This window comes from Aurantiacibacter hainanensis, from assembly GCF_036321025.1.
Taxonomy (GTDB): Bacteria; Pseudomonadota; Alphaproteobacteria; order Sphingomonadales; family Sphingomonadaceae; genus Alteraurantiacibacter; species Alteraurantiacibacter hainanensis.
This window is the reverse complement of record NZ_JAZAPB010000002.1, coordinates 550,344-781,029: the sequence shown is the minus strand read 5'-3', so window position 1 is coordinate 781,029 and position 230,686 is coordinate 550,344. Positions and strand designations below refer to the sequence as shown.

The window sequence follows — 230,686 nt, the reverse complement described above, 5'->3', positions numbered from 1 at the left end:
CCTACCGACGAGTAGAGTTCGACAATCGATGCCGCCAGCGCTGCCTCGCTGTCGATAAGCGCCTGGCGGCTGCTGATGAGCTGCCGCTGCGAATCCAGTACGTCGAACAGGGTTGCCAGCCCTTCCCGGTACAAGGCGTTGGATTGTTCGAACGCCCTTTCGCTCTCGGCGATGGCTTCACGCAGATCATCGCTCCTGCTCGAATAGGCCTCTATTGCGACAAGCGAGTTCTCCACCTGCGCCATCGCCTGCAATACGGATTGGCGGTACTCGCTGAATCGCGCCTGCATCTCGTATTCGGCAGCTTCGACCTCGGCCCTTCGACGGCCGCCGTCGAACAACGGCAGGTCGAGGGCTGCCCCCAGGCTGCCCAGGAAGTCGGAGACGATCCCTCCGAACGAGCCGTCGCCGATCAGCGCCTGCCCGGAGATGACGAGCGAGGGACGAAGGTCCGCCCGCTCGATGCCGATCTCCGCCGCGGCCTCCACCAGGTCCGCTTCCGCCACCAGGACATCGGGTCGCCGGCGCAGCAGGTCTGCGGGAAACCCGATGGGAAGGCCGTCTTCGAAAGTTGGCACACCGGCGGCCCTGTCACCGACCGGCGGCGGCGTACCGGGTATGTCGCCGGTCAGCACGGCCAGGGCATGGGCAGCCTGCGATCGTTGCAGTTCCAGCAGACCCCTTTGTGCGCGCGTCTGGGCAAGGTCCGCGGCGGCCCTGCGAACATCGAGATTGGCCGACAGTCCCGCTTCGAAGCGCAGGGTGACGATCCGCAGCGTTTCCTGCTGCAACTCGGTGGATTCCTCCAGCAGCGCCAGTCTTTCCCCGGTGCGCCTCAGTTCGATATACTGGCGGGCCACCTCGCCAGCCACGATCCGCCGCCGATCCTCGACCAGGTATTCCGCCGCCGAGACCCTTGCCGCGGCAGCCTCGATCTCGGCCGAGAGCCGGCCCGAGATATCCGGGTCGAACAGCCCGATGACGCCGGCCGAAAGCGTGTCGCTGTCGCTGTCGGAGGTGATGTCGAAACCGATGTCGCCCACGCCGTCTATCGCGGGCAGCCGGTCGCCGCGCTCGGCTCGCAGCAGCGCGCGCGAGGCCGCCAGCCTCTCGCGGGCGGCTGCGATGTCGTAGTTCACGATCAGTGCCTGCTCGACGAGCGTGGTCAGTTCTGCATCGTCGAAGCCGTTCCACCACCGCTCCTCGCCGCCCAGGGGAGGACGATAGTCCGCCGCGAACTCACCGGGCAGTTCGATCTCGGAAGGGCCGGGCGCGTCAGGGATGGTCGTGCTGCAGGCCGATAGTCCCAGCCCCGCAAGAAGCACCAGAAACGGCCTTTCGATCATGCGGCAGACAGCGCGGCGGCCTCGTCCGCCCCTTCGATTTCCTCACGCACGCGACGCAGGTCGACGCTTCGCGGCTCACCAAACCTCGCCAGGCCAAGGTAGATCACCGGGGTAAGGAACAGCGTGAACACCGCCGCTATGCCAAGGCCGCCGAAGATCACCCAGCCAATCGATTGCCGAGCCTCGGCACCTGCACCGCTGGCAAGGATCAGCGGCAGCGCCCCGATGACGGTCGAGACGAGCGTCATGGCGATGGGGCGGAGGCGGATCGTCGCCGCTTCCTCGATAGCCTCGCGCAGTTCGCGACCTTCCTGCCGCAACTGGTCTGCGAATTCGACGATCAGGATGCCGTTCTTCGCCATCAGGCCGATCAGCATCACCAGCCCGATCTGCGAATAGATGTTCAGCGATGTGCCCGACAGGAAAAGCGCCAGCACGGCGGCGGCAAGCGCGAAGGGCACGGACAGGATCACCACCAGCGCGCTCATCAACCCCTCGAACTGCGCGACCAGGACGAGGAATACGATCACCAGTGCGAACAGGTAGGTCAGCAGCAGGTCGTTCCCGGTTTCCTGCAACGACTGCGCCTCTCCCTGCAGCAGCATGTCTATGTCGTCGGCGATTGTTTCATCGGCCAGCCGCTCCATCTCGGCCACTGCGTCGGCCAGCGCCACGCCCGGAGCAATGGCGGCCTCCACTTCGATGGCGCGGCGCTGCTCGGTGCGGTCCAGTTCGGCAGCTATGCCCTGTTCGACGATGGTGGTGACGCTGGACAGCGGTATCAGGAGGCCGTCGCGCCCGCGCACGTACAGGTTTCGCAGGTCTTCGGGGTTGGTGATGGATACCGTCTGCGAGGTGAGGAAGATCGGGATCGACTGGTCACCCACGTTGAGATCGACGACCTCTTCGCCGCCGACCATCGATCGCAGCGTGAGCGAAAGATCGTCGAGATCCGCGCCAAGGTCGGCGGCGCTGCGCCGGTCGATCTGGATCGATATCTGCGGCTGGGTGGGCTGGTACGAGATATCCGGGTTGGAGAGGATTTCGGACTGCGTATCGATCGCCTCCGCCAAGGCCTGTGCAGAGGCGTAGATGCCTTCGTATTCTGCGCCGGTCAGCGCCACCTCTATGCTGTCGTTGCCCCCTCCGCCGAAGCTCAAGGTCCCGCGTCCGCTGGGAGAAGCGCGTGAGCCGGGGATGCGCTCAAGCGGTTCGCGCAGCTGCTGCACCACCTCCGTCTGCCCTATGTCGCGTTCGTCCCAGGGGGCCAGTTCGGCATTCACCTGCACGCGGTTGGGATCGTAGCGACCGACAATCGACAGCATGGAGACGATCGTGCCATCCTCCACCAACGGCTGGAGGACGGCCTCGATCTCGTCCAGTTCGCGGTCCATGAAGGCGAGGCCCACGCCGTCCGGCCCCTGCGCCCGCACGCGCACCGATCCGCGGTCCTCGTCGGGCACCAGTTCGTTGTCGAGCGAGAGATAGAGGAGCCCGCTGGCAAGCGCGACGGCAACGCAGGAGCCCAAGGTTACCCATGGCCGGCCGAGGCAGGCGTGGAGCGCGCCCGTGTAGAGCTTGCGGATCGCACCGCCTGTGCGGGCCAGCCAGTCGCTGACCTGCCGCAGACGACCCTCGCTGCGGTCGTCGTCGCTGGTAAGGTCGATGCGCGCGGCCAGGGCCGGAACCAACGACAGGGCGACGAAGGACGACAGGACTACCGCCAGCGCCAGGACGAAGCCGAATTCCCGGAACAGCCGCCCGGCCTGCGATGGCAGGAAGGATATCGGCACGAATACCGATACTAGGACGGCTGTCGTGGCGACCACGGCGAAGAACACCTGCCGCGTGCCCAGCACCGCCGCCGCGCGCTTGCCGAACCCCTTGTTCTGCAATCGCTGCGCGTTTTCCAGCACGACGATGGCATCGTCCACGATCAGCCCGGTCGCGAGCACCAGCGCGAGCAGGGTCAGCAGGTTGATGGAAAAGCCCATCAGCCAGATGCCGGCGATCACTCCCATCAGGGCGACGGGGATGGTCGTTGCGGGAATGATGGTGGGGCCGATGGCACGGAAAAACACCAGCATGGTCACGAGCACCACGAGGATCGTGAAACCCAGGGTGATCAGAACCTCGCGCACCGACGTGCGGATGAATTCGGCGTCGTCCGATATCACCCGGATGGAGATATCGTCGAACCGCTCGTTCACCCGGCGAACGGTCTCGTTCACCGAATCCGAGATGTCGATGGTGTTGGACCCGGCCTGACGGATGACGCCCAGGCCCACGACGGGCTCGCCGTTCAGGCGCACGAAGTTGGTGGCATCGGCGGGCGCGAAATAGGCCTCCGCCACGTCGCCGATCCGTGTCGTGCCGTCGATCACTACGTCGCGCACGCGCTCGGGATTGCTGGCGTTGGCTTCGGCCCGAACGATCAGTTCCTGCGCATCGCTGCGGAAGCTGCCAACCGGAACGTCGAACGGGGCGCGCTCCAGCGCGGCGGCCACGTCCGAAATCGTCAGGCCGAAGCGGTTGAGCCGCTGCGGATCGATGGCGACGCGCAGCTGCTGGGGGCGCGAACCGAATTCGTCGATGCTGGCCACACCCTCGGCGGTGAGAATTTCAGGAATGATGTCGTTCTGGACGATCTGCGTGAGGCTGGCGGTATCGTATCGATCGCTGGTGACGGCGATGGTGAGGATGGATTCGGCATCCTCGTCGGCCTTGACCACGCGCACCTGTTCCACCCTGTCGGGCAATTCGCGCGTCACGCGCGACACTGCCTCCCGGATATCGGCCGCCGCCGTATCGAGATCGGCACCGGGGTTGAACTCGATCCGGATGCGCGAGTTGTTTTCCTCGCTGGAGGAGCGGATTTCGCGAATTCCGCTGACCCTGGCGGCGGCATTTTCGAGAACGCTGGTGACTTCGGCGTCCATCGTTTCGGGAGCAGCGCCGGGAAACGTGGCGGAGACTGTGACGATGGGACGATCGACGTCGGGCAGTTCGCGCACCTCGACGCCGAAATAGGCTGCCATTCCGGCCAGCACGATCAGCAGGTTGAGGACGCCGATCAGCAGCGGGCGCTTTACCGCCAGCAAAGGAAGATCGTTACGATCAGCGCTCACGATCCGGCTTCCACGGCAGCATCGCCCTGCCCCATCTGCACCGGTACGGTGTCCTGCTGCATGGGCTGCACCAGTGCAACCGCCTGTCCCTCGCGAACCTTCTGGACGCCCTCCACGATGACCATGTCGTTCGCGCCTATTTCAGCGTCGACCAGGGCCAGGCCATCGCGCCGCGAGGTGATCGTCACCGGCACACGCTGCGCGGCCTCGTTCACCACCTGCCAGAGATAGGATCCCTCGCCGCCCCAGACTATCGCCTCCTCAGGCACGGCGGGCCGGGTTATGCCTGCCCCTTCGAACTGGACGCGGAAGCTCATGCCGGGTCGCAGCCGATCGTCCGAATTGTCGATTGCCGTTCGCACGATGTAGGTGCGCTGTTCGCTGGCGATGGAACTGTCCACCGCAACGACCCTTGCGGACATGGTCCTGTCGGGGTCGGAAAAGGGCGTCACGTCCACCACGGTTCCGGCACTCAGGCGAGAGAAAGCGCCTTCGGGTGCAGGGAAATCGACATACAGGGTGGAGCGCTGATCGAGCTGAGCAATCAGCGTATCCGGCCCGATCCTGTCACCGGGGTCGACCTCGGTCAGGCCGATATGTCCGCTGAAGGGCGCGCGCACCGTACGGTCGGCCAGGGCCGCGCGGGCCTGCTCCAGTTCGACCCGTGCGCTGGCGAGGGCCGTCTCACCGGCCTCGATCTGGCTTTCCGATATGGCGCCGGTATCCTCGATGCGACGATAGCGCGCAAGCAGCTGCGAGGCTTCCTGTACCTGCACCCGCGCAAGGTCCACCGCCAGCCGCTCCTGCCGGGAATCGAGGACCACGAGCGGCTGTCCCTCGCGCACGAAGTCGCCTGCGGAAAATCGCACCGCGACAACGCGCCCGGCGGTTTCCGGATAGAGATCGGCCGACGTCGAAGCTCTTGCGGAGCCGACCGCCTCCACGGTCAGTTGCTCCGCCAGCATCACGGGGTTCTCGGCCACGATGGCGACGGGATCGTCAGCTTCCCTTTCCGCGTCCTCCGAACAGGCCGCGAGAAAGAATGCCACGATTGCACACATGAGATGGGGGGCTCTCATCACGAGGGTTGTAGACGACTGGTCAGTCATTGAAAGCCATGCTTTAGGCTCTGTTTTCGCCGGGCGCCCTACCCCCTCCCGGGCGCGAAGCTTCAGGAGACTTGCAATCTCCCGAAGCGCTGCAAAGATGCCCGTAGAGAGAGGATGCCGGGAATCGCTCCCCGGCGACGGGGGTCATGTTCATGCATCTGCGATTTCACCTGATCGGTTTTTCCCTTCTGCTTGCCGGCACGTGTCTGCCGGGTCTGGCCGCCGAGGCCGACGCACAATCGGCACATGATCACCAGCAGACCGTGGCCAACGCAGACGCGCTGCCGGCAGCGGTCCGTCCCCTGCTATGGTCCGACCCTGCATCCTGGCCCGATGGCCGAGTGCCGGACGCGGGCGACGCGGTAACGATCGCGCGAGGAACCGACGTCGTTCTCGACATCGCTCCACCTCCCCTGCGCAGCCTGACGATCGATGGCACGCTCCGCTTTTCCGACGCGCTCGACATCGATCTGGCAACCGACTGGATCTACGTGCGCGGCGGCGCCCTGCATATCGGCAGCGAGGACGAGCCGCACACCAGCAAGGCCACGATCACCCTCACCGATGCCTTCCCCGGAGAGGACATCAACACGATGGGCGATCGCGGGATCATGCTGATGGGCGGCACGCTCAGCCTGCAGGGCAATCGCGACCACAGCTGGACCAAGCTGGCGCGCACCGCCGAGGCCGGAAGCTCGTCCATCGAAGTGCTTGATGCAGGCGACTGGCGACAGGGCGACGAGATCGTGCTCGCTTCTACCGACTTCGACCCGCGCCAGTCCGAAAAGCGCACGGTGACCGCCGTTGAAGGCAACGTCATCACACTGGATCGCCCGCTAGAGTTCATGCATTTCGGAGCTATCACCCACGGCGTCGACCAGCGCGGAGAAGTGGGGCTGCTGACGCGCAATATCCGCATCCAGTCGTCAGAGGATTCCGAAGAGTCCTATTTCGGCGGACACATCATGGCGATGTCGGGCTCCCGGATGTTCGTCTCGGGCGTAGAGCTGTTCCGCATGGGCCAGCACCTGAACCTGGCGCGCTATCCCATCCACTGGCACCTGATCGGTGAAGGCCTCGGCCAGTACGTCCGTAATTCCGCGATCCATAACAGCTACAATCGCTGCGTTACAGTGCATGGCACGAACAACGCGCGGGTGGAAAACAACGTGACCTTCGACACTGTCGGTCACTGCTTCTTCCTCGAGGATGGCGTGGAGACGGGCAACCAGTTCGTGCGCAACCTCGGCATCCAGACCAAGTGCCACCCCACCCTGCCCTGCATCCCCACCAACCTGGCGCCGGGCCGTCCGATCACCGGGCCGGAGGGGCAGGCATCCGAGCACATCCTGCTTCCCTCCGACAACACGGCCTCCACCTTCTGGATCACGAACCCGGACAACATCTATCGCGACAACGTGGCCGCCGGCTCCGATCAGATCGGGTTCTGGTTCGCGCTGCCAGTGCATCCGACGGGCGCCTTTGAAGGCACGCAGACCAGCGAGAATACCTGGCCGCGCCGCACCCGCGTGCGCGAGTTCAGCGGCAATACCGCCCATTCCAATTTCGATGGCCTGATGTTCGACCGCGGCCCCAACCCCGACGGCACTTTCAGCGTGGGGGGCAGCAACTACCACTTCCCCACTCTCGACCCGTCAAACCCCGACACCGAACCGCAGGTTTCGTTGTTCGAGGATTTCACCGGCTACAAGAACCGCAACGGTGCGGTCTGGGCGCGCGGGGAACTGCACCTGTTCCGCAACCTACGCGTTGCCGACAATGCCATCGGCTTCACGCACGCCGCGTCCGCAGTGGGCAGGGCCGAATATACCTCGCGCGTCGTGGACTCGGTGTTCGTCGGCGAGAGCGAGAACATCGGCAATCCCTCGACGGCCGAGGAGATCGCCTACGGCCGCAGCCTGCCCACCGAATACGCGGATTTTCCCATCCGGGGCTATGAATTCTACGACCTGCGGCACGACGTTCAGGACACGACGTTCGTGAACTTTCAGCCGAACGAACGCCGCGATGCCGGGGCCTTGTCCTACCTGATGTATACCAGTTTCGGCATGAGCACGGAGAACGCCGTGGAAGGGGCGACTTTCGTCAATTCCAAGCCGGTCAGCTTCCCGCCGGTCGTGCGCCGCTGGGCTTCCGATTTCGGCCGCAAGAATGCCTGGCGCGGCGCGACGATCCGGGACCGCGACGGTTCCGTTAGTGGCATACCCGGCGCCTACATCGTTCTCGACAACGGGATCGCCTCCGACGAAGATGCCTGCGAAATGAAGCCCGACTGGGGCGCTGCCGTCTGCCAGGGGGACTTCGGCCGCTTCAGCGTGGGTGGCATGTTCGGCTTCGGCAATGGTCCCATCGCCGATCCGGTCATCCTCAGCCGCAACGGCAGGCGCTTCGAATACACCGGTGAGACGACCCTGCGTAGCGGCGCGGAAGTGCGCGTGGAGACCAGCAGGAAGGATCTGTCATTGTCCCTGCGGGAAATGGACGATGGCTCCTCGGTCATCGTCGAACTGCCCGGTTTCACCTCGGCCAGTGCCGGGGCGATGCAACCCGATCTCGATTCCTTGCACGCGGCTTCGGAAACGTCCTGGTACCGCGGAGAGGACGCCTTGTGGGTCAAGCTGGTGGTCAACAATGGGGGCGATGGCAGCATGCTCAGCCCCAGCGGCGGCGTGGGCGCGAGCCTTACGGGCCCTGGCCCCGGCGGCGCTTTCATCGCGGGGGCGAGCCTGGAAGTCAGCAGGTAGTGCGGTTTGGGAAGTAATTACTCGCACGACGGGCCCAGCAGCCCGCTTGCGCGGCGCCTTCGAAAGCCAAGGGACTTCTCAGAACCTACCGCTCTGTCTTCAACAATTGTCCGCAACCCGGTCGCTAGCGACTGTGGGACTTCTTTGCCGAAGGATAATTTGCACATCCATTTCAATGCGCAGTGAGCTAGAGCTTGCGCGTTTAGTCGCTGAATGCTTTCATCAAACCATCGAAAGGGGGCGGCGTGGTAAATCTTCTCGTGGTGACCCTGATTGCCGGCGTGCTAGTTAGTGCAAGTCTATATCTGCACTACGCAGTGCTCAGGAAATGCGCTCGATTGATTTTCAGCGGTGAAATGAAAATCAGGCGGCCTATCATCTTTGTCATGAGCATGATTTTTATCGCTCATTTGGCCGAAGTAATGTTGTTTGCGCTGACATACTACCTGCTCCACTGGCACACCTCGTTAGGTGAGCTGCAGGGTGCAAGCGCCGGAGACGCATCCGGCCTGACGGGGTACTTCTATTTCTCGATATCGTCCTACACGACCCTTGGTGTCGGCGACATTCTTCCCATCGGAACCATCCGTATTCTTGCAGGCATTGAAGCGCTTACGGGCCTCGTTCTCATCGCCTGGAGCGCATCGTTCAGCTATCTGATGATGGAGAGACTTTGGCGTGAACCAGAGCTTGAGAGCTAATAAGGCAAGAACACCAAATCGAGAATTGGCTGTCGAAATTGTTCAGCCGCCTTCGGCCGCGAATGATCTGAAGCTCACTTCTTGAAAAGTCTGGAATTCTGAGTTGGGGCTTGCTTGAAATGGGCAAGTTCTGCTTTCTGCATTGAAGCAGGATTGACTAATCCAAGCCAAGGCTGATCGGGCTGGCTGGTATTTCGGGGGCAAAGACCTGACTTCTACAGACATCTTTATTTCCTACAGCCGGGAGGATCACGACAAGGCGAGCGTCGTCGCCAGTTGCCTTGAGCGCGAAGGTTACGATGTCTGGTGGGACGATGCTCTCCATTCCGGCGACAGCTTCGACATGGTTATCGAAGACCACCTGAACGAGGCCAAGGCGGTTGTAGTCCTATGGTCTCCGCGCTCGGTAAGGTCCCGCTGGGTGCGCGCCGAAGCCACTTCCGCAGATCGGCGCAGGAAGCTCGCCCCTGCGATAATCGAGCCATGTGAACGCCCGATAATCTTCGAACTCATCCACACGGCCGACCTGAGCGAGTGGGACAACGATCCGCAGCATCCAGCTTGGCTCTCCTTCCTGAGAGATCTGAAGCGGACGATGAGCCAGGTCATGGCGCAAAGAGGTGAAGTCGCCGCGGCATCGGACTTGCCTCAAGAACCCCCTGCAATTCCGGACCCCGTCCCCCAGATGGACGTGCCGGAGCCAGCGGGCGGCGACGAGGACGAGGGTGAGGCCTTCGAAGCGACGCAATTCTTTACCTCGTCCTCGGCACCCTACAGGTCTGTGTCCCGCCTGCTGCTGATCGAGCAAGGAAAAGTGATCGAAGACTTCGAGGTCGGTCCCCTGGGTGCCACGGTGGGCAGGGTCGCACCCGCAGACATTATTCTCGATGATCGAAGGATCTCTCGCCGCCATTGCATGATCGAGGTCGAAGGCGATGATCTTGTGGTAACCGATCTGAACTCCACAAATGGCACGTACGTCGACGGGGTCCGAGTGAGCGAGCCGACCAGACTGCCGCCGGGTTCGGTGCTGCATATCGGCGGGATCGAACTGCTGCACGATGACGGGCAATCGAGCGATGCGTAATCCGGAGGTTCGGACCAACGTCGCTCTGAAGCATCCACCCAGGCCGCGCCTCACCTTGAACGTCGGAATTACCGGCCACCGCGCGAATGTCCTCCCTGACGAACTCGCCGACGCACTTCACGACAGGTTGAGCGAAATATTCGTGCAACTGCGAGAAACAGTGCTTCAGTTGCACGCCGCAGACTCTTCGCTTTTCGCCGAGGATGCTCCTTCTTTCCGGTTACATAGCGGTCTCGCAACCGGGGCGGACCAGATCGCCGCGCTCAGCGCCAGCGACAACAGCTTTTATGTCCGCGCTCTCCTGCCATTCCCTTCCGAAGAATACGCGCGCGATTTCACGAAGCGGGAAGAGCATATCAAGTTCCAGGAGCACCTGGGAACCTCCGATGAGATCTTCGCCTTGCCAGGATGCCGAACTGCAGAAGACGCTGCCTACGTCTTGGTCGGCAAGGGGATCATCGCTGCTTCCGATATCCTGATCGCGGTATGGGACGGCGGGAAAGGCAATGGGCCGGGTGGGACCGCGCACGTCGTGGACCTGGCCCTGCGGGCAGGCGTGGCGGTCCTGCATGTCCCGTTCAATCGGGAGGCACGGCAATTCGAGCCGGTCCGTCTGATTACCGGCGGCGATGCCATAGAGCCAATTCACGAACCGTTGGGAAGCGAAGCCCAGTATGAACGCCTCATTCGCGACATTCTCTGGCTCGAGAACGAACAGGCAAAGGCAGCACTCAGCCACTATTACCGGGAGACCGAAATCCTGATCAATCGGCGGATCGAGTATCCGGTGATGTTATGGCTCCTGGGTATCAAGAAGCTCGGAAAGCATCCCTGGCGGCAACAGTCGATCGCTCAGAACATGCAGGAGCGTATCGGGGGCTCCCGCGACAAGGACGATTCCCATTTCGCCGCGTATAACTGGGCGAATTTTCTCGCCATACGCTGCGCACAACGCTTCAGAAGCGGTCACGTGACGAACTATCTGCTGGCTGCGTTGGCCGTGCTGGTGGCCCTTTCCGGGCTGTTCTTCCCGGCAGCGAAACCCTTTCTGGTCGCGGGTGAATTGGTGATCATCTACCTGCTCTTTTCCAATACGCGCTACGGCATGAGCCGCGACTGGCATCGGCGCTGGCTGCAATACCGGCACTTGGCCGAATCGCTTCGTCCCCTCGCCTATCTCAAGCGCACGGGCCTCTCAGCTCCTCCCTTCCGGAATAGCTATGCCTTCAAGAAGGCGGGCACTGCCACGCCAGACTGGACGCGCTGGTATGCCACCGCGATCTGGCGCGAGATGACAAACCCGGTGGGCGTGGTCGATGAGGATATGGTCAGGCAGTTGGCCGATGAAATCAGGACCGAGCAGATCGCACCGCAAATCGCCTATCACAAGTTCAACGCCGAGCGGATGCAACATCTCGATCATCAGCTCCACGAGGTAGGCAACTTCCTGATGGGCGCAGTGATCGCAGCCTGCGCCTGCTACCTGGTCGGCTATTTCGTGGCTTACGAATTTATCTCGGAATGGACGTATTTCTTCGTGTTCGTCACCGCCGGCTTTCCTGCACTGGGTGCGGCCGTCTTCGGCCTGAGAGGGCACGGCGAACACTTGCTGACGGCAAGCCGTTCGCGCAGCACGATCAACAGTCTCACGGTGAACGACCGACGCATCGCCTCGCTGACCGAACTTGAAGAGCTGAACGCGGAACTGGAAAAGACCGCCGAGATCATGCTCGAAGACCTGGGCGAGTGGAACGTGGCCTACAGCGAGCGCGCCCTGCAGGTACCCGCCTGATCCGAACAGCTGGCTATTGCAGCGTTTCCTGCGACTGGCGCAACATGCCGCGAAGATAACCGCGGGTCTGGTAGGCATTGGCCATCAGTTGCGCAGCATCCATCGCCGAGGATTCTTGCCGCATGGAAGCTTCCAGCGAGTCGAGATAGGCACCGTATTCTCGCGCTCTTTCGGCATTCTCGCGGCGCACCTGTTGCGCAGCACGTGCATCTTCCCCGGCGAGCATCCCGGGCCGATCCCGCCTTTCCAGTTCAATAATCCGGTCAACCAGGCTGCGGCTTTCTCGCACCGCGCTCCTGAACTCGCTCATGGTCGCGGAACTCACCGTGTTTCCGCTACCCGTCTCTACGGGCAGCGGGGTTGCCATGGCTGCACTGCTCGGCTGCAGCGGGCGGTCGGCGTTCGCAACCGCAGAACTGGGCTCCGCAATGGCCAGGGCCGTTGCCTCCACTTCCGGCACGCGAAGGTCGGCGAGGGTCGAGTTGAATTCGCCCGCAGTAGCTATCAGGTCGCGCATCGCACCGAGGGCGTCCTCATCGCTGGTGCTTTCCGACACCCGCCTGCTTGCCTGAGTGATCACGGCGAGGCCATCGCTGAGGGTCGAGACAGCCCCCTCGTTGGCGTTCCTGGTGGGCGCGGGTATCGCGTCAAACCGTCGTCGCGACGTTTCGGCATAGCTCGAGGCGAACTGCGTGAGCAGGGGTTGCAAACCGCCTTCCAGAGGGACTGACGGATCATCCGGCAGGTCGGTGGGCAGCGCCAGCAGATCCACCAGTGTGTCCGAAATCCCTGCCGCCCGTGCTTCGTCTGCCAATGCCGACAGAATGGCTTCGCTGTCTGCAATCGAATACCCGGCTTCTCCCTCTTCTGGCAGCTCTGCCAGGGCGGATCCCGCCTGTTCGTCGCCGCTCGAGAGAAGATATGCACCTGAAGCAGCCACCACCAGTGCTGCCCCGATCCCGGCGATCACCAGCTTGGACTTGCCTGTCCTTGAATCCTGGCTTCCTTCGTCAGACCCGGATGGTTTTCCCTCTGCGACTGCGGATTTCTTCTTCGCATCTTGCTTATCGGGAGAGGCGATTGATTCAGGCGCAGCAAGCGGAACGTCCGCTGTCGCAGGCGCCTGGTCGGCTTCTTGCAGGGGCTCTTCGCTGCGGTCCTCCCGATCCTTGGGAGAAAGGTACTCAGCCTTGCTTGGCGTATCAGGGACCCCCGTCGCAATACGATTCTTCGACAGGCCTGAGCCGGCAGAGGACGCGACAGCATACAGGTCGTCGGCGAAGCCTCCGATGCGTGTCCTGTCGTCCTCATCCTCCTCGTCGTCGGCTTCATTGGCCGGCGCCATCCCGGCCGCGGATCCGGATTCCAGCAACTCCAGCCAACGGGCAATGGATTGCGGACGCTCGTCGGGCCGCAAGGCCATCGCAGCATCGATCCCGCTCAGAAATTCCTTGCTGAAGCCGGGCAGATCCCGTTCCACCAGAGGCTGCCCGGCTTCTCCATGGACACGTTCCAGCACTTCGGCCGGCTTCTCGCCGGTGATGCATTCGTAGAGCACGACACCCAAGGCATAGATATCTGTCCAGGGGCCCTGCTCGTAGGTGCGTACGTACTGCTCGATCGCTGCATAGGGTGGGGTGTGAAACGTGACGGTCGTGCTGGTGGCCTCGCCGGATTCAAAGCGGGCCGAGCCGAAATCGATCAGGACCGACCGGCCATCATCGCCAACCATGATGTTGGGCGGCTTGATATCGCGATGGAGAACGCCGACGCGGTGTGCACGATCCAGTCCTTCGCAGATGGGTATGATCATCTTGCGGAGACTGGCTTCGTTGAAGCGCATACCCTGCTTGAGCAGCCTGGAGAGCGGAGTGCCGTCCTCGAAATCCATGACCATGTAGGCCGTGCCGTGAATCTCGAACAGGCTCCTTACGCTTACGATGTTGGGATGCCGACTCGGCGTGGAGAGGTTCCACAGCAATTTGGCCTCTTCCACGAATTTTTTCAGGCCCAGAGCGTGGACTTCCTCCGCACTGGAATCCACCGGGACAACCGTCTCGTCGTCATTTCGTTCGCTTGTGGCGCTGGGAAAATATTCTTTTATTGCAACAAGTTCATCGAAATATATACCCCGTCCCTTATAGACGATGCCAAAACCTCCGACGCCCAGGACTTCCTCCAGCCTCCATTCGCGAAGTATCGTACCAGCTGGCAGAGCACGATTACTGTATGTCTTTGACATTTTAGAATTGCCCCCTGGCCTTGGCCGCAAGACAAGTGTGCACTATGTTGCCATGGCTGCCAACTATCGTTGGATTTACTGATCGGGGCGAAATGTGATTTTCTTGAGCGCGTCTTGCACCGACATCGGAAAGAAGCGCAAGCTCAACGAAGATGCCATTCTCGATGACGCCGGAAGCGGCATCTGGGCCGTCGCCGACGGCATGGGTGGGCACGAAGCCGGCGAGGTGGCCTCGGCCCAGATTGTCGAGGCTCTTTCAGAAATGAAAGGAGGCGGCGGTCTGCAGTCGGACAAGGATCTGGCCTGTGAGAGACTGCAGGAAGTCAATGCCAGCCTCATTACCTTGGCACGCACTTCCGGTGACGATGACAAGACCATCGGCTCCACAGTTGCCGGCCTACTGATCCGCGACCATCGGTATTGCTGCATTTGGGCCGGCGACAGTCGGGTCTATCTGGTTCGCGATCGCACCATCGCACAACTTACGACCGACCACAGCCTGGTGAACGATCTCGTCAGATCCGGCATGGTCAGCCCTGAAGAGGCCGTTTCGCATCCGGATTCCAACGTCATTACGCGTGCGGTCGGAGCAAAGTCACAGCTCGTGCTCGATACCTGCGAGGACAAGGTGCTGGCAGGAGACATTTTCCTGCTGACAACCGATGGAGTGAACCGCGTCGTTTCCGACGAAGAGCTTTGTGACATTCTACTCACGAGAAACCCGGGCCAGGCAGTCGAGACAGTTCGGCATGCTGTCCTATCTCGCGGCGCTCCCGATAATTTGAGTATTGTCGTCGTGCGCGTCGCTTGATCGCCGTATGCGATTTCTTCGATCCGATATGCCTTGGTAGCCAGCGCTCTCGTCCTCAGCCCCACTGTAAGTTTGCGGTTGGTCTGAAGCCTTTTCTGACGATAATATCTCTGCCAACGCTTTGGCAAATCAGGGGATGGGCAGGATCGACATGAAGAAATTCTTGGAGGGCTCGGACTATTCGCGTCGACAAATTCTTGCAGGCGCAGCAGGAGCCACGCTGACGCTGCCGGGAGCATCGGCGCTGGCGCAGGAAGCTGTCGGACAACCCCTGCTGGGCGATCCGACGCTGCCGGAAGTACCGGGTGAGAGGATGCGCTGGGCGATCGTGGGCCTCGGAACATTCGCCGTGGGGCAGGTCATTCCAGGTTTCGCGGACGCCAGGCAATCGCGCATGACGGCCTTCGTCTCGGGCAATCCCGAGAAGGCGCAGAACCTCGGTGCGCGCTACGGAGTGTCGCAGTTCTACGACTATGACACCTACGATCGCATCGCCGACGATCCCGAAATCGATTGCGTCTACATCGTTCTGCCGGTCGGTCTGCACGCGGAATACACGATCCGCGCGCTCGAAGCCGGCAAGCATGTCCTCTGCGAAAAGCCGATGGCTTCGACCAGCGCCGAGTGCGAGGCCATGATCGCCGCCGCGAATGCCAACGGCCGGACGCTGGGCGTCGCCTACCGCGTGCATTTCGAACCCAACAACATCCATGCCCTGCAGCGAATTCGCAACGACGATCTGGGCACGATGCGCTTCGTCTCGGCCGATCACGGCTTCAATGCGAACCCCGATTGGCCACCGCACAAGTGGCGCCTGGAAAAGGAACTGGCTGGCGGCGGATCGATGTACGATATCGGGGTCTACGGCCTGAACACATCGCTGATGATGGTGCCCGACGACCTGCCTGTGGAAGTCTCGGCGCGCTATTCCACTCCGGCCGGGGATCCGCGCTTTACCGAGGTGGAGGGCGGCCTGGACTGGCGGGTGCACATGGCCAGCGGCATCACCATACAGGGTTCGTCATCCTATTGCTGGAGCCCCTACGTCTCGCGGCAGCGCTATTTCGGAAGCACGGCCTCGATCGAGATGAACCCGGCGACCACCTACTACGACAATCGTATCCGCTTCGAACCAGGCGGCGACGCACCGCGCGAGTATTCGGCAGGAAATGCGATCACGCAGTTCGCCGGGCAGCTCGATGGCTTCTCCGCCGCCGCACGGGCGGGACAGCCTCACCGCACGCCCGGAGAGATGGGACTGCGCGACATTCGCCTGATCGAAGCGATGTATCGCAGTGCAGACGCAGGCGGCGCGGTGGTTCCGCTGTGAAATCCGCGCTGCGGGCCGTCGTTGCTACAGCCCTTGCCGTCCTTTCCGCCCAACCGCTGGTGGCGCAGGACTCCGCTTCGGTGCATCGCGCAGAAAACGAACGGCTCGGCTACGGCGAATTGCGGCCAGGAGCGGACGGCAACGATCCCGATGCCCCGAACGCAGCGAACTTCGACGAGGACCGGGTCGGAAATCTGTCCGTGCCTTCGCTATTCCGCGACGACAATGGGGCTGCGGAGGGCTGGTCCGCGCGGCGGGCCGAACTGGCGCGCCTGATAGAGAACGAGTGGGTCGGACGCGTACCGGAAAGCGCGCGCGAGATCGAGATCGTCTGGACGAAGCAGGAAGTTGATGACGGCGACCAGTGGCTGGGACAGCTCATGCGTCCGGGATATCCGATGGGCCCCACCATCGACGCCCGGTTGAGCCTGCCCCCACAAGCGAGGCGGGCCGGCTCCCGTCCCGTGCCGGTCGTCATCGAATACAGCTACATCTGGCCCCCTGACTTCCGCTTTCCTGGCCCGCCCGCACCGAGCCTGCGTGAGGCGGCGCTGGCGCGTGGCTGGGGCCATGTCGCCTATCGGCCCACACTGCTGCAGGCCGACGATACCGCCCTCCTCTCGCAAGGTCTGATCGGCATGACAGCATGGCCACGCGGGGAGCACGACTGGGGCGCGCTGCGCGCCTGGGCGTGGGGGGCAAGCCGGTTGCGGGAGGCTCTGGCCGCAGACCCGCTCATCGACGGATCACGCATAGTCCTGGCGGGCCATTCCCGCTTTGGCAAAGCGGTTCTGGTGGCGGCCGCCTTCGATCATGAATTTGCCGACGCCCTCGTATCAAGCAGCGGCGCAGGCGGCGCAAAGCTGATGCGCCGAGACTTCGGGGAAAGGCTGGAGAACATGGCCGATCCCTATGCCTCGGTCTGGTATGCACCCCGCATCAAGCACTATGCGGGCAACGCATCCCTGGAGCAGTGGCCCGTCGATGCGCACATGCTGATAGCGCTGCGCGCGCCCCGTCCCTTGCTGATCTCGACCGGAACGGTTGCGCAGGGAGACGGCTGGACCGACCCGGCGGGCCAGTGGCAGGCGACGTTGCTGGCCCGGGCTGCATGGAGAGCTACGGGTGCCGACACCTTTCCCGACGAAGCCCGACCGCAGCCGGGCCACGGTCCGCTCGAAACGCCCCTGGCCTTCTACCAGCATGCGGAGGGTCACGTGATGTGGCCCGCATTCGAGGCGCTCTTCAATCACACGGAGCGATTTACCCGCTAGCGAGCGATGTCACCGGTGTGGAACGCAAGACAGCCGGCTGCATGCGCGGGACCAGGAAGTGAATGATTACGAAAGCGATCGTGTAGCCAAGACCGGCATAGATGACGATCGGCACGTAGGACCCGGTCAGCTCAAGCGTCCAGCCCGTCGCCTGGGCGATCAGGATACCACCCACGGCGCCGGCAGCTCCTCCCATCCCGGCAATCGTCGCCACCGCCCGGCGCGGATACATGTCGGCAATCATCGTGAAGATGTTCGAACTGAAGGCCTGGTGCGCCGCCGTACCCAGCCCGATCAGCAGGACCGCCATCCACGGCTCCGGCACGCTGGCGACGGTCACCATCGGCAGCGCCATCAGGGCCGCGATGAACAAGGTGGTCTTGCGCGCGCGGTTGATGGTCCATCCCCGGTTGACGAGGTGCGAGGACAGCCAGCCGCCTGCGATGGAGCCGATGTCGGCAAGAAGGTACACGCCGATCAGCGCCGGGCCGATGGTGGCGAGAATCCCGCTGTCGCCGGTGGGAAACAGCTCCATGCCCTGCGTCCTGGCGAGGAAATCCGGCAGCCAGAACAGAAACAGGTACCAGACCGGATCGGTAAAGAACTTTCCGCAGATGAAGAACCAGGCCTGGCGCTGGCGGATCGCATCCTTCCAGCCTAGCGGTTCGCCGGCAGGATCTTCGCCATCCTGTTCGATCCACTGGCGCTCGTCTGGTGTCAGGGCCTGATGATCGTTCGGCTGACGAAAGAAACGCAGCCATGCCCACAGGACGATGAAGCCCAAGAGGCCGGTGACGAGAAACGCGGCGCGCCAACCGTAGAGCCCGGCGATGCCAATGGCGATGATCGGCGTCAGCAATACGCCGACGTTGGCCCCGGCATTGAGAATGCCCACGCCCAGGGCCCGCTCGCGCTTGGGAAACCATTCGGCCACGGACTTGACCGCACCGGGATAGGCGGCGCTCTCGGCAATACCCAGGGCGATCCGGGCAAGGATGAACGCCAGCACGCTGCGCGCTGCCGCGTGGAAACAGGCAGCAAGGCTCCACAGGCCGATCGCGATGGCGATCCCCTTGCGCGTTCCCACCCGGTCCAGCCAGCGGCCCACCACCAGCAAGCCAATGCCGTAGCTGGCCTGGAATGCCGTTACGATGTTGCCGTAATCGACCTCGGACCAGCCCATCTCGTCCTCGATCACGGGCTTGAGCACGCCGATGATCTGGCGATCGATATAGTTGATGGTGATGACGAAGAAGAGCAGCGCGCAGATGCCCCAGCGATACTTGCCCAGCGGCCTGCTATGCCCGGCTGCCGTTGGCGCAGCGCCGGTCATGCCGCGCCTGCGCGATACTGACAGGTTCCCATTTCCCTCTCCCTGTTAGCGCTACCATATGCAGCTTGCGACGTCCCCGCAAGCACCGGCGTTTGACCTCAGTGTTCGCGGGTCTCGGCAGCGGCGCGAATGCGCTCGCGAAGCAGACGTCCGCTCTCGGTAAGGTCGTCCGACGTCCAGCCCGATACGGGGGTGCCTGGCCGCAGCGCAGCGCTGCTTTCATCGCGGTCGCCGATCGACCAGGCCATCCAGGAAATGTCGTTGGCCTCGGCCCACTCCCACCATGCTTCGCTGGAGGCGTAGTCGATCGGCCCGTTCCCGGTCGCCTCGACCACCCCGAACTCGGTGATCATCAGCGGCAGCCCCGCCTGCCGGGCTTCCTCGGCGCGCTCGCGCAAGTCCTCGCCATGCGTCGCGGCGTAGTAGTGGAGCGTGTAGACGATGTTCTCGCCACCCAGGGGATCGCGCGCAGCGATGTCCACGTCCTGGCTCCAGCTGGGGGAACCGACCACGATCAGGTTGTCGGGATCGATGGCGCGGATCGCGGCGATGATGCGTTCGTGGTAGGGTCTCACATCCCGCGACCAGTCCACGCCGTCTCGCAGGGGTTCGTTGAAGGGTTCGTAAATCAGGTTGGGCAAATGACCGTAACGCCGCGCGATCTCGGTCAGAAAGCGCTCGGCCTGATCGGGACTGGCAGTGTGCGCGTGCCAGTCGACGACGACGTAGAGCCCGTTGGCCGCCGCCGCCTCGATCACGCGGGAGGCCTTCGCCATTTCGCGGTCGTATTCGGTGAGCGCGCTGTCCTCACCCTGAGCCGCAATGGCGGCCCGCACGATGTCTACTTTCCAGTCTTCCGCCAGCCAGTCGACCGTTTCGCGCGTGTAGTATTGCGGAGCCCATTGCGACCAGAAAAGGCTCATCCCGCGCAGCGTGACGGGCTCGCCGTGCTCGCCCACGATCTTGTTGCCCTCGGTTTCCAAGGCGCCGTGCCGCGCGACAGGACTGTTGGCGGGCGCAGCGACCTCGGCTGTCGCGCCGGCCTGATCGGGCAGTGTGGTACAGGCCACCGGCTCGCCAAACGCGATGAGCGCCAGTGCTGCGAATGTGGTTCTCATCGGCAATCCTTCTCCGGTGCATGGGCGACGACACCATGATTGTCTGCAGATGGGTGCGGGGCCGTCATCGGGTCTGCGAGACGGTGCCGATGGCGGCGGGCGCGATCGAGCCACGCGCCTCCCCCTCGATGAAGAGCGTCCCGCTCGCGCGAATATCGTCCGACGCGCTGCCGACCATGATGTCGATGCGGCCGGGCTCGATCACCCATTCCCCGCCCTGCCCACAGAGCGCGAACTGGTCCGCCCGCAAGCGGAAGGACACCCGCCGGGTTTCACCTGCGGGGATCGCAATGCGCTCGAACCCGCGCAATTGCATGACCGGACGCGACACGCTGGCAACGGGGTCGCGAATGTAGAGTTGCACGACTTCGTCTCCGTCGCGCTCTCCTGAATTGGTAACGTCGACCGAAATCGCGGTGATGCCGCCGTCCGCGGCGATGCGGTCGTCTTCGATTGTCAGCTCGCCATAGGTGAAATCTGTATAGCTGAGGCCGTGTCCGAAGGCGTAGAGCGGCGTTATCGGCTGATCCATGTAGCGGGCCGTATCCCGCGAGAGATCGGGGTCCGCTGGCCTGCCGCTCGGCAGGTGATCGTAATTCACGGGCACCTGTCCCGTCGCCCGGGGGAAACTCGCGGGGAGCTTACCGCCCGGATTGTTCTCGCCGAACAGCGTGGCCGTGATGGCGGGCCCCGCCTCGATCCCCAGGAGCCAGGTGTGCAGCACAGCGTCGGCGCGCTCGGCAATTTCGGGGATGGCCAGAGGCCGCCCGCCCATCAGCACGACGACGAGGGGCTTGCCCGTATCGGCCAGGGCGTCGAACAGCTCTTGCTGCCGACCGGGCAGTTCCAGCGAGGCACGGCTGCGCGCCTCGCCCGACCAGTCGTAGTCTTCGCCAAGAGCCAGTATCACGAGATCGGCCGATTGCGCCGCCTCGACGGCGGCCGGAATGCCCGACGCATCGTCGGAGCGGGTATCGACGCCAGGTTCGTAGACCAGGTCGGCATCTCGCGCTGCCAGGGCCGTGCGCAAGGTCACCACGTCTTCCTCCCGCCCCTGCGCCCGCCACGATCCCAGTTGCGACAAGGGATCGTCAGCAAGAGCGCCTATCAGTGCGATGCGCCCGGCAGATTGCGCCAGCGGCAGGATTCCGGTCTCGTTCTTCAGCAGGACGATCGATCGTTCGGCGATCTCGCGCGCGGCCTGGCGATGATCGGCGGAGAGGATCGTGCGCGCCTCTCGCTGGGCGTCGTGATAGATGAAAGGATCGTCGAACAGGCCGAGATCGCGCTTCGCGACGAGGATACGCCCCACGGCCTGATCCAGTAGCGGCATCAAGGTAGGGTCCGCCTCGATCGCCTGCTTCAGGTCCTGCGCATAGACATCGCTGACCATGTCCATGTCCACGCTCGCCTGCAGAGCGAGGCGTGCGGCGTCCTCCCGCGAGGCCGCGACGCCGTGGGCCTGAAGTTCCTCGACCGCCCGCCAGTCCGACAGCAGCAAGCCTTCCCAGCCCCACTCCTCGCGCAGCATCGTGCGCAGCAGGTCGGCATTGCCGGTGGTTGGCACGCCGTCGAGAGCGTTGAAGGCCGTCATGAAGCTGGCGGTTCCAGCTTCCACGGCGGCGTGGAACGGCGGCAGATAGACTTCGCGCAATGTCCGCTCGCCAATAGCCGCGCCGGCATAGTCGCGGCCGCCTTCCGCCGCTCCGTAGGCGCCGAAATGCTTGGTACCGGCGATAATCGTATCGGGTGCCGTCAGGTCGTTGCCCTGAAAGCCGCGCACCTGCGCCTCTGCCATCCGGCTGCCGAGATAGGGGTCTTCGCCCGCACCCTCGACCACCCTTCCCCAGTGCGGATCGCGCGCCACATCCACCATCGGGGCGAAGGTCCAGTGCAAGCCCGCAGCGCTCGCTTCGCGCGCGGCGATGCGGGCGTGGCGTTCCAGATCGGCGGGATCCCAGCTGGCGGCCATGGCCAGCGGCACGGGGAAGATCGTCCGATACCCGTGCACCACGTCCATCGAGAAGAGCAGCGGTATACCCAGCCGGCTTTCCTCGACTGCAACGCGCTGCAATTCGCGCAACGGCTCGGCCCCGGCGACGTGCAGGTAGGAACCGACCTCCCCCCGTCGCACACGCTCGAGCTCCTCCGGCCCGAGACGCGAGTTGAGTGACTTGGAACGCCCGCCCATGCGCTGGACCAGCTGACCAATCTTCTCGTCAAGGGTCATCCGGGCGATCAGCGCGTCGATGTCGGTGGTCGCTTCGCCATCGGAAGGCGAGCTTCGCTCAATATCCTGGGCCGCAAGCTGAGCCGGACTCGCCACCCCGGCTGCCAGACCCGCGATTGCCGCAGCTGCTGATAGCGCTATCACCCGCATGAACATCTCTCTCCGCCGTTCGATCTCCGGTTCGAGCCGGGACCCTTTTGAGCAGGGTGATAGGAAGCAAAAGCGTCGTAAACAAGCTTTTCGAGTCAACTTGCACTTGTCTGGAAAGGTCGATGCCGCAATAAGGCTGTCCCAACTGAACTAGAAAAAGATAGCGCTCACATTTGGGAACATTGGCGCTGCAGTGGGTGGGGAAGACTATGATCAGCACGACCAAGTTGTTGTCCGGCGTGGCAGCGCTGCTTCTTTCGGCCTGTGCCTATCCGGGCGCTGACACCGGACAGAGCCCTCCCTCCAGGCCGCTGGCGACAAGCGATGCGGGCGTGGCCGATCCGTCCATCTGGCCCGAATACGATTACCCCGTCGTCGTCCCGGCGCAGGATCGCGCCATGATTGCCGGACTGCTTTCGCGGATGACGCTGGAGGAAAAGATCGGGCAACTGGTGCAGGCGGACCTGTGCTGCGTCACGCCCGAGGACGTGCAGACCTACAATCTCGGGTCGATCCTCGTCGGCGGAAACAGCGGCCCCAATGGAAACGACCTGGCCCCGGCGCCCGAATGGCTCGCAGCGGCAGACGAATTCTACCGGCATTCTGTCGATACCAGCGACGGCGGGGTGGGAATTCCCATCATCTGGGGGACGGACGCTGTCCACGGCCACAGCAACATCATCGGCGCCACCATCTTCCCCCATAACATCGGGCTGGGCGCCATGCGCGATGCGGCGTTGGTCGAACGCATCGGCGCGGCGACAGCACGCGAAATCCGCGTGACGGGGCAGGAGTGGACCTTCGCGCCCACGGTGGCGGTGCCGCAGGACTTCAGGTGGGGGCGTTCCTACGAGGGTTATTCCTCCGACCCCGAACTCGTCGCGTCCTACGTGGGGGCCATGGTGCGCGGCCTGCAGGGCCCGCCCAGCAACCAGAACCTGCTGGAGGGGCCTTACGTCATTGCCTCGACCAAGCATTTTCTTGCCGATGGCGGCACCGACAACGGCGTGGATCAGGGCGACAGTTCCATCAGCGAAGAGGAACTGCGCGATATTCACGGCCTGCCCTATGGCCCCGCGATAGCGGAGGGCGTGGCCACGGTGATGATCAGCTTTTCCAGCTGGGAAGGCGTGAAGATGACTGGCAACCGGTCGCTGGTTACCGACGTGCTGAAGGATCGCTTCGACTTCAGCGGCTTAGTGGTATCCGACTGGAACGCGCACGGGCAGGTGGCCGGGTGCACGAACGAAAGCTGCCCGCAGGCCCTGATGGCCGGTATCGACATGTACATGGCGCCCGATACCTGGCGCGCCGTCTACGACGATCTGCTGGCGCGTGCTCAGAGCGGTGAAATCCCGATGTCACGCATTGACGAGGCAGTAACGCGCATACTCGAGGTGAAGGCCCGGCTCGGCATCTTCGACGCAGGCGCCCCTTCGACAAGGCCGCTGGCGGGACAATACGATCTGCTGGGAGCCGACGAGCATCGCGCCATCGCCCGCGAAGCGGTGCGCAAGTCGCTGGTGATGCTGCGCAACGATGGCGTGCTGCCGCTGGCACCCGGCGGCCGGTTGCTGGTCGCAGGAGAGGGTGCGGACGATATCGCCCGGCAGTCCGGTGGATGGACGCTGAGCTGGCAGGGCACCGGTATCGACAACTCCCATTTTCCCGGTGCGACCTCGATCTGGAGCGGCCTTCGCGAGGCGGTGGAAGCGGGCGGCGGCACTGCCGAGCTTTCGCCCGATGGAAGTTTCTCGCAGCGCCCCGACGCGGCTGTCGTCGTCTTCGGTGAACAGCCATACGCGGAATTCCAGGGCGACCGCGCGACGCTGGCGCTGGATACGGAATTGACCGGCCCTTACGCAACCATGCGCGAGTTGCAGTCGCAGGGCATTCCCGTGGTCGCGCTGATGATCACCGGTCGCCCGCTCTACGTGAACCCCGCGCTCAACAACTCGGATGCATTCGTGGTCGCCTGGCTGCCCGGCAGCGAGGGCCGCGGCATTGCCGATGTGCTTGTCGCGAACCCCGACGGTTCGGCGCGGTTCGACTTCACCGGCAAGCTGCCTGCCGACTGGCCACGGACAGCCGACATGGCGGACGGAGCCCTGTTCGACCTTGGATACGGTCTCACCTACGACAGCCCGCCGTCCGCTTGGCAAGACCTTCCCGAAATCGATCTTGGCGACGCGGCCGGAGACAGCAGGATCTGGTTCAGCGCCGGGGCTCCCGCGCCCCGCTGGTCGCTGCTCGTCAACGGCGGCAACGCCAACGCGCAGACGCGCATCACGACCGTGCCCGCCGAAGCGCTGGAAGGCCGTGTGGCAATCTCGGCGGAGAACTTCGGCGTGCAGGAAGGCGCTCGCCGGTTCACGATCGAGGATGGCACCGCCAGTGTTTCCCTGCGCAACTTCGATGCGCTGAACATCGACCGCGAGACCAACGCAGACGTCATGCTGCTGGTGACCCTGAAGGTCTGGGACTCGCCCGACAGCGCGATGCTGGGAGCCATCGGGCCGGACAGCGAGGGCTTCACCGAGGTCGCGCTGCCTGCCAGCGAAGCGTGGGTGCGCTACGGCGTTCCCCTGCGCTGCCTGCGTGAACATGGGGCCAGCGTCGAGCAGCTTACCGAACCGTTCGTCCTGAGGACGACGGGGTCGGCAGACTATGCCATCGGCGAAGTGCGGCTGGGTACCGATGCAGAAGTGACGCTTCCGTGTTCGTGATCGATCGGATTTGCTGTTAGTACCTCGTGGCATGAGCCCGGTCGAGGAAATTGCCGCCACCGATCCCGAGAGCTTCGATCGCGATATCAGGCCGCTCTACAAGCCTGTCGTGATACGCGGCGCGGTTGCCGACTGGCCTCTCATCGAGGCCGGCAAGGAATCGGCGGCCCAGGCAATGTCCTACCTCACCGGTCTCGACAACGGCGCACCCACCGACCTGATGATCGCCCCTCCTTCCGAGAAGGGGCGGTTCTTCTACTCCGCCGACCTGCGCGGCTTCAATTTCCAGCGCCAGAAGGCGAGCCTGTCCCAGCTCGCCCAGCACCTGCTGGAAATCAGCGAAATGCCCCATCCGATCGGGATCTATGCCGGGGCCGCCGCGACACAGGCTCACCTGCCCCGGTTCGATAGCGAACACCGCTTCCCGCTCGTTTCGCGGCAGATGAACCCGGTCACTCGCGTGTGGCTGGGAAATGCAACGCAGGTCGCAACGCACTTCGACCTGTCGGACAACTTCGCCGTCGTCGCCCTGGGCAAGCGGCGCTTCACGCTCTTTCCGCCGGAGGCGACCCCGAACCTCTATGTCGGCCCCCTGGACATGACGCTTGCCGGCCAGCCGGTCAGCATGGTCGATCCCGTCTCACCCGATCTCGAGCGCTACCCGCGCTTTTCAGAGGCCCAGCGCCTTGGCCAGGTTGCAGACCTCGAACCCGGCGATGCGATCTACATTCCCACGCTGTGGTGGCATCATGTCCAGGCCAGCGATCCGATCAGCGTTCTCGTCAACTACTGGCACAACGACGCGAGGCACGGAGGGGGTTTCCTGGCGCTCGTCCACGCGATCCTTGCCATCCGCGACCACCCACCGGGGCAACGCGAAGCGTGGCGTTCGTGGTTCGATCATTTCGTCTTCGATGAATCTGCGCCCGAAGCCGCGCAACATCTGCCGCCCCACGCCCGCACGGTGACCGGTCCGCCTTCACCGCAGCGCGACGAAATGATCCGCCGCTTCATCTTGCAGGTTCTTGCAGGACAGTAACCGGCCCGTTTCGAAACGGACGGTTTGCCCGAGATTTGGCTTCATGGTAGCGCTACCGAAGAGACTGTCAAAGGCGGTCGGCAAAGGGAGATGTTCCGATGAAGCGCACCTTATTTCTGGGTATCAGCCTGCTGTCACTTCCGGCTCTGGGAATGGCCCAGTCGACGCCAGCCGTTCCGGCGACTACCGCATCGGCCTCGGCATCGGGGCTGCCGGTCGGAACCTGCGTCAACATGGGCAACATGCTCGAAGCAAACCAGGAAAGCAGTTGGGGAGGCGCGCCAATCGCGGCGGAAGACTTCACCCGGATCAGCGAAGCGGGTTTCGATACCGTTCGCCTTCCCGTTCGCTGGCACAACAAGACCCTGCAGGAAGCGCCCTGGACCGTCGATCCCGCCTGGATGGACCGGGTTCAGGAAGTGGTCGACCAAGCCTTGGCAGCCGACCTCAATGTCATCCTCAACAGTCACCATTTCGACCCCATCCACGAGGACCCGCTCGCCGTGGCCGAATGGCATGGAGCAGTCTGGCGGCAGATTGCCGAGCGGTTCGAGGGGTATCCGGAAGACAGCCTCTGGTTCGAGCTGGAGAACGAGCCGCACAACAATTTCGATCATTCGAACCTGCTGCAAACCCTCGATCCTGCGCTCGAAGCGGTGAGAGCCAGCCATCCGACACGCCCTGTCATCATCGGGGGCGAGAACTGGAGCGGCATCGATTCGCTCGCGACCCTTCCGCTACCCAGCGATCAGAATATCTATCCCACCTTCCACTATTACGATCCTTTCGCTTTCACCCATCAGGGCGCCAGTTGGACAGAGCCCGACGTTCCGCCGCCGGGACGCGAATTTCCGACGGCGAAAGATCGCCAACGATTGGCCGCGGACGTGGACAAGGTGCGCAGCTACATCGAACGCACCGGCCTCGTTCCCTTCATGGGTGAAACCGGTGCCTACGACCTGCATATCTCGACCGAGGATCGCGCCACCTATCACCGGACGGTGCGGGAAGCCTTTGAGCCCACCGGCATCGGCATTTGCGTCTGGGGCTATGCCAATACGTTCCCGTTCTGGGATCGGGAAGAAGGCGAATGGCTGCCGGGAATGCGCGCAGCCATCGGTCTGCCGGAATAGTCGGTACGCGGGTGAAGGCGAGCGTTTCTAGCGCTCGCCCGCCACCGCGTAAGGGCCGACGACGAGGCCCGTGAACAGGCCCGCGTGGATGGAGGCGAGAGGTTCGACGTCGACGGCGGGAAACTCGTTCCAGGTTTCACCGGCGGCGCGCCAGGCTGGCACCGCACTGCCCCCGCGCAGGGTCAGGCGAAGCTCGGCGGCATCGTGCGGCCAGGCTGCCTCGTGGAGGACTTCGCCAAGTTCACTGTCGTCCGGGTCCTTGCGCATGCGAACCACGACCTGCGCCCCCTCCGCCGCGCGTTCCAGCCCGATTGTCAGGAAATGCCCTTCATCCATGAAGGCGAGCAATCCCGCGAAGTCTCCGATACGTTCGCCCTCGAAATCGACCGAGGTGGTGATCTGCGCCGAATGGTGCCGCATCCTGCGCCCGATGAACGCGGGGCGCGACAGGCTTCCCGCCGCAGCCTCGCCCGGGACGAGCCGCATCGCGCCCGTCTCTATGTCGTGCAGGATCTGCGAACGCTCGCCGGGGCTGCGGAGCGTGATCCATTCGGGCGAAAGCGCGATGGCATCGAAGTCGTCGCGCCAGTTGTCCCATTCCTCCCCGTCGAACGCAGGAAGGTCTGGCCGCCGGGTGACGAGCGGAACCGGCTCGCCGCGCTCCAGGAAGAACGGCCAGCCATCCTGCCATTGCACCGGCAGCAGGAACGTCTCCCGGCCGAGCAGTGTCGACTGGCCAGCGAATGGCCGCGTCGCCAGGAACAGTCCCCACCAGTTGCCGTCGTCCAGCTGCACCATGTCCGCGTGGCCGGTTGCCTCGACCCGGTCGGGCCTGTCAGCAGGCAGATCGCGCTGGGTGAGGATAGGATTGATCGGGCCCGGCTCGTATGGTCCATCGATTTTGCGCGACCGATAGATCGTCTGGGAATGCTGGTCCGCCGTGCCGCCCTCGGCCGCCAGCAGGTAATACCAGCCGTCGATCTTGTAGATATGCGGTCCTTCGGCCCAGACAGGCTGCTGCGAAAGGTCCACGCCCCCGTTCACCAGCAATGTGCGCTCGGGCAACATCTTCATCGCTTCGGGATCGAATTCCTGCAGCCACAGGGCACGATGTCCCTCGTAAAGGGGCTCTCCCGGCGGCGCGTCGTTGTAGACTATCCAGGCCCGGCCATCCTCGAAGTAGAGCGAGGGATCGATGCCGCCGAAATCCAGCCAGGCGGGGTCGCTCCATTCCCCGTCGGCACGGTCGGCGGTGATGACGAAATTGCCGCCGCAATCGATGCAGGTGTTCGCAATCCAGAAGCGTCCGTCATGGTGGGTGATGGCCGGGGCGAAGAGGCCGCGGTTGGTGCCCAAGCCCGAGAAATCCATCTGATCGCGCCTGTTGATGGCATTGCCCACGAGCTGCCAGTCCACCAGATTGCGGCTGTGGAAGATCGGCAGGCCGGGCCACCAGCTGAACGTCGATGTCACGGCATAGAAATCGTCGCCGACGCGGACGATCGACGGGTCCGGATGAAAGCCCGGCAACACGGGGTTCCGATAATGATCCGCTTCCGCCTCAGGCGCCGGGTCGAGGGCGGCGTATTCGACGAAATCGAAATCCGCGCTCGTTTGTGCAGACGCCGGCAAGCCAGGCAATACGGCGGCAAGCAGAAATGCCGCGCTGGTGGTGATTCGACCCATGTTTCTCCCTTTCAGTGGGCGGGATTTTGTCCTTGCCCCCCTTCTCGCTCCTTCCTATGGTAGCGCTCCCAATTGGGAGGGCAAGAGCCGAAAATGGCCGTAGATTTGGTATCGATACTCGCCGAGGATTTCATGGAAGGCCAATTCCTGGGGCGCGCCAGTTCGCCCGAGGGACCGGTGGTCATTGCCATTGTGGAAGGCAAGCTGTTCGACCTCACCAGTGAGGTCGCCTCGGTCTCCACGGCGGTCGCACGGCGGCAGTTTGCCGGGGGCCGATTGATTGGCGAGGTCGCCGACGGCCTGCCCGAGGGCTGGGAGTTGCTCAGCCCGATCGATCTTCAATGCATCAAGGCAAGCGGCGTGACCTTCGCCCTTTCCGCCATTGAGCGGGTGATCGAGGAGCGTGCGCGGGGGGACGCGGCAGAGGCTGCACAAATCCGTTCCCAGCTCGAAGAGAAGGTCGGATCGGGCATCCGGTCCGTCGTTCCCGGCAGCGCGGACGCGCAGGAACTGAAGGCGGCGCTGATTGCCGAGGACATGTGGTCGCAATATCTGGAAGTGGCAATCGGCCCCGACGCGGAGATTTTTTCCAAGTCGCCTGTCCTGTCGTCAGTCGGGCACGGCGCCCCCATCGGCGTGCGCTCGGATTCGCAATGGAACAACCCCGAACCCGAGGTGGTGCTGGTCTGCGATCCACAAGGCGAGGTCGTTGGCGCGGCGCTGGGCAACGATGTCAATCTGCGCGACTTCGAAGGGCGTTCAGCGCTGCTTCTGTCGAAGGCGAAGGACAATACCGCGTCTTGCGCAATCGGCCCGTTCATCCGCCTATTCGACGACACCTTCACCATCGACGACGTGCGCAAGGCCAATGTCGATCTGCTGATCGAGGGACCGGAGGGTTACCGGCTGGAGGGCACGAACATCATGGCGGAGATTAGCCGAGATCCGCTGGAACTGGTGCGCCAGTGCCTTTCAGAACACCATTATCCGGACGGCTTCGTCCTCTTTTGCGGAACGCTGTTTGCTCCGACGCAGGATCGCGACCAGCCGGGAGCCGGCTTCACCCACAAGGTGGGCGACGTGGTCACGATCAGGTCGGACCGGATCGGCACGCTGGCCAACCCGGTCACCACGTCACGCGACGCCCCGCCCTGGACCATGGGCATCACCGAATTCGTGCGCAATCTGACATCGCGCGGTCTGATCGACCGGGTCTGATGCGCATCACACGCCGGCGAGAGACAAGACAACAATGAAAATCACAGGGAAATGAGCCGGATGGCGCAGGAAATTCTGGCAACGGAGCGGCAGGCCGCCGTCTATCCGAGCCTGGTCGACAAGAGGGTAATCATCAGCGGCGGCGGATCGGGGATCGGTGCGGGGCTGGTGGAAGGATTTGCCCGCCAGGGCGCGCGCGTCGCTTTTGTCGACGTGCAGGACGACGCGAGCCGGGCCGTAGTCGATGGCCTTGAAGGCGCTCGGCACGAACCGCTCTTCATCAAGTGCGATGTCACCGATTGCGATGCCTATGGCAGGGCGATCGCGACCATGATCGATGAGCTGGGTGGCTGCGAAGTCCTGATCAACAACGCTGCCAATGACGACCGTCATGAAATTGCGGATGTGACATCCGACTATTGGGACGACCGTATGGCGGTCAATCTCAAGCACCAGTTCTTCGCCGCGAAGGCCGTCGTGCCAGCCATGCGCGACGCCGGCGGCGGCTCCATCATCAATCTCGGCTCGATCAGTTGGCATCTGGGGCTGGAAGACCTCACCATATACCAGACCGCCAAGGCGGCGATCGAGGGACTGACGCGCAGCCTCGCCCGCGAACTGGGGCGCCAGAACATAAGGGTGAACACGATCATTCCCGGCAACGTCCAGACGCCGCGCCAGATGAAATGGTATTCACCCGAAGGCGAAGCGGAGATCGTCGCGGCACAGTGCCTCGACGGACGCATCCAGCCGGTCGACATTGCCGCGATGGCGCTGTTTCTCGCTTCCGACGACGCGCGTTTCTGCACCGCGCACAATTACTGGGTGGACGCAGGATGGAGATAAGGGCCGAGGTCAAACGTGCGCTCGATGCGCAAAGCCTGCTTGGCGAAGGCGTTCTGTGGGACCCAGTTCGGCAGGTCGTCTGGTTCGTGGACATCAAGCGGCACAGGCTGTGGCACTACGATCCCGAAACGGGGAGCAACTCATTTGCGGAAGCTCCCGGTCAGATCGGCTGGGCGATCCCGGCCGAAGGGGGATCGCTGTTGTGCGGCCTTCAGGATGGGCTGTACGTGTTCGATCCGGAGGACAAGTCCTTCGCGAAATTGATGGATGTGCCTGGAGAACCCAGTGGCAACCGGTTGAACGATGCCTGCGCCGACCCCTGGGGGCGCGTATGGTTCGGTTCCATGGACGACAGCGAGGGCGCTGCATCCGGCCGCTTCTACGTCTTCGACCGCGGCGAGATCAGGCCGGCAGGGCCGAACGGGATCACGATCACCAACGGGCCCGCAGTCGATGCCTCGGGATCGCGCATCTACTTCACCGACACGACAGCCCAGCGCATTTTCGTCGCCGATCTTTCTAGCAGCGGCGTGGGCGAGGCGCGTCCTTTCGCGGATACCGGCGCACTCTTTCCCGATGCCTATCCCGATGGCCCGGTGGTCGACGCGGAAGATCATTTGTGGACCGGCCTCTATCTCGGCAGCAAGGTGGCGCGGTTCTCGCCCGATGGCGAGCTTGTCGCCACTATCGAAATGCCGGCGCGCGACATCACCAAGATGGCGTTCGGGGGCAGCGATCTCGGCACCGGCTATGTCACCACGGCGACCAAGAACATGGAGCCTGCCGACATGGAACAATATCCACTCGCGGGCGGACTCCTGACCTTCGAGGCGCCCGTGCGGGGCTTTGCCCAGCCGCTCGCAAAACTCGGATGAAGCACCGCCCTTCCCTCGCCCTTGCAGGTGCCCTGCTTCTCCTGGCCGGGCCTGCGTGGGCGGCACCGGAAGCAGGCCCTGCCTATGGGGGCGGCATGGTCCTGCAACGCGGCGAGCCGATAGCGATTGCAGGTACGGCACAGCCCGGTGAGACAGTCGAAGGTACGCTTGGCGAAGAGACTGCCACGGCGACAGCCGATCAGGACGGCAGCTTCACCCTCTTCTTCTCTCCCCGGGAGGCCAGCAGCAGGAGCATGTCGCTGACACTGGAGGATTCCAGCGGCGAGTCCACCTACACGGATCTGCTGATCGGGGATGTCTACCTGTGCTCGGGCCAGTCGAACATGGAACTCCCGGTCACGCGCGCGCTCGATACCGCCAATCAGCTGAGGCTCGCGCCCGACGACGGAATCCGCTTGCTGAACGTGCCCAAGGATACCGCAGCGACGCCGCAGGCACAGTTCGCCGAACCGGTCGAATGGGTGGCAGCGACCAGCGAGACCGTGGCGGACTTTTCCGCCGCATGCTTCTTCATGGCAAAGCAGTTGCGCGAGGACCGACCCGAAGTGCCCGTCGGACTGATCCATTCGAACTGGGGCGGCAGCGCCGCGCGCGCATGGCTTTCACCCGGCGGCGTGCGCGAGATGCACGGCGAGGAAGCGCTTTCCCAGCTCATGCTCTACGAGCGCGATCCCCTTGCCGCGGCGCAATCCTTCGTGCCGCAGTGGTTTGCATGGTGGCGCGAGAACGATGAGGGGCGCGAGCCCTGGACCGATAGCGCCATGCTCGATTGGCAGCCCATTCCGCAATTCTCGTTCTGGAATGAATGGGAAGGCACAGGCCTCGATACGCAGCCGGTGGCCAATGTGTGGCTACGCCAGACCTTTGAGCTGACGCCGGAACAGGCCGCTGCCGAAGGATCGCTGGCCATTGGGGCGATCGACGATCTCGACCTGACCTGGGTCAACGGCCATCCAGTCGGCTACACCTTCGGCTGGGGGGTCGAGCGAACCTACCGAGTTCCGGCAGACTATCTTCGCGCCGGCGAGAACGAAGTGCTGATCGCCGCCAACAACGCCTGGGATACGGGCGGATTTTTCGCCGGACCCGAGCGCCTCTTCTTCTCTCCCGGCGCAGGCGAGCCGATCCCGCTTGGCGCGGACTGGGAATACGCCATCGGCGCCGTCCAGGGCACGCCTCCGCGCGCGCCCTGGGATGCCAACGCGGGCCTCGGCGTCATGCACAATGCCATGATTGCCCCGCTGGGGCCGATGCGGCTTGCCGGGGTGGCCTGGTATCAGGGCGAGAGCGATGTGGGCCAGCCCGATTACGATGCCAAGCTACGCGAATTATTCGCCGGCTGGCGGCGGCAGTTCGGCGAGCAGGCGCGAATGATCGTCGTGCAGCTGGCGGACTACGGCGAACGGCAAAGCGAGCCGGTGGAATCCGGGTGGGCGCAACTGCGACAGGAACAGCTCGACGCCGTCGTGGCAGACGAGAACGCCGCCCTGGTGACGGCGATCGATATCGGCGAACCTTCCGACATTCACCCCGCCAATAAGAACGTTCTGGGCACACGCCTCGCCCTGGCGGCGGAGGGCGCGGCCATGCCGATGCCGGAAAGCGCGACGCGGGAAAGCGACATGATTGTCGTGCGATTCACCGGTATCGAAGGCGATCTTCGCGCGTTCGGCGGGCCCGTCCCCCTCGGCGTCGAAACGTGCGGGTCTTCCCAAGACAGTTGCCACTGGGCTGACGCCGCCGTCACAGGATCGACCTTGATCTTGAAGGCTCCTGCCGACCAGCAGGTAACGCGCATCCGACATGCCTGGTCCGATGCGCCGATCGTGAATGTCTACGATCAGCGCGAGCTGCCGCTTCCCGGCTTCGAACTCGAGGTTACCGACTGATGTTCACCCGCCGCACCATCCTTGCAGGGTGCGCGGGTTTGACGGCAGCAACAATGCTGACAGGCTGCGTTACGGCCAGAGCCCCGCAGGAGTTCGTCAGGCGCGAGGGCGTATCTCTCACGCGGGGCGGCGCGGCCTACCGGATCGTCGGCGCCAACATGTGGTACGCCGCCTGGCTTGGCGCCGATGCAGAGTTCGGCAACCGCGCACGGCTTGGCCGCGAGCTCGACCGTCTGCAGAGCCTCGGGGTCAACAACTTGCGGATCATGGCCTCTGGCGAGGAGGGTCCGCTCAGGAATTCCATCAAGCCGGGATTCACGCGGCTTGACGGCTCGCCCAATCCCCTTCTGTTCGAGGGGCTGGACCATGCCATGGCCGAAATCGCCGCCCGCGGAATGACGGCGGTACTGGTCCTGTCGAATTTCTGGGAATGGTCCGGTGGGCTCCAGACCCTGCTGTGGCGCGCGACGGACGACTATATCGACATGGGCGATCCAGCCCACCCGTGGCCCGCTTTCGCCGATGCGACTGCGGCCTTCTATGCCAACGAAAATGCGGTCGCCGCTTATCACGAGCATCTGCAACGCGTTGTCGGGCGGACCAACTCGGTGACCGGCGTTCGCTACGCCAGCGACCCTGCGATCATGAGCTGGCAACTGGCCAACGAGCCACGCCCCGGCGGCAGCGATGCAGCGATCGCGCGATACGGGGATGCCTATCAGGCGTGGATCGACGAGACTGGCGCGCTGATCCGCAGCCTCGACGGCAATCACCTCGTCTCGCTGGGACAAGAAGGGACGCAGGCAACCAACGGCGCGCTGGATCTGGTGCTGCGCGCGCACCGGAACATGGACTATCTCACCGCGCATATATGGCCGCTCAACTGGGGCTGGGTCGAAGGTGACGACCTGCGTGGCACATGGCCGGGCGCCGCGCGGAACACGGCCGATTACCTCGATACACATGCCGCCCTGGCGCGCGAGATGGACAAGCCTCTGCTGGTGGAAGAGTTCGGCTTTCCGCGCGATCGGGAGAGCTACGCCCCCTCTGCCTCGACCGAATTTCGCAGACGCTTCTATCGCCTGATTTACGATGCGGTGGAACGCAGCTGGGCTGACGGGGGGCCGATAGCGGGCAGCAATTTCTGGGCTTGGAACGGCGAAGCCCGCGCCGCCCATGCCGACGCGGCATTTCGCGACGGAGACCTCGCCTACATGGGCGACCCCCCGCACGAACCGCAGGGCTGGTACGGCAACTTCGACAGCGATGACACAATGCTCGCACTGATCCGCGCGCACGCTCGGGCGGGCGGATTAGCCTGACCCTCCGATTGCGGTCAGGTCGGCCCGCTACATCGGCTCGTCCCGGGTGCGCCTCATGGGCACGCGCACCGTTCCGAAGGTGGCAGCCCGCCAGATCCATTCCAGCGGCCCATAGCGCATGGAGCGATACCAGACGGTCGCCAGAAGGATCTGCAGACCGAAGAAGGCCAGCCCGGCGAAGACCGCCTGTGCCGAGCTGATTTCGTTCCAGTAGCCCAGTCCGAAGCCGTAGAAGATCGGCACCATCACGAGGGATTGCCCGAGGTAGAGGGTAAGCGTCATGCGGCCGGGCAACACGAACCATCGCAGAAGCGCTTTAAGGGGCTGCCACAGCAGCACGAAGGCGCAGACCTGGAAGGCCCCCAGGGTCAGCGCCAGCCAGCTGTCGAGCGCCCAGATCATCGCCTGCGCCTGCATTGGCGCGCCCCCTTCTTCAGGACTCGGCGGAACCAAGGCGTTGCCAAACCCCGCAAGCACCAGCCAGACAAGACCCGACGCGACCAGGGCCGCGATCCATCGGGACTGCTTCTCTCGAACTTGCGTGAAAACGCCCGCACGCTGCAGGACCATGCCGAGGATGAAAAGGCCGGCGATCTGACCCAGGCGACCGGTCGAGAGGTAGAACGACCATTTGGCCGCCATCCCTACGCCTGCATTCACCGCCAGAACCTGCGCCAGGCTACCTTCGGCAAGGATCTGCAGGCCGGTGTCCGAAAAGAACAGCGGCGGTTGCTGCATTGCGTGAACGCCCGCACCCGCAAGGATTGCCTGTATTATCAGGGGAATCTGCAGAAAAAACAGCGCAGCTGCGGCCAGGAGCAGGCGTTGATTGCGCACCCGGTCGAAAGGGATCAGCAGCAACCCCGCAATGGCTAGGACCTGGAGAATATCGCCGCGATACAGCAGCGCGTGGAGAGTCCCGATGGCGAAAAGGAGTATGAGGCGCCAGGCAAAGCGCGCGGTGAAGTCGATCCCCTGATCCCGGCGTCTGGCCATGATGGTGGAGAAGCTGAAGCCGAACAGCAGGGCGAAGATGGCGAAGCTCTTGCCCGCAAAGATCGCGAAGACGGCGTCGAACCACTGATCGGGTCGTGGCTCCACCCAGTAGAGTTCGAACCGTTCGACCATGTGCACCATGAGGAGGCCGAACAGGGCAAAGCCGCGCAGCGCGTCGACAAGTTCGATACGCTCTTTCGTTTCGATTGTCTCGCTACCCACGCCGCCCCCTCTCCCGCGGCAGGCCCGCGCTGCCGATCAGTGGTTGTGCCGCGGCAGCTTTCTCGCGGTTCCGCGGTACTTCACGGCGAAATCCATCACTCCGCCCTCGCCAAGCTGGCCGGTGTTCTTGCGGAACAGCTCTTCCCAGGGGGTATTGTGCTCCGGCACGGACGGTATGCTTTCCTCCGCCCGCCGCCGCTCGATCTCGGCCTCGTCGACCAGCGCATTGCAGGTGCCTTGGTTCAGGTCGACGCGAATGGTGTCGCCCGTGCGCAGCCATGACAGTCCGCCGCCCACGGCGCTCTCCGGCGATACGTTGAGGATCGAGGGGCTGTCGCTGGTGCCCGACTGCCTGCCGTCGCCAAGGGTCGGCAACCAGGCCGTACCCGCGCGGATCAGCGCGTCGGGTGGCTGCATGTTCACCACCTCCGCGCTGCCGGGCCAGCCGATCACGCCCGATGCCCGGATAACGAGGATGCAATCCTGGTCGATCTCGAGCGAAGGATCGTTGATGCGATGATGGTAGTCGTCCGATCCGTCGAAGACGATCGCGCGCGCTTCGAAAATCCCTTTCTGGCCGGGCTTCGAGAGGTAGCGGCGCCGGAAATCCTCGGAAATTACCGAGGTCTTGAGGATGCCGAAATCGAACAGGTTGCCCGAGAGGACAAGGAAACCGGCCTTGTCCTTAAGCGGGTCGGCAAAGGGCCGTATCATCTCACGGTCGGGGCTCTCGCGTCCGGTGAGGTTCTCCTCCATCGACCGGCCTGTGCAGGTCAGGCAGTCGGCATGAAGGACACCGGCCTGCAGCAATTCCCACATGGCCGCCGGTACGCCGCCGGCGCGGTGAAACCTCTCGCCCAGGTATTTCCCGGCGGGCTGCATGTTCACCAGCAGCGGAAGGTCGTAGCCATGCTCCTGCCAGACGGATGTTGGAAGCTCCACTCCGGCGTGCGCCGCCATGGCCTGGATATGCGGCTGCGCATTCGAGGAACCGCCGATCACGCTGACCGTAGCGACCGCGTTCAGGAAAGCCTCTCTGGTCAGAATGTCGGACGGCTTCAGGTCTTCGCGCACCATCTCGACGATGCGTTGCCCCGTGCGATAGGCATACTGTCCCCGCTCGCGATAGGGCGCGGGAATTGCCGCGCAGCCCGTCAGGCTGAGACCCAGCGCCTCGGCCACCGCGTTCATCGTGCTGGCCGTGCCCATCGAGTTGCAGTGGCCCGCGCTCGGCGCGCTGGAGGTGGCGCGGCGAAGGAATTCCTCTTCGTCTATCTCGCCCGCGGCCAGCTTGCGGCGGCTGCGCCAGATCACCGTGCCGCTGCCGACCAGTTCCCCCTCGTGCCACCCATCCAGCATCGGGCCGCCGCTGAGGACGATGGCAGGAATATCAACCGTGCTGGCCGCCATGATCTGGCTGGGCGTGGTCTTGTCACACCCGGTGGTGAGCACCACACCGTCGAGGGGATAGCCGTTGAGCAGTTCGACAAGCCCGAGGTAGAGGAGATTGCGGTCGAGCGCCGCAGTCGGCCTGCGGCAGTTCTCGAAGATCGGATGGACCGGAAATTCGATGGGGACGCCGCCCGCGTCACGGATCCCGTCTCGCGTCCGCTTGGCGAGCTCCACATGGATGCGATTGCAGGGCGACAGGTCGCTGCCCGACTGGGCGATGCCGATGATCGGCTTGCCGCTCCGCAATTCCTCCGGAGTGATGCCGTAGTTCATGAACCGCTCGAGATAGAGCGCGGTCATGTCCATCCGCTCGGCATTATCGAACCAGTCGCGCGAACGAAGCTTTTTGGGCTTGCTGCCTTCGCTCACTTCTTCGGCTCTCGATAAAACTTCGCAAGGCTCGGTCCTGCTTCGGAGCCCCGGCGGATCAATTCATAAGGCAGCATCACGTGTTCAGGGCCCTGGCGCTCTCCCTGGCGCTGCATTCGCGCCAGCTTCGCGATCATCTTCACGGCCTTTGCGGTCATCTCGCGGATCGGCTGCCGGATCGTCGTGAGCTCCGGCCAGATCGAACTTGCCATGTCGGTATCGTCGAAACCGCAGACGGTAATGTCGCTGGGCACATCCAGATGCCGACGATGCGCCATCGCCACCGTGGCAGCGGCCATGTCGTCGTTCGATGCGAAGATCGCCGTCGGTTGCGGATCGAGGGCCAGAAGCTTCTCGGCCGCGACCATGCCCGAACGGTAGGTAAACTGGCCCTGCGCCACCAGTCCATCGGCGACCTCCAGCCCGGCGTCTTCCATCGCCGCGCGATAGCCGTTCAGACGCCTGCCACTGGCCACCTGTTCCGGATTGCCGATGATGAAGCCGATCCTCTCGTGCCCAAGCTCGATGATATGGCGCGTCATGTCGTAGGCCGCCTGATACTCATCGATCATCACGGCACCATGCGAACCGCTGGCCTTGCCCGGCCCCACCGCGATGGCGATACCGCCCGCGCCGGTGATGAGATCGAGCACTTCCTGATCGTCGCACAGGGGCGGCGGGAGGATGAAACCCGTGATGCCGCCTTCGATCATCTTGCCCACCAGCAGCGCATTGTCCGGCGCGTTCTCGCAGCTCTGCACTTCGAGGTGGATATCGCTGCGCGACGCCTCTTCCAGCGCGCCCATCAGGAACTCGCTGAGGTAGGAGGAAGACGGGTTGTCGAACATCAGCGCGATGCGCAGCTGCTCACCGCCCGCCAGCGAGCGTGCCGCGCGGTTGGGCGAGTAATTGAGCTTGTGCACCGCTTCCAGGACCTGCTCGCGCGTTTCCTCGCGGACGTTGCCTTCGCCGTTGATGACGCGGCTGACGGTCATCGGCGAACACCGGGCCTCGCGCGCGACATCCGCGATGGTGGGCGCGGTATTGCCCCTGCGCGCTCCGCGCCTGCGCCCGGGCTTTCTGGTCTTCGGTCCGTCCATGGCTTTGGTCATAGACCCGCTGCCTGTTTCGCTACAAGCCGTCTCATTGCCCCGGTGCCTCGGGGAAGGTCAGGCTTCGATAGTGTTCGAGATCGCGTTCCGGAGGGCGTGATCCCACCGGAAGCGGCAAGCCATTGAGCGATTGCCAGTAGGCGATGGAAGCATCGCGCCACCAGCGGGCCTCGCGCATCTGGATGGCCAGGTTCTCGGAAACGGCACGGTAGCGCTCCTCGTCGACGAAAGGAGCAAGGTCCTCCCAGGTCTCCGCCATCTCTCCCACTTCGGCCACGCCGAGGTCATAGCGATGGACCAGTTCATCCCACAGCGGGCGTCCTCTGCGGGTCCGGTGGTCCCACGGCAGGTGGTGGAACCACAACAGGTACCGTTCATCCATTGTCGCCGGATCGGACCACTGCGAGGCCACCTCCTGATCGTACTGCGCCAGCGCGTTCGATCCGGTGGCGGTCCTGTCGAACCCGATCCCCTGGGCATCGGCACGATGATAGTAGCATGGATTCCATTCCGGCCGCGCCAGATCGCAGACCCATGGGCCGGGACCATAGTGATGCCCCGTGTCCATCAGGTGCGCCAGTCCCATCGGGGTCATGTAACGTGCCACGGTCTCGCGACTGCCAAGCATCATCGGCACGACTTCAGAAAGGAATGGCTCGTCCCGCGTGAATGTCTGGGCGGCCCATTCTCGCGCTATTGCTTCGCTGGAGAGCGAGGGATCCCAGGCAAGCCGGCCGAAAGCGTACCAGTTGGCCTGGTCGAAATCGCTGCCACTCCAGTTGCGATCCGATCCGGTGTTTGCCACGCCCGCCATTCCGGCGGGCGCGACCACCTCTGCCACCGTGCCGCCTCGCGCGGTCTCGGCGCTCAGGGTCTCGGTCCACATCGGGGCGAGAAACGCCAGATGGCTCGCAAAACCAAGGTATTCCTTGGTAATCTGCACTTCCAGCATCAGCCTCGTCTGCGGCATGGCGCCGAACATGGGATGAAACGGCTCGCGTGGCTGAAAATCGATCGGGCCGTTCTTCACCTGCACGATCACGTTTTCGGCGAACTCGCCGTCGAGCGGCACGAATTCCTCGAACGCCTGCCGTGCCCGGTCCGTCTCGTCCTCGGCGGAATAGACGAAGGCGCGCCAGATCACCGTGCCGCGGTCGCCGATGGCCGCGGCGAGCATGTTGGCCCCCTCGGCATGAGTGCGGCCATAGTCCTGCGGGCCGGGTTGCCCCTCGCTGTTCGCTTTCACAAGGAAACCGCCGAAATCCGGAATGGCCGCATAGATTTCGTCTGCCTTGTCATGCCACCACTGGCGAACGGCCGGATCCAGCGGATCGGCGGTATCGAGCCCGCCAACATCGCGCGGGGCGCTGAAGCGGGCCGAGAGGTAGACCCGGATGCCATAGGGACGCCAGGCATCGGCCAGCCGCTGCAACTTAGCGATATAGCGTGGTTCGAGCATGAAGGCGCGGGCGTTCACGTTGTTCACCACCGCGCCGTTGATGCCGATGGAGGCATTGGCCCGGGCATAATCGATCATTCGCGGGTCGAGCCGCTCGGGCAGATGCCACCAGTCGAAAATCGAGCGTCCGGCATAACCACGCTCGACATGGCCATCAGGGTTGTCCCAGTGGTTCAGCAGCCTCAGCGGCATGGCGGGGGCCGACCGAATGTCGATCGTGGCGGGATCGACGCCCAACGAGAGTTCACGCAGCAATGCGTAAGAGCCGTAGAGACACCCCACCGGTTCGCCCGCCCGAATCTCGATCCGGTCCTCGGCAGCCCGCACGGCGAAGGCGCCGTCCCGGCCGACAGAACCATCCTCGCAGTGGAAGAGGAAGCTGGCGCCCTGCCCGTCGGCATCCGGGACCGCTTCACGCCCCTCCCCGCGCAGCTGACCGAAGCCTCTCAGCAGTTCTTCCATCGCTACGCGCGTGGTCGGGTGGTCGGCATCCGAAAGCGCCCGGGCAGTGGCATCCCACCCGGCCAGACGGGACTGCGCGTCCCCTGCCAGGGGTGCATATCGAAGCCAGAGATCATAACCGTCCTCGGCCCTTGCAGGCGATGCTGCAAGGGCGACAAGGCCCGATACCGCAACGATATTGACAAGCTTCCTCACCCACATCATGGTAGCGCTACCACAAGATACTCGCCAGTCAAGCGCGAGCCGGAGAGGGACAATCAAATGAACAAGATGACGCGGGTCATGCTCATGGTGAGCGCCGGGATCATGACGGGCCTCGGCCCAATCGCTGTGCCTGCTGTAGCCCAGGATAGCACCGTGGAGCGCCCGATGGCGGATGCGCCCTACTGGAACGCGTCGCTGCCCGTTGAGGATCGCGTCGCGGATCTCCTCGCGCGGATGACGGCCGAAGAGAAGATGGCCCAGATGATCAGCACCTGGACCAACAAGGAAGAGATTCAGCGGGAAGATACGTTCTTCGACCCCGCCGCCGCCAGCGAACGCTATCCGCACGGCCTGGGCTTCTTCACGCGGCCTTCGGACTTGCGCGGGCCCGGCAGTCCGCGCCTGAACACGCCGCGCTCGATCGAGGAAAGCATTCGCTACATCAACGCGGTGCAGCGTTGGGCGCGGGAAGAGACCCGCCTTGGCATTCCCGTGCTGGCGCACGAGGAATCGCTGCACGGCCTGGCCGCACTCAACGCCACCAGCTTCCCCCAATCGATAGGGCTCGCCTCGACCTGGAATACGGACCTCGTTCGCGAGGTGAACGATTATATCGCCAGCGAGGTGCGCGCGCGCGGCGTCCACCAGGTCCTCTCCCCGGTGGTGGACGTCGCGCGCGATCCGCGCTGGGGCCGGATCGAGGAAACGTTCGGCGAGGATCCCTTCCTCGTGGGCGAGATGGGCGTTGCTGCGGTCGAGGGGCTGCAGGGCGTGGGCACCGATCCGCGCCTTCGCGAAGGCCAGGTTCTGGCCACTCTCAAGCACATGACGGGCCACGGACAGCCGGAAAGCGGCACCAATGTCGGCCCCGCCCAGATTTCCGAACGCACGCTGCGGGAAATGTTCTTCCCGCCCTTCAAGGAAGTCATCGACCGCACGGCCATCGCCGCCGTCATGGCGAGCTACAACGAGATCGACGGTATCCCGAGCCATTCAAGCACCTGGCTGCTGGAAGACGTCCTCCGCGACGAATGGGGATATGACGGCGCGGTCGTGTCCGACTATTTCGCCATCGAGGAGATGGTCTCGCGGCACCTGATTGCCGAAGACATTCCCGCCGCCGCCGTGCTGGCCATGAATGCGGGCGTGGACATCGATTTCCCGGACGGCGTTTCGTATCGCAACCTGCCGCAACTGCTGGCAGATGGCCGGGTGACCATGGACCAGATCGACACGGCCGTCGAACGCATCCTGACGCTCAAGTTCAATGCCGGGCTGTTCGAAGATCCCTTCGTAACCGACACGGGTCCGGCGCTGGCCTCGAACACCGAGCAGGGCATCGCACTTGCGCGCACCGCTGCGGAACAGTCGCTGGTCCTGCTCAAGAACGACGGCGTGCTTCCCCTGTCGCTGCCCGCGGAAGGCGCGGATCGACCCACGATCGCGGTCATCGGCCCCAATTCCGACGTGGCTCGCCTTGGTGGCTATTACGGAATTCCCCGCGACACCGTCACCCCGCTGGAGGGTATCCGCGATCTGGTGGGTGACCGGGCGGACGTCGTCCACGCCACCGGCGTTCGCATCACCGAGAACGACGACTGGTGGGCCGACGAGGTGGAACTGGTCGATCCGGAAGAGAACCGCCGCCTGATTGCCGAGGCCGTCGAAGTCGCCCGCGATGCCGACACCATCATCCTGTTCGTCGGCGACACCGAGCAGACCAGCAGGGAAGGCTGGGCCGAGGAACACCTGGGCGACCGCACCAGTCTGGACCTGGTGGGCGAGCAGAACGAACTGTTCGAAGCCATGCGCGCTCTCGGGAAACCGCTGGTCACCGTACTAGTCAACGGTCGTCCGCCCAGCTATCCCGCCGTGGCCGAAGGGGCCGATGCCATTCTCGAAACGTGGTATGCTGGCGAGCAGCAGGGCAATGCCATTGCCGATGCGCTGTTCGGCCGCATCAATCCGGGCGGCAAGCTGCCGGTGACGGTGGCCCGCAACGTTGGCCAGGTTCCCAATTTCTACAACTACAAGCCCAGCGCGCGGCGCGGCTACCTGTTCTCAGACGTAACCCCGCTCTATCCCTTCGGATACGGGCTTTCCTACACCGATTTCGAATTCGGTGCTCCCGTCCTTTCCGCCCAGACCATCCGGCCTGGCGAAGGTGTTACCGTGCGCGTGCCGGTCGCCAACGTGGGAGACATGGCGGGCGACGAGGTGGTGCAGGTCTACCTGCGCGACCAGGTCAGCTCGGTCACGCGTCCGGTGAAGGAACTCGTCGGCTTCCAGCGCGTGACCCTGCAGCCGGGTGAAACCCGCGAGGTCGATATCGCCATCAGGCCCGATGCCTTCGCGCTCTGGGACCGCGACATGCAGCGTAGGGTGGAGCCGGGCGCATTCACCATCATGGTCGGCCCCAATTCGCAGGACCTGCAGGAAACCGAACTGGTGGTGAGCGAGTGAGCATGAACCGTCGCAGCGCGCTGCGCCTGCTGGGGGGAGGTAGTTTGTCCGCCCTCGCGGTGGCGCAAAGCCCCCTCGCCTTTGCCCAGGCCGCCCCGCTCTACAAGGATGCCCGCGCGCCCATTCCGGCCCGCGTGGCGGACTTGCTGGCACGCATGACCCTGGCGGAAAAGATCGCGCAGATCCGTACTGCCTGGGTCGGCAAGGGGGACATGATCGACCAACTGGACTTCGTGCCGGAGCGCGCGAGCCAGGCTTTCCCCGATGGCATAGGCCACGTCACCCGTCCTTCGGACAAGCGCGGCGTGCCCGGGATCACCGGGGCTGCGGGCGGCACCGCCGCGCGCTGGCGCACGCCTGCCCAGACCGTCGAATTCATCAACGCCCTGCAACGCTGGGCGCTGGAAGACACGCGGCTGGGAATCCCCGTGCTCCTGCACGAGGAATCCCTTCACGGGTACATGGCCACGGAGGCGACCATGTTCCCGCAGGCGCTCGCCATGGCGGGAACGTTCGATACCGACCTGATGCGCCGCGTGCAGTCAGTCACCGCGCGGGAAGTGCGTGCCCGCGGCGTGCCGCTGGTGCTCAGCCCCGTGGTCGATATCGTGCGCGACCCGCGTTGGGGCCGCATCGAGGAATGCTGGGGGGAAGACCCCTACCTCACTGCCGAAATGGGCGTCGCCGCCGTCGAGGGCCTGCAAGGACCGGGCAAGTTCGAGCGGCTGCGGGACGGCAAGGTCTTCGCCACGCTCAAGCACATGACCGGTCACGGTCAGCCGGAGGCGGGCAACAATATCTCTCCCGCCCAGGTTGCCGAGCGCGAACTGCGCGAGAACTTCTTCCCACCCTTCCGCGAGATCGTGCGGCGCACCTCGGTTGGCGCAGTGATGCCCAGCTATAACGAGATCGACGGCATCCCCAGCCATGCCAACACGTGGCTGCTCGGCGACGTGCTGCGAGGCGAATGGGGCTTCGACGGCGTGATCGTCAGCGATTACGGCGGCGTCCGCGAACTCGCAACCTTGCACCACGTGGCCGAAGACCTGGAGGACGCCGCGCACCAGGCGCTGCTGGCGGGTGTCGACAGCGAACTGCCTGAAGGAACCGCCTTCGCCACGCTTGAAGAGGCCGTTGCCGCCGGACGCATTCCGATCGAGCTGATCGACCGCGCTTGTTCGCGGATGCTGACGCTGAAGTTCCGGGCGGGTCTTTTCGAGAATCCTTTCGGCGACATCGAGCTTGCTCAGCGCATCACCGGCAATGCCGAGGCCCGCGCACTGGCGCTGGAAGCCGCGCGCAAGAGCATGTGCCTGCTGACCAACAAGGATGGCACGCTGCCATTGTCGGAGAGCACGATGGGGCGCGTTGCCGTGATCGGCCCGAACCACGCGATTGCTCGCCTTGGCGGCTATTCCAGCGTTCCGAAGCAGACGATCAGCCTGATCGAAGGCCTGCGACAGGTTGCTCCCGCAGCCGATTTCGTCACGGCCCAGGGCGTCTTCATCACCACCAGCGAGGATCGTTCGCAGGACATCATCGAACTGGCACCGCGTGAACGCAATCTCGAGCTGATCGAGGAAGCGGTGGAAGTGGCGCGCGGCGCCGACACCATCGTCGTGGCGATCGGCGATACCGAACAGACCAGCCGCGAAGGCTTCGCTGCAAACCACCTGGGCGACCGCACCGATGTGGATATCGTCGGCGAGCAGAACGAACTGGTCGACGCGCTGGCGGCGCTGGGTAAGCCGCTTGTCGTGTGCGCGATCAATGGCCGCCCGCCAAGCTGGCCCAACGTCGTCGAGCAAGCCGATGCCGTTCTGGAATGCTGGTATCCCGGCCAGGAGGGCGGCGTGGCCATGGCCGAGGCGCTTCTCGGCAAGATCAATCCCGGCGCGAAGCTGGCGGTTTCCGTCGTGCGAAACGAGGGTCAGGTTCCCTATTTCTACAATCACAAGCCCAGCGCCCTGCGCGGCTACCTGTTCGACGAGAAGACGCCCCTGTTCCCCTTCGGACACGGGCTGAGCTATACCAGCTTCACCATATCGGAGCCCCGTCCCGCAAGGCAGCAGTTTGCTCCAGATGAACCCATCACCGTCGACGTCGATGTTGCCAACACTGGCCCTGTGGCCGGCGACGAAGTCGTTCAGCTCTATGTCACGCGAACGGCGGCATCGGTGACGCAGCCCGTGCTCGAACTGAAGGGTTTTGAGCGGGTCACGCTTTCTCCCGGCGAGACGAGAACCGTGCGTTTCGTGATCGAACCGCGAAAGCTGGCGATCTGGAACAGGGACATGGTGGAAGAGAACGAGCGGGGGCCGGTAACGCTCTCGGTAGGCAACAGCAGCGCTTCGTTGAAGAGTACAGCGGTGGAGATTTCCTGAACATGACGCAATTCACCATCAGTCGCCGCGCGGCGATGCTCGGCCTGGCAGCTTTGCCGCTGGCGGGATGCGGATCGGATGGCGGCGCTCTCATGGCGCCGGTATCGTCGCCGTTGCCGGATCCTGCCGTTCCGCCAGGACCTGCACCGGGCCCGGGCCTTAACGCCATCGCGCAGACCCGTGGCCGGTATTTCGGCAGTGCCATTGCTTCCACGCCGGGACAGACGGAGGCGGGCTCCATCCAGAACCCGCGATATACCGAGATCGTGAAAGCCGAGTGCGGCATGGTCGTCCCCGAAAACGAGATGAAGTGGCAGGCCACGCGCCCGGGTCCCGACAGTTACGATTTTGCGCGGATGGACAGCATTGTGGACTGGGCACGGGAAAACGACCTTGCCGTGCGCGGCCACACGCTGTTGTGGCACCGCCCGCAGTGGTTTCCCGATTGGCTCAACAATCACGACTTCGGGGCAAACCCGGTTGCCGAAGCGGAACGTCTGCTGACCGAACATATTCGCACGGTGACCGACCGCTACCGCGGCGTCATCAGCAGCTACGACGTGGTGAACGAAGCGATCGACCACGATCGCAACGCCCCGATCGAGACGAGCCTCAGCCGGGCGATGGGCAGCCCCGAGGCGGTCCTCGATCTCGCCTTTCACACGGCACGCGAGCAACTGCCTGACGGCCAGCTGGTCTATAACGACTACATGAGCTGGGAACCTGCTCACCTCGAACACTGCGCCGATGTGCTGCGCCTGCTCGAAGGTTTCCGCCGTCGCGACGTGCCGGTGGATGCCCTGGGTATCCAGTCGCATATCGAGATGTTCTCGATCGACCCCGCGACCGGCGTCGGCCCTTATGCCGAGCGGCAATGGCGCAACTTTCTCGATGAAGTCGTGGGCATGGGCTATCGCCTGCTGATCACGGAATTCGACGTGAAGGACACCGCCCTTCCAGCGGATCTGGCGACCCGCGACGAGAAGGTGGCCGACTTCACGCGCCGCTATTTCGATCTCATGCTCGATTACGATGATCACCTGGACGACGTGCTTGCATGGGGCATGGTCGACAGGTTCAACTGGCTCCAGTACTTCGACCCGGCCAAGCGCGATGACGGCCTGGAGGTGCGCGGAACGCCTTACGATTCGAGCTACCGGCCGAAGCTGATGCGCACGGCTCTCGCGCAGACGCTCGGCTAGATCGCCGCTCATTCCTGATTTGGTGGGGGCCCTCGCCGACCTCCGCCTTCCTCATGCCTGCTATTCCGGGCGCCCGTTCTTGGTCGGCAATGTCATTGCCGCTCTGAACGGGCGCTCGCCATCCACTGCGTCCGCCTCGGAGTGCTCTAATCCGGATACGAAAAAGGCCGCCATGCCGGTGGGCATGGCGGCCTCGAGGTTGAGGAGCTTTTATCGTTCTAGAAATTGCCCCGGATGATGAACGAGAACCTCCGGTCGTTCATGAAGAACGAACGCGGCACCAGCTGATCCGGATCACCCGAATAGGCCTGTGACGTCTCGGTCACTTCGTTGAGCAGGTTCACTGCCTGGACGCCGATCCTGACCCCACCGGGCAGATCAAACGCATCGCTGACATTGAAGAACAGCGAGGCATCGAGCTGGCCCGTCGGCTCGTTGAAGATCGAGTAGTATGGGAAGATCACGTCCGAAGCGGTCAACAGGAAGCGCGACCGCCAGTTGTACGCGCCGCGCAGCGAGATCGGCCCTTTTTCGTAGAACGCCGTCACGTTGAAGTTGTGCTTGGACAATTGCTCGAGAGGCAGGTTGCCTGGTGCGACGGTGGATTCGTTCACGGGCGCGCCGGTGTTGAGGAACGTGTTCGGCAGGCCCGAGCTATCGATGTAGGTGTAGTTGGCCTGGACCCCGAACCCGTCGAATGGCGCTGGCAGGAAGTCGTAGGTCTGCTGATAGGCAAGCTCGAAGCCCTTGATCTTGCCAGTCCCATCGAAGTTCGCCGGACCACGTACAAGCACGTTTCGCGTTATGCCGTTGCTCGTGATGTCGCGACTGGTGATGTCCTGGAAGAAGAAGTTGCTCACTTCCTTGTAGAAGCCGTTGAGCGTCAGCGAACCGACCTGGGCGAAATACCATTCCAGGCTCGCATCGAACTGCCATGCCGTCGCCGGCAGGAGGAACGGGTTGCCAGCCGTGGCGGTGAGTTCACCGCTTGTGCCGAGCCCGATCGTCAGGAAGTTCCGGATGTAGGAGTTTTCCGGCCGGGTGAGGACCTTCGAACCCGCGAGGCGGAAGATCAGGTCGTCGGTAAGCCCAAAACGCATGTTCAGGCTTGGCAGGAAGTAATCGTAGGTGTGGTCCGCCGTGTTGGGGACCGTTACCCCGTCGCCTGCGAAAGTCTGAAGTTCGGCGTAGGCCGTCGGACCCAGGAGACAGACGCCACCCGGTGTCTGCGGCGGAGTGCCCGGCGGGGAGTTCGGCGGAACAACGGCCTGACACCGCACCGAGTAGGGATCGGCAATGTTGAGCGCAGCCGTGCTGGGCACACCGATCGAACCCCCGGAGGTAAGATCCGTGTTGACGTAGCGAACCCCGATATTGCCGGCAAAACGGATGTCGCCGAACAAGGTGTCACTGCCGAAGTCCAGCTGCAGGTAGGCCGCCGTGTCGGTCTGCTGCACGGGCTGGATATCGGCGGGCAGATACGGCGAGCCCGAAATCGTGCCCGGTCGCTGGGACAGGGGATTCCAGGTCGGCGCCCCGCCGAACTGAGTGGAATAGAGGTTCTGGATCGACTGGAAGAACTCTACCGACTCCTGGTAGTCGTCGATCAGATTGCCGGAGTAGTAGAAGGCTCCCGGAGGCCCGGGGACTTCGCCGCGGAAGAAGTTCGGGAACTCGTAGCGCTCCGAATTTCCGACGTCGTCGAAGTTGACCGGACGCTGGCCGGACCAGGTCTCGCTCAGCATGCCCCAGTTGTAGGTCGTGTAGCGGACGGTCTGGTCGCGATCCTGGTAGCGCGCACCGAACTTGATGCGGCGCAGGAAGGCGTACTCGTCCAGTTCGTACTGCAGGTCTGCCGCGAGGGCGGACTGATCGCCTTCGCTGTCCTCGATGTGATCCATCGCGGCGCGCCAGAACTGGAAGCGCGGATCGGTGAAATATTCCTGCTCGGTCGCACCGCCCAGTTCCGGGCTCGGAGCCGACCAGGTGTAACCCAGGAACTGCGGCTTGTGCGGAATGATGACGGGATAGTCGCCCGTGAGGTCCAGCTCCTGGTCGGCGAAGGTCGATCCGAAGACGCTGAAGTCCAGGTTCTGCTTGCGCGACGTGGCGTAGTGGGCATCGAATTCCGCGGTGAGCCGGTCGGTCAGTTCCATCCGCATGTTGAGGCTGTAGTCTTCGTTGGTAACCTCGTCATCGACTTCGCGGCGAGCCAGCGACTGCTGCAGGCCGCCGATCGGCACGTACGGAGACGTGCCGTCGTTGACGGCACCGCGCCAGCCGTTGGACGCGTTGACGATGTAGCCCGACTGGAAGACGTTGCGCTCGTCGTAGACGTAGTCGGTGAAGCTGCCGACAGGACATTGCGCCCGCGCCGTCGGATCGCCCAGCGTGCCATCGGCGTTGACGATGTTGGGACCGGCCTCGTTCTGCTGACAGCCGATCGGATAGGTGGAATACTCCGCGAGATCCGGCGCGGTTTCGTAGGTGTACTCACCCCAGCGGTTGGTCGAGTGCGAGCGAATGAATTCCGCCGTCATCAGGAACCGCTCATCGATCGACTCGAACTGCGCGGAGACGGCAAAACCGTCACGCTTGCGGTTGAAATCCTGCGTACGGAACTGCCCGCCAACGGGCGCCACGCGGAACTGGGCATAGTCGGCAAAGCCGTCTGCGCCGGCCGAACCGAAATTGCCGCACATCGCCCCGCCCGGCGGCAGGGTCTGGGTGTCGTCCGAACTCGGAAGCGGATTGCGGCAGACCTGAACACCGTCGGTGTTCGCGGCGTTCACGAGAATGCCGTCACGCGTCTGGTAGTTGGCGACCTGCAGGCCGTCGGCCCGGGCCTTGATCTGCGAATAGGAACCGCTGACGAGGATGCCGAACCGGCCGATCTCGGTGTCCCAGGTATTGCTGAGAAGAAGCGAGCCCGTCGGGGTCCATTCCTCGCTGAAGTCGCCGTAGTTCGCCTCCAGGCTGAAACCGACGTGGAAGCCGTCACGATCGAAAGGCTTGCGGGTGTTGAGGTTCACCGTGCCGGCAAGGCCGCCCTCGATCATCTCGGCGGTGGCGTTCTTGCTGATGATGACCGAGCCGAGCAGTTCGGACGGCACGTCGGCAAAGTTCAGTGCCTGCCCGCCCACACCTGCGGCGAAGGCAGTGCGTCCGTTGAATTCCGAACGGACGAAGTTGAGGCCGCGCACGACGACGCCCGAACCCTCGACCGAGAAGTGATCGGGATCGTTGGAACCGGCGAAGCGGTTGATGGCGATGCCGGGAACACGCTGAAGAGCTTCGGTCACGGAACGGTCGGGCAGCGCACCGATGTCTTCCGCGGTGATCGCGTCGACCACGGTATCGGCGTCGCGCTTCAGATCCTGGGAGTTCGCCAGCGACTGACGAATACCGCTCACGACGATGACATTGTCATCCACCACGGTCGGCTCGGCGCCTTGCTCGCGCTCGCCCGCATCATCGATTTCGGTAGTCTGGGGCCGGTCCTGCGCCCAGGCTCCTTGCGAGGCAAGCAGGCCGCCCAGCGCCAGTGACGACGCCCCAACCCTCAGCCAATTTCGGAAATCAACCAGTTCACGCTCAGCACGCGCACCGTCCAGCGTTACCGCCTTCATCACAGGCACCCTCCCACATGTTAGCGCTACCAAATTCGAGTGCAGCGCATGCTTTTATTATTTCGAATGCATATCGGGCGAAACTTGCCTTGGCAAGGGGGCTATTGAAGGATTAGCACAGGGATTGTTACACTTTGGCATCAGTCGGAAGGCGGGACAGAGCAATGGCTCAACCTAGTGGTATCGTTACCGCGAGCAGAATCGAGAGAGTGGTGATTGTCGGCGGGGGAACCGCGGGCTGGATGGCGGCGGCGGCAATGTCGCGGTTCTTCAACGATGGGCGGCGCAGCATCACGGTCGTCGAGTCGGAAGCTATCGGAACGGTCGGAGTGGGGGAAGCCACCATTCCTCCAATCCGCAATTTCAACGCCATGCTCGACATTCCCGAGAACGAGTTCCTGAAGGCCACGAAGGGCACCTTCAAACTGGGCATCGAATTCGTCGACTGGGGCCGCCTCGGCGATCGCTACTTCCATCCCTTCGGCGAATACGGCCACGAATTTCACGGCATCGCATTTCACCAGCTCTACCTTCGCGAGTTATCGCAGTCGGGGGATGCCGCCGGGGACATCAGTTCCTATTCGATGAGCTGCATGGCTGCCCGGATGCGGCGGTTCGGGCGACCTTCCAGCACAGCCCAGAGCGCGGTTTCCGAGATCAACTACGCTTTCCACTTCGAGGCCAGCCTTTACGCGGCCTACCTTCGCAAGCTGGCGGAGCGGCAGGGCACGGTCCGCAAGGAAGGGCGTATCGTGCGATCCCGTCGCAACGGGGAAACCGGCAATATAGAGTCGGTCGAACTCGAAGACGGTTCGATAGTCGGGGGCGACCTCTTCATCGATTGCTCGGGCTTTCGCGGCCTGCTGATCGAGGACGAACTGGAAACCGGCTACGAGGACTGGAGCCACTGGCTTCCGGTCGATCGCGCAATTGCCGTGCCGACCGCCAACCTGGGGACACCCGACCCCTTCACGCGCGCCACCGCGCGCAGTGCAGGCTGGCAATGGCGAATTCCGCTTCAGCACAGGACGGGCAACGGCCACGTGTTCTGCAGCGAATACCTGGAGGAAAGCGAGGCCTGCGACATCCTGCTGGCGAATGTCGAAGGCGAAGTCCTCGCGCAGCCGCGCACCCTGCGCTTCACCACCGGAATGCGCAAACGCGCCTGGAACCACAACGTCGTTTCGCTGGGGCTGTCGTCTGGCTTCATCGAGCCGCTGGAATCCACCAGCATTCACCTGATCCAGAACGGAATAGCGCGGCTGTTCGCTCTCTTCCCGGATAACCCGATCAGCCCGCTGGAGCGCGACGAATACAATCGAGGCATGCGCGAACTCTACGAGGACGTGCGGGATTTCATCATCCTGCACTACAAGGCCACACAGCGCGACGACACGCCCTTCTGGCGATACGTGCGCGACATGGAAGTGCCGGAATCGCTCTCGCGCAAGATCGACCTGTGGCGCCTTCACGGGCGCGTGTTCAGGGAAAACGCCGAACTGTTTGCCCAGCCCAGCTGGATTGCCGTAATGCTGGGGCAGAACATCAAGCCCAGCGCATACGATCCCATCGCCGACACGCTGGATCCGGACAAGGTGCGCCACGCCATGCGGCAGATGCAGGAAAACTATCGCAGGACGGCGGAACAGCTGCCGACGCAGGAAGATTTCCTGCGCCGCGCGGGGGCCTGGTACGAGGAACGGTCCGTTCCCGATTTTGCATTCCCGAGCCAGGCGTGAACGGGGAACCGATCCGCAAGATCGTGATCGTCGGCGGGGGCACCGCCGGCTGGATGGCTGCTGCCGCGATCTCGAAGATTCTCGGCGCATTTCCCGGCCTTTCTATCCAGCTGGTGGAAAGCGAAGCCATCGGCACGGTCGGCGTTGGCGAGGCGACGATCCCGCAGATACTCTCCTTCAACAACCTGCTGGAGATCGACGAGAACGAATTCGTGCGCGAGACCCACGCAACCTACAAGCTGGGGATCGAATTCGTCGACTGGCTCCGGCCCGGCCATTCGTACGTCCATCCGTTCGGCAAGTACGGCCTGGACATGCTGGGCATCGAGTTCCACCACTTCTGGCTCCGCGGACGCGACCTGGGCGAGAGGGACAAACTCGACAGGTACTCTATCGGGACGATGGCGGGTAAGGCGGGAAAATTCTTCTGGCCGCAGCTCGACAATCCTCGCTCGCCGCTTTCGAAACTCTCCTACGCCTTTCAGTTCGATGCCAGCCGCTACGCCCGCTACTTGCGACGCCGTGCCGAGCAGCAGGGGGTGTTGCGCCGTGAAGGGAAAGTCGTGGAGGTTCTGCAGGACGGCGAAAGCGGCTTCGTAACCGCGATCAAGCTGGAAGACGGCACGCAGATCGAGGGCGAACTGTTCATCGACTGCTCGGGGTTCCGCTCGCTGTTACTGGGTCAGACGCTAGGCGTTGCGTTTCACGACTGGAGCAAATGGCTGCCGTGCGACCGCGCGGTGGCCGTCCCGTGCACGCTGGCCGGCGACCGTCAGCCTCTGACGCGTTCCACTGCGCGCTCCGCTGGCTGGCAATGGCGAATTCCCCTGCAGCACCGGATCGGCAACGGGCACGTCTATTCCTCCGCCCACATGAAGGAGGATGAGGCGACCGAGCTGCTTCTGGCCAATCTCGACGGCACTCCCTTCGCCGATCCGAACCAGCTGCGCTTCACCGCAGGGTATCGCGAAAGGATGTGGGAGAAGAACGTCGTGGCGCTGGGGCTTGCGGCAGGCTTCCTCGAACCGCTGGAATCGACGGCCATCCATCTCGTGCAATCGTCGATCGCCCGGCTCATGGCCTATTTCCCCACCACGGCCTTCGGCGAACAGGAGATCGCGCAGTTCAATCGTGCGACGATCCGCGAATACGTCGATATTCGCGATTTCCTGGTGCTCCACTACAAGGCGACCGAACGGGAGGACAGCGAGTTCTGGCGGTATTGCAAGCATCTCGATCCACCTGACGGCCTCTCTGAAAAGCTGGCTGTCTATCAGGGGTCGGGCCGGGTGATCCGCGAGCACGAGGAGCTGTTCACCGAGACGAGCTGGCTATCCGTAATGGCGGGCCAGGGAATCGAGGCAAAGGGCCATCATCCCGTGGCCATGCTCCTGGACGAAGCGGAGACCAGGGAGCGGCTGGGCCATATCAGGCAGGTGCTTGCCCAGGCCGTGTCCCAGATGCCTTCTCAGGATGAATTCCTGGCCCAGCAGGGAAGTGCCATACCGGCCGCCGAACAGATCTTGTCGTGAAAACCGGCCGGTCGGGCGAAGTGACCGACCGCATCCGATGGCTTCTCCGGTCTATCTTGCGCCGGGCTGAAGCACCGAGGCCATCCATTGATCGTAAGGCGGTGCGAAAGACAGTGCAGCCTTTGCCCGCGCTTCGAATTCAGCCTGTGCAGCTTCGGTTTCACCTGATCCGGATTGACGGTGCTGCGCCGGTATTCCCCTGTCGAACCCGAGTGCGCCGAGCAGGGCCATTCTCTCCTGCTTCAGGAAAGGCGATTCCTCGCGGAAGGGAAGACGCCCGCGCCTGGTGTACTGATCGAGCGCGGTCTGCACCGAGGCAGGCGCGGCGGCACCGGGGAATACCCTGCTCGCACGCGGAGCCGTGTAATGGAGCGCGAGAACTTCGCGCACGCTATCGAACATCATCGCGGCCCGTCGGTTGTACTCGGCACGCTCCAGCGGTTCGATTTCGCGGCCTGGCAGCATCTCGAGCAGGAGGTCGATCTGCCGATGGGCGAGATCGAGAGGCAGACCGGCGAGCGGCTCGAACCGGGCGGCGGCGTCGCCCAGGGCCACGACGTTCCCGGACCAGGGCTGCTTCAGACACGTCGGCGTGACTGGGATGGCGGCGACGGGCTCTGCGCCCAGGGCGCGAACAGCGTCCTCCTCGCTCGTACCTTCGCCGATTGCCAGGGCCATCTGCAAGCCGTCACGCCCGGCGAGTTCGGAAAGCCATCCTTCCGGCAGCAACGAGACACGGTCTTCCAGTGCCAGCATGGCCTGCCCGGGGCGGGCTACCAGCACGCGGCGAACCGGCAGCGTGCCCGTCCACTCGTCCAGCGAGAAATCGGGCAGAGCAGAAGCAAGCACGGCCGCAGTGCCGCTGCAGTCGACGAAGAAGTCCGCCTCGATCCGCCCCTGCCCTTCGATGACCACGGCGGCAATCCCGCCCTGTCCATCGCGCTCCACCGCTTCCACCATACCTTGCACGTGACTGATCCGGGACTGCTGGGCGAGGTCGATCAGCAGGTCCCGATAGGCCGGCGGGTTCCAGCGCAGGGCGTATTCGATCTGGGAAAGCGGCGTGTCGCTGTCCGGCGGAGGCGGGGCGAAGCGCCCGGCATCGACCAGTACTTCCGCCAGCGAAGCCGCCTGGCGCCTTTCGCTGACGTTGCGCGGTCCCCTGCCCCATTCCTGCGCGAAACGGGTCTGCAGGGCCGCGTCGGACGCATCGCCATATGTGGCAACCCCGTGCTGGTTCTCGCCGCCCCAGCCGAAATAGCGGGTCGCCAGTCGATAGCTTCCTCCGGCCGCCAGGACGATGCGGGATTCGTCGATCCCCAGCCGATCGTGCAGCTTGTTGGTGAACGGCAGCGCCGTCGCGGCATGATCGGCGAACGCGGCGGGGTCTGGGGCGAGACCGATGATGACCACCTCGCACCGGGGCAGGGCCCGGCGCAGGCCGATGGCGGCCAGGATGCCCACCTGCCCTCCCCCTGCAACGACGATGCGCCGCAATTGTTCGCGCGGAACGCTCATGCCGGCTCGGCCAGCCTGGCGCTCTCTCGGTTGAGAAAATCGACATGGGCCGGCATCCTCGAAACGAGAGACGCGATTTCCTCCCGCAGGCGATTGGCCGCCGCCTCCAGCTGTCCGGGCTGGACAAGCGCGGCGCGCGTATCGTGCCGCTCGGGAAGACAGCCCTGGCCGAGATAGACCGCAATCCAGCTGGCGTCGTAGAAGAGGCCGTCGGAATATTTCTCTATGCGCCCGGTCCGCCGCCACAGTTCCATCTTGGCGGCGAGGCTGTCGGGCACCGTCATCGTGCGCACGTGGTTCCAGAATTCGGAATCGTCGCGCGTCGTGGCGTGATAGTGCAGGATCAGGAAGTCGCGAACCCGGTCGTATTCCATGTCGACCAGGCGATTGAACTCGTCGCGGTCCGCAGGCTCGATATCGCCTTCCGGAAACAGTTCGATAAGATAGGTGATGGCCATCTGCGCGAGGTAGATCGATGTGGATTCCAGCGGTTCGAGAAAGCCACTGGCCAGGCCGACCGCGATGACGTTGTGGCTCCAGCTGCGCGATCGCCTGCCGGGCCGGAAACGCAGGACGCGCGGATCGGCAAGCGGCTCTCCCTCTGCAGCCGTGCGAATGGCTTCGCAGGCCACGTCCTCGTCGACAAACGCGCTGGAGAAGACGTAGCCGTTGCCCATGCGGTGCTGCAGCGGGATCTGCCAGCGCCATCCCGCCGGCATGGCCGTGGCCGTGGTATAGGGCCGGATATCGTCAGTGGCATGGGTGCATGGCATGGCCGCCGCGCGATCGCATGGCAGCCAGTGGCTCCAGTCTTCCCACTCGACGCCCAGTTCCTGGCCCAGCAGCAGCGAGCGAAAGCCGGAACAATCGACGAAGAGATCGCCCTCGATGCGGCGGCCGTCCTTCAGGACCAGTGCAGTGACGTTCCCGCTGTCACCGTCGCGTTCGACCCCTGTGACCAGACCTTCATGACGGGTGACCCCGATGGAGATTCCGAATTCGCGCATGAAGGGGCCGAAAAGGGTCGCGTCGAACTGGTAGGCATAGCCGTAGGACGAGGCGAGCGACATGTCTTCGCTCGGCGGCGTGAAGCGATTGGCGAGCGCCGCTGCCACGCAAAGCGAATAGTCCCCGATGGGACCGGTCCTGCCGAGGCGTTGCAGTTCCAGCCAGAAGTGGTGGAAGCCGACGCCCGCCACTTCCTCCCCGAACGATCCGAAGGGATGGATGTAGCTTTCGCCAATGCGACCGAAATCGCGGAAATCGATCCCCAGCTTGTAGGTCGCATGGGTCGCCTTCATGAACTCGGCCTCGGATATGCCGAGCCTTTCCACGAACCCGCGAATATGCGGCAAGGTCGCCTCGCCGACGCCGATGATGCCGATATCCTCGCTTTCGACCAGGTCGACGGTGACTTGCCCGGACAGCATCCGCGCAAGTCCCGCCGCTGTCATCCACCCGGCCGTTCCGCCGCCGACGATCACCACGCGCCTGGGTTTCGCTCCGAACTCGCTCATCGCCACAGCCTAGGCAATTCGGGATCGCACGGCAAAGCCGATCAGCCTTCCATCTCCTCCAGTTCCTTGCCTTTCGTCTCCTTCACGAAGGCCTGCACCAGGAAGAAGCTGATCACCGCGCAGACGGCATAGAAGGTGTAGCTTGCCGCCAGGCCGATGCCCACGGCCATGATGGGGAAGGTCTGGGCGATCAGATAGTTGGCAAACCACTGGAAGAAGCCCGCCACCGCCAGTGCCGACCCGCGGATCTGGTTGGGAAACATCTCGCCCAGCATCACCCACATCACCGGGCCCCAGCTGACATTGAAGAAGATCACGTAGAGGTTGGCCGCGACGACCGCCAGCGTGCCCAGCTGCGCGGAGAGGACCAGATTGCCCTCCGCGTCGAGGCCGCCCTGGCTGAACGCATAGACCATCACGAACAGGGTCAGCGCCATGCCGGCAGAACCGATCAGCAGCAGCGGCTTGCGGCCGACCTTGTCGATCACGGCGATGGTGATGAAGCAAGCCGCAATCGACACCGCGCCCGAGACCACGTTGATCAGCAGCGAATCCTGTTCCGTGAAGCCGGCCAGCTGCCACAGCGTCGATCCGTAATAGAAGATGACGTTGATGCCGACGAGCTGCTGGAACACGGCCAGCATGATCCCCACCCAGACGATGGAGCGCATTCCCAGGAAGCCCTTCCCTCCCGCGGGAATGAGCACGTCGCGAAGGCTTGGCCGGTGATCGCTGGCGAAGCTGTTGCGAATTTCCGCGAGCTTTGCCTTGGCCACTGTCTCGCCGAACAGACGCGTCAGCACGTGGCCGGCTTCTTCGTCCCGGCGCTTGGCAACGAGATAGCGGGGGCTCTCGGGAATGAAGAACAGCGCCACCAGAAAGACTGCGGCCGGAACGGCCTGAGCCAGGTACATCCAGCGCCAGGCGGCGATGCCCAGCCAGAATTCACTGGTCGATTCGCCCGCCGCGGCGGCGAGGAAGTAGTTTACCAGGAACGCCGCGGTCAGGCCGGTAATGATCATGATCTGCTGGACCGTCGTCATCCGGCCACGGATGTTCGCCGGTGCGACTTCGGAGATGTAGGCAGGCGAAAGCACGCTGGCCGCGCCGACGGCCATGCCGCCTACGACACGCGCGATCACGAAAATGGTGTGGTCGGCCGTAAGCCCCTGCACCAGCGCTCCGACGAGAAACAGGACGGCGGCGATGCGCATGACATTGCGACGCCCCATCGCATCGGCCAGCGTGCCGGCGAAGAACGCGCCGAGAAAACAGCCAATCAGCAAGGACCCGACGGTGAAGCCCAGCGAAGCTTCGTCAAGCCCGAAGCCTGTGGTAAGCCCCTCCTGCGTTCCATTGACTGCGCCGCTGTCGTAACCGAACAGCAGCCCCCCGATCGTGGCAACCGCCACGATCGCCGAAATCAGCCCCAGATTGGTGCCGTTGCGTGCATTGTCCAAATTTCCCGCTCCCTACCGTCCGGTTGCAACACCGGTTATTTATGGTAGCGCTACCTAGGACGGAAAACGCACCGCACGCAAGCGGCTATTGCAGCCCTTCCCCAAACGTCGTGCGGGAAAGCATCACAGGAGAGTTCAAGTGGCAATTACTGGCGACAACTTCATAGCGGGCGAGCGCCGCGGATCGAGTACGACCTTCCGGGCGCGCGCCGCGCAAAGCGGCGAGGAATTCGGAGAAGAGTTCGCCGCAGCCGATGCGAAAGACATTGCCGACGCCTGCGCCGCGGCGGCAGAAGCGCAGGATCACTTCGCTTCCCTTCCCCTTTCGGAGCGGTCGGCGTTCCTGCGTCTGGTGGCAGACAAGATCGATGCGCTGGGCGACACGTTGACGCAGCGGGCCATGCAGGAGACCGGGCTTCCCGAAGCCAGGCTGAACGGCGAGCGCGGCCGCACGGTAGGCCAGCTTCGCCTGTTCGCCGACGAAGTCGATAGCGGCGCATGGCAAAAGCTGCGGATCGATCATGCCCATCCGGATCGCACGCCGCCCAAGCCCGATCTTCGGCTGCGCATGATTCCCCTTGGCCCAGTGGCAGTGTTCGGTGCGTCGAACTTCCCGCTGGCCTTCTCCGTTGCCGGAGGCGACACCGCCTCGGCCTTCGCGGCCGGATGCTGCGTCGTCGTCAAGGGACATCCGGCACATCCCGGAACCAGCGAACTGGTGGCCGGCGCGATATCGGAAGCCGTGGCGGAGGCAGGGCTTCCCGGCGGCGTGTTCTCCCTGCTCAACGGGACCGAGAACGCGCTGGGCGAAGCGCTGGTGAAGAACGAGAACATCGCGGCTGTCGGTTTCACCGGTTCGCGGGCGGGTGGCCTTGCGCTCATGCACCATGCCGCTTCGCGTGACGTGCCCATCCCGGTCTTTGCCGAAATGAGCAGCATCAACCCCGTCACGCTGATGCCCGCCCGGCTAGAGCAGGCCGCGGAGCAACTGGCCGAGGCCTATGTCGGCTCTCTCTCTATGGGTGCAGGCCAGTTCTGCACCAATCCCGGCATCGTGCTCGCCATCGAAGGCGAGGCACTCGAGCGTTTCCTCGCCAGCGCGAAGAAGGCGCTATCCGGTGTCGCCAGCCAGACGATGCTGACCGGTGGCATCCATCGTGCCTATTCCGAAGGCGCGGCCCGGCTTGCGGAGCGCAATGGCGCCGAACTCGTCGGACTGGGCGAAGACAGCCCGGGGATGTGCGGACGGGCCCAGGTCTATACCGTTTCCGCCGACGCTTTCCTTGCCGACGAGGCATTCGAGGAGGAAGTCTTCGGCCCCGCGTCCATCGTCGTTCGTTGCAAGGACCTCGATCAGCTTCGCGACGTCCTCTCGGGCCTGGAGGGACAGCTTACGACGACGCTGCACATGGCGGAGGAAGACCACCAGCCCGCCAAGACGCTGATGCCGGTGCTGGAAAAGCTTGCAGGCCGGATCATCGCCAACGGCTGGCCGACCGGCGTCGACGTGACCCATGCCATGGTCCACGGCGGCCCCTTCCCCGCGACGTCCGACGGTCGCAGTACGTCGGTCGGCACTCTTGCAATCGACCGCTTCCTGCGGCCGGTCTCCTATCAGGACATGCCGGAGAGCCTGCTTCCCGCGGCCCTGCGGGACGAAAAGGCGACGACGCTGGTCCGCGTCGACGGAGAGTACCGCGTTTGAGAGGAGACGCTTCCGGCGGTCAGGCCCCGCCCCGGCTGGCGGGCATCGAGCTTGGCGGCACGAAGTGCGTGACGGTGCTGGGCATGGGGGAGCGGATCGTCGAGCGACGCAGCTTCCCCACCACCACCCCGGAAGAGACACTGGCGCTGGCGCTGGGCGCTCTGGAAGCATGGCATTCTGACGCGCCGATCGAGGCGCTCGGGATGGCCAGTTTCGGGCCGGTGAGGGTAAATCCGCACGCAACCGACTATGGCACCATCCTCGACACGCCCAAGGAGAACTGGGCCGGCACCGCCTTGCTGGACACGTGCGGAAACGCTTTGCCGGCCCCATCGGACTGGATACCGATGTCAACGCAGCTGCCCTGGCGGAATACGCCCAGGGTTCTGCCTCGGGCTGCTCGACCGTAGTCTACCTGACCATCGGGACCGGACTGGGCGGCGGGCTGCTGCTGAACGGACATCCCGCACAGGGCCGTCTTCACCCCGAGATGGGCCATATCCGCCTTCGCCGTGTTCCCGGTGACGAATTCGCAGGAACGTGCCCCTTTCATGGCGACTGTATCGAAGGGCTGATTGCCGGCCCTGCCCTTGCAGCACGATTTCAAGCCGATCCCGCCGATCTGGCTGACGACGATCCTGCATGGAACAACGTCGTCCGGGACCTTGCGGAACTGCTCGCCGTCCTGATGCTCGCCGTCTCGCCGGAAAGGATCGTGGTGGGCGGCGGCGTGGCCAATCACCAGCCGCACTTGCTGGCAAGGTCCCGCCTCATGGTTCCTGACCTGCTGGCAGGCTATGTCGGTTCGCTGAGCTGCGACGACATGGCGCAGATCGTTTGCCCACCCGCGCTTGGTGACGATGCCGGCCCGATTGGCGCTCTTCTCCTCGCGGCGCGGGCTCTGCAACGCGGCGTGGCAGGTCCCGCCCGTCGCTGACGTCCCCTTTCTGCTTCTTTCCATCGACAATTTCGCATTCCCACCTGACCCGCCCCCATCGCGGTGCTAACCGCTCGGAATGTCATTCCGAGATATTGCCCTGCTCGTCCTGCTGTGCGTGATCTGGGCAGGCAATGTCATCGTCAGCCGTATCGTCGTGACCGACATGGCGATCCCGCCGCTGTTCTATGCCGCGATGCGCTCGCTGGTCGTTGTCGCGGCCCTGCTGCCCTGGCTGAAATGGCCGGGGAAGGACTGGTGGCGCGTCGCCCTGGTGACCACTTCGGTAAGCGGGGGCGGCTTCGCCCTGCTTTTCGTCGGCCTGCAGGACGCAACCCCTTCCTCCTCGGCCATCGTGCAGTTGTCTGGCGCCCCGATGACGGTCTTGCTGGCCATGCTGATCCTCAAGGAACGCGTCCGCTGGCGGCGCGGACTGGGCATCGGCATGGCGCTGGTGGGCGTGCTCATCGCGGTCGCCTCCCCAACCGGCTGGGAAAACAGCGCCGGGCTTCTCTTCGTCTTCGCCGGAGCGTTCGTCGGAGCGCTGGGATCGGTCTATCTCAAGACCATCGATCTCTCTGCGCTGCGGCTGATGGCCTGGGCAGGCTTCTTCTCGACCCTGCTGCTATTCCCGCTCAGCCTGCTGCTGGAAAGCGGGCAGATCACCAGTTCCGTGGCCGTTCCCTTGCGCCTGTTGGCCGCGCTGCTGTTTTCCGGTCTCGTCGTCTCTGTCTTTGCCCACACCGTATACTTTCACATATTGCAGAGGAACGAGGCGGGGATCGTGGCGCCCATTACCCTGCTAACGCCCATTTTCACCATCATGATGGGTGCAGGCATCACGGGGGACGAAGTGGGTTCGCTGATGCTCGCCGGGGCAGCGCTGGCCGTAGGCGGGGTAATGGTGATTGCCATCCGGCCGAGCCCGACCTTCTTCAAGGGACTGCTGGTCCGCACGCGGATCTGATCCTGGGCCGCAGGCCTAGCTGGTGAAGCCGTTCACATCGAGCCAATGGATGAAGGCGTCGAACCAGCGGTTGCTGGTGCGATCGGGATTGCCGAGGCCGAAGCCATGGCCGCCGTTCTGATACAGATGGAATTCGACAGGTCTTCCCGCCTCGTACCACGACTCGATCACATCGGCCTGACCGCCGAAGAGAAAGTCATCGGCCGCGATCGCCACGAACATCGGCGGCGCGTCCGCCGGGACATTGACCGCGCCCATACCGCCATAGATCGGGGCGATGAAATCCAGTTCCATGACTTCCGAGTTCAGGGTCGCGTGCATGGTGAGACCGGCACCGGCAGAGAAGCCCATCATGCCCAGACGATCTGGATCGACGTTCCATTCCTCGGACCGTTCAACGATCATCCGATAGGCCGCTTCGGCATCGGCCAGCTGGATTGCGAGATCCCGTTCCGGCCGCCGCGGTCGCTCGGTTTCCTCATTCTGCCCGGCAGCCTCGTCGAAGGTCCGGTTCATGGTCTGCTCGAATGCTTCGAGCGTCGCCGGAGTGGGAAACAGGCGGTATTTCAGGACGAAGGCGGCTATGCCGCGCTCGTTCAGGGCCTCGGCGACTTCCCAGCCCTCGTTGCCCATCGAAAGCCACCGGAAACCCCCGCCCGGCGCGACGATGACGGCCGCACCATTCGCGATGGCGGGGTCCGGCAGAAACGGGGTCAGCGTGGCGACGGTAATGTTGCGGGCCATCGGATCGCCCCATTGGCGAAACCAGCTTTCCTCGGCTGTCTGACCATCCACACCGCCCGTACCAAGAGGAATGGCGTCGGGTTCCGCCGGCGCGTCCATCGGATACATCGTGCCGTCCTGCGCAGCAGCGGGAACCGCTGCGAGAGACAGCGCCAGAATGGCAAGGCTCAAGTTTCTCATTGCATCGGTCTCCCGGTATCGGCGCCTGTCACTCGATGATCCATACGGACACGGACCGGGCCGGCAGGGTAGCGGTGAACCGGTCTTCGTCCGCACGGATATCCGCTTCGCGAGGAACGACGCGATCAGGTTGCCCTGCGGTGTTGTGGGCATCCATCGCATCGCCCGCCAGAATCCGACCCTCGACGCCCTCGCGTCCGGCGCGGTCCAGAGAGACCACGTGCGCGGCGTTCGGATCGGCATTGACCAGCGCGACAGCCAGTCGGCCGTCGCTCATCCGCGCGGCCGAGGCGGAAAGGGCGGGAAAAGCAATGTCGCCGTGTCGATATTCCGGCCCGGCAAGACTGACCGGAAGTGAGGTCGCCCCGTGAAACGGCGTGAACATTTCATAGACGTGGTAGGTCGGCGTCAGCACCATGGCATCGCCCTCGGTCAGGATCATGGCCTGGAGCACGTTCACCATCTGGGCGATGTTGGTCATCGGCACGCGATCGGCGTGCTTGTGGAAGATGTTGAGGTTGAGGGCCGCAACCACCGCGTCGCGGATCGTGTTCTGCTGCCATAGAGAGGACCGCCCCTCGGTCTCGTCGACCCACATGCCCCATTCGTCCACGTAGAGGCCGTAATCGTCGCCCAGGTGTTCGTGCGCATCGATCACCGCGACGGTTTCCTCGATCAGGCCATCCATCCGCAGCGTGCGCTTCAGGGCCGATGCCCATTCGCTCTCGGGAAAACCAATGGCGGCGCCCTTCGCGTTCCAGTCGCTGGTCGGCAAGGTGTAGAAGTGCAGCGAGATCCCGCTCGAGACCTCGCCGATCATCGGGTGGTCGAGCACTTCGTCAGCGAACTCGATATTGCCGTCGTGTGGGCCGGCAACGATCATCACCGGCTCCTGCTCGTCGGTGAACATGAAGCTTGCCCAGTGGGCGTAGAGATCGGCGTAGTAATCGGGGCGCATCCGGCCGCCGCAACCCCAGGTCTCGTTGCCGATCGACAGGTAGTCGATCGTCCACGGCTCAGCGCGTCCGTTGCCGCGCCTCTCCTGCGCCAGCGCGGTCTGGCCCGTGCCGGTGATATATTCGAGCCAGTCGGCCGCTTCCTCTACCGTCCCGCTGCCAAGGTTGACGTTGAGATAGGTCTTGGCGCCAAGCCGCTCGGCAAGGTTGAAGAATTCGTGGGTGCCGAAGGTGTTGGGCTCCTCGGTTCCGCCCCATGCCATGTTCTCGCGCGGGGTTCTCTCGCCCACACCGTCGCGCCAGTGATAGAGGTCGGCATAGCAGCCGCCGGGCCAGCGGATCGCGGGAACCTGCAGCGCCTGTAGCGCGGCGAACACATCGTCGCGCACGCCATCGGTGTTGGGTATGTCGCTGTCCTCGCCCACCCAGAGGCCGCCATAGATCTGGGTGCCGAGATGCTCCAGGAACTGGCTGTAGACTTCCGGCTCGATCGTGCCGATTTCAGCCTCGCTATCGATTTGGATGGCGGTTTGCGCGGCTGCTGGCGTGCCGATCGCCGCCAGCACGAATCCGCAAATCAGCGTGTTAATCGCGATCCTCATCGGCTCCATCTTCCCTGCATTTTTTATTGCCGAAATCCTGCCATCGCGCGGATGGGCTAGGCAAGGATTAATTTGTCCGACAAAAGAATGTGAAATGAATCGGGAGGAAAACAATGAAGAAAGGCGCAATCGGGCTTATGACGACGGCGATGGGATTGGCGGCAGCTTCTTCGGCCAGTGCGGCTGACGCGCAGCGTAGCGATGCGGGCCAACTGCAGGACGGAACCAGGGTGGAAGCGGTGACGCTTTCCAATGCAGCGGGCGTTTCTGCGCGGGTTCTGACCTATGGTGCGACCCTGCAATCCTTCACCGCTCCCGATCGCGACGGCCGCCCGGCAGATATCACGCTCGGCTACGACGATGTCGCCGATTACGAGGCTTTCCCGAACTACTTCGGCGTCACCGTTGGCCGGTACGCCAATCGCATCGCCAACGGTCGCTTTTCGCTGGACGGGCAAACCTACCAGCTCACCCAGAACGACAGCGCCAACTCGCTCCACGGCGGGGAGCGAGGGTTCGACAAACTCCTGTGGCGCATCGTCGAGGTGGAAAGCGGCCCCGTCGCGCGCGTCGTCATGGAGCTGGACAGTCCGGACGGAGACCAGGGCTATCCGGGCAACCTTGCCGTGCGCGTGACCTATACGCTGAACGACGGCGGCGATCTCGGCATCCTGTTCGAGGCATCGAGCGATGCGCCCACCATCGTCAACATGACCAACCATGCGCTGTTCAACCTCGCGGGCGTCGGCGCGCCGCAGGGGGCGATGGATCACTGGCTGATGATCCCGGCCGAAACCTTCACGCCGGTGGACGAGACGCTGATCCCGACGGGCGAACTGGCCCCGGTTGCCGGATCGGTGTTCGATTTCCGCCAGCCGCGCCGGATAGAGGATGGTCTGCGCGATGGCAGCAACCCGCAGATCGTCATCGGGCGCGGCTACGATCACAACTGGGCGCTCGACAAGGGCCGCACCACCCGGCCGGAACTGGCGGCCCGGCTGGTCCATCCGGAATCGGGCCGCGTCCTAGACGTGCTGACGACTGAACCGGGCGTGCAGTTCTATTCGGGCAACTTCCTCGACGGCACGCTGACCGGCAAGAACGATACCGTCTACCGCATGGGTGACGGCATCGCGCTGGAACCGCAGACCTTCCCCGACGCGCCCAACCAGCCGGACTTCCCCAGCGCGCGGATCGAGCCGGGAACGCCCTATCGCCACCACATGATCTACCGCGTGTCCGTGACACCGGACGACGCGATGGATGGCCCGCAGACGGACTAGGGCTGCGGTCTTCTATTCGTGAAAGGCGGGCGCGCGCGATGTTCGCGCCCGCAGAAAGGCGTCGGCAACCAGCCGCAGGGGAGCGAAATCGATATCGCTCCGACCTGATTGAATGGCATCCGCGAAGGCCGAGTAGACCCCGGCATATTCGCGGTCCTCGCCTTCCTCTCGTCCGTCGGGCGTCTGCAGGACGCTGCCGCCCATGGAGAGGACGAGAACCCCGGCATCGGTATGGACGACGATGTCCCAGCACTGCTGGCCCTCGTGAAGGAAATCCATGTCGAGGTGCACGGGAACGCCTTCGCCGTCCTTCATCTCCAGCCGGCCGGCAATCGGCGCCGCACAATTGGCCGGCACGGCGAGTTCGCTGCTTTCCACCATCAGCGCGCGCGGAAGAATGGCCGTGGCGATCGACAGGGCGTTGATTGCGGGATCGAATACGCCGAACCCGCCAGGCTCGAAGATCCACTTCTGGCCCGGATGCCAGACGCGCACGTCCTCGCGCCAGTCGATTTCTACCGATCGAACGGCCTTGCCTTTCAGCCATTCGCGCGCAGGCACCACGCCAGCCGCAAAGCGCGAATGCCAGGCCGTGAAGAGCGTGCAGCCCTTTGTCGCGGCCAGGTCGGCCAGCGCGTGCGCTTCGGAAAGGGTTGCGCAGGGCGGCTTTTCCAACAGCACGTGCCTGCCCGCGTGCAATGCCGCCGCTGCCAGCGGATAGCGCGATTGCGGAGGCGAGCAGACCGCCACCGCATCGACCTGCGCATCACTGCTCATGAGACTGTCGAGATCAGGGAAATGCGGCGCTTCGGCCGTTTTCTCAGCCGCGGGATCGACCGTGGCTGCCAAGTCGAATGTATCGCTGGCGGCAATTGCGGGCAAATGCTGATCGCGCGCGATCTTTCCCAGTCCGACGATGGCAAGGCGAATGGTCACAGCCGGCTCACACCCACCACCTGTTCGGACCGCGGTTCAGCCGCCAGCCGATTGCGAAGCGGCAGAGTGAACGGCGGTGCCTCGATTTCGAAGACGTCGCCGTCCTGCGTCGTGAAACCATCGGCGAAGCTGGCGGTGGACGTACCGAAGAAATGCACGTGGATGTCGCCGGGGCGGCGGAACAGCCCATACTTGAAGTGGTGGTGCTCGAGATTGGCGATGCTGTGGGCCATGTTCGCTTCGCCAGTGAGGAATGGCTTCTCCCAGGCGACAACGCCGGAACGACGGATACGCGCCGTTCCGCGAATATCGTCCGGCAGGTCGCCTATCAGCAGTTCCGGTCCCAGAGATGCCTGTCGCAGCTTCGAATGAGCGAGCCAGAGGTAGTTGTGCTTCTCTGTCACATGGTCGGAATACTCGTTCGCCAGGCAGAACCCGAGACGGAACGGCGTGCCGGTCGGCCCGATCAGGTAGACACCGGCGATCTCCGGCTCCTCTCCGCCATCTTGCGCATAGGACGGTCGAACGAGATCGGCCTCGGGCGCGGCAAGATGCTGGCCATCGCCCTTCCAGAACCACTCGGGCTGCTGGCCGATCGTTCCCGCGGACGGCTTGCCACCTTCCAGCCCTTCGAGGAACATCCGCATGGAATCGGTCGCCTCGTCGTTCGCCGCAGCCTTGTGCATGCGATCGCGCCCCTCCGCGCTGCCGAGGTGGGTCAGGCCGGTGCCCGTCAGGATCAGGTGCGCGGGGTCGGGATGATCGACGGGCGAAATCAGGTGCCCTTCAGCCAGCTCGGCTGCCGGATCGACGGCCTCTCCGAATCCCGCCTGCTCTACCGCCTGCCGCAGATCGAGGCCCGCCGCGATCGCCCTTTCGGCGAGCTCGATCGTGCTCTGCACGCCCAGGACCGAGCGCGTTTCGCCATCGAGGGTGGCGAGGACCTGGCGCTTTCCGCCAGGCGCGCGCCGTTGCATCAGGAACATCGTCATCGGTCCTCTCGGTTCGATCTCATAGCGCGTCAGGGCGCGTTGATACCCGCCTGCGTCTGCTCGACCGGCAGGATCAGTCCGTTCTCGTCGAAACGCAGGCGCTCCACCGCCACGGCGCGACGACCCAGGCCGCCTTCCTGATCGCCCACGGTCAGCGTACCCACGTGATAGAACAGGTACCACTCGCCATCGAACTGGGCGATGCCGGGATGTATCGTGAAGCTGTTGGCAGCGCTGCCGGTTACTTCGCCGCGCCAGGTCCACGGCCCGTCCACCGCAGGCGCGGTGGCATAGGAAATGCGTTCGTCGGGGCCGAGCTCCTCATTCATCGAGGCATAGACAAGGTAGTACATGTCCCCGCGCTTGAAGACCCAGGGGCCTTCCACGAAGTCGGGCATCTCGATCTGGCGGATCGGCCCTGCAAAGCTGACCATGTCGTCGTTGAGTTGTGCGGTGTAGAGATTGGCATTGCCCCAGAAAAGGTAGCTGGTGCCGTCCTCCTCGGTCCACACGGTGGGATCGATGTCGTCCCAGTGATGGGGTCCCTGCGTATCCTCGTTCCTAACGAGCGCACGGCCCAGCGCGTCCTCGAACGGGCCGAGCGGGTTGTCGGCCACGGCAACACCGATTGCCTTTCCGTGACTGCCCTGCGCCTCGTCATGTTCGACCGCCGTATAGAACCAATAGCGTCCGTCCTTCTCGTGGACCTGGCTCGCCCATGCGTCGCGCGATGCCCAGGCGAAGTCGGTGGGCTCCATGATCGGACCGTGGAAGGTCCAGTTCCTCATGTCGCGCGTGGAATAGGCAAGCCACTCGGTGATGTTGAACATCTGGTCGCCGCGCGCCTCGTCGTGTCCGACGTAGAGGTAGAGCGTATCGTCGACCACGAGCGGGGCCGGATCGGCGGTGTGCCGGTCGCGGATCAGCGGGTTGCCTTCATAGACGAAATTGCGACCTTCGACCGGAGCAGGTCCGGTGGTGCAACCTGCGGAGCAGAGGGCGAGCAGCAAGGTGCCAGCGATGCGTTTCACGTTTGATCCCCGACCCATAGCGAGCAGCTGACCTGTCTCAGGTCTGCTCGATCCAAGCATTACTCCTACAAATAGAGTTGTCAAACCGTCGGATCCACTTCGCAGCATTCATGTCCTCGCATTGATTTTAGCCTTGCAAGGCGTGATAGCTCTTCCCGATGATACAGGACCAACCTGACGGAAAACGGGCTGCCGGGTCCCGGCAGGCCAGCGCTATCGTCGATGCGCCCCGAGGTTCGGGACGCAGGGTGCGCGGCGCCGTGGTCGATTTCCTCGGGGAGCGCATCGTTACCGGAGCCATCGCCGTCGGGGAGACCTTGCCCGGCGAGATCCAGACCGCAGACCGTCTCGACATCTCGCGCGGCACCTATCGCGAGGCGGTGAAGATGCTGGCCGCCAAGGGGCTGGTGGAGAGCCGCACGAAGACCGGCACCCGCGTGCTGGAGCGCGCGCGCTGGAACTTGCTCGATCCCGACATCCTGCGCTGGGCCTTCGCCGGAAAGCCGGATGCGCAACTGGTCAGCGACCTGTTCGAGATGCGCATCATCGTCGAACCCGCCATCGCCCGGCTGGCTGCGCTTCGGCGCGATGAAGATCAACTGGCCGAGATGCAACATGCGCTCGCGACCATGGCGCAGAACGGTCTGGAAACGGAAGCAGGCCGGAATGCCGACCTGGAGTTTCACGAGGCGATGCTGAACGCCTCTTCCAACGAGATCATGAAGACGCTGGGGGCCAGCATCGGCGCGGCGGTGGCCTATACCACCCTGTTCAAGCAACGCGCCGCCGGTTTCCCGCGCGACCCCGTGCCGGATCACGAGCGGGTTCTGAAGGCAATCGAGGCGAGCGATCCCTCTGCGGCCGAGAATGCCATGGGCGAACTCCTGAGACTGGCGCAAAGCGACACGCAGGAGGCGCTGGCGGAATATGCCGCTCGCGATTGAGCGTCAGTGATTGTCGCGAGGCAGGCCCATGGTCTGGGCGATGCGCTGGTATTTCTCTGAGCCTTCGAGGATTGCACCCTTGTCGAGTTGTCCGACCAGGCTGCGCTGGATCTCCTGCCACGGTGTCTGAGAAGCGGGATAGGGAAAGCCGCCTTTCGCCTCCAGGGCCTCCCGACGACGCTGTAATTCGGCTTCGTCGATCAGCAGGTTCACCTCGCCGCGCCCCAGATCGATGCGCAGGCGATCTCCGGTTTCGACCAGGGCGAGCCCGCCATTCGCCGCGGCCTCGGGGGCGGCGTTGAGGATGGAAGGACTGGCCGAGGTCCCCGATTGCCGTCCGTCGCCGATGCATGGCAGGGAATGAATGCCTTCGGTCAGCAGGTAGGATGGGGGACGCATGTTCACCACCTCCGCTGCACCGGGATAGCCGATGGGCCCTGCCCCGCGCATGATCAGCATGTGCCTGTCTGTGATGCCAAGGGACGGATCGTCGATCCGCTTGTGATAGTCCTCCGGCCCGTCGAACACGATCACCGGCCCCTCGAATGCCTCGGGATCGTCGGGATTGGATAGATAGCGGTTGCGAAACTCCTCGCCGATCACGCTGGTCTTCATGATCGCGGCATCGAAGATGTTGCCCGTCAGCACGACGAAACCCGCGTCCTTGCGGATCGGCTGGTCGAAGGGACGGATGACCCGCTCATCCTCGATCTCCGCGCCCCGGCAGTTTTCGCCGATGGTCCTTCCGTTCACGGTGAGCGCGCCTTCGTGGATCAGGCCCTGCTCCATCAACTGCGCGATCACCGCCGGTACACCGCCTGCCCGGTAATAGTCCTCGCCCAGGTAATCGCCCGCGGGCTGCATGTTGACCAGCAGCGGAATCTCGTGCCCGTGCGTCTGCCAGTCCTTCAGCTCGAGATCGACGCCCAGGTGCCGGGCCAGCGCGGCGAGATGGATGGGCGCATTGGTCGATCCGCCAATGGCCGAATTGACGGCAATGGCATTGAGAAAGCTCTCGCGGGTCATGATGTCGGACGGTTTCAGGTCTTCGGCCACCATTTCGACAATACGTTTGCCGGTGAGGTAGGCGGCTTCCTGCCGGTCCCGATAGGGAGCGGGTATCGCCGCGCTTCCGGGCAGCATCATGCCCAGCGCCTCGGCCAGCGAGTTCATCGTGGTGGCCGTACCCATGGTGTTGCAATAGCCGGTAGAGGGCGCGCTGCTGGCAACCAGCTTCACGAAACCCGTGTGGTCGATCTCTCCCGCGGCCAGCATCTCGCGCGCCTTCCACACGATAGTGCCCGACCCCGTGCGCTCGCCCTTGTGCCAGCCGTTCAGCATCGGGCCAACCGAGAGGGCGATCGCCGGAATGTTCACGGTAGCCGCCGCAGAAAGGCAGGCCGGCGTGGTCTTGTCGCAGCCCGTGGTCAGCACCACGCCGTCGAGGGGGTAGCCGTAGATCAGTTCGACCAGCGCGAGGTAGGCAAGGTTGCGATCGAGGGCCGCGGTCGGGCGCTTTCCGGTCTCCTGGATCGGGTGCACGGGAAATTCCAGCACGATGCCACCGGCCTCGCGTATGCCTTCGCGGATCCGCTCGGCCAGCACGAGGTGGTGGCGATTGCAGGGTGAAAGGTCGCTGCCGGTCTGCGCGATGCCGATGATCGGCTTTCCCGATTGCAGCTCCGCCAGGCTCAGTCCGAAGTTCAGATAGCGCTCGAGATAAAGCGCCGTCATGTCGATGTTTTCCGGATTGTCGAACCAGGCCCGGCTGCGAAGTTTGCGTGTCATCGTGTCCTCCCCCGTGTGACCGCTTGACCACGACGGTTTTGCCACGCATTACTCCGACAAATAAGCGGATGACAAGCTCCGCATCTGGGAGGATTGGGAAATGTCGAGATCGCCTGATTACGCGGTCGCGGGTTCCGAGGGCACCGGCAGCCTCAACTACAAGCCTGCCCTGGCCCTCCTGGCCTCGCTCTTTTTCATGTGGGGCTTCATCACCGTCATCAACAACACGCTGCTGCCGCATCTGCGCAGCGTGTTCGACCTGAACTACACGGAGACCACGCTAATCGAGAGCGTGTGGTTCATCGCCTATGGGGTGATGGGAATGCCGTCAGCCTTCCTGATCGAGAGAACGGGATACAAGAGAGCGATCATCATCGGTCTTGCGGTAATGGCGGCAGGAGCGCTGGGCATGGTGCCGGCGGCGCAGATCCCCTCCTATCCGATCACCCTGTTCGCCCTCTTCGTGATCGCCAGCGGCATCACCCTGCTGCAGGTCGCCGCCAATCCCTATGTCGCGGTGATCGGGCCGCCGGAGAGTTCGGAATCCCGGCTCACGCTGGTGCAGGCGTTCAACAGCTTCGGCACGTTCCTCGCGCCCTATTTCGGCGGCTACCTCATTCTCAGCCGGACAGTGGGAGGAACGTCGCTGGAAGGCACGCAGCTGACCCAGGCTCAGCGTCTTGCAGATGCCCAGGCGACGCAGCTTCCCTATATCCTCGTGGCGCTCGTGCTGATCGCTATTGCAGTGATCATCTGGCGTTCGGACCTGCCCAAGCTGGGCAGCGCGACCAGCCGTGTCGCCCGCGAGGAGCGCAAGCACCTGTCACTCTGGAAGCATCGCAACCTCGTCTGGGGGATACCTGCGATCTTCATCTACCTGATCGCGGAAATCGGTGTCGCCAACCTGTTCATCAACTTCGCCATCCTGCCCGAGATTGCCGGGATCACCCCGGCGGAGGCGGCGAATTATCTCGTGCTGCTGTGGGGCGGAATGATGGTGGGAAGGTTCGCCGGCGCATTCATCATGCGAAAGTTCCCTGCGGACAAGACGCTGTGCGCCTTCGCGGTCTTCGCGCTGATCGTGATGGTAGGAGCGGCGACACTCGAAGGGCCAATCGCGATGTGGTGCCTGATCCTTGTCGGTCTCGGCCACTCGATCATGTTCCCCGCCATCTTCGCGATGGGGATCAAGGGCCTCGGTCCGCTGACCGAGGAAGCCTCCGGTCTCCTGATCACGGCCATCGCGGGCGGTGCGCTGGTGATCGTGCAGGGATGGCTTGCCGACATGTATGGCCTGCAGAACAGCTTCTGGCTGACCGTGGCGTGCGAAGTCTATATCATCTGGTACGCCCTGATCGGATCGAAGCCGCGTCAGGAGGACACCGCAACAGGCGATCTCGCCGACGCCTATACGGGCAATCCGACGTAGTTCTCGGCGATGCTGGTCTGCGCTGCGCGGCTGTTGGCGATGTAGTCCAGCTCCGCCACCTGCATGGCGCGTTCGAAATCGCCGTCTTCGGGAAAGCGGTGCATCAGCTTGGTCAGCGACCAGCTGAACCGTTCGCTTTTCCAGACCCGGCTGAGGGCGGTGTCGGAATAGGAGGCGATGGCGTCGCTGCCCGCCTTGTTGAAGAAGCCGATCAGCGCCTCTGCCGCGTAGTGCACGTCGCTGGCGGCAAGGTTCAGACCCTTGGCTCCGGTCGGCGGCACGATATGGGCGCTGTCACCGCAAAGCAGCAACGACCCGTGCCGCATCGGCGCGAAGACGAAACTGCGTAGCGGGGCAATGCTCTTTTCCAGCGCTGGGCCGCGGGTGATGTGCGCGGCCGCCTCCGGGCCGAGGCGCACGGCCAGTTCGTCCCACAGGCGATCGTCGCTCCATTCCTCCACCTTGTCGGTCAGCGGAACGTCCACGTAATAGCGGCTGCGGGTTTCGCTGCGCATGCTCGCCAGCGCAAAACCGCGTTCGTGGTTGGCGTAGATCAGCTCATGGTTGCAGGGCGGAACGTCGGCCAGGATGCCCAGCCAGCCGAACGGATATTCGCGCATGTATTCCTTGCCCACCGACGCCGGAATGGCCTTGCGGCTGGGCCCGTGGAAACCGTCGCAGCCGACGATGAAGCGGCAATCCACGCGGTGCTCCGCGCCGTCCCTGGAATAGGTTACGTAGGGCGCATCGCTCTCGACATCGAACAGCGCGGCGTCTTCCGCCTCGTAGATCACTTCCAGACCGCGCTCCTCGCGCGCGTCCATCAGGTCGCGGGTCAGCTCGGTCTGGCCGTAGACCACCACCTGCTGGCCGCCGGTCAGTTCGGCGATGTCGATGCGGATGAGACGTTCGCCATCGGCGAGATTGAAGCCATCGTGAGGCAGACCCTCCGCCTTCAGGCGGCCGTCCAGCCCAAGCCGCTCCATCAGCGAGACGGTGATGTTTTCCAGCACGCCTGCGCGGATGCGGCTCAGCACGTAGTCGGGCGACCTGCGCTCCAGCACCACGCAATCCACGCCTTCGGCCCGCAGCAGATGGCCGAGCAGCAGGCCAGCCGGACCCGCACCGATGATACAAACCTGTGTCTTCACGCCTCTTCCCCAGTCGTTTTCGCAAGGATGCCGCAAGGGGGTGCCTTTTTGGAAGGGACAAACCGTCGGCAGAATGGTACATTTGAGACATGAACATGCGCGCCGCCATTATCCCCTCCTTCGGCCTGTTCGGGGAAAAAGTGGGCGATGAAATTCCCGATTTCTTTCATTGGGAGACCATCGAGGCCCGCAGCGCAGGCTATCACTGGGAGATTGCTAGCCACAGGCATCCGGACCTGTTTCAGGTGCTTTTCGTCAGGGCTGGCGAAGCCGATATCCGGCTCGACTCCGCCACGAAGGCCGCTACCGCTCCTGCACTCGTCTTCGTTCCGCCGGGCCGCACCCACGGATTTCGCTTTTCCGATCCTACCGACGGACTGGTGATGACCGGCCGCAGCAAGTTCCTCCGATTGCTCGGGCCATCGGACCCGCTGCATTCGGTCTTGCAGCGCCCGGGACTGCTATCGCTGTCGGCGCAGGCGACCGAGCGCCTGGCCGGGCTGGCGGATCAGCTGCTGGCCTGCGAAGCGGTTGCCTCCGACCCCAACGGCACGGCGTTACGCGCATCGCTGGCGGAAGCATGGCTGCGGCTGGCCGCATCGACGCGCGAGGCGGCCGAGCAACCCGCGGGCACCTCGGCTCTCGTGGATCGGTTCAAGACCCTGGTGGAGCTTCATTCGCATGCGCACTGGACAGTGCAGGATTATGCCCGCGAACTAGGCTGCACGCCGCGCACGCTGGCCCGCGCGGCGCAGGATGCCCTGTCGCTTTCCCCGCTCGAGTACATCAACCGCCGCCTTGCTACCGAGGCGCGTCAATTGCTCAACTTTACCAATGCAAGGGTAGCGCAGGTCGCCGATGCTCTGGGCTTCGACGACCCGTCCTACTTCTCGCGCTTCTACCTGCGGATGACGGGCGTTCGGCCCAGTGCCGAACGCCAGCGTCAGCACCGGCCGAAACGCCGCGCCGTTTAGCCCCGCTCAGATCGGGTAGTGGCCGGGTTCGGTCTCGAAGGTGATCCAGCGAAGTTCGGTGAATGCGTCGATACCGGCCTTTCCGCCGAAACGGCCATAGCCCGATGCCTTCATGCCGCCGAAGGGCATCTGCGGCTCGTCCGATACCGTGGAGGCATTGACGTGGCAGATGCCTGCCTGGATCTGCCGCGCCACCTTCAGCCCGCGTGCGGTGTCTTTCGTGAACACGGCGCTGGAAAGGCCGTACTGCGTGTCGTTCGCCAGTTCGATGGCATGGGCCTCGTCCCGCGCGCGGGCGATGCCGACGACGGGGCCGAAGCTCTCGTCGCGGAACAGCTTCATGTCCGGCGTCACCTTGTCCACCAGGTGAGCAGGCATGAGCACGTTCTGCGTCGTCTCGCCGCCCACCAGCAGTTCGGCGCCCTTGGACTTCGCATCCTCGATCAGTGAATAGCAGTGATCGACGGTCTTCCTGTCGACTACCGCGCCCAGCGGCGTCTTGCCTTCGGTGGGGTCGCCCACCGGCATGGACTTGACCTTCTCGGCAAACTTGCGGGCAAACTCGTCGGCCACGGCATCGACCACGATGATGCGCTCGGTGCTCATGCAGATCTGGCCCTGGTTCATGTAGGCGCCGAACCCGGCAGCCTTCACCGCCTCGTCGATGTCGGCGTCTTCCAGCACCACCATCGGCGCCTTGCCGCCCAGTTCCAGCAGGACGGGCTTCAGGTGCTCTGCGGCTCGCTTGGCGATGATCTTGCCGACCGCGGTCGATCCGGTGAAGTTGATGCGCCGGACTTCGGGCGCGTCGATCAGCGCGCCCACCACGTCAGCGGCGTCCTCGGGCGCGTTGGTGACGACGTTCACTACTCCATCGGGGAAGCCGGCTTCGGCGAACGCCTCGATTATCAGCGCGTGGGTGCGCGGGCACTGCTCGCTCGCTTTCAGGATCACCGAGTTGCCGCAGGCCAGCGGCACGGCGATGGCGCGCACGCCGAGGATGATCGGCGCATTCCACGGCGCGATTCCGAGCATGACGCCCACCGGTTCGCGCAGCGCCATGGCGACGGTGCCTTCGTGGTCCGAGGGGATCACTTCGCCCGAAATCTGCGTGGTGATGGCGGCAGCTTCGCGCACCATGCCAGCCGCAAGGCCGAGGTTGAACATGGCCCAGCCAGCGGTCGCGCCGATCTCGCCCATCATGGCGGCGACGAATTGGTCCTTCTTCCCCATCAGCGCGTCGGCCGCCTTGTTGAGCACCGCGCGGCGTGCGTTGGGCCCCATCTTCGACCATTCGGCGAAGCCCGCCTGCGCCTTGGCCGCGATGGCGGGAATGTCGCCCGGTTGCATCGCCTCTGCGCTGGAGGCGACTTCGCCGGTCATGGGATTAAGGCGGTTGAACTGGGTCATCATCCTCTCCGTAAATCAGAAAAACACACTTGCCGGATCACGGCGCGTCAGGAAACTGCTTTCGCTCCACGGTCCAATCCTCCGCGTCGCAAAGGCCGCAATCGTCGCCGGTAAACAGACGCCCGGCGCCCATATCTCCGCGCAACTGCCACGCCAACCATGCTGCGCCGACCCGCGCCCATTCGCCGCCGTCTTCTAGCATCAGCGTGCCGCCATGCCCTACCGGCAGGTTGGCCAGCATCACGGGAACGTGATCGATGCGCGCAAAGTCGTCGCTACCATTGGGATAGGCGATATCGGTGGGTCCGCCCAGGATGTAGGCGACAGGCGTGTGCAGGTCATCCAGCCGGGTCTTGTCGATCTGCACGCCGCTCAGGCCGCCGCTGCCGCGGTTGTAGACCCCGCTGCCGAAGGCGATGACGGTGTCGATCCGCGGGTCCGTGCCTGCCAGCAGGGCCTGCAGTCCGCCGCAACTGTGGCCAGTGGCGGCCACAGTTTCCGTATCGATCTTGCCATACAGCGGATCGGCAGGGTCGGCATTCGCGCGGGCGGCCCATTCCAGCGCCGCCAGCAGCTGCTCCGTAGACGTCTCGTCGGGCATACGTTCCGAGGGTGGCGGCAGCATGCGCGGTCCACCGGCGCCCGAAGGCGGGGGAGGAACCTGCAGGAGAACGGCTGTCTCCTGCCGCGGTGTGCCGTTGGCGATCACCAGGAAGCCATGGCTGGCGAATTCGCGCAGGGCATGGCTGGCGCTAAGTCCATTGTCGCGGCATCCGCCGTTGCCCCACAGCACGACAGGCATGGGCTCGGCGGGAAGAACCTGCGGGCGATAGAGTGTGTAGCCCGGAGCATCCTCGCGGCGCTGCGCCACGGCCGGATACTGTCCGCGACCCCCCGCATCGCCGACCTGGCCGGCAATGGCCGGTTCTTCCTCCACCGCGGAGAGCGGCAGATCGATGCGGGAGCCTGATTGCCACCCCCGCCGGATTTCGAATGCCGGGGCAGGATCCTCCCTCACCTCGGCAAGATTGCGCTGCCGCGGGTCGGCCCCGGTAATGACGAAACGCAGCCGGTAACCGGGCTGCACGCGGTGGGAAAGCGGCATCATCGCAATCGGCAGCCGGGCTGTCTCGCCCGGCTCCAGCGGAGCGACACCGGCCTCGTATCCGCTGTGCCATGGCAGTCCGAGATTGTCCCACGGGGCCGGTGCCGTCGCGCGGTGGGAAATCTTCAGGCGGCCGAACGAAAGCACCTCGGCCTCCCCCCCGGGAGAAAGCTGCTCGAGATAGACGAACACGTTGGCATCGGGGCGATCGGCCGACAGTTCGACGTGGGCGACGGGATAGCCGAGGAGGTCCGTGGCTTTCTCGAAAGGCGCGCTGGTATAGCTCAGGCCGTGCTCGGCGAGGCTTTCGGGCCAGAAGGCGAAGTATTCGCCCGAGGCCACGTCGTAATCGACAACCAACCGGTCGCTTCCGGCATCCTGCGGCGATGGCGACAGGCCAGGAGTGCCTTCCTCATCCGGTCCGTTCAGATACCACGCCTGGCTTGTGGAGTGCGTGCCGGGAATGGTTTCGCCGCGCACGTACTCGCCCTCGTCCGTTCCGCGATCTGCCCAGTAGATGACGCGGGGCTGCTGCGAGAAGCCCTGGTCGATTCCCTTCAGGTGGTAATCGAAATAGCGAGTGATCTCGCCCACGAAGTCGAAGCCCGGCGGCGGCACGCAGTGGCTGCCTGGGCCAACCAGCAGCCGGCTGTCTAGATTGCGCGCGGCAACCAGTACCTGGCTCGTCGGTTCGTCTTCCCAATTGCTCCAGTAATAGGTCGCGATGTCGGCATCGCGGATGCGGTCGGCATATTGCCAGACGGCCACCTCGTCCCAGAAGGCATTGCCGGTGTAGGACGATAGGCTGTCGCGGTAGGGCATCTCGTTCCACAGCGCCGCCATCGGCGTGTTCCCGGCGTGCTCGGCCACTGCTGCCCGCAGCATGGCGCCATCGGCGTCGGCATCCACCGGCACGCTGGCGAGGTCGACCGAGGGCGGCTCGTCAGGGCGGGTGTTGAACTGCGCGGTCAGCCCTCCGCGGCGCACGAAGTCGTACTTGTCCCAGTCGGTCGCGCCGATGAAGACCGCTTTCAGCGATGGCGGCGCGGCACCGGCAACAAGCGTGGTCGAACCGCCCAGGTAAGAGCAGCCGATCATCCCGGCATCGCCCGTCGTGTAGGGTTGCTCCGCCAGCCAGGCCAGCAGGTCGCGCCCGTCCATCGCTTCCGTCTGGTCGAGGAAGCCTCGCCTGCTGCCGAAGGAGGCACCTTTACCGCGAACGTCCGCCGTGGCGACGACATATCCTGCGCGGATCAGCGAACGCAGCGCCAGCCCGTCGCCCAGCGCCAGTTCCACCACCTCGCCATCTTCGTTGAAATAGCGTGCCCGGTAGGGCGTGAAGGCAAAGATGACCGGGAGGGGTTCTTCGACGACCCCATCCGCGTCCGCCGGACGGTATATGTTCAGCGCCAGTCGGGTTCCATCGCGCACCGGAACGTAGAGCGATTCCCGCTCATAGTCGGGATAGGGCTGGGCCTGGACAGAGGTCGCCGCGAGAAGCGGGACGAGTACCGCGAGGAGTGCGAGCGCGAGGCGGCGGAGCGGGTTGTTTCGCGCGGGGACGCTCAATCGTCTGACTCCAGCCATGCGAGTATCTCCTCTCTGTTCTCGTCGAGCCGCGGCGGTGCCTTGTCCGTACCCGGTTGACCGGGCTGCATCCGGAAACCGGCGTTCGGCACCTGCGCGCGGCAGGCTTGCGGCAGGCCTTCGATCTCCAGGTCGAGCAGGGCCGCTGACGAGCCAAGCTCTGCCGCTTCGTTCACTTGCCTCACCTTGCCGCAGGGAATTCCTGCCGCGCTCAGGTCGCGTTCCCATGCCTCGGCGGTGCGGGAGCGAAAGATGTTCGTGAGTTCATCGTGCATCGCGTCGAAATTGGCCCGCCTGGCATCGGCGGTCGCGTAGCGATCGTCCGTCAGCCAGTCCTCGCGCTCGAGAATTCGGGCCAGGGCAATGAACTGGTTTTCCTGCACCACGCCCAGAGAGATGTGCCGGCCATCCTGCGTCTCGAACAGGGCGGCCGTCGGGAGCTCGCTGTAACCGGTGTTCCCCATTCGCCGCAGGGCGGAGCCGGTGACGAGGTAGGGCGTGAGCGCGGACGTCATGAAGGACAGGCTCGCATCGATCATCGAGACGTCGATGTAGGCGCCCTTGCCTGTCCGCTCGCGCTGCAACAGTGCCCCCAGGATCGCCACGGCGGCAGTCTGCCCGGTCAGCGTGTCCACGATCGGAAAGCCGACGCGCACGGGAGGATCGCCTTCCGCACCACTCAGCATCATCATCCCGCTGGTGGCCTGCACGATGTTGTCGATGGCCGGCCAGTCGCGGTGCGGGCCGTCCTGTCCGTATCCGGAGACTGAGCAGAACACGATGTCGTCGCGCAGCTTGCGGACCGCATCGTAGCCGAAACCCAGCCGGTCGATGACGCCGGGCCGGAAATTCTCCAGCATCACGTCGCTCTTGGCGATGATGCGCCGCGCTGTCTCCTGATCGCCTTCGTCCTTGAGGTTCAGCGCGATACTTTTCTTGCCCACGTTCGCGGCGATGAAAGCGGGGCTCATCCCGTCGAAGTCGCGGTTGGAACCGTAGTTGCGGAACTGGTCGCCACGGGGGGATTCGATCTTGATGACCTCGGCCCCCATCAGGCGCAGGATATGGCTGGCGAACGGCCCGGCCATGACATGGCTGAAATCGGCGACGGTGATCCCGGCCAGCGGTTGCTGCGTCACATCGTATCTCCGCAAATAACTGTGTCCCGCGCGACAAGGCTTTCGCGCGCCACGCGATAGGCTGTCATGGCGTCTATCCCCATGCTTGCCAGCGCGCGTGCGTTGGCCTCCCCTTCGCGCAGGTAGAGTTCGTCGAACCGCTGCTGATCCTCGTCGTTGGCAGGGGTTATCGTAATGGTGTCGGCGGCGATGGCCTCCCCGGCGGCGGCGGCGGCGCGGTTCTCGTCGGCCAGCGCGCCTTCCCACACAGCAATGCTTTCCTCCAGGATGGCCCGTTCCTCATCGGTGAGCGAGCGCCATACATCCATGTCCATCGCCCGCGAGGGATAGGCACCGCGCGGAATGCGCAGGTCGAAGAAGTAGTCGGTCACTTCCCCGAAATGGAGCGATTGAAGGGTTTCGGGCGGCGCCACCACACCGTCGATCACGCCCTTGGCAAGGGCGCTGTAGACTTCGCCCATCGGCAGATCGACCGGATCAGCCCCGAGGTTGTCGAGCACCGGGAGAAGTTCCGTCGGGGCGCGGATGCGCAATCCGGTCAGGTCGCCCAGCTCCTCGACCTTCTGCGAGCGCGTGAGGATGCCGGGCAGGACCCCGCCCTGCAGGGCGAGCAGCTTCAGGCCTTCCAGTTCCCGGTCGAACTGCGGCTCGCTGGCCGCCATGCAGCGGTAGAGGGCCAGTTGCGTCTCGATGGAATCGGCGCCGCTGTAGAAACCGGTCTGCGTGCGCAGCAGGTGGGTGCCGCCGCGCGTGTAGATCGGGGTGATGAGACCGATATCGGCAACCCCGTGGCGGATTTCCGTCATCGACATGTCCGACGACAGCAGGGCACCCGACCAGATCGGCCTGATCCGGATGCGCCCCTCCGAGCGTTCCTCGACGAATTCCATCCAGGTCTGGTCCGCCCGGCTGAACGGATGGCCGGGAGGATAGGGCGAAGCATAGGTGAGTTCGGTCACTCCCTCGGGCACGGGCCTGCTGCACGCAGCCGCCAGCATCAGGCAAAGGAGGATCGCGAAGCGCTTCATGCGAGGCCCTTCTCGTGCAGGAAGTCCTCCACCAGGGCCACCATGCGGTCGTGGTCCCAGTTCTCGGCATCCACCATGTCGGCATCGATCCGCAACACCGGAACGCCCGCTTCTTCCAGAGATAGCGCGGTCAGGTTGGTGCCCGATTGCGAAAGGCGGTTGTCGGGCGGCAAGAGGATGACGGCGGCATCGATGCCGCAGCGTTCGGCTTCCGATGTCATCCAGCCGTTCATCCAGGGCGGCAGGTGAAGCGTCTCGTTCATCGAGGCGACGCGGCTCGCCAGTGCCTCCATCGGCTTGCCCTTCAGGTCGCGGATGTAGGCCGGACCGGCAAAGGGCATGTACATCGACCAGACGAAGACGGCTCCGAGCTTCTCCTCCAGCGCCTGGTAGAAGCCGGGATCGTGCCATACGCCAGCGCCGATCCACATCAGGCGGAGCCGCTCGTTGCTGGCCGCGCCCAGCCCTTTCTCGATGCGGTCCAGCACCTCGTCGCGGAATTTCTTCGCATGGGCCACAGCCCAGTCGGAGCCGCGGTGCCATTGCGGGATCATGGTGTTGGGCATCTGCTCGGCGATGGAAACCGGGCAGGGACGCGCTTCGCCAATCGCCTGCGCGGCTTCCCAGATATAGCCTTCCTGCTCGTTGATGCGCTCCATCAGCCGTTCAAGCCGCGCAGGGTCGAACTTGCGGCCCGTCCGCTCCTCCAGCAGGGCGATCAGGTCTTCCATCTCCGACACCATCTGGTCGATCCGGTCAGGCTGGTAGACCCTGTCCCACGCATCCCGCGAATGGGCGTACCAGTCTTCCTCCTTGTGCTCCCAGGCGGGCGCTTCCATCGGGTAGAACTCGCTGTCCAGTTCCTTCGCCCACAGCCCGAAGACATGCTGGATGCAATCGCAGGTCAGCCGGGCGACCAGCACGGTGGGCGTCGGCAAGCCGCCCCAGGGCGCAGTTTCAGGTTCGTCGGCCAGAGTGCAGGCCAGGCCAAGCGAGCAGTACTTGCAGCTGTTGGCCGGGAAGCCCTTCTTCACCATGGCATCGAAATAGCGGCCCGACAGCTGCTTGGCCGAGATGTAGGCCGACCACCACTGGTTGGTGATGATCGGGATATCCATGGCGTGGAACAGTTCGTGCGGCGTGTCCGCCTGCACGATGGCGTAGGGCTCCTGCTCGTCCACCACGCGACGCTTCAGTTCCTTGCCGAAGGCCTTCTGGAAAGCCGTCGCTTCCGAGGTACAGGCCAGCGTCTTGCGACTTCGCTGATTGACAGACTGGCTCACTTGAACACTCCATCCTGTTCGAGGCGGTCGATCTCTTCGTCCGACAGACGGGCGATTTCACGAGCGATTTCATGGGCATGCTCGCCCATTGACGGCGCCCGGAAAGGCGCGAGCTCGTCGCCCGAAAAGGCAATCGGCGTGGCGATGTGACCGAAGGTGCCAAGCACCGCGTGTTCGATATCCCACAGCGCGGCGCGGCCCGCTATCTGCGGATCATGTTCCAGCAGGTCCTCGCAATCCTGCAAGGCGCCTGCGGCAATGCCGGCCGCCTGCAGTTCCTCGGCAATGGCCTGGTCCGCACGCTGCCTTGTCCAGGCGGCGATATCGGGACCGGTGATGGCCAGCAGCCGGTCATGATCTTCCTTATCGAGGCATGAAATGGCAACCCACCGGTCTTCACCAGCGGCGGGAAACACGTCCTGGAAATGAACTGCCGGATCGGCGTTCCCCATGCGTTGGGGACGCTCGCCGTCCCTGGCTGCGGCCAGGAACTCGCGCATCTGCTGCACGCAGATCTCGTACATCGAGGCGTCGATATGGCAGCCCTGCCCCGTCTCCCGGCGACGCTGAAGCGCGGCGGCAACGTGGCCTGCCATGACGAAGGGGACGATCACGTCGCCATAGGGCACAGCGCCGGGGATGACCGGCTCGCCATCGGGAAACCCGGTCAGAAAAGTGCGGCCCGACAAAGCCCCACCGGTCCCGTCGACTCCCCATTCCTTCGCCAGCGGACCCGTCTGGCCGAAAACGCTGCCCGAGACCATCACGAGACCCGGATTGCGCTTCACCAGGCTGTCGTAGTCCAGCCCCAGCTTTGCCATCGTTCCGGGAGAGAAATTCTCGACCACAACGTCGGCCCAGTCGATCAGGGGATTGAGCACTTCGCGCGAAGCGGGCTTCTTGAGGTCGAGCGTCAGGCTGCGCTTCGAGGTGTTGAGGTTGGCAAACCACGGCTTGTCGTCGAGGCTGTCCGCGCTCGAGGCGGATACCTGCACATCGAGGCGCGCGAGATCGGGGCGGCTCCGGCTTTCGATCTTCACGACTTCCGCGCCAAGGTCGCCCAGTGTCTTGGTGGTGATGGAGCCGACCAGCGCCCAGGCAAAGTCGAGCACCTTCACGCCCGAAAGCGGCCCGGTACGTTTCCCGGTTTGGACTGCCGGGGCCGTGGTCGCGGATCCCTGGCGCATAATGGCAAAGCGCTCGGGCAGTCCGCTGGGCGTCTCGAGGAAACCGCGCGCGCGCAGGTGCTCGTCTTGCAGGACATCGGCAGGTTCGTTGACCACGCAGGCATTGATACCGCGGCGGCGGCCCTCCGTGGCGATTTCCTCCTTGGTCCTGCCGGCGAAGAACTCTGCCATCGCGGCTTGCCAGGTATCGCGCACCTCTTCGGGCAGGGTCGAGCGATTGTAGGCCAGCCAGTCGACATCGCGCATCGGATTGTCGACGCCAACCTCGTCCATCCAGTCGGACAGGGCCTTGTTGGCGGGCGCGCCAAGTCGGCCCGTCATCAGGGCATGGAAGCAGTACCCGTCCGCCAGTTTCCAGATGACCCGCACCTTGGCCCGGCCATAGGCGATGCACTGCCCCGCCCGGTCCAGCTTGCGCCGGTCGAACTGCCACACGAGCACGCCGTTGACGTTGCGGCTCATCGCCACCTGCTGGATGGATACGTCGACGTGCTGTCCCTTGCCGTGCGTGCCGCGTGCGAAGTGCGCCGCCATCGCCCCGGACGCGGCGACCATATCGGCATGGAAGGTGCAGGCATCCCCCGCTTCCTTCACCGGCTTCTCTCCGGGCTTACCGGTCAGCCGCAGCGCCCCGCCCATCGCGGAGGAAACCAGCTCTCCTCCGCGCCAGCCCGAGCGCGGCCCGCCAGAACCGAACGGAGTGACGGACACATGAATAGCGGTGTCGTCAATTGCCATGTCTGCCGTGGCTTCGCGGCCAACGTCGTCGATGACGAAGCTCGCTCCTTCGACAGGCCCGCCGATTTCGGCGCCAAGGGAGGCGAGGTAGCGCGCCAGTGGCCGCTCGTGCATGTCGCCGAGCACGGCTACACGGTGGCCTTCGAGAAAACTCATGGTTGCACCTTCTTGAGGAAGTTCGCGATCTCTTCGGGCGCACCGTCGCGGGCGCGCCAGTCGCGGCGGGTGAGGACGAGTGCGGGAATGCCGGAGGCTTCGAGCGCCTCGCGCTCGGCGGGAAGCTGCCAGCATTGCGCTTCGTCTTCCTCGATGCGCCAGAGCACCACCGCCTGCACCGCCAAGGCGGAGATCGCTTCGCTGAGCGCCTTTCCGGCATTCGCAAAGCTGCGCGGGCCGCGGGTGCTCGCGTGCAGATGGCGACCGAGCGCGGCAAACGGATCAGCATCTTCCTGATCGATAGCCTCGCCAGGATCCATCCAGCCCTGTTCCAGTGTCGGACCGATCGCGCCGTATCCGCACCATTCGATTGCGTCGTGAAGGCGAAGGTCGGGCGGCGGCGTTCCGGCGAGCAGACACACGGGTGCATCGGGATACCGCTGCGTGTCCCTTCTCTGCCGGTTCGTCGAGGCAATCGCCTCCGTCAGCGAAGCAGCACTCAGCCCAAGCCTCTCCGCCAGTTCCTTCACCTTCGCGATCGTGCGATCGAGGCTCGCTTGGCGCGGTATCTTGCAGACGTCGAGGATGAGCGGCTCCGGTCCGGCCAGGCGGCCGCGCCGCTGCAGCTCGCAGATGTAGTAGTACAGCCGCTGCGAAGTGTCGTCGGCGCGGCTGAAAAGCACCTGATCCAGCCCGTCGTATTCGCCTTCCGCCCACGCCTCCAGAACCGGGGGCGCCCACGGGGCGAACTTGCTTTCGAGCCACTTGTCCGCTCGCGGCGTGTCGCGATCGGGATCGAAGCGAACGGCACCTGCAAAGCGACCGGTGGCTGCCAGCAGATCGATGGGAAGGTTGGGACCGGCTATCGCTATCATCTTCAGGTTCCGAGCAGTTGTGGTAGCCACAGGACCATGGCCGGGAACAGGATGATGAGAAGGAGATGGACGAAATCACCCGCGAGGAAGGGCAGGACGCCCCTGAAGATACGGCTGATCGAGATGTCTTTCGCCACACCCTGCATGACGTAGAGATTGATGCCCAGCGGCGGCGTCAGGAAGCCCACTTCCATCGCGCGCACGAGGAAGATGCCGAACCAGATGGCGGTCATGCCCGTGCCCTCGACGATGGGTAGAAGGATGGGCGTCATCAGCAGCATCAGCGCCAGCCCGTCCAGCACGGTGCCGAGGATGAGCAGGAGGATCGCAATGAGTAGCAGCGTCACGAAAGTCCCGGTGCCCAGCCCTTCGACGAACGATCCCGCAGCTTCCGCCAGTCCGGTGACCCCGACGAAGGCCGAGAAGATCAGCGCGCCGATCACGATCAGGTAGATCAGACCCGTGGTGCGCAAGGTCTCGTGGAAGGCGTTGAACAGGTTCTCCCGGTTCAGCTTGCCGCGCAGGCCCGCGATGACGAGAGCGCCGGTCGCGCCGATGGCCGCCGCTTCGGGAGGACTGAACCAGCCCAGCGCAATCCCCCCGATCACCAGCAGCACCAGCACGATGATCTGCCAGATGCGACCGAGTGCGCGCAGGCGTTCGCCCCATCCCGCCCGCTCTCCCGAAGGGGCCAGCTGAGGCCGAAGGCGGACGAGCACGAAGACGACGACAGCATATATCAGCGCCTGCGTCAGGCCGGGAATGATCGCGGCGGTGAACAGGCGACCGATCGATTGCTCGGCGATGATCCCGAAAACGATCAGCGCGCCCGACGGCGGGATCATCTGGCCCAGCGTTCCCCCCGCCGCGATGGTGGCGGTGGAGAGCCGGTCGTCATAGCCGCGCCGCTTCATTTCGGGATAGGCGACGAGGCCGACCGTCGCCGTCGTCGCGAGGCTGGATCCGTTGATCGCGCCGAAGCCGCCGCAGCCGGCGATGGAGGCATAGGCCAGACCGCCGCGGCGATGCCCCACCAGCTTTGCCGCGGCATCGAACAGGTCGCGGCTCGCATCCACGGAAAAGAAGATGTGCGCCATGAAAAGGAACAGGGGCAATGTGCCCAGCTCGTAACGCGTCATGGTATCGATCACCACGACACCGCTCTTTATGAGTGCCGCCTCCGGGCCGAGGACCAGCATCAACCCGCCCAGCCCAACCAGGCCAAGGGCAGCGCCAATTCTGCCACCCGCCAGCAGCAGGACGAACAGGACTGCGATACCAATCAGGCCGGTGCCCGGCGTATCGATCATGACTGCGCCTTCCTGACGATGCGAAGCGCCAGGCTGGCAGCGGCAACCAAGAGACAGGCATTGGCGAACATGCGCAGCCAGCGCCACGGAACGCCCAGGATTTCGCTCTGTTCATGAGCGTCCCACAGGTCGATCGAAAGCCAGATCGAGCCGGCCAGCAGGCCGACGAAGAAGATCAGGGAAAGGGCGTCAGATACCCTGTCCGCCAGCACTTGCGCCGATGGCGAGAGCCGGTCGATGAAAAGTCGTACCCGCGCATGGGACTGGACGATGGTGGCGATAACCAGACCAAGCGCGCTGGAAACGAGGATGGCCGCCTGCATCAGCTCGATCGAACCCGTAACGGGCAGTCCCACGTGCCTGCCGATGACCGCCAGCGTGTCGATGGCGGTTGCAGCGAGCAGGGCGATCCCCCCCATCCATATGGCGATGCGCAGCCACCTGTTCATGCCGCGACCTCGACCAGGCCATCTTGGCCAACACGGATGTCCGGGAGCCCGGCCTTTCGGGTGATGTCCTCCACGTAGCGCGCAATTTCCTCCGCCCTCGCCCCCTCGGCCAGTACCGGACGGCCGGGCGCCTCGACATGGACAGGCACGATTGCCGCGTTGGCAGCAGCGCCATGTCGCAGCGTCAACCTGCCGATGAATCCGTTCACGGCATCGGGATGGAACGGCGCGAGGAAATAGGCCGGGTCGGGCTCGAAACCGAACAGCTCCTTTCTGCGCTGCGCCCATTCGCGCCGCGCCGGATGGTCCTGGTCGGGGGACAGCGCCCGGGTGACGACACAACCGTTACCCAGCCCGTGAAAGATCGGCACGCCTTTGTGAAACTCGATACCCTGGACGATGTGCGCATGATGGGAGACCACCGCATCGGCCCCCGCATCGACCGCCAGCTTGGCGATCTCGCGTTCGTAGGGCGCGACATGGGCCGGGGTGTGGACCTTCCCCTTATGCAGGGCGACGATCACGTGATTGGCGCCGCCCTCGCGCGCCTCGGAAATGTCGCTGGTAAGGATCTCCAGGGCGCCGGGAGCAGCGCCCTGAAGATCTGCGATGGGTCGCACCGGCGAGCCATCGACCGTCTCGAGCGGCAGGTATGCACACCCGGCGCTTTCGTCCGTGGCCCAGGCCGCTTCCGGCCCGATGCAATTGTAGCTGAGCAGGGCCACCGTGTGCCCCTTCCGTTGTGCGAATGCCGGTTTCCGGGCCTGTTTCAGGTCCTCACCGGCACCAGCGAACGCGATCCCGAGCCGGTTCAGTTCGGCAGTCGTCTCGGCGATCCCGTCCGCTCCGCGATCCGCGATGTGATTGCCCGCCAGCGAAAGCATGGCGAAGCCGGCCTCGGACAGAGGTGCGAGGTTTTCCAGTGGTGCACCCGGCGCAGGCACATCCCCCTCCAGTTCGGACTCGCTGGTAGTATGAGGGACTTCAAGGTGACCGATGGCAAGGTCCGCAGCCTTCAGGGCAGGAGCGATTCCCGCGAGCCAGTACCCGGCGTCAGGTTCATCCAGAACCAGATCGCCGGTCACGGCAACGGTAATCGCATCCTGCATTTTGCGTCCCTGATTGCCGCTGGCTAAAAGCGGATCCGTGCCCCAATGGCGAACTGCCGCCCAATCGGATTCGCGGCGGTTGCGTCGTAGCCACCGCTTCCGTTTCCGCTCGGCGCGAAGTTTACATACGGCGGATCCGCGTCGAACAGATTGCGCACTTCACCGTTCAGTTCCAGCCCCTGCAGCGTCCCGGCGAAAGTATCACCGACACGCCAGGTGAGAGCAAGATCGACGGGTGTGAAGGAATCCACGTCCTCTCTCGGCGAGACCGCATCATTGGTGTATCCGCCCACGTGGGTAAGCGACAAGCGGGCAGTCACTGGTCCGTGATCCCAGTTCGCGAATGCACGCGCCTTGAAACGCAGTGGCTGGAAGATGAGGTTCAACTGATCGACCAACGGTGCAGCCGGTGTGATCGCTACCTCGTAGTTTGTAAGATACGTACCCGATGCCCCCAGTGTCAGGAGATCGCTTGCTCCAATATCGGCGAAGTAGCGGATATTGAAATCGATACCCTGCGTGACGGACTTGCCAAGGTTCAGGCTGCGGCCGTCGACGAACAGGTTGACATTGCTGACATCTCCGCCAGGTATCGGCGCACCGCGCACTGCGATCCCCTGGTCCAGCAATTCTTGGACCCGGTTTCGTGCCGCCTGATCACGCAGAATGACGCCCGTGCCTTCATATTGCGCTTCCTGGGCAAGGATCGAGAGGTTGGAGAGCAACCCGATAATCTGATCTTCATAAGCCACGTCGAAATAGGTGAGGGAAATACGCAGCCTGTCGACCGGCTCGACATCCATGCCCACAGACCACGTGGTCGCTGTTTCCGGGCCAAGATCTAGGTTGGGACCGGAGCCCAAGGTGAAGCCGAGGATCGGGGGGCCGCCCGCCGGATTCTGGTAATTCTGGCCGTACAGATTGGTGCTGTTGCCGTAGATTTCCGGAATGGTCGGCGCGCGGAAAGACGTGCCGTAGCTGGCCCGCAGCTTGAGCCGATCGACCGGCTCCCAGTTGATGCCGAATTGCGGGTTTGTCGTCTTCCCAGCGTCGCTGTAGCTATCGTGGCGAATGGCCGCGGTCAGTTCCAGAGACTCGAAACCGGGCCGCGCATTAGCCCGTCCGAAAATCGGAACGAGCAATTCACCGTAAAAAGAATCCACGGTCCGGCCGAATTCCCGGAACGCGATTTCGGTCCCCGGCGCGCCCCTGGCAACGCCCAGGGCCACATCGAATTCCTGCCGCTCGTAACCGACGGCGAGCAGTGCCTCTCCCCCGGGAAGATCGAATAGCGGGCCACTTGCGCCGAGTTCATAGAAAGTGAGTTCGCCATTGGTCGGAGCGAGAAATATCTGGTCGAAGATATCGTCCAGCACGGACTGGTTGGTGCGTCCGAGGCCATAGGGATCGAAAGCGGTTGCCGGATCGCTGCTGGCGAGCGCGGCCGCCAGCGCACCTCTGTCAAGGTCATTATAGGAGCCGGAGAAGTCCTTCGTCTCGCCGTAGGCAAATAAGCCTTCCAGTTCCCACGCGTACGGAAGCTGGATACGCACTCCGGGCGATATCTGCCAGCTTTCCGCCGAGCCGCTGGACTGGCTGGACGGGATGTCATTGATTAAGTTGTAGTCAATGATGTAGCTCGAACCCGTGAAACCTTGGGGGCGAACGAAGAAGGCATTGGTTTCCGGCACGGTCAGACGGGTCGACACAACAGGTGCGCGCCGTTCAAACTTGCGCTTTGAATAGAAACCGTCGGCAAAAATCTCGATGCCATCAGTTACATCGAAGCTGGCAGTGCCGTTGACTGAGTCATAGGCCTGCGCCGGGAACAGATCCTGCCCGATGTTGCTGTTGCAAAGGTTGACGGTGCCCGGTGTGATCGAGTTGGCGTTACCAGGGGTGAAGGTATCGGGAAGCGCATAGGTCGTGGCGCCGATGATCAGCGTGCCGGGCGCGCATCCCGTAACCCGATAATCGTTGCCGCCGAACGGCGTCTGGTCCGAGACAAAGAAGTCCCGATCATCACCGCTGAGGTTCGACCGGTCGACATGCTCGTAAGCCAGCATAACCTGGCCGCGATCAAAAACCTTTCCGACTGCGACGCCAGCCGCCCACTCATCGAAATCCCCGTCTTCGGACGTATTGTAGCGCGCGAACGCTTCCACTCCGTCGAGGGTGCGACGCGGGATCAGGTTTACGACGCCGGCCACAGCGTCCGAGCCGTAAATTGCCGAGGCACCGTTCGCGACGACTTCCACACGCTCTACACCGAGCGTGGGAAGGACAGACGGGTCTGTGGAACGGCTGTTGTTCACCACGCGGTGCCCGTCGATCAAGACCAGCGTCGCGTAGGGACCGATACCGCGCAGGTTGATCGTGTTGCCATAGACGATATTGCCGGAACCGCCGGATTGGGCTCGGGAATTTTCCGAGACCCCGAGATCGAATACCTGCGGCAGTTCGCGAATTACCCGGTCGATCGTAACATTGCCCGAAGCGGTGATCTCCTCGCGCCCCAGGACGGTCGCGGTCGCGCCCACGGGCGCCTCACCTGTGCTGACGCGGCTGCCGGTTACGATGATCACATCGTCCGGCTCTGCCTCGTCGTCCTGGTCCTGCGCCATGGCCGGCGCCGTGATGCAGGCCATCGCGATCGAGGCGCTGCAGAACAGCGCGCTGCGAAACAGGTCGTGATTCTTGCTTGCTTTCGTCATGTTTCCTCTCCCCAGGCCGGTCCGGAACTTGACGTCCGGTTTCCCACCAATCGCGGGACCCAATCCCCGCTTCGAATTGCAGTGTCCCGCTCGCGCCTGTTCACCGCAAGGAAAAGTTGGCTGACAAAATTGTTGACAATTTCGTCAGCCAAGGGTGAAAACGAAGGGATGGACGAGATTGCCAAGGCCCTGCCAGCAAGCGGCCCGCCCGCCGCAGAGATCGCCGACTGGATACGGTCCCAGATCCGCGCCAACCGTTTCGTGCCCGGGCAAAGGCTGGTGGAGGTGGACATCATTCGCCGGACCGGCGGTAGCCGCTCCAAGGTTCGCGAGGCTTTCCAAAGGCTGGCAGCCGAAGGCCTGCTGGAAATCGAGGAGTTCCGCGGGGCATCGGTCCGCGAGGCGTCGCTCGAGGAAGTCAGCCAGCTATACCGCGCGCGCGCCGCTCTTGAGGGAATTTGCGCAGCCGATTTCACCCGACTTGCCACCGATGAAGACAAGGAACGGCTGCGCGAGATAACCGAGAGAATGGAAGCCTGCGTAGAATCCGGCGCGGCGGAACAGTTCGGAAAGCTCAATTCCGAATGGCACACGATGATCATGAGGGTCACGGGGAACGATGTTATCGCCGACCTGGTTTCTCGGCTGAACACGCCGGTCCACCATCTTCTGTTCGAGAGCTTCTATCGCGGTGACCGTATGAACGAGGCAACCCAGGATCACCGGGCCATTCTCAACGCCATCATGGAAGGTAATGCGGAGGCTGCGGAGAAGGCGATGCGAACTCACGTCGAAAACGGGCTGCGGTTTCTCAGATCGCTCGACAAGGCGCTTTTCGGAACCTGACGCCCTCGGCCTCAGCCTTCCGGCACGATGTCCCGTTCGGCCATCCACTCGAACAGTCGCGGACCCCAGAGATCGACGGTCATCGAGAAGTTGGGGACTTCGTAAACGTGCAGCTCGACCTTCGCGTCGGCAGCCTTCCAGATCGAGAACACCGCGAGCAACCCGTCCGTCACCGGGCCATGGTCGGCCTCCGTCACGAGATAGAGGGGGGGAGCCGGCTCCGGTACGTGAACGTCCTGCAGCGAGGGGCCGAAGATGGAGATCAGAAAGTCCGGCCGCTGTTCTGGCGGGGCATCTGCCAGCATGGCCCCGAAGGCCACCCCGCCTCCGGCCGACGTGCCGATTGCGCCAATGCGTTCGGGGTCCAGTCCAAGTTCGCCACTGCGCGCGTGAAGCATGGCGAAGGCGGCCTGTGCGTCCTGCGTCGCGAAGTTCAGGACTTGCGCGCCCTCCACGTCATCGGGCGCGGGATTGGCGTTGCCGTTGACGATTTCCATCGAGGGGAAACGGATCGGCGGCGCATCGGGGTCCGGTGTCCTGCACCGACGGTCGATCATTTCTCCGGAAAGTTGGCGCGTACGATATTCAAGTAGCATCACGGCAACGCCGTGGGCGAGAAAAGCCTCGATTTCGGCATCGGTTCCCGTGCCTCTGCCGAGCACGCGCAGTCCGCCGCCGGGAAGCATCAGCACCGCTGCACCAGTGCGCTTCCTGGCTTCCGGGAGGTAGAGCTCGTACCGGGGCTGGCTGGTGTTGTAGATCGACACGTCGCCACGGCATTCGGTCACCACGCGCGCCTCGGTCCAATCCTGGGATCCTGGCGCCACCCCCGGATAGAGGTTGCCCTGTTCATCAGGATCGACAGCTTGTGCGGGATAGGCGCAGCAAGCTGCCAGGACACTAAGGATCGCCAACCGCATCGGAGTTCTCATAAACCCTCTCAAGGCCGCTCGGGAAAATTCTTTCGATCGACAGCCCAATCCTCGTCACGGCACAAAAGGCAGTCAGGCCCCACGAACCACCGGGCAGCGGCATGACTGCCCTTGATTTGCCAGTCGAGCCACGCGGTGGACACGGTTGCCCACTCCCCCCCGTTTGGAAGCTGGAAGGTTCCGCCGTGACCCACCGGCAGACTGGCGGAGAGCACCGGAACGTGGTCAATCAGTTCGAAATTGCGGGTTCCGTGCGGATAGGCGATGTCGCTCGGGCCGCCGAGGATGATGGCCACGGGCGATTGCAGACCTGCGAGATCGGACTGCAGGATCTCCACGTTTCCGGGCGGGCTCTCGTCCACGCTGTAAACGCCACTGGCCAGGGCCATCACGGTCTTGATCCTGGGATTGAGGCCCGCGGCGAGGGCCTGCAACCCTCCGCAACTGTGCCCAAGGGCAGCGACACGCGAGGTGTCGATCATGTCGAAATATGTGTCTTGCGGATCGGCATCAGCCGCCTCGGCCCAGTCGATGGCGGCGAGCATCTGCGTCACGCTCGTTTCGTCGGGCGTTGTGCGCTGCGGGCGTACCGGCCCCTCGGACGGGGCGGCAGGTGCCTGGGACACATCCGGGAGTTCCGCTAGCACTTCGCGCTCTTGCCGGGCGCTTCCATTCGCCACCACGAAATAGCCCTGACTGGCGATTTCCCTCAGGAAGTGGCTGGCGGAAAGGCCGTTGTCGCGGCAGCCGCCATTCCCCCAGAGCACCAGCGGCAGCTTGAATTCCGGCTGCCGTGCTGGACGATAGATCGTGTATCCCGGCGCGTCCCTCCGCGCCTCGGCAATCGCGGGATAGGGGCCGCTCCCTGCGGGAGCTCCGATCGGACCGGCCGGATAGGCTGCGGGAATGTCATCCTGAGCCAAGGCGGACGGAGCACCCAGAACGGTGGAGGCGAACGCAAGAATGCCCATGGCAATTGCACTATCGAATTTCATCTTCAGCCTCCGCGGCAGGAATTACAGGGAGTTCCAGAAAGGATTGTCCGGGGCCCCACCAGACTTGCCAGACGGGGCGGTCACCTTCGGCGGCGGCCTCCTGCAATTTCGGGTGGATGGCAAAACTTGGGCTGTCGGCACCGGCAATCGAAAGGCGAATGCGGTGGCCTTCGCGGAATACCCAGCTCGTCGGCATGAGGTCGAACACCAGCCGCAGCTTCCGCCCGTCCGCCAGCGGCCGGGCGTCATAGTCGGCAGCGTCGAAACCTTGCCAAGGCAGTTCCGGACGCACGGCGATGGAGGTGTCACCGCCGGTGACCATCTGCGAGATTGGTCGCAGCTGGTGGTAGTTGGCCCTTAGCTGGCCCTCGGTGACCAGCAGCGAGGAGCCATCGGGCGCGACGTCCTCCAGATAGACGAAGACATCGGCTTCGGGTGTGTCCGAAGACATTACGAGCTCGACAATCGGATGCCCGGTAATTTCGGTGTCCTCACCCAGCGCGCCTGTCGAGAAGGCCATCCGGCGCGCGGCGTCCCCATCAAGCGACATCGGCATGTCGGCCCGCGAAATGCCGTAGTTCCACCGACTTGCGCCCGACGAAACGGACGTGACATCGAAGTCGACCTCGTAGGTGCCAGATCCCACGGAATCCGGCGAACCCTGCGACAGGCGTCCATCGTCGAGATGGAACTTTGTCGCGATTGCTCGGGCCAGCGGCCAGCCCGCTTCCCGCCGCCAGCCCTCGCCCATTACGTAGAGCAGCACCGGGTCTAGTTCATCGAGGCCATTCTCGATCCCGCGCACGTGATGATCGAAAAACCGGAGCTTCTCTTCCAGCATCAGCGCATTGGTCGTCGGGTCGTCGAAGTGCTCGAAGTAAGGTCCGGCGCGGTAGATGTCTTCTCCGGCACCGGCCGGAAGGCCGCCATGCCCGGTGGGCGCCATCATCAGCCGCGTCGGCGTGTGCCCTTCGAGAGTGGCGAACCACAAGGTGCTGTCGCGGGCGTGATAATCGAACCAGCCGCCGCGATTGTATACGGCAATTCCCGACCGGCCGATCTCGGCAGGCCGGTTGGCGGGATCGACGTCCTGATAGGTGTAGGGCGTGCCTGCCAGCTTGCTGTCACGGTGCGGAGCCTCGGCGAGCCGATCGAGCGTGAGCTGCGTATTGTCCAGATGCTGGCGCGTGGCCCGCAGGTAGAGGTCCTGTCGGCTTTCTCCGTCGGCGTAGATCACTTCGCTCTCGTTCAGAAAGCTCCCGTCGCCGTCGGTATCGAGCGGAATCTCCTCCACCCATTCGCCGTCCCCGTCCTCGTCCACGGCCGGCGCAGAGGGAAGTTGGCCGTTGGCGGGATCGTAGACGTTGCGTGCCGAGCGCGCCATCGAAGCAGAGGCGAAGGAGGACAGCGCGTTGTTGAGGATACCGCCGGGATAGAACATCGACCCGTAATCGTCGAAGCCGGCGATCTCGGGGAAGATCGCGCGCAGCCCGCGCGGGGCGTGGGCCGCAGTCGAATACTGGATGAAGCCCTGGTACGAGGACCCGATCATCCCGAGCGAACCATCGGACCAGTCCTGCGCGGAAATCCATTCCACGATATCCGCGCCGTCGCGGCCCAGTTGCGGGCTGCGGTCGAGATCGCGCGTTCCGAAGGATGCTCCTCCGCCGCGCATTTCCGCCAGGGCCACGGCGTATCCGTGCCCCGTGAAGAATGTGAGTTCGGCACTGCTCATGACCGGCGTTATCGTGCCGTCGGCGAGGTCGATGGTCTCCCGGCGTTCCGGCAGGATCCACAGCAAGGTGGGATGCGGCCCTCGTCCACTCGGACGGTACACCGACAGCGCCAGCCGCGTGCCGTCACTTACAGGGACCAGATAGGCATGGCGCTCGTATCCGGCCGGCGCAGCGCTCACCGATTTATGTGCCTCCGGGCCATGCATGCAGCCTGGCAGCGCGAAGACCGCCAGAGCTGCAGCAAGCCCCAGGGCACGACGACGGCTGCTATTTCGAGCGGCCGTCGTCATGCGATGAGAACTTGCAGGCAGGTCGCCACACGCGCTTCCGGTCAGAAGCTGACAGCCACCTGCACGCCAAATTCCTGCGGGGCGCCAAGCATGAAGGCACCCACGCCGTCGGTCGTCTGCTGCGCGTTGCTGACGTAGATTTCGTCGAACACGTTGGTCGCATAGGCCGTGATCCGCCAATCGTCGTTCGGCTCATAGGACAGCCGCAGATCGACCAGGGTCCGCTCGTCGATGCGATGATAGGGCAGCTGGAAGAACGTCACCCACTGCTCCGAGGTGTGCGACACGCGGATGCTGGGGGTCAGATAGCCTGTTCCCACCGGTACCTCGTAGGCGAGACCGCCAGAAAGCGAGAACTCCGGCGCGAAGTTCAGCGGGCGGCCTTCCAGGTTGATACCGATCGGTGCGGGATTACCGATGGCCCCCGGCGGAATCGTGTCGTCGAAATCGCCGTAGCCGGTGTCGAGATACGATACCGCGATATCGCCGGTGAAGCCGCCGACCAGCGCCGTGAGCTGGGCTTCGACACCCTTGATCCGGGTGTTGTCGACATTGTTGGTACGCCGCGAGGTGGGATCCTGGGGATCGGGCTGAACGGTCGCCTGGAAGCCGTCGTAGTCCATCCAGAAAGCGCTGAACGAGCCTTGCAGCAGCCCTTCGAGCAGCGCGCCCTTCCAGCCGGCTTCCCAGTTGGTCACGATTTCCGAATCGTATTCCTGCGCCACTGCGGTGATGCCGCCCGGCTTGTAGCCACGGCTGACCGTTGCATAGAACAGGTGATCGGGGTTCGGTTCGTAGTTCAGCAGCACGCGACCGGTCATGTTGTTGAAAGTCACGAACTGGTCGTTGGCCGGGAACGGTGCCGACGGCCCGGAATTGTCGAGACCGCCCATTGGATAGATCAGGAACCGCTCGAAGCCGTTGCGTTCGTGGTTGTAGCGCGCGCCGACCTTGATCTGCAGCGTGTCGGTGAACTGATAGCCGATCTCACCGAAGACGGCCTCGTTGCTGCGCACGGGCTTTACGGAGAAGTTGCGCCCCAAGCCCGTCTGGATTGCCGCACCGCGTTCGGTGTAGACGTCGCCTTCCTGCACGTAGTCGAGGAAGGTGGCGCCAAGGGTCCATTCGAACGGGCCGTCGCCCATGGATACGAGATTGACCTCGCCGGCCCAGTATTCGTCTTCAAGCGCCGTGAAACCCTGCGCAATTTCCGCGCCCGTGCGGTCGTAATCGCCGCCGGTAAGGTGCGAGGTGGACTGGTAGGCTAGTACCGCATTCACCTGGAATGCCTCGACCGGATCCCAGCGCGCCGTCGCGGTGGTGCGGTTATACTTGGTGCGATTGCGCGAATAGGGCGTCTGGTTGTAGTTCAGGATAAACGGATTGGCGCGGCTTTGCGCAGTGTCATTCTGGAACGGCGTGCCGTCGCTTTCCGCGTTGCTGAACTGGTGGATGAGGCGGAACTGGAAATCCGCCGCAGGCTCCCACAGCAGCTGTGCACGGCCGACGATGTTGCGCCGATCGCCCGGCTGAGGGAGCGACCCGACCACCATCGTATTCCCGCTGGGCCCGAGGTTGGTGTAGTAGCTGTCGCGCGTCTCCGCCTTCAGCGAGAAGCGCGCGGCGAGTTCATTGCCGAGCGGCACGCTGACCGCACCTTCGATGGAGCGCCTGTCGTATTCGGCGAGCGTGAACTGCGCATACCCCGTGGCCCTGCCCAGCACCGGCCTGGCGGATTCGATGAATATCGCGCCGCCCGAGGCGTTCTGTCCGGAATAGGTGCCCTGCGGTCCGCGCAGCACCTGGATGCTCTCAAGGTCGAAGAATGCATCGGCGAAGGTGAACTCGCGCGCGATGTAGGCGCCATCCAGGTGAACGGCGACGCCCACCGTCTGGTTGGGGGCGGATTCGGTCACGCCGACGCCGCGGATATTCAGATATTTGGTGTTGCCGTTGTCGACAAAGCTGAGCGAGGGCACTTCGGCGGTGAGATCGTCGAGATTGTCGACCCCGCGCTCTCGCAGGGTATCGCCGGACAGCGCCACGATGGAAATCGGCACGTCCTGGACATTTTCCGCGCGGCGTTCGGCGGTAACCAGGATGATCGGGCCTTCGTTCTCGGGCGCTTCCGCCTCCTGCGCGAAAGCCACGCCCGGGACCAGCGCAAGCGCGGTCGTGCAGGCTAGAAATCTTTTCATTTTTTCCTCCCCAACTAACTTTATCTCCTTGGCAAGCGCTTACATCATCAGAGGACACGATTGCAAGTTCCGAAACCTGCAGTCGCCGAAGCGTGGCATTTTCGAAACAGATCGGATGGTTTTTTTGATATTTCAGTGCGTTGGTCGAACGCGATCCAGGATGGCGATACAGTGCCGTCAGGGGGTCCAGTCTACTGGAAGCCCGATTTCCGCAGAAAATTCAGTGCAGAATGAGCTTAAGCGCTTTCGCGGGCGATCAGTCGAAAGCCTACGTTGATGATATCGGCCTGCGGTTCCGCTCCGGTCGATGCGTGCCGGATTGCGGCGATCGCCTCCCGCGCGATCCGCTTGCCGTCGATGTCGACCGTGGTGATCGTCGGGCGCATATAGCCGGCAAGAGAGGAATTGCCGAAGCCCATCACGGCCAGGTCTTCAGGCACTTTCAGTCCGCTGGCCTGCGCTTCGATTATCAGCCCCTGCGCCAGGTAGTCGGAGCCCGTTACCACCACATCAGGCATGGCATCCAGCCGGCGCAAGTCGGCAAAAATCCGCCGCGCATGGCCGAACCGCGATGGAATATCGACGAACGTCTCGGTCGCTTCGCGGCCGGACTGGGCCAGCCATTCCTGTTTGAAAGCCACGCCGCGCTTGCGTGCCCTGGCACCATCCGCCGTCACGATGTGAGGACGCACGAAACCGCGCGAGAACAGGAAACGCGCAATGTCGCAGCCCACATCCTCGTGGGAGAAACCGATGGAGATACCGGGTGTCTCTTCGCTCAATTCCCAGATCTGGATGAACAGGGTAGAAGAACGCCGCAGGAGTTCGGCGATGCTCTTCGTCTGCGGCGCCGTGGCGATAATCGCGTCCACGCGCCTGGCGAGCGCGGCCCGAACCATGTCTTCGTTGCCCTCGCCTTTCGGACCGGTCAGACCCAGGAGCACGGTAAATCCGGCCGAGGCCAGTTCCTCGCTCATCGCCTCGATCGTTTCGTTGAAGATCGAGTCCGACAGGTGGGGGATCAGGACTGCAACCATTCTCGACTTGTTCGAGGCGAGGCCCCCGGCGAGAAGGTTGGGTATGTAGCCGGTCTCGGCGATGGCGTCGGCTATCGCCTGCCCGGTATCGGTGGACACCACCGCAGGATTGTTGATGTATCGGCTGACACTGGCGGTCGATACTCCCGCCCGGGCAGCGACATCGCCGAGCGTAGCGGTTTTTTCGGCCTTCTTCATCGCTGCATCCTAGCGCGTGACTATCACCGCACAAGCATCACTTCAGAAACCGCAAGGGCACGCTCAGCGCCCCGATTTCCGGCCAGCGGGTCATGGTAATGTCGCCGTCGAGCTCGAAACCGCCTGGCGTCGCCGCCAGCAGTTCCTGCATCGCCACGCGCAGTTCCATCCGGCCGAAATGGATACCCGGGCAGTTGTGCGGGCCCCGTCCGAAGGCGAGGTGATCGTGGATGTTGGGCCGGTTCATGATGAACTTGTCGGGTTCGGGAAACTTGCTCTCGTCACGGTTGGCGGAACAATAGAGCAGCGCGATGGCGTCGCCCTTGGGGATGGTCGTGCCGCTCATCTCGACGTCTTCGACGGCAGTGCGAGCAAAGCCGCGATAGGGCGTGTAGAGACGCAGGAACTCCTCGATTGCGTCGCCCATCAGTTCCGGCTTCCTGCGTAGCCGATCCTGCAATTCGGTATCGCGGCAAAGGTGGACGCAGATGCTGCCGATCATCACCATCGGGGCAACGATCCCGACCAGCAGAACCTGCCGCACGGTGCCGACCACCAGCTCATCCGGCAGTCTTTCGCCATTGTGACGGGCCGCCAGCAGCGCGCTCGTGGGATCGATGGCGGGATCCTGCGGATCGTTCTTGCGCAAGTCGATTATGGCACGCGCCATCTCGTACAGGCTGAGGCTTGTTTCCTTCATGGCGTCCGGGTCGTTGGTGTGCACGGCCAGCACGAACGCGCGGCCGCGTTCGTGGAGGACGGGCAGCCAGTCACCAGGCATCCGCATCCATTCGCCGAACACCTGCACCGGCAGATAACTGGAAAATTCGGTACAGATATCGCCGCCACCCTTGGCGACCATCGGGCGCAGCAGTTCACCGGCAAGTTCACGAGTGCGATCGGCAAATTCCTCGGCCCGCTCTTTCGAGAGAAGGGGATTGAGCGTCTTGCGGTACGGCGTATGCTCCGGCGGATCCAGATGCAGCGGAGGCCGGCGGCCGGTGTAGGCAATCTTCGGCACCACGTTCTGTTTCGACGTGATGAACATGTCGGAGTCGCTGGCAGCACGCTTCACATCGTCATACCGCGTGAGCGCCCAGAACCCGCCCAGGCTGTCTGTATGAGCCACCGGGCATTCGCGTCGCAGTCGCTCGTACTCGCGATGGGGCTGGTCGAAATCCTCCGGATATTCGACGCAAAAATCTTGTCCGGGTTTGGTCATGCAATTCAAGCTAAGGTATCGACGGATGCTCTTGCAAGCGCTATCATTGCCGAAATCAACTTTTTCTGCCGCGCTCTCTCGCACATTTTCGAGATCTCGCGCGGTCGACGGCAGTTTGACGAAGGATGTGCATTGAGTTCACGGCAGGGCGCCACGATCCTGATCCTCGGACTGATCTCCGCCTTGGGTTCCATGGCGATACACATGCTCGCCCCTGCCCTTCCGCTCGTGCAGCGCGATCTTTCCGCCAGCGTCGGCCAGGCTCAGCTTGTCATCCCCATCTACTTGTTCGGACTGGGCGGCGGGCAGCTGCTCATGGGGCCGCTCGTGGATCGCTGGGGACGGCTCAAGGTCCTTGTTCTCGGCCTCATTCTCTTCGTGCTCGGTTCACTGGTATCGGCGTTTGCGCTCAGCCTGGAAATGCTGCTTGTCGCGCGCGGTCTGCAGGCGGTGGGCGGCGCAGCAGGACTGGTCTGTTCACGGGCGCTGGTCGCCGACCTGTTCGGCAGCCAGGGCGGCGCGAAGGAACAGGCCAAGCTGATGATGGTGGTACTCATCTCCCCGGCGCTCGCTCCGCTGGTGGGCGCGTATCTGGCAAGCTGGGGGGGATGGCGCCTGGTCTTCTGCGCCCTTGCCGCCATAGCCGTTCTGGCCTTCGCCCTGGTGCTCACCTTCCTGCGCCGACGCCAGCGCGCTTCTGCAACGCGGCATGCCCGGGCCCCGCTGTCGTCCGATTTGGCCCGGCTGGCGCGCAACCGGTCATTCGTCCTTTCGACCTGCACGCTCGCCGCCGGAAGCAGCGCGCTCTACATGTTCCTGGCGAGCGGAGCGTTCCTGCTCGAGCAGCAATTCGGGCTCGACGAGCGCTCGGCAGGCGTATGCTTCCTGCTCGTGGCGGTCGCCGGCATTGTCGGCACGCGGCTGTTGCAAGTCATTGAACAGCGTTGGGATTCGATGGTTTCAGGAACCATGCTCCTGCTCACGGGCTCGCTATCGCTACTGTTGCTCGCTAGCGTGGGCATTACCGGTCCCTGGGTCGTCACGATCTGCATGATGGCCCTGGGCCTTGGCGCGGGCGTCGTCGGACCTGCCGCCATCCACAACGCCGTCAGCGCGGAGATCGGGCTCGCCGGGACCGGTGCCAGCATAGCGGGGTCGGTGCAGATGCTGGTCAGCGGCGCGGCAACGGTGCCGGTCGGCTGGCTGGGGACGATCACTTCGCTAAAGCTGGGCCTCGCGCTGTCCATAGCCACGGGCCTGGCGTTGACCGCAGCGCTCTTGCGGGCCCGGCACGCGCGCGTCGAAGCACAGGGGATGAGCGCAGAATGACATCACTCCAACCGCAATCCATGACCAGACGAGACTTACCATGAAGATCAAACCGGGCCGCATCGCGTTGCTCGCGAGCGCCGTCGCCCTGACGGCAGCCGTCGCCCAGGCACAGGGCGCGTCGGATCGCTGGTGGAGCCCCGGCGAAGACCGGGTGTTCCCGACCCAGCTCGAATACGAGAACGAGCACGGGACCTTGCGGATTCTGCGCACCGGGGAACCGCTGGAGACGCAGGATCACCCCTTCTTCAAGCCGCTCGGCCCATCGGGCCGCGCATGCGTGACCTGCCACCAGCCAGCCGACTCCATGAGCCTGGCCGCCGAGACAGCGCGAGAACGATGGGAAGCGACCGGCGGAAGCGACCCGCTGTTCGCCGCCTATGACGGTTCGAATTGCCCGCTGCTGCCGCAGGATGATCCGGCATCGCATTCGCTGCTTCTGAACCACGGCCTGATCCGCATCGAAAGGCAGTGGCCGGTTACGCGCTGGCACGAGACCGAAGTGGAGCCCGACTTCACGATCGAGGTCGTTCGCGATCCCAACGGTTGCAACAGCGGGCCAATCTATGGGCCTGAGAATGGTCGGATTTCGGTCTACCGCCGGCCCCGGCCCGTCGCCAATATCAAGTATTTGCTGGCGGTGGGTTTCCCGTTCGATCCCAAGCAGGGACTGGCACTGCCGCGCGATCCGAGGACCGGTGACCTCCTTTCCGGCAATCTCATGGCCGATGGCAGGCTCAGCACGCTGCGCGATCAGATGAGCGATGCCGGTCGCACGCACCTCGAACTTCTTCGCGAGCTTTCGGAGGCGGAGGTCGAGGAAATCACACGCTTCGAGAAGGGTCTGTTCGTCGCGCAGCAGACCAGCCACACGGGTGGTCCGCTGGATAGCCACGGCGCCACCGGTGGCCCGGCCCGGCTGCGAGATAGCGAGCCGGGGGCCCTGGGAAGCATCGGCGAACCGGTGTGGAGCGAATTCGCCGCGTGGGAGAACCTGACCGCCCAGAGCGCGCCGGGCCTGTCTCCGGAAGAGCGGGAGTTCCGTCAATCGGTCGCGCGCGGCGCGCGGGTTTTCCGGGAGAAGATGTTCCTGATCACCGATAGCGCCGGCATCAATTCGCCGATGGGCTTCGGCAACCCGGTGCGCAATTCCTGCGTCTTCTGCCACAACATGACGCAGATGGGGAACGACGTTGCGCCGGGTCAGGTCGATCTGGGTACCACCAACCTCCCATTCGCCGATCCGAACCCGGAACTGCCCATGTTCCGCATTACCTGCACCGGCGATCCGCACCCGCATTACGGGCGCGAGATCTACACCACCGATCCCGGCTTCGCGCTGACGACGGGCCGCTGCGCCGACGTGGGCAAGATCACGCTGCAGTCGCTGCGCGGCCTCGCTGCACGCGCGCCCTACTTCGCGAACGGACTTGCAGCCGACCTGGAGGAAGTGGTCGAGTACTACGAGCGCCGGTACAATATCGGCTACACCGAGCAGGAAAAGCAGGACCTGGTTAACCTGATGAGCGTGCTATGAAAAATCTGATTACCCTTCTCGCACTTGCCGCGCCGGTCAGCCTGGCTCAGGCCCAGGAAGGTCAACTGGTCAACTTCGTTACCTGCCCCATCTACCGCGATACGGATTTCGGCAGGAAGTCCGGTTGCTGGCTGGCCGAGGATCCGGCCACCGGCCAGCGCTGGGATGTCACGCTCTCGCCGTACAAGCCCGACTGGAACTACGCGATCCTCGTCGAAGGAAGGGTCAGCGATGCAGCGCCCGATGCCTGCGGGTCGCCGGTGCTGGATTCGGTTCGCACCTCCCGGCTCTACGATATGCCGTGCCCGGCACACATGCTGCCCGCAGAGGGCTATCCCGGCCGCGAATACAAGCTGCAGGGCCGATACATCAATCCGATCGCGGTGCCGCGCGAGGTGCCCGAGGGCCCGTTCGAAGAAAGCGTCTTCACGCTCTATTTCGAGTTCAACCAGGACTTCCTCGTCTATCAGTACGACGATTACCTGATGGACAAGGCCGCGACCTGGCTCGCCGCGGCAGAGCCGCGCAAGGTCGTCGTCACCGGTTATGCCGCCACCGACGAAAGGCTGGTGACCGGATACTCCCTCGCGGAGGAAGAAAGCGTTGCTCAGGGCCGGGCCGATGCCGTTGCCCTTACCCTGCGCCGGCTGCTGCCCGATCTGGAAGTGGAAACGCGCACGCAACTGGGCGCGGAAACGACAAACGAACCCGATGCCGATGGCATTCCCGGCCAGTCGCAAAGACGGGCGGAAATCCGCGCCCTGTTCTAGGATCGAGGCTGGAACAGAGCGCCCACGTCTTCGCAGTCTTCCAGCGCCATGATCCTGCTCGCCAGGCGGGAGGCCTCCGCTTCGCCAAGCGGAACCGCTGCCTTGCCGGCACACATGACGAACTTCTCCTGCAATTGCCCGTCGGCAAGCGGCTTTTCCGGGCAGCCGAGCGCGTGATTCACACGGGCTTCCAGTAGCTCTCCCGAGTTCAGTCGGAACGACAAGGCGCCGCCTCGCCCTGCCTGCCACGGGCGCTCTTCGCCTTGTACTGGGCGGATGCGCGCGGCCAATGCGAGTATCTCCGGATCCGACAGATCTTCATCGCCAAAGTCATCCAGGGTTACGCGGCCCCGAACGAGTGCGAGCGCAAGGCAGAAGGGAATGGAAAACTTGGCCTCGATCGCGCTCGTAGGATTGCGCCGAGCATCTTCCGGCTCGAACAGCATGGTGTGCACGTCGTCGATGCCCGCGCTGATCTCCGCAATCTCCAACGCTGCAAAGCCGTGTTCGTCCTGCAGGGCCAGCGCCATCTCGATGAAGGCGTGCGTGCCGCGGCAACTGGGCCACGGTTTGAAGGTGAGGTCTTCGATCCAGTACTTCAGGCCGAGGGCATCGGTCAGCCGCTGCGGATCGTATTTGCTGTCGGCATAGAGTGCGTAGAAGGCCGCACGTCCTTCGATCGGCTGCTCGAAACCGGAGACTCCCGCCCTCGCCAACAGGCAGGACTGGACTGCCGCCTGCGCGGGAAACGCTTCGCGCACGGCCCTGATCTGGGTGCCGGCACTGTACTTGATCTCGCCGGGCATCGTCACCTGACACAGCATGAGAGACAGGGCGTCGCGTACCCCTTTCGCATCGAGACCGAGCAGATTGGCGGACCCTGCCACGGCGCCGAACCCAGCAAGGATCGGGGGCGGATACCACCCTCCCCGTTCCATCGGGCGATCAAGAGCGAGCGCGAGACGGCAGGCAAAGTCGCAGCCGACCGCCAGGGCTGTCAGGAAGGAGTTGCCATCAATAGGGCCTTCGGTCTGGGCCAAAGCGAGCAGTGCTGGAACGAGGCTTGCATTGGGGTGTCCCGGAGAAAGCTCGAACGCGTCCTCGAAGTCGAGGGCATGGGCGAACGCTCCGTTCGCCAAGGCCGCAGCGGCAGGCGGTGCGGTGTATGGCGTGCCCAGGATGGTGGCTCTACCCGCGCCGCAGGAACGGGCCAGTTCGACGAAGGGGCGGGCTTCGTCCGCCATTCCGCTTGCCCCCAGCATCACTCCTGTGGCGTCGAGGAACACGCGTTTCGCCGCCTCCAGCGCGGAAGCAGGCATGCGGCCAGGGGAGGCATCGGCGATGTGCCTGGCGATCGTTTCCGTGAGTGTATCGTTCATTCCCGTCGCCTCCGTCGCCGCATCCCCCGCCGGCGATGAAAGACGATTGGGCCAATCTACGCAAGCGTTTACATTCGCAGAATCCGCGATAGTATCGGGGCCGGAGAAGGAGAGGCTGCCGCAATGGAAATCGAGATTGGTCGCAAAGTAATTCGGCGCCTTGTGCTGCCCAGCGCCCTGTTCGTGCTGCTCGGCTCCATCGACAGGGCCAATGTCGGCTTCGCGGCACTGGAGATGAACGAGGCGCTCGGCCTTGACGGTTCGACCTACGGCTTCGCCGCCGGGATCCTCTTTGTCGGATACATGCTGGCAAAATATCCCAGCGTCCTCCTCTACGAAGCCATCGGGATGAGCCGCTGGCTGGGCATCATAACCTTCTGCTGGGGCGTGGCCGCTGCCGCCATGTCTCTGGTTCAGAACGAATATCACCTGTACATTCTGCGGGTAATCATCGGCTTTGCGGAAGGCGGGCTGTCGTCCGGACTGATGATCTATCTCAGCAGCTGGGCCAGCGAACGTTACCGGGCGTCGATCCTCGCCCTGCCCATCATGGCCATTTCCGTCGCGCAGATTATCGGCGCGCCGCTGTCTGGGTGGCTGATGGAAGTGTCGAACCCGCTGGATATGGAGGGGTGGCGCTGGATGTTCCTCGTGGAGGGTCTGCCAGCCGTCTTCCTCGGCATTTTCGCGTGGTTCTATTATCCGGACAGTCCACGCGAGGCGCGGTGGCTGACATCCGAGGAACGCGAGTGGATGCAGGCGAACATCAAGGGCGCGACCAAGCCGACGGACGCCGGCGGCAAGGAAGGCCGATGGGAAGCGCTGCGCAGCCCGGTGGGCTGGGTCGTGGGCTTCATCTGGTTCTGCATCCTCTCGGGCAACTACGGCGTGATGTTCTGGCTTCCCCAGATCGTTCAGGGAATGGCCGGACTTTCCCCGATCGAAACCGGACTGATCGTCGCCCTGCCGTGGGCGGGCAGTGCCATCGGCCTGGTCCTGAACGCCAGGCATTCGGACAAGACACAGGAGCGTTACCTGCACGTGGCCATCCCCGCCCTGATCGGGGCGGCGGGCCTGCTGGGAGCCTACACTCTGGGTGCCGGCATTCCCGGCCTGCTGGTGCTCATCATCGGACATGCCTGCGTCGGCTGTACCGTCGCCGCGTTCTGGGCGATCCCGGTCAAGCTGCTTCGTCCGCAGGCGCTGGCGATGGGTATCGTGATGATCAACATCGTCGGCAGCTTTGCCGGCATCATCGTGCCGACCCTGATGGGCTACCTCAGCGACATCAGCGGCTCCTTCTTTCCGCCCACGCTTCTGCTGGTGGGTATCCAGATCCTGCTTGCCCTGCTCGCGCTACTTGCCCGGGGCATGGAAAAGCGAACCGCGCGGCAGGAACTGGCCCGCGCAGCAGGGTGAGCCCAAATGGATGAAGGGCGGAACTCCTCGCTGGTGAAACGGGCTTTCTCCATTGCAGTGATGGCTCTCGTTGCGGGCTCCCTGAACCAGCCAGGCCTCGCCGAGGAGGTGCGACAGCCCTACGGCTTCACCTCGTCGGAGATGGCGCGCGGCGCGATCTCCTGCGAGCAACTGACTGCCTTGCGGGCGCCGGACCTGCGCATAAGACGCGCGACACAGATCCGCCCCGATCCCACCTGGACCATTCCTCATCCCCGTAAGGTCGACCCCGCCGCAGAGATCGAAACCGCCTTCTGCCGCGTGGAAGCGACCGTCGAGGACGAGATCGACTTCGAACTTTGGCTGCCTCTGCGCGAGGATTGGAATGGCCGCATGCTGGGCACGGGAAACGGCGGTTTCGCGGGTTTCCTGCGCTATGACGGGCTTGCCCACGGCGTGCAGCGCGGCTTTGCGACACTCAGCACCAATACAGGCCACCTGATCGAGGAACAGAACTGGTCGATCGGACATCCTCGAAGGCTGGAAAACTACGGCCATCGAGGGCAGCATCTGTCCGCCGTCAACGCCCGCATCCTGATCGACGCCTTCTACGGCAGCGCGCCGCAATACAGCTATTTCATGGGATGCTCGGGCGGCGGAATGCAGGCCATGAACGAGGTGCAGCGCTATCCGTCCGACTACGACGGCGTGATCGCCGGCGCCCATGGCTACAGCATCGCGGGAATTTCCGCGCGCTGGCTTGAAAGCGCTCTCATAGGCAGGGACTGGCCCGGCACCGCGCTTTCCCAGGATGATTGGGGCATAATCGCCCGCGCCGGAGTTGCCCAGTGCGACAGCGACGACGGCGTGAGGGATGGCATCATCGGCAACCCGCGAAGCTGCACGTTCCGCATTGCGGATACGCCCGGATTGTCGCCTGAGAAGATCGAAACGGCTGAGCGCATTCTCGGTCCGGTGACGGGGGAAAACGGCCGCGTCCTTTTCGAAGGTTTCCTGCCCGGGGCGGAGTTCACCGCTATCGGCGAACGCGGACGGCCGGGCGAATTCTTTGGCGAATGGTACTATCGTGACCCCGACTGGGATGCCTCGCTCTTCGACGCCGCTCGCGACGTGCCGCTGGTCGAGAATGCCATTCCCGGTGCCGAATTCTCCACGCCTCACATCGGCGCGTTCGCTCGGCGGGACGGCAAGCTGATCAGCTACCAGGGCTGGAACGACGGTATCGTGCCGGGGGAGGCCACCATCGCCTATTACGAGGGCGTGCGCGATTACCTCGGCCAGGAGACGACCGACAGCTTCTACCGCCTCTTTCTCGCACCCGGTGTCGATCACTGCGCGGGCGGTGTCGGCGCCGACACGTTCGGCCAGACATTTCTCGCCCCCTCCCCCGAACCGGCGACCCCGCAGAACGACATACTGCTCGCGATGATGCGCTGGGTGGAGGAAGGCGTGGCGCCCGAACAACTGGAAGCCAGCAAGGTCGAGGATGGCGAAGTGGCCTTCTCCCGTCCGCTGTGCATGTTCCCCGCCTACCCGGTCTACAAGGGAACGGGCGATCCGGACTTGGCCGAGAATTTCACGTGCGAAACCGGCTGATTTCGCCTCTCCTGCCGGCAGCCCTGGCGCTCCTCTCGCCTTGGCCTGTATCGGCGCAGCAATTCGAACCGGTCGATGATCTGCAGTGGCTCGCGATCGAGAATATCGTCTCGCCCGTTCTCCGGCCCGAAACCCGGAATCTTGACGAGGCGCGCCAACTTACGGGCTTGGCTCGCCGGGAATTGTTCGACGGCAGGTTCGGGGAAGCCAGAAGGCTTTACTCGCAGGCGCGGGCAATATTCCTTGGCGTGCCATGGAACGCGCAGTCGGAATTCATCGCATCGCTGGCGCTGCGTCCCGCGCAGGTTGCCGTGGATCCGGAGGATGACCTGATCCTGGCCCTTGGCCAGCATTTTCCCGCAGGCGTTCCGCAAGAATTCTCGTACCCGGATATTCACTTTCGCTTTTCCGCCCGCCGATGGGGCGGGTCTGACGACGACGACATCCTGCTGCTATCGCACTCGGAATTGGCGAGCCCCGATCTCGTCGAGCAGCCGCAATATGTCCGCCTCGACCTCGGCGCGCTGGGAGATGGCAGTTGGGAGATCGAGGCGGAGGTGATGCACGGCGAACAGGTGCTGGGCACGACCAAGACCCGACTTTTCACGGTCAGCGGCCTCGACGAGGACAGCAACCGGCTTCGTGAGGGCCTCGCCGGGCTGGACGTGCGACCAGGTCTGCAGGCGAGCATCGCCTATCCGCTAAATCTCGTACAAGCGCTCGATCTGCGAACGAGGCGGGTGCGCGATATCAACCTTCGATCCGAACTGGATGCCGCGCTCTCCTTGCTTGCTGCAGCGGAGCGGGGAGAGGATCCGCTGTGGCGGGCGAGAGGTCTCCAGGGCCGCCACTACTACTCCGATACATCCGGACGGATCGAACCATACCGGGTCTTCATTCCCACCGATTGGGACGGTTCCAGCGAGCTGCCCCTTCTGGCGGTGCTGCACGGCTCGGCAGGGGACGAGCGAAGCGCCTTTGCCAGCGGGGAACTGGAGCGGCTCGCACAGGAACGCGGCCTGGCCGTCCTCAGCCCGATGGGAGACGATCCCAACAGCGTGTGGGGCAATCGGTTACCCGTGGTGCTTGGCGACGGCACGATCCCCGCACCGCGCCCGGTCATCCGGGACGGAAGGGTTCAGCCGGTAGAGCGCCTATTGGTGGAACCTGCCGAAGCCGACGTGGCCGCCACCCTTGCGCTTGTGCGCAGCGAGTACCCCATCGATGAAAGTCGCATCTATCTTGCGGGCAACTCGATGGGTGGAGAAGGCACTCTCCATCTCGCGGCAAAGTGGCCGGACCTGTGGGCCGCCATTGCGCCTGGCGCGGGCCCGATCGATCCCGAGTTGATCGACTACGCCACCCTGAGCACGATACCAGCGCTGATCGTCCACGGGCGCGAAGACCCGATCACCTCGTTCGCCGCATCCCGGCGCATCCACGAACGTCTTCAGGCGCAAGGCGGGGCAGCGGAACTGCTGGTTACCGATGACGAGCATGACGCCTTCGAACGAAACCTGGAAGCGATCCTCGATTTCCTGCTGGCCCGGAGCAGGGAAGCACAAGGCCGAGACGGCGGAAGGAACTGACGATGGCCGACCAACTCGTAATCAATGCCACGGGAGACGTCGCGCCCTGCAGGCCCGATCCGGAGTCCATGTTTGCAGCCCTGGACGGCGCGTTCGATGCCGATTGCGTGTTCGGGCAGATGGAATGCGTCCTTTCTGACCGTGGCACTCCTGCGCCCAACGCCCGCCTGCCCATGCGCAGCCCGCCGTCCATCGCCGCAGCCTTGGCCAGGTCAGGGTATGACGTGATGTCGGTAGCGGGCAATCATGCCATGGACTTCGGCGGCGATGCCCTTTGCGATACCGTAGACCACCTGCAGGCAGCCGGGATCGCCCCTTGCGGTGGCGGCGCCAATCTCGCGCAGGCCCGGACCCCCGCGATGATCGAACGGGGCGGCCGGAGGCTGGCCTTCCTTGCCTACAGTTCGATCCTGCCGGCCGGATATGCAGCGGAAAACAAGCGGCCGGGATGCGCACCGCTGCGGGTTCAGACCTTGTACGAGCAGGTGGAGCCGGACCAGCCTGGGACCGATCCCCGCATCCGCACCTATGCCGACGACAGCGATCTTGCCATGCTGCTGGATGATATCGCGAGGGCGCGCGAGAGTGCCGATCACGTCTTTGTCTCGATGCACTGGGGCATCCACTTCGTGCGTGCAAAGCTGGCGGACTATCAGCGCGTGGTGGGTCGCCAGATGATTGATGCAGGGGCCGACGCCATCATCGGCCACCACCCGCATCTCCTGAAACCGGTCGAGTTCCATCGCGGACGACCGATCATTCACAGCCTGGGCAACTTCGCGATCGAACAGCCGTCCGCCTACATGGCCAATATCGAGCAGACCCAGGGCTACAAGGAAGTGACCCGGACCAGCGCGGGCTGGAAGCCGAAAGAGAAATACATGCTGCCCGAGGAAACCCGCCATACCGCCGTCGCTTCGTTGCAACCGGGCGAAGACGGGTGCTCGCTGGCCTTCATTCCGTTCCGGATCGATGACGATTGCATCCCGCGTCGTGTCGGCAAGGCCACTCGCGAATTCGAGGATTTCCGCGACTACCTCACCGCGATTACGCGAGAGACTGGAATTCACACCGCGATCGAAGAAACGGAGGACGGCAACCTGAGGCTTTCCCCGGCCACTTAACTACCTCCCCGCACCGGCCGCCTCATGCTGACGCGAATCTCTTGCAATGCTTCCCAAGTTTGCGATGGTAGCGCAACCATAGGAGGGGGTTCTGCGTCTACTTTCGGCTCTAGCCGGCGCCATCCTGGCTTGCCTGGCGGCGGCACCCGCTTCGTCGCAGGCTCCGCATTTCGAGCGCGGGGACGCCTATACGGCCTTCATTGTCGATGGGGAGCCTTACCTGGCGCTGGCGGTCCAGGCCAACAATGCCTCGAACTATCCCGCCATGCTGGAAACGGTCTGGCCCATGATGGACCGCCTGCACGCCAATACGCTGCTGATGCCGGTCGCGTGGGAGCAGGTGGAACCGGTGGAAGGGCAATTCGACCTTTCCTTCGTCGATACGCTGATCGGGGAAGCGCGCAGGCACGACAAGCGCCTCGTGCTGCTGTGGTACGGCGCCTTCAAGAATACCGCGCCCAGCTATGCACCAGCATGGGTCAAGCGCGACGGCCAACGCTTCCCGCGCATGCGCAACCCCGACGGGACGGCGCACTACGCGCTCTCCCCGCACGGCAAGGCCACGCAGGAAGCCGACGCCCGCGCCTTTGCGCAGGTCATGCGGCGATTGGCGCAGATCGATCCGCAGCACACCGTGATCATGGTTCAGGTCGAGAACGAGACGGGCAGCTACCGCCTCGCCCGCGACCATGCAGACGGCCCCGCGCGGCTTTTCACACAGCCGATACCGCAGGAACTGGCGGACGGGTTGGGCATCGCTCGCCGCACCTGGTCCGAGGCTTTCGGCCCGCGGGCGGAACAGTTCTTCATGAGCTGGCACATGGCCCGTTATGTCGAGGGGGTGGCCCGCGCCGGTCTCGCAGAATGGGAACTCCCCGTGCTGGTCAATGCCGCGCTCGGCAACGCCTTTTCCGACGAGGGCGGCGATATCGGCCCGTCCGGTGGCCCTAACTGGAACGCCCTGCCGATCTGGCGGATCGCCGCGCCCAGCGTCGATGCCTACGGGCCGGACATCTACAACCGCAACGCCGACGCCGTGCATCGCTTTCTCGAACGCTATGGCGAGGGCGAGTGGCCGCTGCTGGTGCCGGAAATCGGCAACGCGAAGGATTACGCCCGCTTCATCTGGCCCACTCTCGGCCGCGGAGGAGTGATGTTCAGCCCCTTCGGCATGGACAGCTCGGGCTATTCCAATCACCCGCTCGGCGCGGTCGCGCTGGACGAGGAGACGGTGGAGGCCTTCGCCGGACCCTACCGCTTCCTTGCCCCCGTCGCACGCGACTGGGCGCGCATCGCCATGCACCGGCCGACATGGGGCACGGCGCGCGGGCCGGATGGCGCTGACCAGTTCCACACGATGGGCCGCTGGCAGATCGGGGCCTATTACGCGCGCTGGATGTTCGGTGAGGACGATTGGTCGTTCGAAGGCCAGCAGGAGCACCCGCTGAAGGACGTGGCGACGGGAGGCACGATGGTCGCGCAACTCGATGACGACACCTTCCTCCTGACCGGTCAGAACGTGCGCGTCCGCTTCGCGCTGGCCGATGCCGCACCGGGCGAGCAGGCGCAGATCATAGAAGCGCAGGAAGGCACCTTCGTCGATGGCGAATGGGTCATGCGCCGCCGCTGGAACGGCGATCTCGTCGACTACGGATTCAACTTCGGACAGCAGCCCGTGTGGCTGCGCGTGGAAATGGGAACATACCGATGAAACATGCACTTGCCGCGACCGCCAGCTTCCTGGCGTTGACGACTTCGGCACTGGCCGGAGAGGTCGAGCAGGTCGATCTCGGCATGATCGTCACCACCGATGCCGGCGAGGAGATTCGCGTGCTGGCATTCGCCGATGGCAGCTTCCGCGTGACCGTGGCGGAAGATGCCGACGATGCGGTGGACAGCCTGATGGTGATCGCCGAGGCCGATGGCGCGCCGGAATTCTCGAGCGCCGACGGCTGGGCCAGTCTCACCTCCTCAGGCGGCACGGCCATGGTGCAACTCTCAGACGGACGGCTTGTCGTCTACGGGCGCGAAGGAGAACTGCTGCTCGACGAGAATGCCGCTGCGCGCTCCATGACGCCTGTCGAACTCGAAGGGCAGCAATGGTTCGCTACCCGCGTGCAGTTCAACCGAGGCACCGACGAGGGGCTTTACGGCCTCGGCCAGCACCAGAACCGGCAGATGAACTACAACGGCGAGGACGTCGAACTCGCCCAGCACAACATGGCGATATCGATCCCCTACCTCGTCTCGACGCGCGGATACGGGCTGCTTTGGGACAACAACTCGATAACCCGCGTGGGCGATCCGGAGCCCTATCAGCGCCTGCGCCCGGACCTCATCTTCTGGTCCGATCGGGACAGTCAGGGACATGGCTTCGAAGGCGGCTGGAAGGCTGATTACTACTTGGGCGACGAACTGGTCGTTTCGCGCCGCGAAGACACGATCGACTACCAGTACATCCGCGACCAGGAGCGCTGGCCCGAAGAGGCGCGCGCTGCGGTGGAGGCCGCGACCACCGGCCAGAATACCGCGGGCAATGCGGTGCAGGAACAACGCGTCGTATGGACCGGCGATGTGACCATGCGCGAGGGCGGCACCTACAAGTTTCGCCTCTACTCCTCGAGCTATGTCAGCGTGTTTGCCGATGGCGAAGAGGTGCTTCATCGCTGGCGGCAGAACTGGAACCCCTGGTACCACAATTTCGAACTCGATTTCGCTCCCGGCGAAACCAAGGAATTCCGCATCGAGTGGGAGCCGAACCAAGGCTACATCGCGCTCGACTATGCCGATCCTCTGCCGGAAGCCGACCGCCACTCGGTCAGCTTCGCCAGCGAGGCTGGCAAGGCGATCGACTATTACGTCGTCCCCGCGCCCGGCATGGACGATGCCATTGCCGGATACCGGCGACTGACGGGCGAGGCACCGATGATGCCCGAATGGGCGTTCGGCTTCTGGCAATCGCGCCAGCGTTACAACACGCAGGCCGAACTGCTGGACGTGGTCAGCGCCTATCGCGATGCCGAGATCCCGATCGACAATATCGTGCAGGACTGGTTCTATTGGCCCGAAGACAGCTGGGGCTGCCACTGCTTCGATCCCGCGCGCTTTCCCGATCCCGCCGCCATGGTGCGCGAGGTGCAGGACCAGAATGCGCGGATCATGATCAGCGTCTGGCCGAAATTCTACCCCACCACCGAACATGCACAGGAACTCGCAGCGGGCAACTACCTCTACCAGCGCCCCCTGGAGGCGGGTCAGCTCGACTGGGTGGGGCCGGGATATGCCAACACCTTCTACGATCCCTACACCGCCGAGGCGCGAGACATCTACTGGCGCCAGATGCGCGATACGCTTTTGCCGCTGGGCTTCGATGCCTGGTGGATGGATGCGACCGAGCCGGACTGGCATTCCAACCTGTCGGTGGAGGAGCGCAAGTACCAGATGACCAGCCCCGCCACCGGCGTTCCGGGAGCGGCGATCTTCAATTCCTATCCCCTTCCCCACGCGGAAGGCGTGGCCGAGGGACTGCGGGATGCGCAGCCCGACCGGCGGCCTTTCATCCTGACGCGCAGCGGTTTCGGAGGCGTGCAGCGTGCCAGCGCAGCGCTGTGGTCCGGCGACGTGGCCGCACGGTGGGACGACCTGCGCGATCAGATCAGCGCCGGCCTCAACCTCAGCCTCGCCGGAGTGCCGCACTGGACCCACGATATTGGCGGCTTCGCCCTGGAAAGCCGCTACAGCCAGGAAGACCCCGAACACCTGCCCGAATGGCGCGAGCTCTATACCCGCTGGTTCCAGTTCGGCGCGTTCAGCCCGCTGTTCCGCAGCCACGGCGAGTATCCGCATCGCGAAACGCCGATCATCGCAGCCGAAGACCCGGCGATGATGGAGAGCCTCACGCATTACCACCGGCTGCGCTACCAGCTGATGCCCTACATCTACACCGTGGCGGCGGAGACGCATTTCGAGCACGGCACGATCATGCGCCCGCTGGTGATGGATTTCGAAGGCGATCGCGCCACCTGGGAAATCGACGACGAGTACCTGTTCGGTCCCGCCCTGCTGGTTGCACCCGTCACCGAGTTCGAGGCGCGTTCGCGGCAGGTATACCTGCCTGCCGGAACGTCATGGATAGACCTGCTGTCCGGCGCCCGGCTGGAAGGAGGCCAGACCATTGCCGCTCCTGCCCCGCGCGAGCGCATGCCGCTTTATGCCAGGGCCGGTGCCATCGTGCCGACCGGCCCCGTCGTCCAGTCGACCGCCGCGGACACCGGTGGCGCACTGACCATCCATGTCTTCACTGGTGCCGACGGCAATTTTGCGCTCTACGAAGACGAAGGGACCGACATGGGCTATCGGGAAGGGGAATACAGCCGCATCCCGATGACGTGGAACGATGCTGCCGGCACACTGGTCATAGCCGAACGCATGGGGAACTATCCCCGCATGCATGCAACCCGGCAGATCGGCGTGATCGTTCACGATGGCGAAGGCACGATGCCGGTCTTCTCCGAGGAAGCCACCCGCACGGTTGCATACGACGGCAAGGCCGTGGAACTGTCATTACGGTAGCTCCTATCCGTCGCAGTCTTGGAACTATCGCAGCGAGCAGGTCATTGGTTCACCGAGGCTGAAGGAGAAAATCCCATGTCTGATAGCGAACAGCACGGACAGGGCATGAACATGTACGTGCGGTTCATGCTCATGATCGCCGCCGGAACAGCAGTGATGTTCGGGCTGATGTATCTCAACACCTACGACGCCGATCACATCTTCTGGAGCGAGACGCGCTTCTGGATGGCCTTCGTCATGGGCGCTGCGATGATGGTGGTGATGCTGCTCTTCATGTGGAGCATGTACAAGAGCAGGACCAAGAACCTGATTATCCTCGCGGTGGCGGCGGTAGTGTTTGCACTCTCGCTGTGGCTGGTGCGCAGCCAGACGACGGTGACGGACACCGAGTACATGAAAGCCATGATTCCCCACCACTCGATAGCCATCATGACAAGCGAGCGGGCTCACATCCGCGATCCGCGCGTACGCAAGCTGGCGCATGACATCATCCTCGCCCAGCGGCGGGAGATTTCGCAGATGAAATACCTGATCGACGATATCGAGAAGAACGGGGTGCGCGTAGCCAAGCGCCTCCCGGAGGAGATTGAAACCGGGGAGGCGGAACAATGATTATCCGTTCACTGGCTGCAACCTTCACGTTGATGCTGGCTGCCTGCAATCAGAACACCGCGGTCGGCAACGATCGGGAGGCCCAGATCGACCCCGCACCCACGCCTGCACCTATCATGGGCGCCCAGGCCGCGCTGCGGAATGTCACGACGGCGATAATCAAGCCGGAGACCATGACCGATGCCGATGTGAGCGCCCTTGGCGGCATGGATGGACGCTGTGCCGTCAGGCTGACGGAGGTGGCATTTCCTTCCTTCCTGTACGAGCCGGGCGCAAGCGGAGCGATCAAGCTCAACGGCAAGCTCATCGTGCTTCCGCGCACCGGCCAGAACCGCTTCGAGGACGGCGGACTGATCGTCACGCTGCGTCCGCTCGAAGGAGAAGGCAATGCGGGACTGCCCGAGATGGAGATGATCGTCGTCCCGCCCGAAGCGGAGGACGAGCTCGGCTATCGCGGCTATGTCCAGTGCATGGACGTGCAAGGAGAAGCGACATGACGATCCGCTGGAGTTCCTTTGCCCTGGGTGCGCTGGCCCTGTTTCTCCTGGGGCTGCTGGTGGCGCTGCTGGTGATCCTTACCGGCGGCTATAACGTCGCGGCGACCGAGCGGCACACACCCGTCGGCGCGTGGGCGCTCAACACCAATTTCGTGAATTCCGTTCAGGGTCATGCCGCCGATATCACCGCGCCCGAACTGACCCGGGCCATGGTCGATGCCGGAGCGCCTGAATACAAGTCGATGTGCGCCCACTGTCACGGCGGCGTGGGCGAAAGCCGCGCCGGATGGGCAGAGGGCATGCGGCCCAAGCCCCCCGCCCTGGCCCGCGTCGCGGATCAATGGAGCGCGAGCGAGGTGTACTGGCTGGTCGACCACGGCGCGAAGATGACCGGCATGCCGGCTTTCGGCGCGACCCACGACGAGGAGACCATGTGGAACATCACGGCCTTCGTGAAAGCGATGCCCCGGATGGGCGAGGCGCAATACGCCGCCTATTCGTCGGAGCATGGCGGTGGAAGCGAAGAGGCAGGCCATTCCCACGCTCCGGGCACCGAGCCGCACGAGGACTGACGCCTTTCCACGGAGGCAACCCTGGGTGATGCCCTGGATATGGATAGGAAGCCGGTCAGGTCCCGAAAACGGTCCAACCGGCTTCCGGCAGCCTACTGACTGCTCAGTTCCGAAATCTGCAGAACCGCGGGTTCGATGTCGTCACTGCCATAGGTACCGACCCATATGTCGTACTGGCCGCTCATCGGCTTATCGATCCGCACCATGGGATTGAGCGACTTTTCGCCGCTATCGTCGTCGCAATGCCACGAACCGTTCGGACCGTTGACGACGAGGGTGGTGTCCACGTTCGAATCGACGGAGATGATCAGCGGGAAGCCGCCGCTTTCGTAGTTCAGCCGATAGTCGGGCGCATTGGCGATATAGCCGCGGCAGCTGTCATGGGCGGATGACGCTTCCCGGCTTCCGCCGGAACTCAGGTTCACGGTGAACGGATCGGGGGTGAAGCCGGCCTCAAGGGTGACCGATCCATATGTCGGATCGAGACTGTAATCCTGGGCGCTTGCTGCACTTGCAGCACAGGCGGCGACGCCCGCAGCCGCCAAGCAAATTCTCTTAAACAACGTTGATCCTTCCTTGCAAATCTCAGAAACGTTCTGAGGCCCGCTGCTTTGCAAGCGTCTGATATCGTGTCTATTCCAACGTGAGGCGAACTTGCAGTTTTCCACACGGCTCGTTCTTCCTGTGCAGGTCGGCGCGATCATTCTACCAATACTTGGATTGCGATCCGCTATCGCTGCTTTCCAGCCGTCCGCTCACCGCACCGGAAACCGCCGGTGAAACGTTCGTTACCAAGTCATCGGCGAGCGACAACTCCATCGGACCCATCATGGGCAAAGGCGAGGTTATGAACGACACCCGGACCGAAACAGACACCATCGGACCAATCGAGGTTCCCGCGGATGCCTACTGGGGCGCGCAGACCCAGCGCAGCCTTCAGAACTTTCCCTTCCCGGCGCATCATCGCATGCCGATCCAGATCGTCCACGCCCAGGCGGCGGTGAAGCAGGCCGCGGCACGCATCAATCGCAAGCACGGCCTGGAGACCAGGCTTGCCAACGCCATAGAGGCGGCGGCCAGGAAAGTTCGTGCCGGGGATCATGACGACCAGTTCCCGCTGACCGTCTTTCAGACCGGCAGCGGCACACAGACCAACATGAACGTCAACGAAGTGATTGCCGGGATCGCCAACGAAGATCTGGTGGGCACCCGCGGGGGTAAGGAACCGGTCCACCCCAATGATCACGTGAACAAGTCGCAAAGCTCGAACGATACCTTCCCGACGGCCTTGCACATCGCGGCCACACTGACCGCGAAGCAAAAGCTGCTGCCGGCCTTGAACGCGCTGCATTCAGCGCTCGACCGCAAGGCGAGCGCCTTCGCCGACATCGTGAAGATCGGGCGAACCCATACGCAGGATGCGACGCCCCTGACCCTGGGGCAGGAATTCTCGGGCTACGCATCGCAGCTGGCCAGTTGCCGGGAGCGTATTCAGACTTCGCTCGAACGCGATCTTGCCGTACTTGCCATTGGCGGAACGGCGGTTGGAACGGGGCTCAACGCGCCTGATGGCTGGCGTGACGACATGGTGGCTGCGCTTTCCGAAATCACGGGCGAGGCGTTCCGGCCGGCCGACAATTCCTTCGAGCAGCTCGCCGCCAGGGACGGTCTGGTATCCTTCTCGGGGACGCTCAACACGCTGGCAGTGGCATTGAACAAGATGGCCAACGACATTCGCCTGCTCGCCTCCGGTCCGAGGTCGGGCCTGGGCGAGCTGTCGCTACCGGCCAACGAGCCCGGCAGCTCGATCATGCCGGGGAAGGTCAATCCCACGCAGGTCGAGATGCTGACGATGGTCGCTGCGCAGGTCATCGGCAATCACCAGGCGACTACGCTTGGCGGGATGCAGGGCCAGTTCGAACTGAACACCTTCATGCCGCTGATCGGGGCGAACGTGCTGCACTCGCTCGAACTGCTCGCCACTGGAATGGACAGCTTTGCACATCGGTGCGTCGCGGGGATCGAGGCGAACGAGGAGCGGATCGCCGAACTGGTGGAACGCTCGCTGATGCTGGTCACCGCGCTGGCGCCGGAAATCGGCTACGACGACGCGGCGCGTATTGCCAAGCACGCGCTAAAGAACGGCCAGACGCTGAAGGAAGCGGCGGTTGAACTCGAACTGGTCGATCCGGAGACCTTCGACCGCCTCGTGCGACCCCAGGATATGGTCTAGCGACCGACCGTGACTGAGCAGCGGATCTTGCAGAAGCCCGCAATGGAAAAAGGCGGAACCTTTCGGCTCCGCCTTCCCCCCGTTGGATAGTCAATCAGAAGCTGACGAGAACGGAAACGCGGGCGCCGTGGGCATCCCTCGATCCGCCGAGAACGCCTGAGTAGGCCGCTCCCAGCACCGCACCGCCAAGATCGAACTCGAAGCCCGCCTCGAGTTCAGCCGAGTCCCTGGGAATGGTGACGCCCGCGATGCTGAAGGCCGGTCCACCCGAGGTGAAGCGGGCAGACTGGACTGCTGTCCGGTCACCGAAAGCGCGGTTCCACGCGGCCGAGGCGAAGGGGCGGAAGGTCGCGCCCTCGTCGGCAAGACCGATCTTCGCGCCAAGGCTGAGATAGGTGGTGTCCATCTCCATATCGGCTGCAGTCAGCGCGGCGGATCCACCCGCCTCGGCGACACCATCGGCATCGGTGGAGACGTGCGCCAATTCGGCCATCGCGGTCACTAGTGCGTCGCCGAACACGAAGCCGTAGCCCACCTCACCGAACGCCTGCACCGTGTTGGCATCGCGCTGCGAGGCGAGCGTTTGCGCCGGAGCGGGCACGCCAACGGACCGCGAAGTGTCGATGTCGTGCCAGGCGTAGGCGACACCGGCCCCGCCATTGAACCCGGCACGGTTGCCGAACGCGGCATGCGCAACGACGAAGGTGCTGTCCGCCATCGCCTCGTCAGAGCGTCCGTCGATCTCGAAATCGGAAGAACCGATGCCGCCGGACAACGAGATTGCGAAGCCGCTGCCGGCATAACCCAGTCCGCCGACCGCGCCGAGGTGATCGCCTTCGAGGCCCAGCCCGGTGTCGAAATCACTCTTGCCGCCAAAGCCGCTTGCCCAGGCGAACGGTCCGGCTTGCGACGGTGTTTCCATCGCCTGCAGAGCGTTGCGCAGGTGCCTGCTGTCGTCGGTCAGACCTGCCACCGTGCTCGCGAGGATCTCACCCGAAAGATCGGTGAAGGTCTGCCGGGCGGTTGCCGTGTTCTGGACCAGCACCGCTTCGAACAACGGGTTGTCGAAACCTAGAGCCTGGACCGCGGTGGCAACGCCGATCTGGTTGGCCCCGATTGCGGCATCGGCGAAATCGATGTCGTTGCGATACAGCGAGAGCGTGACCTGGTTTTCGGAATAGCGCAGCAGCGGATCGAGGAAGGCCAGGTCGGTCGTGACCGTCCCGAAGGTGCCCGATACTCCCCCTGCCCCGGTGATGATGACATAATCGGTGCGCGGCGCGTAGGTGCCGTCTTCTGCCATCACCTCCACGCTTGCCGTGCTGGCAATGGTGACATTGCCCGTGGCATCGACGCGGTCAGCATGCCCGGCAGCGTTCACTTCCACTTCGTAGACCGACCCTGCAGCGAAGGCGAGATCGCCGTTGACCGTCAGACGGCCGATGGAATTGCCGGGTGCCAGCGTGCCGCCGGTGTTGATGGTGGCGCCGCCGGTCGAACCGTTGCCGCCCAGCGTGCCGCCGGAGTTCACCGTCACGTTCGAGACGATCGAGCCGTTCACCGCCAGCGTGCCGCCGTTGACGAGGGTCGCTCCGGTGTAGGTGCTGTTCCCCGAAAGGTTGAGCGTGCCGCCGCCGGCGAGCACGAGATCGCCCGTCCCCTCGATGACACCGGCAAATTCGGTATTCTCATCCTGGTCGATGGTGAGTGTCTGGCTGCCCAGCGACACCGAAGAGTCGTCGCTTCCCGAGAGACCGCCGATGGTCTGGTCGTTCCCGGCGATGTCCAGGTTTCCGCCATCTGCCAGATCGAACTCGGTCTCGGGATCGATGACTCCCCCGATCCTTACCGACCCGCCGAAGATATTGGTGACGCCCTCGAAAGAGTAGTCGCCCAGGAAGATCAGCGTGCCGGCACCATACTTGTCGAGAATGCCCGAGCCGGAGAAGTTCCCCTCGAAATCATAGTCGTCGCTGCGGTTGAAGACGAAGCGACCGTTGTTGACGATGCTGCCGGAGAAGGTGCCTTCGGTCCCGCCCGTGCCAAGCTGGAAGAACCCGTCACCGCTGGTGGAGACATCGCCGCTCAGCGAGCCGGTAAGGATCAGTCCGCCATTCGCGACGGTCGTGCCGCCCGTGTAGGTCAGCGTGTCCGACGCCACGGTCAGCACCGCATCCCCAAGCAGTACGACGTCCCCCGTTCCCGAAATGGCGAGCTCGCCGTCGACGATGTCGTCCTGGGTGAAGTTCAGCAGCAGAGTGCCGTCGTTCACGACCTGCGCGGTATCGATCGACGAGAATACCTCCCCGCCGAGGGCCGCTTCGTTCACCTGCAGGGATGCGCCATCGCCAACCGTCACCGAACCGAACGATCCCGCGAAGCCCTGGGTGTTCCAGTAGCCCTTGGTGACGTTCAGCGATTCAAAGTTCTCGGTCGCACCCAGCGACTGGTCCTCGGTGAGGACCAGGACATCACCTTCGAGGGTCAGGCTGTCAGTGCCATCACCCGCATCCACGGCCCCCACGATATTGCTTCCGGTCTGCAGGATAACCGTATCGTCTGCAGCGCCGAGGATGACGGCGTAATCGCCCCCGCCCTGCAGCGTGCCGGAGTTGATCAGCGTCGTTTGCGAGGCGGTGGTCAGGGCCACATCCGTCACGCCCACGATGGTGCCGCTGTTGGTGATGGAAGCGGCGCCGAGGTTGGGCGCATCCACGCCGATCGCCTGCCCGCGGATGGTGCCACTGTTCACCAGCGTGAAGTCGCCGTTGGAATAGGCTGCGAGGCCAACCTCGGCCCCTTCGATCGTGCCCGAATTGGTGACTTCGACATCGTTCACGGAGCCGAAGAATTGAGCACCGGAGTAGGTTCCGCCCTCGATGGTGCCGGTGTTGACAAGCACCGCCACCTGTCCGGCATCGCCGCCCTGGCTCTGAATTGCGACGCCGCCGAAGTCGCCGCTGATCGTCCCCTCATTGGTGATCGCGCCGCCGCCGGAAAGGATGACGCCGAAGCGCTGCCCTTCGATTTCGCCGGTCGCGTCGTTGAACACCTCCGCGGAATAGCCGTCGGCTGCCTGATCCTCGTATCGGAACATCGAAACGCCGTCGGCATACTGGTTCCCGGCGCCGGAAATGCTGCCGCTGTTGGTGACAAGCCCGCCGCCGATCAGCCGGACGCCATCGTTGGCCTGGCCCGATATCGTGCCGGAGTTCACCACGACGGTATCTACCGCCAACCCGACTACGGCATCAGCAACCGCATCATATTGATAGGCGGTCGTGATGCCGGCACCGGCACCGATGATGGTGCCCGTGTTGGTCACGCTGGAATCGATGGTCGCGATAGTGATGCCTGCATCGGGCGCGGCATCGAATCCGTCATAAACGCCGTTGCCGATGATCGTGCCCGCGTTTTCGACCGTCAGGGTGCCGGATGCACCAGAATAGATGCCCGACGTCGCCCCTTCGATCACGCCGTTCTCGGTATTCGTGACAGTCAGATCCGCTCTGGATAGATGGCTGACGCCCGCGGCCGTCAGGCTCGTGATCGTGCCTTCGTTGATGAGCAATGCCGTCAGCAGGTCGCTGCCGAAGCCCACCGCGGCACCCAGTTCGCCGGTGATCGAACCGGTATTGATCAGCCCGCCGGTCAGACCGCTGCGCTCTTCTTCGTCGGCGGAATTGAGCGCAATGCCCTGGATGAATACACCGCCTTCGACGCCCTGAATGTCGCCGGCGTTCGTCACGTCACCGCCAGCCGAAAGGATGATTCCGAAACGTGCCCCGTAGACCGAAGCGCCTTCGAGGTTGATGACTTCGGCGAAGTAGTCATCGTTGGCCTGCTGCACCTGCGGGAACATCGAGATGCCGTCGCTCTGCGGGCCTTGCATCCCCGCGATGGTGCCGCTGTTGGTCACGCTGCCACCGCCGGCCAGGCGAATGCCATCGTTATTGAGGCCAATGATCGAGCCGCTGTTGTTCACCTCGGTCCCGGCGACAAACCCCGGCCCGGTGACGAGCACCGCGTGCACGCCATACTGCGCGCCCTCGATCAAGCCGGCGTTGTTGATGACTGCGCCAGGCGTGAAGACCTCGATGGCGTTGGTGCCCGACAGGATCTGCGCATCGGCGGCGTTATTGATCACGACATCGCCAGCATTGGCGCGAATGGCATAGCTGCCGCCGCTGATGAGGCCGCCGGCGTCATTGTTGATGGTGGTGAGGCCGTCGGCCGCGTTGAGGAACATGCCAGCGCCGATGCCCTCGATGGAGCCGCTGTTGTTGATCGTCGTCTCGACGAGGGTTCCCTGCACAAGGGTGCCCAGCAGGCCGCTGATTGAGCCGCTGTTGTTCAGAGTGGCTTCGCGCCCTTCCTGTCCGGCTGTTGCGCTGAGGATGACCCCGAAAGGACTGGTGCCAGGCGCCGCCTGCTGGTTGAGCGAGCGGATGGTGCCTGCATTGTCGATGGTGCCGCCGCCGCTCAGGAGTACGCCGAATACCCCGCCCTCGATCGTGCCATCCGCACCGTTGGTGATCGAACCGATCCCGGTAACGCCATCTTCGATGCGCTCGGGGTAGCCAGCCATCAGCACGCCGGTGGAACTGGTCGTCCCGGTGCCCCTGATCAGGCCATCGTTGGTGACCGAGCCGCCACCCAGAATGGATACGCCGTTCCCGCCTTGACCGATGATGAGGCCGCTGCCGGTGTTGATGACGGTGGTGTTGCTCGTCAAAGCCTGGGGCGGCAGCGGATTGCCGTTGGCATCCTCACCGAAGAAGTAGGTGGTGGTCACACCGCTCGCGCTGCTCGAGATCAGGCCGCTGTTGGTCACGGTGGAGCTGGGCTGCGCGATGACGACGCCGCCTTCGGACCGGGTCGTGGCACTTCCCGGATCGAAGCCATCGCTGCGGATTTCGCCATTCTCCTCGACCGTGAGGTCGACCGGACCGTTGTCCGCATAGACGCTGATCGAAGTCCCGTAGACGGTTTCACCCGACACGACGGTGATGACTTCCAGCTCGGGCGTATCGATGTGAATGCCGAAGGCATTTTGCGCGTGTGCGGGCACGGCAAGTCCCTGGACGGCGAAACCGGCAATCGCACTGGTGGTGAGAAGGCAAGACCTCGTAGAACGCAGCATTATGACACTCCCTCTTGGCGGCGCAAAAAATCCACGCGTCGCCCTCAATGTGCGGGTGCCGATGCTTCAATCCGAGCTACTCTGTCGTCCCTCATTTGATATACGCAGGCGAAAATATCCTCTGGACAAGATTTTGATTTTCTGTCCTTCTTTCGCGAAATGGCGAAAGATCGCAGATGAGCGTTGATGAGCGTAGTTTAAGTGAAGCACACCAGGTTTTCGAGGATGCAGCAGTCGGGCTGACAAGTTGGGAGGAGGCGACAAGAGCCCTTGCGAACGCTCTGGGATCACGCAGTGCCCAGCTTTGCGGAATGGGTGCACGAGACGATCTCACCTTCAACATCATGACCGAAATGGCCGACAACGCCCTAGCCGAGTTCGAGGCCGTGGGCGGTGGCGACCCGTGGATCAATTCGCGCATTCGGCTTGGCGTTGCCGCTTCGGAACTCGCTCTGCTCGACGATGCTCAATTTACCCACGAACAGGACCGCGAGCGCTCGCCCGCGTTCGGTGACTGGATGGACCGCAATCAGATCGGCTATTCCTGTCTCTCCAACCTCGTCAAGCGAGACGACCTGGTGGTGGGAGCAGCGACCATTCGCGACCGCCGCCAGGCCCCGATGGACTCGACTGAGAAGCGCGCCTTCGCAAACCTGGCCTGTTCGTTACGGGACAAGATCCGCCTGCAGCTCCTGATCGAGGGGCAGCAAGCCAAGCTGGTCGCAGGCTCGTTCGACGCCATCGAGGGGCATGCCTTCGTCTGCCGCAGCGACGGCGTCGTGATGGGCATGTCATCCTCGGCGGAAAGGCTGGTGCAGCGCGGACGCTGGCTTTCGATGCGCGGCAACCGGCTGGTCGCGACCGACGCCCGTTCGGCGAAGGTTCTAGCGATAACACTGGAGCAAGCCGCGCTGGGCACGGTGCCAGATAGCCTGGTCGTCCATGATGCCGGGGGCTTGCCGCTATACCTCGAGCTCTCGCATTTCAGGGGCAGCCATGCGCTCTCTTTCCAGGCCGCGGCCCTGATCATCGCACGTCCCCCGAACAGGCGTACCCAACTGATGGAATCGATCGCGCGCGCGATGTGGCGACTGACGCCCAGCGAAGCCCTGATCGCGGCTTACGTTGCAGCCGGCAATTCCCCGCAGCGCATTGCCGAACTGAATGGCGTGTCGACCGGGACGGTGCGAACCCACCTCAAACGCATATTCGACAAGACCGGCGCGCGCAGCCAGGTGGAGCTTGCAGCGCTGCTGACGTCACACCTGTAGCGACGTTCCTAAAGCTGGGGATGAAGCGGACGCTGATTTCCCCACCGCCTGCCCTCTCGACATGTCAGAACGTCGAGAGGTTCGTCTTGCTCGGTTTCCAATCTCCTGCAACGAGCTTATTCCGGATCACGCCGCAATTTGGGCAGGCTGGCGACAAGCGTCGCAAGCTGGCTCACCTTGTGAACTCCAGTCTTGTTGTAAATGTGCTGGACGTGGGTCCGCACGGTAGCAATCGAGACGCCCAGTCTGTCTGCAATCTGGAACGCAGAGAGGCCTTCGCTCAGGGCCATAAGCACCGGCACTTCGGCCGCGGTGAGATTGTAGAGCTCTTGCAGGGCCTCTGCGGCGGATGTGCCAGCGGAGCCGCTATCGATCCAGATCAACAGGGCGGTCACTCCGTTGAACCTCTTGGGGACGATCGAAAAACGCCATTGGGCGTTGCGGGCATCGCGCGCGGTGAAGGCCGTGTGTCCGTCGATCCGGTTGGCAGACGCGTCCAGCAATGCGCGCAGGAGCCGCCGCTGGTCCACCGGGCGGACCATTTCCAGCCGGGCATCTTTCATGCGCAGAAGCTGCCCTTCCCGCAACAGCGCCTCTGCCGAAATGTTTGCAAACTGCAACTGCCTGTCTTCGCGCACGATGATGAAGGCATCCTCGACACTGTTGATACCCAGTCGCGCGCTGCCGGCTGATTCCTGCCAGCCCCTCAGCTTGTTGCGCAACACGATCATGCGCGTGAGATGCGGTCTCAGCGCTTCCAGCCGATCCCGGTTTTCTTCGCCAAAGTCTGCGGCATCCCTTGGTCTGTGCAGCCCGACGAGCATCGTGCCGCCGTCCGATCGCGTGTCGGCAAAGCCCAGGCAGTGCACGCTGTCATCGCCGAAATGACGAATGAACTCGTTGTAGAAGAAGCCGTTGCAGAACTCGTCCGCCCGAAGCCTGTCGCTGAACAGCAGCGCCTTCCCCCAGTCGGCGTCGCGGTCGATCGCGAGCACCCAGTCGTCGAAGTGCTGGAAATTGTGGTCGACGTAGAATTCCAGCATTTCGCGGCTGAAGTGGTTCACCTGGATGTCCTCGACCCGGTAGTCCGGGTCGAGCAGTTGCAGAGTGCAAGATCGCGCGCCCACGGCGTCGGACAGAAGTTCGGGAAGGGCGAGGTATGCATCCTCATCCTCGATCGCTTCGTAGATTCTGCCAACAAAATCCAAGACATCGCCCCCAATGCCGTGATGAAATACTCGCCCTCTGCTTTCCTGCCCTCAAGTCAATCTGACCTGTGGTGAAACATTGTTTCCCATGTCATCAGAACTGATGATGACAAGATGAACGATAGTTAACAGAATTTCAACTCAACGACTCGGTATTGTCGCGAGGCTTGGGGGCGTCACCGGCAGACCGAAAGGGGGGTGTGCCAGTGAACAGGATTTACGAACCCATCGATTTCGAGTTCGAAGAACTCGCCGGGCTGGAAGATCCGGCCTCACTCGACCTCATCGAACTGGCGGATGGCAGGTTGCTGGCCGTGAGCATTGGCGGCATCGGTGGCCTTTCTACGGACTACTACGTGGTCGGACACTTTCTGGATGCCAGCGGAGAACCCATCGGCGGACCCTTCACGCTTGCAACGGCCACCGGGTCTGCGCCGCGATTTCCGAGTGTAGCGGCATTGCCGGACGGCGGTTTTGCCATGGTCTACGATCCCGATAGCAATCTGGCCTCGGATCGGCTCGTGCTGCAATACTTCGATTCCGCCGGAGAGCCGAGGCTCATAACGCCCTACGAGGTCCAGCAAGGCACTACGATCGGGTTCGAAAATCGTTTTCGCACTCTGGCGACCGGCTCTAATGGCGAGAATCCAAACTGGGCGCGCGTCGCGGCTACCGAGGCCGGAATCGTCGGAACCATTTGGCTTGAGAGCGAAAGAATCTGGACCCCCGAGAGGGGCTGGCATGATATCTTCTTTGTCCGCGGCCAGACGTTCGATCTTGATGGTGTTCCACAATCACCTGTCAGCCTGGGACTGCCAACCGGCCTTTTCGCCGCTCATCATCAGATCGAAGCGGTTGGCGATGGGTTTGTTGTGACCTGGTTAGGCGAAGACAGGGAACTGCTTGCCCAAATCTTTGGCTCTGACTTCGTCCCCCTTCATCCTGCCTTTGTTGTGAGTGACCCGACGGTCACTGGCGGTCTCCTCTTCGACGTGGCGACCCTGGAGGACGGCAACCTCGTTTTCGCCTGGGCAGTCGACGTCGGTCCGGGCACCGCTCGGAGCTACGACACGTTCGTCCAGGTCTTCCAGACCGACGGCACGCCGGTTTCTGAAGTCGTCACGGTTACCGACTGGGTCGACGGTCGCCAGTATCAGCCCACCGTCACGGCAATGGCTGATGGCGGGTTCGTCGTCGCTTGGGATGGCACGCCCCCTCCAGGCGGCGACCCCTATACGGGATTGGAAGCCCGCGCATTCGATGCGCTGGCCAATGCGCTGGGAGAGGTGTTCCGGATCGACAATGGTGACAACTATTCCTCCAACGCGCTGAGTCTGCTTGGCCTTTCCTCAGGTAATCTCATCGCGTCGTTCCAGGATCAGAATCCTGCCACAGGCAGGTGGGCAACGCAGACCTTTTCGCCGTTCGAGATCAACGCCTCGCCAATTGCAACCGGACGCCAGCAATCCGTAGAGTTCTCAACCACGATTGATGCGACAGCCATGGGGCTCGCCAGCGACGAACCGATCACGTGGCAGTTCGACTATTCGCTCGACCTCGAAGGGCAGCCCATATTTACCTATGGCGCAATCTATGAAGGCGCTTCACTGACGGTGACCATGGCGGGCGAGACCATCGTTCTGCCAGCGACATTCAGGTTATATAACGATATCACCAGCGGCGACGTTCTGGAGATGACTTTCAGCCTGCCGTCTGGAGCGAGCCGTCCGCCGTTCCTTGGCCAACAGTTGAACTACGCGCGCCTCGTTCTCTATGACATCGATAAGACTGCCTTTGACGGTAGCGACCTTGTTGATGCTTACACTTGGGCTGGAGCCTTCGATACCCTTCGGCTGGAATTGAACCTGTCGGGCGGGGCCTTCGGCAACGTCTATCTGCTCCGGGACGAAAGTGGGTCCCCACCGCCGCCCCAGCCGAGTTTTGAAACTGCCGACCTTTCTGTAGAACCACTGCCAGACATCGCGTTGGCAGCCGGCGCTGAATTTCATCTGCCAGTTCCAACGACCGCCTTCACCGATCCCGACGGTGATCCTCTCACGCTGACGGCCACCCTTGCCAACGGGGACCCGCTTCCGTCCTGGCTCTCGTTCGATGGAACGACCTTTTCAGGCACCGCACCGAGCACAATCGGTAGCTCCCTTGAAGTGCGCGTTAGGGCTTCGGACGGGGAGTTGAGTGCTTTCGACACTTTCTCGCTGGTGTTCGAGAATGCGGCGCCGGTTGCCGGGGACGATACGATCACTCTGCCTGTCGGCGGGAGCGGCTCTATCGCCGTGGCGGATCTGCTTGCCAATGATTTCGACCCAGATGGGGGGGCGGTATATTTCTTCGAATCGAGCACATCCTCCTGGAGCACGGCCGGCTGGGATCTGTTCTACGCCGGCACTGACTTCATATCCTACCTTGCCAATACGAATACCGTTGGCCCGACCTCTTTCGACTACCGGATCATCGACGACGAGGGAGCCGTATCCTTCGGCACCGTCACGATCGAGCCGGAAGTTCAGAACACTCCGCCCGTGGCAGAGGACGACATCATCACACTGGAGCCCGGGGCAAGCGGCACCATCCCGGTTTTCGCGCTGCTCGATAACGATTTCGACCCGGATGGCGACAGCATCTCGCTTGTTTCCATAGGCAGCAGCGTCGATGGCTGGGATTTCAGCTACGATCCATCGACGGGTCTGATCGCCTATGCGGCAAACACGGCCTCGGGGCTGGGCCAGACCGTCGAATATGTCATTTCGGACACCAGCGGTTCCACCGCCACCGCAACGGTCACCGTCGAAGCGCTGGCGCAGAACGCACCGCCGGAATTTCATCCCAGCCTCGCCTATGCGGACGACTTCAACGACGGGGTGCTCAATACCGGTGAATGGAGCTTCCCGTACAACGCCGTGGAAACAGGCGGGTACCTCTATCTCGAGCAGTACCAGACGGACCTTCCGGTAAAGGCACTCTTCACACCGGGAGAACCGGTGAAAGACGCGTCTCTGCGCTACAGCACGCTCCACCACAATTCAGACATTTCGAGTTACGGCGAATATTATTACGGGCGCAGCATCTTCCAGTTTTCCACGGCCAATGGCGAGCAGGTCCAGTTCTTTCTTACGGCCCAGAGAACGCTGTGGGCTCCCGACTACGACAACGATGCAGCGAATTACGACCGGCCGAAGCTGATCGTCACCTTGCCGGGCGGCTCCAGCTACAACCTCTTTGCCGACACCATCTTCTCGTCCTCGCTCTTCGACGTGTGGAGCGATTTCTCTCTCGCCCTGGACAGCGACACCGGGACTGTCGTGATCGACATGGACTCCGATGGTGTCGCGGAATTCACCGTCAGCGAAACCAGCCTGGTTGGGGCAGGACTAATCAGCATCGACCTGCGCCCCTATGGCTGGTTTACAGGGCACCACATCAAGATCGACGATTTCTCGCTTGTCGGCGGTGCACAAACCGAGATCGTGACGAATGAGGATACGCCGAGCGACCCGATCCAGTTGCAGGCAAGCGATCCCGATGGTGATCCTCTCACCTTCCGGTTGAAGCCCGGCGAAGAGCCGACCCTTGGGTCTGTCTCCATCATCGGCGATACGTTCACGTACACCCCCGCGGCCAACGTCAATGGTGCCGACAGTTTCATCATGCTGGTCGAAGACGGGAACGGAGGCGTCGACGAACAGCAATTCAGCGTTCTGATCGCACCGACGAACGATGCGCCGTTCGTAGATCTCGATCCACAGGCTGCGGGCGCCGATATCGATCTGGACTACATCGCCGATTCCGGTGCGCAGATCATTTCGCCCGACGGCATCGTCTCGGACATCGATTCCGCCGACATCACCGGGCTCTGGAACATCAATATCATCGACGGGAATGGCCTGATCAGCTTCGTCAGCGAAGGCGACGGACCCGGCCAGGTCCGGTTCGAGGGGACTGAGGCCTATTACGAAGGTGTGCTGGTCGGCACGACTTTCGGCACCAGCGGCACGGGTCTGCGGGTTTTCTTCAACACCAACGGCACGCCGGAGGCGGCCGAGGCGATCCTTCGCTCCGTCGCCTATAGCGTGACGACGGACGACTTCTCGCAAACCGCGCGGGTACAATTCCTGCTGACCGACGGCGACCCGCATCCCGATGGCGGCCAGTCGAGGACGATCACCTTCGCCAACATCACGAATACACTCCCCAACGTGGCGCCCATCGCGGAGGACATTTCGGGAAATGCCGACGAAGATGGCCCAGCGATCACTCTTGCTGCCGATTTTACCGATGCCGATCCTGCCGACACGCATACCTACACGATCGATACGACAGGCACGCTGGGCACCGTCGTCAACAACGGCGACGGGACATTCGACTACGATCCTGCCGGAGCGTTCGACTATCTGCGAGCGGGCGCGATCGTCACCGACAGTTTCACCTACACGGTCGATGACGGAAAGGGCGGCGTCGATACCGCCACCGCGACGATAAGTATCACGGGGGAGAATGACCTGCCGGTCGTCTATGCCGATCCTGCGGCGGGCCAGAGCGACCTTTTCATCATCAACGATACGGCCGATGCGACAGCATCGGTGACGCTGATACCAAGGTTCTCTTTCACTGATGCCGATATCGGAGACAGCCATGCGGGGAACACCATCCACGTCGGCACACCCGGAGGACGCCGTGGGACATTTGGCGGAGGGACGGAAGTTGGGCAAACCGCCACGACACCCGGATTAGCCTATATCGTTTACATCTTGTCTGGCGCGGAAATGGACAAACTGGCCGAGGGCGAGGTGATCGACGAGGTGGTGCGGCTGCGCGTCCTGGACAATTCCACCGGCAGCTTCACGCCGCTGACGGCTGGCACGATCGACGTCACTTTCCGTCTGGTCGGGGTGAACGACATCCCCATTGCCTTCGACGACAGTGGTGAAACGAGCGAGGACGAGGCGATCCAGATCGACGTTCTTGCGAACGACGTGGACCCCGACAACGGCGCCGTCCTGACGCTTTCGGCCGTGGGCAACCTGTCCGGCAAAGGCACCGCATCGATCAGCGGCAACCAGCTTGTCTTCGATCCGGAGCAGGACTTCGATTATCTCGCTGACGGCGAATCCGAAATCGTCACGCTGACCTACGACGTCGTCGATGAGCACGGGGCGACGGATTCCGCGCAGGTCCAAGTGACAGTAACGGGCGCGAATGACGCCCCTGTCTTCGTCGGCGGTGGCGGAGGGGGCGATCTCGACCTGATCTTTGCGACGGACGAGACCCTGGATCTCTTCTTCTTGAATGATGGATCCGGGAATTTCGTGTCGATCCCCAATTCGAACAACATCGGCACGGACAATTGGCGAATTGCAGCTGCCGATTTCGATGGCGATGGCGACAATGATATCGTCATTGGTGGGCACCAGGGTGGCGGGTCGCCCATCTGGCTAAATGACGGAAACGGCAATTTCACGCCTGGACAATATATCGGCCAATTGCTTGTCGGCTCGCTGGAGACCGAAGACTTCGACGGCGACGGTGATATCGACATCATGATGGTCGGTGTGTCGGATGGGGGCACCAACCTTTTCATCAACGATGGAAATGGAAATTTCTCTGTCCGGAACCTCGGCTTCGACTACAGCTACGGAAGCGTGTCGGTGGATCTCGACAAGGACGGCGATCTCGATGTCGTCACCGCCGGATATTATCGCCAATCGAAGATCTACTTCAACGATGGAAACGGCAATTTCTCGGTCGACACTTCCACGCTGCCAAATGACATCTATTCGGGAGTCGAGGCCGGCGATTTCGACGGAGACGGGAACATAGATCTCGCCTTTGCCGACCTCTTCGATCGCCGCCTCGACGTATTTATCTCGGATGGACTGGGTGGATTTACCATAAGCTCGATAAGTCTCGCCGGTTATCCCACCGGTATCGAGATCGCCGACCTAAATGGCGACGGTATTCTCGACCTCTACATCCCTTCGTCAACAATCGACCAAGTACTGTTTGGTGATGGCAACGGAAGTTTTGTGGACTCCGGTGTAGTGTTCCCCAACGCCATTACCCGCGGCGGTGTCTTGGGCGACGTGGATGGTGACGGTGATATCGATATCGTTGCCGCCCGACAGACGGTGCCGAGCGCGGTCTATCTCAATGATGGGTCAGGCAACTTCACCGACAGCGGCCAGTCTCTTGGCCTTGCAGCCTCGTTTGCTGCCATACTGGTGGACCTCGATGGCGACGGTCCCGCCACCGACAGCGCATCGCTGACCGAACTGACCGACGGCGATCCGGACGAACTGGCGGGAATGCTGGAAACGAACGGCGCGCTGACATTCTCTGATCCGGAAGCCGGTGACCAGCATACCGCCACGTTCACGCCTCTCGGCAGCGGATATCTCGGAAACTTCGCAATCGACCCTATTGCTGCAGAAAGCAGAGTGCTGGACTGGACTTTTTCGGTGGCCGACGCCGATCTGAATTCGCTTGGCGAAGGCGAATTCCTGGAGCAGGTCTACCTCATCGATCTCAGCGACGGCGGTGCGGAAACCGCCCAATCGCAGGTCACCATCACTCTCTATGGCCGGAACGACGCCCCCGAGGCGAACGACATTGCCGTCGATGCCGACGAGGATGGTCCGGGCGTGATGATTTCTGCGGACTACACCGACGTCGACCTTTCCGATGTGCACGGCTTTACTATCGATACCAGCGGAACGTCGGGACAGGTGATCGACAACGGCGACGGCACCTTCACCTACGATGCCGCCGGAGCCTTCGAATACCTCGCCCTGGGCGAGACGGCGACCGACAGCTTTTCCTACACGGTCGACGATGGGAATGGCGGCGTGGATACTGCAACGGTCACCGTGACCGTGCATGGCCAGAATGACCTGCCGGTGGTGTGGGCCGGCCCGGGGCAGTCGACCGAATTCACCATCACCGACACCAGCGCGCCCGAGGCGCCCTCCACCCTGAAGATGTACTTCAACTTCAGCGATGCCGACCTGACCGACCTGCATGCCGGTTCTGGCCGCTTCCTGGGAACGACGGGGGCAGCGAGCATCGGCTCCTTCGGCGGAACGATCGACAAACAGCAGGCCGGGACAGCGAACGGCGTAGGTATGCTGATCTACTATGTGTTTGACGGCAGCAAGATCGACGCGCTGGGTGAGGGAGAAACCGTCCAGGAATTCGGGCAGCTCGTGATCCTCGACAATTCCACCGGATCCTATTCTCCTCTCACGGCCGGAACCATCGACGTGACGATGACAATCGTCGGGGTGAACGATACGCCGATCGCGCAGGACGACGTTGCCGCGGTAGACGAGGATGCGAGCACGGGCGGCAACCTGATTGCCGGCAGCGATACCGATGCCGAGGACGATGTCCTTTCCATACTGGAGGTGGAAGGGGCATCGCCCGGTACTGCGATTAGCGGCGTCTATGGCACGCTCGTCGTCGCCGCAGATGGCACCTTCACCTATTCCGCCGACGCAGACATCACCGATACGCTGGCACCGGGAACGGTGGTGCAGGATGTGTTCGATTACATCGTCACGGACGGGTCACTCACTGATACAGCCACGCTCACCGTCACCGTCACGGCCATCGACGATGGTGTCCTGTTCGAACCCTCCAGGGGAGGCGGAACCCTGATCGGCACTGATGGCGACGACATCATCGCCGGGGGCCGAGGACGCGAGGAAATCCTCGGTGGGGAGGGTTTCGACCAGCTGAGCGGCGACAGGGGGGACGACACGATCGATGGCGGCGCGGGCATCGATTTTCTCGATGGCGGCGATGGCAACGATATCATTCTCGGCGGAGCCGGGGATGACCTCATCATTGGCGGCAAGGGCAGCGATGTCATGACCGGCGGAGAAGGAGCGGATATCTTCGTGATAGATGGCCCGGACAGGTCGCGCGACGAAGATACGATCACCGATTTCGAAGTCGGTGTGGACAGCCTCTATCTTGCCGACGGCCGCACGATTGTGGGCATGGAAGAGGAGAACGGCAATACGATCCTCAGCCTGGACAACAGGGGGGAAATCATCCTTCAAGGAGTATCAGGACTGAGTGGATGGGATGATCTGCTTACGCCGCAACTGCCCGATTGGTTCTACACCTCCACAACGGCGTCCCAAGCCGCAGACCAGATGTTGGCGCCATTGGCTGAAAACTTCGCCTAGGACGACAACGGCTGGATAATGCTCCCTGAAATCGAGGCACAACCGATCTAGCGGCGAGGCGACGCGGCGAATGAAGGGGGCGCTCCTTTCGAAGCGCCCCCTTGTTTCCAGCGGTCAGTAGTTGAAGGCGACCGTAGCGCCGAACGTGCGCGGAGGCAGCCAAGTATTGCCGATCAGGCGGCCGGTCGCCAAGGCGAAGGTGCTCGACTTGCGATCGACGTCGAACAAATTCTTCGCCCAGAGCTGAACACTGAACCGGTCGTCCGCGGTGCGATAGATCGCGCTTGCATCTACGAGGGTGTAGGCAGCAGAGCTTTCGATCTCGCGTTCGTATTCGGTGAAATAGATCCGGCTCCTGTGGGTAACATCACCCTGCAATGTCAGCTCGCCGCTGGTTACGAAGGGAATGTCGTACTCGGCGTGCACGTTGAAAGCCCACTCCGGCGTATTGCGCACCGAATTGCCGGCGAGCTGGATCTCGCAAGTCGGAGTCGCCGGATTGAGATCGCCGTCGCACGGCGCGCCGAATGCTGTCGGATCCGGGTTGGTGATCGGATCGTAGGCCGGGGCACCGGGGGTGGCCACGTTACGCGGATCGAGAGGGTCCAGGGTCTCGAAATCGACATACTCGGCGTCGGTGTAGGACAGCGATCCGCTCACGCGGAAATTCCTCGAGACCCGCCCGAAGATGTCCAGCTCCAGGCCACTCGCCTCGATCGCCGCCGCGTTTTCGAAGATGGTCTGGAAACCGCTTGGGCCGCCGGCGATCGTCTTGTTGAGCTGCGCCCCCTCGAGGTCGTAGGTGAAGACCGCGAGGTTGACGGAGATGTCGTCCAGCAGCGTCGCCTTGATGCCTGCCTCGTGGTTCTGGATCTGCTCCGGATCCACGATGGTGGTGCTGCCCGCCGAGTTCTCGCCGGAGCCCGCCTTGAAGCCCTCTGCATAGGTGTAATAGAGCAGAAGATCGGGCGTGGGCTGCCATTCCAGCCCGACTTCAGGGGTGAAATCGCTGAAGCTGCGCTCCGTGAAAGTGCCCTCGGTCGTAAAGCGGATGACCGGGCCAAGACCGCCGCGGGCAATGATGATCGCGGGGTTGGCGGAATCGACATCCTCCTGGCTGTAGCGGCCGCCCAGCTTCAGGGTGAAGGTGTCCAGCGCCGGAGCAAGCATGCCAAGTCCGATATTGGCCTGGCCGAAAACCGCCCAGGCATCGGTGCCGAGGTTCGAGCGGATGCACACGCGCTTGGGTGCGATCTGGGAAGTGCCCCCAGTCACCGTGTCGGGCGAATAGCCGCAAAGCTCGTAGGCATCGGCGAGATCGACGCCGGCAGCCTGCAGAACGCCGATGTTCTGTGCCTGGCCGTTCCTGCGCGCGAGGCCGACATTGTCGATCGGGCGCTGACGTTCGTGGAAGTAGAAGCCGCCCACGATAAGATCCAGATTGTCCAGCGAGACGTTGAACTGCAACTCGTTGGAATACTGTTCGCTGTCAATCCGGCGTTCCTGGACGGTGGTCGACTGGCCGTTGGTAGCAAGGCTGCTCACGACGGCAGAGAGATCAAGATCCTGGAACAGCGACGATTCGAAGCTGCGATAGTTTGCAATGTTCGTGATCGCGACGGTGTCGCTCAATTCACTCCGCAGCGTCCCGGTAAAGGCGTAGGTCTCGGTCTTGGTGCCGACGTCGGTTTCCGAGGCAAGGTCACGCGGATCTTCGGCATAACCGCCGATGCCAAGCGGCGCGAGGCGCGGCACACCGGGGAAGGACGCGCGAAGGTAGTGAATCGCGCCGGAGTTGTCGTTCTGGCGGAAATATTCACCGGACAACAGAAGGTCGGTAGTGTCCGAGATGTTGAACTGGAGCATGCCGCGGATCATGCGCCGACCCAGGTCGTCCACTTCCGACCCGGTAACGGGGTTCTCGCCGAACCCGTCGCGGTTCTCGATCTTGCTGGCGACGCGGAAGAGCACCGAGTCCGTAATCGGGCCGCTGATGGCACCTTCGGCGACGATGGCGTTGTAGTTGCCATAGGTAAGGCGACCGTAGCCGGACAGGAAGCTGGTCGGTTTGGCGGTGATGAGGTTGATCGAACCGCCGGTGGCATTGCGGCCATAAAGGGTGCCCTGAGGGCCACGCAGCACCTCGACACGCTCAAGATCGAAGAGGCTCGTCAGCTGCGCTTCCGCGCGTGAGACGACGGCGCCATCGACATGCAGCGCCACGCCGGTGGCGTTTCCGGTAGTCGACGTATTCGCGCCGACGCCGCGGATGAAGATCTTCGCCTGGTTGAAGTCGTTGCCGAAGTTCACGCTGGGCACGATGGTCTGCAGATCCTGAAGGCCATTGACCTGGGATGTCTGCAGGCGATCCCCACCCACGGCGATAACCGAGGCGCTAACATCCTGCAGCGTCTGTTCGCGGCGCTGGGCCGTCACGACAATCGCATTGCCATCGACCGGTGTCGCGGTGGGATCGGTCGCACCTTCCTGGGCAAAGTCGCTTTGGGGTGCCTGCGGTGTTTCTGCGGGATCCAGCTGGGAGTCCTGCGGCGATGGGGCATCCGTCTCGCTTGTTCCAGGAGCGTTCTGGGCAAGCGCCGGGAAAGACGTGCCGGCAAGCAGGATGGATGCGCATACAGCAATTTTCGATTTCATTTCGGCCTCTCCAAATTGCAATTATTGCAAGATACGGTGCCAAGTATTCCTCGAATGTGCTGTGCGCAATCTTCCCCAAAGGCGGTGGTGCGCAATTCTTGTCGAATGTGACACTGGCGCTACAAGATTGTGACATCGGTAATTTCGTGTGCTGCACCAGAAACGGCCTTGTCCGCCAAGCTTCAGTCGGGCGGCGGAAGCTTCCAATTGCTTGCTTTGGCCCAGAGTTCAGCACCGGTCATAATGAGATCGAAGACGGGATCTTTGATCGCATAATAGGCCTCCTTTTCGGAAGGAAAGCGGTCGGCGAGTTCCAGCTTTATCCTCTCGTATGCCGCGGCTGCTTCAGAGTTCGCGCGCAGGAAGTCTCGGCACAGGATTGCGTAGCGATGATTGAACCGACCGCGCTCCCGTATGTGCAAATGCACGGCGGGATCCTCGGCGCGGAAATAGAGTTTGCGGAGATCTTCGGGCGGAAGCGCCCTCCCAGGCGGTTGGTGATCGGTCCGGTCCGGGAGATGTGTGAACCCGACGCTTTCGAAACGCTCGACTTGAACGTCGCTCAATCTGGATACGCCAAGCTGAATATCGATCACGTTCTTCGCGGACATGTTCGCCACGGCTGTCGAGCCAATGTGATGAAGTTCCGAGTTATCCGGGACGATTGTTCTCAAGCGGTCGGCAATTAACCTGTATTCGCTTGACCACCGCGCGCAATACGGAACGATTTGAATGCGCTCTGACATGCGCAAAGGCTTAGCTGAACGCATTGGGCGTGTCTTCACCAAGCGTCTGTCCGCTTTCCTCCCAATTCTGGCCGTGGGCGTTCGAAAACCTCAAATCTTCAGGTCACCCTGCCGACTGCAGTGCAACGACGCCGCCGGACTGCCAGCATGCGCGATTCAGGTTATTGGGACGGACGAGTAGTGCTGCTAAGGGCCGAGCATGCTTACCATCGATGGCGTCACTATCCGGCTTGGAGGCCGGCCCATTCTCGAACGCGCGAGCGCCACGATTCCGCAGGGCGCGCGGGTCGGGCTCATCGGTCGCAATGGAGCGGGTAAATCCACGCTGATCAAGGCTGTCATCGGCGAGATCGAGCCTGACGAAGGCCAGATCGGCAAGCCCGCGCGGGCGCGTGTCGGCTATGTCGCGCAGGAAGCGCCCGATGGCGCGATTACGCCAGAAGAGGCCGTCCTCGCCGCAGACGTCGAACGTGCCCGGCTTCTCGAGGAGGCCGAAACCTGCACCGATGTCGATCGCCTTGGCGAAGTGCACGAGCGCCTGTTAGCCATCGACGCCTACACTGCGCCGGCGCGCGCGGCCAAGATCCTAAGCGGCCTGGGTTTTGACGAGGACATGCAGCGCCGGCCGCTTTCCAGCTTTTCAGGCGGCTGGAAAATGCGTGTGGCGCTCGGCGCGCTTCTTTTTTCGGAGCCCGATGTGCTCCTGCTCGATGAGCCCTCGAACCACCTAGACCTCGAGGCAACGTTGTGGCTCGAGAATTTCCTCAGGTCCTATCCCGCGACACTGCTGGTCATCAGTCACGAGCGGGACCTTCTGAACAACGTCGTCGACCACATTTTGCACCTTCAAGGCGGCAAGCTGACGCTCTACGCGGGCGGCTACGACGCATTCGAAAAGCAACGCGCCGAACGGGCAGCACAACTGGCATCCGCCAGGGCCGCACAGGATGCCCAGCGGGCACGCCTTCAGGATTACGTTGCGCGCAACAGCGCCCGCGCCTCGACCGCCAAGCAGGCGCAGGCCCGCGCGAAGATGCTGGCGAAGATGCAGCCGATCGTCGCGCTGATGGAGGATCCGTCGCTAAGCTTCGAGTTTCCCTCCCCGGGGGAACTGCGTTCACCGGTGATCACGCTGGACGGAGCCGCGGTGGCCTATGGCGATGCGCCCCCGATCTTGCAGCGCCTTGACATGCGGATCGATGCCGATGACCGGATTGCGCTGCTGGGCCGGAACGGGAACGGCAAGACCACCCTTGCGCGTCTGCTGTCGGCCCAGCTTCCGACGGTCGAGGGGGCCATGACTGCGCCAGGCAAACTCAAGGTTGGCTATTTCACACAGTACCAGGTGGAGGAACTGGCCAGCGACGCAACGCCAGTCGAACTGATGACGCGCGCCATGGAAGGACAGGCTCCCGGTGCGGTGAGAGCGCAATTGGGGCGTTTCGGCTTCTCCGGCCCGCGCGCCACCACGAAGGTCGAGAAACTGTCGGGCGGCGAGCGTGCCCGGCTTGCACTCGCGCTCATCACCCGCGATGCGCCGCACCTGCTTATCCTCGATGAACCGACCAACCACCTCGATGTCGACGCACGCGAAGCGCTGGTGCAGGCGCTCAATGACTATGCCGGAGCGGTAATTCTGATCAGCCATGACAGGCACATGGTTGAACTGACGGCGGATCGCCTGGTGCTGGTCGATGGCGGCACCGCAAAAGAATATTCCGGTAGCATGGACGATTACATAGACTTCGTGCTCGGTCGCAATGCGCCGAAGAAGCAACGAACACCCACGCCGAAAAAGTCGACGTCATCAAGCCGCGCCAAGACAGACGCAAAGGTGCGGTCCATCAAGTCAGAATTGGCTTCGACCGAGAAATCCATGACCAGGCTGGAAGCGAGCCTGCACGAAATCGACCAGGCGATGTACGATCCTGCAAAGGCGCCGGCGCATCTCGTCAAATTTGCGATCGGCGAACTGCTCGTCCAGCGATCTCAGGTCAGCGATCAGTTGGCGAAAGTCGAGGCAGAATGGCTCGCACTCGGGGAAAAGCTGGAAGCGCTCGAGAACGCGTAGTCGTGTAGCCGGCAATTGCTGGCCCGCCGCTTTCGAAGACTTGACTCAAGCAAATCTTGCAGAGGGTCCGGGTCAATTGCGGCTGCGCGACGAGCGTGCGAGTTTGCGCGCAAGATCGACGAAGACCTTGAATGCAGCGGAAGGATTCCGGCGGCCGGGATAATAAAGACCCAAAGGCGAGAGCGGCGGCGTCCAAGCTTCCAGAAGTTGCACGAGCCTCCCCTAGGCTCGAAAAGAGCGGACCGCCCGCAAACGACCCGATTTCGGACTTTCACGCCCCTTTGAGGACCATGACATTTCGTCCGCTCTTAAGCTGCGCAACAGGTTTCAGACAAACTTCATGCAGTGTTCACCAGCGCGCCAAGGCACAATCTTCCGGCTCAAGGCAGAAGGGGATCTCCATCGGGGCGCAATTGCTCTGGACGACGCTCCCGAACGACCCGGTGGCTGCGCTGCCACCCAGGCACGTCGAAAGCGGAAGGAACCACGTCATGCCGATGAAGAAATTTGGCATCATGCTCGCCGGCCTTGCACTTGTCGCGATCACGCCCGCTGCAAGATCCGAGACCATTTCGGTCATCGTCGGTTATGCCGATCTCGACCTCGCCAGTACGGCGGGATTTGCCAGGCTTGAAAATCGAGTCGAAGACGCCGCCACACGACTCTGCGGCCTCTCGGATCGAGACAGGGTAATGCCGCAAACGAAGGCCCGCTGCATCCGAGATACCGTCAACTCGGTCCGTCCACAGTTGGAGGCGCTGCGTTCGGGACGAACTCTTTCATCGTCCAAGAACATTCTTTTCACTCGTTCGGTTCACGGCTGACCTTCCCAAAGGAAGATTGCAGCGGCCCAGCCAAGAGAGAGATGTCCGCTTCCCACCGAGAAGCAGCCTCGAGCACCGCCTGGGTCTCCCCGCAAGCTGACTGTCGGCTTTTGGCTTCCGCGAAACAAGAAGCAGACGTTCGGCTAACGGCCCGGTTGCGGACGGTCGCTCAATGCGTATGCTCAAACCTGTTTCTGTGATGAGTAAACTTGGATGTATTGATGAGCGAGATGGTCTTCGTATTCCTTGGGCTTCTTACCGTCTGCATCTTTGTGCTTTTGCTTGTTAACGGACATCGCAAAGCTGTAACGACGGAACATCAGGCTGAGCTAGAGGAGCTGCGCGAGCGAATTAAGGTGCTCGAGAAAATTGTCACCGATGGAGGGCTGAACACGGCTTCTCAGATTGAGGCATTGCGTGAGCAGGCGCAGCACCGGATCGAAGGCCGAGAGTAGCTTAGGTGCGGTGCCTAGTGACCGCTTTCCACCCACAAACAGAAGTTCGATAGCGCGGGCGATCCACCCAAGAGCGGATTGGCAGCTTTGCCACGCTCTGAACCGAAAGCGGACTTTCCGCTAACGACCCGATACCGGACGCAACTACCGTCAGTTTCGTCGCGTGATTTCCTAGGTTCGTCGCTTTGTCGCAATCTTCAACTTGCTGATATCCTTCTGAGTGTTCCGGCCATGTAGCGAGAGCATGCAGCATACATTGAGCTGTCGAACGAGGAGTATCTCGATGCGATTGTCGGCTGTATTGGCTGCGTCACTATTATTGTCTGCTTGTGCAGCGTTTCCACCGGTAGAAATGCGCCTGCCTCAATCTCTAGTCGAACAGTCCGCTCGTTTGCCCGTCGAGGGCATTGGCGGTTGGACGCATGGTCGTTTCCGCACCGGAGACTATTTCGGGGGTTATGAGCGTTCCGAAGAACGTCTCGCCTTCTTCGATACGATTGTTCGCAACTCGGGACATTCCGAGCTCGTCATCGAAGGACCGGGAATTAGCTCGACGATTGAGGCGCACTGCAGGATGCGAGAGCGAGTTCTAGACTTCGAATTTGTCGAATTTACTCCGCAACGCATGTCCTATCGCTGCGAATTTAGCGCAGAGGGTAGATCGATACCTGCACGGTTCGAGCTGCAAGAAGTGAGGAGTGGCTTGGGTGGCGCGTTAAGTCGGCGCGAGCGGCGAGGAGAGATTGCTTTGGGCGGCGAAACGGTGCAAATCTACTCCGTCCATAAACTCGCCGGATCGTCATTCGAAATGGCCAGCCCGATCGGTTACGTCTTCGAGCAATTCGGCCGCCCGGTTGGCGCAGTGGAGATCAATGGCGCTCCGATAATTTACATCGCTGACCTGACCGACGAAGGGCTGACGCGCGCGATCACAGTCGGGGCCGTGGCCCTGGCGATCTTCTGGGACCCCGCAAACAGTGCGCTTGGTGATTAAATGGCAAGCTTAGCGCCCCCTCTGAAACCGCTGGGGATCGAAGAGACGCCGCCCGTTTCTCCTCTTGTTTCGTCGCGCCGGTTATCAGGAATTCATCGCGGGCGGACACTTATGCTCGTCGGCATAATCTGGTTCGCCTGCGGAACTCTTTACCTTCTGCCCTATGTGCTGCGTGGTGGCCTCGATCTGGCAGCCGTCTTCTCGCACTATGCTGCGTCGGTGGCAGGTTTTGCGCTATCGATTGTCTTGCTTGGCCTCTCCATCAAGCTGCGAGGAATGGGCGGTGCCAAGGTTTTCGCTGCATTTGCCCCGGTCGTGACCTCCCTTGCAGCGCTCCTGGCAGTGATTGATATTGCCCTTTTCGACAGCATCTATGACCTGTTCGGTCGCGAACATGCGTCGTCGATCACCGCCTCATATGCTGTCAATTGGGCGGGAAACTTCGCGATTTTCATGTCTCAATATTCGCTGATCGCGGTCGCCTTCTGGACCCTCGAAGCCCTTGAGCAACGCCGCGAGCAACAGGTTGAACTACAGCTCATGAAGACACTGGCAGCCGAGGCAAATAGTCAGGCCAGCCGAGCAAGGCTTTCCGCTCTACGTTACCAGCTCAATCCCCATTTCCTGTTCAATACGCTGAACTCAATCTCGTCACTTGTCATGACCGACCGGTCAAAAGACGCGGAAGCGATGCTGGCGCGACTGTCGGAGTTTCTTCGCACGACGCTAGTCGCCAATCCGGAAGCGCCACAAACGCTGGAAGGCGAACTTGAGACGGTGGACGCCTATCTTGCGATCGAAAGGATACGCTTTGGCGATCGCCTCGGTTTTGACCTCGACTGCCCACCAGAACTGCGCGACGTAGAGATCCCACATTTCCTTCTCCAGCCATTGGTCGAAAATGCGGTCAAACACGGTGTGGCGCCGAGCGCCAGACCGATAACGATCTCTATCTGCGCAAGGCGGCGCGGTGAAGAACTGCTTATCACGGTCGAGAATGACTGCGAGAGCACGGAGCAATCGACACGAGGCACACAGGTCGGTCTTCGCAATGTTCGGGACCGGTTGGAGGCAGTTTTCGGCGAACAAGGGCATCTGGAAACAATCGCCCGCGAGGCAGGATACCTGGCCCTTATACGAATTCCCTTGGCGGGATGCCCCGAATGAGCTTGCGGGTCGTCCTAGTTGATGATGAAGCTCTGGCAATCGACCGCTTGAGAGAACTCTTGATCGACATCGAAGAAGTCGAGATTGTGGGCACCGCCAATACGGCGGCGAAAGCGGCTGAAGCAATCGAAGAGCTGCGACCTGATCTGGTATTTCTCGACATTCAGATGCCTGGGCGAAGCGGTATGGCACTCGCGGCCGGTCTCGCACCTGAAGATCGCCCTGAGCTGATCTTTATCACTGCGTTCGAGCACTTTGCCCCAGACGCATTTTCCGTGGATGCCGCGGACTATCTGTTGAAACCAGTTCGGTTCGACAGGCTCAAGCAGGCAATCGTCCGCGCAAAGCGTAGGATTAGGCTCAATGCCGCTGCAGAGCATATCAATGATATGCAAGTCGAAGCTAATCGCTATGCGCAAGAGCTTTGGGTTTCCGTGCGTGATGGGCAGGTCCGTCTCGATGTCGAGCTGATCGAGTGGATAGAGGCGGCAAAGGACTATGTCTTTCTGCATACCGCTACGCGCAGCTACCTTCACCGGATATCGATGAGCACCCTTGAGCAGAAGCTCGATCCCCGGAAGCTGATGCGCGTGCATCGATCGGCATTCGTGCGACCGAATTTGGTGCAGAAGCTGGAGCGTCCCGGAAAGGGATGCGTAAACCTCGTCTTGCGAGACGGGGCGATAGTCCAGGTTGGCCCGAGCTACGTCAAGGACGTCCTGAAGACATTGGTTCCGGACGATCTCTGAAAGGCAGACCATGAGGGGCCGCCGCAGCGTCGTGAGCATGGGTAGATAAAACAAAATGGCTCGCCCAGCCAACAGCCGGACGAGCCAAGTTACTATCTAGGAAGATAGGTGCGGGTCAGAAACGGACGCCGGCGGTCAGCATAACCTGGTGACGCTTGGTTTCCAGATCGGCTTCCGAGAATGAACCGTAGTCCGAATACCGGTATTCGATGCGGGCGAAGGGCTGACCCAGATCGAACTCGACGCCGCCACCCAGCCGAAAACCATCGAGGTTCTCGCTCAGAGTTTCACTTTCATCGTCCAGCGAATAGGTCGCGCTGAACCGCTGGTTTGTGTAACCGCCTTTCGCGAAAAGCATCGCAACATCGTTCAAGGGCACACCGACACGAACGCCTGCAAAAATGTCGCGGCCTGCTGAGAGGGTCAGTTCGTCATCGTCCTCGAGCACATCGAAAGCCGTGGCGCTCACGCCGTTGTCGGTCAGCTCGGCTTCCGCGCCGATCAGAACGCCACCAAGATTGACGTCGTATCCTAGGGCGATGCCGTAAGCGATCCCGTCTTCCGAGCCATCGTCGTCTTCGTCACCAGTGGTGAACTTGTCGTAACCGGCCGTGGCACCGACCCAGGGGCCGGTGAATGGCAAGTTTTCCTGCGCAAATGCGGGAGTTGCGGCCGTCGAAACCGCAACAACGGCTGCTGAAAGCAGAAGCTTTTTCATATGTCTTTCCTCATGTGGGAGATCACGATCGCCCGTTGAACCTGAAGCGCCGAACGATCCGGCGTTCCACTCGTTCAGATGGCAGCCTGCAGAGGTGACTGCTTCGATGCATCGCTCAAGCCGGGAACGCTAACGACAGAGTTTGCCGCTGCCGACAAAAGCCAATTTTCGTGCGACGAACACACTGCCAAGTATCTTGAGGACCGACTTCCGCCGCCTGCGCCTCAAACCAGACCAGCCGGTAACGACCCGATTGCGGACGTTGCGCGTCGTTGCGATTTGCTGGACTATGCACCTGTGATGAAAGCGTTAGCCTTCTTGCTCGGTGCCGGAGCGATTGCCGCGATTGCAGCAAATAGCGGTGATCGGGTCGCCCATCGCGAGGTCGCAGGAAACCGCTTCGAGGTTCCAACCGATCACCTCTTCAACGCCACAAATCCGTGGCTCCCCGCGTCGGAGGAGGATTCTTTCGTCTTTCTCTTCCAGCCCAATCCTAATCCCGGTCAGATTCCAAAGCACCGAGTGCTTGTTCAGCGCCTGAGCCGCTTTTGCCCTGGCGATGCTTCTCAGATGCTACGTATTGCCTGTGGTCAAGAACAGACGAGCGTCACCGACGGCCCACCTTATGAGAAGGTGCAAGACGAACTCGGTTCATGGTCGTCTGACATTTATTCCTTGGGAGCCGAACCAGGTGAAGACGGTGTTATCGAAAAACGGCAGATCGCGTATTGCCAACTCTTTGGACCCAACCCTGTGAAACCCGAACCGACGAATCTCTGCACCACATTCTGGGCCTATGACGGCATGATGTTGCAATTCAGCTTCGATGAAAAAGAACTTCCGAAGATGAGGGCCATGAAGGCCGAGGCAATGGCCCTGTTGGACAGCTGGAAGGTCCGCTAACCACCCAAAAGCGGCCCCTATCGCAGCGCTGCGGCATAGCTGATAGCCGACTGTCTGCTTGCTACCGTCCTAGCCCAGAAACGGACTCGCCGCTAACGACCCGATTGCGGACGTTAGGTCACGCCCACTTCCAACCTGATATGGCGGCGATCCTTTTGATCCCAGTCAATACATCAAAAGGCCACGCGGATATTCAATCTCAGCGGAGGGAGAGTTGCCGTGAAAATCGATGCCTTGAAGTTAGCTTTTGCAACCGCGATCGTCTTTGCGGTCGCGTGGGTGATTTGCAGCCTTTTCGTCGTCTCTATGCCAGGGGCAATGATGCGAATGTCCGGCCACATGGTTCATGCCGATTTCGGTCCAATGGGCTGGCAACTAAGTCTTGCCGGCTCTGTGTATGGCCTCTTCGCATGGTCGCTAGGCGCAGGTCTCATCGCCGGTGCGACTGCCGCTTTGTATAATCGGCTGGTCGGGCGAAGGGACGGACCCGTTGCATAAAGCTCTGCTGGTAGAATGGACCGAGTGGGGTCTGAAGAGGATGAACGCGTGACGTGGCTAATCGAGCGAGCTGCGCGAGCCATCCTTGCCAAACTCGCCTTCTCCCACGCCTCACCAGACTCAGGGAAGCGGAACGCGGCCTATGCGCCTGATCAACCGCACAACAGCCATACGGATGTCCGCGATGCAGGTCCTTCTGCGATGAGGGACGCACCCATGAGGGATTGGACAGAAATTGATGAAGATCTGGACGAGAGCTTTCCTGCCAGTGATCCGCCAGGCGGTTATTGAACAACCGACGCAGAGCGCCACCTGCGTTCGTGCGGCACAATGGTTCTCGATGGCCATATCATCGAGAGCCATGTTCCCGCCTCAGACATCAAGCGTTGCTCCTGGAGCGATCGGAAGTCGACACCGGGGCGTTCTCAGCGCTTATGAACTTCGCTGATTTTGATCGCGATCCTTGACCAGGAGGTAGATCGCTTTTGGCAAAAGACTAGCGTTTCCGGGACCCGACTAGAGACACAGCGGCACGATGTTTGCAGGTGCAGTCGGTCTGACAATGCCTGCCTGAGAGACGCGTAGAATGATGGCGCCGTCACGGAAATAGCCTCGCAAGGCCGCCCGTTCCGCGGGCTAGCGCAATGTCCCTGCAACCAGAGACTAGTGCTTGGGGTGTGTGGCGGAGCGGGAGGGATTCGAACCCTCGATACGGGGTTACCGTATACACACTTTCCAGGCGTGCGCCTTCGACCACTCGGCCACCGCTCCGCATGTCCGCTTTGCGCCGCAGCCATGTTGCCAGGGCGCGTGTGGTCGGACAGAAGGCGCGCACCTAGCGAAGCTGCCTGGCAAAGACAAGCAGCGTGATGACAAGTTTGCGCGAAGATCCTAGGTCCGCCTGCATGACTCGCAACATCGGCCTTGCCCCCTCCGTCGCGGACATGGAGCGTGTCGCACGCGCGGCGTACGATCGCATTCCCGCTGCCTTTGCCGAGCACCTGGGCGACGTGGTGATCCAGGTGCAGGATTTCGCCGAGGACGAGCTGCTCGCCGAGATGGGCATCGAGAGCCCGTTCGAACTCACCGGCGTCTACGAAGGCCTTCCCCTGACGGAGCGAAGCATCGAGCATTCCGGCACCATGCCCGATCGCATCCGCCTGTTCCGTCTGCCCATCCTGCTGGAATGGTGCGAGCGCGGGGACGAGACGTTCGAGCACCTGGTGGCGCACGTGCTGGTGCACGAGATCGGTCATCATTTCGGCCTTTCGGACGAGGACATGCACGCGCTGGAGGACCAGGTCGCCTGAGCCTGTCCGGACCCATTGCCGTGCAGATGCGTAACATCTGGCAGGATGGAACGGATTTTTCGCACGCTAGCCGGGCTCCTCGCCCTGACCTTTACCCTGATTGCCGCCCCGCTGGCGGCGCAGGGAGACCCCGAGGTGCCGAGCGGATCCGAGCCGTATGTCTACGAGGTCGAGGCGCTCAACACCGGGCTTGCGGACCCCGCTGAACCGCTCGAGCTAGATACGCCCCAAGCTCTTGTGGAAAGCTTCTTTTCCGCCGCGGAAGCAGGCGAGTGGGAGCGGGCGGCCACCGCGCTCGACATGACCAGTCTCTCCGCTCGCGAACAGGCGATGGAAGCGGAAGACCTGGCGGCGATGATGTACGAGATCGCCAATCGCTCCATCGCGGTAAGCTGGGCCGACCTGCCCGACCGGCCCGATGCCGTGGATACCGCGGCCAGCAACAAGAACCCGATGGCGGGGGCAGAGCGGCGGCACATCTCGCTGGCGCACCTGCAGCTGGGCCGTCGCACCGTGCCTGTCAGCATCGCGCGGCTGCAGGAACCGGACGGCGAACCGGTATGGATGTTCAGCCGCCAGACCGTGGGCAACCTGCCGGAACTCTACGAACGCTACGGGCCGACCGATTTCGAACTCAGCCTGCCGGTGCCGCTGCGCCAGCAGGCCTTCTGGACGCTGGCATGGTGGGAAGTGATTGCCCTTCCGCTGGTCCTCATGCTGGCCTTCATCGCCGCGGTCCTCACCTACAAGGCGGTGGGAGCGGGCAAGAAGCGCTTTGACGACGAAAGCATGGCGGGCGTCATCCTGCGCGCCGTTCAGGTGCCGCTGACCCTGCTGGCGCTGGCGGGCAGCTTCGCCCTGATGCGCAACGTGCTGTTCACCCTGTCCGGACCGGTGGAGGACATTCTCGGGCCGCTGCAACTGACCCTGATCGTCATCGCCATCGGCGCCATCATCGTGACTGCGGTGGAGGCCGTGCTGGACCTTGCCACCGATCGCAATGCCCGCCGGATCGAGGAGCCGGAGAACGAGGAGGGACGGGACTTCTACACCCAGGCCTCTGCCGTGCGGCGGCTGATCATCGTGCTGGTCATGGTGGCGGGCCTCGGCATCGTGCTTGTGCAGAGCAACCTGACGCAGACGCTCGGCTTCTCGCTGCTGGCGGGCGCGGGCGTGCTGGGCCTGATCATCGCCTTTGCAGCACGCAAGGTGCTGGGCGACATCATGGCCAGCATGCAGATCGCCTTCGCCAAGACCGCGCGCATCGGCGACGCGGTGCAGTACGAGGGGCAGTGGTGCTACGTGGAGAAGATCGGTTTCACCCATCTTCGCCTGCGCACCTGGGACGACCGGCGGGTCATGGCGCCTGTTTCCGAATTCGTGGGTTCAAGCTTCGAGAACTGGACCAAGCAGGAGCCCGCCCTGATCATGCGTGTGCCCATCTACCTTGATCACCGCGCCGACGTGGAGGCATTGCGGGAAAAGCTCATGAGCTTCGTCGAGGACGACGACGACATCATCAACAAGGACCAGGCCAAGTTCGAAGTGATCGACCACGAACCCAAGGGCATGCTCGCGCGCGCCTGTGTTCACGCGAAGGATCCGAAGATCGGCTGGACCATGCACTGCCGCGTGCGCGAGTTCCTGCTGAAGACGGCCGCCGAGATGGATGCCGCCGCCGGGAACGAGCCTGCCCCCGCCTATCTTCCGCGCGAACGCGAAGTGCAGATGGACCTGACGATGGAAGAACAGAAGGATTGACCCCGCCCGGCGCGGTGGCACTGTGCCCGGCATGAAACGAGCACTTGCCGCGAGCGCCCTCGCCCTTTCCCTGGCCTTCCCCCTCGCGGCGCAGCAGGCGGTGGAACCTGTCACGCCCAGCTCGGTAGTGGCTGCCGCCGGCGCTGAGGAGTGGGTGAAAATCCCGCCCGAAGACATGCTGGTGATGGAACTAGCCCCGGATGCGCGCGGCGACGAGCGCACGGTGGTGATCCAGTTGATGCAGCCGCCCTTCAGCCAGCCGTGGGTGGAGAACATCCGCACCCTTGCCGAGGCGCACTGGTGGGACGGGACGAGCATCTATCGGGTGCAGGACAACTACGTTACGCAATGGGGCGACGTAACCGAGGAGAAGGCGCTGCCCGACGGCCTGGTATCGCCAGAGGCGTCCTTCTGGTCCAGACACGATGAGGCGCTTTTTCCCGGTCTGCCACATCCCACCAGAGATAGTGTTTCCGGGCTTCTCCAGGCTGCAAACTCTTCGCGTTACGACACGTTCTACAAGGGTTTTCCCGTCTCGGGGGAGGATGGCATTCACGATTACGGAACGATGTGGCCCATCTATTGCTACGGCTACATCGGCGTTGCCCGTGACTACGCGCCCGATACCGGCACGGGGGCCGAACTCTACACCATCATCGGTCAGCCGCAGCGGCACATGGATCGCAACCTTGCCGTGGTGGGCCGGGTGATCGAGGGGATGGAGCACCTATCCAGCCTGCCGCGCGGGTCTGGCGAACTCGGGTTCTACACCGAAGAGGAAGCCGACCTGCGCACACCTATCCGTTCGGTGCGTCTCGCCAGCGAGATGGCCGATCCGCCCGCGTTCGAATATCTCGACACTGCCAGCGAGAGCTTTGCCCGTTACGTCGAGGTGCGCGCCAACCGGAACGATGCCTTCTACACCGTGCCTGCTGGCGGGGTGGACGTATGCAGCGTACAGGTCCCGGTGCGGCGGGCCGGGTGATCCTGCGCCAGGCGGAACGCGCCCGGTTTCGCGCATCCCCTGGGAAACGCGCCGCCTCAACATTTTCCGAATTATGTGCCCTTGAGCCCCCGCCCTAAAGCCGCTCTGCCTGGGCCACGGCGTCGGTTGCCCGCAGCGCGCTGATGATGCGGGTGAGGTGGGCCAGATCCTGCACTTCCAGGTCCACCGCATAGGTGTGGAAGGGATCGTCGCGCTGCGTCAGTTCCAGGTGCATCACGTTGGCGTTGTTACGGGCAAAGACACCGGCCATTTCCGCCAGCGTGCCGGGACGGTTGTAAAGCACCACGTTCAGCCGCCCGATGGCGCCGTGCGAGCGCTCGCCCCACGAAAGGTCCACCCAGTCGGCATCCACGCCGTTGGCCAGTTCCAGGCAGTCGATGGCATGCACTTCCACGGTTTCGTGCGGTCGGCGCAGGCCCACGATCCGGTCGCCAGGCACGGGGTGGCAGCAGTCGGCGAGATCGAAACCGACACCGGCCGTAAGTCCCTTGATCGAGATTGCGCGCTCCTGCTCGGTTTCCTCCGGCATGTCGGCGGTGCTGCCGGGCACCAGCGCTTCCATCACCTCGCGGTCGGAAAGCTTGGCCGCCCCGATGGCGTACATCAGGTCGTCCACGTCCTCCATCTCCAGCCGCTCCACCGCCTGCTTCAGCGCCTTCCTGCCCACCTTGGCGGGCAGGCGCTCGGCAATCTCGTCGTACAGCTTGGTCCCGATCTCGGCGATTTCGGCGCGCTCCTTGGCGCGCACCGCGCGGCGGATGGAGGCGCGCGCCTTGCCGGTGACGACGAAGCCCAGCCAGCTCAGCTGCGGCTCTGCGTTCTTGCCCTTGATGATCTCCACCACGTCGCCGTTGCCCAGCGGCGTGCGCAGCGGCATGTGCCGCCCGTTTATCTTCGCGCCCACGGTCTGCGCGCCCAGATCGGTGTGGACGGCGAAGGCGAAATCCACCGCCGTCGCGCCCTTGGGCAGCTGGAACAGCGCGCCCTTCGGGGTGAAGGCAAAGATGCGATCCTGGTAGATCGCCAGCTTGGTATGCTCCAGCAGCTCTTCGGCATCGTGGCTGGCATCCACGATCTCGATCAGGTCGCGCAGCCAGGCCACCTGCCCATCGTGCCGCCCGCCCTGCTTGTAGGCCCAGTGCGCGGCCAGGCCGAAGCCGTTGGTGCGGTGCATCTCGCGCGTGCGCAGCTGCACCTCCGCGCGCATCGACTTGTCGTAGAAGATCGTGGTGTGAAGCGAGCGATAGCCGTTGTTCTTGGGGGTGGAGATATAGTCCTTGAACCGGCCAGGCACGAACTGGAAGGCGGTGTGCAGCACGCCCAGCGCGCGGTAGCAGTCCTCCACGTTGTCGGTCAGCACGCGGAAGGCCATGATATCGGTCACCTGCTCGAACGGCAGGTGGCGCTCTGCCATCTTGCGCCAGATCGAATAGGGGTGCTTCTCCCGCCCCCACACTTCCACTTCGAGGCCAGCGGCGGCCAGCGCCTGCTTTATGTCGAGGGCGATGCGATCCACCTGCCCCGCGTCGCTCTGGCGCAGCTGCTCCAACCGGCGGGTGATGGTCTCGTAAGCCTCGGGCTCCAGCTGCTCGAACGCCAGCAGCTGCATTTCGCGCATGTATTCGTACATGCCCACCCGCTCCGCCAGCGGGGCATAGATATCCATCGTCTCGCGGGCGATGCGCTGGCGCTTCACCGGGCTCTTGATGTGATGCAGCGTGCGCATGTTGTGCAGCCGGTCCGCCAGCTTCACCAGCAGCACGCGCAGGTCCTCGCTCATGGCCAGCAGGAACTTGCGCAGGTTTTCCGCCGCGCGCTCGTTCTCGGCCATCTGCTCGATCTTGGAAAGCTTGGTTACGCCGTCCACCAGCCGGGCGACTTCGGGGCCGAACTGCGCCTCGATATCGTCGATGGTGGCGAGGGTATCCTCCACCGTATCGTGCAACAGCGCGGTTACGATGGTTTCCTGGTCCAGCTTCAGGTCGGTCATCAGACCGGCGACTTCCACCGGATGGCTGAAATAGGGATCGCCGCTGGCACGCTTCTGGCTGCCGTGTTTCTGCACCGTATACACGTAGGCGCGGTTCAGCAGCGCCTCGTCGGCGTCGGGGTCGTATTCCTTGACCCGTTCAACAAGTTCGTACTGGCGCAGCATGGTGACATGAATGTGCGGTGCGCCGCAGCATTCGGCAAGGGGAAAGGCGCTGCCGCATGCACTTGGCAGCGACAGCGCGTTTCCTTTCGTCAGCCCGCTTCGTACCCCACGATCGGATCGACCTGGTTGCGGGTGTAGCTGTGATAACCGCCGCGCGTGTCATTGTAGATGCGCGTGGCGATGGGACGGCCCCAGTCTCCGGTTTCCCAGAGAGCCTTGAACAGGGGCTCCACGAACTTGTTGCGGCCCACTGCGGCAAGAAATTCCTCCGCCTGCGGGACGGCAGGCCGGTATTCGTTGCGCAGCGCGGCTTCCAGCCACAGGAACAGCACCTCGTTGTTACCCGTCTCGGACAGGGCCAGCTGCTCGTTCAGCGCAGCCAGTTCGTCGGCGCTCATCTCCTCGGGCAGTTCCTGGAGGAAGCGCTGCTGTTCGGCACCGGTCCAGCTGCGCCAGGTGTCGGTCCCGGGCAGAGTGCCGTCGGCGGCATAGTCCTGCGCCGCGCCGTCCACCTCGGCGAAGGCCTGCGGATCGGGAGCCACGGCGTTTTCGGGAAGGCCGGTGCCGTAGACCCACCCGTCCAGCATCAGCTGTTCTTCCAGTTCCTCGTCGTCCTGCACCACGTATTCGCGCAGTTCGGCAAGGAACATCTCGCTGGTCGCGGGCTGGAAGGCGTGGCGGTCGAACCAGCCGCGCATGAACTCGTCGAAGCGTTCGCGGCCGATGATGGTTTCCATCGTGCGCAGGAACACCGTGCCCTTGTCGTAGATCGCCTCGCCCACGGTGTCGAAGGGGCTGATGCCCTCTGGCGTGCGCATGGCGGTGTTGGGATTGTCCGCGCCCTGCTCCTCAATCGCTTCGACCAGGCTGGCGTAGCTGAGGGCATATTCCTGATTCGCGCGCTTCTCTCCGAATACGGACTCGGAAATGCGGCTCTCGAAGTAGGAAGTGACGCCTTCGTTCAGCCAGCCGTCGCGCCAGCTGGAATAGGTGACGAGGTTGCCCGACCAGCTGTGCGCCAGTTCATGCGCGATCAGGCCGGTGTTGGAACGGTCGCCCGCGATGAAGGTGGGGGTGAGGAAGGTCATCACCGGGTTTTCCATGCCGCCGTAGGGGAAGGCCGGCGGCAGCACGATCATGTCGTAACGACCCCAGCGATAGGGGCCGTAGATTTCCTCGGCCGCGTCAATCATGGCCTCGGTGTCGGTCAGTTCGGCGGCGGCTTCCTCCAGCACTTCGGGTTCCGCCCACACGCCCGAGCGCGGGCCGAGTTCGGCGAATTCGAGGTTCCCGGCGGCGATCGCGATCAGGTAGGGCGGGATGGAGTTTTCCATCACGAATTCGAAAGCGCGGCGGTTTTCGCCCACGTCTTCAGGATCTCCGCGGCTGATGCCGCTCATCACCACTTCGAGGGGCTTGGGCGCGGTGATGCGCGCTTCCCAGGTCTGGCGGATGCCGGGGCTGTCCTGCGTGGGAATCCACGTGCGGTTGAGGATCGCCTGACCCTGGCTGAAGACGAAGGGATATTCGCCGCCCGCCGTCTGCTCCGGCTCGAGCCATTGCAGCGCCTCGGCCTCCGGCCCGCTGGCGTAGTCGATCACGATCTGCTGCAGGCCCGGCCCGGTCAGTTCGCCCAGCTGGACGGTGATCGGCTCACCCTTTTCCGGGTCGCTCTCGCCGATCTCGTAGTCCAGTTGGTTGCCGTTGCCGTCGGTGATGCCGCCGATGATCAGGCCGTCGGAATCGAGCACGATCTCGCTGGCATCCTCGGCCGCTTCCACGTCCAGCGTGGCGGTGCCTTCAACGCGCTGCCCTTCGAAATCCAGGTCGAGGTCCAGGGCCACGTGGGTCACGCGGGCTTCCAGCGGGCGGGCATAGGTGAATTCGTCCTGCGCTTCGGCGGAGGTGAGAACGGGGGCGACGCCGCGCTCCTCTTCCGGCAGGTCGTCCGCGGTGCAGGCGGATATCAGGAACGGCAGTGCCACAAGTGTCGCAGAGGCGAAAATACGCATGAAATCTCCGTTTTTGCGAAAATCCGGACCATGGGCGATGGTTCCGGCAATCGTTTCGGCCAGCGCCATAGCAGATCGTCGACCCGAGTCAGCCATTGATGGAGAATGCATGGTGTTTGCCGCGCCCATCGGCTTGGTGATACACGGGAATCTTGCAGAAACCGAGGCCTACCGATGCGCAAAGCCATGATCGCCGCCACCCTTGCCGTCAGCGCGATTGCCGCGCCGGTTGCGGCGCAGGATGCCGTCACACCGGTTGAAGAAGCGCTCGATCCGGAGATCGAGGGAGGGCAGGACATCATCGTTTCCGGCGAACGCGCCGAGCGGCATGAGCAGGCCCGCGAACAGGCCCGGGCGATCACCCCGCGCAGCGGATCGGTGCAGGCCCCGCTCGCCCGGTTGCACGCACCCGTCTGCCCCGGGGTCTATGGCGCGGCCACCGATACCGCCTACGAGATCATCGGACGGATCCGCTCGAACGCGGAGCGGATCGGGCACGAGGCAGTTCGTGGGGAGGCGTGCCACGCGAACGTGATCGTCGCCTTCGTCGACGACCCACGCGACTATTTCGAACAGCTGCGCGAAGCCGATCACGAAACCGTGCGTGGCCTCGACTACTGGGCTGCCAAGCAGGTGCGCCAGCAGGAAGGCCGCGTGCTGGCGTGGAATGTCACCGCCACGATCAGCCGCGACGGCATTTCCGGTTTCGGCCAGCCGCCTACCTTTTCCAGCACCGCCATAAGCCGCACGGAACTGGGCGTGCGCGAGGATATCGGTATTTCGGTGGTGCTGATCCCGCGCAGCGCAATCGAGGGAATGGATACGATCGCCATCGCCGATTACGTGACGATGCGCGCCCTGGCCCAGACCCGCGTTCCCGAAGGCGCTACGCAGCTGGGCACGATCCTGGAGCTGTTCGAGGATGACGTGGAGGCCCCGCCGTTCCGTCTCACATCTTTCGACGAGGCCTATCTTACCAGCCTCTATCGCCAGCAGGCGAACACGCCCAGCCACCTGGCGCTGCGCGACGTGGGCCGCCTGATGGAAAGCCAAGGCCAATAGGTGACAGGCGCCGCGCACGGCCCTAGGCTTGGGCCATGCGAACGATCACAATTTCCTTTCTCGCCACTTTCTCGGCGCTCGCCCTGGCTTCCTGCCAGCAATCCGAAACCACCCCTGTCCCGCAGACGGAGGAAGAGGTCGACGCGGCCCAGGCCCAGTCGGACACCGTCGATGGCCGCGCGCTGCTCTTCTCCGACGAGTTTTCGGACGACAGCCTCGATGTCACGCGGTGGAACGTGGAAGGCATGGATTTCTGGGTGAACGAGGAGGAACAGGCCTACGTCAATTCGCCCGACACCATCCAGTTCGTGCAGGGGCTGGAAGGCGCAGACGGGGGCGCGCTGGTGCTGCGCCCGGTCTATCGACCGGGAGAGGACACTAACGAGGAACGCGACGCCGATTTCCTCTCCGGCCGCGTCAACACGCGCGGCAATTTCGAATTCACCTATGGCCGCGCAGAGGCGCGCATCCGCATGCCCGATGCCGTTGGCGTCTGGCCGGCCTTCTGGCTGCTTGCCGATGCCCAGTGGCCGACGGAAGGCGAAATCGACATCATGGAATACGTAGGCCAGGCAGACTGGACGGGCGTTGCCCTGCACGGCCCCGGATATTCGGGCGATGCCGGCATTGCCGACAGGCAGTATTTCCCGCCCGGAACCGACGTGACCGACTGGCACGTCTACGCAGCCGAATGGACGCCCGACAAGATCGAGTTCTTCGTCGACGACCGCCTTACCTTCCGCGTGCCCAGGACCAACGTGGAATTCTTCGGCGAATGGGTGTTCGACAACCCGCAGTACGTCGTCCTCAACTTCGCCGTGGGCGGCATCTACCCGCACAAGATCAACGGCATCGAGGAACCCTATCTCGGCATGCCGCAGGAAACCGCCGACCGCATCGCAGCAGGCGAACTGGCAATGGAAGTGGACTGGGTGCGGGTCTACGGGCCGGAGGAGTAACTCAGCCCCATGTCACCTCGGGCGGCAGGCTCATCAGGATGGCGTCGATGTTGCCGCCGGTCTTCAGTCCGAACAGCGTCCCTCGGTCGTAGACCAGGTTGAATTCGACGTAGCGCCCGCGCCATTCCAGCTGGCGGGCCTTGTCCTCCGGCGTCCAGTCCATGTCCATGCGCTTGCGCACGATGGCGGGGAAGACATCCAGGAAGGCCTCGCCAACGTCGCGGGTGAAAGCGAAATTGCGCGCGAACTCTTCCTCGTTCCGGCATTCGAGGTGGTCGTAGAAGATCCCGCCGACGCCGCGCGCCACGCCGCGGTGGGGGATGAAGAAGTAGTCGTCCGCCCATTTCCTGAATCGGTCGTAGTAAGTTGGATTGTGGGCGGAGCACGCCGCGCGCAGGCGGGCGTGGAAGGCATCGGTATCGTCCTGGTATTCGATCGGCGGATTCAGGTCCGCCCCGCCGCCGAACCATGCCGCCTGCGTGGTAAGGAAGCGGGTGTTCATGTGTACCGCGGGCACGTGCGGGTTGGCCATGTGGGCCACCAGCGAAATGCCGGTGGCCGTGAATTCGGGGTGCTCCTCGCTCGCGCCGTTCACCTGTCCGGCGAACTGCGGGCTGAATTCGCCCGACACGGTGGAGACGTTTACCCCCACCTTCTCGAACACCTTGCCCTTCATCTTGCCCTGCACGCCGCCGCCGCCGTCGGACTCGTCGTCGGTATCGCGATCCCAGGGGATGTATTCGAAGCTCGCGTCCGATCCCGCCTCGCGCTCGATCGCCTCGAACTCGGCGCAGATGCGATCGCGCAGCGATTCGAACCATTCGCGCGCGGCGGCGGTCTGCTTGGTCCAGTCGGTCATCCCAATCTCCCGTTCCGCATTGTCGCCGGGGGCAATGCGTGCTCCGGCTTCGCGCCGGGGCAAATAGCTTGCAAGCACACTTGCCAAACGCATCAACGGGCGGCAAGTGACATGCATGGTTCCCGTTTCGTTCGCCTTCCCCTTTTGTGGTGACGAGTTCGTGCTGACGAAGTCGCGCGCACTGTTCTGGCCGCGCGAGAATGCGCTGCTGGTGGCGGACCTGCACCTTGAAAAAGCCAGCTTCTTCGCTCGCCACGGCCAGCTGCTTCCGCCGTACGACAGCCGCGAGACGCTGGAACGCCTGTCGGAGACGATCCGAGAGACCGGCGCCCGCCGGGTCTATACGCTGGGCGACAACTTCCACGATTCGGACGGCTCGCAGCGGCTGGAGCCGCATGCGGCGGGCATGCTGGCCGCCCTCACCCGCGTTACCGACTGGGTCTGGATCACCGGCAACCACGACCCCGCGATGGAAGCAAAAAGCGGCGGCACCATCGCAGAGGAGCTGGACGTGGGCGGCATGGTGCTGCGGCACATGGCGAAAAAGGGGGAAACGCGGCCAGAGCTTTCCGGCCATTTCCACCCGCGCGTGCAGGTGAAGATCCACCATCGCCACATCCGCCGCCCCTGCGCGGTGGTGGCGCACAACGGCGATGCGACATGTGGACGGATGATCCTGCCTGCCTTCGGCGCGCTGACGGGCGGGATGGACGCGGCCGACCCGGCGATCCTGAAGGCACTTCAGCCTGCCAGTTCCATCGACGCCGTCGTCCCTGCGGGCAAGCGGCTGGCGCGGTTTCCCCTTTGGCGGGTGGCCGCCTAGAGCGCGTAAGCGATACAGTAGACGACGACGGTCCACCCGAACGTAACCAGCGAAGCGGGATGAAAGCGGCCGCTCTGCAGCCAGTCGTAGAGCAGCTGCCCCAGGAACATCGCCGACCAGGTGAGCGCCAGGTAGCTCAGAAACAGGTGCTCGTCCTCACCCGGCGGATAGACCGGCAGCATCGGAGCGACCAGCGGATCGTAGGTCCGCGAGAGTATCGGACTGAGCAGGAACAGCGTGCCGCAATAGATCAGCCGCCTGTGCCAGTCGGTTCGGCGGCGCAGCCACCACGCGGCCAGGATCGCGATCCCGAAAGACGGCAGAAGCAGGCGATTGGCGATGACTTCGGGAGACATCGCGGCCCAGCTTCGCCAGACGGCGACGAACAGGTAGAGCGTGGTCAACACCGTTCCCGCCCCCACCACGAACGCCACTTTTCCCAGCGAGCGGTGCAGGCTCGTCTTTCCGATGCACGGCAAGTTGGCCTGGACGACGAGAAGAACCATCCAGGCAAGCGCGAACAGGCCGTGAATGACCATCTTGGGATCGGAGTTGGAGGGCTGGTGGATATCGGTAACGAGATTGTCGCCGAACGCCACAAGCGACAGCACCAGCAGGATCGTGGTGCCGACCGGATAGTGCCAGCGAATGTAGGTCGAGTTGCTCGTGGGCCGTCTGGCCGAGCCGCCCCTGGTCGCCACCTTTACCCCGCCACATGAGTTGCTCTGGCTGATTATGCCGTTGCTGCCCGGAAAGCCATATTAATTCCGAATGGCTCTATCTCGCCGAGCAGTCTCCCCTAGCGTTGCGTCGGCTTAGTTATTACATAGAGCACCCGAACAGAGCAGAATCAGGAGCACAACATACCTCGTCCACCCCGCCGCAGCATGGCACCGCCGGTCAAGTCCGGCCCGAAATACGACCAATTCATTCAGGCCGAAAAGGTCCGCGTCATCGATGGTGACGGCGAAAACCTCGGCGTGATGTACACCGACGAAGCGATCGAACAGGCTGCCGAGGCAGGCCTGAATCTCGTTGAAGTCTCGCCCAACGCGAACCCACCGGTGTGCAAGTTCCTCGATGTCGGCAAGTATCGCTACGAAGCCCAGAAAAAGGCGAACGCGGCGCGCAAGACGCAAAAGACGCAGGACATCAAGGAAATCAAGATGCGTCCGAACATCGACGATCACGATTACGATGTGAAGATGCGCAACGTGAACAAGTTCATCGACAACGGCGACAAGGTGAAGGTCACCCTGCGCTTCCGCGGGCGCGAGATGGCGCACCAGCACCTGGGCATGGACCTGCTCAAGCGCGTGCAGGACGACATGGCGGAAACCGCCAAGGTCGAAGCCTTTCCCCGGCTGGAAGGCCGCCAGATGCTGATGGTGCTGGCACCGAAGTAGGCGCCGCAGAGCGGATTATTCGAAAAAGGGGCGTGCCCGCCGGGCGCGCCCCTTTTCGTATGTCAGCCCATGGCCGGGCGAAGTGCATCGCAGAAATGCGTGTGCGCCTTGCCGCTATCAGGAATTGCCGGCCAGTTTCGCCGCGTGTTCCAGCAGCCTCTGGGTTTCCACTTCACCCACCAGCGCAAGAACGACCGTGTCGTCCTCCCAGTAGGCAATGGCGAGACCGTCGCTCACCTCCGCCGAGGGAAAGGTATCGATGGACGCGTCTTCCTCGGCCGCGAACAGCGAAATGTGATCGCCCCTGCCCGTGACGACGGAGATCATCACGGAATTGCCGAGATCGGAGGGGTATAGCTGCGCGTCGGTAACGGTCCATCTCGAAGGCAGCGCGGGAAGATCGACGCCCGTCGCCTCGAGAATCTCGTCCCGGTCGAATTCGTTGCTCTCGATCTGCGACGCCATTTCGTGGCGGACGAGGCTCGCCACGTAGGCTTCCTGCGCCTCGTTAACGACAGAAGCCGCACTTGCCGGAGACGAGAAATCGCTGGTGAACTGGTTCGCCGCCCACCCCGAAGCAAACAGCGCCGCCATGGCCGCCACGCGCTTCCAGCGATCGCGGCGATAATTGTCGTTCGCGGCAGGCGCCGGCTGCGCGGTTTCCCTGTCGGCCTTGCCGGAGTTCGCCCCCACCAGCGGCGCGCTGGTCCTTTCGGTCCGCTCGGCAGCGATCTGCGTGACGTTTGCGGAGTAGTAGCAGGAGAAGTAGGGATCGAGGTTGCGATCGATGTAGTCGTCGACGTAGGCGATATCCTCGTCAGAGAGATAATCGACGTATCCTCCCACCTTCCCGCGGCGCACCTTGAAGCTCTCGGGATTGTTCGGATCGGCCGGGCGAAGGCGCTCGTGATGGAAGCTGTCCTGCAGCTCGGCCTTGCGCATGTTGCGGAACGACGCTTTCTCGACGACATTCCGGACCAGGTCTTCATCCGGATCCGGCAGCCCGAAGAACGCGACCGCATCCTTCAGGATCCTGGCCGGATCGCGGTGCATGTCCTCGTAGGTGATCCAGAGGAAATCGCGCGGAACTGAACGTGCCTGTGCCCAGGCATTGTAGAAGGCGACGATCGCGTCGATGCTGCCCTTCTCCTGATGAAGGTAAGTCGAAATGTCGCAATCGATCACCTTCATCCTGTTCTTGGCATCGAAGTAGTAGGACACCAGGACGTCGCGCGGATCGCGCGTGAGCAGAAGGACCTTCTTATTGCGATAGCGGTCCTTGTCCGTTTCGACCTCGTGGCCGAACTTGAGATTGGGATAGTCGTCGTGGGTGAAGCCGATGTTCGGGATATCGGTCGAGAGCTTCCAGAAGTGCTGCAACTCCATCGGGTTGTCGACCTCTAGCCCGAACTGGGCGCAGGCCGTGGTGCCGAACATGGTCCGGAACCACGTCCGTCCGCACTTGGGATAGGACAGGACATATCCGTCCCGCGCCCACTCGCTTGCGGCGCGGCGCATCGAAAGCAGCACGCCCTTCGTCTTGATCGACTTGGGCAGAAGGGTCTCCCCTGCCGAGAACGCAAAGCTTCGTACGATCGTCCGCATGTTCATTCGATTTTTCCGCAAACTTTCCGAGCATCAAAGGGCCCGGGGAATTTGACTATATAAAACAATAGTTACCAGGCCAGAATCGGCAGCACTACTGTGATCGTGAAGTGTCTAACTCTGGTCTTGGCTGTTTTTGGGAAGTCGATCTTCGATGTCCATAATCGGGACATGCGCAGATTGGTTCCCGCGCCCCTTAGCTACTCAGGTTCCCACAGTTCGATCGGATTGCCATCGCAGTCGGCGATACGGGCAAAGCTGCCGACGCCGTCCATGGCCTCGCGATGGCTGGCTTCGATCCCTTTCCCGGACAGTCGCTCGAGCAGAGCCTCCAGCCCCTGAACGCGCAGGTTGAGCATTACCTGCCGATCCGCCTGCCAGTAGTCGCTATCGGACCGAAAGCCGGCGAAGACCGTCGGACCAGCCTCCTGCATCCACACCCATTCGCCGTCCGGCGTCGGCTGTCCGCTCTCGGTCGCCCCGATGCCAAGATGGTCGCGGTACCACGCGGCCAGCGCCGCCGGGTCGGCGGATCGGATGAACAATCCGCCAATCCCCAGAACCTTGCCCTCTACCATACCCTGCCTCCTTGTAACCCCTGCACGCCTGCGTCAGGATCGCGTCACCACGGGTAGGAGGGTACCACAGGTGACTGCCAAGGGCATCGGCTTCTGGCTCGGTCCGGCGCTGTTCGCGCTGACCGTGCTGCTGCCTGCGCCTGCGGGGATGGCGGCAGAGGCATGGCGGGTGGCCGGTCTTGTGGCCTGGATGGCAAGCTGGTGGATGACCCAGGCCTTGCCGCTTACCGTCACCGGCCTGCTGCCTTTCGTGGTGCTGCCGTTCAGCGACGGAGGCACGGCCGGAGAGGTGGCGAGCGACTATTATTCGCCCATCATCTTCCTGCTGCTGGGCGGCGCGTTCCTCGCTCTCGCCATAGAACGCACTGGCCTGCACAGGCGGCTGGCGACCTTCATCCTCGACCGGATCGGCGGACGCGGCGGCACCTTCGGCCTGCTGCTGGGCTTCATGATCGCCGCCGCGATCCTATCAAACATCATCTCAAACACTTCCACCACGCTCATCATGATGCCCATGGCGCTGGCGGTGCTGGCGGGTGGACGCGTGGCCCAGGGCGACGGCACAGTTCCGCAAGACGGCATCTACGGCGCGCTGCCCATGGGCCTGGCCTTTGCCGCCAGCGTTGGCGGGCTGGGCACGATCATCGGATCTCCCACGAATGCCATCGGCGTGGCGCTGCTGCGCGATGTCTCGGGCGTGGAGATTACCTTTGCCATGTGGGCGGCCTTCGGCGTGCCCATCGTGGTGCTGGGCGTGCCGCTGGCAGCATGGATCATCGCCCGCGTGCAGCAAGTGGCCCTGCACCCCTTCGACATGGCGGCGGCACGCGACTCCATCGATCCGCACGGGCCGTGGACCCCGGCCGAGCGCCGACTGGTTCCGGTGATCGTGGTCACGTTCGTGGCCTGGATGCTGCGCGGCTGGATCGCGCCGTACTTCCCGGAAGGATCGCTGACCGACGGCACCGTTGCCATCGCCGCCAGCCTGGCGCTGTTCGTCCTGCCCGACGGCACCGGCAGGCGGCTGCTGGAATGGCACGAGGCCAATCGCGCCCCGTGGGACGTGCTGCTGATGTTCGGCGGCGGGCTCGCGCTGGCAGGCGGGATGATGCGCACCGGGCTGGCCGACTGGCTGGGCGAGGCCTTGCTGCCCCTGTCCGCCGTGCCGATGATCGTGGTGGCGCTGGCGCTGGTGGCGATGGTGGTGCTGATCACCGAATTCGCCAGCAACGTGGCGACCGCCAGCGGCATCATGCCCGTGGTCGCCGCGCTGGCCGTGTCGCTGGGCGGCGATCCGCTGCTGCTGGCCATGCCGGTCGCGCTGGCGGCGAGTTGGGGCTTCATCCTGCCGGCAGGCACCGGCCCCAATGCCATCGCCTGGGCCACAGGCCGCATCGCCCTGCCCCGCCTGATCAAGGCCGGCGCGGCGCTGGATGTGGCGGGGATATTCCTGATCGTGGGCGTGGTCTTCGCGCTGGCTCCCCTGGTGACCTGAGGCTTGCGAAGCGGCCTCAGGAGAGATAATTGCACGTGAAACCGGATTCCCGGGCAGAAGCGTTCCTGCGGAGGTTAGGAGCGGGCGGCCCGGAACCGTTCCCCTGCCCCTGCCTTCCTAGGGGTGTGAGCAGGAAGGAGTCCCCACATGGCCGACCCCAACGAGAACAGCAGCAACGATCCCCTGGGTGCCGTCGACACCCCCACCCCGCGGCGCAAGCCCAAGCCCGAGGTCACCCGCATCGACGGGCAGAGGCTGAAGCCTTCCACGCTCATGATGGGGCATGGCTATGATCCCGCGCTGTCCGAGGGCTCGCTCAAGGCGCCGATCTTCCTCACCAGCACTTTCGCTTTCGAAAGCGCCTCTGCCGGAAAGCGGCACTTCGAAGGCATCACCGGCAAGCGCGCAGGCGGGGCGGAAGGCCTCGTATATTCGCGCTTCAACGGGCCGAACCAGGAAATCCTGGAGGATCGCCTGGCCATCTGGGACGATGCCGAGGACTCGCTGTGCTTCTCGAGCGGGATGACCGCCATTGCCGTGCTGATCCTGGCCGCCTGCAACGCGGGCGACGTGATCGTGCACTCCGGCCCGCTCTACGCCGCATCCGAGGGGTTCGTCGCCAAGGTTATGGCGAAATACGGCGTCACCTACATCGCCTTCCCCGCCGGCGCGAGCCCGGACAAGCTGGACGAAGTGATGCGGGAGGCCAAGGCCAAGGCCGAGGAACAGGGCGGCGAAGTGCCGCTGATCTACCTCGAGAGCCCCGGCAACCCCACCAACGCGCTGGTCGACATCGAGGCCGTCCGCGATGCGCGCGACGCGCATTTCGATCCGGAGCGGTGCCCCATCGCCATCGACAACACCTTCCTCGGCCCGCTGTGGCAGCGCCCGCTGGAACACGGCGCGGACCTGGTGGTCTATTCGCTTACCAAGTACGTGGGCGGCCACTCCGACCTTGTCGCCGGCAGCGTTTCGGGCGGCAAGAAGTGGATCGACGCGATCCGTGCCCTGCGCAACACCATGGGCGGTATCGCCGACCCGAACACCGCCTGGATGCTGCTGCGCAGCCTCGAGACGGTGGAACTGCGCATGCAGCGCGCGGGCGAGAATGCCGAGAAGGTGTGCAACGTGCTGAAGGACCATCCCAAGGTGGAGGGCCTTGGCTACCTCGGCCTGATTTCGGACGAGAGGCAGAAGGACATTTACGATCGCCACTGCCTGGGTGCCGGCTCCACCTTCTCGCTGTTCATCAAGGGCGGCGAGGCGGAATGCTTCCGCTTCCTCGACGCGCTGAAGGTCGCCAAGCTGGCGGTCAGCCTGGGGGGCACGGAAACGCTCGCCAGCCATCCTGCCAGCATGACGCACCTTTCCGTTCCGGAAGGACGCCGCACCGAACTGGGCATATCCGACAACCTGGTGCGCATCTCCATCGGCATCGAGGATGCGGACGATCTGATCGCCGATTTCGAACAGGCACTTGAAGCGGTGTAACCTCGTCGATGGCGGCTTGCCCCCCATGGCTTCGGACAGCTAAGGGAAAGGTCAAGCCGCCTAGGTGCGGGAAACACTTCTGAACGGACGGGAACAACGTGCTTCGCAAATATGCCCTCTTTGTCGGCGTCGCAGCCCTCGGCGCCCTGGTCACCTCGTGCGGTGGCGACGATACCGGTAGTCCCACGCCAACGCCGTCGGGCACCGCAACGCCCACCCCGTCGCCGACTCCCAGCCAGGCGCTTGTCGACTTCGACCTGACGGACGATTTCGCCGCCCAGAGCACCAATGCCAACTACACCTTCGCCTATTTCACTCCCGATAGCGGCGGAGACGAGGTCTTCAGCGGAGCCTCGCGCCTGAACGGCAACGCGGCGATCGAGTTCGATCCCTCTCCCGACTCGGTCACTTTCACCTTCGTCGACCTCGACGACCCGGTGGAATTCGACGCGGCCGATTTCATCAGCGGATCGGCCACGATGCGCAGCTACGCCAGCGGGACCGACCGGTTGACCCTGGAACTGCCCTTCAATCACGTGCTGCGCGTGCGATATGGGAGAGAGACGGATTTCACCAGCGGCAGCACCGACGGCACGTTGCGTGCGCAGCGCGTGGCGCTGTTCTTCAACCGCGTCACCACCACCAGCGCGATCGCATCGAACATCACGTATGCCGGCAGCGTCGAAGTGGCTGGCGGCGAGCCCGGTGAGACAGAGTCCGGCAGCATCTCGGCCGCCGACACCACCTTCCTCGTGGATGAAAGCGACGACGAGATCCGCGGCACCATCGAGGTGTTCGAGGACGTGAACGGCACGCCCACGCGGGTCGCGGTCTTCGCGATGGAGGCGGATCTCAACGCCAACGGCACCTTCTCCGGAGAGATCGTGGACAACGCCAACGATTTCGAAGGCAACTTCGCCGGCTCCCTGTCCGGCCCGAACCGCGAGGAGGTGTTCATCCTCTTCTCCGCTTCCGGCAACGACGGGAACGACGACGAGCGTCGTTTCGTGGGCAGCTTCATCGGCAATTAGGCCGCTCGCGCTTGCGCGGGCGCGGCAAGCTTGGTTACCTTCCGGCAAAACACCGGGAGAGAACCTGCATGTCGCTTCGCCTAGCCGCCGCTGCCTTCGCCACGCTCGCCGCACCGCTATCGGTCGCCGCGCAGGAGGCCGACCTGTCCCTGCCCCCTCGCGAACTGGCCGCGCTGGCCGGTGCCGAGGTGGCCGGGGAAGGCTGGCAGGTTCCGCGCACGCCGTGGGGTGATCCAGACCTTACCGGCATCTGGCCGCTGGATGTCGTGGGTCGCACCTCGACCGAACGCTCCCCCGATTTCGGCACCCGCGCCTATTACACCGACGAGGAATATGCCGAGGCGCTGGCCCGCAGCGAGGAAATCGCGGCGGGTTACAAGGAGGAGGACGCCAATGACGAGATCGGCAGCGGCCACTGGTTTGAATGGGGCACGCCGCTCAAGCAAGTCTCGCTGATCATGGAACCTGCGAACGGCCGCCTGCCTCCGCTGACCGAGCAAGGCGAGGCGATGAGCGCTGCCATGCGATCGAGCTGGAACGTCACGCAGTTCGACCGGCTGAGCGATTTCAACTCGCTCGACCGCTGCCTGTCGCGCGGCCTGCCCAGTTCGATGACGCCGTTTCCCTACAACAACGGCGTGCGCGTGTTCCAGTCGCCCGGCTACGTGGTGATCCAGCTGGAGATGATCCACGAAACCCGCATCATCCCCATTCGCGGAGAGCCGGTGCCCGACGAGATCCGGCAGTTTCTGGGCACTTCCGTCGGCCATTGGGAAGGCGACACGCTGGTTATCGAGACCACCAACCTGACGGGCGAGACGCCGATGAACATCGTTGGCCCCGGCAACAAGCCCATCCCCACCAGCGACCAGCAGACCATGACCGAACGGCTGACCATGGTTGGCCCGGACACGATCTTTTACGAGGCCGAAGTGCGCGACCCCGTGGTGCTGACCGCCCCCTATACCCTCGCTTTCCCGTGGAGCCGCGACGACAGCTACGAGATGTTCGAATACGGTTGCCACGAGGGCAACACGACCATCCGCGGCTACATCACCACGACATCGCCCCGCTACGTTGGCGAGGACGCCGGCCCGGTAGACGATCCGGCGGAATGGGTGAACGACACCGTGGAGCGGTAGTAGGGCGCTAGCCCTTCCACTCCCTGCGTTCTTCCGCTGCTTTCAGCACCTCGTAGGCCAGTTGCAGCTTCTGGAATTCCTCGGCGGCTTCCTTGTCGCCGGGCTTCACGTCGGGGTGGACCTTTTTCGCGCGGGCGCGCCATTCGCGCTTGATGGTCTGGAAATCGGCGTCGGCTTCCAGGTCCAGGATCTCAAGCGCGCGCATCTCGTCGGCGCTGCGCGATCCGTCGCCGCTGCCGGCCCAGCCGTAATGCTGACTTTCGGCATAGCCCGCGCTTTCAGCATGTTCGGCCTTGGCGCGCTTCTGCGCCTCTTCCTTGTCCAGGCCCTCGAAGTAGTCCCAGCCCTTGTTGTATTCTGCGGCGTGCCTCTCGCAGAAGTACCAGCGATCCTTGCTGTTGGGCGATTTGGGCGCGGGGCAGTCTCCGGGCTGATCGCAGCCATGGCGGTCGCAGATGCGCACCTCCACGGCCTCGCGGCCGTCTTCATAGCCACGCCAGCGGGGAAAACCCCAGTCGTTCGAACGGCGGGATCGCGCCATCAGCGGGAGAGCCTGCGGGAATGCATCGGTACCATATAGGCATACCTGTGCGCAGGTAAACGGGGCGAAAGGCCATGCGGGGAACGAAAACGACTTTTCACAATTCTGATACAATTACGTGCAAAATGCTGCATTGCAAAAAAGGCCGCATGGCCTATCTACAATCAGACAAAGTCAACGAAACAGGACTCTTATGAGCAAGCCGCTCGCCATCTCCGCTGCTTTTGCCGTGTTCGCCATGGCGGCCTTCACCCTGTTCGCGACATCTTCGCCCGATTACACCGTGGCCGCACAGCAATCGGGCGCGACGACCTGGGTCGCCGCGCCCGCTGTCGACCGGGTATTCCCGGCCGTTTCCGGACTGATCCGCTAGACCTAGCGTTCGATCATCACCGTCACGGCACGACGGTTGCGCGCCCATGCCTGCTCGTTCGAGCCGGTGGCAACGGGACGTTCCTCACCATAGCTTACCGTGCGCAGGCGGCTTTCGGGCACGCCCAGGCTGACCAGGTAGTTCTTCGCCGCGTTGGCACGACGCTCGCCCAGCGCGAGGTTGTAGTCACGCGTACCGCGTTCGTCGGCATGACCTTCCACCGTTGCGCGGGCATTGGTGTACTGCAGCAGGTATTCGGCCTGGCGGCGCAGCGCGGTCGCATCGTCGGTATCGATGTTGTAGCGGTCGGTGTCGAAATAGATCGTATCCGCTCCCGACATTGCCGTGGAGAAGTGCGACTGCGAACCGGGCTGCGGAGCAGTGGCCGTGGGCGCAGGCGTGGGTGCCGGCGTGGCGGTGGTGTCCTGCGGCGGGGGCGGCGCCATCTCGGGCGGCTCCTTCTTACAGGCACCCAGAGCCAGTGCGCTGGACAGGGTTAGAGCGATAATTATGCGATTCATCTTTTGGCTCTCCTTGAACCGTAGTGAAAACGGGTCCGTTCTTGTTTTGCGGCCCTCTAGGGAAACTAACGCACTTACGGCAAAACCGGTCCCCAAGCCGGGTCTGACGCCCCTACCGGCGTGCGCAGGCGGCGTTCGTTCTCGCCGGTGAGGTCCACCTGCCAGATCGACGTATCGCCGGAGCCACGTTCGGTACGGAAAAACTGGATGATACGGCCATTGGGCGCCCAGGTCGGCGCCTCGTCGTGCCAGGCATCGGTCAGCACGCGCATGTTTCCGCCCTGCGGCGTCATCACGGCGATGTTGAAGTCGCCGGCGATGCGCGTGAAGGCGATCTGGTCGCCGCGCGGGCTCCATTCAGGCGTGGCGCAGCGTCCGCCGAAGAAGCTGATGCGACGCTGGTTGCTGCCGTCGGAATTCATCACATAGCACTGCTGCGAGCCGGACTGGTCGCTTTCGAACACGATTCGGCTGCCGTCGGGCGAGTAGGACCCGCCCACCTCGATCGCCGGTCCGCTCGTCAGCCGCTCCGGCGTGCCGCCACCCGCGGCGGAGACGCGGTAGATGTCCGTGTTGCCGCTCACGGCCATCGAATAGAGGATCCAGCGGCCATCCGGGCTCCAGCGCGGGGCGAAGGTCGGGTTGCTGCTCTGCGTCACCAGCGTCTGGCGACCGGTGCCGATATCGTAGACGTAGATGCGCGGGTTGCCGTCGACGTAGGAGAGATAGGCGATCTTCGAATAGTCCGGCGAATAACGCGGCGTGAGCGCGGTGGACTGTCCGTTGGTGATGAAACGGTGGTTGGCGCCATCGCTGTCCATGATGGCCAGACGCTTGATGCGGTTATCCTTCGGGCCCGTCTCGGCGATATAGGCGATACGGCTGTCGAAGAAGGGATCCTCGCCCGAAAGGCGCGAATAAACGAGGTCGGCGCACTTGTGCGCGGCGCGGCGCCACTCACTGGGGTTCACCACCCAGCCCTCGCGCACCAGCTCGCTCTGCAGGGCCACGTCGTAGAGGTAGCAGCCCACGGTCAGCCGCCCGTCGTCGTTCGCGCGCACGTAGCCGTGCACCAGCATTTCCGCGCTGCGCCCGCGCCAGGTCGGCCAGGCCGGATCGGTGATCTCGTTGTATGTCGGGCGCGGCAGGGCATCGGGGCCTACCGGGCGGAACAGGCCGTTGAAGCGCAGGTCGGAATAGACGACGCGGGCCAGTTCCAGTCCCAGCGCGGCGGTGCCCTGCGCGTTGGCGGGCGTGGACTGGTCGCGATTGGTGGCGAAGCTGGCGATGGCGATGCCAAGGTCCTGCCAGGCGGAATCGTCGGTGACGGTGCCCCGAAGGGGACCTTCGTCGTCGCCCTCGATAGCAACATCCTGGACCTCCTGGGCACCGACGCTGCCGGGATCGAGATCGGTCATGAGGTCGTCCTGCGCCATGGCGGGCGCGGCGAAAAGCAGGGCGATGGCGGAGAACAGGGTGGCGGTTTTCATTACAATCTCCGGTCGAAGTCCCATTCGAGGTCGTTCCAGCGACTATAGAACTGGTCGGGCAGGTTGAAAGGGGCGGCAAGCTGCACCGCGCGGATGGCTCGTTCGCAATGCAGCGAGGCCTGCGGACGGTTGGAATCGTTGATGCCGCGCTGGCTCAGGCAGCGGGGGCGGTCCTTGAGGCTGCCGTCGCGGTTCAGCTGCCACGAAACCACGGACACCAGTTGCTCGACATCCACGCCCGATGGTGCGCTCCAGTGCGGGCGCAACTGGCGGGTGATGGCCGATGCGAGGGCGGCGCGCTCGGTCGGTCCGAAGTTCGCGGCGGGAGATCCGCTGTTGCCCTGGGCGCTGCTGCTGCCTTGAAGGAAATCTTCGCTCAGGCGACTGCCCTGGGCGCGCTGCGTTGCGGTTGCCGTGGGACGCGGCGTGGGTGTCTGCTCGGCCCGGCGCGTCGGCTGCGGGCTGGGCTGGGGCGAAGGCGTGCGCGGCTCGGTGGTGCGGCGCGGCGGCGCGGTGACGGGACGCTCCACAGGCTCCGCCGGCGGGGCTTCCACCATGTCCTCGGGCGCCAGCGGAGTGTCGGCAATCTCGGGCGCGGTCGCGGCGGCCGGTTCCGCACTGGGATCGGGCGCGGTCGATTCCAGGCTGATCTCGCTCGCCAGGTTCACATCGATGCGTTCTGTCGGGGTGTAGGGCGGCGGTTCGCGCGTGGCGTGAAAGGCCAGACCTGCCGCAAGCGCAAGGTGCGCCACGACGGCGGCCCCGAGGCCGACGCGCTCTTCGCGGGACAGATCGGCAAGCATAGCCATGAAAGCGGAAACCTATGGCGCTTCGGCTGAACTGGTGGTGACCAGCGAAATGGAGTTGAAACCGGCGCGGTTCAGCTCTCCCATCACCGCCATGACCCGGCCATAGTCCAGTGCGGTGTCGGCGCGCAGGTTGATGAGCGGTTTCTCGCCGCCCTGCGGGCCGGAAATCGCATCCAGCGCCTGCTCCAGCGCGCCCTGATCCACCAGCGTATCGTCGATGTAGATGAAGCCCTCGCTGTCGAGCGCGATGGTCACCTGCTCGGGATCCTGGTCGAGCGGGTTGGCGCGGCTTTCAGGCAGTTCAACGGGCACGCCGCTGGCCAGCAGCGGGGCGGTGACCATGAAGATGATCAGCAGCACCAGCATCACGTCGACGAACGGCGTGACGTTGATTTCCGCCATCGGCGCACGCCGGCTGGAACGTCCACGCCGACCGGAGGACATGACGCCCATCGCCATCGCCTAGGCCTCCATCTCGCGGCTGACCTGTGCGTGCACCTGGTCGGCGAAGCGATGCAGGCGCGCCTCGAAGCCGTTCACGGTATTGGACAGGCGGTTGTAGGCGATCACCGCCGGGATGGCGGCGAAGAGGCCGATGGCCGTTGCGAACAGCGCTTCCGCGATACCGGGCGCGACCACTGCGAGCGAGCTGTTCTGCTGCATCCCGATCTGGAAGAAGCTGTTCATGATGCCCCAGACGGTGCCGAAAAGGCCCACGAAAGGCGCGACGGAGCCGGTGGTTGCGAGAAAGTTCAGGCGGTTGGCCAGACGGTCGGATTCGTGCGCCACCTGACCTTCAAGCGCCTGCGCGACGCGGCCGCGGGCGGCGACGGGATCCTTCAGCCCGGCCTTGTGGCTGCGGCGGAATTCGGCGACCCCGGCGGCGGCCACGCGGGCCGACGGGTTATCCTTGCGGCGACGCGCATCCAGCAGGCTGTCGACATCCTCATGCCGCCAGAAATCCTCCTCGAAGGTATCGCACTGGCTCTTCGTGCGCCCCATGCGCAGCGAGAAGCCGATGATGATCGTCCACACCCAGACGGAGGCGAGCAGCAGGCCCACGATCACCAGCTGCACCACGATATCGGCATCGAGGAACAGCTCGATCGGGTCGAGCCGAGTGGGAGCGGAAACGGCAAGCAGGTCGAGCACTGTCATTCCGGGTCTTTCGTGACAAATTCTTCGAAGGCGCGCCGCCACTCATCCGGCTGGCGACGCGGACGGCCTTGCGGAGTAACGAATGCGGCCACTATGTCCACTTGTGCCAGCAGTTCCTCCCCGCGCATGACGAGTTGTTCCATACGCGCACTGGCGGCACGCAGTTCCAGCGCGCGGGTGTGCACCACCAGTTCGTCATCCAGCCGGGCGGGACGAAGCCATTTGATCTGCGCCTCGGACACCGCATAGACGCCCTCGCCCGCCTCGAACGCGGCGCGCTGATTGATGCCCAGCACGCGCAGAAGGTCGCTGCGCGCCCGCTCGCACCATTTCAGGTAATTCGCGTGATAGGCGATGCCGGACAGGTCGGTATCCTCGAAAAACACCCGCACCGGGTAGAGGTGGCGGGACCCTTCGATTTTGCCGGAGGGTGGCTGCAATTGGCTATCCATAGATGAACGGTGGCTTACAGGGAATCTGCGGCGAAAATTTACCGTTTGGCGGCGGGACGAGTCGGGCTTGCGACCTAGCGAGCCAGCATCGGCCCAAGCGGTCCGCCGCCGAACAGGTGGACATGCAGGTGAGGAACTTCCTGCCCGCCGTTCCTACCGACATTGGCCAGCAGGCGATAGCCCGGTTCGACCAATTCGTGCTCCCGCGCAACGTGCCCCACGGCGCGCACGAAGCCGGCGATCTCGTCCGCCGATGCCTTCGCGGAAAAATCGTCCCAGCTGACGTATTCGCCCTTGGGCACGACAAGGACATGCACGTCGGCCTGCGGGCTGATGTCGTGGAAGGCCAGCGACCAGTCGTCCTCGTAGACCTTGTCACAGGGAACTTCCCCGCGCAGGATCTTGGCGAAGATATTGTCGGGATCGTAGGGCTTCGTCGGGTCGATCGCCATTACTCGGGTGTCCTTGCAGCTTTCTCGTCGATACCGGACACGCCTTCTCGCCGGTCGAGTTCGGCCAGCACGTCGGCAAGCGCGATGCCCTTTGCCTGCAGCAGCACAATCAGGTGAAATAGCAGGTCGGCGGCCTCGCCCGTCAGGTCTGCTTCGCTGCCGGAAAGCGCGGCGATCACCGTCTCCGTGGCCTCCTCGCCGACCTTCTCGCAGATCTTCGGCAGGCCCTTGGCATTCAGCTTTGCCACATAGCTGCTCTCGGGCGAAGCGGAGCGGCGCGTGGCAATCGTGGCTTCGAGGCGTGCGAGTGTGTCCATCGCCGCTGGCAATGGGCGAAAGGCGGCCTCGCGGTCAAGCCATGAGGCGTGTCATTCGTCCCCGCCGCGCGTGGACAGGCGGTGGCCGATCAGCACGCCGGCAATACCGAGAGCAAAAAGCGTGAGGGTGGATGCCTCGGGCACCTGCACGGCGCTGGATGCCACGGCGGGCGCGGCGGTGAAGAACGCGAATGATGTGGTGGCGATGCGCAATAGCATGGCTGTGGGACAAGGCCCTTTGGCGCCGGATTACAATGCCCCCACCGGGGGTGTCCCGTTTCCGGACCCTATCCGCGCGCGGGCAGCCCGGCGGCACGCAGGGCCGCGTGCGCTTCGGCAATGGTGTGAGTGCCGAAATGGAAGATGCTGGCGGCCAGCACCGCGCTGGCGTGACCTTTGGTGACACCCTCGACGAGGTGCTGCAGGTTGCCCACCCCGCCGCTGGCGACGACCGGCACGGATACGGCATCGGCGATGGTGCGGGTGAGTTCGAGATCGTAACCGGCCTGCGTTCCGTCGCCGTCCATGCTGGTGACCAGCAGTTCGCCCGCGCCCAGTTCCGCCAGCCTTACCGCGTGTTCCACCGCGTCGATCCCGGTGTCCCGCCTGCCGCCGTGGGTGAAGATTTCCCAGCGGCCAGGCTCCACCCGGCGCGCATCCACGCTGGCGACCGCGCACTGGCTGCCCATTCTATCGGCGATGTCGGCCATGATCTCCGGGCGCTCCACGGCAGCGGAGTTCACCGCCACCTTGTCCGCCCCCGCCAGCAGCAGCGCGCGCGCATCCTCCACCGACGAGACACCGCCGCCCACCGTCAGCGGCATGAAGCAGACCTCTGCCGTGCGCTTGACGATATCGAGAAGCGTGCCGCGCCCTTCGTGGCTGGCGGAAATATCGAGGAAGCACAGCTCGTCCGACCCGGCAGCGTCATAGGCCTGCGCCTGCTCCACCGGGTCGCCGGCATCCTTCAGGTCGACGAAGTTGACGCCCTTCACCACGCGGCCATTGGCCACGTCGAGGCAGGGGATGACGCGAATCCGGACGGTCATGCCGGGCCGTCCGTGAGGATGTAGGCGACCGTCACCGCGAGGGTCGCCACGACGGCGTTCTGCACGGGGGCCTCTCGCCAACGCATGGCGCGGCCGAGGAGGACGATGGTGCCGTAGACGATGACGAAGACCACGAAACCGATCGCCGCAACCGCCGCATCTCCGAAAATCAGCCGGACCAGCACGCTGACCAGTGCGCCGCAGATGCCCGGCACGAGGTAGGGGCCGAGCACGGTATTCACCGGTTCGCCATCGCGATCGCCGTCGCCAGGTCCAGCCGCCCTTCGTAGAGCGCGCGGCCCGTTATCACGCCCTCGATGCCTTCGTCGGCATGCAGGGACAGGATGTGAATATCGTCCAGCCCCTTCACCCCGCCGCTGGCGATCACCGGGATGTCAACGCTGCGCGCCAGTTCCACGGTGGCATCGACGTTGCAGCCCTTCAGCATCCCGTCGCGGCCGATGTCGGTGAACAGCAGGCTGGCGACGCCCGCATCCTCGAACCGGCGGGCCATCTCGGCCACGGGTACATCGGAGACGGCGGCCCAGCCTTCGGTGGCCACCATGCCGTTGCGCGCGTCGACAGCGACGACGATGCCGCCTTCCCATTCGCGCGCCATGTCCTTCACGAATTCAGGGTCCTTCAGCGCGGCGGAGCCGATCACCAGTCGCGCCACCCCGAGGTTGAACCAGCCTTCCACGGCCTTCGCATCGCGGATGCCGCCGCCAAGCTGCACGTAGCCGGGGAACTGCTCCACGATGGCTTCCACCGCTTGCCGATTGCGGCTTTCGCCCGCGAAGGCCCCGTCGAGGTCTACCACGTGTACATGCTCTGCCCCGGCCTCGGCGAACAGCATCGCCTGCGCGGTGGGATCGTCGCCGTAGACGGTGGCGCGGTCCATGTCGCCTTCGGCCAGGCGAACGACCTCGCCACCCTTCAGGTCGATTGCGGGAAATACGATCATTGCGGGTCCCAATCGAGGAAACGGGCGAGCAGGTCCAGTCCGTAGCGCTGGCTTTTTTCCGGATGGAACTGCACGCCGAGGATGTTGTCGCGGGCCACGGCGGCCACCAGCCCGCCGCCGTGATCGGTCATCGCCGCGACGTCGTGGCCGTCGTCTGGCTGGAAGTGATAGGAGTGGAGGAAATAGGCCTCCCCTTCCTCGATCAGTTCGCTGCCGTCGCCGTGGTGGGCGTGCAGGACGTCGTTCCAGCCCATGTGCGGCACCTTGATCTCCGGATCGGTGCGCTCGATGGCCTTCACCTCGCCCGCGATCCAGCCGAGGCCCTTGTGCACGCCGTGTTCAAGCCCCCGGTCGGCAAGCAATTGCATGCCGACGCAAATGCCGAGGAAGGGCACGCGCCGCGTCATCACGCTTTCCTCCAGCGCGTCCACCATACCGGGGATGGACCACAGGCCCTTGCGGCAAGCGCCGAAGGCACCGACACCGGGCAGCACCACGCGGTGCGCGCCGCGCACCAGCTTCGGATCGGCGGTGACGGCGATATGCTGCGCTCCCGCTGCCTTCAGCGCGTTGTAGACGGAGTGCAGATTGCCCGCTCCGTAATCGATCAAGGCGATGGCCTCGGCCATTCTAACCGCCCAACTGGCCTTTCGTGCTGGGCACGGCGTCGCCCTTTCGCGGATCCTGCTCCACTGCCTGGCGCATGGCGCGGGCAAAGCCCTTGTACAGGCTCTCGCAGATGTGGTGGTTGTTGCTGCCGTAGAGCACCTGGCAATGCAGCGTCAGCCCGGCGGACTGGGCAACCGAGTGGAACCAGTGCTCGATCAGCTCGGTATCCCACTCGCCCAGCTTCTCCTGCGTGAAGCGAGCCTTCCAGACGAGGTAGGGTCGCCCGGAGATGTCCACCACCACGCGTGCCATCGTCTCGTCCATCGGGGAATGGGCTTCGCCATAGCGGCCGATGCCGGCCTTGTCGCCCAGCGCATCGGCAAGCGCCTGGCCCAGCGCGATGGCGCTGTCTTCGGTGGTGTGATGCTGGTCCACGTGCAGGTCGCCGTTCACTTTCAGCGTCACGTCGATCAGCGAATGGCGGCTGAACTGTTCCACCATGTGATCCAGGAAACCGATTCCCGTGGATATGTCGTATTGCCCCGATCCATCGAGATTCACCTCGACGAGGATATCGGTTTCCTTGGTTTTCCGCTCTATCCGGCCCTTGCGCATGGGTGTGAGCCTATAGGCCCGTGACACGACTGCGCAAGCGGATTGGCGGGGACGAGGGCGCGATTCCAGCTTGATTTTGCAGTGCAGCGGCCTCACCTAACCAGACATGAGCGACGACACACCCGATAGCCTCATTCCGTACGACGAGATCGTGCAGGAAGCGCTGCGCGCCGTGGTGGGCCGTGTGCTGAACTCGGTGGAACAGGACGGCGGTACGCTGCCGGGCAACCACCACTTCTACATCACCTTCAAGACGGCGGCTCCCGGCGTGGACATTCCGGCCTCACTTTCGGAGCGCTTTCCGGACGAGATGACCATCGTCCTGCAGAACAAGTTCTGGGACCTCGAAGTGACCCACCAGGGCTTCTCGGTCGGCCTCAGCTTCAACCAGGTCCCGTCCAAGCTGGTGATCCCGTTTTCCGCCATTACCGCCTTCGTCGATCCCGCGGTGGATTTCGGCCTGCAATTCCAGGCTGCCGTCGAAGACGCGGAGCCGACAGGCCACGACGATGCCGAAAACGACGCTCCCGATGGCGAGGAACGCCGCTCCGTCGAGGACGTTGCTAAGAGTGAGGACGGCTCCAACGTCGTCACGGTCGACTTCGGCCGCAAGAAGTAGGCTCGCGTCCGCATCGCCGGTCGCCGGGCGATGACAACAGGAAACGCGATGAGCAAACTGCCCAGCACCGACGATCTGCCCAGCCGCGAGGAAATCCGCCGCCGCGTGCGCGAGCGGCGCGGCAAGGGCAACGTCCCCGGCCCTACCGAGAACCCCGCAACCAACCTGATGCTGGCCGACGTGGTGATGCGCATGGGCTCCTACGTGCTTCGCGGCGGGGTGGAAAAGGCCTTCCTGAAGAAGCGCTATGACGACAAGACCGCCAAGGAAATCAAGAACAACCGCTCGCTGGTGAGCACGCTGGGCTCCATTGTCGTTGCCAAGTTCGCTACCCGCTCCATTCCCGGCGCCGCGATCGTCGGCACCGGCATCCTGGGCAAGGTCCTGTACGACCATTCCAAGTCGCGCCGTGCCAACAAGCGCGAGGGCGATGCCGAGCTGCTGGAGGACGCCAGCAAGGATACCATTACCCCGGGCACTTGATCGCCCCATCGCAGCGCGCGATAGCGGGGCATGAGCGAATCCCCGGCAGTATCGTCACAACCTCTGGCCCGTCGCGGGCTGATGTTCATCCTTTCCTCCCCTTCGGGAGCGGGGAAAACCACCATTGCCCGCAAGCTGCTGGCTGATGTGGACGGCATCGGCATGTCGGTTTCCGTCACCACCCGCGCCATGCGGCCAGGCGAGGTCGACGGACGCGATTACCATTTCGTCGACCAGCACGCCTTCGATGCGATGGTGGAAAAGGGCGAATTCCTGGAATGGGCGAAGGTCTTCGGCAATTGCTACGGAACGCCCAAGGCGCAGATCAAGACAGGCCTGAAGGCCGGGCACGATTTCCTTTTCGATATCGACTGGCAGGGCACGCAGCAGCTCTACCAGCGGATGGAAACCGACGTGGTGCGGGTCTTCCTGCTGCCGCCCAGCATTACCGAACTGGAAAGCCGCCTGCGCTCCCGCGGAACGGATAGCGATGCGGTGATCGCCGCGCGGATGGAGCGCGCGCGATTCGAGATCAGTCACTGGGACGGTTACGACTATGTCGTCATCAACGACGATATCGAGGCCTGCTACGACAAGGTTCTGACCATTCTGGAAGCGGAGCGGATGAAGCGCGCGCGGCAGACCGGGCTGGTCGATTTCACCCGCTGGCTGATGACCGAAACCTAGAAGCGGCGCGACCAGCGCAGGGCGGCCCCGATATCGTCCGGCGCCTCGGCGTAGTGTCCGGGCTCTCTGCGCACGAACAGGCTTGCCGCCGCACTGCCGCCCCACAGTTGCCCGATCCACGCCAGTTCCCCGGTGAACTCTCGCCCTTCCGGCGCGAGTTGCAGGGTACGCACCGCATATTCGGGCGTCAGCGTCTCGTAACTGAAGGAAACCGGCAGGTTCATCCGCAACCCGCCCGAAGCCACGCGCAGCGGCTGTGACAGGCGCAGGGCAAGCCGGTCGCCCGCATGCAGCACGCCTTCGCGCTGCAGGTCTACCGACCAGGCCTGGCTGCCAAGGCGCGAGCCATCGGCCAGCAAGGACGCGCTGCGAAGGGTCGTGAAACCCTGTCGCCAGGCCGCGCCGAGGCGCCATTGATCGGCGAAACGCCACCCCGCCTCCGCATCCAGGAACAGCGTATCGCTGCCCGCCAGGCCGAAGCCTTCGTGGAACCGCGCGCCCAGCACGGTCTGGTCCTCCGCCATCCAGGTCAGGCCCAGCGCCGTATCCAGCTCTCCGAACCGGCGATCGAGGGACAGGCCGAAGCTGGCGAGGTCCTCCTCCGCCCTGCGTCCGCGCATTTCGGCGGCGCGGCGCTGGTTCGCGGCGGTGATGGTCGATCCCGTTTCCGCGCTCACCGTCAGCCCCCAGTCGCCCACTTGGCGACGCAGCGCAACGGCACTATCCGGTTGGGCCAGCATACCCTCGTCGCCGATGCCGCGCGTGGCGATCATGAAGGCCGGTCGATCCTGTTGCTGCAATCCGGCGACGAGCCCGTGGGCCGATTGCCGGTAGGCGAAGCCCAGCTGCGTGCCGGGTGCGACGTTCAGCGCGACGCTGGCTGCCAGGACCCGCGCCTGCTCGGCATCCTCCCGGTGCAGCCGCAGCACGTCGGCGCGCGGGGGCTGACGGCCGCTCGCGTCGATGGAGAAGGCAACACTGGCCTTTTCCGAACCGGCGGATAGGTGCCGGGCGGCCTGGCCCACCGCGCCGCGCAATCTTTCCGGCACGTCGGCCCCGCGCAGCGACCCGCCGAGGTCGGTGCTGAAGGCGCGCTGGTATCGGTCCGTCACGAGCGTTGGCAGTGAAGCGGTGGCAAAGGCATCGCCCATCGCGGGCGAGCCGATGGCGCCGCTGTCGCCAAGGGCCATGGCGGTGGTCTGCCCGGCCAGCTGCGTCGTGCCGATGGGCTGGAAGGCCGCGGCGATGTTCAGGATCCCGCGTCCATATACGGCATCGTCCCCGCTGGCCCCCGCATCGAAGGCGCTTTCGAGAAGGATTTCGGCGATCTGCGTGCCGCTCAGGTGCGGAAACGCCTGGGCAAGCAGCGCCGCCGCACCCGCCACTTGCGGCGCGGCAAAGCTGGTGCCTGAGAACAGGTAGACGAAGCCCTCGTCGTCGACGAAGATTTCACCGTCCTCGTAAACGCAGCAGATCACTTCGCCGCGCGCGGTCAGATAGAAGTCGGTGTTCGTGCCGGCCTGGTTAGTGAAGTCCGAGATGTTGTACTGCTCGTCCACCGATCCCACCACGATCACGCCGCCATCGCCAGCTTCGCCGATCGACCGGGCGAACTGGGTCAGCTCGCTGAGCGAATCGTTGCCGGCCGCCACCACCACCAGCACGCCTGCTGCCACAGCGTTGTCGACCGCGTCGCGCAGGCCGGTCGTGATGTTGCCCGGCCCGCCGAGCGAGATATTGATGACCTTGGCATCGTTCGCGACCGCATAGTCGATGGACTGTGAAATGGCCGTGTCGGTAAATCCGCACTCGGTGTTGGGATCCTGCGGATCGTCGCCGGCGCACGATCCCGGTTCGTCGGCCCGGATTGCAAGGATGTTCGATTCCCAGGCCATGCCCAGCACGCCCGTGCCGTTGCGTGCCGCGCCCGCCACCAGCGACACGAGGTTGCCGTGATCGTCCGACCCCTCGATCCCGCGGCTGCCGTAGATGTCGGTCGAGGCGGGAGAAACCCGCCCCGCGAATTCCGGGCTGTCGGGATCGATGCCGGTGTCGATCACCGCAATGGTGACCCCGTCGCCGGTTGCTCCGTCGGCCCAGGCCGTGGTGGCATTGTGTTGCCCCGGTCCATCGGAGCGGCGGAACTCGGCTGTGTCGAACTGCGAGGGCACCGGTACGACCGGGAAAGCCACCGGGGTGGGTGTAGGCGTCGGTGTCGGTGTAGGTGTGGGCGCTGGAGCAGGTGTCGGCGTGGGTGCGGGGGCCACGGGTGGCGGCGACACCACGGTCCCGCCGCCTCCTCCGCCGCAAGCCGAGAGCGCGGCCAGGCTTGCGAGAATCGCGGTGCAACGTGCCTTGCGAAGCTGCGAAGAATGCCAGATCGGGGTCAAACCATGTCCTTGTTTACATGCGCTTGTTGGCGCCGAAGGGCATAACGTTTCCTGAACGCCGTAGTGCGGCAAGACCGGTGGGTGCTTGTGTCCGCCCTGCCAAGGGGCTAGCCGCGCTTGCTGAACGCATAGCAGCAAAGAGTGAACAGGGAGCGACCAGCAATGTCCGCCGACATCATCGCCGAAATCGAACAGGCCTGGGAAAACCGCGGAGAGGTAACGCCCGCCAGCGGCGACGTGCGCGGTCCCGTCGAACAGGCCCTGGCCATGCTCGACGCGGGAGAAGCGCGGGTGGCGCAGCCCGACGGGGAAGGTGGCTGGCAGGTCAACCAGTGGCTGAAGAAGGCCGTCCTCCTGTCCTTCCGCCTTAACGAGAACCGCGTGATCAAGGGCGGATCCGCCGGGGCCGACGGCTATGACAAGGTGCCCAGCAAGTTCGCCGGCTGGGGTGAGAACCGCTTCGCCGAAGCCGGTTTTCGCGTGGTGCCGGGCGCAATCGTGCGGCGCGGCAGCTTCATCGGACGCAACACGGTGCTGATGCCCAGCTTCGTCAACATCGGCGCCTATGTCGATGAAGGCACGATGGTGGATACCTGGGCAACAGTGGGATCCTGCGCCCAGATCGGCAAGAACGTGCACATTTCCGGCGGTGCGGGCATCGGCGGCGTGCTGGAGCCGTTGCAGGCCGATCCCGTCATCATCGGCGATGGTGCCTTCATCGGCGCCCGCGCGGAGGTGGCCGAAGGCGTGCGCGTGGGCGAAGGCGCAGTTCTTTCAATGGGCGTCTACCTCGGCGCTTCGACCAAGATCGTGAACCGCGAAACCGGTGAAATCCATCGCGGCGAAGTGCCGCCCTACGCGGTGGTGGTGCCCGGCAGCCTGCCCGGCAAGCCACTGGCCGACGGTTCGCCGGGCCCCGCCCTCTACTGCGCGGTGATCGTGAAGACGGTCGATGCGCAGACCCGCGCGAAAACCGGAATCAACGAGCTGTTGCGCGATTGATTTGCCGATACCCGCTTTGGTCTGTAACTTCCGAAAACGGGGAACGGAGAGGACCGGTATCCGTATTCGGAACTGGGTCTCAATAACGACGGAAGGCATTTGAAATGACCGAAGAAAAGGACGAAAGCATCCATATCGAGGATGACGACGCCACCGCCGCCTCCAAGGAAGGCGTGGTGCGCTGGGTGCTGCTTATCAGCCTGCTTGCAGCCATCCTGATCCTGTCCGTCATCTGGATCGCCGGGGCGCTCTTTTCGGCCGGCTGAGCCCGTTTCGGCGGCCCCGGCCGCATAACGGGGAACTTCCCCAAGCCTGCGCGGGTTCGACAATTGCGATCAACGCAAGGAACCCGAAGATGAGCAAGTCCAACAGTTTCCAGACCGGCCAGTACGTCAAATGGGACTGGGGCAACGGCACCGCCCGTGGCCAGATCGAGGAACGCTTCGAACGTGAAGTGAAGCGCACCCTTCAGGGCAGCGAAATCACCCGCAAGGGCGATGCCGACAACCCTGCCTATCTCGTCAAACAAGAGGACGGCGACCAGGCGCTCAAGCTTGGCTCCGAGCTGGAGGCGCAGGACTGATGCCCGCCAAGTCGAAAGCCCAGCAGAAGGCCGCCGGCGCGGCCCTTTCCGCCAAGCGCGGCGAAACCAAGGTTTCCGACCTGCAAGGCGCGTCCAAGCAAATGTACGAATCGATGTCGGAAGACGAACTGGAAGACTTCGCCTCTACCGACCGTGAAGGATTGCCCGACAAGGTCGACAGTGACGACTGAACGCGCGCGTCTTGATCGTTTCGTGCGGGCGCAGGCAGGCGTTTACGGCACAGCGCTGGAAGAACTGCGCGCGGGGCAAAAGCGCACACACTGGATGTGGTACATATTCCCGCAGGTTCTCGGCCTGGGGCTGAGCGCCAATGCCCGCGCCTATGCCATCTTCGGGCGCGAGGAAGCGCATGCCTATCTCGAACACGAGCTGCTCGGCCCGCGGCTGCTGGAATGCACGCAAGCCATGCTCGATCACGCCGGCGAACGCACCCCGCTCGAAATCCTCGGCCCTATCGACGCGCTGAAATTCCGCAGTTCCATGACCCTGTTCGAAGCCGTGGCCGAAGAGCCCGAGCCATTCGCAAAGGCGCTTGATGCGATGTGCGGCGGGCAGCGCGACAAGGCCACACTGGAAAAGCTCGGGTGAGCCGGGCAGAGTGCCCAGCATGAGCAGCGCAAGCGAACTGATCGACATGCTGTCGCTCGAACAGCATCCCGAGGGCGGCTGGTATCGGGAAACCTGGCGGGCAGAGGCACCGGCAGGCGAGCGCGGCAGCGCGACGGCAATCCACTTCCTGCTCGAAGCCGGACAGCACTCGCACTGGCACAAGGTCGATGCGACGGAAATCTGGCTGTGGCATTCCGGCAATCCGCTGAAGCTCTCGCTCGCCGATCCGACCGGTGTGGACACGGCGGAAATACGTCTCGGACCCGACCTTGCCGCCGGCGACCGCGTGCAGCAGGTGGTCCGGCCAGGGGAGTGGCAGGCTGCCGAAACCCTTGAAGGCGAATACGACTACGCCCTGGTTTCCTGCGTCGTCTCGCCCGCGTTCGAATTCTCCGGCTTCACCCTTGCACCTCTGGGTTGGCAGCCGGGCGACCCGCTTCCGTGATCCGCGGCGTTCTCACCTATCTGCTCGCGGCGTTCTATGCCTATGCGGGATACCGGCATCTGGCAGGACCGGACCCGTTCCTGCGCATCACGCCGGACTGGGTTCCCTTTCCCGAAAGCGTGATAATGCTGACCGGCGCGGCCGAGATCGTGGGCGCGATCGCCCTTGCCCAGCCCTGGTCGCGAGAAATTCGGAAGGCGGGCGGCATCGGCCTTGCGCTCTATGCGCTTTGCGTATGGCCCGCGAACGTCAATCACATGCTGATGGACATGGCCAGCGAGGACGGTGGCTGGGGCCTGGCCTACCACGTGCCGAGGATGCTGGCTCAGCCGGTCATCATCTGGCTGGCCCTGTGGTGCGGACGGGTGACGGACTGGCCTTTCCGGCGTCGAGCCGCCACCCAGCGCTAGGGCGACTGCATCGACAGGCCTCGGTCGAGGTCTAGTCGGCATCCTCCCCGGCCTGCATGCGCTGCATGTAGGCAACAAGCGAGTCCACCTGATGGGGCTCCAGGTGCACGCCCATCTCGACCGGATAGTTGTGCGCGTCGTTCAACCAGTTCGCCAGTTCATCATGTGCCATGCCCGGCCGGTTGATCACCTCACGGAAGGCCGGTGCACCCTCGTCGGGCGATTGCCCCACCAGCGACACGGCGTGACAGCTGCTGCAGGAATCGCGCGCGATGAGCATGCCCATCGAGGCATTGCCCTCGTAGGGGGCTGGGTCTGGCGCGGTGGTGCAGGCGGCAAGCAACAGCAGCGATGCCGCCCCCGGCGCCCACTTCGCACATCTCCGGAAAATACCCTGACTCATCACGGCCATGCCGATTGCTCCAAGCTCGTCTGTGACGTCTTCCTGCGGGGAAGCGGTCCCCGGATCGGCAAGGCCTGCGCCTCAGTCTTCCTTGCCGGCCACGCCGTAGTTGATCTGCGCGTTGCGCGTCTTCTGGAATTCCGGGACGCTCATGCCCTTCATCGCGGCGTAGATGTCGATGTTCCCGATGCCGGTGACGGCACCCAGCTTCTCCAGCATGAAGAAGATCACGCCGTAGTGGATCATGCCGATCCAGTCGCGTTCGCGGACCAGGCGCTTTTCGTGGTGGGTCAGCCCGGCCTCCTCCATCGTCGCTTCCTCGTCGGTGCGGAACTTGCCGCGCACGGTCGGGTCGGTCAGCGAATGGAGGAAATGATTGAGGCGGAAGCCCTTCACGCTGCGCTCGATGGTGAAGGGATAGGTACCCTCCATGTCCTCCGCCCCCTGATAGTCCCAGTTGGCGCGCTCGCGCGTCTTCTCCGGATCCTCGACGGGCGCGTCCTTGGTCTTTTCCTCGAAGATCATCGTGGCGATCGGACACATGGAGGGGAGGAAATAGGTCTTGTGCGTGGCTTCCACGTCGGCGGACAGCGCCCCGCGCATCATCAGCCACATGACCACCTCGGCCCCTTCCCAGCCGCCCAGTTCGGCAAGCTTGGCGATGGGATAGTCGAGCAGCGCCTCGGGATCCTTTTCCAGCATGTCCATGAACTGGTGATCCCATTCGGGATTGTTGAAGCCGCAGCCCTCGCCATGGACCTGGTGCGATAGGCCGCCGGTGCCGGCAATGGCCACCTTGATATCCTTGGGATACGACAGGATCGCCTGGCGCAGGCTCTTGCCGAACTTGTAGAAACGGCGCGCGCTGGGCAGCGGCACGGTGAGCACCCCGCACACCACCGGCAGCAGCTTGCAGGCCCAGCCGTCCTCGTCGTAGTCGACCATGACGGATAGGGGCGAGAAGGCGCCGTGATCGAGGCCCTTGCCCTGGAAATAGCTGAGGTCGAACTCGTTCGCGACCATCACCTTGGCAACGTGCTGGGCGAATTCGGGGTCGCCCTTGATGGCCGGGATGTCGCGCGGGCCGCCGCCCTCGTCCGCCGCCTTGAATTCCTCGCCCACGCCCAGCGCGAAATGGCTGTAGTGCTCGAAGAACGAGGTCATGTGGTCGTTGTAGATATAGACCAGCACGTCGGGCTTCTTCTCGCGAAACCACTCCTGCACCGGCTCGTAACCTTCGAAGATCGGCTTCCATACCGGATCGTCGAATTTCTTCGCATCCTTCGCGAAGGCGATGGTGGGGGTGTGCGATGTGGCAACGCCACCGACGATCTGGGCCATGTGAAACAACCTTTCCTCTCGAGCGGACTAACAGCCCGCCTGCTGTTCTTCCCTAGAGAATGACATGTGAGGTGGCTTTGCGGCAAGTCAATAATCCGCAAATGCGAAACGTTCGGATATCTGAAATCGAAATATCCTCTGGTGGCCCCTGATGCGCCAAGCAAAACGGGCGCGCAGCTTTCGCCGCGCGCCCGCCTTTTCTTCCGGAAAACCCGGTGGTCTCGTCAGCTCATGTGCTTGGAGACGGCACCGGTCATCTTGAACATGGAGATCTGATCGTTGCCGATCACCGCGCCCAGCTTGGCGTCGGGGTTGATCATCCGCTTGTCCTTGGAATCCTGCAGGTTGTTAGCCTTGATATGATCCCAAACCTTCTTGGTCACCTCGGCGCGGGTCATCGGACCCTTGCCGACCACCGCTTCCAGGTCCGACGAGAGGTTCACCGGCTTGTTCAGCGCGTTGTTCTTGGCAGCCATTTCCTTGGTATCCTTTCACTCAAAAATAGCCGAAGGTGCCTAGCACCCTTCGGCAAGCTTAGTCTTCATCGGTCAAGTCGTAATCCCCGCCTTCTTCGCGGGCGTATGTTCCGGTCAGCACCGCCACGCCCAGCACGTGGCCCTTCATCGCCTCGACAATTTCGTCCCGCTCGGCACCGGGCATCTGCACCAGGGGCAGATCCAGTGCGAACAGCTGGAAGACGTAGTCGTGCGCTTCGTGGCCCGTAGGCGGATCGGGCAGCAGCCACTCGGAATTGCCGAAGGAATTCTTGCCCACGCGCGGCGGGACTTCCCCTTCGAGAAGCTGCCCCTTCTGGCCGGGGAGACCCCAGACCAGCCAGTGACAGAACGGCTGCGGCGCGGGCGCATCGGGGTCCTCCACCACCAGCACCAGTTCCTGCGTGCCCGGAGGCGGCGCGGACCATTCGAGGGGCGGCGCGACGGCGTCCTCCTCGTCGGCGGTAAAGCACGGGTCGAGCGCCTGCCCATCCTGGAAGGCGGCGGACTTCAGCGCGAAGCCCGATTTGCCGATCATGCCCTCCTCGCCCAGCTTTGCCACCGTCAGCTTGCCATGGCCCGCGCGGACGTTGCGAAGGGCCTTGCCAAGCCAGGCGGGTACGTGTTCGAGCATCGGGAATTCCTCAGGTCAGTGCGAAGCCGTGGGCGCGATGTGCAGAAAGCGCGGGCGCTTTTCAAGGGCGGTGCGCGAACTGCGTGGGAAAGTTGCACGATTGCAGGCTCCTACCGCGCTTCCCGAGCTTCGGCTTGCCAGAACCGCACGGGCGGGTTAGCTCTTTCACTTCAACGGGCATCGCCACCAATCGTCTAATTTTCCGGGACATTTTCATGCGTACGTCGAAGATCGCGCTTTCCCTTGCCTGCCTTGGAATGGCGGTTTCTTGCGGCGGCGGGGGTGGCACGCCCACGCCATCGCCGGTGGCGACCTCGCCCGGCCCCACGCCATCGCCGACCTCGACGACGGCAAGCTGCTCGCTGGAGACGCGACAGGAATTCGCGGCTGACGTGCTGGACGAATGGTATCTCTTCCCCTCGCTGCTGGCGACGGGCGTGAACCCCGACGATTACAGCACGGTACAGGGCTACATCGATGCCCTGGTCGCTCCTGCCCGCGCACAGAACAAGGATCGGTTCTTCAGCTACATCACCTCGATCGAGGCCGAAAACGCCTTCTTCAACAGCGGCGCCAGCGCCGGCTTCGGCTTTCGCCTGAGCTACGATCTGGCCAATCGCCGCGTGTTCGTGGCGGAGACCTTCGACGATACGCCCGCCCTTGGCGCGAATATCGAACGCGGCACCGAACTGCTGGGCATCGGCACAACTTCGTCGAACATCCAGACGGTCAACAGCCTGATGGCTACCGGCGGACCCGAGGCGGTGATCAATGCCCTCGGCCCGCCCGATCCGGGCGTCAGCCGGGTGTTGCGGATCGTGGATGCCAGCGGTGTCCAGCGCGAGGTCAGTATCGCGAAGAGCGAATACGAACTCGATCCCGTGCCGCGCTACGGGGCGCAGATCATCAACGATGGCGGCAAGCGGGTGGGCTATGTCCGCCTGACCAACTTCATCGATCCCGCCATCGACGACCTGCGCGATGCCTTCGCCGATTTCCGCGCCAACGGGGTGACGGAGCTGGTGATCGACCTGCGATACAACGGCGGCGGCGGCATCAACGTGAACGAGTTCTTCGGCGACATGATGGCCCGCAATCTCGACGGACAGATCTTCGAGACGATTGCCTTCCGCGACAGCAAGAACCAGTTCGACGAAACCTATCGCTTCGACGCGCGCTCGCAGTCCATCGCGCCCACCCGCATCGCCTTCATCACCACGTCCGGCAGCGCCTCTGCCAGCGAGGCGCTGATCAACGGCATGCAGCCCTATATCCAGGACGACATGGCCCTGATCGGCGAGAACACCTTCGGCAAGCCGGTGGGGCAATCCGCCTTCGACCTGCCGGAATGCGACGATCGCCTGCGCATCCTGACCTTCAAGCTGGAGAACGCCAACGGCAACGGCGAATACTTCGACGGCCTGGCCACGACCGTACCCAACAGCTGCCGGGCGGTCGACGACCTGACGGCCGACTTCGGCGATCCGAACGAGGACATGCTGGCGACGGCGCTGGATTTCCTTGCCGGGCGCAGCTGCACGCCGATTGCGGGCGGTCCGGCGACCACCCAGTCCGTGGGCGGACGCGAGCTGTTGCAGCCCGATCGCCCCAGCACGGTGATCGAGCACGAGGCACCGGGCGTCTACTAGGCGGGCGGCTCGCCCTCCAGCCATGCGCAGCCCTGTCGCTGCTCTGTGCCGAGTTGCAAGGTCGCGACGTACGGATAGGTCCGGTCGCTCATGCCGTCCGAACACTCGGCAGGCGTGATCGCCAGGTCGAGCGGCTGGCCGTCCAGCTCTCCGCTGAACGAAAGACCGCCCCGCCCGGCAAAGCGCGTGACCGCCCCTCGCGTGCCGTCCATGTTCTCCGGCGTCGTGTAGGTCAGCGTGCCGCCTTCTATCGTTGCGCCCCAGAACGGTTCCGTCCCCGTCAGCCGTATGACGGCATCTTCCGCGATCCCGGAATAGGCCTGCTCGTCTTCGCTATTGCCCGGAACGTTCTGTGCGCCCTCCGAACTGCAGGCAGCCAGCAGCAGGGCACAGCCGAGGCTGACGATCATGGTGCGCATCGGATTCTCCATCTTGTTGTCCTTCGGGCGGCCCCCTTGCTGGCCGGAACGCAATCCCGGTGCAAGGCGTTGACACGGCAAGAAATGTTAAAATCCGGAGAACTCCGATGAGAATTTCGCCCTGGTTGGTGGGTGCGTTCGCGATAACCCCGATAGTCGGCGCTCTCGCCGGCCAGCATATGAGCGCCGAACCGCTTTCGACCGCAACCGATGTCACCGCCTCCCTGCCCGATCGTCCGTACGCGACGGGGAATGCCGCCCCGCGCACGAACCCGCGCCTGCCCGATCACTACGCGATGGAAACCCCGGAAGGCGTCGTGGAGGTGCATGAACTCGCCATGCGTGGCCGGTTCCGCGATCGGTACGATGCCCTCGACCGCTATCAGGCGCATACGGAGGAGAACCTCACTTACCTGGAGGCGCGCTGGAACGATGGCGCGCTGGATGAACGCGCTGCCCGCGCCGTGGAGCCTGGCTACTACTACCGGCAGGACACCACCGTTCGCTATGACGACCGCGAGATCGCCCACTATGCCGCGAGTGAACAGGCCCGGACCGGCGAATCCGCCGAGGCCGTGGCGGCGGGTGAGTTCGAGCCGGGAGCCGCCCAGACGGGACCGGTGGAAGTCGCCGTTCCGGAACCGCGCAGGGGCCAGCCCAAGGTCGTCGACGTGCGCCGCGAACTGGCCCTGCGCCAGTAACGGCCGGCCCGGCATAGGGTCAGGCCGCCAGGCCTAGCAGCAGCGTCGCCCCGCCCAGCCCCAGCGAAAGCGGAAAGCGCAGCGACAGCCACCAGGACGGCCTGATCGTCACCAGCCTGGTGTCGACCAGCGCGCTCAGCACGATTGCCACCCCCAATACGACCAGCGACGGGCCCGGCCACTCATAGCCGAAGACCCACGGCACGTAGGTTCCAAGGGCGAGCAGGCTCGGCATGACGGCGGCCAGCCAGAGCCAGTCGGGCGCCCTGCGACCTTCGTCCGGAGAGCCCGACGCGAGTCCCCACCAGAGCCCACCGAGGAAACTGAGAATCAGGGCAGCATATGCCCAGCCGATTGCCAGCGCGCTCCAGCGCCATTCGGGCGGGCCGAACCAGGCTGCGCCGAGGCAGGCGATCTGCGGCAGCAATCCGGCGTAGCCGAGAAAGCGCGCGGGCTGGGGCGTCGATTTCATGGTGCCATTCTACACACTTACGGGGTCAATCGTAAGAACGAGAAAAAGGGCGAGCCCGTCAAGGCCCGCCCTTTTCGCGTCTCGGTGGTGATTGCCGGGTTACGGCATCAGCACGGTGTCGATCACGTGGATCACACCGTTCGAGGCATCGACATCCGTCGCGGTGACGGTGGCCGTATTGCCCTGGGCGTCAGTAAGCACGACGTTGCCGCCTTCAAGCATCGCCGTCAGCGTGCCGCCGTTCACGGTCTCGATGGTGTAGCCACCTTCGCCGGCGCTCTCGATCGCGGACGTCAGGTCAGCCGCCATCACTTCGCTGGGCACGACGTGGTAGGTGAGGATGTTGCCGAGCTGCTCGGTGTCTTCGGTCGTCAGCGTCTCGACCGTGCCTTCGGGCAGGGCGTCGAAAGCGGCGTTGGTCGGCGCGAAGACGGTGTAGGGGCCTGCGCCCGAAAGCGTCTCGCCCAGTTCAGCCGCCGTCACGGCGCTGACGAGCGTGGAGAAGTCGGGGTTGCCCTGCGCGACTTCCACGATCGTGCCGGGCGTGGTCGCCTCAGCGTTGGCCATTTCATCGGCCATCATGGTGTCGTCTTCCATCGCCGTGTCTTCGGCGGGTTCGCCGCATGCGGCCAAGGCTAGGGCGGCGGCGGAAGCGGTGAGGAAATGGAGGGTCTTCATTCTGGAGTTCCTTGCTCTGCTGATGACCGGACGGCGTGCCGCGACGCGGCCCAACGGACCCGGTCGTTCACCGCTGAAATGGACTGCCATACCGTGTTGTTCCGGACCTGCCCGAAAGCACGTATCCGCGTTCGAGAGCCGAAATTCGCGCTTTATTCCTCGATCACCCGTCCCAGAACGCGCACGGGACACCGATCGAAGTCCCCCGGAGTGAACGAGGGCACGAGCAGGTTTTCCAGGTTGCCGGTGCATACGCTGGTCGAACTGCGGGTATCCAGGGCAATGCGCTGGCTGAAATCCAGTTCCGGGCAGGTGCCCATCGTTTCCAGAAGCCAGCGTTCGTTCACGCCGGTGTCGATGTAGATCCGTTCGTTGCCGGGCGATGCCTCCGGTGCATTCGAATATCCGTTGACCTCGCGCGTGAAGAAACAGGCGCGGCTCGTGTCGAGATTGGCGAGAACGGCATCGTATTCATCCGGCCCGGCGCGCTCGACTGGTGCGCAGGCGGCAAGCGCAAGGGCCACGGCGACGGCGGAACCGCATTGGTATCGTTTCATGGCTTCTCTCTCCTCCATTGTCTTTCCCAACCAGGTAGCCGGGACCGGGGTTCCGACAGCATCCTGCCGCATTCCGCACACGCCCTGCACCAAACCGCTGGAAACGGTCCCGGCAGAGGCGCAGGCCGGGTGTCACAGCGAATGCAACGGACCGGGTTACCCAACCCAACCACGGTCCTCGAGCCCGCCGGACAGCGGGTAACGCCAGGCATGGCGGTCGATCGCACCAGCAGCCCGAGATGGCACTGGTGCGATCCTCGTTTGGGCCGCTTGTTTCCCGTTCGCGATTGGCGCAAACTCCACGCGATGCCTCGGCAATACACCTCCTTCGCCGCCTTCTGGCCTTACTACCTGCGCGAACACTCGCGGCCCCGCACGCGCGCCCTGCACTATGTCGGCACGACGCTGGTAGTCGCCGTGGCGCTGTTCGCGGTGGTTACAGGCCGCTGGCTGTGGCTGCTCGCGATGCCGGTGGCGGGCTATTTCTTCGCCTGGCTCGCCCACTTCACGGTAGAGAAGAACCGCCCGGCCACCTTCACCTATCCGCTGTGGAGCCTGGCGGCCGATTTCCGCATGTGGTGGATGTGGCTGACAGGGCGACTGGGACCGGAGCTGGACCGCGCCGGTGTGGGCAAGCGCGACTAGCGCCTCCTACGTCTCGATCAGGACGATATCCCAGCTGTACCGGTGATCGCCCAGCGCAGAGGCGATGGACGCTGGACCGGCGGTGCCGAGCGCGTTCAGCAGGTCGTCGCGCGCGTTCATTTCCTCTTCCTCGGGGAAGTACATCTGCACGATCTTGCGCGAATCCACGCCGGTCACGTCCATGTGGATGTGCGGCGTGCGCCAGCCGATGGGGCTGTCGTAGCTACCCGGCTTCACCGTGGTGAGATGCCAGCTGCCATCGCCGCCGGTCGCGATCCGGCCGAAGCCCTGGAAGTTGGGATCGAGCGGCATGACCGCGGGATCCTGCGGATGCGCGTAGCGGCCGTGCGCGTTCGCCTGCCAGATATCCAGTTGCGCCCCGGCAATGGGATTGCCGCGCGCATCCAGCACCCGGCCCACCACCTCGATGATCTGACCGGCAGCCCGCTCCGCATGGCCGGCAAGGCGGGTGAAATCGGCGTCGGTTTCCCCGCGATAGCTGCTGGGATAGAACGGGCCGATGGGCGATCCCGGGGTTGCGGCGAGCTGTGCGAGGGCCGGTCTGGCAATGGCTGCGCTGGCCAGCGCCCCGGCGGTGAACGCGCGCCGCGATATGCGTGAGGACTGAGTCATGCTGTCGCATCTCCGCAGGAGAGCGCGACCCGTGACCGGGAAGTTACGCCCCTTCGCGGGCGAAGTCCATTCACCCCTGCCCCAGCACGGCGTCCGCCAGCCTGGTGTCGAGGTATTCGCGCACCTCCACGATCTTCCCTTCCGCCAGGCGGAAGACGAAGCAGTATTCGTTGGCGTAGACCTTGCCGTCCACCGTCTCGGCGTGCCCCCTGGCCAGCACGACGACGTGATCGCCATCGGCCAGAACCAGTTCGGGGATGTTCCTGTAGGGCCCTGCGAAGCGGGCGAACAGCGGGCCCATCAGGTCGCGCTCCACGTTCGCGAGGCCGCTGACTTCCTTCGACCAGTTGCTGGTGCCCATCACCCGCCAGGTGATGCTTTCATCGAACAGCGGCAGGAAGGCGCTGGGATCGCCGTGTTCCAGCTTCGCGAAGGCCTCCGTAAGCAACGCACGGTTGCTTACGGTGGTGTCGCTCATCCCCTGCACCTTCATGCCTGTTCCCCCTGCTGGCCGGTATCGCCCGCCAGTCGGCGGTGCTCGTCCACGCTGCGGCGCATCTCGCGCGCCTGCAAGTGCAGCGCCTGGTTCGAAAGGCGTATCTCGCGGCTCTGCTGGAAGAAGCCCAGCACCAGCCACAGAAAGGCAAGCGGACTGGACACGCCGCCCAGGAAATCGCCCAGTTCATTGAGACGAAGGTCCGCCGGGTTCTGCCCCTGCACGGCAAGGTAGATCACCAGTCCCACGAGGTAGATCGCGGTGAGCACGAGGCCGATCAGCGGCAGCCGTCGGCGTTCGCGCTTGTCGTTCAGAATATGGGGGGCGTCAGTCATGCCGCTGGCCTTTTCCGCTGGATCCGGCGGCAAGGTAGCGCACTGGGGGAAAGGCGCAAATCCTTCGCGAGAGGCGGATCGGAAGCGCTAATATGGAACACTTGGAACAGTGTCCTGAAACAGAATTCCTGCGCCGCCCGGAAAGGCCGGCTTTCGGTCTCTTGCGAGGGTGGGGAGCATCGCGCGGGCATGCCTGCCAGCCCGGCAGGCTGCGCGCCAAGTAGGAAAGAGCTCTAGTCCCCGGACGAGCTTCCGGACTCTTCCTCGGCCCTCTCGGCTTCCTCGACTCTCTCGGCTTCGTCGGCCTCGTCGCGCTGGCGACGGACTTCCCTCGCCTTGGCGCGTTCGATCTCCACCATGCGCGCCTGTTCGGCCAGGCCGCGCCAGGTTTTCTCCGCCTCCAGATAGCGCTCGCGCACGTTTTCCAGTTCGGCGCCGTCGGCGTCGGCCGCTGCCTCGTCGGCGCGATCCTTGTAGAATTGATAACCCTGGGCCATCCGTCTGCCTCGTTGCCTGAAGGTAAAAATCAGGAAGGCGGAACCACCTGGCCCGAGGCCAGGCAATTCCGCCTTCCTGTCCGCCCACCCGTCCGTGGGCGGAATCACTCGCGATGAATGATCAGTCGGCGGCCGAGAGGTTCACGGCGCTTTCCTTGCCGTTGCGGCCCTGCTCGACGTCGTAGTTGAGGCGCTGTTCCTTATCGAGCGTCTGCATGCCGGCGGCCTGCACTGCGCTGATGTGAACGAAGCTGTCGTTGGAGCCGTCGTCGGGCTGGATGAAGCCATAACCCTTGTCGGCGTTGAAGAATTTTACGGTGCCAGTCTTGGCCATGTCATGTTCCTTTCGAGAACGTGTGTGTTGCCCCGCCGCGACATGCGGCGTGGCCGTGCGTATCGTCATCGAAAAGGAAGTCTTAGTCTGGTTAACGCCGGGGCCTGTTACGGGCGAACCCGAGGCAAGCGGCGGTAGGCAAATCTAGAAGTCCGTCGCAATCTATCGACGTTAGCGGGGCCTATGTAGGGCACCCGGAGCCGTTTGGCCAGCTTTTCCGCTGCGAGGCGTCTCAGAGAGGCTGTCTCTCGGCCCAGGAATAGCCCGCCAGGCCGGCGCCGCTGCGGAATTTGCGGATGCGTTCCTCGTAATAACCGACCAGGTCGAAATAGGTCGTGCGGTCGGCCAGCGACTTCGCGCTGCGCTGGTTCATCATCGCGCGCTGGTGGTTGGAAAGGAGTTGGTTGAGATCCATCGTCGGTGTCCTGTTCATGGCAGCGCGCCGGAATTGGCGCGGCTGCGGCTAGGAGGCGGAATGGATGGATGCGGTGCCCTTCTGGCGGGCCATCGACCGTCGATCTCGACTGGTAGCTGGTGTTTTATACACCTAAAACGGTAAAAGGGCAATGAAGCCGTTTCGGATGGGCGCGAATTACGAATTCATGCAAGCAATGCCGCGAAAGGGCGTAGGATGCCCGCGGGGCATTCCGCTCCGATTGGAAAAGACCATGGCCAAGGGCCAGATGAAGAAAAGCCGCGAAAACCGCAAACCCAAGGCGGACAAGGGGCCGAAGCAGAATGCCAGCCAGCCGAGCCTGAAACCCGGCGCGGTCAAGGGGCTGGAGAACATGAAGAACAGCTAGAGGCTCACGCCCCGGCGCGCTAGGGCGGGCAAGATGGACACTACCCGCTCGTCTCAACTGCCTTCCGGCGCCGTGCCTACAATGATCCTGATCGATGCCGATGCCTGCCCGGTGAAGGAGGATATCTACCGCGTCGCCCAGCGCCATGGCGCGCATGTGCGCGTGGTGAGCAACAGCCCCTTCCGCGTGCCTGTCAGCGAACGGGTGAAGCGCGTGACCGTGGGCGACGGCTTTGATGCCGCGGACGACTGGATCGCCGACAACGCCGGACCGCACAGCGTGGTGATCACCGCCGACATCCTGTTGGCCGAACGTTGCCTCAAGGCAGGCGCGCAGGTGCTTGCCCACAACGGCAAGCCCTTCGACACCGCCAGCATCGGCTCGGCGATTGCCACCCGTGCCATCATGGCGGACCTACGCAGCGGCATGGATGGTCCGCTGGGCGCCGCGGGAGGCGGACCGCCACCGTTCAGCAAGGCCGACCGATCCCGCTTCCTGCAGGCGCTGGACCGGGTGCTCGTGGCGATGCGCCGCTAGCGGGCGGCCTAGAGCGCCTTGTCGGGCCGGGCGTCGTGCTTGTGCCTTTCTTCCTTGCCGAAATGGCGTTCCAGCCGCTGGGCGAGCGTGGTTGCCGCCTTGCGCGCGGCATCGTCCACCTTGGCGGCGTGTCCTGTCACGCCAATGGGCTTCCCGCTACGCGGCCGCGCCTCGATGGTGCAGGCCTTGTCGTCCGCCCCGCCCTTGTTCGCGTTCTCGTCGCGCACGTGGATCTCGATGCGGGTGAGCCGATCCTCGAACCGGGCCAGCTTTTCGCGCACCGCCGCCTCGATACGTTCGGCTACGTTCTCGGTGCCCATCACGGAACTGTCGGAATTGAACTGGACCTGCATCGGGGGGTTCCTCTCGGTTGTGATTGTCTGTGCTGCCTTCGAGATGGGGAGGACAGGCGGGCAATCCAATGGCTTTTCCGCCTGCTTCGCCACCCGCATCGCACCTGTCGGCGCGCTGAGGAAGGGCAAGCAATCGCAGCGCGTGAGTCATGAGACGGCCATCGCGCTTGCCGCCAGGCTGGGAATGGACGAGGCGCGCGCCGCCCTCGACCGCATGGCGAAAGGACACCGCCCTCGCCCAGGCGCTGGCGAGGCTGAGCGCAGGGCTCTAGGCCGAAGGAAGGATTGCCCTGCGCAGCTGCGTAGAGCCGCATCGAGAGTCTTGTGCTGCCCATGCGCGCGGACGGAGCATGAGGAACGCCCTGTAGGAAATCCTTCAGGCCGCGCGCAGCTGCGGTGCGGCCTCCGCCATCACTCGCAGGGCGGAGCGCAGGAAGATCAGCGCCATCAGCGAACCGATCACGATATCGGGCCACGGCGAGGCGAGCCACCACACCAGGCCCGCGGCCACCAGCACGCCGCAATTGTTGATGAGGTCGTTGCGCGAACATTCCCAGGTGCTCGCCATGTTCACGTCCTGATGGCGGAAGCGGGTGAGCAGGCGGAAGCACACGAGATTGGCGGCAAGCGCCAGCGTGCCGAACACCAGCATCAGCGTGGAGCTTGGCGGCACGCCGCTCTGTATCTTGAACACCACGTTCACCGCGATTCCCACGCCCAGCGCCAGGATCACCACCCCCTTCAGCATCGCCGCCCCGGCCTTCCACCGGTCCGAGCGCGCAAGAGCATAGAGGCTGACGGCATAGACCACCGCGTCGCCCAGCATGTCGCTGGCATCGGCCATCAGCGCCGCCGACCCGGCAATCACCCCTGCCCCGAACTCGAGCACGAACATCACGGCGTTGATGGCCAGCACGATGACAAGCACGCGCCGCTGCTCCCGCTGGCGGGCGAGTTGTTCGAGCGTGCTCGACTTGGCGGAACAGCAGTCTGCGGACATGGGGGATATGTGGCTTTGGAGTATGGGGAGTGCAAGGTTTCTGCAACTTCAACCCACTATGCAATAACGTAATTCTCGCTAAGAAGCTTTGAGAAACTTTGCTGGGGGCTTTGGGGAAATGCCGTTTAACCTTGCAGATGGCGGTTCGCTGCTCGTTTTTGCCGTCGTGTTCTTTGCTGTAATGGCAATCGGCGCAGCATTTCTCAAAAGCGACAAGCCTAGGCGGAAGTATCGTTCCAAGAGAAGCGGCAGGCCTGATCTGCAAGTTGTCACCCGACGGGGGGAAGACGAGGCACTAGTCACAGCGTCCGAACAACTGCGCAAAGTCATGGCAGCGGAATTCAAACCACGGCCCTTGCTTAACCGGCCAGAGGCGCAGGTGTTCGAAGCACTCGACAAGGCGGTGATTGCACGTAACCCAAAATGGCAGGTGATGGCGCAGGTATCCTTGGGCGAGTTTCTTTCATCACGCGACAAGGGCGCGTTTCTCTCAATCAATTCGAAACGTGTCGACTTCGCCCTCATGGACGAGAAGTGCTGCGTCCGGCATGCGCTGGAGTATCAGGGCACAGGCCACCACCAAGGAAGTGCCGCCGCGCGCGATGCGGTGAAGAAGGAAGCGCTGCGCAAGGCCGGGATCGGCTACCACGAGATTGTCGCAGGCCACACGACGCCAAGCGAACTGCGGGCGCTGGTGGAGAAGCTGGTGCCCGCGAGCAAGTCCGCCGCCTGACGCTGCAGGGCCGATACCTCGCCGGGAACGGGCGTCCTGCCAAGCCATTGCATTGTCACCGAAACCTTTATGCCAAGGAGGTGCGCGATGGCAGAGCAGTGGTCCCAGGATGTGACCGAGAATTCCGATGCGATGGACCTCGAGGACGGCGTATTCACGAAGGACGACCCTCGCGAAGTCGCCAAGTCCCTGAAGCGGTCGGCGGAGCAGAGCGACCGGCGCAAGTCCGATCCCTATCGCTCCGCCATGTCGATGCTGACCTTCTACATCAACCGCGCGGGCGACAACCTCGACAAGGATCAGCGCAAGGTGCTTGAGGACGCGAAGGACGAGCTACGCAAGCTCTACGACCGCGAGCCGAAGGACGACTAGTCTCGGGCCGCTGCGTCACTCAAGCGCGCGACGATCTTGATCTCCACCAGTGCAGCGTCCGGTAGCAGGCGGTCGACATCTATTGCGGTCCACGCGGGGAACGGCTCCGGCACGTAGCGGTGCTTTACCTCGGCGAACAGGTCGATCTGAGCCGGCAGATCGGTGTGAAACGTGGTCAGGTCGACGACGTCGTCCCAGCTCGATCCGGCGCGGGCGAGCACGTCGCCGATATAGTCGAAGGCGCGCACGTAGGCTTCTTCCTCGCTAACCCCACCCGCCGTGCCGGCGACAACGCCGGAAAGGTAGACCGTGTCCCCATGCACCACGGCTTCGGAAAAGCCGAGCCGTTCGAAGACAGCACGCACACTCTCGTCTTCCGGCATGAGGACGGTCTGCGCTTCCTGCGCCGCGGCGGGCGCCGCGATGCAGGCAAGCGCAGCGGCGAGAAGGAGGGCGCGCATCACGCTTTCGTCCCCTCCGACGGCACATACAAGTCCCCGCCCTCGTTATACCGGCGGCTCATTTCCTCCATGCCTTCCTCGGCGTTGGCTTTCGCCTCGTCCGGGGTTTCGGCGGCGACGTTTTCGGTCGCCAGGTAGCTGTCGGAGTTCTGCTTCGCGGCGAATTCGCGCACTTCCTGGCTGATCTTCATCGAGCAGAACTTCGGTCCGCACATGGAGCAGAAGTGCGCCGTCTTGGCGCCCTCCGCGGGCAGGGTCTGGTCGTGGTATTGCTCGGCGGTGTCCGGGTCGAGCGAGAGGTTGAACTGGTCGCGCCAGCGGAATTCGAAGCGGGCTTTCGACAGCGCGTCGTCGCGCACCTTGGCTGCGGGATGGCCCTTGGCGAGATCCGCCGCGTGGGCGGCCAGCTTGTAGGTGACGACGCCGACCTTCACGTCATCCCGGTCGGGCAGGCCCAGGTGCTCCTTGGGCGTGACGTAGCAGAGCATCGCCGTGCCGTACCAGCCGATCTGTGCAGCGCCGATGCCGCTGGTGATGTGGTCGTAGCCGGGCGCGATGTCGGTGACGAGCGGCCCGAGCGTGTAGAACGGGGCTTCGCCGCAGGCTTCCAGCTGCTTGTCCATGTTTTCCTTGATCTTGTGCATGGGCACGTGGCCCGGCCCCTCGATCATCACCTGCACGTCCTGCTCCCAGGCGCGCTTGGTGAGTTCGCCCAGCGTGTAGAGCTCGGCGAACTGCGCCTCGTCGTTGGCGTCGGCAATGGAGCCGGGGCGCAGGCCGTCGCCCAGCGAATAGGCGACGTCGTAGGCCTTCATGATCTCGGTGATCTCGTCGAAGCGCTCGTAGAGGAAGCTCTCCTTGTGATGCGCCAGGCACCATTTCGCCATGATGGAGCCGCCGCGCGACACGATGCCGGTCACGCGCTTGGCCGCCATCGGCACGTAGGGCAGGCGCACGCCCGCGTGGATGGTGAAATAGTCGACGCCCTGCTCGGCCTGTTCGATCAGCGTGTCGCGGAAGACTTCCCAGGTCAGGTCCTCGGCCACGCCGCCGACCTTTTCCAGCGCCTGGTAGATGGGCACGGTGCCGATCGGCACGGGGCTGTTGCGGATGATCCATTCGCGGGTGTCGTGGATGTTGCGGCCGGTGGAGAGGTCCATGACGGTGTCCGCGCCCCAGCGGATCGACCAGACCATCTTGTCCACCTCGCTCGCCACGTCGGATGCCACAGCGGAGTTGCCGATGTTGGCGTTGATCTTCACCAGGAAGTTGCGCCCGATGGCCATCGGCTCGGCCTCGGGGTGGTTGACGTTGCTGGGGATGATGGCGCGGCCGCGCGCCACCTCGTCGCGCACGAATTCGGGCGTGACGTAGTCGGGGATTTCCGCGCCCCACGACTGGCCGCCATCGCGGTCCACTTCCTTCAGCGCGGCGCGGCCCAGGTTCTCGCGCTCCGCCACGTATTCCATTTCGGGCGTGATGATGCCCTGCCGGGCGTAGTGCATCTGCGACAGGTTCTTGCCCGGCTTCGCGCGGTAGACCGTCTTCGCGACATTGGGGAAGGCCGGCACGCCGCCGCTGCGATCGGGGCCCAGCTGGCCGTTATCCTCGGGCTTCACCTCGCGCCCGGCATATTCCTCGATATCGCCGCGATCGAGCTGCCACTGGCGGCGCAGCAGCGGCAGGCCGGTGGCGATGTCGATCTTCACGGCAGGGTCGGTGTAGGGGCCGGAGGTATCGTAGACCCGCACCGGCGGCTCCCCGCTGCTCGGCTCGAGGTCGATCTCGCGCATGGCGACCTTGATGTCCGGGTTGCTCCTGGCCTCGACATGCACCTTGCGGCTGCCGCGGATGGGGCCGGTGGTCACGCCGATTTCGAGGGGGGAATTGATGTCGGCCATGAAAAAGTCCTCTTTTCCGGGCGGATGGGGACTTCGGGCGCGGTAAGCAGCCCTTCCCTCCGCCCGTGCTAACGGGTTCAGGTTCAACGGGTCGGGCGCTGCTTACACGCCCCTCTCAGCCACAGCAGGCTCCCCGGGGATGACAAGCGGTCTACGCGTGTGCAGCCCCGATGTCGAGCGCGACACGGCGGACTGTTTCTGCTATGCGCGGGGTCGGGACGTGGGGGCGAGAGGAGAAGAGTCCATGCGCCTGAAATTGAACCCTGCCGGCCTTGCCGCCGCCGCGATGACCGCCATCGTGCTTCCCGCCGCTGCGCTGGCCCACCACGGATGGGGGTGGACGCAGGACGAGGAAAGCCGGCTCGAGGGCGAGATCGTCACCATCAGCTTCGGCAACCCGCACATGCACCTGCAGGTCGAGCGCGACCGGGGCGGTTTCGGCGGGTCGGAGATCTGGGAAGTCGACCTGTCACCGCCCGTCGTGGCCAGCCGTTCGGGCTTCGGCCCCGATCACGCCGGGCCGGGCGATGCCGTCGTGCTGACCGGCCACCGCGCCCGAGACCAGGACGTGCTCGGCTTCAAGGCGGAGAGGATCACCGTGCGCGGCCGCACGTTCGACGTCTATCCGCAGCGCGAGAAGACGCTGGCCGACCGCTAGCCCGCCCCTTCCCCGGTCCGCGCCTCATCGGCTAGGGAGCGCGCGGCCATGACCATGCTCTATCGCCTCGATGCCGATGCCACCGCCATCGGGCGCGCCTTCGGCCTTGGCGTGGGGGACGATCCGTGGACGGGCGGCTACGTTTCGCCGGGCAGCTTTGCGCCGGTCATCACCGCAGGGCGAGAGTTCATTGCCGGACCCGGCCAGCCGGGCCAGCCGCGACGGCTGGTTCCGCGCCTGTGGGGCGTACCGCCGCCGCCCTCGGCCCATGATGCCGCGCGGCCCGTTCTCAGCGTGCGCAACACCGACAGCTCGTTCTGGATCGGCAACCTGCGAAACCCGGAATTCCGCTGCCTGGTGCCTGCCACGGCCTTCATGGAATGGGGCCAGCGCCATGCCGACGGCAAGCGCCGCCAGCACCGTTTCGCCTGCGCCGACCAGCCGCTGTTCGCCATGGCCGGGGTGTGGAAGGACAGCGAGGTGCCCGGCTTCGCCCTGATGACCTGTCCCGCCAACGCCGCGCTGAAACGCATCGGCAGGGACACCATGCCCGTCGTCCTGCCGCCGGAGCCGCGAATGCACGACCTGTGGCTGCGCGGCGGATGGGACCGGGCCAGCGCGCTGCTGCAGCCCTATTCCTCGTCCCTCATGCGCGAGCCCGGCGGGTAAGGGCGGGCTACAACCGCAGCAGGGCGACGCAGACCAGCACCAGGCCCAGCGCCGCCGAGAACAGTGCCCAGACGCGGTTGACCGCGCCCATCATCGAACTGGCGAGATGCAGGAAGGGGCGCCCGAAGCCCAGGATCACCACGCCTTCCACCACCATGCCGCCGCCAATCACGGTGACGACGACGGACAGCCAGTCCGCCGGGTTCCACGGGTTGACGAGGTAGATCGTCGCACCCAGCGCCAGCACCACGATGCCGGTGAGGAAACGCAGCGCCTCGTTTGTCTCGAACCCGTCCAGCATCGCTGCCCAGCTGCCCGGCCCACGCAATTCGCCCACTGCCGCGCCCAGGGCGTAGAACCCCATGAACAGCGCGATCCATGCGGAAATGTCCTGTCCCTCTGCCATGTTGCCTCCTCCTTCCGATCTCCAGGCGGGAGGAATAGCACTTCGCGGCGACGAAAGCAGGGGCGAATGCCCACGCTTTCGTCAGGCGGGTTCCGTCTCCCGATCCTGCATGGCGGGGACGAGGGCCAGCGCGAGGAACAGCGCGGCAGCCGTGCCCGCTCCCCCGGCGATGAAGGTGAGGTCGGCGTCCAGCCCGATGGCAAGCGCGTTGGCGACCATCGCGGCAATCCCCGTCAGCGCGCACACCGCGCCCACGATGCGCGTGGCCCCTTGCGCATCGCGCCAGAGGATCGCCCCGGCGGCAAGCGCGGCGATGCCTATCGCCACCTTGCCCGCGAAATAGAGCAGGAAGGCCATGGCCAGCACGGCGGAGAAGACGGGTGCCAGCGCTTCGCCCGCCTGCCCCAGCGGTTCGAACATCACCAGCCCCATGCCCGCCTGGATGGTGTTGAGCAGTCCGCCCGCCGCCAGCGCGCCACCGATCAGCGGGCGCGCGGGCAGCAGGGCCAGCCCGGCGATGGCCAGGACGAGGAAAGCGAGCACTTCCACCGACCAGATCAGCTGTCGGTTCGGCTCCAGCCCCAGGTTGCCCAGAGTGACGTAGATGATCTGCGTGGCAACCGTCGCGGTAATGGCGATGGCGGCGACGCGTGCGAACTCGATGGGGGAAAGGGTCATGCGCATTACCTTGTCAGTGGCGGCTGTTCCTCACTTCGTCTCGTTTCCACCTTCGGTTACGGATGGCTGTTGCCGGAAGCCCGGTCGAACCCGCACGACCAAAGGCGACATTTGCCACCAGTTTTTCAGGCGCTATGACGGCGCCAGACCATCAGCTCACCAGAGGAATCGCCTTACCAATGACCCTCCTACGCTCCGCCCTGCTTGCCACCGCCCTAGCCCTGCCCGCCAGTCCCCTGCTGGCGCGCGACATGACGCCGCAGGACGTGGCACGCATCGAATACACCGGCACCGTGGCCGTCTCGCAGGACGGCAGTTCCGTCGCCTACACCCGCGTCCACTATCCCGATGTCACCATCGGTGAAGAGAACGGCAGCGCCGACCAGCAGCTGTTCCTGGCCGACGGCGCGTTGGACACGCGCGCCTATCTGCCGGAGGACATGAGCGTGTCCTCCATCGGCTTCACGCCCGACGGCAGCATGATCACCTTCCTGTGGACCGACGAGGACGACGACCGCGCCCTGTGGGGCATCCCGGTGAACGGCGGTGCCTATCGCAAGATCGCCGGCGTCGAGGATTCCTCGGTCAGCGACTACGCATTCTCGCCCGACGGCAGCCAGGTCTACCTGCTCGCCTCGGCCGCGCCCGATACCGAGCGCGACGACGAGGCCGAGGACGGTTTCAACGCGGTCGTCTATGAAGAGGAATTCCGCTTCAACCGCATGTTCGTGGCCAATGTGGGCGGCACGGAAATCGATCCCGAGCCGGTGGAGATCGACGTGCCCGGCTACGTCAGCAGCTTCGACCTCGCCCCCAACGGCCAGACGGCCATGATCGTGACCGCGCCGACGCCGCTGGTCGACGATTCGCTTACCTCGCAGCGGGTCAACCTGCTCGACCTCGCCTCCGGCGCGCTCACCGTGGTCGAAACGCCGGGCAAGCTGGGCGACGTGGAATTCTCGCCCGATTCCACGCAGCTCTCGATGGTCGCAGGCGTGGACGAGAACGATCCGGCGGCCACGACGCTGCACCTGGTCGACGTGAGCACCGGCGCATATCGGGCGCTGAACGAAGGCGCGGCAGAAGCCGTGATGGATACCGAATGGATGGCCGACGGCCGCCTGGCCGCAGTGGTGCACGTGGGCGTGCAGAGCGTGCTTCGCTTCTATTCCGACCAGGGCACCGAGATGCAGGAATACGATCCGGGCGCGCTGATCCTCACCAGCCTGGAACAGGGCGGCAACCGCCTGATGGTGGAGGCCAATTCGCCGACCCACCCGAACGAGCTGTTCGCCTTCAACGGCGGCGAGTTCACCCGCTGGACCGACCTCAATCCGTGGCTGACCGAAATCGATTTCGGCGAGCAGCGCGCCTACACCTACACCGCCACCGACGGGCAGCAGATCGAAGGCGTGCTGGTCTTGCCGGTGGACGGCGTTCCTGCGGGCGGCGCGCCCACGATCTTCGACGTGCACGGCGGGCCGGAAGCGCATGAAAGCAACGGCTGGGTAACCGCATACGGCGGTCCGGGCCAGGTCGCGGCAGGTGCCGGCTATGCCGTGTTCCTGCCCAACTACCGTGGCTCCACCGCCTATGGCACCGCCTTTTCAAAGGCCCATTCCGGCAACTACACCGATCCCGAATTCCGCGATCTGGTGGATGCCAAGTATGCGCTGGTGGCGGATGGCATCGCCGATGCGGACCGGGTGGGCATCACGGGCGGATCGTATGGCGGCTACGCCACGGCCTGGTCTTCCACCTACAACTCGGAGGAATTCGCAGCCGGCGTGATGTTCGTGGGTATCTCGAACCAGATCAGCAAGGTGGGCACGGGCGACATTCCCAACGAGATGTACCTGGTCCACGCGCTCCAGTGGCCCTGGGAGGACTGGCAGCACTTCCTTGAGGTCAGCCCGATCTACTACACCGACCGCGCCGATACGCCGCTGCTGATCATGGGCGGCACCGCCGATACCCGCGTGGATCCGGGCCAGAGTCTGGAGCTGTATCGCTACATCCGCCTGCGCCGTCCCGACACGCCGCTGCGGCTGGTGCGCTATCCGGGCGAGGGCCACGGCAATTCGATGGCCGCCGCGCGGTACGACTACAACCTGCGGATGATGCGCTGGTTCGACACCTACCTGATGACGGGCGACCGTGACGCGGAACTTCCGCCGAGCCGCCCGGACCTGATGATCGAGGAAGATTGACGGACTGGTCCTGCGCTCCGGCAATGGCCGGAGCGCGGGACTAGAACGTGTATCCGATACCCACGCCGGCCAGGAACTGATCCTTGCTGCCGCGAATGGTGGTGAACGGCGTGTCCGCCGCGTCACCCAGGACGCGCGAGTAACCGCCGATCACGACCAGGCCGAGGCCGCCGTTGGCGATGTTGCCATCGAGGTCGATGCCCAGCAGCAGGTTCACGCCCGCGCTGGTGAAGCCGCTGCCGTCGGGCTCGAATTCCGGCAGGGGAGCGGTGCCCGGTCCGACGAAGGCGGCATCGTCCACCCGGTAGTAGTAATCGTGATAATCCTCGTCCGCCCAGTCGGCAGAGAGCGAAAGGCTCGCGAATACGGCCCGGCTGAGCGGAGTGGAGTAGCTGACCGTGGGCGAGACGACCATGCCGCCGTGCGCGCCGTTCACATCCCACATGGCGTCCACACCGATGCCGATGCTGTCATAGGGATTGAGCACCGCCGGGAAATTCAGGCCAATGGCGGGGCCAACTTCGATGGCCCTGTCCAGTTCGCCATACTGCAGCACCACCTCGTCCTCGACCTGCGAGGCGCGATTGGAGCGCAGACGACCGGCTATGCCGAGATCGAGGCCCACGCCTTCGTCGGGATCCTGCACGAAATCCAGCCGGACGCCGCCGGCGCGCGGATTGATGTCCACGCCGCCCAGCGATCCCTGCACGATGGGCAGGACGGTGAGAACGTAGTCGTCGGAACCCGAATAGGACGGGTTGAGCGCCACCCCGGCGCCAATGGACAGGTAATCTCCGGAAAACACGGTGTCGTCCATGTCGACCATCGGAGGGCCCTCTGCCTCGCTATCCTGCGCGGCTGCGGGGCTGGCGGTCATGCTGATGAGTATGGCGCCCAGTGTCAGGGCGAAAGGCGTATCGTGCCGTCTATTCATGAAGTTTCCCGTCTTGCTTGCCCCTAGAACGGGTAGTGGCGCGCGCGGTTCCGCACCTGCCCTGCGCTCCGACACCGGACCAAAGGCGGCGATTGCACGCCTGCGCCAATCCGCTAAGGCCCATGGTCATGGGACGCGACTGCGATATTGCCATTATCGGTGGCGGCCTTTCCGGAGGGCTCATCGCCCTGGCGGTGGCGCAGCTTCGCCCCGAACTCTCCGTACGGCTGATAGAGGCCGGGCCGAAACTGGGCGGCAACCACCGCTGGAGCTGGTTCGCCACGGATCTTTCCGCCGCCGGGAAGAAGCTGATGGCGGATTTCCGCAAGACGGAGTGGGACGATGGATATGATGTCCGCTTTCCCGCCCATCGGCGGCACCTCCAGGCCGGCTACCGCTCGCTTGCCAGCGACGATTTCCACGCCTGCCTCGTCCGCGATCTGCCCGAGGGAACAATCCTGACAGGGCGCGAGGTGGCATCGCTGGATGCAGATGGCGTCGACCTGCGCGACGGCGCGCGCATCACGGCGCGGGCGGTGATCGACTGTCGCGGCTTCTCCACCACCGGGCACCTGGAAGGGGGCTGGCAGGTGTTCATGGGCCGCCACCTGCGCACGCCCGAACCGCACGGCGTCGATCGCCCGGTGATCATGGATGCCGACGTGGAGCAGCTGGCGCCCCACGGCAACGGCGGGGCCTACCGCTTCGTCTACCTGCTGCCGCTGGGCTCGCACGACCTCTTCATCGAAGACACCTATTACGCCGACAGGCCCGATCTCGACCGCTCGCTGCTGTCCGCGCGGATCGACGAGTACCAGCGTCAGGCGGGTCTTTCCGGCGAACCCGTCGGCTTCGAGACCGGGGTGTTGCCGGTGATGACCGGCGGCGACTTTCGCGCCTACCAACAGGCGCAGCGGCACGAAGGCGTGGCGCTGGCGGGCGCGCGCGGCGGCTTTGCCCATCCGCTGACCAGTTACACCCTGCCCATCGCCGTGGACGTCGCGCTGGCCGTCGCCGGAGATGCGGATCTCCCCGGCGACCAGCTGGCCGCCATGCTGGAAGCGCGGGCGCGCAGGCACTGGGCGAAGATGGGCCATTACCGGATGCTGGGCAAAATGCTGTTCTGCGGCGCGAGGCCGCACGAACGATACCGCGTGTTCGAACGCTTCTACCGCCTGCGCGAACCTCTGATCGAGCGGTTCTACGCCGGCCGCTCCACCCTGCTGGACAAGTTGCGCGTGCTGGTGGGCAAGCCGCCCATTCCGATTTCGCGAGGCATCGGCGCGCTGCTGTCGTCTGCCCCGCTCCTCTCATCACCCTCCCGGAAGGACAACACATGAGCACTCCCGAAGGCCGCAGCGCCTGCGTGATCGGCGCCGGTTTCGGCGGCATGGCGCTGGCCATCCGCCTGCAGAGCGCCGGTATCGCCACCACCGTGGTGGAAGGCCGCGACAAGCCCGGCGGCCGCGCCTATTTCTGGGAAAAGGACGGCTTCACCTTCGATGCCGGTCCTACGGTCGTGACGGACCCCGATTGCCTGCGCCAGCTGTGGGCGCTCTCGGGCCACGACATGGACGAGGACCTCGAACTGATGAACGTGATGCCGTTCTACCGCCTCAACTGGCCCGACGGCACCAACTTCGACTATTCCAACGACGAGGCGGACCTGCGCAAGGAGATCATGAAGCTCGAGCCCGCCGACGTGGAGGGGTACGACCGGTTCCTCACCTATGCCGCCGGGGTCTACGAGGAAGGCTACGTCAAGCTGGGCACGGTGCCGTTTCTCGACTTCAAGTCGATGCTGAAGGCCGCCCCGGCGCTGGCGAAGAAGCAGGCGTGGCGCAGCGTCTATTCGATGGTTTCCAAGTACATCAAGAACGAGAAGCTGCGCGAGGCGCTTTCCTTCCACACCCTGCTGGTGGGCGGCAGCCCGATGAAGACGAGCAGCATCTACGCCCTGATCCACAAGCTGGAGAAGGATGGCGGCGTGTGGTGGACGCGCGGCGGCACCAATCGCCTGATCGCGGGCATGGTGCGCCATTTCGAGCGGCTGGGCGGCACCATGCGCGTGGGCGACGCGGTGACGCGGGTGGAAACCGAAGGCAAGCGCGCCAAGGCCGTCCATACCGCCAGCGGCTGGAGCCAGCGGTTCGATGCCGTCGCCAGCAATGCCGACATCGTCCATTCCTACCGCGACCTGCTGGGCGACAGCTATCGCGGCAAGACGCAGGGCAAGGCGCTGCAGAAGAAGAGCTTCTCGCCCTCGCTCTTCGTGGTGCATTTCGGGATAGAGGGAACCTGGCCCGGCATCCCGCACCACATGATCCTGTTCGGCCCGCGCTATCGCGGGCTACTGGAGGATATCTATTCGAAGGGCATCCTGCCCGCCGATTTCTCCATCTACCTGCACCACCCCACGGTCACCGATCCCAGCATGGCGCCCGAAGGGATGAGCACGTTCTACGCGCTGGTTCCCGTGGCGCACATGGGCAAGATGCCCATCGACTGGGACAAGGTGGGGCCGGAGCTGGAAAAGCGCATCCTGGATGAAGTGGGACGCCGCCTGATCCCCGACATTCACGACCGCATCGTCACCAAGTTCCACTATGCGCCAAAGGATTTCGGCCACGATCTCAACGCCCACCTCGGCAGCGCCTTCAGCTTGGAGCCGGTGCTGTGGCAGAGCGCCTTCTTCCGCGGCCATAACCGCGACGACGTGATCGAGAACTTCTACCTCGTCGGCGCGGGCACGCACCCCGGCGCGGGCATCCCCGGCGTGGTCGGCAGCGCCAAGGCAACAGCGGGGTTGATGATAGAGGACCTGAGCGCGTGACCTTCTCCCGCCTCGCCGTCTATTGCGGCTCCGCCTCTCCGCCCGATGCGCGGTTTGTCGAACTGGCCCGCGATATCGGCGGGCTGCTGGCCCGGCGCGGGATCGGAGTCGTCTATGGCGGCGGCAAGGTGGGACTGATGGGCGCGCTGGCCGACGGGGCGCTGGCCGAAGGGGGCGAGGTGATCGGCGTGATCCCCGATGCGCTCAAGGGCCACGAGCTGGCTCATACCGACTGCTCTGAGCTGCACGTGGTGGAGACGATGCACCAGCGCAAACAGGCGTTTACCGATCTTTCGGATGGCTTCGTTACCCTGCCCGGCGGCGTTGGAACCATGGACGAATTGTGGGAAGCCGTCAGCTGGGCGCAGCTGGGCTACCACGACAAGCCCGTGGGTCTTCTGAACGCTGTGGGATATTATGACGGACTTGTGGCGTTCTACCGCCATATGGCCGAAACCGGCTTTGTCAGGGAAGCACACCGCGACATCGTGATCGTGGGGGAAACAATACAGGAATTGCTCGAGAAGATGGCCAACGCCGCGCCCACCACCACCGTCTTGCAGATACGGGCGGAGGACCTGTGAGTCCCAAGCGCGTCAAGCCGCGTCCGCTGGTTGCCAGCCAGCTCGTGAAGACTTCGCCGCGCATGGCGGGCGGCGGGCGCTCGCGCGAGGCGCTGGTGCGCCGCGCACGCGAGGCGATCGCCCGCGGATCGAAGAGCTTCACCGTCGCCAGCTGGCTGTTCGACAAGGACACGCGCGAACGCTCGCACCTGCTCTATGCGTGGTGCCGCCGGTGCGACGACATTGCCGACGGGCAGGAATTCGGCTTTCGCAACGAGGCCGAAACGCTGAACCTCAGCAAGGCCAGCGCCAAGGACCGCGTGGAGGCGATCCGCGTGCTGACCCACCGCGCGCTGGACGGGCAGCCGACAGCCGACATCGCCTTCGACGCGCTGGGCCTGGTCGCCAGCGAAACCGGCATCACCCGCGAGATGTGCGACGACGTTATCGACGGTTTCGCCCTCGATGCCGCAGGGTGGACCCCCCGTACCGAGGCCGACCTGATGCGCTATTGCTATCACGTGGCCGGCGCCGTGGGCGTGATGATGGCCAAGGTCATGGGCGTTCCGCAGGACGAGCAGGACACGCTGGACCGCGCCTGCGATCTCGGCCTCGCGTTCCAGCTCAACAACATCGCCCGCGACATCGGGGAAGACGACGCGGCGGGCCGTTGCTACCTGCCGCAGGAATGGCTGGCCGAATTCGACATTCCCCCCGGCCAGCACATGAAGCCGCAGCATCGCGAGGCGCTGGTGACAATGGCTAGGCGGCTGATCTTGATGGCTGAGAAGCACGAGGCGGCAGCGCGCCTTGGTGCGGGCGCCCTCAAGTTCCGCCAGCGCTGGGCCGTGCTGTCGGCGGCGAACATCTACGGCGCGATCGGGCAGGAGGTGGTGAGCCAGGCCGAGCTGGCATGGGACCACCGCGCCCAGACCAATTTCCTGGAGAAGATCGGCTATGTCATCGCCGCCCTCAAGGAAACGATCTCCGGATCGTATGAGCCGGACGTGATGCCCGACTACACACGCGGACAGCTGCTGGTGATGGCCCGCATGGAAGGCCCCGTGGCAGGCGTGCCCAACACTCCGCTGCGCGACGAGGGCGTTCGCCGCAAGGAGGACTGAGCATCTTGCAGACGGTTGCAATTGCAACCACGCGCGGGCATCCGTCGAAAAGAGGAGACGTCCGATGGTGCGACAATTGAGTATTGCCATGCTGGCGACGGCGATGACGTTCATTCCGATCACCGCACATGCCCAGGACAGCACCAATGCCCATATTCTCGCGGTGGTGGACACCTTTTTCGAAGGGCTGAACACTGCCGATGAAGAGATGATGGCGTCGGTTGTCGTGGAGGAAAGTATCGTCGCCTCCGTGCGGGAGAGCGAGGACCGTCCCGACCTGCGCGTCAGTTCGATCGAAGAGAGTATCGAGGGCCTGCTGGATGGCGGCTCCTATTACGAGGAATACTGGGAGCCGGTCGTGCTGGTGAGCGGCCCGATAGCCGTGGTCTGGGCGCCCTATCTCTTCGAGAGCGATGGAGAGCGGACCCATTGCGGCGTGGACGTGTTCAACCTTATGCGCCTCGACGGGGAATGGATGATCACCGGCATACAATATTCGGTGGTGCGCGATGGCTGTCCGCCGGGAAGATAGACGAAAGCCATGATGAAAAAGCTCCTGATCGCCAATCGCGGCGAAATCGCCTGCCGCATCATCCGCACCGCGCGCGAGATGGGGATCGCCACCGTGGCGGTCTATTCCGATGCGGACCGCAATGCGCTGCACGTGCGCCAGGCCGACGAGGCAGTGCATATCGGCCCCTCCCCCGCTGCCCAGAGCTACCTCGTGGGCGAAAATATCATCGCCGCGGCGAAAGAGACGGGCGCTGAGGCGATCCATCCCGGATACGGCTTCCTGTCCGAGAATGCGGGCTTCGCGCAGGCCGTGATCGACGCCGGGCTGATCTGGGTCGGCCCCCAGCCGAGCAGCATCGAGGCGATGGGCCTGAAGGATGCCGCCAAGACGCTGATGCAGGAGGCAGGCGTTCCTGTAACGCCGGGTTACCTGGGCAAGGACCAGTCGGTAGAGCGGCTGAAGAAAGAGGCCGACGCCATCGGCTACCCCGTGCTGATCAAGGCCGTCGCCGGCGGCGGCGGCAAGGGCATGCGCAAGGTCGATGCGGCGCAGGACTTTGAATCCGCTCTGGAATCATGCAAACGTGAAGCGAGGTCGAGCTTTGGCAACGACGAGGTGCTGCTGGAAAAGTGGATCACCTCGCCCCGCCATATCGAGGTACAGGTGTTCGGCGACAGCCACGGCAACGTGGTCCACCTGTTCGAGCGCGACTGCTCGCTTCAGCGCCGCCACCAGAAGGTGATCGAGGAAGCCCCTGCCCCCGGAATGGACGAGGCAACGCGCGAGGAAATCTGCGCTGCCGCCGTCCGCGCGGCGAAGGCGGTGGACTACGAAGGCGCGGGCACCATCGAATTCATCGCCGACGCTTCCGAAGGCCTGCGCGCCGACCGCATCTTCTTCATGGAAATGAACACCCGCCTGCAGGTGGAGCATCCGGTGACGGAAGAAATCACCGGCGTCGACCTGGTGGAATGGCAGCTGCGCGTGGCGTCAGGCGAGGCCATTCCACTGAAGCAGGAAGACCTGTCCATCGTCGGCCACGCCATCGAGGCGCGGCTCTATGCGGAGGATCCTGCGAGCGGCTTCCTGCCCAGCACCGGGCCGCTCGACCACTTCGACCTCGGCACCGCGGGACGCATCGAGACCGGCGTCGAAGAAGGCGACGTGATCTCGCCGCACTACGATCCCATGGTGGCCAAGCTGGTCGCCTGGGGCGAGACGCGGGAAGAAGCCATCGACGAACTCGGGGCAATCACCGAGAGCGTGGAAATCTGGCCGGTGAAGACCAACGCCGCCTTCCTCGCCAACTGCCTGCTGGAGGACGATTTCGAGGCGGCGGACCTCGACACCGGCTTCATCGAACGCAAGCTGGACGACCTGGTTGCAGATGGAGAGCCGGACGGCCCCATCTGGCAGGCCGCCGCAGATTTCACCCTGATGGCGGCGACGGACACCGAGGTGCCGAGCGCGCTCGGCTTCCGCCTCAATGCTTCGCCGCGCATCGCCACGGCGCTTTCGTTCAAGGGCGAAACACGAACCGTCGCTGCAACCGGCCGGCGGGATGCGGCGCATGCGACCGGGTTCGTCGAGGACGCCCGCACCCTCGTCTTTGCAGACGGACAGAGCTTCGAGTTTTCGCGTGAAGCCCGGGGTAGCGGTGCCGCCGCAGCCGCCGATGGCGCCATCCTCGCCCCCATGCCGGGCAAGGTCATCACTCTCGACGTGGCCGAAGGCGACACCGTCACCGCAGGGCAGCGCCTGATGGTGCTGGAGGCAATGAAGATGGAGCATTCGCTCACCGCGCCGTTCGATGGCGTTGTGGCGGAATTGTCCGCCAGCGAAGGCGCGCAGGTGCAGGTCGAGGCCGTGCTTGCGGTGGTGGAAGCTGCGTCCGAGTAAGGTCTTCTCCGTCGGGAGATCAGCCGCCCATGAACTGCCGCAAGGCCGCCTGCTGGGCCTCGCTCATGTGCATGACCAGCTTGGTACGGCGCCAGAGAATGTCCTCCGCCGTCTGCGCCCATTCGTTATCCCGCAGGTAGGAGACCTCGGCGAGGGTGAGCCCCGCGCCGAACGATCGGCCCAGGTCGTCCCACCCTTTCGCCTCGCCCAGCCAGTCCCACGCGCAGGTGCCGTAGGCGCGGCCGATGCGCACCACGTCGCGCTCCGAAAGGAAGGGAAAATCCTCTCGCAGCACCTCGAACAGGAAAGGCTGCGCATGGCGGTCAATGTCGCCGCCGGGTAGCGGAGCGGTGCCGGTCCAGTGCTTGTCCTTGAGCACCGGAAGGCGCTCGGCCAGCTTGTCCACCGCATCCTGTGCCACGTGGCGGTAGGAGGTGATCTTGCCGCCATAGATGCCGAGGATCGGCGCGCCCCGCCCGGCGTCGCTCAGCGCAAGCTCGTATCCGCGCGAGGCGGCTTCCGGGCGGCCCGAACCATCATCCACCAGCGCGCGAATACCGGCGTAGGTATGCACCACGTCGTCCGGCGTCACGTCATGCTCGAAATAGCGGTTCACCGCGTCGCAGAGGTAGCGGATTTCGTCGGCGCTCGCTTCCACGTCATCCAGCGAACCGGGGTGGTCGGCATCGGTCGTGCCGACCAGCGTGAAATCGTTCTCCCACGGGATGGCGAAGCAGATGCGCGTATCGGGCTGCTGCAGGATGTAGGCGCAGTCGTGATCGAACAGTTTCGGCACCACGATATGCGATCCGCGCACCCGGCGGATGCCGTAGGCGGGGCTTTCTCCCACCAGTCGCGCCACGTCGTCCGCACCCGGCCCCGCGGCGTTCACCAGCGCGCGGGCGGCGAAGGTCTCTCCGCCGGCCTCCACATGCCAGAGGTCGCCCGCACGGCGCGCCGCCGTCACCGGCATGCGGGTGCGGATGTCGGCACCGCAACGAGCCGCGTCCATCGCGTTGAGAACGACAAGCCGCGCATCGTCCACCCAGCCGTCGGAATATTCGAAGCCGTGGCGATACTGCCGTTCAAGCGCCGCACCGGCGGCGTGCTTGCGCAGGTCGATGCTGCGCGTCTTCCTCAGCGAGGCTTTCCCCCCGATGTGATCGTAGAGGAACAGCCCCGCGCGCAGCATCCAGCGCGGGCGCATCGTCTTCGTCACCGGCAGCACGAAGCGCATGGGATGGATGATGTGCGGGGCAATGCCCCACAGCGTCTCGCGCTCGCCCAGCGCCTCGCGCACCAGTCCGAATTCGTAGTATTCGAGGTAGCGCAGCCCGCCGTGAACCAGCTTGGTGCTCTTGCTGGACGTGCCGCTGGCAAGGTCGCCCTTTTCCAGCAGCAGCACCCTTGCGCCCCGTCCTGCCGCATCGCGCGCCACGCCCGCGCCGTTCACTCCGCCTCCGATCACGACAAGATCGAACACCTCGCTCACGGGACGACGCGCTCCTTGGGCGGTTGCACGTTCAGGCGGCGGAACAGCTTGCCGTTCTCGCTGAACAGCACCAGCAACAGCGCGCTGGTGGAGCAGATCAGCAGCGCCCAGGCGAAGGGAATGGGCGTTCCGTCGTAGGCCTGGCCGATCACCATGCCCACCAGCGCCGCGCCGAACATGCGGAAGAAGGTCTGCACGCTGCTGGCAGAGCCAGCGATGCGGGCGAAGGGCTGCATGGCGATGGAGCCGAAGTTGGCGCCCAGGAAGCCGAGCAGCGCCAGGTTCATGCTCATCAGCGGCACGAACCAGTAGACGTTCCCCGGATGGACGTAGGAGGACCAGACCTGCACCGCGCTGACGGCCATGAACATGAGGACGCCGAAGTGCGATACGCGCCGCGCGCCCACTTTCATCACGATGCGCGAATTGACGATGTTGGTGAAGCTCATCATCGCGGCCGTCGCGCCGAACAGGATGGGAAACACCGCGTCGCTGATGCCGAAGGCATCCTGGTACAGTTGCTGGCCTGAATTGACGTATCCGAACACCCCGCCCATCACCAGCATCGAGCCCAGCACGTAGCCGATGGACTGCCGGTTGATCAGCGCCAGGGTCATGTTGCGGGCGATGACCGGCACGTTCACTTCCTGCCGGTTCTCGTCCGACAGCGTCTCGGGAAGGCGGAAATAGACCCAGACCGCGGCCGCCGCCCCCACCAGCGCCAGGGCCACGAATATCAGTCGCCAGCTGCCCGCCAGCAGGATCGCCTGCCCGATGCTGGGCGCGAAGACGGGCACGGTGATGAACACGGCGGCGATGGTGGACATCAGCCGGGCCATGTGATCGCCCTCGTACAGGTCGCGAACGATGGCCATGGGCACGACCATCAGGCCGGCGCCCAGCAGCCCGGTGATACCGCGGATCACGATCATGCTGGTGAAGTCGGTCAGCATGGCGGTGACCAGCGACAGGGCGGAAAAGGCGGCCAGTGCAAGGAACACGATGGGGCGGCGGCCATAGCGGTCGGCATAACTGCCCGGAACGAGGCATCCCACACCCATCATGATGGTGTAGACGGCGATTATGAGCTGCCGCTCGTTCCCCTCGCCCACGCCAAGGTCCACGGCGATTTCGTCCAGCGCGGGCAGCATGGCATCGATGCCCAGCGCGTTGAGACTCATCAACAGCGCCAGCAGCACGATCAGCTCGCGCTTGCCCAGGGGAAGGGAATCAAGGGGACTGGCGGTAGTGGCCATGACTATCGGCCCTACCCGCCCCCTCCCCTGTAGAAAAGGATTAAGTCAATCTCGGCCCAAAAGGCTATAGTCCGGCGCGATGGCGAATCCGCAACACGCTGACAAGGTCCTGGAGGACGGCGACGAGCTGCCGCCAGAGGCGACGGGCCTGCGCAAGATCATCCATGTCGACATGGATGCCTTCTTCGCCAGCGTCGAACAGCGCGACAATCCCGACCTGCGCGGAAAGCCCGTTGCCGTGGGCGGCTCAAGCGGGCGCGGCGTGGTGGCAGCCGCCAGTTACGAAGCGCGCAAGTTCGGCGTGCGCAGCGCCATGCCATCGGTAACGGCCCGGAGAAAATGCCCCGACCTGATCTTCTGCAAGAGCCGCTTCGACGTCTATCGCGAGGTCTCCGAGCAGATTCGCGGCATCTTCCGGCACTACACCCCGCACGTGGAGCCGCTGAGCCTCGACGAGGCCTACCTCGATGTAACCGACGACATTCGCGGCATCGGTTCGGCCACGGCCATCGCCCAGGCGATAAGGCGCGACATCCGCGAGACCACGCAGCTGACGGCCAGCGCGGGCGTTTCCTACAACAAGTTCCTGGCCAAGCTGGCGAGCGATCAGAACAAGCCCGACGGCATCTGCGTGATCCGGCCCGGCGAGGGCGCGGCCTTCGTGCAGTCGCTGCCGATCCGCCGGTTTCACGGGGTCGGCCCCAAGGGCGCGGAGAAGATGGCGCGGCTGGGCATCGAGACGGGCGCGGACCTGGCCGAAAAGGATCGCGAATGGCTCTCGCGCCATTTCGGCAGTTTCGGCGACTACCTCTACCGCGCCGCGCGCGGGATCGACCTGCGTCCGGTGCGCACCAACCGTATCCGCAAGTCCATCGGCGGAGAACGAACCTTCAGCGAGGACATCTCGGCGGACGACGAACTGCGCGACACGCTGGAGCGCATCATCGACATCGTATGGGAGCGGATCGCCGACAATCAGGCGAAGGGCCGAACGGTGACGCTGAAACTCAAGTTCAACGATTTCCAGATCGCCACCCGGTCCCGCAGCCAGGTGCAGCCGGTGGCCGACAAGGCCCGTTTCGCCGCGATCGCGCGCGAGATCCTGGAGGACGAGATGCCGCTGCCCATGCCGATCAGGCTCATGGGCCTGACCCTCAGCAACCTGGACCGCGAGGATCGCGAAGAGCGCAGCCGCGACGACGCGCAGCTCTCGCTGCTGTAAGACGCCGCCGCGCGCCTATCCTTCGTCGGCGACAACCAGCATCGCCAGCCGTTTATGCACCGTCCGGCTGCGATTTTCGGGCAGGGCGTCAAGCGGGAAGAACCGCGCCTCCACCACCTCGCGCATGTCGGGCGTGGGCACGCCCGCAACCTGGCCTGTAACCACGCGCACGTGGTTTATGGAGCCGAGGAACTCGTTGCGCTGAACCCCCAGATGGACGGGATCGTGCAGCGTGCAGTCCAGTTCCTCCCGCAGTTCGCGAAGGGCCGCGGCCAGCGCATCCTCCCCTTGGCGCATGCCGCCGCCGGGAAAGGCCCATACGGGCGGGCCGTAGGAGTGGCGCACCAGCAGCACGCTTCCGTCCGGGTCGCGCCCGATGATGCAGCATCCGTGCACTTCGCCGGCAAGGTGACGCAGGAATATCCGCCGCAGGCCGTGGCCTGCGCGATAGAGCGCGCGGTGCAGCGGCGCGGGGATCAGGTGAAACATGTCACCTTCTGGCCCGCCGCATCCAGCAGGCGTGCCACCGGCAGGTCGCTCTTGCCCGCAGCGGCGGCATCGAAGACGGCGCGCTTTTCCTCGCCCCGGATCACGAACATGATCGCATCGCTGTCCAGCAGCGACGGGATCGTCAGCGTCACCCTGTCGAACGGCGCCTCGGGCGGAAGCGGATCGGGCGTGAGGCGGCGGATCGGGGCGGGATCGTCCGCCTGCGGATCGGTGTTGGGAAACAGGCTGGCCACATGGCCGTCGGCACCCATGCCCAGCCATACCAGGGCGAAATGCGGCACCTGCTCCATTACGGTCAGCGCCGCGACATGCGCGCCGACGGGCTCGAACAGGGCTCGGATCTTGCCCGTGTTGCTGGCCTCGTGATCCTCGGGGACCACGCGGTCGTCGCCCGGCCACACGGTGATGCGCGACCAGTCGAGGTCTGCCTTTACCAGTTCGCGCATGATCGGGAACGGGGTCGAGCCGCCCGGTACGCTGATGGCGACGGGCCCTTCCCCCTTGGCCAGCGCCTTACGCAAGGCGGATTCGATGAAGGACGCTATCTGCGTATCAGGGGCGTTCTCTATGATTGCGATATCGGCCATGCCGCCGGCGTTAGACGCAAAACCGCCGCGACGCGAGGGCGCCGCGGCGGTTCGTTTATCAGGCGAGGCCTAACCTCTTACTGAAGCGTCGAGGTGAGGAACCAGACGCGCTCCTCGGCCATGTCGGTCCAGTCGTCCAGCAGCCCGTCAGTGGCGTTGTCGCCAGCCTTCTCGGCGTGCTCCTTCAGGGTCTTGAGCCGATCGACCACCTTCTGGTTGTCGTCGCGCAGTTCGCGCACCATCGCCTCGGCGCTCAGTTCGGTGTCGTCCTGGTCGGCGATCTGCGTCGCCTTGGCGACGGACGCGATGGAGGTGAGCGTCGGCGCCCCGTTCTTGCGCACGCGTTCGCCGATCGCGTCGATCTGGTCGCGAATTTCTACGGCCTGTTCGTCGAACATCAGGTGCAGGTCGCGAAAGCGCGGGCCGGTCACGTGCCAGTGAAAGTTCTTGGTCTTGAAATACAGCGCCAGGTGATCGGCCAGCAGGCCGTTCAGCCCTTCGATCAGCGCGGTTTTCGAGTTGTCTCCGGTGGTAGCCATTGCAATGTCGTCCTTTCGATTTCTCTTCACCTCACCAACGGACGACGCTGGCCAAGGGTTTCAACACTAAGCACGGTTGGCCTGATCGACCCACTCGATCACATAGTTGCTATTGAGAGTAGATTGCGATTGCGAGAGCCGCCAGGATCAATCCTGCCCCCACGATCCTGCGCAGCGCCCGGAGCGGCAGCTGGAGCCAGTCTTCGCCCACGAGAATGGCCGTAACCAGGACAAGCAGCGCGCCGGATGCGCCGCCGAGCGCTGCCAGCAACGGCTCTCCGGTCGCGATGGCAAGCGAAAGGATGGTGAAGCCGCTCGCATCGGTCACCATGCCCAGCAACAGGACCAGCGTGATCGCGCCCATGGAGCGGGTCGGCTCCTTCGGCTTTTCGGGCGCAGCGCGCAGCAGCACCTCGATCCCGGCGAGCCCCAGCGCCACGGCCACGACGATAGGCTTCAGCGCCGATGGAATGAGAGGCGCGAGCTCGCCCGCGATCCAAGCGGCCAAGCCCCCGCCCGCCAGCGCCGCCAGCGCCGCGGTGGCGAACAGCGGCGCCTTCCATCCCAGCGCAGCCCGCAAGCGCGCAACCCGCACCGCATCGCGCCCCGCCAGCATGGCGGCTGCGACGGCTACGAAGGTGAGAAAAAAGGCAGGCATCGGCTCTCGACATATACGAAAGCTGGAGCGGGTGAAGGGAATCGAACCCTCGTCGTCAGCTTGGGAAGCTGCTGCTCTACCATTGAGCTACACCCGCAAATTGTTGATTTTTATGGATTAAATTTGGTTGATATTGAAACCTTCCAACATCTTCCATCCAACAATTCCAACAAGCCCGTGCTGTTACCACTTAGCTAGCCCTTGTCCAGCAATTCAGGCGTCGTTCGACGGCACCTGTCCCGGTGATGATTTTTTTCGTTTGTCGCTTCTTAAAGGACTGTGGTTATAGAGGCGTATGACCGCCCAAACTCTTGGAATTGGTGTGTACACCCCGCCGGAGGCAGCCCGAATGATCGGGATGCGCCCGATAACACTCCGCCGGTGGCTTTTGGGCTACGACCATGACGGGAAAAGTGAGCCTAGCCTCTGGCATCCTCAGTATGAGCCGAGTGACGAAGGCTTGTTTCTCGGCTTCCGAGATTTGGTCGAAGCTCGCATTGTAAACGCATTGAGGAAACAAGGGATCGGGCTGCAAACAATTCGAGCATGTGTCGAACGCGCCCGAAATATCATCGGTGATGAGCGTCCTTTCTCGACGCAAGAATTCAAGACGGATGGCAAGACTATCTTCCTGGAAATCACGAAAGACCTAGATGAGCCTCACCTTATCGATCTCAAGCACAGCCAGGGTGTGTTCAAAAGGGTCGTTGAGCCATCCCTCAAGGATCTAGAATTCGGTCCTGATGGTGCAGAACGCTGGTGGCTCGTCCCCGGAAAGAAATCGATTGTTGCTGATCCAAACCGGTCCTTCGGGCATCCAATCGAAAGCCAGCACGGTGTTGCGACTGCCATTCTTGCTCAAGCTGTGGAGGCAGAAGGCTCCGCCGCCGCAGTCGCGCGACTTTTCGAAGTCAGCCTAAGCAGCGTTCGGGATGCCGTCGCCTACGAGAAGAGCCTGAATAGCTAAGGCCACACGGTGAAATTGCTCATCGACAACAATCTTCCGCCAAAGCTCGGACGAGGCCTCGCAGAGCTCTTTAAGGGAGATCATTTAGTCGTACACATGCGAGATAAGTTCCAAACCGGAAGTCTGGCGGACGAAGTTTGGATCGAGAAGTTGGCTTCCGAAGGAAGCTGGTGCGTCCTTTCAGGCGACAGGCGTATTGCCAGCAAACGGCCATCTCGCGAATTGTTCTTGCGATCGAGACTGGTCGGCTTCTTCCCCCAGCCAGCAGTCATGAAGTGGCCTTTTGAACGAAAAGCCTCACGCATCTTGTACGTATGGCCGAAGCTGGTCAGCACTTCTGAGACGGTCGATAGTGGCTGTTTCGGAATACGCGCGACTGGCGAGAAGCTCGAAGCCCTGTGAGCATTTGGGCCATCGCGCCTTCAACATGGTCAGAAGAACTGCTTGAGCGTCACCCAGAACAAAAAGTCTTCCAACAAACCGCATAAAGTAGGCCGATGTTGGAATACTTTGGGACAGAATTCTCAATGATTTCAATGCTTCGATAAGCTTGGGAAGCTGCTGCTCTACCATTGAGCTACACCCGCATTTCAATCACTTGGCAGCGATATAAGAACACATTTTACAGTGCGTTTTACACCCGAGCCCTCGAAATCCGTCTCTGAAGTGTTCCAACAGTTCGGTCAATGAGTTTTGGACGTTCCATGTTTTCGGTCAACGAAGTCTCAATGTCGGCAGTTGGGCCGTAAGCTGTCTGTCCGCTTTGGCTCCCTGAAGAAGTGGAAGCCGCCTTTCGCAGGTGACATTGTTGCCAGAACAGCACTCTTGGCATGGATCAACCGTCCTCGCTGGACTTGTTGTCCTTTTTCGATCGCCGGATCGCTCGAAGACAGGAGCGATCGCCCACGCCGAAAAAATGATGGACCCGGCCGTCTTTGGGACCGTTGGCTCAGCGAGAGGAGGAACTCGTGATGGCTCCGTCATTCAGGGCGCACATCGCAGGACAGCGACAAGAGCTGTTTCTGGTTCATGGCCTTGGTGGAAGCTGGCAATCCTGGTCGATTATCCTGCCAGCCCTGTCTGCCGACAGAACAGGCACGGCTCATGCCGGGTAGTTCGCCGGGCTCACCTGTCTCCATGTTTTTGAAGACGCCGAAACCCGCGTGCGCTTGAGTCCTGAAGCTAATGGCGCTCTTAGGGACTCCATGCGTTGCCTCACCCCATCCTTCTTCTTCTGGGGATCCTGATTGCCTTACCTAAGGAGGTCAGGGCCCAACAGCCTGTTCCCGAACAAGAGGAGACCACGGCCGCGCCTGTCCATCCCTTCGGTCGAGTAACTCCGCGTTCGGCGGTGACGGCTCTTATCCGCGCCTTGGTGGAGCAGGATTACGAATCCGCGGGTAACTACTTCGCGCTCGAAGGAGTCTCCGCGGAGCGACAATGGCCCGGGCGCTTCAGGCCTCGCTGGATTCCGGTGGTGAACTTGTGCCGTTCGCCGAACTGTCGAACAACTCGGAAGGAACACTGCAGGACGGGCTTGCACCTAATCTTGAGCGAGTTGGCACGCTTGCGGGCGGCGAAGTGCCGATCCTGCTTTCGCGGGCCGAGCCGGACGCAGAGCCTGGCGAGGAAGCAGCACCAGGCAGCGAGCAGACTGCGTGGAGGGTGTCGGAGCAAACGATCGCTGAACTGGAAAAAAGGGCCGACCAGCTCATGCAGGCCGCCCCGACCGGCGGACTTGTTCTCGCCGGCGGACCACTCGGAGACTGGACGATACTTCTCGTCCTGTTAGCCGCAGCCTTTCTCGTCTTCTGGCTCCTGTCTGCGGCAATCCGTTGGGTCATGCGCCAGATAGTCACCGATCCCGAAGCGAGCGGTGTTTTCGGCTTCCTGCACGCGGCCTTGCCCCCGTTCGCGCTCTTGCTGGCCGCCATTACTTTTAGGGTTTGGGGAAGCGAGGCACCGGTAGCGATCGTCGCTCGCCAAGTTTTGCTCCGCTACATCGGTATCATAGCCTGGGTCGCACTGGCGTGGTTCGCCATCAGGCTGGTCGACGCTGTCGCGGGCAAGCTTACGAACAAACTGAATGCCCGCGAACGCCGCCAGGCGTCTTCTGCCGTCATCCTTGCCCGCCGAGCTGTCAAACTGCTGATCGCGGCGATAGCAGGCGTCGCCATTCTTGATACCGTTGGCATCAATATCACCACCGGGCTCGCCGCCGTTGACATCGGCGGTCTTGCCCTCGCGCTCGGTGCGCAAAAGACTATAGAGAACCTGGTGGGCAGCGTTATGGTGGTCGCGGACCGGCCAATCGAGGTGTGTGATTTCTGCCGCGTCGGCGAGGTCCTTGGAACGGTCGAGGATTTTGGCATGCGCTGAACGCGCATCCGCACGCTTGATCGCACGATCGTGACGATCCCGAATGGAGATTTCTCATCGCTGCAGATCGAGAACTACTTCAAACGAGACTGCTTTCTGTTCAACCCGGTGATTGGCCTGGAATACGGAATTTCGGCAGCCGAGTTGCGTTAAGGCGTCGACCTCATAGAGAACATTCTGACCGAACATTCACTGGTCGCTGAGGATCCTCGCCGCGCGAAGCTAGCCGATTTCGGTCCTAGTTCGCTGGATATCGAGGTGTTCGCCTATATTGAAGTGGCTGATTACAACGAGAGTCTCGCAGTCCGGCAGGACCTGCTCATGCAGATCTTCGAACGTATCGAGAAGGCAGGTCTCAGCATCGCCTATCCAACGCAGACCCTATATCTTCGCTCGGGCGCATCCGAACGAGACTTGCCGCGAACGTCCTCACGGTGGCCGCTCATTCCGCCGGTTCCTCTTCACGATAGTGAGCGGAATCGGCTATCCAGCGATTGATTGCGGACTCATGCCAGCCCGCACCGTGGATGCTGATCTTGACCTGTGACGGAAACGTGCCCTCAGCGATCTTGCGATAGACGGTGGAGCTAGAAAGGCCGGTGCGGTCGAGTACGGTCTTAAGGCGGATGATGCGTTCTGTATTGGGCATAGGGCGTTCTCACTTTGGCACTCGCGGCCCTCAAGGGAACATAATGAGAACTTTTCGGCGCAGATCAAGGGTCAGTCTGAGTTGGAATTCGGCGAAATCTTCAATCATTTGCGGGATATGCAACTTGTTTGGACGATTTGAGAGTTTTGCGGACAATCTCGCTCAACCGCTTTCGGTTCTGATGATCTTTTCGGCCGACACGATTTTGCAGCGGGAGCGCGCGGATATGCGCCGCCATCGACGCGTTGCCGCGCCACCGGAAACGAAATCCAATCGCGAATCATTTTGATTTGCGAATCGTCGGAGGATTTCGCGGCCGCTGGCCTCGAAGATCAAACGCTGCCCCGAAAGCTAAGAGGTTGAGCCCCATGCCAGTATCCAGGGCATGCCGAACCTCCCCGACCTGCGGGATGCATCCAGTTCTCCCTCAGTACGAATACCCGGAAACCGCAACACCAGAAGAAGGTACGGACCGTCTGCTTCTTCATAGAAGCGGTAAATATGTAGACCTCCCGGTTGCGCCGATGTCATCCAAACCGTTATGATTGGAAGTCATGCGGGTCTGGATGCCTACAATCGAAACCGGCACTGGTGCTGAGGTCTATGCGACAAGCTTGGCTCGCGGCCTAGAAGAGCGGGGCCACTCGGTCGACCTAGATATCGTTTCGCATCATTATCAGTACATCCCATGGCTCGCACCTGTTCGCCCACGCAGCGGGACTGATGTTACGATAGCCAATAGTTGGACGGCAGCCGCGTTCGCCGGAAACGTACCATTGGTCACAATCGTACACCATGTTGTGCACGATCCGAAACTTGCTCCTTTCAAGTCATCAGCCCAAACGCTGTATCACCGCCTCGTTGTCAAACCCATGGAACTTGCCGCTCTGCGAAAGTCCGCAACGGTTGTAGCGGTGAGTAATACAACCGCAGCGGCCATTCGCACTTACTTGGCTGACGTCCCCGTCCGCACCGTGCTCAATGGGGTCGATACACAATTCTTTTCGCCCGGAGTACCAAAGCCCATACCCACGGCCGATCGTCCGATACGACTGCTTTTTGTCGGCAAGCCCAGTCGGCGAAAAGCCTTCGACCTTATCAGCCAAATCGTTGAGGAACTGGGAGATGAGTGCCATTTTACTTGCATAGGCTCTGCCCCGGAAAAGGGACTTGTGATGCCTGCGGGAGACATACTCGGGCGAGTAAGCGGGGAGGCACTTCGAGAGGCATACCGTAGTTCCGATTTCCTTCTTTTCCCCTCTCGGCTCGAAGGCTTCGGCTATGCAGCGGCCGAAGCAATGGCTTGCGGATTGCCAGTTGTGTGCAGCGAAAGTGGAGCGGTTGCCGAAGTGGTAGGACCACAAGAGGCTGGCATTGCAGTGTCAGACGACGATCCACGCAGCATTGCCAACAAACTTCTTGCTATCTGGAAGAAGCCCGAAGAGTTGCAGGCCAAGCAGCTTGCTGCGCGGAAGCGAGCGGTCGAGAATTTTGACGAGAAAATGTGGGTGGACGGCATTGAGGAGGTACTGAAACTGACTGTCGGCGCGAGTTAGGCTGCTCAGCTGCATGCCCTCATAGCGACCGATTGCGCCTGTAACTCTCGCGTTCGAGCACGCCTGTGTTTTCTACAATCTCATGCATCCAGACCAGTTCACGCCCGTAACCACAATCTGCCTCTCAGGATTGCCCCCAACCATGATTAATGTTTCCGTTGCGCTCACGATGTTGTCGTCGCACGTTCGAGACCAACTGTCGGTCAGTTTTGTGGCGAAGGAGCAAGCGATCAGCATTAACAAGGTTTGTCACCCACAATACTCGGTATGATGAAATGCCACTTGCTGAAAAACGACTACTTACGCTGAGCCCCTTCAGTTCGAACCCACCCCAAAGTGGGGGAACCAAACGCATTCATAACCTAAACAGTGGATACGCACGGCTTGGCTGGAAAGTACTGCAGATCAGCGGTGCGACTGTCCGTCAGGGCGCCATCGACCTTTTGCGGATGCACGGCTGTCAGATTGCGCCAAATTATCGGGAGGAAGTCTACTTCAATCCCTTTATCTTGCTCGGGAATCGTTTCTTGCGACGATTGGGTACCGCGCAGACTGCCGCGACACAGCTTCCGCGAGCTTTCCGCCCGGCCAGGCAGATCGCCGCAGCGATAGCCGAACACGAGGTAATCCTCTTCGAACATCCCTATTTGTTCGCTTTGGCCAGGCCCTGGCTGCGCGCCGACCATCTGGTCGTTCTCGATGCCCACAACATCGAAACGGACATTTATGCCCATCTACTCAGACGAAGCGGGTTGGCAGGCAAGGCTGCTCGTTGCGTTCAGGAAATCGAGCATGATTGCATGTCGCGAGCAGACCTGGTTTTTACCTGCTCAGCGGCAGACCGCGATGCAGCAATCAGCCGGTTCAACGTAGAACCAGAAAAGGTTAGCATCGCACCGAACGGTGTCGATCTGGGCACGGTGTTGCCAATTTCAGCAGAGGAACGCCTGCAGGCCAAGAAGAAGCTGGGCCTGGAAGACAAGGTCGTAGCGCTGTTTCTAGGGGCACGCTGGACCCCGAATGTCGAGGCGGCGCATCACGTCCTCAGCATGGCACGACAAAATCCGCGAATTACGTTTCTGATTGTTGGCGGAGTAGGAGCAAGCCTCCCAACGGGTCACAATCCGGAAAACGTGATCATTACCGGAATGGTTGATGACCTTGCCCCTTGGTTCGCGGCGGCCGACATTGCCATCAACCCTATGGAGAATGGCAGCGGAAGCAACATCAAGATGTTCGAGTACTGCGCTGCCGGATTCCCTATCGTAACGACCGCATTCGGTGCGAGAGGTATAGATGATCATTCTGGCAAAGTGCTTACGATCAGCAGCATCCCCGACATGCCCAAGGCGATAGTTGCACTTGCGCAATCATCCGATCTCGACGAGCGCCGGATTGCGGCACGTGCGCTGGCTCACAAGTATGACTGGTTCTCGATTGCGCGACAGATTTCCGACAGGATCATTGCCGCGGTGGCCATCAAAATGCGTTGAAATTGGCCAGCCTCTTTCGTCACTCTAGTCGACAAAACTCTCAGCGCGTTGCCACTTCTCCGGTGACACCAGATGACTTTCGACGGCGGCTTGCTGCAATCTCGCGCCAAACGCGAAGTGCAGGCACGGCGACGACCAGCGCATATCCGGTCGCACCAATGACGACATAGATGCCGAGTGCGACCACTTGAGATTGGATCGCCAAATTGCTCCTGGCCAGAAAAACCAGGAGTGCCACCGCGGCCGCTCCGATTCCCGGGTAGATACAAGCTGTGAGGAACGGCCTAATCGGAATGCCGAACCTGGTTTTGAACAATCGTAAACTGACCAACGATCCGAGCAGTGTCCGGGCAACAAACGCGACCGACACAGCCACGAGGCCCAAATGCGAAACAAGTATAAACAAGCAACTGCCTGTGACGGTAAGGAAACCCGTAAGCCCGAAAGCCACATGCGCTTTGTCGAAGCGGACTGCGACAGGATACACCAGGTAGTTGAGCGATGCCGGAATAAGAGCAAACATCAGGATTGCGGAAGGTAGAATGAGTTCGTTCCAGCCTTCGCCGAAAAGGATTTTCACAATCTCTGGCGAAACGACCATCGCGCCAATTGCAATTGGAAAAATGATAAAGGCAAGAAGTGGAAACGCTTCGATTATCCACTCACGTACTTCATCTGGTGATTCCTGCTCGCGCAAACTGGAAAGCATCACGGTCTGTACTGGTGCGAGCAAGGCCTGGAGAAATGATTGCAACAGGCGCGAAGCGAGCTGGAACGCTCCCAGGAGTGCCGCTCCGCCGATGACTCCAATGATTAGGTCCGAAACCTTGACATTGAGAACCCCCAGAAAGCGCGTTCCTACGATGCTCGAAAGAACCCGCCACTGCGCGAAGATTGGAGCGAAATTCCACACGAAACCAGGGCGCCAGCCCGCCATTGCGAGATAGGCACCTGTCGTTACCAGCGCAGATGCGATTCTGCCGTGTGCGATCGCGAGAAATCCATATCCAAGGTTCAGCGAGAAGGCTGCAACAATTGCCATCGCCAGTGCTCCAAAAACTTGCACTGTGCCAATGTGCCGGAACCGCTGATCAAACCGCAATCGAGCCTGAGACACGGCCCCTGCAGCCTCGATCGGGAAGATGACGGACACCAGCATCATTGCCTGCCCGATTTCTTCTTCTCCCAGCACAGACAGGCTGTAACCTATGCCTGCCACGGCCAATGCAAGGCACAGGCCGATAAGGATCTGGAATACGAATGCGCTGCGAGAGAAGGCTTCGTGCCATTGTCTCTCCCTAACCAGATAATCGGGAACACCACCAAGCATGAAATCCCGGCTCATCTCGACCGCCAGCATGGCAATCGCAACATACCCGAAATCGCGAGCGTCAAGATGTCGCGCCAAATACGCGATCATCGCCAGAGCAATGATATGGCTGACGGTCACACCGCCCACGTTCCACGCAGAAGCCCCAAGGAAGCGGATTTGGCTGCGCACAGTTCAGTTTGCTCCGTTTTTAAATCTGAGTTGGTAGGGTAGTGCGCTTGAGCGGCCAGCACAAAGGGAGGTTAGATGACTGGAAAACTCGATCTGCCGGGTTTCGACAACCGAGGCAAAGTCTCGGTACATGATGATAAGGTGCTACGCCGGATCGCACCAGAGTATCGGGATCGAGCAAGGGAACTATTGGAACTTTTCGAACGCCACGACCTGGTAGCGAGAGGTTTTGCTCCGACCGCAATCAAGGAAGATGGCAGCGAACTGGTTCTCCAACATCCTCTTTATCCGATCACATTTCCTTACGAATGGCCTTCGACTGCACTGCAGGTCGCCGCATTGTTCCATCTGAAATTGCTGAAAGAACTCGACACGCTTGAGCTGACGCTGAAAGATTGCCTGCCGGAAAACATCGTGTTCGAAAACGGGCAGCCGCGCTTCGTGGATTTCCTTTCCTTGGTGCGCATCGAAGACTTGGCCGACGAGGAATGGCTCGGACAGCACTCCAATGATCCCGCTTCGCTGCGGAAAAGGATCATTCGTGACATGTTCGAGCACTATTTCCTTCTACCTCTGCTCGCATACGAAGCAGACATGGCGGACTTCGCCCGCAAGATACTTCGTTCACATGCCTGTCGGATGCAGGCGCGACGGTATGAGTTGAGGGATCTGGTGCTTGCTTGCGCGCCCCACCGCCTGCCAAAACTGCTCTATCGAATCGCGCAATATGTCGCCGCCGTTAGTAAGGCCCCGCCGGTATGTTATGCCCGTTTGGCAAATATCGTCGGCCAGATTGGGCTCGAAGACAATCTAGGATACGCACTCTACTACGATCAAAAAGGTGAAGAGTTCGGACTTGATCCGAGCGACGCATGGAAGAACAAACAGCATAGCGTTCTTAGAGCATTGCTGCATTTCAATGCGGGATCGCTAATTGATATCGGAGCCAACACAGGCTGGTTCTCCAAGCTGGCGGCCAACAACGGCTATACTGTGGTTGCTACAGATGTGGATGAACCATCTTTAAACTCTTTTTTTAATACAGTCCGCATGCAAAACCTACCCATTTCCGTAGCCAAATGCGAGTGGGCAGACCTCGACTTGCGTACAGGACTTAGCGGAGAACCTTGCGAAGAGAATGCCTATTTTAGTTCACTCCTCGATAGGCATAAACCAGATGTGATCATGATGCTTGGATTAATCCATCATTTGACACTAGGCGAAAATCGGTCATTTGATTCAATATTCTCTCTACTCTTTGCAAATTGCAATGACGGATCAATAGTCGAGTTCATTGAGCTCGAGGATGAACTAGTTGCCGGCAATCCAGGCTACTTCCCTCACATCAAACATTGGAACGCTGAGAATTACAGCAAAAACATCGCCGCCGAGACTGCATCTCGCTATTTCAAGAATATTGAGCTCTTACCTTCTCATCCAACAACAAGGACCATTTTTCTTCTACAAAAATGAGCTTGCTGTATTCATGTCGCGGTGATGTAGATGTCGTAGCAGAAGAATTGTGATCCATGCAGATGACATTGGCGACTATGCGCTAAGCTTTATACTTCTACCCAAGGCATCCCCTTTAACGCCTCCCAACGCGTTGCTTGCGCCATGCGCGTCCCCTCATTGTCGTGCACCTCATTGATCGTCGCAGATTTGAGATGCGAATTCATGAGATCGTTGCGCACGAAAAAGACGTTGAAGCCATGTTTGTGACCGCCGACCATCGTGTAACCCTTCGCGGTTGAA

The 230,686-nt window shown here is 63.4% G+C and carries 196 protein-coding genes, 2 tRNA genes, 2 pseudogenes and 1 riboswitch (2 of these 201 only partly in view); of the genes and pseudogenes, 98 read left to right on the top strand and 102 right to left on the bottom strand.

All coding sequences use genetic code 11. The features are described 5' to 3' along the window. The 3 genes in view from AAA989_RS11090 to AAA989_RS11080 are tightly spaced (each overlapping or abutting the next) and all read right to left on the bottom strand, a layout consistent with a single transcriptional unit that may run on beyond the window. Positions 1-1,346, bottom strand: partial view of an efflux transporter outer membrane subunit gene (locus AAA989_RS11090; protein ID WP_338243544.1) — the 5' portion only. It extends 34 nt beyond the left edge of the window; 1,346 of the gene's 1,380 nt are visible here — the first part of the coding sequence; its start codon is at positions 1,344-1,346; the stop codon falls past the left edge of the window. After that, the gene (locus tag AAA989_RS11085; RefSeq protein ID WP_338243542.1) at positions 1,343-4,474 is read right to left on the bottom strand and encodes an efflux RND transporter permease subunit; all 3,132 of its coding nucleotides are present in this window, start codon (positions 4,472-4,474) and stop codon (positions 1,343-1,345) included. Before AAA989_RS11085 ends, AAA989_RS11090 begins: the two co-directional genes overlap by 4 nt. Continuing rightward, on the bottom strand, positions 4,471-5,553 hold the full coding sequence (locus tag AAA989_RS11080; RefSeq protein WP_338243540.1) for an efflux RND transporter periplasmic adaptor subunit: 1,083 nt from the start codon (positions 5,551-5,553) through the stop codon (positions 4,471-4,473). The genes AAA989_RS11085 and AAA989_RS11080 overlap by 4 nt, the downstream gene beginning before the upstream one ends. A gap of 182 nt (positions 5,554-5,735) precedes the next feature. Between AAA989_RS11080 and AAA989_RS11075 the strand changes: the two genes are divergently transcribed. The 4 genes from AAA989_RS11075 (at position 5,736) to AAA989_RS11060 (ending at position 11,928) form a co-directional block, all read left to right on the top strand. Continuing rightward, positions 5,736-8,348, top strand: coding sequence for a G8 domain-containing protein (locus AAA989_RS11075; protein ID WP_338243538.1), 2,613 nt, complete (start codon positions 5,736-5,738; stop codon positions 8,346-8,348). 245 nt (positions 8,349-8,593) lie between these two features. Then, positions 8,594-9,049, top strand: a complete 456-nt coding sequence (locus tag AAA989_RS11070) for an ion channel (protein ID WP_338243536.1) — start codon at positions 8,594-8,596, stop codon at positions 9,047-9,049. Between the two features lie 160 nt (positions 9,050-9,209). Continuing rightward, the gene (locus AAA989_RS11065) at positions 9,210-10,136 is read left to right on the top strand and encodes a TIR domain-containing protein (RefSeq protein WP_338245514.1); all 927 of its coding nucleotides are present in this window, start codon (positions 9,210-9,212) and stop codon (positions 10,134-10,136) included. Continuing rightward, positions 10,111-11,928, top strand: a complete 1,818-nt coding sequence (locus AAA989_RS11060) for a hypothetical protein (RefSeq protein ID WP_338243534.1) — start codon at positions 10,111-10,113, stop codon at positions 11,926-11,928. The genes AAA989_RS11065 and AAA989_RS11060 overlap by 26 nt, the downstream gene beginning before the upstream one ends. Positions 11,929-11,941: 13 nt before the next feature. Here the strand turns inward: AAA989_RS11060 and AAA989_RS11055 are convergent, their stop codons facing one another. After that, the gene (locus AAA989_RS11055; RefSeq protein WP_338243532.1) at positions 11,942-14,170 is read right to left on the bottom strand and encodes a serine/threonine protein kinase; all 2,229 of its coding nucleotides are present in this window, start codon (positions 14,168-14,170) and stop codon (positions 11,942-11,944) included. Positions 14,171-14,264: 94 nt separating this feature from the next. Here AAA989_RS11055 and AAA989_RS11050 point away from each other — a divergent pair, with 94 nt between their 5' ends. The 3 genes from AAA989_RS11050 (at position 14,265) to AAA989_RS11040 (ending at position 17,585) form a co-directional block, all read left to right on the top strand. Further along, the gene (locus AAA989_RS11050; protein WP_338243530.1) at positions 14,265-14,981 is read left to right on the top strand and encodes a PP2C family protein-serine/threonine phosphatase; all 717 of its coding nucleotides are present in this window, start codon (positions 14,265-14,267) and stop codon (positions 14,979-14,981) included. Positions 14,982-15,132: 151 nt separating this feature from the next. Beyond that, positions 15,133-16,311: a Gfo/Idh/MocA family protein gene (locus AAA989_RS11045; RefSeq protein ID WP_338243528.1), complete on the top strand. Its 1,179-nt coding sequence runs from the start codon at positions 15,133-15,135 to the stop codon at positions 16,309-16,311. Next, on the top strand, positions 16,308-17,585 hold the full coding sequence (locus AAA989_RS11040; RefSeq protein WP_338243526.1) for an alpha/beta hydrolase family protein: 1,278 nt from the start codon (positions 16,308-16,310) through the stop codon (positions 17,583-17,585). The genes AAA989_RS11045 and AAA989_RS11040 overlap by 4 nt, the downstream gene beginning before the upstream one ends. On the opposite strand, the gene AAA989_RS11035 is transcribed toward AAA989_RS11040, so the two are convergent. The 3 genes from AAA989_RS11035 to AAA989_RS11025 form a co-directional block, all read right to left on the bottom strand. After that, the gene (locus tag AAA989_RS11035) at positions 17,575-18,918 is read right to left on the bottom strand and encodes an MFS transporter (protein ID WP_338243524.1); all 1,344 of its coding nucleotides are present in this window, start codon (positions 18,916-18,918) and stop codon (positions 17,575-17,577) included. The genes AAA989_RS11040 and AAA989_RS11035 overlap by 11 nt on opposite strands. A 98-nt stretch (positions 18,919-19,016) precedes the next feature. Beyond that, a complete protein-coding gene (locus AAA989_RS11030; RefSeq protein ID WP_338243523.1) occupies positions 19,017-20,036 on the bottom strand; it encodes a glycoside hydrolase family 5 protein in 1,020 nt (339 codons plus the stop codon). Between the two features lie 64 nt (positions 20,037-20,100). Continuing rightward, a complete protein-coding gene (locus AAA989_RS11025; protein WP_338243520.1) occupies positions 20,101-22,416 on the bottom strand; it encodes a glycoside hydrolase family 3 N-terminal domain-containing protein in 2,316 nt (771 codons plus the stop codon). 209 nt (positions 22,417-22,625) lie between these two features. Between AAA989_RS11025 and AAA989_RS11020 the strand changes: the two genes are divergently transcribed. From AAA989_RS11020 to AAA989_RS11010, 3 genes are all read left to right on the top strand, one after another. Then, positions 22,626-25,142, top strand: coding sequence for a glycoside hydrolase family 3 protein (locus AAA989_RS11020; protein ID WP_338243518.1), 2,517 nt, complete (start codon positions 22,626-22,628; stop codon positions 25,140-25,142). A 31-nt stretch (positions 25,143-25,173) separates the two neighbouring features. After that, complete coding sequence (locus tag AAA989_RS11015) at positions 25,174-26,181, top strand: cupin-like domain-containing protein (RefSeq protein ID WP_338243516.1); 1,008 nt, start codon at positions 25,174-25,176, stop codon at positions 26,179-26,181. Positions 26,182-26,279: 98 nt separating this feature from the next. Further along, on the top strand, positions 26,280-27,314 hold the full coding sequence (locus AAA989_RS11010; protein WP_338243514.1) for a glycoside hydrolase family 5 protein: 1,035 nt from the start codon (positions 26,280-26,282) through the stop codon (positions 27,312-27,314). Positions 27,315-27,341: 27 nt separating this feature from the next. Here the strand turns inward: AAA989_RS11010 and AAA989_RS11005 are convergent, their stop codons facing one another. Beyond that, on the bottom strand, positions 27,342-29,000 hold the full coding sequence (locus AAA989_RS11005; RefSeq protein WP_338243512.1) for a glycoside hydrolase family 43 protein: 1,659 nt from the start codon (positions 28,998-29,000) through the stop codon (positions 27,342-27,344). A 93-nt stretch (positions 29,001-29,093) separates the two neighbouring features. On the opposite strand from AAA989_RS11005, the gene AAA989_RS11000 reads away from it, so the two are divergent. Genes AAA989_RS11000 through AAA989_RS10980 form a run of 5 tightly spaced genes read left to right on the top strand, consistent with a single transcriptional unit; the run spans position 29,094 to position 35,171 of the window. After that, positions 29,094-30,218: a fumarylacetoacetate hydrolase family protein gene (locus tag AAA989_RS11000; protein WP_338243511.1), complete on the top strand. Its 1,125-nt coding sequence runs from the start codon at positions 29,094-29,096 to the stop codon at positions 30,216-30,218. 60 nt (positions 30,219-30,278) lie between these two features. Then, positions 30,279-31,064: a D-xylose 1-dehydrogenase gene (gene xylB / locus AAA989_RS10995; protein ID WP_338243509.1), complete on the top strand. Its 786-nt coding sequence runs from the start codon at positions 30,279-30,281 to the stop codon at positions 31,062-31,064. Then, positions 31,055-31,939 carry an SMP-30/gluconolactonase/LRE family protein gene (locus AAA989_RS10990; protein ID WP_338243507.1) on the top strand — a complete coding sequence of 295 codons (885 nt, stop codon included), beginning with the start codon at positions 31,055-31,057 and terminating at the stop codon, positions 31,937-31,939. Before xylB ends, AAA989_RS10990 begins: the two co-directional genes overlap by 10 nt. After that, positions 31,936-33,849, top strand: a complete 1,914-nt coding sequence (locus tag AAA989_RS10985) for a sialate O-acetylesterase (protein ID WP_338243505.1) — start codon at positions 31,936-31,938, stop codon at positions 33,847-33,849. The genes AAA989_RS10990 and AAA989_RS10985 overlap by 4 nt, the downstream gene beginning before the upstream one ends. 38 nt (positions 33,850-33,887) lie before the next feature. Then, the gene (locus AAA989_RS10980; protein WP_338243503.1) at positions 33,888-35,171 is read left to right on the top strand and encodes a glycoside hydrolase 5 family protein; all 1,284 of its coding nucleotides are present in this window, start codon (positions 33,888-33,890) and stop codon (positions 35,169-35,171) included. A 27-nt stretch (positions 35,172-35,198) separates the two neighbouring features. On the opposite strand, the gene AAA989_RS10975 is transcribed toward AAA989_RS10980, so the two are convergent. Genes AAA989_RS10975 through AAA989_RS10960 form a run of 4 tightly spaced genes read right to left on the bottom strand, consistent with a single transcriptional unit; the run spans position 35,199 to position 41,444 of the window. Then, a complete protein-coding gene (locus AAA989_RS10975; RefSeq protein WP_338243502.1) occupies positions 35,199-36,389 on the bottom strand; it encodes a DUF418 domain-containing protein in 1,191 nt (396 codons plus the stop codon). 36 nt (positions 36,390-36,425) lie between these two features. Further along, entirely contained in the window at positions 36,426-38,210 is a 1,785-nt protein-coding gene (locus tag AAA989_RS10970) for an IlvD/Edd family dehydratase (RefSeq protein ID WP_338243500.1), read from the bottom strand. Further along, a complete protein-coding gene (locus tag AAA989_RS10965) occupies positions 38,207-39,322 on the bottom strand; it encodes a LacI family DNA-binding transcriptional regulator (protein ID WP_338243498.1) in 1,116 nt (371 codons plus the stop codon). The genes AAA989_RS10970 and AAA989_RS10965 overlap by 4 nt, the downstream gene beginning before the upstream one ends. 31 nt (positions 39,323-39,353) lie before the next feature. Further along, a complete protein-coding gene (locus AAA989_RS10960; protein ID WP_338243496.1) occupies positions 39,354-41,444 on the bottom strand; it encodes an alpha-glucuronidase in 2,091 nt (696 codons plus the stop codon). A gap of 60 nt (positions 41,445-41,504) precedes the next feature. Between AAA989_RS10960 and AAA989_RS10955 the strand changes: the two genes are divergently transcribed. From AAA989_RS10955 to AAA989_RS10945, 3 genes are read left to right on the top strand one after another with little or no spacing between them, the layout of a single operon-like run. Continuing rightward, on the top strand, positions 41,505-43,910 hold the full coding sequence (locus tag AAA989_RS10955; RefSeq protein ID WP_434781444.1) for a glycoside hydrolase family 3 N-terminal domain-containing protein: 2,406 nt from the start codon (positions 41,505-41,507) through the stop codon (positions 43,908-43,910). Positions 43,911-43,912: 2 nt separating this feature from the next. Further along, positions 43,913-46,294 (top strand): glycoside hydrolase family 3 N-terminal domain-containing protein, encoded by a 2,382-nt coding sequence (locus AAA989_RS10950; protein WP_338243494.1) that lies wholly within the window; start codon positions 43,913-43,915, stop codon positions 46,292-46,294. 2 nt (positions 46,295-46,296) lie between these two features. After that, positions 46,297-47,496, top strand: a complete 1,200-nt coding sequence (locus tag AAA989_RS10945) for an endo-1,4-beta-xylanase (protein WP_338243492.1) — start codon at positions 46,297-46,299, stop codon at positions 47,494-47,496. A 218-nt stretch (positions 47,497-47,714) separates the two neighbouring features. On the opposite strand, the gene AAA989_RS10940 is transcribed toward AAA989_RS10945, so the two are convergent. After that, complete coding sequence (locus tag AAA989_RS10940) at positions 47,715-51,125, bottom strand: TonB-dependent receptor (RefSeq protein ID WP_338245509.1); 3,411 nt, start codon at positions 51,123-51,125, stop codon at positions 47,715-47,717. Between the two features lie 164 nt (positions 51,126-51,289). Here AAA989_RS10940 and AAA989_RS10935 point away from each other — a divergent pair, with 164 nt between their 5' ends. Both AAA989_RS10935 and AAA989_RS10930 read left to right on the top strand, forming a co-directional pair. Continuing rightward, complete coding sequence (locus tag AAA989_RS10935; protein WP_338243490.1) at positions 51,290-52,864, top strand: tryptophan halogenase family protein; 1,575 nt, start codon at positions 51,290-51,292, stop codon at positions 52,862-52,864. After that, a complete protein-coding gene (locus tag AAA989_RS10930) occupies positions 52,861-54,396 on the top strand; it encodes a tryptophan halogenase family protein (RefSeq protein WP_338243489.1) in 1,536 nt (511 codons plus the stop codon). The genes AAA989_RS10935 and AAA989_RS10930 overlap by 4 nt, the downstream gene beginning before the upstream one ends. 51 nt (positions 54,397-54,447) lie before the next feature. On the opposite strand, the gene AAA989_RS10925 is transcribed toward AAA989_RS10930, so the two are convergent. Genes AAA989_RS10925 through AAA989_RS10915 form a run of 3 tightly spaced genes read right to left on the bottom strand, consistent with a single transcriptional unit; the run spans position 54,448 to position 58,891 of the window. Then, positions 54,448-55,914, bottom strand: a complete 1,467-nt coding sequence (locus tag AAA989_RS10925; protein WP_338243487.1) for a tryptophan 7-halogenase — start codon at positions 55,912-55,914, stop codon at positions 54,448-54,450. Next, a complete protein-coding gene (locus tag AAA989_RS10920; protein ID WP_338243485.1) occupies positions 55,911-57,431 on the bottom strand; it encodes a tryptophan halogenase family protein in 1,521 nt (506 codons plus the stop codon). Before AAA989_RS10920 ends, AAA989_RS10925 begins: the two co-directional genes overlap by 4 nt. Positions 57,432-57,472: 41 nt before the next feature. Then, positions 57,473-58,891 (bottom strand): sugar porter family MFS transporter, encoded by a 1,419-nt coding sequence (locus tag AAA989_RS10915; RefSeq protein WP_338243483.1) that lies wholly within the window; start codon positions 58,889-58,891, stop codon positions 57,473-57,475. 139 nt (positions 58,892-59,030) lie between these two features. Between AAA989_RS10915 and AAA989_RS10910 the strand changes: the two genes are divergently transcribed. From AAA989_RS10910 to AAA989_RS10895, 3 genes and pseudogenes are all read left to right on the top strand, one after another. After that, positions 59,031-60,596 carry an aldehyde dehydrogenase (NADP(+)) gene (locus AAA989_RS10910; RefSeq protein ID WP_338243481.1) on the top strand — a complete coding sequence of 522 codons (1,566 nt, stop codon included), beginning with the start codon at positions 59,031-59,033 and terminating at the stop codon, positions 60,594-60,596. Between the two features lie 83 nt (positions 60,597-60,679). Continuing rightward, positions 60,680-61,533 (top strand): annotated as a pseudogene (locus tag AAA989_RS10900) (ROK family protein). Between the two features lie 79 nt (positions 61,534-61,612). Continuing rightward, positions 61,613-62,500: a DMT family transporter gene (locus AAA989_RS10895; protein WP_338243475.1), complete on the top strand. Its 888-nt coding sequence runs from the start codon at positions 61,613-61,615 to the stop codon at positions 62,498-62,500. 15 nt (positions 62,501-62,515) lie between these two features. Here the strand turns inward: AAA989_RS10895 and AAA989_RS10890 are convergent, their stop codons facing one another. Both AAA989_RS10890 and AAA989_RS10885 read right to left on the bottom strand, forming a co-directional pair. Further along, positions 62,516-63,424, bottom strand: a complete 909-nt coding sequence (locus AAA989_RS10890; RefSeq protein WP_338243473.1) for an alpha/beta hydrolase — start codon at positions 63,422-63,424, stop codon at positions 62,516-62,518. A gap of 28 nt (positions 63,425-63,452) precedes the next feature. After that, on the bottom strand, positions 63,453-64,982 hold the full coding sequence (locus AAA989_RS10885) for an alpha-N-arabinofuranosidase (RefSeq protein WP_338243471.1): 1,530 nt from the start codon (positions 64,980-64,982) through the stop codon (positions 63,453-63,455). Between the two features lie 113 nt (positions 64,983-65,095). Here AAA989_RS10885 and AAA989_RS10880 point away from each other — a divergent pair, with 113 nt between their 5' ends. Continuing rightward, positions 65,096-66,265, top strand: coding sequence for an aldose epimerase family protein (locus tag AAA989_RS10880; protein WP_338243469.1), 1,170 nt, complete (start codon positions 65,096-65,098; stop codon positions 66,263-66,265). A 12-nt stretch (positions 66,266-66,277) separates the two neighbouring features. On the opposite strand, the gene AAA989_RS10875 is transcribed toward AAA989_RS10880, so the two are convergent. Genes AAA989_RS10875 through AAA989_RS10865 form a run of 3 tightly spaced genes read right to left on the bottom strand, consistent with a single transcriptional unit; the run spans position 66,278 to position 69,224 of the window. Next, on the bottom strand, positions 66,278-67,201 hold the full coding sequence (locus tag AAA989_RS10875) for a Gfo/Idh/MocA family protein (protein WP_338243468.1): 924 nt from the start codon (positions 67,199-67,201) through the stop codon (positions 66,278-66,280). Beyond that, complete coding sequence (gene araD1, locus AAA989_RS10870; RefSeq protein WP_338243467.1) at positions 67,198-68,193, bottom strand: AraD1 family protein; 996 nt, start codon at positions 68,191-68,193, stop codon at positions 67,198-67,200. Before araD1 ends, AAA989_RS10875 begins: the two co-directional genes overlap by 4 nt. A gap of 29 nt (positions 68,194-68,222) precedes the next feature. Then, positions 68,223-69,224, bottom strand: a complete 1,002-nt coding sequence (locus tag AAA989_RS10865) for a family 43 glycosylhydrolase (RefSeq protein ID WP_338243466.1) — start codon at positions 69,222-69,224, stop codon at positions 68,223-68,225. Positions 69,225-69,382: 158 nt separating this feature from the next. On the opposite strand from AAA989_RS10865, the gene AAA989_RS10860 reads away from it, so the two are divergent. Beyond that, positions 69,383-70,168, top strand: coding sequence for a FadR/GntR family transcriptional regulator (locus AAA989_RS10860; protein ID WP_338243465.1), 786 nt, complete (start codon positions 69,383-69,385; stop codon positions 70,166-70,168). Between the two features lie 3 nt (positions 70,169-70,171). On the opposite strand, the gene AAA989_RS10855 is transcribed toward AAA989_RS10860, so the two are convergent. Beyond that, positions 70,172-71,956, bottom strand: a complete 1,785-nt coding sequence (locus AAA989_RS10855) for an IlvD/Edd family dehydratase (protein WP_338243463.1) — start codon at positions 71,954-71,956, stop codon at positions 70,172-70,174. Between the two features lie 100 nt (positions 71,957-72,056). Between AAA989_RS10855 and AAA989_RS10850 the strand changes: the two genes are divergently transcribed. Continuing rightward, positions 72,057-73,385, top strand: coding sequence for a sugar MFS transporter (locus AAA989_RS10850; protein ID WP_338243461.1), 1,329 nt, complete (start codon positions 72,057-72,059; stop codon positions 73,383-73,385). Here AAA989_RS10850 and pobA read toward each other — a convergent pair. Next, the gene (gene pobA, locus AAA989_RS10845; protein WP_338243459.1) at positions 73,364-74,536 is read right to left on the bottom strand and encodes a 4-hydroxybenzoate 3-monooxygenase; all 1,173 of its coding nucleotides are present in this window, start codon (positions 74,534-74,536) and stop codon (positions 73,364-73,366) included. The two genes, AAA989_RS10850 and pobA, sit on opposite strands and share 22 nt — an antisense overlap. A gap of 89 nt (positions 74,537-74,625) precedes the next feature. Between pobA and AAA989_RS10840 the strand changes: the two genes are divergently transcribed. Then, complete coding sequence (locus tag AAA989_RS10840) at positions 74,626-75,510, top strand: helix-turn-helix domain-containing protein (protein ID WP_338243457.1); 885 nt, start codon at positions 74,626-74,628, stop codon at positions 75,508-75,510. 6 nt (positions 75,511-75,516) lie between these two features. Here AAA989_RS10840 and AAA989_RS10835 read toward each other — a convergent pair whose 3' ends face one another. From AAA989_RS10835 to AAA989_RS10785, 11 genes are read right to left on the bottom strand one after another with little or no spacing between them, the layout of a single operon-like run. Beyond that, positions 75,517-76,920 carry an aldehyde dehydrogenase gene (locus AAA989_RS10835; RefSeq protein WP_338243455.1) on the bottom strand — a complete coding sequence of 468 codons (1,404 nt, stop codon included), beginning with the start codon at positions 76,918-76,920 and terminating at the stop codon, positions 75,517-75,519. A gap of 37 nt (positions 76,921-76,957) precedes the next feature. Beyond that, entirely contained in the window at positions 76,958-79,612 is a 2,655-nt protein-coding gene (locus AAA989_RS10830) for a CocE/NonD family hydrolase (protein WP_338243453.1), read from the bottom strand. Then, positions 79,591-80,751: a CaiB/BaiF CoA transferase family protein gene (locus AAA989_RS10825; protein ID WP_338243451.1), complete on the bottom strand. Its 1,161-nt coding sequence runs from the start codon at positions 80,749-80,751 to the stop codon at positions 79,591-79,593. The genes AAA989_RS10830 and AAA989_RS10825 overlap by 22 nt, the downstream gene beginning before the upstream one ends. After that, the gene (gene dctP / locus AAA989_RS10820) at positions 80,748-81,779 is read right to left on the bottom strand and encodes a TRAP transporter substrate-binding protein DctP (protein WP_338243449.1); all 1,032 of its coding nucleotides are present in this window, start codon (positions 81,777-81,779) and stop codon (positions 80,748-80,750) included. The genes AAA989_RS10825 and dctP overlap by 4 nt, the downstream gene beginning before the upstream one ends. After that, entirely contained in the window at positions 81,776-83,062 is a 1,287-nt protein-coding gene (locus tag AAA989_RS10815) for a 2-hydroxyacyl-CoA dehydratase subunit D (RefSeq protein WP_338243447.1), read from the bottom strand. The genes dctP and AAA989_RS10815 overlap by 4 nt, the downstream gene beginning before the upstream one ends. Further along, on the bottom strand, positions 83,059-85,143 hold the full coding sequence (locus AAA989_RS10810; protein WP_338243446.1) for a CaiB/BaiF CoA-transferase family protein: 2,085 nt from the start codon (positions 85,141-85,143) through the stop codon (positions 83,059-83,061). Before AAA989_RS10810 ends, AAA989_RS10815 begins: the two co-directional genes overlap by 4 nt. Continuing rightward, positions 85,140-86,018 (bottom strand): hypothetical protein, encoded by an 879-nt coding sequence (locus AAA989_RS10805; RefSeq protein ID WP_338243444.1) that lies wholly within the window; start codon positions 86,016-86,018, stop codon positions 85,140-85,142. Before AAA989_RS10805 ends, AAA989_RS10810 begins: the two co-directional genes overlap by 4 nt. 2 nt (positions 86,019-86,020) lie before the next feature. After that, positions 86,021-87,328: a TRAP transporter large permease gene (locus AAA989_RS10800; RefSeq protein WP_338243442.1), complete on the bottom strand. Its 1,308-nt coding sequence runs from the start codon at positions 87,326-87,328 to the stop codon at positions 86,021-86,023. Next, positions 87,325-87,777, bottom strand: coding sequence for a TRAP transporter small permease (locus tag AAA989_RS10795; RefSeq protein ID WP_338243440.1), 453 nt, complete (start codon positions 87,775-87,777; stop codon positions 87,325-87,327). The genes AAA989_RS10800 and AAA989_RS10795 overlap by 4 nt, the downstream gene beginning before the upstream one ends. After that, the gene (locus AAA989_RS10790) at positions 87,774-88,886 is read right to left on the bottom strand and encodes a CapA family protein (RefSeq protein ID WP_338243438.1); all 1,113 of its coding nucleotides are present in this window, start codon (positions 88,884-88,886) and stop codon (positions 87,774-87,776) included. The genes AAA989_RS10795 and AAA989_RS10790 overlap by 4 nt, the downstream gene beginning before the upstream one ends. A 23-nt stretch (positions 88,887-88,909) precedes the next feature. Further along, positions 88,910-91,600: a TonB-dependent receptor domain-containing protein gene (locus tag AAA989_RS10785; RefSeq protein WP_338243436.1), complete on the bottom strand. Its 2,691-nt coding sequence runs from the start codon at positions 91,598-91,600 to the stop codon at positions 88,910-88,912. A gap of 168 nt (positions 91,601-91,768) precedes the next feature. Between AAA989_RS10785 and AAA989_RS10780 the strand changes: the two genes are divergently transcribed. Then, positions 91,769-92,446: a GntR family transcriptional regulator gene (locus tag AAA989_RS10780; protein ID WP_338243434.1), complete on the top strand. Its 678-nt coding sequence runs from the start codon at positions 91,769-91,771 to the stop codon at positions 92,444-92,446. A gap of 11 nt (positions 92,447-92,457) precedes the next feature. Here the strand turns inward: AAA989_RS10780 and AAA989_RS10775 are convergent, their stop codons facing one another. From AAA989_RS10775 to AAA989_RS10750, 6 genes are all read right to left on the bottom strand, one after another. Then, the gene (locus AAA989_RS10775) at positions 92,458-93,360 is read right to left on the bottom strand and encodes an alpha/beta hydrolase (RefSeq protein ID WP_338243432.1); all 903 of its coding nucleotides are present in this window, start codon (positions 93,358-93,360) and stop codon (positions 92,458-92,460) included. A gap of 26 nt (positions 93,361-93,386) precedes the next feature. Next, positions 93,387-94,373, bottom strand: a complete 987-nt coding sequence (locus AAA989_RS10770) for an alpha/beta hydrolase (protein ID WP_338243430.1) — start codon at positions 94,371-94,373, stop codon at positions 93,387-93,389. After that, positions 94,360-96,288: a CocE/NonD family hydrolase gene (locus AAA989_RS10765; RefSeq protein ID WP_338243428.1), complete on the bottom strand. Its 1,929-nt coding sequence runs from the start codon at positions 96,286-96,288 to the stop codon at positions 94,360-94,362. The genes AAA989_RS10770 and AAA989_RS10765 overlap by 14 nt, the downstream gene beginning before the upstream one ends. Before the next feature lie 152 nt (positions 96,289-96,440). Further along, positions 96,441-98,597: a TonB-dependent receptor gene (locus AAA989_RS10760; RefSeq protein ID WP_338243426.1), complete on the bottom strand. Its 2,157-nt coding sequence runs from the start codon at positions 98,595-98,597 to the stop codon at positions 96,441-96,443. A 236-nt stretch (positions 98,598-98,833) separates the two neighbouring features. After that, entirely contained in the window at positions 98,834-99,832 is a 999-nt protein-coding gene (locus tag AAA989_RS10755; protein ID WP_338243424.1) for a LacI family DNA-binding transcriptional regulator, read from the bottom strand. Between the two features lie 37 nt (positions 99,833-99,869). Continuing rightward, positions 99,870-100,961, bottom strand: coding sequence for a cytochrome P450 (locus AAA989_RS10750; RefSeq protein WP_338243422.1), 1,092 nt, complete (start codon positions 100,959-100,961; stop codon positions 99,870-99,872). Between AAA989_RS10750 and AAA989_RS10745 the strand changes: the two genes are divergently transcribed. From AAA989_RS10745 to AAA989_RS10735, 3 genes are read left to right on the top strand one after another with little or no spacing between them, the layout of a single operon-like run. After that, on the top strand, positions 100,953-102,383 hold the full coding sequence (locus AAA989_RS10745; RefSeq protein ID WP_338243420.1) for a Bcr/CflA family efflux MFS transporter: 1,431 nt from the start codon (positions 100,953-100,955) through the stop codon (positions 102,381-102,383). The genes AAA989_RS10750 and AAA989_RS10745 overlap by 9 nt on opposite strands. A gap of 40 nt (positions 102,384-102,423) precedes the next feature. Further along, positions 102,424-103,920, top strand: coding sequence for a hypothetical protein (locus AAA989_RS10740; protein WP_338243418.1), 1,497 nt, complete (start codon positions 102,424-102,426; stop codon positions 103,918-103,920). Continuing rightward, a complete protein-coding gene (locus AAA989_RS10735) occupies positions 103,917-104,690 on the top strand; it encodes a hypothetical protein (RefSeq protein ID WP_338243416.1) in 774 nt (257 codons plus the stop codon). The genes AAA989_RS10740 and AAA989_RS10735 overlap by 4 nt, the downstream gene beginning before the upstream one ends. On the opposite strand, the gene AAA989_RS10730 is transcribed toward AAA989_RS10735, so the two are convergent. Beyond that, positions 104,687-106,069 carry an MmgE/PrpD family protein gene (locus AAA989_RS10730; protein WP_338243414.1) on the bottom strand — a complete coding sequence of 461 codons (1,383 nt, stop codon included), beginning with the start codon at positions 106,067-106,069 and terminating at the stop codon, positions 104,687-104,689. The genes AAA989_RS10735 and AAA989_RS10730 overlap by 4 nt on opposite strands. Before the next feature lie 123 nt (positions 106,070-106,192). On the opposite strand from AAA989_RS10730, the gene AAA989_RS10725 reads away from it, so the two are divergent. The 9 genes from AAA989_RS10725 (at position 106,193) to AAA989_RS10685 (ending at position 118,050) form a co-directional block, all read left to right on the top strand. Beyond that, positions 106,193-107,488: an MFS transporter gene (locus AAA989_RS10725; RefSeq protein ID WP_338243412.1), complete on the top strand. Its 1,296-nt coding sequence runs from the start codon at positions 106,193-106,195 to the stop codon at positions 107,486-107,488. A 6-nt stretch (positions 107,489-107,494) separates the two neighbouring features. Then, positions 107,495-109,084 carry a tannase/feruloyl esterase family alpha/beta hydrolase gene (locus AAA989_RS10720; RefSeq protein ID WP_338243410.1) on the top strand — a complete coding sequence of 530 codons (1,590 nt, stop codon included), beginning with the start codon at positions 107,495-107,497 and terminating at the stop codon, positions 109,082-109,084. Then, on the top strand, positions 109,069-110,673 hold the full coding sequence (locus AAA989_RS10715) for a carboxylesterase family protein (RefSeq protein ID WP_338243408.1): 1,605 nt from the start codon (positions 109,069-109,071) through the stop codon (positions 110,671-110,673). The genes AAA989_RS10720 and AAA989_RS10715 overlap by 16 nt, the downstream gene beginning before the upstream one ends. Positions 110,674-110,675: 2 nt before the next feature. Further along, a complete protein-coding gene (locus tag AAA989_RS10710) occupies positions 110,676-111,797 on the top strand; it encodes a CapA family protein (protein WP_338243406.1) in 1,122 nt (373 codons plus the stop codon). Between the two features lie 265 nt (positions 111,798-112,062). Further along, positions 112,063-113,508 (top strand): DUF5597 domain-containing protein, encoded by a 1,446-nt coding sequence (locus AAA989_RS10705; protein WP_338243403.1) that lies wholly within the window; start codon positions 112,063-112,065, stop codon positions 113,506-113,508. Continuing rightward, positions 113,505-116,369, top strand: a complete 2,865-nt coding sequence (locus AAA989_RS10700) for a TIM-barrel domain-containing protein (RefSeq protein WP_338243401.1) — start codon at positions 113,505-113,507, stop codon at positions 116,367-116,369. The genes AAA989_RS10705 and AAA989_RS10700 overlap by 4 nt, the downstream gene beginning before the upstream one ends. Positions 116,370-116,474: 105 nt before the next feature. After that, positions 116,475-116,981, top strand: coding sequence for a DUF305 domain-containing protein (locus AAA989_RS10695; RefSeq protein WP_434781454.1), 507 nt, complete (start codon positions 116,475-116,477; stop codon positions 116,979-116,981). Next, positions 116,978-117,478 (top strand): DUF6692 family protein, encoded by a 501-nt coding sequence (locus tag AAA989_RS10690; protein WP_338243397.1) that lies wholly within the window; start codon positions 116,978-116,980, stop codon positions 117,476-117,478. Before AAA989_RS10695 ends, AAA989_RS10690 begins: the two co-directional genes overlap by 4 nt. After that, positions 117,475-118,050: a c-type cytochrome gene (locus AAA989_RS10685; RefSeq protein ID WP_338243395.1), complete on the top strand. Its 576-nt coding sequence runs from the start codon at positions 117,475-117,477 to the stop codon at positions 118,048-118,050. The genes AAA989_RS10690 and AAA989_RS10685 overlap by 4 nt, the downstream gene beginning before the upstream one ends. Positions 118,051-118,142: 92 nt before the next feature. On the opposite strand, the gene AAA989_RS10680 is transcribed toward AAA989_RS10685, so the two are convergent. Next, the gene (locus AAA989_RS10680; RefSeq protein WP_338243393.1) at positions 118,143-118,595 is read right to left on the bottom strand and encodes a hypothetical protein; all 453 of its coding nucleotides are present in this window, start codon (positions 118,593-118,595) and stop codon (positions 118,143-118,145) included. Between the two features lie 302 nt (positions 118,596-118,897). Here AAA989_RS10680 and fumC point away from each other — a divergent pair, with 302 nt between their 5' ends. Then, positions 118,898-120,283: a class II fumarate hydratase gene (gene fumC, locus AAA989_RS10675; protein WP_338245508.1), complete on the top strand. Its 1,386-nt coding sequence runs from the start codon at positions 118,898-118,900 to the stop codon at positions 120,281-120,283. Positions 120,284-120,377: 94 nt separating this feature from the next. Here fumC and AAA989_RS10670 read toward each other — a convergent pair whose 3' ends face one another. Then, positions 120,378-125,426, bottom strand: coding sequence for an autotransporter domain-containing protein (locus AAA989_RS10670; protein WP_338243391.1), 5,049 nt, complete (start codon positions 125,424-125,426; stop codon positions 120,378-120,380). Positions 125,427-125,737: 311 nt separating this feature from the next. Here AAA989_RS10670 and AAA989_RS10665 point away from each other — a divergent pair, with 311 nt between their 5' ends. Beyond that, a complete protein-coding gene (locus AAA989_RS10665; RefSeq protein ID WP_338243389.1) occupies positions 125,738-126,697 on the top strand; it encodes a helix-turn-helix transcriptional regulator in 960 nt (319 codons plus the stop codon). Between the two features lie 116 nt (positions 126,698-126,813). Here AAA989_RS10665 and AAA989_RS10660 read toward each other — a convergent pair whose 3' ends face one another. Continuing rightward, positions 126,814-127,905 (bottom strand): response regulator transcription factor, encoded by a 1,092-nt coding sequence (locus tag AAA989_RS10660; RefSeq protein WP_338243387.1) that lies wholly within the window; start codon positions 127,903-127,905, stop codon positions 126,814-126,816. Positions 127,906-128,111: 206 nt separating this feature from the next. Here AAA989_RS10660 and AAA989_RS10655 point away from each other — a divergent pair, with 206 nt between their 5' ends. Beyond that, positions 128,112-136,112 carry a cadherin-like domain-containing protein gene (locus AAA989_RS10655; protein ID WP_338243384.1) on the top strand — a complete coding sequence of 2,667 codons (8,001 nt, stop codon included), beginning with the start codon at positions 128,112-128,114 and terminating at the stop codon, positions 136,110-136,112. Positions 136,113-136,226: 114 nt separating this feature from the next. Here the strand turns inward: AAA989_RS10655 and AAA989_RS10650 are convergent, their stop codons facing one another. Next, entirely contained in the window at positions 136,227-138,767 is a 2,541-nt protein-coding gene (locus AAA989_RS10650) for a TonB-dependent receptor (RefSeq protein ID WP_338243382.1), read from the bottom strand. Between the two features lie 182 nt (positions 138,768-138,949). Beyond that, positions 138,950-139,513 (bottom strand): GrpB family protein, encoded by a 564-nt coding sequence (locus AAA989_RS10645; protein ID WP_338245506.1) that lies wholly within the window; start codon positions 139,511-139,513, stop codon positions 138,950-138,952. Positions 139,514-139,712: 199 nt separating this feature from the next. Here AAA989_RS10645 and AAA989_RS10640 point away from each other — a divergent pair, with 199 nt between their 5' ends. The 6 genes from AAA989_RS10640 (at position 139,713) to AAA989_RS10615 (ending at position 145,773) form a co-directional block, all read left to right on the top strand. Continuing rightward, positions 139,713-141,584, top strand: a complete 1,872-nt coding sequence (locus tag AAA989_RS10640) for an ABC-F family ATP-binding cassette domain-containing protein (RefSeq protein WP_338243380.1) — start codon at positions 139,713-139,715, stop codon at positions 141,582-141,584. Positions 141,585-142,075: 491 nt separating this feature from the next. Next, on the top strand, positions 142,076-142,408 hold the full coding sequence (locus AAA989_RS10635) for a UrcA family protein (protein WP_338243378.1): 333 nt from the start codon (positions 142,076-142,078) through the stop codon (positions 142,406-142,408). A 221-nt stretch (positions 142,409-142,629) separates the two neighbouring features. Further along, entirely contained in the window at positions 142,630-142,863 is a 234-nt protein-coding gene (locus AAA989_RS10630; RefSeq protein WP_338243376.1) for a hypothetical protein, read from the top strand. A 283-nt stretch (positions 142,864-143,146) separates the two neighbouring features. After that, positions 143,147-143,857 carry a VV20781 family protein gene (locus AAA989_RS10625; RefSeq protein WP_338243374.1) on the top strand — a complete coding sequence of 237 codons (711 nt, stop codon included), beginning with the start codon at positions 143,147-143,149 and terminating at the stop codon, positions 143,855-143,857. Beyond that, positions 143,858-145,024 carry a sensor histidine kinase gene (locus tag AAA989_RS10620; RefSeq protein WP_338243372.1) on the top strand — a complete coding sequence of 389 codons (1,167 nt, stop codon included), beginning with the start codon at positions 143,858-143,860 and terminating at the stop codon, positions 145,022-145,024. Then, the gene (locus tag AAA989_RS10615) at positions 145,021-145,773 is read left to right on the top strand and encodes a LytR/AlgR family response regulator transcription factor (RefSeq protein WP_338243370.1); all 753 of its coding nucleotides are present in this window, start codon (positions 145,021-145,023) and stop codon (positions 145,771-145,773) included. The genes AAA989_RS10620 and AAA989_RS10615 overlap by 4 nt, the downstream gene beginning before the upstream one ends. 115 nt (positions 145,774-145,888) lie before the next feature. Here the strand turns inward: AAA989_RS10615 and AAA989_RS10610 are convergent, their stop codons facing one another. After that, positions 145,889-146,491 carry an outer membrane protein gene (locus AAA989_RS10610; protein WP_338243368.1) on the bottom strand — a complete coding sequence of 201 codons (603 nt, stop codon included), beginning with the start codon at positions 146,489-146,491 and terminating at the stop codon, positions 145,889-145,891. 279 nt (positions 146,492-146,770) lie between these two features. On the opposite strand from AAA989_RS10610, the gene AAA989_RS10605 reads away from it, so the two are divergent. The 3 genes from AAA989_RS10605 to AAA989_RS16425 all read left to right on the top strand — a co-directional run bounded on the left by AAA989_RS10605 (position 146,771) and on the right by AAA989_RS16425 (position 148,330). Continuing rightward, on the top strand, positions 146,771-147,394 hold the full coding sequence (locus tag AAA989_RS10605) for a hypothetical protein (RefSeq protein ID WP_338243366.1): 624 nt from the start codon (positions 146,771-146,773) through the stop codon (positions 147,392-147,394). Between the two features lie 219 nt (positions 147,395-147,613). Next, entirely contained in the window at positions 147,614-147,892 is a 279-nt protein-coding gene (locus AAA989_RS10600) for a DUF5676 family membrane protein (protein WP_338243365.1), read from the top strand. 312 nt (positions 147,893-148,204) lie between these two features. After that, on the top strand, positions 148,205-148,330 hold the full coding sequence (locus AAA989_RS16425) for a DUF411 domain-containing protein (protein WP_353527205.1): 126 nt from the start codon (positions 148,205-148,207) through the stop codon (positions 148,328-148,330). 242 nt (positions 148,331-148,572) lie between these two features. Here the strand turns inward: AAA989_RS16425 and AAA989_RS10595 are convergent. Further along, a tRNA-Ser gene (locus AAA989_RS10595) sits at positions 148,573-148,663 on the bottom strand. A 134-nt stretch (positions 148,664-148,797) separates the two neighbouring features. Between AAA989_RS10595 and AAA989_RS10590 the strand changes: the two genes are divergently transcribed. The 3 genes from AAA989_RS10590 to AAA989_RS10580 are packed head-to-tail and all read left to right on the top strand — an operon-like array spanning position 148,798 to position 151,948. Then, positions 148,798-149,202 (top strand): metallopeptidase family protein, encoded by a 405-nt coding sequence (locus tag AAA989_RS10590; protein ID WP_338243363.1) that lies wholly within the window; start codon positions 148,798-148,800, stop codon positions 149,200-149,202. Positions 149,203-149,247: 45 nt separating this feature from the next. Beyond that, on the top strand, positions 149,248-150,963 hold the full coding sequence (locus AAA989_RS10585; protein ID WP_338243361.1) for a mechanosensitive ion channel family protein: 1,716 nt from the start codon (positions 149,248-149,250) through the stop codon (positions 150,961-150,963). 31 nt (positions 150,964-150,994) lie between these two features. Next, positions 150,995-151,948, top strand: a complete 954-nt coding sequence (locus tag AAA989_RS10580; RefSeq protein WP_338243359.1) for a peptidylprolyl isomerase — start codon at positions 150,995-150,997, stop codon at positions 151,946-151,948. 94 nt (positions 151,949-152,042) lie between these two features. Here the strand turns inward: AAA989_RS10580 and AAA989_RS10575 are convergent, their stop codons facing one another. After that, positions 152,043-154,124 carry a RelA/SpoT family protein gene (locus tag AAA989_RS10575; RefSeq protein WP_338243357.1) on the bottom strand — a complete coding sequence of 694 codons (2,082 nt, stop codon included), beginning with the start codon at positions 154,122-154,124 and terminating at the stop codon, positions 152,043-152,045. An 89-nt stretch (positions 154,125-154,213) separates the two neighbouring features. Next, on the bottom strand, positions 154,214-156,136 hold the full coding sequence (locus AAA989_RS10570; RefSeq protein WP_338243355.1) for a M1 family metallopeptidase: 1,923 nt from the start codon (positions 156,134-156,136) through the stop codon (positions 154,214-154,216). Positions 156,137-156,322: 186 nt separating this feature from the next. Between AAA989_RS10570 and AAA989_RS10565 the strand changes: the two genes are divergently transcribed. Then, positions 156,323-157,198 (top strand): hypothetical protein, encoded by an 876-nt coding sequence (locus AAA989_RS10565; RefSeq protein WP_338243353.1) that lies wholly within the window; start codon positions 156,323-156,325, stop codon positions 157,196-157,198. Positions 157,199-157,233: 35 nt separating this feature from the next. Next, positions 157,234-158,157 carry a glycoside hydrolase family 16 protein gene (locus AAA989_RS10560; RefSeq protein WP_338243351.1) on the top strand — a complete coding sequence of 308 codons (924 nt, stop codon included), beginning with the start codon at positions 157,234-157,236 and terminating at the stop codon, positions 158,155-158,157. A gap of 1 nt (position 158,158) precedes the next feature. On the opposite strand, the gene hemF is transcribed toward AAA989_RS10560, so the two are convergent. After that, complete coding sequence (gene hemF, locus AAA989_RS10555; protein ID WP_338243349.1) at positions 158,159-159,016, bottom strand: oxygen-dependent coproporphyrinogen oxidase; 858 nt, start codon at positions 159,014-159,016, stop codon at positions 158,159-158,161. Positions 159,017-159,131: 115 nt separating this feature from the next. Between hemF and pdeM the strand changes: the two genes are divergently transcribed. Then, on the top strand, positions 159,132-159,839 hold the full coding sequence (gene pdeM / locus AAA989_RS10550; protein ID WP_338243347.1) for a ligase-associated DNA damage response endonuclease PdeM: 708 nt from the start codon (positions 159,132-159,134) through the stop codon (positions 159,837-159,839). Here pdeM and AAA989_RS10545 read toward each other — a convergent pair. Beyond that, positions 159,836-160,540, bottom strand: a complete 705-nt coding sequence (locus AAA989_RS10545; RefSeq protein WP_338243346.1) for a hypothetical protein — start codon at positions 160,538-160,540, stop codon at positions 159,836-159,838. The two genes, pdeM and AAA989_RS10545, sit on opposite strands and share 4 nt — an antisense overlap. Positions 160,541-160,726: 186 nt before the next feature. Here AAA989_RS10545 and infC point away from each other — a divergent pair, with 186 nt between their 5' ends. Beyond that, complete coding sequence (gene infC / locus AAA989_RS10540; RefSeq protein WP_338243344.1) at positions 160,727-161,245, top strand: translation initiation factor IF-3; 519 nt, start codon at positions 160,727-160,729, stop codon at positions 161,243-161,245. A 117-nt stretch (positions 161,246-161,362) separates the two neighbouring features. Here the strand turns inward: infC and AAA989_RS10535 are convergent, their stop codons facing one another. Together AAA989_RS10535 and AAA989_RS10530 are read right to left on the bottom strand one after the other, a co-directional pair. Beyond that, positions 161,363-162,850, bottom strand: coding sequence for a sulfotransferase domain-containing protein (locus AAA989_RS10535; protein WP_338243343.1), 1,488 nt, complete (start codon positions 162,848-162,850; stop codon positions 161,363-161,365). 200 nt (positions 162,851-163,050) lie between these two features. Further along, entirely contained in the window at positions 163,051-163,428 is a 378-nt protein-coding gene (locus tag AAA989_RS10530; RefSeq protein WP_338243342.1) for a VOC family protein, read from the bottom strand. Between the two features lie 70 nt (positions 163,429-163,498). Here AAA989_RS10530 and AAA989_RS10525 point away from each other — a divergent pair, with 70 nt between their 5' ends. The 4 genes from AAA989_RS10525 (at position 163,499) to AAA989_RS10510 (ending at position 168,587) form a co-directional block, all read left to right on the top strand. Further along, the gene (locus tag AAA989_RS10525; protein WP_338243341.1) at positions 163,499-164,923 is read left to right on the top strand and encodes an SLC13 family permease; all 1,425 of its coding nucleotides are present in this window, start codon (positions 163,499-163,501) and stop codon (positions 164,921-164,923) included. Positions 164,924-165,070: 147 nt separating this feature from the next. After that, positions 165,071-166,414: a cystathionine gamma-synthase family protein gene (locus AAA989_RS10520; RefSeq protein WP_338243339.1), complete on the top strand. Its 1,344-nt coding sequence runs from the start codon at positions 165,071-165,073 to the stop codon at positions 166,412-166,414. A gap of 98 nt (positions 166,415-166,512) precedes the next feature. Further along, entirely contained in the window at positions 166,513-167,445 is a 933-nt protein-coding gene (locus tag AAA989_RS10515) for a hypothetical protein (RefSeq protein WP_338243337.1), read from the top strand. A gap of 68 nt (positions 167,446-167,513) precedes the next feature. Continuing rightward, on the top strand, positions 167,514-168,587 hold the full coding sequence (locus tag AAA989_RS10510) for a hypothetical protein (RefSeq protein WP_338243335.1): 1,074 nt from the start codon (positions 167,514-167,516) through the stop codon (positions 168,585-168,587). A 7-nt stretch (positions 168,588-168,594) separates the two neighbouring features. Here AAA989_RS10510 and AAA989_RS10505 read toward each other — a convergent pair whose 3' ends face one another. Next, positions 168,595-169,128 (bottom strand): J domain-containing protein, encoded by a 534-nt coding sequence (locus tag AAA989_RS10505; RefSeq protein ID WP_338243333.1) that lies wholly within the window; start codon positions 169,126-169,128, stop codon positions 168,595-168,597. 193 nt (positions 169,129-169,321) lie between these two features. Between AAA989_RS10505 and AAA989_RS10500 the strand changes: the two genes are divergently transcribed. Then, positions 169,322-169,501: a hypothetical protein gene (locus AAA989_RS10500; RefSeq protein ID WP_338243331.1), complete on the top strand. Its 180-nt coding sequence runs from the start codon at positions 169,322-169,324 to the stop codon at positions 169,499-169,501. Positions 169,502-169,503: 2 nt separating this feature from the next. Here the strand turns inward: AAA989_RS10500 and pal are convergent, their stop codons facing one another. The 14 genes from pal to hisB form a co-directional block, all read right to left on the bottom strand. Beyond that, positions 169,504-170,022: a peptidoglycan-associated lipoprotein Pal gene (pal, locus tag AAA989_RS10495; protein ID WP_338243329.1), complete on the bottom strand. Its 519-nt coding sequence runs from the start codon at positions 170,020-170,022 to the stop codon at positions 169,504-169,506. A gap of 74 nt (positions 170,023-170,096) precedes the next feature. Further along, a complete protein-coding gene (gene tolB / locus AAA989_RS10490; protein ID WP_338243327.1) occupies positions 170,097-171,512 on the bottom strand; it encodes a Tol-Pal system beta propeller repeat protein TolB in 1,416 nt (471 codons plus the stop codon). Then, entirely contained in the window at positions 171,512-172,321 is an 810-nt protein-coding gene (locus AAA989_RS10485; protein ID WP_338243325.1) for a cell envelope integrity TolA family protein, read from the bottom strand. Before AAA989_RS10485 ends, tolB begins: the two co-directional genes overlap by 1 nt. 12 nt (positions 172,322-172,333) lie before the next feature. Further along, entirely contained in the window at positions 172,334-172,780 is a 447-nt protein-coding gene (locus tag AAA989_RS10480; RefSeq protein ID WP_338243324.1) for an ExbD/TolR family protein, read from the bottom strand. A gap of 3 nt (positions 172,781-172,783) precedes the next feature. After that, positions 172,784-173,479, bottom strand: coding sequence for a protein TolQ (gene tolQ / locus AAA989_RS10475; RefSeq protein WP_338243322.1), 696 nt, complete (start codon positions 173,477-173,479; stop codon positions 172,784-172,786). Next, complete coding sequence (locus tag AAA989_RS10470) at positions 173,476-173,931, bottom strand: YbgC/FadM family acyl-CoA thioesterase (protein ID WP_338243320.1); 456 nt, start codon at positions 173,929-173,931, stop codon at positions 173,476-173,478. The genes tolQ and AAA989_RS10470 overlap by 4 nt, the downstream gene beginning before the upstream one ends. A gap of 74 nt (positions 173,932-174,005) precedes the next feature. Next, on the bottom strand, positions 174,006-174,383 hold the full coding sequence (locus AAA989_RS10465; protein ID WP_338243318.1) for a histidine triad nucleotide-binding protein: 378 nt from the start codon (positions 174,381-174,383) through the stop codon (positions 174,006-174,008). Then, complete coding sequence (locus AAA989_RS10460) at positions 174,383-174,700, bottom strand: phosphoribosyl-ATP diphosphatase (protein WP_338243315.1); 318 nt, start codon at positions 174,698-174,700, stop codon at positions 174,383-174,385. Before AAA989_RS10460 ends, AAA989_RS10465 begins: the two co-directional genes overlap by 1 nt. A 51-nt stretch (positions 174,701-174,751) precedes the next feature. Next, positions 174,752-174,919 (bottom strand): PEP-CTERM sorting domain-containing protein, encoded by a 168-nt coding sequence (locus AAA989_RS10455; protein WP_338243313.1) that lies wholly within the window; start codon positions 174,917-174,919, stop codon positions 174,752-174,754. A gap of 68 nt (positions 174,920-174,987) precedes the next feature. Beyond that, positions 174,988-175,749 carry an imidazole glycerol phosphate synthase subunit HisF gene (gene hisF / locus AAA989_RS10450; RefSeq protein WP_338243310.1) on the bottom strand — a complete coding sequence of 254 codons (762 nt, stop codon included), beginning with the start codon at positions 175,747-175,749 and terminating at the stop codon, positions 174,988-174,990. After that, entirely contained in the window at positions 175,746-175,991 is a 246-nt protein-coding gene (locus tag AAA989_RS10445; protein ID WP_338243308.1) for a hypothetical protein, read from the bottom strand. The genes hisF and AAA989_RS10445 overlap by 4 nt, the downstream gene beginning before the upstream one ends. After that, on the bottom strand, positions 175,988-176,713 hold the full coding sequence (gene hisA, locus AAA989_RS10440; protein WP_338243306.1) for a 1-(5-phosphoribosyl)-5-[(5-phosphoribosylamino)methylideneamino]imidazole-4-carboxamide isomerase: 726 nt from the start codon (positions 176,711-176,713) through the stop codon (positions 175,988-175,990). The genes AAA989_RS10445 and hisA overlap by 4 nt, the downstream gene beginning before the upstream one ends. Further along, on the bottom strand, positions 176,710-177,342 hold the full coding sequence (hisH, locus tag AAA989_RS10435) for an imidazole glycerol phosphate synthase subunit HisH (protein ID WP_338243304.1): 633 nt from the start codon (positions 177,340-177,342) through the stop codon (positions 176,710-176,712). The genes hisA and hisH overlap by 4 nt, the downstream gene beginning before the upstream one ends. Before the next feature lies 1 nt (position 177,343). After that, a complete protein-coding gene (gene hisB, locus AAA989_RS10430) occupies positions 177,344-177,937 on the bottom strand; it encodes an imidazoleglycerol-phosphate dehydratase HisB (protein WP_338243302.1) in 594 nt (197 codons plus the stop codon). A gap of 106 nt (positions 177,938-178,043) precedes the next feature. On the opposite strand from hisB, the gene AAA989_RS10425 reads away from it, so the two are divergent. The 3 genes from AAA989_RS10425 to gmk are packed head-to-tail and all read left to right on the top strand — an operon-like array spanning position 178,044 to position 179,726. Further along, entirely contained in the window at positions 178,044-178,556 is a 513-nt protein-coding gene (locus AAA989_RS10425; protein WP_338243300.1) for an SspB family protein, read from the top strand. 48 nt (positions 178,557-178,604) lie between these two features. Beyond that, a complete protein-coding gene (locus AAA989_RS10420; protein WP_338243298.1) occupies positions 178,605-179,039 on the top strand; it encodes a hypothetical protein in 435 nt (144 codons plus the stop codon). 30 nt (positions 179,040-179,069) lie between these two features. After that, complete coding sequence (gene gmk / locus AAA989_RS10415; protein WP_338243296.1) at positions 179,070-179,726, top strand: guanylate kinase; 657 nt, start codon at positions 179,070-179,072, stop codon at positions 179,724-179,726. On the opposite strand, the gene AAA989_RS10410 is transcribed toward gmk, so the two are convergent. Then, positions 179,723-181,918, bottom strand: coding sequence for a S8 family serine peptidase (locus AAA989_RS10410; RefSeq protein WP_338243294.1), 2,196 nt, complete (start codon positions 181,916-181,918; stop codon positions 179,723-179,725). The two genes, gmk and AAA989_RS10410, sit on opposite strands and share 4 nt — an antisense overlap. A 360-nt stretch (positions 181,919-182,278) precedes the next feature. Between AAA989_RS10410 and dapD the strand changes: the two genes are divergently transcribed. The 7 genes from dapD (at position 182,279) to AAA989_RS10375 (ending at position 185,186) form a co-directional block, all read left to right on the top strand. Further along, the gene (gene dapD / locus AAA989_RS10405; protein ID WP_338243291.1) at positions 182,279-183,118 is read left to right on the top strand and encodes a 2,3,4,5-tetrahydropyridine-2,6-dicarboxylate N-succinyltransferase; all 840 of its coding nucleotides are present in this window, start codon (positions 182,279-182,281) and stop codon (positions 183,116-183,118) included. Between the two features lie 104 nt (positions 183,119-183,222). After that, a complete protein-coding gene (locus tag AAA989_RS10400; RefSeq protein WP_338243290.1) occupies positions 183,223-183,384 on the top strand; it encodes a hypothetical protein in 162 nt (53 codons plus the stop codon). An 89-nt stretch (positions 183,385-183,473) separates the two neighbouring features. Next, positions 183,474-183,701, top strand: a complete 228-nt coding sequence (locus AAA989_RS10395; RefSeq protein WP_338243288.1) for a hypervirulence associated TUDOR domain-containing protein — start codon at positions 183,474-183,476, stop codon at positions 183,699-183,701. Then, on the top strand, positions 183,701-183,892 hold the full coding sequence (locus tag AAA989_RS10390) for a DUF3008 family protein (protein WP_338243286.1): 192 nt from the start codon (positions 183,701-183,703) through the stop codon (positions 183,890-183,892). Before AAA989_RS10395 ends, AAA989_RS10390 begins: the two co-directional genes overlap by 1 nt. Further along, the gene (locus AAA989_RS10385) at positions 183,882-184,310 is read left to right on the top strand and encodes a DUF1810 domain-containing protein (RefSeq protein WP_338243285.1); all 429 of its coding nucleotides are present in this window, start codon (positions 183,882-183,884) and stop codon (positions 184,308-184,310) included. The genes AAA989_RS10390 and AAA989_RS10385 overlap by 11 nt, the downstream gene beginning before the upstream one ends. Positions 184,311-184,329: 19 nt before the next feature. Next, positions 184,330-184,776, top strand: a complete 447-nt coding sequence (locus AAA989_RS10380; protein WP_338243283.1) for a cupin domain-containing protein — start codon at positions 184,330-184,332, stop codon at positions 184,774-184,776. Further along, positions 184,773-185,186 carry a DoxX family protein gene (locus AAA989_RS10375; protein ID WP_338243281.1) on the top strand — a complete coding sequence of 138 codons (414 nt, stop codon included), beginning with the start codon at positions 184,773-184,775 and terminating at the stop codon, positions 185,184-185,186. Before AAA989_RS10380 ends, AAA989_RS10375 begins: the two co-directional genes overlap by 4 nt. A 31-nt stretch (positions 185,187-185,217) precedes the next feature. Here the strand turns inward: AAA989_RS10375 and AAA989_RS10370 are convergent, their stop codons facing one another. From AAA989_RS10370 to AAA989_RS10355, 4 genes are all read right to left on the bottom strand, one after another. Continuing rightward, positions 185,218-185,589: a cytochrome c gene (locus AAA989_RS10370; RefSeq protein ID WP_338243279.1), complete on the bottom strand. Its 372-nt coding sequence runs from the start codon at positions 185,587-185,589 to the stop codon at positions 185,218-185,220. 81 nt (positions 185,590-185,670) lie between these two features. Beyond that, the gene (locus AAA989_RS10365; protein WP_338243276.1) at positions 185,671-186,930 is read right to left on the bottom strand and encodes a gallate dioxygenase; all 1,260 of its coding nucleotides are present in this window, start codon (positions 186,928-186,930) and stop codon (positions 185,671-185,673) included. 224 nt (positions 186,931-187,154) lie between these two features. Then, positions 187,155-187,406: an SWIB/MDM2 domain-containing protein gene (locus tag AAA989_RS10360; protein ID WP_119586923.1), complete on the bottom strand. Its 252-nt coding sequence runs from the start codon at positions 187,404-187,406 to the stop codon at positions 187,155-187,157. A gap of 58 nt (positions 187,407-187,464) precedes the next feature. Next, positions 187,465-188,058: a YbhB/YbcL family Raf kinase inhibitor-like protein gene (locus AAA989_RS10355; protein WP_338243271.1), complete on the bottom strand. Its 594-nt coding sequence runs from the start codon at positions 188,056-188,058 to the stop codon at positions 187,465-187,467. Positions 188,059-188,273: 215 nt separating this feature from the next. Between AAA989_RS10355 and AAA989_RS10350 the strand changes: the two genes are divergently transcribed. After that, positions 188,274-189,707, top strand: coding sequence for a S41 family peptidase (locus AAA989_RS10350; RefSeq protein WP_338243269.1), 1,434 nt, complete (start codon positions 188,274-188,276; stop codon positions 189,705-189,707). Here the strand turns inward: AAA989_RS10350 and AAA989_RS10345 are convergent. Further along, positions 189,704-190,138 carry a COG3650 family protein gene (locus AAA989_RS10345; RefSeq protein WP_338243267.1) on the bottom strand — a complete coding sequence of 145 codons (435 nt, stop codon included), beginning with the start codon at positions 190,136-190,138 and terminating at the stop codon, positions 189,704-189,706. The genes AAA989_RS10350 and AAA989_RS10345 overlap by 4 nt on opposite strands. Before the next feature lie 167 nt (positions 190,139-190,305). On the opposite strand from AAA989_RS10345, the gene AAA989_RS10340 reads away from it, so the two are divergent. Further along, positions 190,306-190,827, top strand: coding sequence for a hypothetical protein (locus AAA989_RS10340; protein ID WP_338243265.1), 522 nt, complete (start codon positions 190,306-190,308; stop codon positions 190,825-190,827). 19 nt (positions 190,828-190,846) lie between these two features. Here AAA989_RS10340 and AAA989_RS10335 read toward each other — a convergent pair whose 3' ends face one another. The 3 genes from AAA989_RS10335 to AAA989_RS10325 all read right to left on the bottom strand — a co-directional run bounded on the left by AAA989_RS10335 (position 190,847) and on the right by AAA989_RS10325 (position 192,534). Further along, positions 190,847-191,299 (bottom strand): DUF3429 domain-containing protein, encoded by a 453-nt coding sequence (locus AAA989_RS10335; RefSeq protein ID WP_338243263.1) that lies wholly within the window; start codon positions 191,297-191,299, stop codon positions 190,847-190,849. A 99-nt stretch (positions 191,300-191,398) separates the two neighbouring features. Beyond that, positions 191,399-191,977, bottom strand: a complete 579-nt coding sequence (locus AAA989_RS10330) for a fasciclin domain-containing protein (protein ID WP_338243261.1) — start codon at positions 191,975-191,977, stop codon at positions 191,399-191,401. A gap of 152 nt (positions 191,978-192,129) precedes the next feature. After that, entirely contained in the window at positions 192,130-192,534 is a 405-nt protein-coding gene (locus AAA989_RS10325; protein ID WP_338243260.1) for a DUF6491 family protein, read from the bottom strand. 306 nt (positions 192,535-192,840) lie between these two features. On the opposite strand from AAA989_RS10325, the gene AAA989_RS10320 reads away from it, so the two are divergent. After that, positions 192,841-193,179, top strand: a complete 339-nt coding sequence (locus AAA989_RS10320; RefSeq protein ID WP_338243258.1) for an Mpo1-like protein — start codon at positions 192,841-192,843, stop codon at positions 193,177-193,179. Positions 193,180-193,185: 6 nt separating this feature from the next. Here the strand turns inward: AAA989_RS10320 and AAA989_RS10315 are convergent, their stop codons facing one another. The 6 genes from AAA989_RS10315 to AAA989_RS10290 form a co-directional block, all read right to left on the bottom strand. Continuing rightward, on the bottom strand, positions 193,186-193,812 hold the full coding sequence (locus AAA989_RS10315) for a dioxygenase family protein (protein WP_338243256.1): 627 nt from the start codon (positions 193,810-193,812) through the stop codon (positions 193,186-193,188). A gap of 70 nt (positions 193,813-193,882) precedes the next feature. Continuing rightward, positions 193,883-194,290 (bottom strand): nuclear transport factor 2 family protein, encoded by a 408-nt coding sequence (locus AAA989_RS10310; RefSeq protein WP_338243254.1) that lies wholly within the window; start codon positions 194,288-194,290, stop codon positions 193,883-193,885. An 11-nt stretch (positions 194,291-194,301) separates the two neighbouring features. Further along, entirely contained in the window at positions 194,302-194,643 is a 342-nt protein-coding gene (locus tag AAA989_RS10305) for a hypothetical protein (protein ID WP_338243252.1), read from the bottom strand. A 233-nt stretch (positions 194,644-194,876) separates the two neighbouring features. Continuing rightward, the gene (locus AAA989_RS10300; protein WP_338243251.1) at positions 194,877-195,140 is read right to left on the bottom strand and encodes a hypothetical protein; all 264 of its coding nucleotides are present in this window, start codon (positions 195,138-195,140) and stop codon (positions 194,877-194,879) included. 121 nt (positions 195,141-195,261) lie between these two features. Then, a complete protein-coding gene (locus tag AAA989_RS10295) occupies positions 195,262-195,474 on the bottom strand; it encodes a cold-shock protein (protein ID WP_338243249.1) in 213 nt (70 codons plus the stop codon). Between the two features lie 232 nt (positions 195,475-195,706). Then, complete coding sequence (locus tag AAA989_RS10290) at positions 195,707-195,907, bottom strand: hypothetical protein (RefSeq protein WP_338243247.1); 201 nt, start codon at positions 195,905-195,907, stop codon at positions 195,707-195,709. Between the two features lie 235 nt (positions 195,908-196,142). Between AAA989_RS10290 and AAA989_RS10285 the strand changes: the two genes are divergently transcribed. Together AAA989_RS10285 and AAA989_RS10280 are read left to right on the top strand one after the other, a co-directional pair. Continuing rightward, positions 196,143-196,277: a hypothetical protein gene (locus AAA989_RS10285; RefSeq protein ID WP_338243244.1), complete on the top strand. Its 135-nt coding sequence runs from the start codon at positions 196,143-196,145 to the stop codon at positions 196,275-196,277. A gap of 81 nt (positions 196,278-196,358) precedes the next feature. Then, positions 196,359-196,814 carry a YaiI/YqxD family protein gene (locus AAA989_RS10280; RefSeq protein ID WP_338245504.1) on the top strand — a complete coding sequence of 152 codons (456 nt, stop codon included), beginning with the start codon at positions 196,359-196,361 and terminating at the stop codon, positions 196,812-196,814. An 8-nt stretch (positions 196,815-196,822) separates the two neighbouring features. Here the strand turns inward: AAA989_RS10280 and AAA989_RS10275 are convergent, their stop codons facing one another. Next, on the bottom strand, positions 196,823-197,167 hold the full coding sequence (locus tag AAA989_RS10275) for an HPF/RaiA family ribosome-associated protein (protein ID WP_338243242.1): 345 nt from the start codon (positions 197,165-197,167) through the stop codon (positions 196,823-196,825). Positions 197,168-197,543: 376 nt separating this feature from the next. After that, on the bottom strand, positions 197,544-198,167 hold the full coding sequence (locus AAA989_RS10270; protein WP_338243240.1) for a cation efflux transmembrane domain-containing protein: 624 nt from the start codon (positions 198,165-198,167) through the stop codon (positions 197,544-197,546). A 118-nt stretch (positions 198,168-198,285) separates the two neighbouring features. Between AAA989_RS10270 and AAA989_RS10265 the strand changes: the two genes are divergently transcribed. Then, entirely contained in the window at positions 198,286-198,900 is a 615-nt protein-coding gene (locus AAA989_RS10265; RefSeq protein WP_338243238.1) for a DUF2726 domain-containing protein, read from the top strand. An 87-nt stretch (positions 198,901-198,987) separates the two neighbouring features. Continuing rightward, positions 198,988-199,272: a DUF3175 domain-containing protein gene (locus AAA989_RS10260; protein WP_338243237.1), complete on the top strand. Its 285-nt coding sequence runs from the start codon at positions 198,988-198,990 to the stop codon at positions 199,270-199,272. Here AAA989_RS10260 and AAA989_RS10255 read toward each other — a convergent pair. Both AAA989_RS10255 and thiC read right to left on the bottom strand, forming a co-directional pair. After that, the gene (locus tag AAA989_RS10255) at positions 199,269-199,733 is read right to left on the bottom strand and encodes a RidA family protein (protein WP_338245501.1); all 465 of its coding nucleotides are present in this window, start codon (positions 199,731-199,733) and stop codon (positions 199,269-199,271) included. The two genes, AAA989_RS10260 and AAA989_RS10255, sit on opposite strands and share 4 nt — an antisense overlap. Beyond that, entirely contained in the window at positions 199,733-201,634 is a 1,902-nt protein-coding gene (gene thiC / locus AAA989_RS10250; protein WP_338243235.1) for a phosphomethylpyrimidine synthase ThiC, read from the bottom strand. The genes AAA989_RS10255 and thiC overlap by 1 nt, the downstream gene beginning before the upstream one ends. 36 nt (positions 201,635-201,670) lie before the next feature. Then, positions 201,671-201,780: riboswitch (TPP riboswitch) on the bottom strand. 98 nt (positions 201,781-201,878) lie between these two features. On the opposite strand from thiC, the gene AAA989_RS10245 reads away from it, so the two are divergent. Together AAA989_RS10245 and AAA989_RS10240 are read left to right on the top strand one after the other, a co-directional pair. Next, positions 201,879-202,292, top strand: a complete 414-nt coding sequence (locus AAA989_RS10245; protein ID WP_338243233.1) for a DUF6152 family protein — start codon at positions 201,879-201,881, stop codon at positions 202,290-202,292. Positions 202,293-202,340: 48 nt separating this feature from the next. Next, complete coding sequence (locus AAA989_RS10240) at positions 202,341-202,961, top strand: SOS response-associated peptidase family protein (RefSeq protein ID WP_338243232.1); 621 nt, start codon at positions 202,341-202,343, stop codon at positions 202,959-202,961. Positions 202,962-202,968: 7 nt separating this feature from the next. On the opposite strand, the gene AAA989_RS10235 is transcribed toward AAA989_RS10240, so the two are convergent. Further along, a complete protein-coding gene (locus AAA989_RS10235; RefSeq protein ID WP_338243230.1) occupies positions 202,969-203,367 on the bottom strand; it encodes a hypothetical protein in 399 nt (132 codons plus the stop codon). 81 nt (positions 203,368-203,448) lie between these two features. Beyond that, a complete protein-coding gene (locus AAA989_RS10230) occupies positions 203,449-204,045 on the bottom strand; it encodes a hypothetical protein (RefSeq protein ID WP_338243228.1) in 597 nt (198 codons plus the stop codon). Between the two features lie 179 nt (positions 204,046-204,224). Between AAA989_RS10230 and AAA989_RS10225 the strand changes: the two genes are divergently transcribed. Continuing rightward, a complete protein-coding gene (locus AAA989_RS10225) occupies positions 204,225-206,255 on the top strand; it encodes a prolyl oligopeptidase family serine peptidase (RefSeq protein ID WP_338243226.1) in 2,031 nt (676 codons plus the stop codon). Between the two features lie 40 nt (positions 206,256-206,295). On the opposite strand, the gene AAA989_RS10220 is transcribed toward AAA989_RS10225, so the two are convergent. After that, positions 206,296-207,189, bottom strand: coding sequence for a MipA/OmpV family protein (locus tag AAA989_RS10220; RefSeq protein ID WP_338243225.1), 894 nt, complete (start codon positions 207,187-207,189; stop codon positions 206,296-206,298). Between the two features lie 128 nt (positions 207,190-207,317). Between AAA989_RS10220 and crtY the strand changes: the two genes are divergently transcribed. The 6 genes from crtY to AAA989_RS10190 all read left to right on the top strand — a co-directional run bounded on the left by crtY (position 207,318) and on the right by AAA989_RS10190 (position 214,122). Further along, positions 207,318-208,529, top strand: a complete 1,212-nt coding sequence (gene crtY, locus AAA989_RS10215; protein WP_338243222.1) for a lycopene beta-cyclase CrtY — start codon at positions 207,318-207,320, stop codon at positions 208,527-208,529. Continuing rightward, positions 208,526-210,022 carry a phytoene desaturase gene (locus tag AAA989_RS10210; RefSeq protein WP_338243221.1) on the top strand — a complete coding sequence of 499 codons (1,497 nt, stop codon included), beginning with the start codon at positions 208,526-208,528 and terminating at the stop codon, positions 210,020-210,022. The genes crtY and AAA989_RS10210 overlap by 4 nt, the downstream gene beginning before the upstream one ends. Then, entirely contained in the window at positions 210,019-210,606 is a 588-nt protein-coding gene (locus tag AAA989_RS10205) for an LOG family protein (RefSeq protein WP_338243219.1), read from the top strand. Before AAA989_RS10210 ends, AAA989_RS10205 begins: the two co-directional genes overlap by 4 nt. Positions 210,607-210,668: 62 nt before the next feature. Next, positions 210,669-211,709, top strand: coding sequence for a phytoene/squalene synthase family protein (locus AAA989_RS10200; RefSeq protein WP_338245499.1), 1,041 nt, complete (start codon positions 210,669-210,671; stop codon positions 211,707-211,709). 64 nt (positions 211,710-211,773) lie between these two features. Further along, the gene (locus AAA989_RS10195) at positions 211,774-212,241 is read left to right on the top strand and encodes a nuclear transport factor 2 family protein (protein ID WP_338243217.1); all 468 of its coding nucleotides are present in this window, start codon (positions 211,774-211,776) and stop codon (positions 212,239-212,241) included. Between the two features lie 9 nt (positions 212,242-212,250). After that, positions 212,251-214,122, top strand: coding sequence for an acetyl/propionyl/methylcrotonyl-CoA carboxylase subunit alpha (locus AAA989_RS10190; RefSeq protein WP_338243216.1), 1,872 nt, complete (start codon positions 212,251-212,253; stop codon positions 214,120-214,122). A gap of 19 nt (positions 214,123-214,141) precedes the next feature. On the opposite strand, the gene AAA989_RS10185 is transcribed toward AAA989_RS10190, so the two are convergent. Next, complete coding sequence (locus AAA989_RS10185) at positions 214,142-215,614, bottom strand: glycerol-3-phosphate dehydrogenase (RefSeq protein WP_338243214.1); 1,473 nt, start codon at positions 215,612-215,614, stop codon at positions 214,142-214,144. Further along, on the bottom strand, positions 215,611-216,870 hold the full coding sequence (locus tag AAA989_RS10180; RefSeq protein ID WP_338243211.1) for a multidrug effflux MFS transporter: 1,260 nt from the start codon (positions 216,868-216,870) through the stop codon (positions 215,611-215,613). The genes AAA989_RS10185 and AAA989_RS10180 overlap by 4 nt, the downstream gene beginning before the upstream one ends. Positions 216,871-216,949: 79 nt before the next feature. Between AAA989_RS10180 and dinB the strand changes: the two genes are divergently transcribed. Next, positions 216,950-218,092 (top strand): DNA polymerase IV, encoded by a 1,143-nt coding sequence (gene dinB, locus AAA989_RS10175; protein WP_338243209.1) that lies wholly within the window; start codon positions 216,950-216,952, stop codon positions 218,090-218,092. A 15-nt stretch (positions 218,093-218,107) separates the two neighbouring features. On the opposite strand, the gene AAA989_RS10170 is transcribed toward dinB, so the two are convergent. From AAA989_RS10170 to AAA989_RS10150, 5 genes are all read right to left on the bottom strand, one after another. Beyond that, positions 218,108-218,581: an NUDIX domain-containing protein gene (locus tag AAA989_RS10170; RefSeq protein ID WP_338243206.1), complete on the bottom strand. Its 474-nt coding sequence runs from the start codon at positions 218,579-218,581 to the stop codon at positions 218,108-218,110. Then, positions 218,569-219,189, bottom strand: coding sequence for a 6-phosphogluconolactonase (locus AAA989_RS10165; protein WP_338243204.1), 621 nt, complete (start codon positions 219,187-219,189; stop codon positions 218,569-218,571). Before AAA989_RS10165 ends, AAA989_RS10170 begins: the two co-directional genes overlap by 13 nt. A 77-nt stretch (positions 219,190-219,266) precedes the next feature. Continuing rightward, entirely contained in the window at positions 219,267-219,728 is a 462-nt protein-coding gene (locus tag AAA989_RS10160) for a Dps family protein (RefSeq protein ID WP_338243202.1), read from the bottom strand. 109 nt (positions 219,729-219,837) lie between these two features. After that, positions 219,838-220,386 (bottom strand): hypothetical protein, encoded by a 549-nt coding sequence (locus tag AAA989_RS10155; protein WP_338243200.1) that lies wholly within the window; start codon positions 220,384-220,386, stop codon positions 219,838-219,840. A gap of 23 nt (positions 220,387-220,409) precedes the next feature. Beyond that, positions 220,410-220,483, bottom strand: a tRNA-Gly gene (locus tag AAA989_RS10150). A gap of 198 nt (positions 220,484-220,681) precedes the next feature. On the opposite strand from AAA989_RS10150, the gene AAA989_RS10145 reads away from it, so the two are divergent. After that, complete coding sequence (locus tag AAA989_RS10145; RefSeq protein ID WP_338243198.1) at positions 220,682-221,353, top strand: MerR family transcriptional regulator; 672 nt, start codon at positions 220,682-220,684, stop codon at positions 221,351-221,353. Positions 221,354-221,362: 9 nt separating this feature from the next. Continuing rightward, positions 221,363-221,755: a PIN-like domain-containing protein gene (locus tag AAA989_RS16420; RefSeq protein ID WP_353527010.1), complete on the top strand. Its 393-nt coding sequence runs from the start codon at positions 221,363-221,365 to the stop codon at positions 221,753-221,755. On the opposite strand, the gene AAA989_RS10140 is transcribed toward AAA989_RS16420, so the two are convergent. Beyond that, the gene (locus AAA989_RS10140) at positions 221,651-221,926 is read right to left on the bottom strand and encodes a hypothetical protein (protein ID WP_338243196.1); all 276 of its coding nucleotides are present in this window, start codon (positions 221,924-221,926) and stop codon (positions 221,651-221,653) included. The two genes, AAA989_RS16420 and AAA989_RS10140, sit on opposite strands and share 105 nt — an antisense overlap. 867 nt (positions 221,927-222,793) lie before the next feature. Between AAA989_RS10140 and AAA989_RS10135 the strand changes: the two are divergent. Then, positions 222,794-223,885, top strand: a pseudogene (locus AAA989_RS10135) (mechanosensitive ion channel family protein). A 12-nt stretch (positions 223,886-223,897) separates the two neighbouring features. Further along, the gene (locus tag AAA989_RS10130; RefSeq protein ID WP_338245497.1) at positions 223,898-224,230 is read left to right on the top strand and encodes a hypothetical protein; all 333 of its coding nucleotides are present in this window, start codon (positions 223,898-223,900) and stop codon (positions 224,228-224,230) included. Here the strand turns inward: AAA989_RS10130 and AAA989_RS10125 are convergent. Beyond that, on the bottom strand, positions 224,175-224,381 hold the full coding sequence (locus AAA989_RS10125; protein ID WP_338243194.1) for a helix-turn-helix transcriptional regulator: 207 nt from the start codon (positions 224,379-224,381) through the stop codon (positions 224,175-224,177). The genes AAA989_RS10130 and AAA989_RS10125 overlap by 56 nt on opposite strands. 554 nt (positions 224,382-224,935) lie before the next feature. On the opposite strand from AAA989_RS10125, the gene AAA989_RS10120 reads away from it, so the two are divergent. Together AAA989_RS10120 and AAA989_RS10115 are read left to right on the top strand one after the other, a co-directional pair. Next, positions 224,936-225,937 carry a glycosyltransferase family 4 protein gene (locus AAA989_RS10120; protein WP_338243192.1) on the top strand — a complete coding sequence of 334 codons (1,002 nt, stop codon included), beginning with the start codon at positions 224,936-224,938 and terminating at the stop codon, positions 225,935-225,937. A 275-nt stretch (positions 225,938-226,212) separates the two neighbouring features. Beyond that, the gene (locus tag AAA989_RS10115; RefSeq protein WP_338243190.1) at positions 226,213-227,430 is read left to right on the top strand and encodes a glycosyltransferase; all 1,218 of its coding nucleotides are present in this window, start codon (positions 226,213-226,215) and stop codon (positions 227,428-227,430) included. Positions 227,431-227,470: 40 nt separating this feature from the next. On the opposite strand, the gene AAA989_RS10110 is transcribed toward AAA989_RS10115, so the two are convergent. Continuing rightward, the gene (locus AAA989_RS10110; RefSeq protein WP_338243188.1) at positions 227,471-228,931 is read right to left on the bottom strand and encodes an oligosaccharide flippase family protein; all 1,461 of its coding nucleotides are present in this window, start codon (positions 228,929-228,931) and stop codon (positions 227,471-227,473) included. A 75-nt stretch (positions 228,932-229,006) separates the two neighbouring features. Between AAA989_RS10110 and AAA989_RS10105 the strand changes: the two genes are divergently transcribed. After that, complete coding sequence (locus tag AAA989_RS10105) at positions 229,007-230,404, top strand: class I SAM-dependent methyltransferase (RefSeq protein WP_338243185.1); 1,398 nt, start codon at positions 229,007-229,009, stop codon at positions 230,402-230,404. Between the two features lie 89 nt (positions 230,405-230,493). Here AAA989_RS10105 and AAA989_RS10100 read toward each other — a convergent pair whose 3' ends face one another. After that, on the bottom strand, positions 230,494-230,686 hold the 3' end of the coding sequence (locus AAA989_RS10100; RefSeq protein ID WP_338243184.1) for a hypothetical protein. Its footprint extends 686 nt past the window's final position; the window shows 193 of its 879 coding nt (coding positions 687-879); its start codon lies beyond the right edge, outside the window; the stop codon is at positions 230,494-230,496.

Excerpts from the sequence above, each read along its gene's own strand:
- AAA989_RS10615 (WP_338243370.1), top strand. The coding sequence starts at position 145,021 with ATGAGCTTGCGGGTCGTCCTAGTTGATGATGAAGCTCTGGCAATCGAC.
- AAA989_RS10210 (WP_338243221.1), top strand. The coding sequence starts at position 208,526 with ATGAGCACTCCCGAAGGCCGCAGCGCCTGCGTGATCGGCGCCGGTTTC.
- dapD (WP_338243291.1), top strand. The coding sequence starts at position 182,279 with ATGTCCGCCGACATCATCGCCGAAATCGAACAGGCCTGGGAAAACCGC.
- AAA989_RS10470 (WP_338243320.1), bottom strand. The coding sequence starts at position 173,931 with ATGGATAGCCAATTGCAGCCACCCTCCGGCAAAATCGAAGGGTCCCGC.
- AAA989_RS10785 (WP_338243436.1), bottom strand. The coding sequence starts at position 91,600 with ATGACGAAAGCAAGCAAGAATCACGACCTGTTTCGCAGCGCGCTGTTC.
- AAA989_RS10630 (WP_338243376.1), top strand. The coding sequence starts at position 142,630 with ATGAGCGAGATGGTCTTCGTATTCCTTGGGCTTCTTACCGTCTGCATC.
- AAA989_RS10780 (WP_338243434.1), top strand. The coding sequence starts at position 91,769 with ATGGACGAGATTGCCAAGGCCCTGCCAGCAAGCGGCCCGCCCGCCGCA.
- AAA989_RS10850 (WP_338243461.1), top strand. The coding sequence starts at position 72,057 with ATGTCGAGATCGCCTGATTACGCGGTCGCGGGTTCCGAGGGCACCGGC.
- AAA989_RS10760 (WP_338243426.1), bottom strand. The coding sequence starts at position 98,597 with ATGAAAAGATTTCTAGCCTGCACGACCGCGCTTGCGCTGGTCCCGGGC.
- dctP (WP_338243449.1), bottom strand. The coding sequence starts at position 81,779 with ATGAAGCGCTTCGCGATCCTCCTTTGCCTGATGCTGGCGGCTGCGTGC.
- AAA989_RS10220 (WP_338243225.1), bottom strand. The coding sequence starts at position 207,189 with ATGAATAGACGGCACGATACGCCTTTCGCCCTGACACTGGGCGCCATA.
- AAA989_RS10895 (WP_338243475.1), top strand. The coding sequence starts at position 61,613 with ATGTCATTCCGAGATATTGCCCTGCTCGTCCTGCTGTGCGTGATCTGG.
- AAA989_RS10235 (WP_338243230.1), bottom strand. The coding sequence starts at position 203,367 with ATGGCAGAGGGACAGGACATTTCCGCATGGATCGCGCTGTTCATGGGG.
- AAA989_RS10810 (WP_338243446.1), bottom strand. The coding sequence starts at position 85,143 with ATGAGTTTTCTCGAAGGCCACCGTGTAGCCGTGCTCGGCGACATGCAC.
- AAA989_RS11080 (WP_338243540.1), bottom strand. The coding sequence starts at position 5,553 with ATGAGAGCCCCCCATCTCATGTGTGCAATCGTGGCATTCTTTCTCGCG.
- AAA989_RS10295 (WP_338243249.1), bottom strand. The coding sequence starts at position 195,474 with ATGGCCAAGACTGGCACCGTAAAATTCTTCAACGCCGACAAGGGTTAT.
- AAA989_RS10530 (WP_338243342.1), bottom strand. The coding sequence starts at position 163,428 with ATGGTAGAGGGCAAGGTTCTGGGGATTGGCGGATTGTTCATCCGATCC.
- AAA989_RS10380 (WP_338243283.1), top strand. The coding sequence starts at position 184,330 with ATGAGCAGCGCAAGCGAACTGATCGACATGCTGTCGCTCGAACAGCAT.
- AAA989_RS10255 (WP_338245501.1), bottom strand. The coding sequence starts at position 199,733 with ATGCGCGCCCTCCTTCTCGCCGCTGCGCTTGCCTGCATCGCGGCGCCC.
- AAA989_RS10620 (WP_338243372.1), top strand. The coding sequence starts at position 143,858 with ATGGCAAGCTTAGCGCCCCCTCTGAAACCGCTGGGGATCGAAGAGACG.
- hisH (WP_338243304.1), bottom strand. The coding sequence starts at position 177,342 with ATGGCCGAGGCCATCGCCTTGATCGATTACGGAGCGGGCAATCTGCAC.
- AAA989_RS10480 (WP_338243324.1), bottom strand. The coding sequence starts at position 172,780 with ATGGCGATGGGCGTCATGTCCTCCGGTCGGCGTGGACGTTCCAGCCGG.
- AAA989_RS10535 (WP_338243343.1), bottom strand. The coding sequence starts at position 162,850 with ATGCGGACGATCGTACGAAGCTTTGCGTTCTCGGCAGGGGAGACCCTT.
- AAA989_RS11045 (WP_338243528.1), top strand. The coding sequence starts at position 15,133 with ATGAAGAAATTCTTGGAGGGCTCGGACTATTCGCGTCGACAAATTCTT.
- AAA989_RS10720 (WP_338243410.1), top strand. The coding sequence starts at position 107,495 with ATGGATGAAGGGCGGAACTCCTCGCTGGTGAAACGGGCTTTCTCCATT.
- AAA989_RS10160 (WP_338243202.1), bottom strand. The coding sequence starts at position 219,728 with ATGGCTACCACCGGAGACAACTCGAAAACCGCGCTGATCGAAGGGCTG.
- hisF (WP_338243310.1), bottom strand. The coding sequence starts at position 175,749 with ATGACCGTCCGGATTCGCGTCATCCCCTGCCTCGACGTGGCCAATGGC.
- hisB (WP_338243302.1), bottom strand. The coding sequence starts at position 177,937 with ATGCGCAAGGGCCGGATAGAGCGGAAAACCAAGGAAACCGATATCCTC.
- AAA989_RS10140 (WP_338243196.1), bottom strand. The coding sequence starts at position 221,926 with ATGGTAGAGCAGCAGCTTCCCAAGCTTATCGAAGCATTGAAATCATTG.
- AAA989_RS10685 (WP_338243395.1), top strand. The coding sequence starts at position 117,475 with ATGACGATCCGCTGGAGTTCCTTTGCCCTGGGTGCGCTGGCCCTGTTT.
- AAA989_RS10195 (WP_338243217.1), top strand. The coding sequence starts at position 211,774 with ATGGTGCGACAATTGAGTATTGCCATGCTGGCGACGGCGATGACGTTC.
- AAA989_RS10395 (WP_338243288.1), top strand. The coding sequence starts at position 183,474 with ATGAGCAAGTCCAACAGTTTCCAGACCGGCCAGTACGTCAAATGGGAC.
- AAA989_RS10460 (WP_338243315.1), bottom strand. The coding sequence starts at position 174,700 with ATGGACACACTCGCACGCCTCGAAGCCACGATTGCCACGCGCCGCTCC.
- AAA989_RS10125 (WP_338243194.1), bottom strand. The coding sequence starts at position 224,381 with ATGCCCAATACAGAACGCATCATCCGCCTTAAGACCGTACTCGACCGC.
- AAA989_RS10505 (WP_338243333.1), bottom strand. The coding sequence starts at position 169,128 with ATGGCGCGATCCCGCCGTTCGAACGACTGGGGTTTTCCCCGCTGGCGT.
- AAA989_RS10730 (WP_338243414.1), bottom strand. The coding sequence starts at position 106,069 with ATGAACGATACACTCACGGAAACGATCGCCAGGCACATCGCCGATGCC.
- AAA989_RS11010 (WP_338243514.1), top strand. The coding sequence starts at position 26,280 with ATGAAGCGCACCTTATTTCTGGGTATCAGCCTGCTGTCACTTCCGGCT.
- crtY (WP_338243222.1), top strand. The coding sequence starts at position 207,318 with ATGGGACGCGACTGCGATATTGCCATTATCGGTGGCGGCCTTTCCGGA.
- AAA989_RS10580 (WP_338243359.1), top strand. The coding sequence starts at position 150,995 with ATGAAACGAGCACTTGCCGCGAGCGCCCTCGCCCTTTCCCTGGCCTTC.
- infC (WP_338243344.1), top strand. The coding sequence starts at position 160,727 with ATGGCACCGCCGGTCAAGTCCGGCCCGAAATACGACCAATTCATTCAG.
- AAA989_RS10300 (WP_338243251.1), bottom strand. The coding sequence starts at position 195,140 with ATGGCCCAGGGTTATCAATTCTACAAGGATCGCGCCGACGAGGCAGCG.
- AAA989_RS10590 (WP_338243363.1), top strand. The coding sequence starts at position 148,798 with ATGACTCGCAACATCGGCCTTGCCCCCTCCGTCGCGGACATGGAGCGT.
- tolQ (WP_338243322.1), bottom strand. The coding sequence starts at position 173,479 with ATGACAGTGCTCGACCTGCTTGCCGTTTCCGCTCCCACTCGGCTCGAC.
- AAA989_RS10200 (WP_338245499.1), top strand. The coding sequence starts at position 210,669 with ATGGCGGGCGGCGGGCGCTCGCGCGAGGCGCTGGTGCGCCGCGCACGC.
- AAA989_RS10880 (WP_338243469.1), top strand. The coding sequence starts at position 65,096 with ATGAAGAAAGGCGCAATCGGGCTTATGACGACGGCGATGGGATTGGCG.
- AAA989_RS10520 (WP_338243339.1), top strand. The coding sequence starts at position 165,071 with ATGGCCGACCCCAACGAGAACAGCAGCAACGATCCCCTGGGTGCCGTC.
- AAA989_RS10945 (WP_338243492.1), top strand. The coding sequence starts at position 46,297 with ATGACGCAATTCACCATCAGTCGCCGCGCGGCGATGCTCGGCCTGGCA.
- AAA989_RS10635 (WP_338243378.1), top strand. The coding sequence starts at position 142,076 with ATGCCGATGAAGAAATTTGGCATCATGCTCGCCGGCCTTGCACTTGTC.
- AAA989_RS10155 (WP_338243200.1), bottom strand. The coding sequence starts at position 220,386 with ATGCCTGCCTTTTTTCTCACCTTCGTAGCCGTCGCAGCCGCCATGCTG.
- AAA989_RS10735 (WP_338243416.1), top strand. The coding sequence starts at position 103,917 with ATGAAAAATCTGATTACCCTTCTCGCACTTGCCGCGCCGGTCAGCCTG.
- thiC (WP_338243235.1), bottom strand. The coding sequence starts at position 201,634 with ATGGCCGACATCAATTCCCCCCTCGAAATCGGCGTGACCACCGGCCCC.
- AAA989_RS11075 (WP_338243538.1), top strand. The coding sequence starts at position 5,736 with ATGCATCTGCGATTTCACCTGATCGGTTTTTCCCTTCTGCTTGCCGGC.
- AAA989_RS10145 (WP_338243198.1), top strand. The coding sequence starts at position 220,682 with ATGACCGCCCAAACTCTTGGAATTGGTGTGTACACCCCGCCGGAGGCA.
- AAA989_RS10260 (WP_338243237.1), top strand. The coding sequence starts at position 198,988 with ATGGCAGAGCAGTGGTCCCAGGATGTGACCGAGAATTCCGATGCGATG.
- AAA989_RS11055 (WP_338243532.1), bottom strand. The coding sequence starts at position 14,170 with ATGTCAAAGACATACAGTAATCGTGCTCTGCCAGCTGGTACGATACTT.
- AAA989_RS10265 (WP_338243238.1), top strand. The coding sequence starts at position 198,286 with ATGCCGTTTAACCTTGCAGATGGCGGTTCGCTGCTCGTTTTTGCCGTC.
- AAA989_RS10275 (WP_338243242.1), bottom strand. The coding sequence starts at position 197,167 with ATGCAGGTCCAGTTCAATTCCGACAGTTCCGTGATGGGCACCGAGAAC.
- hemF (WP_338243349.1), bottom strand. The coding sequence starts at position 159,016 with ATGACCGACTGGACCAAGCAGACCGCCGCCGCGCGCGAATGGTTCGAA.
- AAA989_RS11020 (WP_338243518.1), top strand. The coding sequence starts at position 22,626 with ATGATCAGCACGACCAAGTTGTTGTCCGGCGTGGCAGCGCTGCTTCTT.
- AAA989_RS10360 (WP_119586923.1), bottom strand. The coding sequence starts at position 187,406 with ATGGCTGCCAAGAACAACGCGCTGAACAAGCCGGTGAACCTCTCGTCG.
- AAA989_RS10950 (WP_338243494.1), top strand. The coding sequence starts at position 43,913 with ATGAACCGTCGCAGCGCGCTGCGCCTGCTGGGGGGAGGTAGTTTGTCC.
- AAA989_RS10285 (WP_338243244.1), top strand. The coding sequence starts at position 196,143 with ATGGCCAAGGGCCAGATGAAGAAAAGCCGCGAAAACCGCAAACCCAAG.
- gmk (WP_338243296.1), top strand. The coding sequence starts at position 179,070 with ATGAGCGAATCCCCGGCAGTATCGTCACAACCTCTGGCCCGTCGCGGG.
- AAA989_RS10465 (WP_338243318.1), bottom strand. The coding sequence starts at position 174,383 with ATGGCGATCGACCCGACGAAGCCCTACGATCCCGACAATATCTTCGCC.
- AAA989_RS10740 (WP_338243418.1), top strand. The coding sequence starts at position 102,424 with ATGAAGATCAAACCGGGCCGCATCGCGTTGCTCGCGAGCGCCGTCGCC.
- AAA989_RS10500 (WP_338243331.1), top strand. The coding sequence starts at position 169,322 with ATGAGCAAGCCGCTCGCCATCTCCGCTGCTTTTGCCGTGTTCGCCATG.
- AAA989_RS10190 (WP_338243216.1), top strand. The coding sequence starts at position 212,251 with ATGATGAAAAAGCTCCTGATCGCCAATCGCGGCGAAATCGCCTGCCGC.
- AAA989_RS10585 (WP_338243361.1), top strand. The coding sequence starts at position 149,248 with ATGGAACGGATTTTTCGCACGCTAGCCGGGCTCCTCGCCCTGACCTTT.
- AAA989_RS10640 (WP_338243380.1), top strand. The coding sequence starts at position 139,713 with ATGCTTACCATCGATGGCGTCACTATCCGGCTTGGAGGCCGGCCCATT.
- AAA989_RS10270 (WP_338243240.1), bottom strand. The coding sequence starts at position 198,167 with ATGTCCGCAGACTGCTGTTCCGCCAAGTCGAGCACGCTCGAACAACTC.
- AAA989_RS10835 (WP_338243455.1), bottom strand. The coding sequence starts at position 76,920 with ATGACCCAGTTCAACCGCCTTAATCCCATGACCGGCGAAGTCGCCTCC.
- AAA989_RS10280 (WP_338245504.1), top strand. The coding sequence starts at position 196,359 with ATGATCCTGATCGATGCCGATGCCTGCCCGGTGAAGGAGGATATCTAC.
- AAA989_RS10770 (WP_338243430.1), bottom strand. The coding sequence starts at position 94,373 with ATGAAATTCGATAGTGCAATTGCCATGGGCATTCTTGCGTTCGCCTCC.
- AAA989_RS10610 (WP_338243368.1), bottom strand. The coding sequence starts at position 146,491 with ATGAAAAAGCTTCTGCTTTCAGCAGCCGTTGTTGCGGTTTCGACGGCC.
- pal (WP_338243329.1), bottom strand. The coding sequence starts at position 170,022 with ATGAATCGCATAATTATCGCTCTAACCCTGTCCAGCGCACTGGCTCTG.
- AAA989_RS10310 (WP_338243254.1), bottom strand. The coding sequence starts at position 194,290 with ATGAGCGACACCACCGTAAGCAACCGTGCGTTGCTTACGGAGGCCTTC.
- AAA989_RS10560 (WP_338243351.1), top strand. The coding sequence starts at position 157,234 with ATGCGAACGATCACAATTTCCTTTCTCGCCACTTTCTCGGCGCTCGCC.
- AAA989_RS10885 (WP_338243471.1), bottom strand. The coding sequence starts at position 64,982 with ATGAGGATCGCGATTAACACGCTGATTTGCGGATTCGTGCTGGCGGCG.
- AAA989_RS10855 (WP_338243463.1), bottom strand. The coding sequence starts at position 71,956 with ATGACACGCAAACTTCGCAGCCGGGCCTGGTTCGACAATCCGGAAAAC.
- AAA989_RS10955 (WP_434781444.1), top strand. The coding sequence starts at position 41,505 with ATGAACAAGATGACGCGGGTCATGCTCATGGTGAGCGCCGGGATCATG.
- AAA989_RS10105 (WP_338243185.1), top strand. The coding sequence starts at position 229,007 with ATGACTGGAAAACTCGATCTGCCGGGTTTCGACAACCGAGGCAAAGTC.
- dinB (WP_338243209.1), top strand. The coding sequence starts at position 216,950 with ATGGCGAATCCGCAACACGCTGACAAGGTCCTGGAGGACGGCGACGAG.
- AAA989_RS10315 (WP_338243256.1), bottom strand. The coding sequence starts at position 193,812 with ATGACTCAGTCCTCACGCATATCGCGGCGCGCGTTCACCGCCGGGGCG.
- AAA989_RS10890 (WP_338243473.1), bottom strand. The coding sequence starts at position 63,424 with ATGAGAAACTTGAGCCTTGCCATTCTGGCGCTGTCTCTCGCAGCGGTT.
- AAA989_RS10920 (WP_338243485.1), bottom strand. The coding sequence starts at position 57,431 with ATGAGCGAGTTCGGAGCGAAACCCAGGCGCGTGGTGATCGTCGGCGGC.
- AAA989_RS10425 (WP_338243300.1), top strand. The coding sequence starts at position 178,044 with ATGAGCGACGACACACCCGATAGCCTCATTCCGTACGACGAGATCGTG.
- AAA989_RS10935 (WP_338243490.1), top strand. The coding sequence starts at position 51,290 with ATGGCTCAACCTAGTGGTATCGTTACCGCGAGCAGAATCGAGAGAGTG.
- AAA989_RS10800 (WP_338243442.1), bottom strand. The coding sequence starts at position 87,328 with ATGATCGATACGCCGGGCACCGGCCTGATTGGTATCGCAGTCCTGTTC.
- AAA989_RS10645 (WP_338245506.1), bottom strand. The coding sequence starts at position 139,513 with ATGTCAGAGCGCATTCAAATCGTTCCGTATTGCGCGCGGTGGTCAAGC.
- AAA989_RS10370 (WP_338243279.1), bottom strand. The coding sequence starts at position 185,589 with ATGAGTCAGGGTATTTTCCGGAGATGTGCGAAGTGGGCGCCGGGGGCG.
- AAA989_RS10570 (WP_338243355.1), bottom strand. The coding sequence starts at position 156,136 with ATGCGTATTTTCGCCTCTGCGACACTTGTGGCACTGCCGTTCCTGATA.
- AAA989_RS10350 (WP_338243269.1), top strand. The coding sequence starts at position 188,274 with ATGCGTACGTCGAAGATCGCGCTTTCCCTTGCCTGCCTTGGAATGGCG.
- AAA989_RS10665 (WP_338243389.1), top strand. The coding sequence starts at position 125,738 with ATGGGTGCACGAGACGATCTCACCTTCAACATCATGACCGAAATGGCC.
- hisA (WP_338243306.1), bottom strand. The coding sequence starts at position 176,713 with ATGATCGTATTTCCCGCAATCGACCTGAAGGGTGGCGAGGTCGTTCGC.
- AAA989_RS10745 (WP_338243420.1), top strand. The coding sequence starts at position 100,953 with ATGAGCCACCGGGCATTCGCGTCGCAGTCGCTCGTACTCGCGATGGGG.
- AAA989_RS10240 (WP_338243232.1), top strand. The coding sequence starts at position 202,341 with ATGACCATGCTCTATCGCCTCGATGCCGATGCCACCGCCATCGGGCGC.
- AAA989_RS10170 (WP_338243206.1), bottom strand. The coding sequence starts at position 218,581 with ATGTTTCACCTGATCCCCGCGCCGCTGCACCGCGCGCTCTATCGCGCA.
- AAA989_RS10805 (WP_338243444.1), bottom strand. The coding sequence starts at position 86,018 with ATGATAGCGATAGCCGGTCCCAACCTTCCCATCGATCTGCTGGCAGCC.
- AAA989_RS10670 (WP_338243391.1), bottom strand. The coding sequence starts at position 125,426 with ATGCTGCGTTCTACGAGGTCTTGCCTTCTCACCACCAGTGCGATTGCC.
- AAA989_RS10245 (WP_338243233.1), top strand. The coding sequence starts at position 201,879 with ATGCGCCTGAAATTGAACCCTGCCGGCCTTGCCGCCGCCGCGATGACC.
- fumC (WP_338245508.1), top strand. The coding sequence starts at position 118,898 with ATGAACGACACCCGGACCGAAACAGACACCATCGGACCAATCGAGGTT.
- AAA989_RS10340 (WP_338243265.1), top strand. The coding sequence starts at position 190,306 with ATGAGCGCCGAACCGCTTTCGACCGCAACCGATGTCACCGCCTCCCTG.
- AAA989_RS10400 (WP_338243290.1), top strand. The coding sequence starts at position 183,223 with ATGACCGAAGAAAAGGACGAAAGCATCCATATCGAGGATGACGACGCC.
- AAA989_RS11060 (WP_338243534.1), top strand. The coding sequence starts at position 10,111 with ATGACGGGCAATCGAGCGATGCGTAATCCGGAGGTTCGGACCAACGTC.
- AAA989_RS10290 (WP_338243247.1), bottom strand. The coding sequence starts at position 195,907 with ATGAACAGGACACCGACGATGGATCTCAACCAACTCCTTTCCAACCAC.
- AAA989_RS10230 (WP_338243228.1), bottom strand. The coding sequence starts at position 204,045 with ATGACCCTTTCCCCCATCGAGTTCGCACGCGTCGCCGCCATCGCCATT.
- AAA989_RS10840 (WP_338243457.1), top strand. The coding sequence starts at position 74,626 with ATGAACATGCGCGCCGCCATTATCCCCTCCTTCGGCCTGTTCGGGGAA.
- AAA989_RS10940 (WP_338245509.1), bottom strand. The coding sequence starts at position 51,125 with ATGAAGGCGGTAACGCTGGACGGTGCGCGTGCTGAGCGTGAACTGGTT.
- AAA989_RS10355 (WP_338243271.1), bottom strand. The coding sequence starts at position 188,058 with ATGCTCGAACACGTACCCGCCTGGCTTGGCAAGGCCCTTCGCAACGTC.
- AAA989_RS11030 (WP_338243523.1), bottom strand. The coding sequence starts at position 20,036 with ATGAGAACCACATTCGCAGCACTGGCGCTCATCGCGTTTGGCGAGCCG.
- AAA989_RS10695 (WP_434781454.1), top strand. The coding sequence starts at position 116,475 with ATGAACATGTACGTGCGGTTCATGCTCATGATCGCCGCCGGAACAGCA.
- AAA989_RS10925 (WP_338243487.1), bottom strand. The coding sequence starts at position 55,914 with ATGAGCGTTCCGCGCGAACAATTGCGGCGCATCGTCGTTGCAGGGGGA.
- AAA989_RS10650 (WP_338243382.1), bottom strand. The coding sequence starts at position 138,767 with ATGAAATCGAAAATTGCTGTATGCGCATCCATCCTGCTTGCCGGCACG.
- AAA989_RS10830 (WP_338243453.1), bottom strand. The coding sequence starts at position 79,612 with ATGGCTGGAGTCAGACGATTGAGCGTCCCCGCGCGAAACAACCCGCTC.
- AAA989_RS10420 (WP_338243298.1), top strand. The coding sequence starts at position 178,605 with ATGAGCAAACTGCCCAGCACCGACGATCTGCCCAGCCGCGAGGAAATC.
- AAA989_RS10725 (WP_338243412.1), top strand. The coding sequence starts at position 106,193 with ATGGAAATCGAGATTGGTCGCAAAGTAATTCGGCGCCTTGTGCTGCCC.
- AAA989_RS11000 (WP_338243511.1), top strand. The coding sequence starts at position 29,094 with ATGGCCGTAGATTTGGTATCGATACTCGCCGAGGATTTCATGGAAGGC.
- tolB (WP_338243327.1), bottom strand. The coding sequence starts at position 171,512 with ATGAAAACCGCCACCCTGTTCTCCGCCATCGCCCTGCTTTTCGCCGCG.
- xylB (WP_338243509.1), top strand. The coding sequence starts at position 30,279 with ATGGCGCAGGAAATTCTGGCAACGGAGCGGCAGGCCGCCGTCTATCCG.
- AAA989_RS10705 (WP_338243403.1), top strand. The coding sequence starts at position 112,063 with ATGCTGGAAACGGTCTGGCCCATGATGGACCGCCTGCACGCCAATACG.
- AAA989_RS10305 (WP_338243252.1), bottom strand. The coding sequence starts at position 194,643 with ATGACTGACGCCCCCCATATTCTGAACGACAAGCGCGAACGCCGACGG.
- AAA989_RS11005 (WP_338243512.1), bottom strand. The coding sequence starts at position 29,000 with ATGGGTCGAATCACCACCAGCGCGGCATTTCTGCTTGCCGCCGTATTG.
- AAA989_RS10790 (WP_338243438.1), bottom strand. The coding sequence starts at position 88,886 with ATGCAGGATGCGATTACCGTTGCCGTGACCGGCGATCTGGTTCTGGAT.
- AAA989_RS10320 (WP_338243258.1), top strand. The coding sequence starts at position 192,841 with ATGCCTCGGCAATACACCTCCTTCGCCGCCTTCTGGCCTTACTACCTG.
- AAA989_RS10860 (WP_338243465.1), top strand. The coding sequence starts at position 69,383 with ATGATACAGGACCAACCTGACGGAAAACGGGCTGCCGGGTCCCGGCAG.
- AAA989_RS10510 (WP_338243335.1), top strand. The coding sequence starts at position 167,514 with ATGTCGCTTCGCCTAGCCGCCGCTGCCTTCGCCACGCTCGCCGCACCG.
- AAA989_RS10325 (WP_338243260.1), bottom strand. The coding sequence starts at position 192,534 with ATGAAACGATACCAATGCGGTTCCGCCGTCGCCGTGGCCCTTGCGCTT.
- AAA989_RS10985 (WP_338243505.1), top strand. The coding sequence starts at position 31,936 with ATGAAGCACCGCCCTTCCCTCGCCCTTGCAGGTGCCCTGCTTCTCCTG.
- AAA989_RS10485 (WP_338243325.1), bottom strand. The coding sequence starts at position 172,321 with ATGGCTATGCTTGCCGATCTGTCCCGCGAAGAGCGCGTCGGCCTCGGG.
- AAA989_RS10960 (WP_338243496.1), bottom strand. The coding sequence starts at position 41,444 with ATGTGGGTGAGGAAGCTTGTCAATATCGTTGCGGTATCGGGCCTTGTC.
- araD1 (WP_338243467.1), bottom strand. The coding sequence starts at position 68,193 with ATGACGATGTTCCTGATGCAACGGCGCGCGCCTGGCGGAAAGCGCCAG.
- pdeM (WP_338243347.1), top strand. The coding sequence starts at position 159,132 with ATGGTTCCCGTTTCGTTCGCCTTCCCCTTTTGTGGTGACGAGTTCGTG.
- AAA989_RS10700 (WP_338243401.1), top strand. The coding sequence starts at position 113,505 with ATGAAACATGCACTTGCCGCGACCGCCAGCTTCCTGGCGTTGACGACT.
- AAA989_RS10345 (WP_338243267.1), bottom strand. The coding sequence starts at position 190,138 with ATGGAGAATCCGATGCGCACCATGATCGTCAGCCTCGGCTGTGCCCTG.
- AAA989_RS10710 (WP_338243406.1), top strand. The coding sequence starts at position 110,676 with ATGGCCGACCAACTCGTAATCAATGCCACGGGAGACGTCGCGCCCTGC.
- AAA989_RS10115 (WP_338243190.1), top strand. The coding sequence starts at position 226,213 with ATGCCACTTGCTGAAAAACGACTACTTACGCTGAGCCCCTTCAGTTCG.
- AAA989_RS10625 (WP_338243374.1), top strand. The coding sequence starts at position 143,147 with ATGCGATTGTCGGCTGTATTGGCTGCGTCACTATTATTGTCTGCTTGT.
- AAA989_RS10225 (WP_338243226.1), top strand. The coding sequence starts at position 204,225 with ATGACCCTCCTACGCTCCGCCCTGCTTGCCACCGCCCTAGCCCTGCCC.
- AAA989_RS10390 (WP_338243286.1), top strand. The coding sequence starts at position 183,701 with ATGCCCGCCAAGTCGAAAGCCCAGCAGAAGGCCGCCGGCGCGGCCCTT.
- AAA989_RS10990 (WP_338243507.1), top strand. The coding sequence starts at position 31,055 with ATGGAGATAAGGGCCGAGGTCAAACGTGCGCTCGATGCGCAAAGCCTG.
- AAA989_RS10335 (WP_338243263.1), bottom strand. The coding sequence starts at position 191,299 with ATGAAATCGACGCCCCAGCCCGCGCGCTTTCTCGGCTACGCCGGATTG.
- AAA989_RS11025 (WP_338243520.1), bottom strand. The coding sequence starts at position 22,416 with ATGCGGGTGATAGCGCTATCAGCAGCTGCGGCAATCGCGGGTCTGGCA.
- AAA989_RS10330 (WP_338243261.1), bottom strand. The coding sequence starts at position 191,977 with ATGAAGACCCTCCATTTCCTCACCGCTTCCGCCGCCGCCCTAGCCTTG.
- AAA989_RS10690 (WP_338243397.1), top strand. The coding sequence starts at position 116,978 with ATGATTATCCGTTCACTGGCTGCAACCTTCACGTTGATGCTGGCTGCC.
- AAA989_RS10165 (WP_338243204.1), bottom strand. The coding sequence starts at position 219,189 with ATGGCCGATATCGCAATCATAGAGAACGCCCCTGATACGCAGATAGCG.
- AAA989_RS10365 (WP_338243276.1), bottom strand. The coding sequence starts at position 186,930 with ATGGCCCAGATCGTCGGTGGCGTTGCCACATCGCACACCCCCACCATC.
- AAA989_RS10455 (WP_338243313.1), bottom strand. The coding sequence starts at position 174,919 with ATGCTATTGCGCATCGCCACCACATCATTCGCGTTCTTCACCGCCGCG.
- AAA989_RS10755 (WP_338243424.1), bottom strand. The coding sequence starts at position 99,832 with ATGAAGAAGGCCGAAAAAACCGCTACGCTCGGCGATGTCGCTGCCCGG.
- AAA989_RS10565 (WP_338243353.1), top strand. The coding sequence starts at position 156,323 with ATGATCGCCGCCACCCTTGCCGTCAGCGCGATTGCCGCGCCGGTTGCG.
- AAA989_RS10180 (WP_338243211.1), bottom strand. The coding sequence starts at position 216,870 with ATGGCCACTACCGCCAGTCCCCTTGATTCCCTTCCCCTGGGCAAGCGC.
- AAA989_RS10575 (WP_338243357.1), bottom strand. The coding sequence starts at position 154,124 with ATGCTGCGCCAGTACGAACTTGTTGAACGGGTCAAGGAATACGACCCC.
- AAA989_RS10965 (WP_338243498.1), bottom strand. The coding sequence starts at position 39,322 with ATGACCAAAGCCATGGACGGACCGAAGACCAGAAAGCCCGGGCGCAGG.
- AAA989_RS10795 (WP_338243440.1), bottom strand. The coding sequence starts at position 87,777 with ATGAACAGGTGGCTGCGCATCGCCATATGGATGGGGGGGATCGCCCTG.
- AAA989_RS10120 (WP_338243192.1), top strand. The coding sequence starts at position 224,936 with ATGCGGGTCTGGATGCCTACAATCGAAACCGGCACTGGTGCTGAGGTC.
- AAA989_RS11035 (WP_338243524.1), bottom strand. The coding sequence starts at position 18,918 with ATGACCGGCGCTGCGCCAACGGCAGCCGGGCATAGCAGGCCGCTGGGC.
- AAA989_RS11015 (WP_338243516.1), top strand. The coding sequence starts at position 25,174 with ATGAGCCCGGTCGAGGAAATTGCCGCCACCGATCCCGAGAGCTTCGAT.